The organism is Aromatoleum petrolei, from assembly GCF_017894385.1.
GTDB lineage: Bacteria > Pseudomonadota > Gammaproteobacteria > Burkholderiales > Rhodocyclaceae > Aromatoleum > Aromatoleum petrolei.
Genome location: NZ_CP059560.1, coordinates 3357501 through 3584317, shown reverse-complemented (window position 1 = coordinate 3584317; position 226817 = coordinate 3357501). Strand labels below are relative to the sequence as shown.

Sequence of the window (226817 nt, the reverse complement as noted above, 5' to 3'; positions counted from 1 at the left end):
CCACGCGGCGAAACGCTCGAACAGGTCCGGCACCGCGGTCGCCGTCGGGAACTCCACGCCCGGGCTGCGGCGCAGCAGACGATGCAGGTACAGCGGCCCGCCCGCCTTCGGTCCGGTGCCCGAGCGCCCTTCGCCGCCGAAGGGCTGCACGCCGACAACGGCACCGATCATGTTGCGATTGACGTAGATGTTGCCGACATGGGCGCGCGCGACGACGTCGTTGATGGTTTCGTCGATGCGCGAATGGATACCCAGCGTCAGGCCGTAGCCGGTGGCGTTCACCTCGTCGACGACGCGCATCAGCTCGCGCGCGGGGAAGCGCAGCACATGCAGCACCGGGCCGAAGACCTCGCGCTGCAACTGCGACAGGGAACGGATCTCGATCATCGTCGGCGGCACGAAGGTCCCCTTCGCGCAGTCGGCAGGCACGGGCAGCTGGAACACCTTCGCGCCGGCCTTGCGCATCGCCTCGATGTGCGCAAGCAGTCCGGCCTGCGCCTCGGCGTCGATCACCGGACCGATGTCCGCACGCACGTCGGCGGTGTTGCCAACCGTCAGCTCGCGCACCGCCCCTTCGATCATCTCGATCACGCGGTCCGCGATGTCCTCCTGCAGGCACAGCACGCGCAGGGCTGAACAGCGCTGGCCGGCGGAATCGAAACTCGACGCGAGCACGTCGCCGACGACCTGCTCGGGCAGCGCCGTGGAATCGACGATCATCGCGTTCTGGCCGCCCGTCTCGGCGATCAGCGGCACGTCACCCCCACGCTCGGCGAGCGTGCGGTTGATGATCATCGCGACCTCGGTCGAGCCGGTGAACATCACGCCGCGCACGCGCGCATCGCGCACCAGCGCCGCGCCCACGACCTCGCCGCGGCCGGGCAGCAGCTGCACGACCGCGTCCGGCACGCCCGCCTCACGGAACAGGCGCACCGCCCAGGCGGCGATCAGCGGCGTCTGCTCCGCCGGCTTCGCCAGCACCGGATTGCCGGCCACGAGTGCCGCGGCGACTTGCCCGGCGAAGATCGCCAGCGGGAAGTTCCACGGGCTGATGCACAGCACCGGCCCGAGCGGCAGGTGCTGTGCGTTGTCCAGCTCACGCGCCTGCTGCGCGTAGTAGCGACAGAAATCCACCGCCTCGCGCAGCTCGGCGATGGCGTTCGACCACGACTTGCCTGCCTCGCGCACCGCGAGCGCGATCAGCGCCGGCCCGTCGCGTTCGAGCAGATCGGCGGTGCGCTCGAGGCACTCTGCGCGCTGCACCGGCAGGCGCGCCGCCCAATCGTGGGCAGCCGCTTCGGCCGCGCGCAGTGCCGCCTCGACCTCGGCCAGGTCCGCCTCGATGACCTCCCCGACCACGTCCTCGAGGTCGGCCGGATTGCGCACCGGCTGTGGCGCCCCCTGGATCACCAGACCGGCCACCAGCGGCCCCGCCGAGTGACGCTGCCTGCGGCTGTGCGCCAGCGCGGCAGCGATGGAGGAACGCACCGGTTCGCTCGACAGGTCGAAGCCCTGTGAATTGCGCCGCCCTTGTCCGTACAGATCCTTCGGCAGCGGAATGCGCGGATGCGGCGAACCGGCGAGCGGCTCGGCCAGCGCCACCGGGTCGCGGACGAGCTCCTCGACCGGCACGTTCTCGTCCACAATCAGGTTCACGAAACTGGTGTTGGCGCCGTTCTCGAGCAGGCGACGGACCAGATAGGCGAGCAGCGTCTCGTGGCTGCCCACCGGCGCATAAATCCGCACCATGCGGCGCAGCGCGGGATCGCCGACGATCTGGTCGTACAGCGGCTCGCCCATGCCGTGCAGGCACTGGAACTCGTATTCGCCGTCGCGGTAGTCACCCTCCGCCATGTGCATGACGGAGGCCATCGAGTGCGCATTGTGGGTGGCGAACTGCGGGTAGATCACGTCGCGCGCGGCGAGCAGTTGCTTCGCGCAGGCAAGATAGGACACGTCTGAGTACACCTTGCGCGTATAGACGGGATAGCCCTCCAGGCCGTCGATCTGCGCGCGCTTGATCTCGGCGTCCCAGTAGGCGCCCTTGACGAGGCGTACCATCAGGCGCCGCTCGTTGCGGCGGGCGAGATCGACGATCCAGTCGATCGCGAAGGGGGCGCGCTTCTGGTAGGCCTGCACGACGAAGCCGATGCCGTCCCAGCCGCCGAGATCGGGGTCCTCGACCAGTGCTTCGAGCAGGTCGAGGGAAATGTCGAGGCGGTCGGCCTCTTCGGCGTCAATGTTGAGGCCGATGTCGTAGCCGCGTGCCAGCACGCACAGCTGCTTGAGTTTCGGCAGCAGCTCGTCGAGCACACGCTCGCGTTGCGCCCAGTTGTAGCGCGGATGCAGCGCCGAGAGCTTCACCGAGATGCCGTTGCCCTGGACCACGCCGCGCTTCGCGGAGGAGTTGCCGATCGCGTGGATCGCGTGCTCGTAGTCGTCGTAGTAGCGCTGCGCGTCGGCCGCCGTCATGGCGGCCTCGCCGAGCATGTCGAAGGAATAGCGATAGCCGCGCGTCTCGCGCTCGGCGCCGCGCTCGAGGGCCTCCTCGATCGTGCGTCCGGTCACGAACTGCTCGCCCAGCAGGCGCATCGCGAGATCCATGCCCTTGCGGATCAGCGGCTCGCCGCCACGCGTCAGCAGTTTCGAAAGCGCGCTCGCGAGCCCTTCCTCGCTGCGCGTTGCGACCAGCCGACCGGTGATCAGTAGGCCCCAGGTCGCCGCATTCACGAACAGCGACGGGCTCTGACCGAGGTGGGCACGCCAGTCGCCGCGCGACAGCTTGTCGCGGATCAGGCGGTCGGCGGTGACCTTGTCGGGCACCCGCAGCAGCGCCTCGGCGAGGCACATCAGCGCGACGCCTTCCTGACTCGACAGCGAGAACTCCTTCATCAGCGCATCGACGCCGCTGGAACGGGCGCGTTTCGAGCGCAGGCCGACGACGAGCTGACGCGCGAGATCGTGGATGCGCCGCTGCAGGGCCGCGTCGACGCGGGCGGCGTCGACGAGCGGGGGCACGCATTGCGGCTCGGGGCTACGATAGGCGTCGAAGATGCGCCGGCGCAGTTCGGAACGCGGCTGGTCCGGGATGGCGGCGAGGAGGTCAGGCTTGTTGTAGGTGCTCATGGGCGAAAACTCCGCAAAGGATTCCCGGCGGGGTCTCCAGCCGCCGGCCCGGACGGGCGAAGCCGCCCGTCGAAAACCCGATTCTTCACCCGGAATCGTAGTTTATGGCTCCGAAATTCGCTTCCAATAAGTCATAATTCCTGCGGAAATAGATTTCCTCAGACGATCGACCTGCAAGCGAATGGAATGGACCGCATAGATTTCAAGATTCTCGCCGAATTGCAGAAGGATGCCCGCCTGTCATTCGTCGAGCTCGCGCGCCGCGTCGGCCTGAGCAAGACGCCGTGCGCCGAGCGGGTGCGCAAGCTGGAGGAAAGCGGCGTCATCCGCGGCTACCATGCGGACCTGGACCCGGTCGCGATGGACCGCTCGCACGTCGTGATCGTGCAGGTGCTGCTGAGCGGCACGACCGCGCATGAACTGAAGCTCTTCAACGAAGCAGTCCAGCGCATCCCCGAGATCCAGACCTGCCAGATGATCGCGGGCGACTTCGACTACCTGCTGACGGTGCGCACACGCGATATCCAGACCTACCGTAGCGTGCTGGGCGAGAAAATCTCCGAGCTGCCGTGCGTCAAGCAGACGCACACCTACGTCGTCATGGAGGTCGTCAAGGACGAGAAGACGATAGAGATCCGGACCGGCGAGGGACGACGGTCGGGGTAAGGGGCGGCGTTCCCGATCAAGAAGCGTCGGGTCGGTGCCTACGTGATCGAGCCCGCGGTCCGGCGCCCTCTGCCGGGCAGGCGCTCGCGGCCTTCGGCTTCCCGGTCCGCACTCGGGCGGGCGCCCCGACGGGGCGCCCGCCTTGCTCAACCCTCGAGGTGATACTTCGTCACACGCTCGACTTCCGCCGCCGAGCCCAACACCACCGGCACGCGCTGGTGCAGCTTGGTCGGCTGCAAGTCCATGATGCGCTCGCGGCCCGTCGTCGCCGCGCCCCCCGCCTGCTCGATGATCATTGCCATCGGATTCGCCTCGTACATCAGGCGCAGCTTGCCACCCTTGTCGCGGCACTTCTCGTCCAGCGGATACATGAAAATGCCGCCACGCGTCAGGATACGGTGCACGTCCGCGACCATCGACGCCACCCAGCGCATGTTGAAGTCCTTGCCACGCGGGCCCGTCTTGCCCGCCTGTAGCTCGCCGATGTAGCGTTGCACCGGCGGCTCCCAGAAGCGCGCATTCGACGCATTGATCGCGAACTCCTGCGTCTCGGCCGGCACCGTCATGAAGGGATGGGTGTAGATGAAACTGCCCATCTCGCGGTCCAACGTGAAACCATGCACGCCGTTACCCACGGTCAGGATCAGCTGCGTCGACGGCCCGTACAGCGCATAGCCCGCGGCAACCTGCTCACGGCCCGGTTGCAGGAAGTTCTGCTCCGTCGGCTCGCCGTCGCCCTCCGGATTGCGCAGCACCGAGAAGATCGTACCGACCGAGATGTTCACGTCGATGTTCGACGAACCGTCGAGCGGATCGAACAGCAGCAGGAAACCGCCCTTCGGATAATCGAAGGGGATCTGGTGCACCTCCTCCACCTCCTCCGAGGCCATCGCAGCCAGATGACCGCCCCACTCGTTCGCCTGCAGCAGGATCTCGTTGGCGATCACATCCAGCTTCTTCTGAGCCTCGCCCTGCACGTTGTCGGTGCCCGCCTCGCCGAGGACGCCGGCGAGCGCACCCTTCGACACGTTGACGCTGATCGCCTTCACGGCGCGGGCGACGACCTCGATCAGCAGGCGCAGCTCGGGCGTGGTCCGGCCCGCGCGCTGCTGCTCGATCAGGAACTGGGTTAGCGTGACGCGTCGCATGAAATGACTCCTTGTGGCTCCGGCCGGGCCGGATGCGGATAGTTGCGCAAGCTGGAAAAAGCGGATTATCCCGCGTACCGCGGCCGAGCGCATCAAGATCCGCGCACCCGCAGCCCGCGAAGAGGTTATGATCGACTTCCCGCGGGCTTCCCCGCGCAGCGGCGGCCACGGCCCTTCCGGCGACCGCAAGACCCGATCACTCACTATGCACGTTCTGGTTCTCGGCGCCGGCGTCACCGGCGTCACGACGGCTTGGTATCTCGCCAGGGCCGGATTCGAAGTCAGCGTTGTTGACCGCGAGCCCGCGGCGGCACTCGAAACCAGCCGCGCCAACGGCGGCCAGATCTCCATCAGCCACCCGGAACCCTGGGCCAACCCCGGCGCGCCGCTCACCGCACTGCGCTGGCTCGGGCGCGAGGACGCTCCGCTGCTGTTCCGCCCCCATGCCGACAGCGCGCAGTGGCGCTGGGCCATGTCCTTCCTGCGCGAATGCCTGCCCGGACGCACCCGCCGCAACACCGCGGCGATCGCCAGCCTCGCCGTGCATAGCGGGCAGAAACTGCGGGAGCTGCGCGCTGAGACGGGCCTCTCCTACGACCACCTCGAGCGTGGCATCCTGCACCTGTTCTTCACTCCGGCGGAATTCGCGCACGCGCGCGCGCGGGTCGCCGAGCTCGCCGCCTACGGCATCGCCGCACGCGCCTGTGCGGCCGATGAGTGCGTGACGCTCGAACCGGCGCTCGGCGCCGTGCGCGCCCAGCTCGCCGGCGGCCTGTATGCACCCGGCGACGAATCGGGCGACGCCTGCCGCTTCACTCAGGGACTGGCGCGGCTCGCCGCCGAAAGCGGTGTGCGTTTTCACTACGAGACGACGATTACCAGCCTCTCGCGCACGAGCGGAGCCATCGACGCAGTCGTGGTGCGCGATGCGCAGGGCCGCGCGGGTGCGCTGACCGCCGATGCCTATGTGGTTTGCCTGGGGAGCTACGGCCGCGCGCTCGTCGCCCCTCTCGGCGAAACGCTGCCGATTTACCCGGTGAAAGGCTATTCGATCACCGCGCCCATCGTCGATCCCGCGCGCGCGCCCAGCGTCAGCCTCACCGACGAATCGCGCCGCATCGTGTGCTCGCGCCTCGGAGAGCGCCTGCGCGTGGCCGGCACTGCGGAGCTCAACGGCTTCGACACGACCATCAACACCGCACGCTGCCAGGCAATTCTGGATTGGATCGAGGCGCGCTTTCCAGGCGCTGTCGACCTCGCTCGGGCGGAACGCTGGACCGGCCTGCGGCCGGCGACCCCCGGCAATATTCCGCTGATCGGGCGCAGCCGCGTGTCACGCCTGTGGTACAACACCGGACACGGCACACTGGGATGGACGCTTGCCTGCGGTTCGGCGAGCGCGCTCACCGAACTCATCCGCGGCGGTCGTCCGCCGGTGGAGCATTTTCCCTTCCTCGACGGGCGCCGCTGAGCACCCTTCGCCGCGCACGGCGAAGGGTCGCCCGCCCCAAGGTCTGCTACTTGACGACCTTGAGGTGATTGCGACTGGCGCTGCGCCCTGCCGCCGACGGCGTGTCCGGCCCATCGCCGTCACCCGCGTCGGAACCGACCTCGTCCGTCGCATCCTCGTCGGCCAGCGGCTCGCTACCCGCGACTTCCTGCTCGAAGGCCATGCCATGCCCGTTCTCGCGTGCGTAGATGGCCAGCACATTGGCCACCGGCAGGGACAACGCATGTGCCACGCCGCCGAAACGGGCCTGGAAGGTGATCAGGTCGTTGCCCATCACCAGATGGTTGGTCGCGTCCGGGGCGAGGTTGAGCACGATCTGCCCGTCGCGCGCATAGCCGGGCGGAACGACGGTGCGTTCGTCCACGGCAACCGCGATGTAGGGCGTGAAGCCCTGGTCGAGACACCAGTCGTAGATGGCGCGCACCAGGTAGGGTTTGGTCGATACCTTGCTCATGGATGGGATCCGTGGGGCCCCGACTGGCGGGGCCGCCTGCGCGTCAACGACGCATTACCTTTTCGGACGGTGTCAGGGCGTCGATGAAGCCCTGGCGGCTGAAGATGCGTTCGGCGTACTTCATGAGGTTCGCGGCCGCCTTTGGCAGCTCGATACCGTAGTGCTCGAGACGCCACAGCAACGGGGCGATCGCGACGTCGAGCATCGAGAACTCGTCGCCGAGCATGAACTTCTGCTTCGTGAAGATGGGTGCGAGCTGGACGAGCTGGTCCCGCACATGCGCGCGGCTCTTCTCGACCGTGCCCTTCTGGTTCTTCTCCAGCGCCTCGATGTGCGAGAACAGCTCGTGCTCGAAGGTGTGCAGCAGCTGGCGTGCGCGGGCACGCATGATCGGGTCGGGCGGCATCAGCTGCGGATGCGGAAAGCGCTCATCGATGTACTCGTTGATGATGTTCGACTCATACAGGATGAGGTCGCGATCCACCAGAACCGGCACGCGGTTGTACGGATTGATGACGGCAATATCTTCCGGTTTGTTGTAGAGATCGACGTCGATGACTTCGAAGTCCATCCCCTTCTCGAACAGCACGATCCGGCAGCGATGGCTGAACGGATCGGTGGTGCCGGAATAGAGGTTCATCATGGTGTTACTGCTCCCGATACAAAAACAAAGCGCACCACGCGAGGTACGCGTGGTGCGTCAGACTTCAAGGCGCCGAATCAGTTCGCGCCGACGTTCAATGAATGTCCTTCCAGTAGTTCTTCTTCAGCGCGAAGCTGAGCGCGAACAGGCCGGCCAGGAAGATCAGCACGACGACGCCGATGGTCTTGCGCTTCTCGGCGACCGGCTCGCCCATCCACACGAGGAAGGAGACGAGATCCGCGACGGTCTTGTCGTATTCCTGCGCCGACAGCTTGCCGGGCTTCGCCAGTTCGAGCTCGATCGACTTCACGCCATCATGCTCGGTCACCTTGCCGATCTGCTCGCCCTGCAGTTCCCATAGCGCATGCGGCATGCCGACGTTCTCGAACACCTTGTTGTTCCAGCCCGTCGGACGATTCGGGTCGCGATAGAACTGGCGCAGGTAGGTGTAGAGCCAGTCGGCGCCGCTGCCAAACTCCGATGCGCGCTGACGCGCGACCAGGGTCAGGTCGGGCGGGGTCGCACCGAACCAGGCCTTCTGCTCCTTCGGACTCGCCGAGACCTTCATCAGGTCCCCGATGCGCTCACCCGTGAACATCAGGTTGTCGCGGATTTCCTGCTCGGTCAGGCCGATCTGCGTCAGCGTGTTGTAGCGTACGAAGCTCGCGCTGTGGCAGTTCATGCAGTAGTTGACGAAGGTCTTCGCACCCGCCTGCAGGGCGGCCGGATCCTTGCTCACCGGCGCCTTGTCGAGATGCAGCACCGCACCGGCAGCCAGCGCCAGCGTCGGCGCGAACAGCGCCGCAGCGGCCAGGCGCTTCAGGGTCTTGATCACGTTGATAGTCATTTGAAAGTCACCCTATCCGGTTCGGGTTTGCACTTGTCGAGTTTGCTGTACCAGGGCATCGCCAGGAAGAAGGCGAAATAGATCACCGAGCAGATCTGCGCCACCAAAGTACGACCCGGGGTCGGCGGCAGAACGCCGAGGTAGCCGAGGATGAAGAAGGCGACAATGAAGACCGCGAGGATGCCCTTGAACAGACCGCCCTTGTAGCGAATCGACTTCACCGGGCTACGATCGAGCCACGGCAGGAAGGCGATGATGACGACCGCAGCGCCCATCGCGACAACACCCCAGAACTTCGCGTCGATGCCGAACAGCGGATAGGTCACCGCGCGCAGGATCGAGTAGAAGGGCGTGAAGTACCACACCGGAGCGATGTGCAGCGGGGTCCTCAACGGGTCGGCGGGGACGAAGTTGTTGTACTCGAGGAAGTAGCCGCCGCCTTCCGGGGCGAAGAACACGATCGCCGTGAAGAAGATCAGGAAGCCGACTACGCCGACGATGTCCTTCACCGTGTAGTACGGATGGAAGGGGATGCCGTCGAGCGGGATACCGTTGGCGTCCTTCTTCTTCTTGATCTCGACACCGTCGGGGTTGTTCGAGCCGACTTCGTGCAGCGCGACGATGTGCGCGAGCACCAGGCCGATCAGCACCAGCGGCACGGCGATGACGTGGAAGGAGAAGAAGCGGTTCAGCGTGGCGTCGGACACGACGAAGTCGCCGCGGATGACGACGGACAGGTCCGGGCCGATGACCGGAATCGCCGAGAACAGGTTCACGATGACCTGCGCGCCCCAGAACGACATCTGGCCCCACGGCAGCAGGTAGCCCATGAAGGCTTCAGCCATCAGCGCCAGGAAGATCAGCGTGCCGAAAATCCAGATCAGTTCGCGCGGCTTGCGGTAGGAACCGTAGAGCAGGCCGCGGAACATGTGCAGGTAGACGACGATGAAGAAGGCGGAGGCGCCGGTCGAGTGCAGGTAGCGGATCAGCCAGCCGCCCGGGACTTCGCGCATGATGTACTCGACGCTGGCGAATGCAACGGGAATGCCCGAGGCGTTGAGCGAGGCATCCGGCTTGTAGTGCATGACCAGGAAGATGCCGGTCAGGATCTGGATCACCAGCACCAGCAGCGCGAGCGAACCGAAGAAGTACCAGAAGTTGAAGTTCTTGGGCGCGTAGTACTCGGACAGGTGCGCCTTCCAGGTGGACGTCAGCGGGAAACGCTCGTCGACCCAGTTGAGCAGTTGTTGTGATTTTGTGGTCATCGCTTAGGCCTTGGAGTCGTCACCGATGAGGATCGTGGTATCGGAAAGGTACTTGTGCGGCGGCACCTCGAGGTTGTCGGGCGCCGGCATGCTCTTGTACACGCGACCGGAAAGGTCGAACTTGGAACCGTGACAGGGGCACAGGAAGCCACCGTGCCAATCGTCGCCCATGCCGCTCTCGGCGCCGACCTTGAACTTGTCGCTGGGCGAGCAGCCGAGGTGGGTGCAGATTCCTACGGCGATGAGGTATTCGGGTTTGATCGAGCGGCTCTTGTTCTTCGCGTACTCCGGCTGCATCTCCTTGGCGGATTCCGGATCGCTCACGGCGGCGTCGGTCTTGTCGAGCGAAGCCAGCATTTCCGGGGTCCGGCGCAGGATCCACACCGGCTTGCCACGCCATTCAACCGTCATCATCTCGCCCGGCGCGAGCTTGCTGATATCCGCCTCGACCGGCGCACCTGCAGCCTTCGCACGCTCCGACGGCGTCAGACTGGCAACGAACGGCACAGCCGTCGCCACCGCAGCCACGCCACCGGCGGCCGACGTCGCGACAAGCAGTTGCCGGCGGCCACTGTCCATCTTCTGATCCACGCTCATGACCTCATCCCTGAAAAGAAACCCGTTTCCGGATACAAAAAAACTGCGGGATTTTAGCAAAAAGCCTGATACATAAAAAGAGGTCATGCCGAGCTCATGTCATTGACATGGACCCCGGATGCACTCCCGCATGACAGCGCGGATTCGCCGGAAACCGTTTGCTGCAGCGCAACTTCCGCAACGCAGCAAACCTCTTTGTCAGAGCGCGCGACGCTCGACCAGAGCCTGCGCAATCGTTCCCGTATCGGTGTGTTCGAGCTCGCCGCCGACGGGCACGCCGCGCGACAGGCGACTCACCTTCACGCCGCGCGCGGCGAGGAGCTCGGCAATCACGTGGGCGGTCGCTTCGCCTTCGTTGGTGAAGTTGGTTGCGAGGATCACTTCCTTCACATCGTCGTCCGCGGCGCGCGCGAGGAGCTTGTCGAGCCGCAGCTCGCGCGGCCCGATACCATCCAGTGGCGACAGGCGTCCCATCAGGACGTAGTACAGGCCGTTGTAGAGCTGCGTCTGCTCCATCATCGCGAGGTCGGCCGGCATCTCGACCACGCATAGCAGCGAGTGGTCGCGCTGCGGGTTGGCGCAGCGCTGGCAGATGTCGGCCTCGGAGAAGGTGTTGCATCGCTCGCAGTGGCGCAGCACTTCGAGCGCGTGCGAGAGCGCCCGCGCGAGCCGTCCGGCGCCGCGCTGATCCCGCTGCAGCAGGTGGTAGGCCATGCGTTGCGCCGACTTCGGGCCGACGCCAGGCAGCGCGCGCAGGGCCTCGATCAGTTCGTCGAGACTCGAGGGGGAGCTCATCAGAACGGGAGCTTCATCCCGGGCGGCAGGTTGAGGCCGGCGGTGAAGCCCGCCATCTTCTCCTGCGTGGTCGCCTCGGCACGACGCACCGCGTCGTTCATCGCCGCGGCGACGAGATCTTCGAGCATTTCCTTGTCGTCCATGACCGACGGGTCGATGGTGACGCGACGAACGTCGTGCTTGCAGGTCATGAGGATCTTGACCATGCCGGCGCCCGCCTGGCCCTCGACTTCGACGAGCGCGAGCTGGTCCTGCATCTTCTTCATGTTTTCCTGCATCTGCTGGGCCTGTTTCATCAGGCCGGCGATTCCGCCCTTCATCATGGTGCGTTTCTCCGCAATTGGGGATTCAAAGTGGTTTCACCGACGCTTCCACGAGGGTTGCGTCGAATCGTTCGATCAGTTCGCGCACGAAAGGATCGCTTTCGAGCGCTGCAACGGCCTCGGCGCGGCGCGCACGACGATCGGCCTCGTCGCGCTGCGCGGGAGTTTCGCCGGCGATCGCGCCGACCGTGGCGCGCAGCTTGAGGGGCGCCCCATACAGGGAAGCGAGTTGATCCTGGATGCGCTCCACCACGCCCGGGTTCATGTCGAGGAGGTGGCGATGGGCATTCGACAGGCGCAGGTCGATCACGCCGTCGGCAAAGCCCAGCCACTCGCAGTGCTGGGCGAACTCGCGCACGAGCCCGCCGAGACCGAGCCGGCGAATGAGGCCGTGCCAATTGCCGGCGGCGAAATCCCCCGCCGCCTCGCCGTCGGCGGTCGGCGGCGCCGGCGACACGGAGGGCGCTTGGGGCTGAGGAGCGGACGGGGCCACCTGTTCGGGCCGCTCCACCGGCGCGGAACGCGCAACGGGCGGAGCCGGCACGACCTCGCGCGGCGACTCGCCCCCCGGCGCAGCCGGTTCGGCGCTCTGGCCGAAGAAGGCTTCGGGCGGCAAATCCTCCCAGGGTGGCACCGAGTTGGAAGGCTCGGGGCGGGCTTCCACAGGGATCGGCGCTTCGGCCCGGGTTGCAGGAGGCGCGGATGCGGCGCCAGGGGAAGGCGCCACAGGGGCGCGGGCGGGCACGGCCGACGCAGCCGGCGCTTCCGCGACGGCAAGCGCGGCGGGAGCGATGGCGGCCGGCTGAGCGGGTCTGGGAGCGGCGCTCGCGGAGGCTGGGTGCGATGCAGCCGGCGGTCGCGCAGCGGCAGGCGGCAAGGCGCGTGCGACACCCCCTCCTCCGCCTTCGGTCGCAGGGCTGCCCAAGGCTGCCGGCATGTCGGGACGGAAGGCGTGCAGGCGCAGCAGCGTCATCGTGAAGCCGGCGTAGTCGTCGGGCGCGAGCGGCAGTTCGTCGCGGCCGTGGATTGCGATCTGGTACGCGAGCTGCAGGAATTCGGCGTCGAAGGCCTCGGTGTAGGGTTGCAGGCGCGCGCGCTCGGCCTCGTCGGAGATCGCGGCGGGGGCGAATTGCGCGAGAGCGGCGCGATGCAGCAGGGATGCGAGGGCCTGCAGCGCCGCATCGAACGAGAGGCTGCGCGCTTCCATGCGGTCGGCGACCGCCAGCAGCGCCGTGACGTCGCCGGCGGCGAGCGCATCGAGCACGGCATACAGGTGGTCGTCACCGACCGTGCCGAGCATGTGGGTGACCTGCTCTTCCTCGACCTTGCCGGTGCCGTGCGCGATCGCCTGGTCGAGCAGCGACAACGCGTCACGCATCGAGCCGTTGGCGGCCTTGGCGAGGTGGCGCAGCGCCGGCGCCTCGAAGGGGATGGCCTCGGCCTCGAGGATGCGCGACAGGTGCTCGACGATGTGGCCCGGCGGCATCTGCTTGAGGTTGAACTGCAGGCAGCGCGACAGCACCGTGACGGGAATCTTCTGCGGATCGGTGGTCGCGAGGATGAACTTGACGTGTTCCGGCGGCTCCTCGAGCGTCTTCAGCATCGCGTTGAACGCATGCCCGGTGAGCATGTGCACTTCGTCGATCATGTAGACCTTGTAGCGCCCCTGCACCGGCGCGTACACGGCCTTGTCGAGCAGCGCGGCCATGTCCTCGACGCCGCGGTTCGACGCGGCGTCCATCTCGACATAGTCGGGGAAGCGGTCGGCGTCGATCGCCTGGCAGGCGGAGCACTGGTTGCAGGGCTCGGCCGTGACGCCGGTCTCGCAATTCAGCGCCTTCGCGAGGATGCGGGAGATCGTGGTCTTGCCGACGCCGCGAGTGCCGGTGAACAGCCAGGCGTGGTGCAGCCGGCCGGTCGCGAGCGCGTGGCTGAGCGCGCGCACGACATGCTCCTGGCCAACCAGCGTCGCAAAGGATTTCGGCCGCCACTTGCGGGCGAGAACTTGATAGCTCATGGCGCGGGATTCTAACAGAGCGCCGAGCACGCTCCCGGTGCGATTGCGGGCGGTGCCCGGGTGCAATAGGACGCGCCGGTTTGCCGCGGGCGAATAAATACTGAAAATCTATCGAATACTTATTAATGTTCAATTAGAACTATTTTCAGCGCACGGCAATACTGGATTCGACGCAATCGCCCAACTGAAAGGAGTCGCATCATGGTTGCCAAAGTCGCCCGCCTGCACTATCAGCATGCCAACGCGGCCGGGGCGCTGCGCGCGCTCGGCGGGTGGCTGATCGTCCTGACCGGCTTCGTGGTGCTGGGTACGCAACTCGTGCGCAGCGTCGATGCCGGCGCGTTCGCAATCCCCGACGCCCTCGCTGGGGGCGCGATGGCTGCGCTGGCTACCGCCCTCGGTGCGCTGCCCGTGCTCGTGATGCGCCGCATCGCCGCCGGCGTGAAGGGGGTTCTGCTCGGCTTCGGTGCGGGCGTGATGCTTGCAGCGAGCGTGTTCTCGCTGCTCCTTCCTGGCCTCGACGCGGCAGTCGCCCTCGGACTCGGCCGCGTGGACGCGGTGTTCCTCGTCGCGGTGGCGATGGGCGCGGGCGCCGCGGTCCTGCTCGCGCTCGACCGCACCCTGCCCCACTCGCATGAACCACAGTCGGAGCGCAGCGCAGGGGCGGTCTGGCTGTTCGTGTTCGCGATCGCGGTGCACAACGTTCCCGAGGGGCTCGCGATCGGAGTCGCAAGCGTCTCTGCGAGCACCGGCAATGCGGTCGCGACCGGCATCTCGCTGCAGAATGTGCCCGAAGGGCTGATCGTTGCGATCGCCCTCGCGACCGCCGGCTACGGCCGGGCAGTATCGTTCGCGGTGGCGGCCCTGTCCGGTCTGGTCGAGCCTATCGCGGCGCTCGCCGGCGCCGCGGTGGTTGCGGAGGCGCAGGCACTTCTGCCCTGGGGCCTCGCCGGCGCAGCGGGTGCGATGCTCTTCGTCGTGAGCCACGAGATCATTCCGGAATCGCACCGTCGCGGCCACGAGACGCTCGCGACGACCGGCCTCGTCGTCGGCTTCGCGGCGATGATGGTGCTCGACGCCGCACTTGCCTGATATCGGAATGGCCTCCGGCCCCGCGCGCTGAAACGGAATTGTGCGAAGCGTGGTCTATCCTTTGAAAGTCGAACATATCCGGAATGGGTGTTCGCGGACGAGCGTCGCCCGTGCACAGGCGGCACACGGAGAAGGAGGAGCGTGCATGGCCCCGGAGTTTCACGAGCTGCCAGAGTCGCACCTTTGCAGCGGCACGACGGTGACGCGACGAGCGCCATACGGGGGCAGTGTCGAGCTGCTGGCCGGGCTGCTGCGGGAAGCCGACATCTGCATCGGCGGCACCCGGCCGTGGGACATGCGGCTGCATCGCGCGGAGGCCGCGGACCGGATCCTCCTGCATGGCAGCATGGGGTTGGGCGAGAGCTACATGGATGGCGACTGGGATGCACCACAGGTCGACGAATTGATCCATCGCATCGTGCGAGCCCACCTCGACCGCGCGGCGCGTTCGCCGAAGTTCGTCTGGCACGTGCTGCGCGCACATCTCACGAACCTGCAGAGCCCGCGCCGGGCGAAGCTCGTCGGCGAAGTGCATTACGACCTCGGCAACGATTTTTTCGAGGCGATGCTCGATCCGTACATGGCATACACCTGCGGATACTGGGCGGACGCTGACGATCTGGCGACGGCACAGGAGGCGAAACTCGACCTGGTGTGCCGCAAGCTCGGGTTGCGGCCCGGCATGTGCCTGCTCGATATCGGCTGCGGCTGGGGCAGCCTCATGAAGTTCGCAGCCGAACGCTACGGCGTTCGCTGCGTCGGCCTCACAATTTCGAGGGCGCAGGCAGAGTACGGGCGCGAGCGCTGCGCCGGCCTGCCCGTGGAGTTCCGCCTGATGGACTTCCGCGAAATCGACGAGCCGTTTGACCGCATCGCCAGCCTTGGCATGTTCGAGCATGTCGGCCGGCATAACCTGCGCACCTACTTCGCGGTCGCGCGCCGTTGCCTTCGAGACGACGGGCTCTTCCTGCTGCACACGATCGGCAACAACTTCCGCACCGCGCACACCGACCCGTGGATCGACCGCTACATTTTCCCGAACGGCGATCTGCCAGCCCTGAGGCAGGTTGCGAAGGCCGTCGAGCATCTCTTCGTGATCGAGGACCTGCACAACTTCGGCGCCGACTACGACCGCACGCTGATGGCCTGGCATGCACGCTTCGAAGCGGCTTGGCCGCGCTTCGCCGGACGCTACGGCGAACGCTTCCGCCGCATGTGGTCCTACTACCTGCTCAGCTGCGCGGGCGCCTTCCGCGCACGCGACCTGCAGCTGTGGCAGATCATGCTGTCACCCGACGGCGTGCCGGATGGCTATCGGCGACCGGCCTGACGGACCCGCCCCGGGCGATCGGCCGCACGTGCCTCAGGGCTGTCCGAGCTGCAGGTAGTAGCGCACGTCGCCCACTTCGGGCGAATAGCTCGCGCCGACGTAGATCGGACCGAGGGCGGTGTCGGCGCCGAGGAAGAGGGAATACGCGCGGTGCCGGCCGGGGTCCGGGGTGAGCGCGGTGCCATAGTTGCGCAGCTCCGCCCATTCGGCTGTCGCGCCGGCGTACACGCCGCGGCCGAGCGTGTCGGGCAGGCGCGTGATCTGGCGGTAGTAGGCGCCGCTGACGAGCGCCACCTGATCGGCGGCGAGTTCGCCGTAGCGGTAGCCAGAAAGGCGGAAGGGGCCGCCCAGCAGGGTGCGGCCGACCTCGGGCAAGTCGCGGTCGGGGCTGCCGGCGAGCAGCGCGCGTACGCGCCACACGTTGGGGCCGAAGGAGGTCGCGGCGTCGCCGTCGAGCTCGGTGAAGAAGTAGCGCTGGTCGGCGCCGAAGGCCGGCGAGTGAAGTTCCGCACGTAGCCGGGCAGCGTAGCCGCGGCGCGGGAAGAAGGGGCTGTCGAGGCGGTCGATGGTGGCGGTGCCATGTACCCAGCCGTCTTCGATGAGGCGCTCGGGATAGAGCTCGGGGCCGGCGATGACTTCCGAGCTGCGCCGCCCGCGCCGCCAGCCGGCCCGTAGTTCGCCCCACATGCCCACCTCGTATCCCGCATCGAGGCCTACGAGGCCGCCCTTCTCCTTGTTCTCCGACAGCTTGCGGCCATCGACAAAAACAGGCAGCACGCGGTTGAACAGCTCCACTGACGGCGCGACGAACCAGCCGCTGTCGAGGTCGAGCGGCTGGAACAGCTCGCTGCGGATGCGGTTCGTGGTGCCAAGCTGCAGGTCGGTGTCCCAGCGACCGCCGCGGGTGTTGAGCCAGCGGCGTGAGAAGCCGGCGTAGAGGCCGACCTGCGAGCCGCCTTCGAAATCAGCGGCGAGGCCGCCGCCGAAGCGCAGCAGGTTGGGGCCGGAGGCCTTCTCGTCGGCATCGAGCTGCACCGTCGCGCGCGGCCCGTCGTGCAGCACGCTGTAGCGCAGGCGATCGAAGTCGCCGCGCTCGTAGATGCGCGCGATGTCACGCTCGAGCGCCTGCGTGTCGAGCGGCTCGTCCTCCTTCTGCGTGAGCGTCGCGTCGAAGAGACGCTTGGGCACGAACCTGAGGCCTTCGACCTTGATGTCGGCGACGACCGGCGCGCGTTTGTGCCAGCGGAATTGCCGCAGGGCCTGCCACCTCGCGTAGCTATCCTCATCGACGCTGAAGCGTGCGAGCGATGCGGACTGGCGCAGCGCGGCCTCGGTACCGTAGGGGATGGTTTCGAGCACACGATCGAAGTCGCGCGAGGTGATGCCGGGCAGCTCGACCTGGATCAGCGCATCCTCGGGACCCAGGCGCGCGAGCTGCTGGCGCACGTTCTGTTCGAGCGCGAGGTTGATCGCCTGCAGCGCGATGTCGGTGGCCGAACGCAGGCGCTCGCGCGCGTGCGGCGGCGTGCCGAGATTCACGGCGATGACGCGCCCGCCACACAGCTCGCGGCCGATATCGACCGGGAGGTTCATCACCAGGCCACCATCGACAAGCAGTCGATTTTCAGTCTCGATCGGCAGGAACACCCCGGGCACGGCCATGCTCGCGCGCATCGCGCGCCACAGCGGCCCCTTGTCGAGCAGGACCAGCTCGCCGGTCTCGAGGTCCGTGGCGACCGCGCGGTAGGGCAGCGCAAGGCTGTCGAAGGTGTCGAGCGCCTCGGCGTCGCCGGCGAGCCGCGTGAGGAAGCGGTCCATCGCCTGGCCGGAGATCGCACTCTGCGGCAAGAGCAGCGCACCGCCGCCGTAGCCCAAGGTGATTGCGGAGCGGTTGCGCGCGGCATCCTGCTTGTCGCGGAAGGGCTGGTCCTCGCGCGGCACACTGCTCGCGAACATATTGACCCAATCGACGGCGTGGATCTCGCGCACCATGTCGCCCAGCTCCATCCCCGCCGCGTAGGCGCCGCCGACGATCGCGCCCATCGAGGTGCCGACAATGCAGTCGACCGGGATACGCATGTCCTCGAGGACTTTGAGCACGCCGACGTGGGCGATGCCGCGGGCGCCGCCGCCCGATAGCACCAGCGCGACGCCCTGCGGTGATGGGGGCGGTTCGGCGTGCAGGGGCGCGGCGGCGATGCCGGCCAGGCATAGCAGGGAAAGAAGGAATGAGCTCAGGTTCAAACGGGTGCTCGGCGAAGGGACGCGCCGAAGATAGCGCAAGAGCGCGGGGCGTGCGTAACGGAAGTCCGGCAAGGAGGTACAAAATGAAACGGGCGCCCCGTTTCCGGAGGCGCCCGTTCGTGAATCAGGGTGGCGAGCCCGACCCCCGGCACTTGCAGGGAACGGCTGTGGCTGCTGCCTTCCGGCCCTGACCAGGTTCACCGCGCTGCAATGCGGGGAGACCCGCCACGGGGCGCATTGTAGCAGCTTATGCCGCCGCTGCACGCGCCCCTTGATGCAATGCGCAATGCGCGGCGGTTCAGCCCTTGAGCTCGGGGAAGTCTTCCTCGAAGAACTCCAGCGCGCCGCGCACGGACGCGTCCTTGCCCTCTTCGCTCTTCCTCAACTCGACGCGGCGGATCTTGCCGGAGATGGTCTTCGGCAGGTCCGAGAATTCGAGGCGGCGGATGCGCTTGTACGGGGCGAGCTTCTCGCGCGTGAAGGCGAAGATGTCCTTCGCGAGTTCCTTCGACGGCTCGTGGCCGGCGGCGAGGATCACGTAGGCCTTCGGCACGGCCAGGCGCACCGGGTCCGGGCTCGGGACGACGGCGGCTTCGGCGACGGCCGGGTGCTCGATCAGCACCGATTCGAGCTCGAAGGGGCTGATGCGGTAGTCGGAGGCCTTGAACACGTCGTCGGCGCGGCCGACATAGGTGATGTAGCCTTCCTCGTCGATGCTCGCGACGTCGCCGGTGCGGTAGTGGCCGTCACGCATGACTTCGGCGGTCTTGGCTTCGTCGCCGGCATAGCCGAGCATCAGGCCGGCCGGGCGCTTGGCGAGCACGAGGCTGATCTCGCCTTCCTCGACCGGATTGCTGTCGGCGTCGAGCAGCGCGATGGTGTAGCCGGGCAGCGGGCGGCCCATCGAGCCGGGCTTGAGCTTCTGGCCCGGCGTGTTGCCGATCTGGCAGGTGGTTTCGGTCTGGCCGAAGCCGTCGCGGATGGTGATGCCCCAGGCCTTCTTCACCTGCTCGATGACTTCGGGGTTGAGCGGCTCGCCGGCGCCGATGAGTTCGCGCAGGTTGGTCTTCACGGACGCGAGGTCCTGCTGGATCAGCATGCGCCACACCGTCGGGGGCGCGCACATGGTCGTGATCTCGTATTTCACGAGCACGTCGAGCAGCGCCTTGGCGTTGAAGCGGTTGTAGTTGTAGAGGAACACGCAGGCGCCGGCGTTCCACGGGGCGAAAAAGCAGCTCCAGGCGTGCTTGGCCCAGCCCGGCGAGCTGATGTTCATGTGGCGGTCGTTAGGCTGCAGGCCGATCCAGTACATCGTCGACAGGTGGCCGACGGGGTAGGACTGGTGGCTGTGCTGCACGAGCTTCGGCTTCGACGTGGTGCCGGAGGTGAAGTACAGCAGCAGCGGGTCCGTGACGCGGGTGACGCCTTCGGCCTTGAACTCGGGCGAGGCGGCGTAGGCGTCCTCGAAGGACAGCCAGCCGGCGGTCGCACCGCCGACGCTGACGCGGGTGTAGGCGCCGGCGAGGTCGGCGAACTTGTCGGTGTGGGCCTTGCCAATGACAACGTGCTTGACCTGGCCACGCTCGAGGCGGTCGGCAAGGTCGTCCGGGGTCAGCAGCGTGGTCGCGGGGATCACGACGGCGCCGAGCTTGATCGCGGCGAGCATGGTTTCCCACAGCGGGACTTCGTTGCCGAGCATGATCAGGATGCGGTCGCCACGCGCCACGCCCTGGTCGCGCAGCCAGTTGGCGACGCGGTTCGAACGCGCCGACATCTCGGCGAAGGAGAGCTTCGACTCGCGGCCATCTTCCTCGACGATCCACAGCGCGGGCTTGTCGTTGCCGCGTGCCATGGCGTCGAAGTAGTCGAGCGCCCAGTTGAACTCGGTGAGCTGCGGCCACTGGAAGCCGGCGTACGCGGTCGCGTAGTCGGTGCGGTGCGCCAGCAGGAAGTCGCGCGCTTTCAGAAACTCGGCTACAGCAGTCATTTCCTCTCCTTTCCCAGAAGCGGCGCGGCGGATGCATCTCCGTCACGCCCGATGTACGCCCGCTTGCCGCGGATCCCGGCGATGCTGCCGGGTCGCGCGCCGCAGGCGACTTTGATTGGATTGCGACGCCCCTCTCGAACGCCGGGCTGTATTTTGACGTTGACGTCAACGTCATGCAACCATCGTGACTGCCATCCTGCCCATTTTGATCATTCTCGCACGGAACATCGGGACCGGCGGCCGGTGGCGCACGAGGCACCGCGCATCCACGCCGAAAGCGGTCGGTGGTTCTCAGGCATTGTGTGTAACAACAATTGTCCGGCGCCGGCGCGGGGGGTAGACTCCGCCGCTTTTTCGCTTGGGGAACAAGATGTTGGAACGTTTCTTCCAGCTCTCCGCGCACGGCACCGACGTCAGGACGGAGCTGTTGGCCGGTCTGACGACCTTCCTCACGATGGCCTATATCATCTTCGTCAACCCGGACATCCTGTCCGCAGCGGGAATGCCGAGGGAGTCGGTCTTCGTCGCGACCTGCATCGCCGCCGCACTGGGCTCGGCGATCATGGGCCTGTATGCGAACTACCCGATCGCGCTCGCGCCGGGCATGGGACTCAACGCCTACTTCGCGTTCGCGGTGGTCAAGGGCATGGGCTTTACGTGGCAAGCGGCGCTCGGAGCGGTGTTCATCTCCGGCTGCCTGTTCGTCGTCGTGAGCCTGTTCCGGCTGCGCGAGGCGATCGTGAATTCGATCCCGCGCTCGATGAAGTTCGCGATCTCGGCGGGCGTCGGGCTGTTCCTCGCGATCATCGGCCTGAAAAACGCCGGAATCATCACCGGCCATCCGGCAACGCTGCTGACGCTGGGCGACCTGCACCAGCCGGGGGCGCTGCTGGCCGTGCTGGGCTTCGTGCTGATCGTCGCACTGGAGCAACGGCGCATTCACGGCGGGATCATCATCGGCATCCTTGCGATCACGGTGATCGCCATCGCGCTGGGGCTGACGCCATTCAACGGTATCGTCGCGACGCCGCCGTCGATCGCGCCGACTTTCATGCAGATGGACATTGCCGGGGCGCTCAACGCAGGTCTGCTGACGGTGATCCTGACCTTCTTCCTCGTCGAACTGTTCGACGCGTCGGGGACGCTGATCGGCGTCGCGCACCGCGCGGGACTGCTCGACAAGGATGGCAAGCTGCCACGCCTGCGCAACGCGCTGCTCGCGGACTCGACGGCAATCGTCGCCGGTGCGGGACTGGGCACCTCATCGACGACCGCCTACATCGAGTCGGCGGCCGGAACCTCGGTCGGCGGGCGCACCGGGCTCACGGCCGTCACCGTCGCGGTGCTGTTCCTCGCCGCGCTGGTGCTGGCGCCGCTCGCCAGCACCGTGCCGGCCTTCGCGACCGCCCCGGCGCTGTGCTACGTCGCGGTGCTGATGATCCGCGGGCTCGCGGAGATCGACTGGGACGACCTGACCGAAGCGACGCCCGCGGTGGTCACCGCGATCACGATGCCGTTCACCTTCTCGATCGCGCACGGCATCGCCTTCGGATTCGTGTCGTATGCTGCGCTCAAGGTCCTCGCCGGCCGCAGCCGTGACCTCTCGCCGATGGTGGTCGGCATCGCCATCGTCTTCGTCCTCAAGTTCGCCTTCCTGTCATGACCATACAGCTCGACACCGCCTTCCTGAAGAGCGCGATCCGCACCGTGCCCGATTGGCCGCAGCCGGGCGTGATGTTCCGCGACATTACGCCGCTGCTGCAGGACCCGAAGGCCTTCCGCCTGCTGGTCGACGTGTTCGTGCTGCGCTACATGGACCGCGCGATCGACGTGGTCGCGGGCATCGACGCGCGCGGCTTCATCCTCGGCAGCGTGGTCGCGCACCAGCTCAACGTCGGCTTCGTGCCGGTGCGCAAGAAGGGCAAGCTGCCCTTCACGACGATCGCGGAGGACTACGAACTCGAATACGGCAACGCGACCGTCGAGATGCACACCGACGCCGCGCGCAAGGGTGACCGCGTGCTGCTGATCGACGACCTGATCGCGACCGGCGGCACGATGATAGCCGCTTCGCGCCTGCTCGCCCGTCTCGGCGCCGAGGTCGTCGAAGCCGCGGCCATCGTCGACCTGCCCGAGCTCGGCGGCTCGAAGCTGCTGCGCGCGGCCGGGCTCGAAGTCTTCACCGTTTGCGATTTTTCAGGACACTGACATCCATGAGCATCGATCTCAACGAAATCAAGCTGGCGATGGCGGAAGCAGACTGCCTCGCCTCACCTGCCGAGGTGACGGCCGCACTGGACCGCATGGCGGCCGCGATCACCACTCGGCTCGCCGACAGCAACCCGGTGTGCTACTGCGTGATGAACGGCGGACTGGTGATCGCCGGACGCCTGCTGTCGCGGCTGGCTTTCCCGCTGGAAGTCGCCTACCTGCACGCGACGCGCTACGGCCACGCGCTGAACGGCCAGACCATGCTCGACTGGCGTGTGCGCCCGACACAGGACCTGAAGGGGCGCACGGTGCTGGTCATCGACGACATCCTCGACGAGGGCCACACACTGGATGCGATCGTCGCGCACTGCCGCGAGGAAGGCGCAGCCGAGGTGCTCACCGCAGTGCTGGTCGACAAGCAGCACGGACGCAAGGCCCGCCCGGACATGAAGCCGGACTTCCACGGCCTGGACATCCCCGACCGCTTCCTCTTCGGCTGCGGCATGGATTACAAGGGCTACTGGCGCAACGCCGCGGGCATCTATGCGCTGAAGGGCGCCTGAGGGCGTCAGCGCAGCACATCCACGCCTGCCCGCCAGGTGATATCGGCTGGGGCGAGGCCCAGCGAAGCGACGATCGCCGACTTTCTGGACCGATCACAGGCCGTGCGCGCACCGCGCACGCGCCGACTATCGGTGTCCCTAGGGCTTCTTGCGGAGCACGTAGAAGAGGTTGGGCTCACTGACGACGTAGAGGTTGCCGTCCGCATCCATCGTCACCCCCTCGGGCGAAGGCGCGTCGTTCGCGAGGCCCGAACCCCGGCCCGCCAACGGGCGCGAGCTCACGAAACGGCCTTCGGCATCGAGCTCGACGAGCTCCTTCGACTCCTCGCTCAGCAGCACGAGGTGCCCCGTCTTCGGATCGAAGGACACGTCGGCGAGGTCGCCCGTGGACACATCGCGGTCAATCCAGTCGGTGTGATCCTGCAGGGTCAGTTGCAGCCGGCCGCCGAGCGAGGCAGCGACGCCGTCGACCTCGAAGAGCTGACGCGGATCGCGCTCCTTGGTGATGAAGACGCGGTCGCCGGCCACATCGTAGGCGAGGCCCTCGAAGCCCTTGTTGCCACGATGCATGTTGAGGCCGAGGGTAAGGAAAGGGGATCCCTTCGCGTCGAGCGTGCCAGACTGCGGCGGGAGCTCGACGAAATTGAGGCGCTGCAGGGTCTCGTTGGTGATCGCGACCCGACCGTTGCCCATGTAGGCGATGCCCTCGGTGTCGTCGAAGCCTTCCAGACGGTAGCGCTCGAGCACGTCGCCAGTGCGGCTCAGCGCGACGACCTCAGCCGGCCCGTCGTTGCTCACCGCGAGCAGGCGGTCGCGATCGAAATCGTAGGTGATTCCGGAGAGCTCGGCAGCGCCGGGAACGGGTTTGGCGTCGATCACGACTTCGTAGTCCTGCAGTGCAATCGCCTGCGACGGCAAGCCCTGCGTCCCGCGATGCACCACGGCGCGGGACAGCAGTCGCTGGTGCCAGTGCAGTTCGTGGTCGGCGACGCCGAGCGCTGCAACGGCGGCGACGAGGATCAGGGCGTAGAGGCCCGCGCGCGGCGCGAACCGCCGCAGTCCGGTAGAGGCAAAAGCCATGTCGAATGCGTCCTGTCAGTCGATGCGCGACTCAAATCGGGGTTTGCCACGCGAAGCGGAATTCCCGCGCGGGCAGCTCGGCATGACACTGTCCGTTGTCGGCATCGGGCCCGACGACGAACCATTCCGCACGCGAGGTCTCACCGACCGCGCGAGCCTTGTCAGGAGCGAAGCAGCGTGACAACTCACGGCCCGGTACGAGCGCGAACGCCTGCGGATGCACGCGCAGCCACCGGGCTGCCTCTTCGACGCCCGCGCCGGACTGGAAGCCGAAATGCACGATGGGCTGGCGGGCGAAGAGCCAGTGCCCCTCGCGCCACTCGATGAGGAGGAGATCGGCGCCGCCGGTCAGCTCGGCAGCTGCATGCATCACCTGTCGGTGGGGATTCGGACCTTCCCTGAGCGGCTCGACGAAGCCGGCGACGAACCACGCGACGAACCATGCCGCCACAATTCCGCTGAAGACGCGCTGCGCCCGCGGACGACCGCCGAACCATTTCCGCAGAAGCCAGGGAACGAGCGGCGCGACCGCGAGTACCGCACCCAGCAGCGCCGGGAAGATGTAGAGCTTGCGCTTGCCCGTGCTCAGCGAAAAGAACAGCACGATCAGCAGCGCCCAGCCGAGCAGTACGAGCAGGCGCCCGTCGCGCTGCGCGAACTGCCGCCGCCACGCCGGCACCAGCCACGGCAAGCCGAGGACGAGCGGCAGCCAGACTTCCGGGATCACGTTCACGACGAAATACCACGCCGGCTCGCGGTGCATCCATGCATTCGTATAGCGCTCGGCCGTCTGCCGCAGCGTCACATCCCGCACGTAGGCGAGGCTTTCCGCATCGCCCTGCAGTAGCACCGTGGCCGCGAGAGGCAGCGCCCACACGGCAACTGCGGCCAGCATCAGGCCCAGGCCCAGCGCCCAGCGCCATGCTTCGCGCGGAACGGGACCCACGCCACGCCAGTCGTGGCGCACCGCCCACGCGTAGGGCAGCAGCATGAAGAGCGGCAGGAAGCCGATGACTTTGGTGATGACGCCGAAACCCATCGCGACGCAGGCCACGTAGAACCAACCCCAGGCCGGTCCGGCCATCAGGTGCCGCACGAGGCCGTACATGCCGAGCGAGATCCACAAACACAAGAGGCCGTCGAGCTGACCCGCGCGCAGGACGTTGTAGGTCTGGACACAGGCAAGGAACAGCAGGGCCGCGGCGACGCCGGTGCGGCGGTTCCACAGGCGGCGCCCGAGGTCGTACAAGCAGCCGGTGGTCACTGCCCCGGCAAGCAGTGCCGGCAGGAACAGGGCGACCTTCGGCGAACCGGTGACGCGGACGAGAAGCGCGACGATCCACATGAAGAGCGGCGGCTTGTCCGGATAGATTTGATCGGCCCGGTGCGGAATGATCCACGAGCCGTTTTGCAGCATCTCCAGCGCGATGCCGAGGAAGCGCTCCTCGTCGACGTTGGACGGATCGCGCAGGCCGATGCCGGCGCCGATCAGCAGCAACGCGAGCAGCATCAAAGCGATCCGTTCGACGAAGGGACGGTCGAGCACGCCTCCGTGCGGGCGCCGGAGCGGAATCGGACCGAGGACTGAAACATTGGTGTCGTGGCGCATGCGTTTCTCGATCTCGGCCGCCTTCCGGCATGCGAAGCGTCAGGAGCGATCCTGTCGGGCATGCACTGCGACGGTCCGTGTATATCGGGATCGCCGCGGGATGGCATTAATGCCGCCCGCAGGCAAGGCGCGACTCTACCGTGGCATATGTCAAGAACCCGTGAAACACATGTGAGGAGCCGCCTCACGAAGCGGCCCTTGCGCAGGGAGATGTCGCCGGGATCGCCGCAGTGCGTGCATCGACGGCAGCGCCTGGCGTCCTCGGTCGCTCAGGCGGCGCTGCGCCCCGCGGCGACCAGGCGCTTGATCTCCGGCACGCAGGAACCGCAGCTCGTGCCGCACTTGAGCTTGTCCTGCAGCGCGTCGAAACCGGCGCCACCGGCGATGGCCGCGGCGATGTCGCTCTCCGACACGTTGAGGCAGTTGCACACAATACGCCCACGGCTCTTCGCGGCAGCCGGCGGGCTCGCGAGCGGCGCGAGGATCCAGCGGCGCAGTTCGGCGGTCGGCTGGCGTTCGACCAGCACGTCGCGCAGCCAGCCGGCGGCGGCGGTCTCGCCGGTGAGGCGCAGACCCACGAGGAGCCCGTCCTCGATGCGCGCGCGCTTGGTGATGCCGCGGCGCGCGTCGCTGTAGGCGAGGCAGTGCTCGTCGTCGAGGCCCAGCAGCGTGTCGAGTTCGGCCAGCCACGCCGGCGGGATCGGCTGGTCGTGTGCGATGCGCAGCACCACCGCCGGGTGATCGCGGCCGGCGAGCGCGAGCGACGCGTAGGCGAAGCGCTCCAGCCACGGTGCGAGGCGCGCGGCGCGCTCGAGCGTGACGCCGGCGGGATCCCTCTCCTCCTCCTCTCCCGTCGTTGTCCCCTCAGGCTCGCCGCGCATGATCAGTGCTTGATGCGGCAAATTCGCTTTCTCGACCTGCACGGTCGCGTGTTTCAGTTCCGGCTGCTTCGAGTAGGGATCGAACTCGCGCAACGTCAGCACGTTGATGCCCGCTGAATTCAGCGCGTTCGAGCCCCAGTGCATCGCGACGAAGGCCTGACCGGAACGGATCTCGTTCGACGCGGCCGCCCGCAGCACGATCTCGCCGCGGCGGCTCTTCACGCGCACGAGATCGCCGTCCCGGATGCCGCGCAGGTGCATGTCGTCGGCGTTGAGTTCGATGCGCGCCTCGTCGACATGGTTGTAGAGGCGCGCGACCTTGCCGGTGCGGCTCATGCCGTGCCACTGGTCGCGCAGGCGGCCGGTCGTCAGATGCAGCGGGTAGCGCGCGTCGGCGCGCTCGGCGGTGAGTTTCGCGGTCGGCACGACGAAGCGCGCGCGGCCGTCGGCCGTCGGGAAGCGGCCGTCGGCGTAAAGCCGCGCACGGCCTTCGCCCGCCCCTTCGGGGAAGGGCCACTGCTGCGGGCCCTTGCCGTCCAGCACGGCGTAGGACAGGCCGGAGATGTCGAGGTCGCGCCCGCGCGTGGTCTCGGCATGTTCGGCGAAGATCGGCTCCGGGCCGGCGTAGCCGAACATGCGTGCGGCCTCGGGCTTGCCGATCAGCGGGCCCAGCTTGCGCGCGAAGTCGCACACGATCGCCCAGTCGGCGCGCGCCTCCCCCGGCGCGGGGATCGCGCGATTGACGTGGGTGATGCGGCGCTCGGAGTTCGTCACCGTGCCTTCCTTCTCGCCCCAGGTCGCTGCCGGCAGCAGGAGATCCGCAAAGGGCGCGCTCTCGGTATTGCCGTAGGCTTCCTGCAGCACGACGAAGTCGCAGCGCGCAAGCGCCTCGCGCACGCGCTCCTGTTCGGGCAAGGACTGCGCGGGGTTGGTGCAGGCGATCCACAGCGCCTTGATGCGGCCTTCGTGCATCGCATCGAAGAGTTCGACCGCGGTGAGGCCGGGCGTGGCCGGCACATCCGCGACGCCCCACAGGCGCGCGATTTCGGCACGGTGTTCGGGGTTCGCGAGGTCGCGGTGCGCGGAGAGCAGGTTCGCGAGCCCGCCGACTTCGCGTCCGCCCATCGCGTTGGGCTGGCCGGTCATCGAGAACGGGCCGCAGCCGGGTTTGCCGATCTTGCCGGTGGCGAGCGACAGCGCGATCAGCGCGGCGCCGTTGTGCGTGCCGTGCGTGGACTGATTAAGGCCCTGGCACCACAGCGACATCGCGCGCGGCGCCTCGCCCCACCACAAGGCCGCCGTGCGGATGTCGTCCGCCCCTTTCGGACCGAGCCCGCAGACCTCGGCCGCGACCGCCGGCGTGATCTCGCGCACGTGCTCGCGCAGCGCGTCGAAACCTTCCGTATGCGCGCGCACGAAGGCGTTGTCGACGAGCCCCTCCCACAGCAGCACGTTGAGCATCGCGTTGAAGAGCCAGATGTCGGTGCCCGGGAGGATCGGCAGGTGCAGGTCGGCGGTCGCCGCGGTGTCGGTGCGGCGCGGGTCGACGACGATGATCTTCATGTCGGGCCGCGCGGCCTTCGCGTCCTCAATGCGGCGGAAGGCAATCGGGTGCGCGTAGGAGGGGTTGCCGCCGGCGATCATCAGGCAGTCGGTCTCGGCGAAATCCTCGTAGGAACAGGGCGGCGCGTCGGCCCCCAGCGTCTGCTTGTAGGCCGCGACCGCGCTCGACATGCACAGGCGCGAATTGGTATCGACGTTGTTCGAGCCGATCAGGCCCTTCATCAGCTTGTTGAAGACGTAGTAGTCCTCGGTCAGGAGCTGGCCGGAGATATAGAAGGCGACGGCATCCGGGCCGTGTTCCGTGATCACGTCGGCGAAGCGCTGCGCGGCGCTGTCGAGCGCCTCGTCCCAGCCGACGCGGCGGCGCGCCTCGCCGCGGGTGTCGCGCAGCTCCGGGTACAGCAGGCGCGTTTCGGGTCGCGCGGTGAAGTGCAGCGTGGCGCCCTTGGTGCACAGGCGGCCGAAGTTCGCGGGATGCTCGGGGTCGCCGCGCACGCCGGTGATGCGCGCGCCGTCGTGTTCGATGAGGACGCCGCAGCCGACGCCGCAATACGGGCAGGTGGCTTTCGTTTCCATGAGGCTCTCCAGGGGTGTCGTCATGTTCTTCTAGCGGCGGCTCAGCAGGTACAGCAGGACCAGGTTCAGCAGCAGCGACCCACCCGCCACCAGCTTCAGCGCCAGCGTCGGGTTGCGCGCCGCGAGCGGCGCACGCCGTTGGGTCGCGAGCGGGCGGTGCGCACCACGTTCGAGCGCGACGAGGAACTCCTCCGCCGTCTCGAAGCGGTCTTTCGGGTCGCGCACACAGGCTTTCAGCAAGACCCGTTCCAGCCATTCGGGCGTGTCGGGCCGGTAGCGCGTCGGCAGCACCGGTTCGCCGAAGCGTGGTGTCTGGAAGGGTTCGACTTCGCCATAGGGGTACTTGCGCGTCAGCAACTCATACAGGGTCACGCCGCAGGCGTAGAGGTCCGAAGACTCGTTCGCCTGCTGCCCGGCGAAGAGCTCGGGGGCCATGTAGGACGGCGTGCCCGGGTTGTTGATCTCGCGCAGATCCTCGCCGTCGGATGCGGCGACGCCGAGGTCGAGCACGCGCAGCTCGCCGTGGCGGTCGATGTGGATGTTGTCGGGCTTGATGTCGCGATGCACGATACCGAGCCGGTGCAAGGAGGCGACCGCGCGCAGCAGCGCCGTGCCGATGGGCACCAGCTCGTGCGGCGCATAGCGGTGGCCGCGGGCGAGGCTCGCCTTCAGCGTCTCGCCCTCGTGCCAGCTCATCAGGTAATACAGGTGGTCACGCCCGGGATGATCGCACACGCGGGGGAAAGCATGCCCCGGCACACGGCGTGCGAGCCATTCCTCGCGCACCAGCGCGGCCATCGCCTCCTCGTCGCCTTCGTCCTGACGCAAGGTCTTCAGCACCAGCGCGGCACCGTCTTCAAGACGTGTCACGCGGTACAGCAGGGTCACGCGCGATTCGTGCAGCAGCTCCTCGACACGCAGTCCGTCCAGCGTCTCGCCGACCTTCAGGCGCGGCGGCAAGGGCAGGCGCCGGCCGCTCGCGAGGCGGTCGCGAAGGTTGTCGGCCGGTACCGTGTCGACGTGGGCGACCAGCGCCGTACAGTTGTCGGTGGCGCCGCGGTGCAAGGCCTCCAGCACCAGCGCGTCGGCGGCAACCTGCGGGTCGTCGTGGCGCGCGAGCAGTTCGCCCATGCCCTCGTCGCCCAGTGTGTTCCACACACCGTCGCTCACCAGCAGGAAGCGGTCGCCGACCGCGAGCTCGCCGTCATTAAAATCGATCAGCAGCTGCGCATCCAGCCCCACCGCGCGGCGCAGCACGTTGTTGAGCTCCGGATGTTCCCAGGTGTGGTCCTCGGTCAGGCGCCGCAGCGCCCCGTCGTGCCACAGGTAGGCGCGCGAGTCGCCGACGTGGGCGACATAGTAGCGCCGCCCGCGCAGCACGACGGCCGTGAGCGTCGTCGCCATGCCCGCGTAGTCGCGCGACTTGGCGGACTGCGCGAGCAGCCAGCGGTTGATTGCGCCGACCACGGTATTCACCGACTTCTCGACGCTCCAGGTGTCGGGCGTCGCGTAGTAGTCCGCGAGCAGCCCACGCACCGTGTATTCGGCGGCTTCGCGGCCATTCGCGTGGCCGCCGACGCCGTCGGCGACCGCCAGCAACAGGCCCTTGGCCTCCAACTCGGCGCCCTCCGGCGTCGCGGCACCGACGAAGTCCTCGTTGCGCGGGCGCAGGCCCTGTTCGGTCGCATGGCCGAGGCGCACGGAGAGCGGCTGGGCCTTGCCCGGACGACGCGCCGCAGCCGGCGCCGCCTCGGGCGCCGCACTCGGAACATCGAAGCTCGCAGCCTTGTTCATTCCGGGGCTCTCCGTCTATGCCTCGCGCCCGAACCTCAGATGCGCGCCGAGGTCAGGTGCGCCGCGCCCCAGGTCGTGCGCCAGCGGGTCTTCACTGAGGTGAGCCCGATCAGCGCCGCCAGTGCGAGGCCGGCGAAGATCACGAAGCCCATCTGGTAGCTGCCGGTAGCCTGCTTCGCGTAGCCCAGCGAGGACGCGAGGTAGAAGCCGCCGACCCCGCCCGCCATGCCCACGAGCCCCGTCATCACGCCGATCTCCTTGCGGAAGCGCTGCGGCACGAGCTGGAACACCGCACCGTTGCCCATGCCGAGCGCCAGCATCGCAGCCACGAACACGGCGAGCGCCATCCACGCCTCCGGCAGCCCGACGCTGACGATCGCGAGGAAGATCGCCGCGAACACGTACATCACCGACAGGCTCTTGATGCCGCCGACACGGTCGGCGACGCGGCCGCCGATCGGGCGTACCAAGGACCCCGCGAACACGCAGGCGGCGGTGAAGTAGCCGGCCATCTTCGCATCGAGCCCATATTGGGTATTGAAGTAGATCGTCAGCGAGGACGCCAGGCCGACGAAGCCGCCGAAAGTCACCGAGTAGAAGAACATGAACCACCACGCATCCTTGTCCTTCAGCACCTTGAAGTACTCGGTTAAGGGCTTCGCGGGCGGGCACTCCGGCGCATCCTTCGCAACCACGAGATAGAAGGCGAATACCAGCACCAGCGGGATCAGCGCAAGGCCGAAGACGTTGGTCCAGCCGTAGGCCATCGCCAGCCCCGGCGCGAACAGCGCCGCCAGTGCAGTGCCCGAGTTGCCGGCCCCGGCGATACCCAGCGCCGTGCCCTGATGCTCGGGCGGATACCAGCGCGACGCGAGCGGCAGCGCCACCGCGAAGGCGGCGCCGGCGAAGCCCAGGAACACGCCCAGCAGCAGCGTCTGCTCGTAGTTGTGGATGCCGAACTTCCACGCGACGAAGAGCGCACAGATCACGATCACCTGCCCGATCGCGCCGGCCATCTTCGGCTTCAGGTGATCGACCAGCACGCCCATCAGGATGCGCAGGATCGCCCCGGCGAGCACCGGCACGGCGACCATCAGGCCCTTCTGCGCGTGATCCAGGCCTAAGTCCTTGGCGATCTGCACGCCGAGCGGCCCGAGGATGACCCACACCATGAAGGCGAGGTCGAAGTACAGGAAGGAAGCCAGCAGCGTCGGGGGATGGCCGGCCTTGAGGAAGGATTGCTTGTCCATTTACAGCTCCAGAATGCGAATGCGGCGACCGATCAAACCTTCAGCAACACCCGGCCGCCCTCGACCTTCACCTCGAAGGACCTGGTGCAGCCGACATCGGGCGCGACCGCGTTGCCCGAGTCGAGCTCGATCTTCCAGCTGTGCAGCGGGCAGGTGACCTGGCGCCCATGCACGATCCCTTGCGACAGCGGGCCCTGCTTGTGCGGGCACTTGTCGTGCAGCGCGAAGACCTCGTTGTCCGCGTTGCGGAAGATCGCGATGTCGCCGCCGCGCGCCGCCTTCACGACACGCGAACCGAGCACGGGGATATCTTCGACGGCGCAGATTTCCTTCCAGCCGGCGTCGACGCTGATTTCAAAGGTGGTCATGGAGTGGCTCCGGGAGTTCAGACTTCGAGGATTTCGAATTCGCGGCGCACGGCCGGCGCGGCATCGGCGGCGTAGCGCTCGGCCCACGGATCCTTCGCATCCTGTAGCGCGTAGAGCAGGCGCTCGTACAGCGCCTTGCGGTTCTCCGCGTTCTCCAGCACGTGCTTCTTCACGTGCTCCAGGCCCACGCGCTCGACGTAATGCACCGTGCGCTCGAGGTAGTAGGCCTCTTCGCGGTAGAGCTGCAGGAAGGCGCCCGAGTACTCCATCACCTCCTCGCGCGTCTGCACCTTGCACAGGAACTGCGCCACCTCCGTCTTGATGCCGCCGTTACCCGCGACGTAGAGCTCCCAGCCCGAATCGACCCCGATCACGCCGACGTCCTTGATGCCGGCCTCGGCGCAGTTGCGCGGGCAGCCCGAGACGGCGAGCTTCACCTTGTGCGGGCTCCACATGCCGAACAGCATTTTCTCCAGATCGATGCCCATCGCCATCGAACGCTGCGTGCCGAAGCGGCAGTGCTCGGCGCCGACGCAGGTCTTCACGGTGCGGATGCTCTTGCCGTAGGCGTGGCCCGAGGGCATGCCCAGATCCTTCCACACGTGCGGCAGGTCTTCCTTCTTGATGCCCAGGAGGTCGATGCGCTGCCCACCGGTGACCTTCACGGTCAGCACGTTGTACTTCTCGGCGACCTCGGCGATGCGCTTCAGCTCGGCCGGCGTCGTCACCCCGCCCAGCATCTGCGGCACAACCGAATAGGTCCCGTCCTTCTGGATGTTGGCGTGTGCGCGCTCGTTGATGAAGCGGCTCTGCGGATCGTCCTTCGCCTCGTGCGGCCAGGTCGAGATCAGGTAGTAGTTGAGCGCCGGGCGGCAGGTCGAGCAGCCGTTCGGCGTCTTCCACGACAGCGTTTCCATCGCCTCGGGGATGGTCAGCAGCTTGTGGTCGCGGATCGCCTTGCGCACATCGCCGTGCGACAGCTCCGTGCAGCCGCACACCGGCTTGTCATGCGCGGAGACGGCCTGATAGGCGCCGCCGACGGTCGAGGCGAGAATCTGCTCCACGAGGCCCGTGCAGGACCCGCAGGAGGAAGCAGCCTTGGTGTGCTTCTTCACCTCGTCCAGCGTGAAGAGGCCCTTCTCCTTGATCGTCTTGACGATCGTGCCCTTGCACACGCCGTTGCAGCCGCACACCTCGGCCGTGTCGGCCATCGTGGCGGCCCGGTTCTCGCCCTTGTGGCCGGCGTCGCCCAGGTGGTTCTGACCGAACATCAGGTGGTCGCGGATCTCGTGGATGTCCTGACCATCCTTCATCAGCTGGAAGTACCAGCTGCCGTCCGCCGTGTCGCCATACAGCACCGAGCCAACGATGCGGTTGTTCCTGATCACGATGCGCTTGTAGACGCCGCCCTGCTTGTCGTGCAACACGATGTCGTCGGTGTCCGGCCCGCCGGTGAAGTCGCCCGCGGAGAACACGTCGATGCCGGTCACCTTCAGCTTGGTCGAAGTCACCGAACCCTCGTAGCGGCCGATGCCGAAGTTCGCGAGGTGGTTCGCCGCAACCTTGCCCTGCTCGAAGAGCGGCGCGACCAGGCCGTAGGCGACGCCGCGGTGCGCGACGCACTCGCCGACCGCATACACGCGCGGGTCGGTCACCGTCTGCAGCGTGTCCGACACCGCGATGCCGCGCGCGCGTCCCGTGCCGCAGTAGATGCCAGCCGATTCGGCCAGCGCGAAGTTCGGGCGGATGCCTGCGGCGACGACGACGAGGTCCGCCGGGATCTCCATGCCGTCCTTGAAGCGCACCGCCGACACGCGGCCGCCCTCGCCGCGCACCAGCGCCTCGGTCTGCTTCGCAAGCAGGAATTCCATGCCCTTCGCCTCGAGCGAAGCCTGCAGCATGTCGGCGGCGGGCTTGTCGAGCTGGCGCTCCATGATCCAGTCGGCCAGATGCACCACGGTGACGCTCATACCGCGCAGCATCAGGCCGTTGGCCGCCTCCAGCCCCAACAGACCGGCGCCGATCACGACCGCGTGCTTGTACTTCGTCGAGGCTTCGATCATCGCCTCGGTATCGCCGATGTCGCGGTAGGCGAGCACCCCCGGCAGATCCGCCCCGGGGATCGGCGGGATGAACGGAGTCGAGCCGGTCGCGATCAGCAGGCGGTCGTACTCGGCCTCGGTGCCGTCGGAGGCGATGACCTTGCGCTTCACGCGATCGATCTTCGTCACCATCTTGCCGGCATGCAGCGTGATGGCGTTGTCGCGGTACCAGTCGAGATCGTTGAGCATGATCTCCGGCAGCGTCATCTCGCCGGCGAGCACCGGCGAGAGCAGGATGCGGTTGTAATTGCCGTGCGGCTCCGCGCCGAACACGGTGATGTCGTACAGATCCGGTGCGAGCTTCAGCAGTTCTTCGAGCGTACGGCAGCCGGCCATGCCGTTGCCGATCATCACGAGTTTCATTTTTTTCATGGCGGGCTCCTTCAGGCAGCGCGGAAGATGAATTCAGGGGAAGCGTCGGCTAGGCGGGTAGCGGCATAGGCAGCGACGTCGCCGATGACGATCAGCGCGGGGGTGGGCAAGGCGGCTGCGCGGGCGCGTTCGGCGATGTCGGCAAGGGTGCCGACCACCTGCTGCTGCGTCGGCAGCGTGCCGTGGGCGATCACCGCGGCGGGCGTCGTGCGCGGCAGGCCGCCCGCCACGAGGTGCTCGGCGATGCGCGGCAGCGCGGCGAGGCCCATGTAGATCACCAGCGTCGTTCCGCTCTTCGCCAGCGCGGACCAGTCGGGCTCCGTGCGAGACGTGTCAGATGAGTCGGTGTGGCCGGTCACCATCGTCACGCCGAAGCAATGCGCGCGATGCGTCACCGGAATCCCTGCCGCCCCGGCCACCGCGACGCCGGCAGTCAGCCCGTGGATCATCTCGACCTCGATGCCCAGCGCACGGAGGTAATCCATCTCCTCGCCGCCGCGCCCGAACACAAAGGGATCGCCGCCCTTCACCCGTGCCACGGTCAGGCCGCGTCGGGCGTAGCGCGCCATCGCTCGGTGGATGAACTCCTGTGCCGCCGACTTCATCCCCGCACGCTTGCCCACGCGCAACACGCGCGCCGTCGGCTTCGCCAGCGCGAGGACTTCGTCGGTCACCAGCGCATCGGCCAGCAGCACGTCGGCCAGCCCGATGGCGCGTGCGGCACGCAGCGTCAGCAGGTCTGCCGCTCCGGGGCCGGCACCGACGAGAAACACCTTGGCCATGATCGATCTCCAATTCCGTGAGGCGAAAAAAAACGGCGCCACGTCGCCCCCGGGACCGAAATCCCGAAGTCACGACGGACGCCGTTGTCCGCATGCTCTGCACCAAGCACTTCGCCGGAGCCCCATTGCCCCAGCTTGCGGTTCACCTATCGCAAAATGGGTGCCAGCCCCCACGCATCTTCATAACAAACTGATTTCATTTATTTTTATATCCGAACCGCCGAAGCTTCGGGTTCAACAGGCAGGCACCATGCCGGTGCATTCGGATGGATGCTGCACCACAACATTGCAGCGATCGATACGCCGCCCGGAACGAACTGCACCCGGACGGGCATGTCTGAGAGCTGCCGCCGCCCTGCACAGGCGCGGAGGCGAATCAAGCACGGAAGGGAAATTGAACCGCCTGTCTGCAACGAAGGTGGGGAAGAAGTAGCCCCTGCGGCAGAATCGGTGTTCGCCCAGCCATCCGTTGCGGAGGCTCGGCACGATCGCGGCCAGCGCTACATGCTGCCGCGCGGGCAATTTCGGTCGCGGCACCCCGATCGCAGGGCGCCGCGAACCTGCCTCACTCGAAGATCACGATATCGGATGCATCCAGGTCGGCCATGCGGCCGGTCACGATGCCCAGCAGTACGGCAGACGATTCCTGCCCGTTGCCATCCGCGTCGTAATAGAGTTTGCCCGACGCCGTGTCGTAGATCAGGAAATCGTCCACGCCGGTCTCGTTCGCGCTGGCTCCGGTCAGCCCGCTGCCCTTGACAAAGTTGGTCGCGGTGAAGCCGGCAAGAGACTCGAACTCCTCGGCATCGAAGCCTAGCTTATCCACGGTGGCATCGAAGTCGTTGATGCGATGCACGGACGTCTTGACGACCTGTGTGCCGTCCTGCTTGAACACGGTCTCGCTGGGTGGCGTGAACAGCTTGTCGAACACGAAGGTGTCGCTATCCGCTCCCCCCCATACCTTGTCCGCGCCCTCACCGAGGAAGATGACGTCATCGCCGGCGCCGGTCTTGATCGTGTCGTTGCCAGAGGATTCAACGCCATCCTCGACGTAGTAGCCGTCCGGATCGATGATGTCGTCACCAGCGCCGGTGGTGATGACGTCATTTCCCTCACCGCCGATCACGACGTTGTCGCCGTCGCCGGCCTTCACGATGTCGTTGCCCGTTCCCGAAGCGATGAAATCGTCGCCGCCGCCAGCGGTGACACGGTCGTTGCCGTCGTCATCGTCGACAAGGCCGACCTCGGCGAACACTATGTTGTCGCCGTTGCCCGCATTGACGTTGTCATTGCCGGTGCCCATGTAGATGACATCGTGCCCCTCGCCCGCCTTGACCGTGTCGTTACCGGCATTACCGTCGATCACGTCGTCGCCCGTGGTGCCGACCAGCTTGTCGTTGCCTGTGGTGCCGATCAGGCCATCCCACTCGACGACCGACCACAGCAGGTTCGCGCCGTCCAGGTCATTCCACTGCCCGGGCACACCGATGCCGCCGGCGGGCGCCGGCCACTTGCCCGTGGCAATGGCGAGGAAGTCCTGCATGCTGCCGAAGTCATCCGGCTCGGCTCCGAGGCTGCCGGAGCCCCAGTTCTGGTATCCCGAGCTGACCAATGTGCCGTCCAGCCATTGCCAGCTGCCTTCGCTTTGCACGTCCGAAGCCCCGAGCCAGAGATAGCTCGCGCCTCCACCGTCCGCTGCCGTGCTTGCGCCCTTGGCGACGGAAGCCTTCAGGTTCTTCAGGATCGCGGCGTTTTCCCCAGCGGATCCGATGGTCGACAGATACGACGACACGACAAAGGGAGTGTCCTCCGCCCCCGTCAGGCGTCCGCCGTCGTTCCAGGCGAGCCCCAGCGCGTTCGCCGAGGCATCGTCCCAGCTCAGCGGGGCCGTCTCGATCTCGTAGGTATGTCCGTTGTAGTAGAAATGCATTGCCATCGCAGTTGTTCTCCGGTTCCGGGCTCCGGAGATGATAACCGCGCATCATGGCGGCGTCACCCGTACGTCGTGACACGCGCCGCACAAGCGCAGCGATGAACACGCACGTCGGCGGGAGGTCGCATCCTCCTCCCGCCGACACACCGTTCAGGCCGCGTGCTTCAGCTGCTTCTTGTAGAGGAAATCCAGCACCGCCGCGCGGCAGTGCGCGAACTCCGGCTGCTCCGCGAGCGCCAGGCGGTCGCGCGGACGATCGAGCTTCACCGCCAGGATCTCGCCGATCGCCGCTGCGGGCCCATTCGTGAGCATCACGACGCGGTCCGACAGCAGCACCGCCTCATCGACGTCGTGCGTCACCATCACCATCGTCGCCTTCGTCGCCGCGAGAATCTTCACCAGCTCGTCCTGCAGCATCGCCCGCGTCAGCGCGTCGAGCGCGCCGAAGGGCTCGTCCATCAGCAGGATGCGCGGCTCCATCGACAGCGCTCGGGCGATGCCGACCCGCTGCTTCATGCCCCCCGAGATCTCGTGCGGGAACTTCGTCTCGGCGTGCGACAGCCCGACCAGCGCCAGCGCATCCTGCGTACGCTGCTTCAGCTTCGCCTTGCCCTCCTTCGCACCGAACACGCGATCGACCGCGAGATACACATTGTCATAGCACGTGAGCCAGGGCAGCAGCGAGTGGTTCTGGAACACCACCGCACGCTCGGGGCCGGGGCCGGCGATCTCGCGCCCGTCGCACAGCATGACCCCGCTCGTCGGCCGCGTAAGCCCCGCGATCAGGTTCAGCAGCGTCGACTTGCCGCAGCCCGAGTGGCCGATCAGGCTGATGCTCTCGCCCTCGTGAATGTCCAGGCTGATCCCGCGCAGTGCCGTGAAGGGCCCGTTCTTCGTGTTGAAGGTCTGCCCGACATTCTCGATCTTTACGATCTTTTTCATGATGGTCTCCTCCACCGCTCAGCGGCTTTCGTAGTTGAAACGACGGGCAAGCAGCATCAGCGCCTGTTCGAGGATCAGGCCGACGATACCGATCACGAAGATCGCGATGATGATGTGCTCGACCTTGAGGTTGTTCCATTCGTCCCACACCCAGAAGCCGATGCCCACGCCACCGGTCAGCATCTCCGCCGCGACGATCACCAGCCAGGCCGTGCCGATCGACAGGCGGATGCCGGTCAGCATGTAGGGCAGCACCGCCGGGAACAGGATCTTCGTGAACACCTTCCACTCGGAGAGGTTCAGCACCCGCGCGACGTTGAGGTAGTCCTGCGGCACGCGCGTCACGCCCTGCGCGGTGTTGAGGATCATCGGCCAGATCGAGCAGATGAAGATCGTCCAGGTCGCCGCCGGGTCGGCGCGCTGGAACACCAGCAGGCCGATCGGCAGCCACGCGAGCGGGCTCACCGGGCGCAGCAGGCTGATGATCGGGTTCATCATCTGCGACAGCACCGCGAAACGCCCCAGCATGAAACCCGCCGGGATACCCACCAGCGCCGCGATGCCGAAGCCGATCGCCACGCGCTGCAAGGACGACAACACGTTCCAGCCGATGCCCTGGTCGTTCGGCCCGACGCGGTAGAACGGGTCGGCGAAGATCGCCACCGCCGCCTCCCAGGTCGTGCCCGGCGTCGGGATGCCGCCGCCGTTCATCGTCGCCAGATCCCACAGGCCGATCAACAGCGCGAGCCCCACCAAGGGCGGCAGCACGGCCGCGGCCAGCGCGCGCATCCAGCCGCTCAGGCGCGCGCCGTAGCCCCTACCCGGTGCCGCAGCAGGCGCATCGGCCGCCACGACCTTCACCGCCCGGCCCTTGCCGCGCGCTGCAAGCACCGCGCGCCCCCCCCTCACTTCCGCGGTCCCGGCATCATTCCGGTCCGCCACGACTGCTAGCGTCATCGCCGCGCCCTCCCGCTCATGCCCTGACCTTGAACGAACCCGCGTACTTCGCCGGTTCCTTGCCGTCCCACACCACCCCGTCAATCAACTTGTGGCTGCGCATTTCGCTCTTCGGCAGCGGCACCTTCGCCGCCGTCGCCGCCTGTCTGTAGATGTCGATACGGTTGATCTGCTTCGCCACGGCGAGGTAATCGACATTGCGGTCGAGCAGCCCCCAGCGACGGTGCTGTGTCAGAAACCACATCCCGTCGGAGAGGTAGGGGAAGTTCACCGCCCCGTCGTTGTAGAACTTCATGTAGTTCGCGTCGTCCCAGCTCCTGCCCAGGCCATTGGAATAGCGGCCGAGCATCCGCTCGAGGATCACGTCCATGTCCGTGTTGATGTAGGACTTCTGCGCCACCGTCTCAGCGGTCGTGCGGCGGTTCGGCAGCGAGGCGTCGATCCAGCGCCCGGCCTCGAGGATCGCCGCCGTCAGCGCGCGCGCCGCGTTGGGATGCTTCGCGACCCAGTCCGCGGTCGTGCCCAGCACTTTCTCCGGGTGGTCGGTCCAGATGTCCTGCGTCGTCACCGCGGTGAAGCCGATCTTGTCCATGATCGCGCGGTTGTTCCACGGCTCGCCGACGCAGAAACCGTCCATGTTACCCACCCGCATGTTCGCAACCATCTGCGGCGGCGGCACGGTGATGACCTTCACATCCTTCATCGGATTGATGTCGTGCGCCGCCAGCCAGTAGTACAGCCACATCGCGTGCGTGCCGGTCGGGAAGGTCTGCGCGAAGGTGTATTCGCCCGGCTTTGCGGTGATCAGCTTGCGCAGTCCTGCGCCGTCGGTCACCCCCTGCTCCCTGAGCTTGTTCGCGAGCGTGATCGCCTGGCCATTGTTGTTAAGGCTCATCAGCACCGCCATGTCCTTCTTCGGCCCGCCGATGCCCAGATGCACACCATACACAAGGCCGTAAAGCACGTGCGCCGCATCGAGTTCGCCGGACACCAGCTTGTCGCGCACGGCGGCCCAGCTCGCCTCCTTGCTCGGGATGATCTTGATGCCGTACTTCTCGTCGAACTTCTGCACCGCGGCCATCACCACCGACGAGCAGTCCGTCAACGGGATGAAGCCGACACGGATATCCTTCTTCTCGGGAGCATCCGAGCCCGCCGCCCACACGCCGCTGCTGACACCCAGCCCTGCCGACCCCATCATCGCCGCTCCCGAAAACGCCATCGTCCGCCGCACGAACTCCCGCCGCGACATGCCCTTGTCCTCGAATGCACTCATCTTCATCTCCCTGCAGGCCGAAAAGCGAAAACGGCGCACATCACCCGCGGCGAATCGCGAGGATTCCGCCGCAGGGATGGACGCCGTTGTCCGTAGCTTGCACGACCCCGACATTGGGGCCGGTCAATTCGTCATCGAACCGCCATTGATCCGACTCGAGACTCTCTTAGCAGGGAATGCGCCAGAGGCGCGGAAAAGCCCCGAAAGCCCTTACGCACAAAGCCTTGCACGGGCCTTGCGCCGAGGACGAACAGGTATAGGGAGAGCGCGGCGGCGCACTATTGCAGTGCACCAAGAAGGGTTTTCGCACCAAGGGTGCGCGAGGCAGGATTCAGGAAAGTGAGCCGTACGACGCAGGGCGGGATGGAAATCCGCGCTGCGCCAGGACGGGCGTCACAGCAAGTATTTCGCCATGTCGATGAGATCCTGCGCCACCACCGCCATCGGCTTCGCGCGCTCCATCGCGAGCTTGCGCAGCGCCGCGTAGGCCTCGGCCTCGTCCATACCGCGCGACTTCATCAGCAGGCCCTTTGCGCGCTCGATCAGCTTGCGCTCGGACAGCTTCTTCGTCGCCGCGGCAAGCTCGCTGCGCAAGGCCTGATGCTCCTCGAAGCTCGCCACCGCCACGTCTATCACCGGTTTCAGGCGCTGCGGGTCGAGACCGTCGACCACGTAGGTCGACACGCCCGCCTTGACCGCCGCGCGTATCGTCTCCTGGTCGCCTTCCTGCGCGAAAATGATCACCGGCCGCGGCATCTCCGCGTTCATCACCGCCAGGTTCTCGAGCGTGTCGCGCGACGGCGAATCCGTCTCGATCAGGATGACGTCCGGCCGGATCGACTCGATCTGTGCCGACAGGTCCGCAGAGGACGCCAACACCGCAGCCACCTGATGACCGGCGAGCGCGAGCCCGGCGCAGATTTCCGCCGCCCGGGCCCGGGATTCATCGATGACGAGTACGCGAAGCATGGTGGACTCCATGCAAGATTCACGCCTCGGCCAGGCGAAGCGGCGTCACCCGCCGCGCTGGCGCCGTGCCTCGAACAGGCAGATCCCGCTCGCAACCGAAACGTTGAGACTCTCGACGGTGCCGAGCATCGGGATCTTCGCCAGTTCGTCGCAGGTCTCGCGCGTCAGCCGGCGCAACCCCTCGCCTTCGGCGCCCATCACCCACGCAACCGGTCCCTTCTGGTCGATCTCGTACAGGGATTTCTCCGCCTCGCCCGCAGCCCCCACGACCCATACGCCGGCCTCCTGCATCTCGCGCAGCGCCCGCGCCAGGTTCGTCACCGTGATGTAGGGCACCGAATCGGCCGCACCGCTCGCCACCTTCACCGCGGTCGCATTGAGCCCCACCGCGCGATCCTTCGGCGCCACCACCGCGTGTGCCCCGGCCGCATCCGCGACGCGTAGGCAGGCACCCAGGTTGTGCGGGTCCTGCACACCATCGAGAACGAGGATCAACGCATTTTCTTCCAGCACGTCGAGCACGTCGGCGAGCTTGATGTCGCGGCTGCGCGCATCGACGCGCGCGATCACCCCCTGATGCCGGCGCGTGCCGACCATGCCGTCGAGCCGGTCGGACTCGGCCTGGATGATGCGCACCTTCTGCGCCTCGGCCAGCCGCAGCACGTCCTTCGAACGCGCATCAGTACGGGAGGACGACAGATACAGCTCGAACACCGCCTCCGGGTCGCGACGCAGCTTGCCCAGCACGGAATGGAAGCCGTAGATCAGGCGCGACTCCGCGCGCCCTGCGGCGGGCGACTCCGCATGGTCGCCCTGCGGCGGGCGGGAACGGTTTGTGGGTTTGTTAGCCACGGCGTTTCACTTTCCTCATAGATGCTGCAGTTTCAGCTTTCGGCTCGACCGCCTTCGCCGCCTTCGGAGCCTTCTCCGCCTTCGGAGCCTTTTCCGCCTTCGGAATCGTCTCCGCCGTCGGAGCCCTGCTCGTCTTCGGCACCTTGGCGGCCTTGGCAAGCTTGGGGGTCGTCGTTTCCTTGCTTGCCTTCTTCACGCCTGCAACCTTGATCGGGGCCGCCGGCTCGGCGGGCTGCGCGCCCTTCTTCGTCGCACCCACGACCTTCGTCGGCTTCTTCTCGACCGACTCCGACTTCGCCGTGGTCCTCCCGGTACCCTTGCCTGACGCTGTGGGCACTTCTTCGGGGGCCGCGACGACAACGGCCTTGTGCGTCGTACGTGATTTCTTCTCCGGCGCGACGGACACTTCGGGCGCCACACCGAGCTTAACCGCCGCCTTCCGGCCGCCTTTCGCCTTCGGCGCTACCGCTTCCGGAGCGGAGGTCGCCACCGCCGCCTCCGGTGCAGCCTTCGCCGAAGCGGCCTTGTCCTTCGCCGTTTTCCCCGCCCGTTCGGTCGCGCGCGGCGCGCCTTCGACCAAACGGAAATCGATCTTGGTCGTTTCCAGATCGACCCGCACGACCTGCACCCGTACGCGGTCTGACAAGCGGAAACGCGCACCCGTGCGCTCGCCGGCAAGTTCGTGGCGCGTCTCATCGAAGTGGAAATAGTCGCTGCCGAGTTCCGAAATATGGATCAGCCCCTCGATAAAAATGTCGTCGAGGGCGACGAAGAGGCCGAAGGGTACCACCGCCGACACGCTGCCGGTGAATTCGGCGCCGACCTTGTCCTGCATGTAATAGCACTTCAGCCACGCCACGACATCGCGCGTCGCATCGTCCGCGCGCCGCTCGGTCGCCGAACAGTGCAGGCCGATTTCGTCCCAGTCGCCGGCCTCGTAGGTCCGGTTCTCCAGCGCCGCCTTGATCGAGCGGTGCACCAGCAGGTCCGGATAACGGCGGATCGGCGACGTGAAGTGCGTGTAAGCCTCATACGCCAGCCCGAAGTGGCCAACATTGTCCGGGCTGTACACCGCCTGGCGGAGCGAGCGCAGCATCACCGTCTGCAACAGCTGGGCATCAGGACGGTCCTTCACCTTCTCCAGCAACTTCGCGTAGTCGCCGGCCTTCGGCTCGTCACCGCCGCCCACGCCCAGGCCGAACTCGGTGAGGAATCCGCGCAGCTTCTCGAGCTTCTCCGGCGTCGGGCCTTCATGCACGCGATACAGCGCCGGATGCTCGCGCTCCTGCAGGAATTCCGACGCGCACACGTTGGCCGCGAGCATGCATTCCTCGATCAGGCGGTGCGCGTCGTTGCGCACCTCCGCGACGATGCGCTCGATCTTGCCCTCGGCGTCGAAGATCATGCGCGTCTCAGTCGTCTCGAAATCGATCGCGCCGCGCTTCGCGCGTGCCTTCAGCAGCACGCGGAAGAGCTTGTCGAGATTCTCGAGGTAAGGCAGCAGGTCACCCACCTTGTCGCGCGCCGCCACATCCTTGTCGTACAGCGCAGCAGCCACCTGCGTGTATGTCAGGCGCGCATGCGAGAACATCACCGCCGGGTAGAAGCGGTAGGCCTTGATCTCCCCCGTCGGCCCGATGCTCATGTCGCACACCATGCACAGGCGCTCGACCTGCGGATTGAGGGAGCACAAACCGTTGCTGAGCTTCTCGGGCAGCATCGGGATCACGCGGCGCGGGAAATACACCGAGTTGCCGCGCTCCTGCGCCTCGTCGTCGAGTGCGCTGCCCGGCTGCACGTAGTGCGAGACGTCCGCGATCGCGACGATCAGGCGGTAGCCACGCCCCTGACGCTCGCAATACACCGCGTCGTCGAAGTCCTTCGCCGTTTCGCCGTCTATCGTCACGAGCGGCAGCTTGGTGATGTCCTCGCGCCCCGCCCAGTCCTTCTTGCGCACGGTCGCAGGCAATTTGCGCGTATCGGCTTTCGCCTCGGAAGAAAACTCGAACGGCAGCTCGTGCTTGCGCAGGGCGATCTCGATCTCCATGCCCGGATCCGCGTAGTTTCCGAGCACCTCGATCACGCGTCCGATCGGCTGCGCGAACTTGGTCGGCTGTTCGATCAACTCGACGGTGACAACCTGCCCAGGCTGCGCCTTCTTGCCCCCCGGCGCCACCAAAATGTCCTGCGCGATGCGCCGGTTCTCCGGCACGACCACCTGCACCCCATGCTCGTTGAGCACGCGGCCGACGATGCGCGCGTTCGCGCGCTCGAGCACCTCCACGACCTTCCCCTCGGGGCGTCCGCGCCGGTCGAGGCCCGTGACGCGGATGATCACGCGATCGCCGTGCAGCACCTCGCGCATCTCCTTCGGCCCGAGGAACACATCGGGCTGACCGTCGTCGCGGATCAGGAAGCCGAATCCGTCGGCATGCCCCGACACGCGGCCGCGGATCAGGTCCGCCTTGTTCGGCAGCAGATAGGCGTCGCGGCGGTTGCGCAACAGTTCGCCGTCGCGCTGCATCGCGCGCAGGCGCCGCTCGAACAGCCCGGCTTCGTCGCCACTCACGTCGAGTGCGACACACAGTTCCTGGAAACTCATCGGCACGCCCTGCTCGGCGAGCGTCTGTTCGACATACTCACGACTCGGCAGGGGGTGTTCGTAGCTGGCCGACTCGCGCTCGTAGAACGGGTCGGCACGGCGGATGGGACTGGGTTTGCGGGGGCTGGCAGAGGTTACCGCCGTGGTCGTTTTCCCTTTTTCTTTTTTCATTGCTTTACTCGTTGACATTCAAATTTTGGCGCTTATAATGCGCGGCTCTTGCCCAGATGGCGGAATTGGTAGACGCACTAGTTTCAGGTACTAGCGCTGCGAGGCGTGGAGGTTCGAGTCCTCTTCTGGGCACCAGTTCTACATGAAAGCCGACCTTGTGTCGGCTTTTTTGTTGCCGATCGCATGGCGACGGATGAACGAATTCGCAGGGCGGGAGCAGCGCATCCGGTCAATCCCAGGTCTTGCCCCTGCACAACCGCCGCTCGGGGGCGATTTCCCTGCCGGAACGGCTTCAGCCGCGGATGATCCGCGATAAAGTGCGACACCGCCGATTCGCGGCTGAAGCCGCGCCTATGCGACGCGACGCCCGGTCGTTCGTGCAATTGCCCGCCCCCCTTGGCCATGCGCAAACTTGCCGCTATAATGCGCGCTCTTGCCCAGATGGCGGAATTGGTAGACGCACTAGTTTCAGGTACTAGCGCCGCGAGGCGTGGAGGTTCGAGTCCTCTTCTGGGCACCAAATCCAGGCAAAAGCCGGTCGGAAGACCGGCTTTTGCTTTTTGCGCTCCCCGTCCGGAGCCGCCGCAGGCGCTGCGTTCCAGCCCACGAAAGACCGCGCTGCCCGACAACGCACCCGCCACACTCGGCAGGTGCGCCGGGCCGGTCGCTACCGGCCCCGTTTCGTTCAGCGCTTCCGTTCCGGTCAAGCCCGCTCAGGCCCCGAACGGATGGCGGCGCAGGATGGTCTCGTCGCGCTCCGGACCGGTCGAGATCACGTCGATCGGGATCTCGATGATCTCTTCGATGCGGTGCAGGTAGGCGCGCGCCTCCTGCGGCAGCGCATCCCAGCTCTGCGCACCGAAGGTCGTGCCGCTCCAGCCCGCCATCGTCTCGTAGACCGGCTCGCAACGCGTCACTTCCTCGGAGCCCATGGGCAGGAGGTCGATGCGCTGGCCGTCGAGCATGTAACCGGTACACAGCTTCAGCTCCGGCAGACCGTCGAGCACGTCGAGCTTGGTGATGCACAGCCCGGTCACGCCGTTGATGATGATCGAGCGCTTGAGCGCGGCGAGGTCGAGCCAGCCGCAGCGGCGCTTGCGCCCCGTCACGGTGCCGAACTCGCGCCCCTTGGTCGACATCTGGTGGCCCGGCAGTCCGGCCGTCTCGATATCGAGCTCGGTCGGGAAAGGACCGCCGCCGACGCGGGTGCAGTAGGCCTTGGTGATGCCCAGCACGTAGTGCAGGCGACCGGGGCCGACGCCCGACCCCGCCGCCGCCTGGCCCGCAACACAGTTGCTGGAGGTGACGAAGGGATAGGTGCCGTGGTCGATGTCGAGCAACGTGCCCTGCGCGCCTTCGAACAGCAGGTTCCCGCCGGCCTTGTTCACCGCGTACAGCTCGGCCGACACGTCGGCGACCATCGGGCGGATTTCCTCGGCGTCGGCCATCGCCTGGTCGAACACGGTCTGGAATTCCACCGCATCGGCGCCCAGGTACTGCGTCAGCACGAAATTGTGGTACTCGAGGTTGGCGCGCAGCTTCTCGGCGAAACGCTCACGGTCGAACAGGTCGTACACGCGCAGCGCACGGCGAGCGACCTTGTCCTCGTAGGTGGGGCCGATGCCCTTGCCGGTCGTGCCGATCTTGTCGGCGGCGCTCTTCGCGGCCTCGCGCGCACGATCCAACGCCGAGTGATAACCGAGGATCAGCGGGCAGCCCGGGCTGATACGCAGGCGCTCGCGCACCTTGATGCCACCGGCTTCGAGCACGCGGATCTCGGACAGCAGGTGATGTGCATCGAGCACCACGCCGTTGCCGATGTAGCAGGCCACGCCTTCGCGCACGATGCCCGAGGGCACGAGGTTGAGCTTGTATTCGTTGGCGCCGATCACCAGCGTATGGCCGGCATTGTGGCCACCCTGAAAGCGCACCACGCCCTTGGCATGATCGGTGAGCCAGTCGACGATCTTGCCCTTGCCCTCGTCGCCCCACTGGGTGCCGACAACCACTACGTTCTTTGACATTTACTTCATTCTCCCTGAAGCGCCTCGACCGTCCAGCGGCCGTCACGCCCGATCAGTTGCCGGTCGCAACCGGCCTCCTTCCAGCTTCCATCATGTCCCGGCAGGGCCGTCATCACGACCTCGCCCTGCGCGCGCAAGTGCGCGACCATTGCCTGCAATGCCTCGTCCGCGACCGCCGGCGCAAGGATGGCGCCCGGCTCCGCGGCGTCGGGCAGATGCAGCGCCAGCTCCCGCAGGTCGAGGCTGAAACCCGTCGCCGGCCTGGCGCGGCCGAATGCCTGGCCGATACGGTCGTAGCGCCCGCCCAGCGCAAGCGCCGCCGGCGACCCGCTGCCGTAAGCGGCGAAGACCACGCCGTTGTGATAGTGATAGCCGCGCAGATCGGCAAGGTCGAAACTGATCGGCAGGTCGGCGAGCGCGGCCGCGAGCGTGCTCAGATCGTCGAGCGCGGAGCGGATTGCCGGTTCGTCGGGCAGGCAGCGGCGCGCCTCGTCGAGCACCTCGGCGCCGCCATACAGGGCCGGCAAGGCCAGCAGCGCCGAGCGTGCGGGCTCGGCGACGTCCGCCAGCAGTTCACACAGGCCCGGAACGTCCTTCGCCTGCAGCAGATCGAAGAGCTCTTCCTCGCGCTCCGGCACCATCCCGGCCTGCGCCGCGAGCACGCGGAACAGGCCGACGTGTCCCAGGTCGATGCGGCTTGCAGGCACCTCGGCGAGGCGCATCACCTCGGACAGCAGCCGCACGATCTCGATGTCGGCGTCGATGCCGGCATGGCCGTACAGCTCGGCGCCAAGCTGCAGGGGCTCGCGCGTGGCGGTAAGGGTGGACGGCAGCGCGTGCAGCACGCTGCCGCAGTAGCACAGGCGCGACACGCCCTTGCGGTTCAGCAGGTGGGCGTCGATGCGCGCGACCTGCGGCGTCATGTCGGCGCGTACGCCCATCGTCTTGCCCGAGAGCTGGTCGACGAGCTTGAAGGTGCGGAGCTTGAGATCCTGGCCAGCGCCGGTCGTCAGCGAATCGAGGTATTCGAGCAGCGGCGGCACCACGAGCTGATAGCCGTGGCTGCGGAAGGCGTCCAGCAGGCGCCGACGCAGGCGCTCGAGTTTTTCGGCTTCGGACGGCAACGCGTCCTGGATGTGATCGGGAAGTACCCAGCGCATGATATTCACGAGAACACGACGAGCAGCGCGACACCGATCAGCATCGAGGTAAGTCCGATGAAACGGATCTGACCGTCTGCCATCTGCGCGAGCCGCAAAAAAGTTTCGCGCCAGGCGGCTGGCGCGATAAAGGGCAGGATGCCTTCGATCACCAGCATCAGTGCGAAGGCCATCAGCAGCTTGTTGCTCATGAGCTCAGTTCTTCTTGCCCCCGCCGGAATCCTTCATGAACCTGAAGAACTCGGAGCTCGGATCAACGACCATCACGTCGTTCTTGGTAGCGAAGCTTTCGCGGTACGCCTCCAAGCTGCGGTAGAAGGAATAGAACTCGGCGTTCTGACCATAGGCCTGCGCATACGTCGCGGTAGCCTTGGCGTCGCCCGCACCCTTGAGCTGCTGCGCCTCGCGGTAGGCTTCCGCGATGATCACCTCGCGCTGGCGGTCGGCGTCGGCGCGGATCTTCTCGGCGATCGCACCACCCTCGGAACGCAGCTCGTTGGCGACGCGCTTGCGCTCGGCCTCCATGCGGCGATACACGGACTCGGACACTTCGAGCGGCAGATCGACGCGCTTCAGGCGCACGTCGAGGATCTGCACGCCGATCTTGCGCGCGTCCTGGTCGGCGCGGGTACGCATGTCTTCCATGATCTTGTCGCGGGCGCCGGACACCACGTCATGTACGGTGCGGCGACCGAATTCCTCGCGCAGCCCCGCATTCACGGTCTGCAGCAGGCGGGTGCGCGCGCGTGCCTCGTCGCCCGCCACGGAGACGTAGTAGAGCTGAGGATCGACGATGCGCCACTTGACGAAGTGGTCGACCAGCACGTTCTTCTTCTCCGCCGTTATGAAACGCTCGGGTTCCGGCGTGTCCATCGTCAGGATGCGGCGATCGAAGTAGCGAACGTTCTGGATCATGGGCCACTTGAAGTTCAGGCCCGGCTTGTCGATCACTTCCTTGACCTCGCCGAGCTGGAACACCACGGCGAACTGCCGCTGGTCGACGGTGAACAGCGTCATCGACGCGAGAGCCGCGAGCAGCAGCAGCGCGCCGGCGAAAATCGGCATCTTGTCACGCATCAGCGCTCTCCCCGTTCACGGTCGCGCGCCATCAGGTCGCGGCTGCGTGATTCCATCGAACTGTCGGCCCGCGCTGAGGGTGCCGGAGCCGCAGCACTCGGCGCCGATGCCGGATTCGCCTCGTGCGCGCCCTGGTTTCCGGCTGCCTGCATCAGCTTGTCGAGCGGCATGAACAGCAAGTTGCCGTTGCCCTTGGCGTCGACCATGACCTTGCTGGTCTTCGACATGACCTGCTGCATCGTTTCGAGATACAGACGCTCGCGCGTCACTTCGGGAGCACGACGGTACTCGGTCAGAATCTGGGTGAAACGGCTCGCGTCGCCTTCGGCGTTCGCGATCACGCGGGACTGGTAGGCGTTGGCCTCCTCGATGAGTCGCGAGGCCGTGCCGCGCGCACGCGGGATCACGTCGTTGGCGTAGGCTTCACCCTCGTTGCGCAGGCGTTCTCGGTCCTGCCCCGCCTTCACCGCATCGTCGAAGGCGGCCTGCACCTGCTCGGGCGGCTGGGCGTTCTGCATCGTCACGCGGCTGATCTGGATGCCCGTGTCGTAGCGGTCGAGGATTTTCTGGATCGTCTCGTGTGCGCTCGCTGCCATCTGCTCGCGGCCCTCGTAGAGCACGAAGTCCATCTTGCTCTTGCCGACGATCTCGCGCATCGCGGACTCTGCCGCGTGCATCACGGACTCATCCGGGTAGCGGTTGTTGAAGAGGTACTTCTCCGGGCTCATCAGTACGTACTGCACCGCGAACTGGATGTTGATGATGTTCTCGTCGTCGGTGAGCATCAGCGCTTCGCGCAGCACCTTATTGCGCTCGGAACCGCGATAACCGACCTCGACGGTGCGCACGCCGGTCAGGTCGACCACGTCGCTCGTTTCGATCGGATAGGGCAGGCGCCAGCGCAGGCCCGGCTCGGTTGTCTCGACATAGCTGCCGAAGCGCAGGACGACGCCGCGCTGGTTGGCATCGACGATGTAGAAGCCGCTCGCGAGCCAGATGACGGCGACGAGGCCCAGCAGCGCGCCGATGCCGCCGCCGAACTGCCGGAACGACAGCTGCGGGAATTGCGGCCCGCCACCGTCCCCGCCACCACCGCCGCGCGGCCCGCGCTTGCCGCCGAGCATCCCCGACAGCCGCTGGTTGAAGTCGCGCCACAGGTCCTCGAGGTCGGGCGGCCCCTGGTTGCCACCGCGCCTGTCGTCGCCGCGCTTGTCGTCGCCATTCCCCTGGTTGTTACCCCAGCGTGGATCGTTGAGAGACATTAGAACGCCTGTAATCACGTTTGAATTGGGTCTTTATCGGTGAAATGCGGCCCGATCCCGACGGGATCGGCCGACGCGTCCGTCGCTGCATCGCGCGCTGCCTCGGCAAGGGCCTCGCGCAACAGCCCGAGCCCTTCGCCAGTCCTGGCGCTCAGAAAAACGCGCACGATCTTACCATACTCGTCCCGCTGAACCCCGTGCTCGGCGCGGGTCAGGTCGATCTTGTTCATGACCATGATCTGCGGCACGGCACCTGCACCGATCTCGGCGAGCACCCCGTTGACGGCCTCGATCTGCGCCTCACGGTCCTCGCTCGCGGAGTCTACGACATGCAGCAGCAGATCCGCGTTCGCCGTTTCCTCGAGCGTTGCATGGAAGGCAGCGACCAGCGCGTGCGGCAGGTCACGGATGAAGCCCACGGTGTCGGAGAGCACGACATTGCTCCCCTCGCCCACATAGAGCCGGCGCGAGGTCGTGTCCAGGGTCGCGAAGAGCTGGTCGGCCGCATACGCCCCGGCCTTCGTCAGCGAATTGAACAGCGTCGACTTGCCGGCATTGGTGTAACCGACGAGCGACACCGACAGCACATTGTGCGCTTCGCGCCCGCGGCGGCGCACGCGGCGCTGCTTCTCGATCTGCGCGAGACGCTCCTTGAGCACCTTGACGCGCTTTCCTAGCAGCCGGCGGTCAGTCTCGAGCTGGGTTTCGCCCGGACCGCGCAGGCCGATACCGCCCTTCTGCCGCTCGAGGTGGGTCCAGCCGCGCACGAGGCGGGTCGAAAGGTGGTCGAGCTGTGCGAGCTCGACCTGCAGCTTGCCCTCGTGGCTGCGCGCACGCTGCGCGAAGATGTCGAGGATCAGCGCCGTGCGATCGACGACGCGGCACTGCAAGCTGCGCTCGAGATTGCGCTGCTGCGCGGGCGACAGCGCGTGGTTGAAGATGACGAAATCGGCATCATGGACACGCAGTGTCTCGGCGATCTCGTCGACCTTGCCGCGTCCGGCGAAAAGCGCCGGATCGGGCCGCGCGCGGCGGCCGCCGATGACCGCCTCGACGCTCGCGCCGGCACTGAGCGCAAGCAGCTTGAGTTCGGAAAGGCGCTCGTCCAGCGCGCCCTGGTTCAGGTCGAGCTGGACAAGTACCGCGCGCTCACCGGCATCGGGGCGCTCAAACATGGAGGAACTTGGCGTCCATGGGGCGCCCGCGGGAATCAGCTATTGCCGTCACCCGAGTCCTGTTGCTGGATGTTGACCGGACGTGCGGGCACGACGGTCGAGATCGCGTGCTTGTACACCATCTGGGTGACGGTGTTCTTCAGCAGCACGACGTACTGATCGAAGGATTCAATCTGGCCTTGCAGCTTGATGCCGTTGACCAGATAGATGGCCACGGGGACATGCTCCCTGCGCAGGGTGTTCAGGAACGGGTCTTGTAGAAGTTGCCCTTTGTTGCTCATTTTCAAACCTCGAGGCTGCGTTTTATTGTGAATGTAAAGGATTTCATGTTGCACTGCCACATTCGTACAAACAATCGATCCCGGTGCGGAGTTGGAAACTAATCTTTCCCGATATACGGATTGTGCGAGGTGCGGAATTGTATCCGCAAGGGCGTGCCCTGCAATTTGAACGCTTCCATGAAGGTGCGTTCCAGAAACCGTACGTAGGACGCGGGCACCTGATCCAGGGCCGCGCCGTGGATCACCACGACCGGCGGGTTGTTGCCGCCCTGGTGGGCGTAGCGCATCTTCGGGCGGAACATGCCGCTGCGCGGCGGCGCCTGCTTCGCCAGCGCGGCCTGGAGCGTGCGGGTCAGGCGCGGGGTGGACAGATTCACCATTGCCGCTGCATAGGCGGAATCGACCGACTTCATGACCGCCACGACACCTGCGCCCTTGAGGGCGGAGATGTAATGGAAACGCGCGAAGGACAGGAAGCCCAGTTTGTGCTCGATGGCCCGCTTGATCAGTTCGCGGCGGTAGTCGTCAACGCTGTCCCACTTGTTCACCGCGACGACCAGGGCGCGGCCCGAATCGAGGATGAAGCCTGCGATGTGGGCATCCTGGTCGGAGATGTCCTGCGACGCGTCGAGCACCAGCACGACGACGTTGCACTGCTCGATGGCCTGCAGTGTCTTGATGACGGAGAACTTCTCGATGGCCTCGAAGATCTTGCCGCGGCGGCGCAGGCCAGCGGTATCGATCAGCGTGTAGTTGCGGCCGTCGCGCTCGAACGGGATCGCGATGGCGTCGCGCGTGGTGCCCGGCATGTCGAAGGCGATGACACGCTCCTCGCCGAGCAGGCTATTCACGAGCGTCGACTTGCCGACGTTCGGACGACCGACGATGGCAATGCGCGGGCCGCGGTCCTCGGCCTCTTCCGGCTCCTCGTCGAGCGGGAAGTCGCCGAGCACGAAATCGATGAGCAGCTTGACGCCGTCACCGTGGGCGGCCGACACCGGCAGCGGCGCGCCCAGGCCCAGTGCGTGGAAGTCGGCGGCAACGATGCTGCGCTCCATGCCTTCGGCCTTGTTCACGACCAGGTGCACGGGACGCCCGGCGCGGCGCAGGCGCGCAGCGATCTGTTCGTCGTGCGGGGTGAGACCGGCGCGGCCGTCGACGAGGAACAGCAGCACGTCGGCTTCGGCGATCGCCTGTTCGGCCTGGCGGGCCATCTCGTGCATGATGCCGGCCTTGGCGACGGGATCGAAACCGGCCGTATCGACGACGAGGTAATCGCGATCGCCGACGCGGCCGATCCCGTAGTGACGGTCGCGGGTGAGGCCGGGCTGGTCGGCGACGAGGGCGTCGCGCGTGCGCGTGAGCCGGTTGAACAGCGTCGATTTACCGACGTTGGGGCGACCGACGAGGACGATGGTGGGTTTCAAGCGCTCATTCCCGCTCAGCGGGCCTCATACACGTGGATGCCGCCATCGCTCGTCTGGACGACAAAGCCGCCACTGCCGAAACGGCGCATGTCGGCGGTTACGGAGCTGCTGTCGGCGCGCGCGCGTGCCGCGAAGGTGCCGTCGGCGCGCTTGAGCAGGTGGATGTAGCCTTCGAAATCGCCGACCGCGACGTAGTCGCCGACGATCAGCGGACGCGAGAGGCCGCGGCGCGGAAGGGCACTCTGCTTCCACACGTTGGCTCCGCTCGAGCCGTCGAGCGCCTGGACCGCGTCGCTGTCGTCGGTGATCACGACGAGGCGGCTGTCGCGATCCATGCCGACGCTGCTGGAGACCTCGCGCGACCACAGGGCATTGCCATTGCTGGCGTCGAAGCACGCGGCACGCCCCTGGTAGGTGACCGCACACAACTCCTTGCGCCCGATCACCGGGGTGCCGGCGACGTCGGCGACACGTTCCAGCTCGGTTGCGCCCTTGGGCGTGGCGACGGTGAGCTCCCACAGCTGGCCGCCGTTGGCGAGGCTCACCGCGACGAGCTTGCCGCCGGGGTAGCCGGCCACCGCCGCCGGCCCTTCCAGCGTGACGCCGGCGAAACTGCGCAGCGACAGCGGCGGCGTCGCACGCTGGAACACCCAGCGGCGGGCGCCGGTATTGGCATCGAGGCCGATCAGTCGGCTGTCGGAGGCACGCACGACGACGATGGCGTCACCGACCGCGGGGGCGGCGAGCACCTCGGCGCCGATCGCGGCCCGCCAGCGCTCGGCACCGTTCGCGGCATCGAGCGCAACGATCTCGCCGCCGGTGGTGGCGACGACAGCGAGTTTGCCGTTGCTGCCGACACCTGCGGACAGGCGCTTGGCGGCGTTAACGGACCACACCGCCTTTCCGTCCTTGAAGCGCGCCACGGCGCCGTCGTGGGCGGCGGCATAGACATCTTCACCGACCACTGCCGGCTGGAACACATAGGGCCCAGCCTTGCCGATGCGCGCCTGCCACAGGGGGCGCAATTCGGCGGTGGCCTTGAAGTCGGGCAGCTTGGCCGGCTTCGGTCCCGATTCGGCGAAGGGGTTGAGGGATGAGCAGCCGGCGAGCAGCGCCAGCGAGGCCGCAAGGGCGAACGCGGTGAACGGTCGCTTCATCGCTCAGCTCTCCAAGGCCTGCTGCTTGACGCGAATGACTTCGCGCAGGGTTTCGCCGCCGTCGCCAGCGTCCGCGGCCAGCGCATCGAGCGCGGCCTGGTAGGCGCTGCGTGCCTCGGCAGGTTTGCCGCTGGCCGCCAGCACGTCGCCGCGCAAATCTTCGAAACGCGCCTTCAGGGCCGGCGCCGGCGCGTTCGCGAGCTGAGCAAGCGCCTGGTCGAACGCGCCCTCGTCGAGCAGCAGTGCAGCCAGTCGCAGGCGGGCGATGTCCTTCAGCGCGGAATCGCTGCCCTTGGCGAGCAGCCATTCAAGCTGGGCGCGCGCGCTCTTCGCATCACCCTTCTCGACCTGCATGCCAGCGGAGGCGAGCGCCCCCATTTCCGCATAGGCGGTCGAGGGGAATTTCTCGATGAGCTGGCCGGCGGCATCGCGCGTCTTCTGCGCGTCGCCTTTGATCATCGCCTGCTCGAGCGCAAAGTACAGCGCTCCGGCTTCACCGGCCTGGCGGTTCTTGTAGTACTGCAGGCCCTGCCAGCCGACCGAGGCCAGCGCGGCAGCCACTGCGATCGCAGTCACGAAATTACCGTAGCGGGCCCACCAGGCCTTCAGCTCGGAAATCTGTTCCTGCTCTTCGAGGTCATACACTGCCATCGTTTTCCTCTTCTTCTTGAGTAAATAGGCACCCGGCGACCGCGTCGCCAAGGACTTCGAGTGCGACCCGCTGCTGGCCGCCGGGGCCGCGCAAGGGCTTGAGGCCGACCTCGCCCGCCGCGGCTTCGTCGTCGCCGATGACGACGGCGAGCTGGGCGCCGCTGGCATCGGCCTTCTTCATCTGCGACTTGAAGCTGCCGCCGCCGCAGTGCGTGAGCACCGCGAATCCGTAACCGCGCAGCGCCTCGGCAGCGCGGAAGGCGAGGCGCTGGGCCTGGTCGCCGAAATGCACGACATAGACGTCGGGCAGCGCACGCTCGATCTCGCCGCCCCCTTCGCGCCACAGCGCCAGCAGACGCTCGACGCCCATCGCAAAACCGGCCGCCGGGGCGGGCTTGCCGCCGAGCTGCTCGATCAGGCCGTCGTAGCGGCCGCCCGCGCAGACCGTGCCCTGCGCCCCGAGCCGCGTCGTGACCCATTCGAACACGGTGCGGTTGTAGTAGTCGAGGCCGCGCACGAGGCGCGGGTTGATGCGATAGGGTATGCCGGCATCCTTGAGGAGGGCCTGCACACCGTCGAAGTGCTTGAGCGATTCCTCACCGAGGAAGTCGATCAGCCGCGGGGCCGCCTCGACGAGCTCCTGCAGGTCGGGGTTCTTGGTGTCGAGGATGCGCAGCGGGTTGGTGTGCAGGCGGCGCTTGCCGTCCTCGTCGAGACGCTCCTGGTGCGCGGACAGGTAGGCGATCAGCTCGGCGCGGTGGCGCGCGCGCTCCTCGCTCGAACCGAGCGAGTTGAGCTCGAGCCGGACGTCCTCGAGCCCGAGGTCGTCCCACAGGCGCGCGCACATCAGGATGTGCTCGGCATCGACGTCGGGTCCCTCGAAGCCCAACGCCTCGACACCGATCTGGTGGAACTGGCGGTAGCGGCCCTTCTGCGGACGCTCGTGGCGGAACATCGGCCCGTGGTAATAAAGGCGCTGGGCGCCGGTGGCGAGCATCTTGTGCTGGATCGCGGCACGCACGCAGGAGGCCGTGCCCTCGGGGCGCAGCGTGAGGTGCTCGCCGTTGAGCGCGTCCTCGAAGGAGTACATCTCCTTCTCGACGATGTCGGTCACTTCACCGATCGCGCGCTTGAACAGCGGCGTCGGTTCGACGATGGGCATGCGGATGGGGCGGTATCCGTAGCTGCGCAGCCAGTCGCGCACGATGTCTTCGAAATGTTCCCAGGCTTCGGCGTCGTCGGGCAGGATGTCGTTCATCCCGCGCACGGCCTGAAGGGTCTGCATCACAGGTTTCTTTTCAGTCATATGTGGACGGCTCAGGCCGCCTTTTTTGTGTATTTGGTCGCGACGTAGTCGTCGATGATCGCAATGAATTCGGCCGCGATGTTGTCCCCGCGCAGGGTAACCGTTTTTTCGCCGTCGACGAACACGGGCGCGGCCGGGGTTTCGCCGGTCCCGGGCAGCGAAATGCCGATGTTGGCGTGCTTGCTCTCGCCGGGCCCGTTGACGACGCAGCCCATGACGGCGAGCGTCATGTTCTCGACGCCGTCGTACTGCTCGCGCCAGACGGGCATCTGCTCGCGCACGTAGGTCTGGATCGTCGACGCGAGTTCCTGGAAGAAGGTGCTCGTCGTGCGGCCGCAGCCCGGGCAGGCGGTGACCATGGGCGTGAAGGCGCGCAGCCCCATGGTCTGCAGGATCTCCTGCGCGACGACGACTTCCTGCGTGCGGCTGCCGTTGGGCTCGGGCGTGAGCGAGATGCGGATGGTGTCGCCGATGCCTTCCTGCAGCAGCACGGCGAGCGCGGCCGTGGAGGCGACGATGCCCTTCGAGCCCATGCCAGCCTCAGTCAGGCCTAGATGCAGCGGGTAGTCGCAGCGGCGCGCCATCTCGCGATACACGGCGATGAGGTCCTGCACACTGGACACCTTCGCCGACAGGATGATGCGGTCGCCGCCGAGGCCGTATTCCTCGGCCTTGGCCGCGGATTCGAGGGCGGAAACGACGAGCGCTTCACGCATCACCGCGCCGGCGTCGCGCGGCTCGGCGAGCTTCGCGTTCTGGTCCATGACGCGTGCGAGCACGGACTGGTCGAGACTGCCCCAGTTCACGCCGATGCGCACGGGTTTGTCGTACTTGCAGGCGAGTTCGACGATGGCCGCGAACTGCGGATCGCGCTTGGCGCCCGCACCGACATTGCCCGGGTTGATGCGCAGCTTGGCAAGCGCTTCGGCACACGCGGGGAAGTCGGTGAGGAGTTTGTGGCCGTTGTAGTGAAAGTCGCCGACCAGCGGGACGTCAATGTTGAGCGCCAGCAGGCGGTCGCGGATGTGCGGCACGGCCTTCGCTGCAGCCTCGTTGTTGACCGTGATGCGCACCAGCTCGGAGCCCGCGCGCGCGAGCTCGGCAACCTGCATCGCGGTGCCGAGGACGTCGGCGGTGTCGGTGTTGGTCATCGACTGCACGACGACGGGGGCGTCGGAGCCGATCAGGACGCGTCCGACGCGGACCTGGCGCGTGCGGTGGCGCGGCAGGGAACCGGCGTGGTTGTCGGGACGGGAGTCGGTTGTTGGGATCGTAGCCAAGTCAGCTCACTCCAGGGTGAATCTCGCGACACTGACGCGCACGTGGGGCGTCAGGTCGTACGGCTTGCCGCGATAGTCGAGGGACACCTGCTTGGCGTTACCGACGACCAGCGCAAAGGGGGGTTTGCCTTGCACGGTGCGCGAACTGCCGGCGCCGTTGATCCCCGAATAGACGATGGCGCCGCCTGCATCGCGTACCTCAACCCACGAATCGCCCTCGAATCGGAACACGAGGTGCACGACACCCTCGGCAGCGGGCGCCGGGGCGGCGGGGGCCGCTGTCTGCGCGACGGGGGCCGCAGGCGGCACCACCGCGGGCGCTGCGGGGACCGGCGCAACGGTCGCTGACGGGGGGGCAAGCGGAACGGCTGCCGGCGCGGCTTCGGGCGCGGCCGGCTGCGCCGAAGGGGCGACCGGCTGCGAGGGCACGACGCCGCTCTCGGCGAGTGCGGATTCCGACACCTGCCCTTGCGGGGCAGCGGCAACGCTGGTCAGCGGAGGCGTCAGCTGCGCCGCGCGTTCGGTGACGCTCTCGGCGACATCGGCATTCTCCGCCGGCATGCGGAACCAGTCGAAGTACCAGCCCACGAGCACGAGGAGCAGGAGCGCGCCGGCGATCAGGCCGACGGGAAGCTGCACCGAGCGCCCGCCGCTGCCGTTCGGCATCACGCCTACGGCGTTCGACACCGGCGCGAGCTCGACGGCCCGGGGAGCGACTGCGGACTCGAAGGCTGCCAGCACGACAGCCGGATCGACCCCGAGGTAGCGGGCGTAGTTGCGCAGGAAGCCGCGCGCGAATGCGGTGCCGGGCAGGAGGTCGAGCCGCCCCGCCTCCATCGCCTCGATCTGCCGGCTGGTCAGCTTGAGGGAATGCGCGACATCGCTCGCCGTTTCGCCGCGGGCTTCACGCAACTGCCGAAGTTGCGCGCCCATCTCGGCAGCCTGGTCGGACGATGCCGCCTCCTGCCGGTCCAGATGCACTTCTGTCACTCGTAATTTCCCTGGATCATCGTCTGGTATTCGGGGCTGTCGGCGAAGCGGCCGCGCAACTGGGCGGCGTAGCTCGCCTCGGCGTCGCGGTTGCCCAGGCGGCGCGCGGTACGCAGCCCCAGCCACACCGATTGCGGTGTCGGCTCGCCCTGCTGGTGCAGATCGACGAGCAGCGCGCTCGCGACGTTATAGGCGCCGCGCCGGTAGGCGATGCCGGCGAGCTGGTAGATCGCCTGACGGTTCGCCGGGTCGGTCTGCACGGCGCGACGGAATTCCGCCTCCGCCGCCGTGTCATTGTTTTGGCGCAGATAGCACAGTCCGGCGTTGGTGTAGGGCCGCGTCGGCGTGCGGTAGTACGGGTTGCGCGCCGACGACGCGAGCCGCGCGAGACCGTCCTGCACGTTTCCATTGACGCACTGGAACCAGCCGAAGCTGTTGTTGAACTCAGGATCGTTCGGTGCAATCTCGAGGGCGCGCAGGAAGTTCTCGCGGGCCGCGTTCCCGTCGTCGATCGCCATGTACACCAGCCCCATCAGGTGGTAGGCCGGCGCGTAGTTGGACTGATTCTGCAGCGCCACGCGCGCCTCGTCGAGCGCGACGGCGTAGTTGCCGAGCTGGAGGTAGGCGCCACCCAGTTCGACGTGAACCTTGGCCGTCGCCTCGCCCTTGCCCGACACGGGCATGTCCGCCACGGGACGATCCGCAAGCGGCGAGCCGGCGGTGTTCATGGTGGCATTGCAGCCGGCGAATGCCAGCGCGAACAACGGGAGCGACAGCTTCACGAAGAGCCGGGTCATGCACGATCCTCCATCGATTTCACAAGGCGAACGGTGCGGCGCGTGCGGTCCTGGACCTGCCCCGCAAGCTGGCCGCAGGCGGCATTGACGTCGTCGCCGCGCGTCTTGCGCGTGGTCGTGACAATACCCGCATCGATCAGGATACCTGCAAAGCGGCGTATGCGTTCGGGTTGGGAACGGTCGAAACCGGAATTCGGGAAGGGGTTGAACGGGATCAGATTGAACTTGCACGGCACGTCGCGCACGAGGGCGACGAGCGCGCGCGCATGTGCATCGGAGTCATTGACGCCGTCGAGCATGACGTATTCGAAGGTGACGAAGTCGCGCGGGGCGCGTTCGAGGTAGCGCCGGCACGCGGCCATCAGCTCGCGCAGCGGATATTTCTGATTGATCGGCACGAGACGGTCGCGCAGCGCGTCGTCGGGCGCATGCAGCGACACGGCGAGCGCGACCGGGCATTCCTCGCGCAGGCGGTCCATCGCCGGCACGATACCGGAAGTGGACACGGTGACACGGCGGCGCGAAAGGCCGTAGGCGTGGTCGTCGAGCATCAGGCGCAGCGCGGTGACGACGTTGTCGAAGTTCGCGAGCGGCTCGCCCATGCCCATCATGACGACGTTGCTGATGACGCGGCCATTGTCCGCATCACCGTCGGCATCCTTCACCCCCGCGGGCGTCGAGGTACCACCCAGCAGCTTGTTGGCGAGCCACAGTTGGCCAATGATCTCGGCCGCGGTGAGGTTGCGGTTGAAGCCCTGCTTGCCCGTCGAGCAGAAGGCGCAGTCGAGCGCGCAGCCGGCCTGCGAGGAGATGCACAGCGTGCCGCGGTTGGTTTCGGGGATGAAAACGGCCTCGACGGCGTTGGCATTGCCGACATCCAGCAGCCACTTGCGCGTTCCGTCCTCCGAGATGCTGTCGCGGATGGCCTGAGGCGGACGGATGCACGCCTCCTGGGCGAGCTTCGCACGCAGGCTCTTCGCGACGTCGGTCATGTTGTCGAATTCGGTTTCGCCGAAACGGTGCATCCAGCGCATCACCTGGCGCGCGCGGAAGGGCTTCTCACCGCGCTCGGCAAACCAGGCGACGAGGCCGTCGACGTCGAAATCGAGCAGATTGACCGGTGTTTCCATGTGTTTCCTGTACTGCCCTCAAAATGCAATCGGCCCGCGACGCACGAAGTGCGCGGGCCGATGCGCGGGCGTAGCCCTGAGAGACTTAGCGGGCGTAAACGTTCATTCCGGGGAAGAAGAACGCGACTTCGACCGCGGCAGTTTCGGGCGCATCCGAACCGTGCACGGCGTTGGCGTCGATCGAGTCGGCAAAGTCGGCGCGGATGGTGCCCGGCGCCGCCTTCTTCGGGTCGGTGGCGCCCATCAGGTCACGGTTCTTGGCGATCGCGTTCTCGCCTTCGAGGACCTGGATCATCACCGGACCGGAGATCATGAAGGACACCAGATCCTTGAAGAAGGGGCGCTCCTTGTGCACGGCGTAGAACTGGCCGGCTTCGCGCTCGGACAGGTGCACCATCTTGGAAGCGACGATCTTCAGGCCCGCATCTTCGAAGCGCTGGTAGATCTTGCCGATCACGTTCTTGGCGACGGCGTCGGGCTTGATGATGGACAGGGTGCGTTCGATAGCCATTTGAAAAAACTCCGGTTTGAATCGGTCAGCGAAAAATGGGGCGCAAAAAGCGTAGCTCGCGATTCTAGCAGTTTTTCGTGACGCGCTCCCAGCACGGCAAAAACGCGTCCCGTACCGAAGGGCTCGCCGAACGCACTTCTTTCGCTGCAACAACCGTGACGTGCTTCTCGTGGAAAGCCATGAACCCAAACGGGGGATATTGACTCCGCGATGGCGCCGCCGAACGCACGGCACCCGCGGGTCGATCATGAGCAGGCGGACGAGCACGGATCGGATGACCGCGGCCTTCACCTACCCGATTTCGGCCAGCGCCTGGGCGTGCTCGGCGTGCGGGAAGCCGGGGACTTGTCACGACAATGTGCGGTATCTGACGGACAGTGCGCTAATGGAGTCCGGATGGGTAATACCGCCGCTGACGGCAGGGATGTGCATGGGAAAATAAATAGTTGTTTGACGAGCCTGTTGCAATGCCGACTCCTGCCCGCCTGGACGCCCCTCCCCCCTCGGACGTACCGCGTCAACGAGTCCCTTTCATCGCGGCGACGGCGATCCTGGTGCTCGCGGGATTGTTCACGTGGTACGCCATAGCGGACCGACGCACGACCATTGCCGAGGGCATAGAGACAACTGAGCAGATGGCAAGCCAGACCGCGCTGATCGCCGCGGGAACGCTGGAATCGGGCGAACAGTTGCTGCGCGCGATGGCGCTACTCGTCAGGCCGCCCGTGACAGTTCCCCGCCTCGACCCCGAGGCGGTACGCACGGCGCTGCTGGATTTACGCTCCGCCGCGCCGCACCTGATGGATCTGCTGATCCTCTCCAAGGACGGACGAATCGAGCACTGGACGGGCTCCGGCACACCGCCATCGGTCATGGAGCGCGAATATTACACAGCTCACTTGCGGCCCGACAGCGCGCTCTACGTCGGGCCGCCGCAGCTATCGAAGGTTCATGCCGGACGATGGTTCTTCGCCTTGAGCACTGCCCTGCGCGACACATCGGGCCGACTGACCAATGTTCTCGTCGTCATTATCGACGTCGACCTGCTACGCGAGCGCCTGACGCCGCGCAATCCGCACAACGGTCTCAGCCAAGCCCTGTTGAGCGAGGATGCGCGCATATATTCGCGCACGCCCGATCACGAACTCCACGTCGGCAAGCATCTGCCCCTCACACCGGAACGCAGCGGCGTGCTGGCCAGCAGCCCGTATGCGACCACTGTGACCATATCACCGCTCGACGGACAGGAACGCATCGTCGCCTATCAACATCTGCGCCTCTACCCGATGGTGGCTTCGGCAGCACTGCCGGTCGCTGAAGTTCTGGAGCGCTGGCACAAGCGGGTAATCACCGTATTTGTCCTGTGGCTGGCGCTGAGCGCGACCATCGTCGCGGTCGCCCGGCGCGCGGCGGCGGTCAGCCGCATCCAGCTGGAACACGCCAGCATCGACGGACTCACCGGGGTGTATAACCGGCGCTCGATCATGGCGTGTGCGGACGCATTCGAGAACAAGCCGGATCGCCGCGGGGAGTTGTCGATGCTGATGATAGACATCGACCACTTCAAGGAAATCAACGACACCTACGGCCACTTGGCGGGCGACGAGGCAATCCGCAGCATTTCACACCTGCTACGCGACGAGGTGCGAGCGAGCGACGTCGTCGGGCGCTATGGCGGCGAGGAGTTCCTCGTCCTGATGCCCGACACCGGCACCGAGGGCGCTGTCCACGTGGCGGAGAAGCTCCGGTCGGCGGTCGCAGCACGCATCGAATCGCCGAGGCCGATCACGATCAGCGTCGGCGTCGCCACGACCATCCGCGGCCAACGCTCGCTCGCGCAAACACTCGCTTGTGCCGACACCGCGCTTTACGAGGCGAAGCAGGCGGGTCGCAACTGCGTGCGCATCGCCCACCCTCACGCAGAACCCGCCGGCCCCACGAACTGAACGGTCTGCGCCCGGGAGTGCCGCGCTCGGGCCGGCCAGCGCGGCGAGGCTGTCGCAGTGCGTGCCACTCAGTCGCCGTCGAGGGACAAGACCCGGCCGGTTGCGAGCAGTGCGGCGTACTCGGCGGCGGGCACCGGTCGACTGAACAGGAATCCCTGCATCTCGTCACACGCGTTGGCGCGCAAGAACTCGAGCTGCGGGCGAGTTTCGACACCCTCTGCGACCACCGTCAGGTCCAGACTGTGGGCGAGCCCGATGACCGCGCGGCAGATCGCAGCATCTTCGGGATCGCTCGCGATGTCGCGCACGAACGCGCGATCGATCTTCAGCTGGTCGATGGGGAAACGTTTTAGATAGGCAAGGCTCGAGTAACCGGTGCCGAAATCGTCGAGCGCGACGCCGATACCGATTGCGTTAAGCTCGCGCAGCATCGCCACCGCACGGTCCACGTCGTGCATGACCGTGCTTTCGGTGATCTCCAGCTGCAGGCAGTGCGGATCGAGGCCGGCTGCCACCAAGGCCGCGCGCACCGTCTGCGGCAGATTCTCCTGGCGGAACTGGCGGGCCGAGAGATTGACCGCGACGGGCGGCACGGCGAATCCCTCGGCAATCCAGGCGGCTTGCTGGCGACAGGTCTCGCGCAGCACCCATTCGCCGAGCGGCACGATCAGCCCGGTGTCTTCGGCGACCGGGATGAAATCGGCCGGAGAAACCATGCCGCGCTCGGGATGCTGCCAGCGGACCAGGGCCTCGGCACTGGTTACCCGCCCGTCGCACAGGCTGGCCTTCGGCTGGTAGAACACCCGCAGCTCACCGTTGTCGATCGCGCTCCGTAGCGCGCTGGCCAGCGCGAGCTGCGCGGTGGCCCGCAGGTTCATTTCCGGCGCGTAGAAACGGAAGGCATTCCCGCCCGCCGACTTGGCGTTGTGCATGGCGATGTCGGCGGCCCCGAGAAGGGCTTCCGCGTCCTGTCCGTCGCGTGGAAAAAGGCTGATGCCGAGACTTGCGGTCGAGTACACCCCGTGGCCGGCGATGTCGAGCGGTGCAGCGACATCCTCGAGCAGCCGCCCCACCAGCGGCGCGACGTCCTCGGCGGCGGCCAGGTCGTCGAGCAGGATCGCGAATTCGTCGCTGGCCAGGCGTGCGACGGTATCGCCGTTGCGCAGCGGCCCCTGCAAACGGCGTGCGGCCTCCTTGAGCAAGATATCGCCGCGGGCCTGGCCAAGCGTGTCGTTGATGGCCTTGAAGCGGTCGAGGTCGAGCAGCGCGACCGCAACCGTCCGCCCATTGCGCCGGGCATGCACCAGCCCCTGCTCGAGACGATCACGGAACAGATGGCGATTGGCGAGTCCCGTCAGCGTGTCGTAGTGAGCCTGGTGGGCGAGCTCGCGCTCGGCGCGCTGACGCGCATCGCGCTCGCGCAGGCTGCGCAGCCCGTACGCCAGGTCGTTGGCGAGTTCCTCGAGCAGGGCGACCTCCTGGAGGTCGAAGGCGTCGCCCTCGCTGGCGTAGATATTGAGCGCGCCGACCGTTCGTCCCGCCGCAGTCAGCGGCAGCGCGATGCTAGAGGTGAAGCCGCGACGCTGGGCCTCGGTGCGCCATGGCGCGTAGGCCGGATCGCCGGGGATGTCAATGCAGGTTTGGGTGGTGCCCAACCGGATCGCACGGCCTGTCGGCCCTTGACCCGAAGGGACGTCCGCCCAGCTCACATCGAGTGTGCGCAGGTAATCCGCCCCCACGCCCGCCATCGCCGCAGGGTGCACCGAGCGCGCAGGATCGTCGAGCGCGAGACCGACCCAGGCCAGGCGATAGCCGCCAAGTTCGACGAGGTGCCCACAGACGGTTCCGAGTAGCTCGCCCTCATTCTGCGCGCGGACCAGCGCTTCATTGCACAAGGTGAGCATGCGCAGGGTGCGATTCAGGCGGCGCAGCTCGTTCTCGGCTCGCACCTGCGTCGAAATGTCACGCACGACGGCGATGACCTGCGCCTCGCCGTCATGCGCCATGACTGCCCGACTGATGTCGGCCGGAAACTCGCTGCCGTCGCGCCGCCGCGCAAAGATGCCCGGCCGGCGCATGCCATTCACATCAGAATGCGGCGTTCCGTGATAGTCCGAACGCTGCTCCGAATGCTGTGCCCTGAAACGCTCGGGCACGAGAAGCTCGACCGTCTGGCCGAGCAGTTCGCTCCGCGAGTAGCCGAACAGCATCTCGGTACGGGCGTTGACCATCGTGATGCGGCCGGCGGCGTCGGTAATGACCACGCCGTCGGCCGCCGACTCGAGGATGCTGCGGACGCGCGCCTCGCTGGCACGCAGGGTGCGTTCCGCTTGGCTGCGTTCATCGACTTCACGCAGCAGCGCCGCATTGCTGGCGGCCAGTTCGGTACTGCGCTGCGCCTCTCGCCGCTGCGCCGACTGCAAGGCGCCGGCCATGTCGTTGAGCGCGACGTTAAGCGTGGCGAACTCGTCGCCGCCGTCGCTGCGCAGGCGTACGTCGAGATCGCCCGCCGCCAGGCGTTGCGCGAAGTTCATCGTCTGGGCGATCGAGCGCCGGATGCTGCGTGAAAACAGATATCCAATGGCCAGGCCAAGCGCGGCGGCAAGCACACCAGTCAGCAGCAGAGCCGAGCCAGCGAAGTGCTCGAAGCTCCGTAGCTCGTCGCGGGTGCTTGACGCCCGGGTGCGAGCATCGGCGTGCAGCCGCTGCAACTGGGACTCGATTTGATGCACCGCTTCGAGATACTGCTCGCGGGTCGTCTCGAGTTCGTCGCTGACAGCCTCGTAGGCAAGAAAGGCCTCGCGATAGTCATGCAGCGCACCGGCAACCTCGCCACGCAGCGCGACCGGCAGTGGCTCGCGCACGACGGTGGCGGCGAAACGCTCGCCCGCATCGGCGAAACGGCGGGCATGAGGCGCGCTGTCGGTGATCATGTAATCCTTCTCGAACCGCCGCATCGCGAGCAGATCCGCGCGCAACCGATGCGCTTCGGCAGGAATCAGCGCCTCGATGCGGTGCGCGGCCGTGCGCAGCATCCCCACCAGGCCGTCGCCACGGCTACCGAGTTGCCCCTGCAATCCAGCCGCCACAAGGAAATCGTTCTCGAAGCCCCTTGCAGCCGACTCGATCGCCTTTACTTCGTTCCGCATGTCGGCTTCGCGGGCGAGCGCGCCGATCGCCGCCAGATGCTCGCGCAGGGTCGCAAGGTTGGTGCGCACAAGCGTCACATAGCGCGTGCGGCTCTCCTCATAGCCCAGCACCGGCACCGCGAGCAGGAAGTCCTTCTCGTAACGGCGCGCCCTGAGCAGCGCATGATTGGCAAGCAGGCTCAGTTCGGCGATCTGCAGCTCGACAGCGAAGTGCTCCTCGAACAGCGTACCGATTCGGCGATGACTGGCCAACGAGGCGACCCCTACGGCCAATGTGAGAGCGACCAGGAGGGTGAAGCCGATCCTCAGGCGCGCACCGAGGCTCAGCCGGGCGAACGACTCGGGCAGGGAGCCTCCGCGTCCGAGAGGTCGGCTGGCCACGGCGCTAATCCACGTAAGGGACGAAATCGAGCTGCCGGATCAGCCCGGTCACGTTCGACGACATCGCAAACTCGATGAATTCGCGCGCCAGCCCTTGCGGCAAACCCCGCGTGACGAGGGTTAACGGTCGCGCGACCGGAAACCATCCCTTGCGCACGCTGCGGCTACTGGCTTCGATGCCATCGACGGAAAGCAAACGGATCGGCTGACCGGCCTCGACAGCCCGTTCCGCCTCGCCGACCGACATAAACACGATCGCGCTGCGGTCGCCGGCCACCGCCTGCAGGCGCTGCAGGTTGTCGGTGAGGATATTGGCTGCAGGAACCGCCGCGTAATCGATGTCGAAATGCCTGGCGAAGAGCTCAGACGAACTGCGCCCCTGCTCCGCAGCCAGAACACGTATAGGCCGGTCCTCGCCGCCCACGGCACGCCAGTTATGTATCCGCCCTCCGTAGATGGAGGCGATCTCGGCCGAACGCAGGTTTCTGACCGAATTGTCGCGATGGACCACCAGCGACACCCCGTCGCGGGCGATCGGCACCCCGACCAGATCCGTCTCGCCTTCCGGAAGGGAGCGCGAAAGCATCGCAATATCGGCCTGTGCGTCACGCAGGGCCTGCAACCCTCGATCCGAGCCCAGGGGGCGGACCTTGATGACGACGTCCGGACGGCGCTCGCGAAACCGATCGGCGATCGCCTTGACCAGTGGACTCATCGTGCCTGATCCGGCGATGACGAGCGCGTTGCGCGAGCCTTGCTCAGCTTTGGAGTCGGGCTTCGACGGCGTGGCCGACAGCGCTGGCCCGATCGCAAACAGGGCAAGCAGCACACCGAGGCGCAGCCCTGCGCCGCCGTCGGCGAACGGCCGCCCCCCCGTCACGACGCTGCCACGGCCAACGGCCCGTGCGGCCACGCGTCGAAACCACTCGACACCGGTCCCAAGGGCGTGTGCGCATCCGCGCCGGGGCACCCGCCCCCATGTCGCGGAGCTGATCGATTCCATCGGGAATGTGTTTGGTTGATCCAGTGTCGGGCGAGTCTAGTGCAATTGGCATGGTCGGGCAATTCCCGACCAATGCACCCGCCCCCCCGTATCCGGCCACCGGGCGATCGCGCGGATGTTCGCGACGACCACTGCCCGCGAGCGTTCGCAACAGGGGGCGCGACTGCTTGCGCGGGTGACCCACAACGGACGTCGGCGCGCCGCTCCCGCCCTACGGGGAGGAAAGCGGCGGACGCCGGGGACCGCTTAGAGGATCATCCGGCCGACGTACCACGCGCCGCCGGCGATCAGCGCACTGCACGGGATGGTCAGGATCCACGCCCAAACGATGCTCCCGGCCACACCCCAACGCACCGCCGAGACCTTGCGCGAGGAGCCGACGCCGACGATGGCGCCCGTGATGGTGTGGGTGGTCGACACCGGGATGCCCAGCGCGGTAGCGAGGAACAGCGTGATCGCGCCGCCGGTTTCGGCACAGAAACCGCCGATCGGCTTGAGCTTGGTGATGCGCTGCCCCATGGTCTTGACGATGCGCCAGCCGCCGAACATCGTGCCGAGGCCGATGGCGAGGTAGCACATGATGATGACCCAGGTCGGCACGGGGTCGGAGCTCTGGCTGATGCCGGCGGCGATCAGGAGCATCCAGATGATACCGATGGTCTTCTGCGCGTCGTTGCCGCCGTGGCCGAGGCTGTAGAGCGAGGCCGAGACGAGCTGCAGGCGGCGGAACCACTTGTCGACCTTGCGTTGCGGGGTCCGGAAGCATATCCACGACACCGCGACCATCAGGATCGATCCGAGCAGGAAGCCCAGCAGCGGCGACACGAGGATAAAGGCGACCGTCTTGATGAGCCCGCTGGCGAGCAGCGAGCCGAAGCCGCCCTTGGCGACCGCGGCACCGACCAGGCCGCCGATCAACGCGTGCGAGGAGCTGGACGGAATGCCGTAGTACCAGGTGATGACGTTCCAGGCGATGGCCCCGACCAGCGCGCCGAACACGACGATGTGGTCGACGACCATCGGATCGATGGTGCCCTTGCCGATCGTCGTGGCCACCTTCAGCTGGAAGATGAAGATGGCCACGACGTTGAAGAAGGCCGCGAACGCGACCGCGTGGTGGGGCTTGAGCACGCCGGTCGAAACGACCGTCGCGATCGAGTTTGCCGCGTCGTGGAAGCCGTTCATGAAGTCGAACAGCAGGGCCAGCGCCACGAGGAACATCACCGTAGCCAGCCCGATCTCCATAGTTGCCATGTCGTTTTCCTGGAGATCGCGGATCAGGAGTTTTCGAGCACAACGGCCTCGAGGATCTTGGCGACGTCCTTGCAGCGATCGGTAACCGATTCGAGCAGCTCGTACACGCCCTTCATCTTCAGGACCACGCGGACGTCCGGCTCATCGCGGAAGAGGCCCGAGAGCGCCTTGCGCAGCACCCGATCGGCGTCGGATTCGAAGCCGTCGATCTCGTGGCAGATGCGCAGGATCTCGCGGCCGTTGTCCATGTTGGACAGCAGCACGACCGCCGCACGCACGCTCTCGGCGCAGGACAGCGACAGCTCGGCGATGCGCTGCGCCTCCTCGGTTGCCTCGCCGATGTCGTACAGCGAAACGGTCTCGGCGACGTCCTGGATGGTGTCGAGCACGTCGTCCATGCGCGAGATCAGCTGGTGGATCTCGTCGCGATCGAGCGGCGTGATGAACGTGGAATGCATCAGCGCCATGACGTCGTGGTTCAGCTTGTCCGCGCGGGTCTCGATCTCGTCGATGTCGGCGGTAGCCTTGGCGGCTGCCGATGCGTCCTTTCCGACGGCCTGCATCAGGACGACCAGGGCCTTCGCACCGGCCACGATCTCGTCTGCATGGGCGTTGAAAAGCGTGAAGAACTGACCCTCACGGGGCATGAAGCGGGAGAACATGGTGTTGTTTTGCCGGACGGCCGTATGGAGTTAGGGCGCGATTTTACCAGCGGAAACAATCCTGTAATGTTCCGTGCAGAAATATTGCGCAGGAATATACGCACGCGGGGGCATCACCCCACGCCATCGGTGTCCTGCGCGCGGCTTACATGCGCAGGCCGAAGGCCTTGCCGATCGCCTCGACGGTCTCGGGGCTGTCCCACCCCTTGGCGCCGTACACCTTGCGCAGGATCTTCCCGTCGGCGTCGACCAGCACCGTGAGCGGGATGCGGTCGGCGCCGAGCATGTTTTCGAGCGCGAGTCTGCGGTCGATGAAGTGCGGGAAGCTCGTCTTCGCTTGGACGAGGAAGGCCTGCGCACGATCGGGGTAATCGTCGATGGAGACACCGATCACGTTGAACTGCTTGCCGTAGCGTTTCGACAGGCGCTCCAGAGAGCTCATCTCGGCCAGGCAGGGCGGGCAGTAGCTGGCCCAGACATTTATGATGAGCGGCTTGCCGCGATAGTCGCCAAGCAGCTTCGAGCCGCCGGTGAGGCCCTGCATCGGGATCTGTTGCAGGGTGCCGCCTTCGGATACTTCTCCGGGCGTGGCAACGGCGGAACCGGGCACTGCGGCAAAGCACAGGGCGAGGGAAACGAGGGCATTCTTCATCTTGGCTGCGGGCAGGATACGCGGCGCGGTGCGCCGGAAGAGCGTGAGCATAGCAGGGAGGAGCAAGCTCGGGCACAGCGGTGCACCAGGGCCGTTACGTGGGAGCTCCTGTGTCGTTTCTTCGACAACAGCAGTGACACAAGCTCGAAAGCGTTCGCGCGATGCTTGCAGGCCGTTGTTCTTACGTGCGCTGTCATCGCACATCGATCATGCATTGATCTCCCGACAAGCTCCACGCTCGCGCACGTGTTCGACGAACTGCATCCGCAGGAAATGTCCCGAATGCCCAAGGAGTCCCTGACCGAACAACACTATCCGTCGGCCGCTCGCCGTTCGTCGCGCTGAAAGCGAAGACGCCGCGGGACCAACCGGAGAGCAGGGGAGAGCGCATCGCCACGGGGTGACCGCGGGGAACTACACGGCCGTTTCGGGCGCCGGCAGCGCCTGCGCCAACGCTTCGATCAGGTCAACCAGCACACGCGCAGTGCGGTCGCGCGCCTCGTCGATCTCGGCAGTGGGCGCGCCCTCGTGGATACGCCGCTCGAGCTCGGCCGCAACCTCCTGCAGCAGCCCCGCACCGATCTGCCCCGCCAATCCTTTCAGCGAGTGGGCGAGTCGCTCCGCCACAGCGAAATCGCCGCCGTCGAACGCTGCATTCAAGCGTACGTTAAAATCCCCGTAGCCACTTACGAACTTGCGCAGCAGGGATTGGTAAAACTCCTCCTTCCCCATCAGTCGGCGCACGCCCAAGTCGGGATCGAGTCCGGAGATCAGCCTGAGACTTGCCAGCGAGACGTGCGGCGCGGTCGGGGCTGCGGACGGCGCGGCCGGATCGTCCGCGCCAGCTGCATCGCTACGCGGCGGGATCCAGCGCAGCAGCGTTGCCCACAGTCGGTCGGGCTGGATGGGCTTGGCGATATGATCGTTCATCCCCGCCTGGACGCATTGCTCGCGGTCGCCTGCCATTGCGTTGGCGGTCATCGCGACGACAGGCAGATCCGCACAGGCAGGCAGGCGGCGGATTGCACGCGTCGCGGTCACGCCGTCCATCACCGGCATCTGCATATCCATCAGCACGAGATCATAGGACGCCTGCTGCACGCGCTGCACGGCTTCCTCGCCGTTGGCGGCGATATCCACGCGGAAGCCCGCTGCGCCAAGCAGCTCGCTCGCGACCTCTTGGTTGAGCTCGTTGTCCTCGACGAGGAGCAGGCGCGCACCGCGGACCGCCGCGAGGTCGGCCGGAGCGTCGCCTGTGGCGGCGTGCGGCCTGACCGGGCGCAGGGCGCCGTCGAGCAGCCGGATGGCGGTGTCGAACAAGGCGGAAGCGGTGACGGGTTTGAGCAGAATGTCGTCGACGCCGGCGCCCACGGCCGCGCACGCAACATCCTCGCGCCCGTAGGCGGTGACGACGATGCGCACCGGCAGCCGCGGCAGGCCGAGCCGGCCCATCTCGCGCGCGGCGGCCACACCGTCGAGCCCAGGCATCTGCCAGTCGATCAGGACGATGTCGTAGGGCTCGCCAGCGCATGCGGCGCGCTCGACTTCGGCGACTGCGGCGCGCCCGCAGTCCACGGCATGCACACGAAAGGTCATGCAAGTCATCATCTCCGCGAGGACTTCGCGCGAGCTAAGATTGTCGTCGGCGACCAGCGCGCGCAAGCCACGCAGGTCAGGCGCAGGCATAAGCAGGTGCCCCTCGGAGCGACCGATGCCCAGGCGACAAGTGAACCAGAAGCTCGAACCGACGCCCCGTTGGCTTTCGACGCCGACGCTGCCACCCATCATCGCCGCGAGCCGCTTGCTGATCGCGAGCCCCAGCCCGGTGCCGCCATACTTGCGTGTGATGGAGGTGTCGGCCTGCTCGAAGCTGCGGAACAGGCGCTCGCGCTGCTCGTCATCGATGCCTATACCGGTGTCACGCACCTCGAAACGCAGCACAACCTCACCGTCCTCAATGCTTTCGCGCCGGACCCGCATGACGATCTCGCCCCGGTCGGTGAACTTGACCGCATTGTTGGCGTAGTTGAGCAGGATCTGACTGATGCGCAGCGGATCACCGACGAGGGTGGCGGGAACGTCCGCCGCGACGTCGATGACCAGTTCAAGGCCCTTTGCGTTTGTTTTCTCGACGATCTGGGCGCCAACGTCGGCGACGATCTTCTCGAGGTCGAAGTCGATACGCTCGATGACGAGCTTGCCGGCCTCGATCTTGGAGAAATCGAGCACGTCGTTGATGATGCCAAGCAGGTGCTGGCTGGAGGCGAGGATCTTCTCCAGGTAGTCGCGCTGGCGCGCGTCGAGTTGGGTGCGCAGGGCGAGGTAGGTCATGCCGATGATGGCGTTCATCGGCGTGCGGATCTCGTGGCTCATGTTGGCGAGGAAATCCGACTTGATGCGCGCGGCGTCCTCGGCGAGGGCACGGGCCTTCTGCATCCGCTCGACCGCTTCGAACTCCGCGGAGATATCGTCGATGACCCACACCGAGCCTTTGCTGCGGTCCGACGTGTCCACCGCGGTGCCCGTCAGACGCGCCCAGAACAAGGACCCGTCGCGTCGCATCAACTGCTGCTCGCGTCGGTGCGATTCGCCGCGCCAGATCGCTGCATACACCGCCTCACCGCCCGCCATGTGCGCCGCGTCGTCGGGATACCACACCGCGGTGCGCTGGCCGACGAGCCCGCCCGGCGGCCAGCCGAACATTTCGTGCAGGCGCCGGTTGCAGCGGACCACCACGCGGTTCTTGATCAGTGCGATGCCCGAGGTCGCCGTGTCGAGAATCGCCTGCTGTTCGGCATTGACCTCGCGCAACGAGGCGCTGACCGTCGCCAATTCGACGGTGCGCTCGGCAACGAGGGCCGCGATTCGCTTGGAACGATCCACAGGGATCCGATAGTCGGGCATCGGCGCTCCTCGTGTCCTCAATTCAATGTTCATGGATTTGTGCCCGGCCGGCGTCACAGCCCGCCGCGAGCGCGGCCGGGGCGCCCCCGGAATCAGCGCACTGGCTCCAGCCGATCGTCATCATACCGCGCAAGGGCATTGTTGCCGCGCGGGATTGTCGCCTGAACCGACCGGGGCCCGCGCGGCGGGCCCTATGTGGCGCTTGCGAACAGGTGGCGTCGACGCTCGTGCGAAGAAAGGCCACCCTATCCGGTGATCGACCTCATCGAACAAGCGGGCTTGCCGTCGCCGCAGGCGGTGTATTCACCGCCGATGATCGTCATGGCCTCTGGCGGACTCCTTCATGAAGGTCGCATTGGGCGCGTGCGAAGCGCGACGCTGCGCGGAACCCACGGAAACTCAAGCCATCGAATACTCGCCCGCACGGAGAAGACAAGACCATGCACAATCTCACACGCAATCCCGTCCCCGACACATCCCGCCACACGATGCGTCGCCGCACCCTGCGCTGCCTGGGCGGCCTTCCCTTCCTGCCGCTCGGCTTGGCCGCCGCCTTCCCGACCGACGCTGCCACCCTGCCCCCGACTCCCGAGGACGACATCGGCCCCTTCTATCCGCTCGACTGGGGCGGCGACATCGATGCCGACTTGACTAAGCTGGCGGAAGCAACGGGGACGACTGCCGAAGGCGTGTCGCTGCGCGTCGGCGGCACGGTGCTTGATACCGCCGGGAAACCTGTCGCCGATGCGTCCATCGAGATTTGGCAGGCGGACGCGCGCGGCCGCTACCGCCACCCCGGCGTAGATCCACGCACACGCGACCCCGGCTTCCAGGGCTTCGGCCGCACGATGACCGACGCCCGAGGCCGTTACAGCTTCCTCACGATCGTGCCCGGCAACTACGGCTCGAGGCCGCCGCACATCCACTTCCGCATCGCGAAGCCGGGGCGATTGGAATTCATCACGCAGATGTACTTCCGAGGCAACAACCGCGAGGGGAATGGCTACGCTCCGCCGGAGCGCGAGGCGTTGAGCGTCGACGTCACACCGGCGAAGGGCGCCACCCCCGCCACAGCCACTTTCGACATCATTCTCGCCGCCCGCTGACCCGCCGGGCGCCCCGTGCCGGCTGTCGCAACGACTGCAGCTGCGTGGCGCCTACCCCAGTGGAACAGCTTCCATTGGGTCAGCTGCGTGGCAACACCCGACGAACCAAAAGAAAAGCGCCGGACCAGCCGGCGCTTTTCGCTGCAGCGGAAAAAAACGACGCTTACAGCATCGCCTTCAGCAGCTTGCCCATCTCGGACGGGTTGCGCGTCACGTTGAAGCCGCACTCTTCCATGATGGCGAGCTTGGCGTCGGCGGTGTCGGCACCACCCGAGATCAGCGCACCGGCGTGGCCCATGCGCTTGCCGGCCGGCGCGGTCACGCCGGCGATGAAGCCGACGATCGGCTTCTTCATGTTGGCCTTGCACCACTGCGCGGCTTCGGCCTCGTCGGGACCGCCGATCTCGCCGATCATGATCACCGCGTCGGTGTCCGGATCGTCGTTGAACATGCGCATCACATCGATGTGCTTCAGGCCGTTGATCGGATCGCCGCCGATACCGACCGCCGACGACTGGCCCAAACCGATTTCGGTCAGCTGTGCCACGGCTTCATAGGTCAGCGTGCCCGAACGCGACACGACGCCGATGCGGCCCTTGCGGTGGATGTGACCCGGCATGATGCCGATCTTGACTTCGTCGGGCGTGATCAGACCCGGGCAGTTCGGCCCCAACAGCAGGGTTTCCTTGCCGCCGTTGGCAACCTTCTGCTTCATCTTATTGCGCACGATCAGCATGTCGCGGACGGGGATCCCTTCCGTGATGCAGATCGCCAGATCCAGGTCGGCCTCGCAGGCTTCCCAGATCGCGTCGGCGGCCCCTGCCGGCGGAACGTAAATCACGGAGACGGTCGCGCCGGTGTCGGCAGCTGCTTCCTTGACCGAAGCGTAGATGGGCACGTCGAAAATCTTCTCGCCGGCCTTCTTCGGGTTCACGCCCGCCACGAAGCAGTTCTTGCCGTTCGCGTACTCGATGCACTTCTCGGTATGGAACTGGCCGGTCTTGCCCGTGATGCCCTGGGTGATGATCTTGGTGTCTTTGTTGATCAGGATGGACATTCAAACTCTCCTTACTTGACCGCCGCGACGATCTTGGTCGCAGCTTCCGCCATCGTGTCGGCGGAGATGATCGGCAGGCCCGACTCGGCGAGGATCTTCTTGCCGAGGTCTTCGTTGGTGCCCTTCATGCGCACCACGAGCGGGACGGAGAGATTGACTTCCTTGGCAGCCGCGACCACGCCGGTGGCGATGGTGTCGCACTTCATGATGCCGCCGAAGATGTTCACGAGGATGCCCTTCACCTTGGGGTTCTTGAGCATGATCTTGAACGCTTCGGTGACCTTCTCGGTCGTCGCGCCGCCGCCGACGTCGAGGAAGTTGGCCGGCTCGGCGCCGAACAGCTTGATCGTGTCCATCGTGGCCATCGCCAGGCCGGCGCCGTTCACCAGGCAGCCGATGTTGCCGTCGAGCGAGATGTAGGCGAGGTCGAACTTGGAGGCCTCGATCTCGTCCGCGTCCTCTTCGTCGAAGTCACGGAAATCGACGATTTCCGGATGACGGTAGAGGGCGTTCGAGTCGAAGTTGAACTTGGCGTCGAGTGCCTTGATGTTGCCGTTGCCTTCGAGGATCAGCGGGTTGATTTCCGCCAGCGAGGCATCGGTTTCCATGTAGCAGGTGTAGAGGCGCTTCAGCGTATCCACGGCCTTCGCGACCGAAGCTTCCGGCACGCCGATACCGCGCGCGAGGTTCTCGGCCTGCGCGTCGGTCAGGCCGACCAGCGGGTCCACGAATTCCTTGAGGATCTTCTCAGGCGTGCTGTGCGCGACTTCCTCGATGTCCATGCCGCCTTCGGAGGAGGCCATCATCGCGACCTTCTGCGTGGCGCGATCGGTCAGCGCGGCAACGTAGTATTCTTTCTTGATGTCGGCGCCTTCCTCGATCAGCAGGTTGCGCACCTTCTGGCCTTCGGGCCCGGTCTGGTGCGTGATCAGCTGCATGCCGAGGATGTCGTTCGCGTACTGGCGCACTTCGTCCAGCGAGCGGGCGAGCTTCACGCCGCCGCCCTTGCCGCGGCCACCGGCGTGGATCTGCGCCTTCACGACCCAGACCTTGCCCCCCAGCTCCTCGGCGGCCTTCACCGCGCCATCCACCGACACGGTGTGGAAACCGCGCGGCGTCACGACGCCATACTTTCTTAGTAGTTCTTTTGCCTGATACTCATGAATCTTCATGGTTGCCCTTCGATCGAAGCCGCGACGCCCTGGACGCCGCGCACAGGTTGATGGGACGCTTCGGAGCATCGCTCCACGACATACGCCGTCTCCCTCGACCGACGCATACCGCTGCCGACCGGTCGAATGTCGCCCGGCCCGATCTCTTGACCCGCCCCGAACGGGAACGCAGGTCGCAAGATCGCAGGATTATAACCGCAATTGCGCAGTGCAGAATCGCGAGTCCGGGGCGAACGTTCCACCCGCGTGCCGGGCCGCGTCTACGCGTCGCCCGCGGGCTTGCGGTACCACTTCGGGTAATAGAGGCGCACCGTCTCGCGCGAACTCTCGAGCGCGTGGCACTTGTCGAGCTGGAACGGCTTCTCGACCGTGTCCTCGTTGTCGCGCCGGAAGGTCGCGTAGGTCTGGATGGCCGCCGTCGGCAGGCTCATCAACATCTCGGTGATATGCGAGCAGCCGCGCACGTCGGCGAACATCTCCCCGACGTTGCGGCGAAAGCCGCGGATCAGATTCAGCCCGACGAGCCGTCCATAGGCGGGCCCGATCGTGTCGCATTCGCCCGCATAGGGAACACGATCGGAACACGCCTCGGCATCGACGATGGTGAACCCCTCGTCTATCGTGATGCGCACGCGCATCTCGTGCACGGCGTCGCCCGCACGGCGCACGCCGGACGCGAGTGGGTAATCGACCGACTTCGTGTCGCGCAGGCAGGCCTCGAGCTCCAGCAGACCATCGTCGCGGCGGAAGCCCTCGATCGAGATCTGGCGCAGATGCACCGGACTGCGTGCGCACTTGGGAGGAGAGAGAGGCATCGGACGTACGGCTACGTATGGAAAACCGCATGTTACCGCGAATCACGACGTTGTCCGTGCACGCAGACAGCCCGTCGCGGACAACCCGCTCAGATCGGCACCACCGACTCGCCGTCCCGCGAAGCGCCAGAATTTCCGGACGTCATATGGCAGAGTTACAATCTGCTGTTTTTGCAGGCAGCGGGGATGCAATTTCGTTACAATGCCGCGCAAAGATTTGATACAAGATATTGGTTTACGCCCGGGCCCTCGCCAACGTACGAACGGACGATGACAAAACAGCAGCGCCTGCCTTCTAGGAATTCCACGCCCCTGCTCCTGGTGGCGTTGCTCGCGCTCGCACCGACACCCTCCGGCGCCTTCGTTCTCGGCGAACCCGTGCCGCTATCCAGGATCGGCGAACCTCTTCGGATCGAGATCCCCGTCGTCCAGGGCGATCCCGCGCAGGTTGCAGAATGCCTGCGCCCTGCCGCACCGTCCGCACCGTCCGACGGCCTGCCGCGGGTGCGCAACGCCCGCATCGATATCATCGGACGCCCCCCCAACGTACGGCTCGTGCTCTCACACCGACTGCCCAGCTTCGATCCCGCGTTGCGGTTCGCGGTCGAGGACCTCTGCGACAGCCGCCTGCGCCGCGAGTACACGGTGCTCTTGACCTTCCCCGAGGAGTCCGCAGCAGCAACCGAATCTGCCGGCGCACTGGCTCCGGCACGATCGGGCGGAACACTAGCGGAGGCGCCCGCTCAGGAAGCGCCGCGGCGCGCACGCACGAGCCGTCGCGCCACTCCCGCCAGCGACGTCGCAGCCACCGCCCCCACTGCATCCTCCGCGCCCTCGCGCGCAGCGGCGCCGTCCGCCAAAGGCTCCGATCGACTCGAACTCGGTGGCGGAGAATCCGAGGTCGCCGGTGCCGGCCTGCGCTTGAGCACCCAGCTCGGCAGCCTCGCGCGCATCGACGCCACAAGCGAAGCCCAGCGGGAACAGCTGCGCCGCGAACAATCCGTCATCATGGCGATCGACCGGACCATCGTTACCCAGCTCGAACTGAACGAACGCATCCGGCAACTCGAGGCCGTTCAGGCGCGCCTGATGGCCGAACACATCCGCACCCCGGCCTCCGACCCCCCCCCTGCGCCGCCCCTCGCCCAAGCGGAGGAGCCGCCGGCGCCGAAGGTCGACGCAATCGCAGCCGATCACAGCGTCGCCGAAGCCTGGAAAAAGGGCACGCTGACGGTCGGATTCATGTCGCTGGCGCTCGCAGCCGCCCTTGCGTGGATCCGCAAGCGCCGCGAAAAGGCGCCACACGTCGAAAGCGATGACACGGCCCCCCAATCCGCGCCGGCGGAAAAGAAGCCCCTCGCCCCCCCGCCGGTCGCGCGGACGGAGCCGATCGCACGCCCCGCTCCCGCCAGCCCGGCCGCAGCATTTCCGTCCGACCTGCCGCGCCTGGCACCCGACCTCGCTTCCGATCTCGAGCCGGCCCGGCGCGCGCCCGAACGCTCCCCCCTGGGTTGGGACACGGAAGAGGACGCCTTCGCCCATCCCATCTCGCTGGCCCCGATTGCGCCGATCGACCCCATTGCCCCGATTGCCCCCGTCGCGGCAGAGGAAACCGCCGAAGAGCACGAATCGGCGATCGAACTCGCCGAGATCATGATGGGCTTCGGACGCATCCGCGGCGCGGCGGACACACTGGCCGAGTTCATCGCCTCCAATCCGAAGAAGGCCGTCACGCCCTGGCTCAAGCTCATGGAAGTGTATCGGGCCGCCGACCTGCGCGCGGAATTCGACGCCCTTGCAAAACAGCTCAACAAGACCTTCAACGTCAAGGCCGTCACTTGGGAGAGCTTCGACGAGGCACGCGCGGCCACCAACTCGATGGAGCAGATGGCGCACGTGACGAAGAACGTCCAGCAGATGTGGGGCACGCGCGAATGCCAGGCTTACCTCGAGCACCTGCTGCGCGACAATCGTGACGGCACGCGCGAAGGCTTCCCCCTCAGCGTCATCGACGAGATCCTGCTGCTCGAAGCAATCCTCGACGATCAGTTGGGTCCCTACCGGCCTGAGGCCGCCCCGCTGCTGCCAGTGGACGGCGGCCCGTCCCGCGAAACACCGTCGCAGCTGGCCTGAACGGTCGGAGTAAGCCGTCGCCCACGATGCGGCGTCGCGTCAGGCTCTCATACAGGGTTGTCGAGGTCGACGAAGCATGCCTCGATGTCGAAGGTCTGCTCCAGATATTGCGCCAACGCGTGGATCCCGTATCGCTCGGTCGCGTGATGTCCCGCTGCGATGTAGGGCACGCCCGATTCGCGCGCGAGATGCACCGTCTGTTCGGAGATCTCCCCCGACACATAGAGATCCGCGCCGGCAGCGATCGCCTGCTCGAAATAGCCCTGAGCACCGCCCGTGCACCAGGCGACGCGGCTCACCGACCGATTGCCGTCGCCGACCAGCAGCGGCTCGCGCCCGAGCCGCGCGGCCAGCGAGCGCGCAAGCTGCGCGGCCGTCTCCGGCTGCTCTGGGCGGCCGATCCACGCGATGTCCTGTTCGCCGAAGCGCCCCTCTCCGACCCAGCCCGCGAGCGCCGCGAGCTGCGCGTTGTTGCCCAACTGCGGATGGGCGTCGAGCGGCAGATGGTACGCGAGCAGGCTGATGTCATTACGCAGCAGGCTTGCGATGCGGCGCTTGCGGATGCCCGTGATGCGACCGTCCTCGCCACGCCAGAACCAGCCGTGATGCACGATGACGGCATCGACCCGCTCCTCCACGGCACGGTCGAGCAGCGCCTGGCTCGCGGTGACGCCGCACAGCACGCGATGCACCTCGGCACGTCCTTCCACTTGCAGTCCGTTTGGGGAATAATCCCGGAACCGAGGGACTTCCAGCAGTTCATCCAGATGGGCTTGCAGTTCGGCGAGTTGCATTCGGTCTCCACTCCTGTATTCCGGGCCTCATGGCGAACGCGGCACCGAGCGCTCGCCCAATTCGAGCAACATTATGCGCCGCCTGTGGCTGATCTTCGCGCAGGCCGTGACGGTTAGCGTCGCGGTCCTGTTTGTACTGAATACCCTGAAGCCGGAATGGTTCAAGAATGCCGCCCCGGCCGCGGTCGTCTCCATCCTTGAAGCCCCCGGCAACGATGCGCCGCCCCCCGCCCCGGCGCCCAACTCCTACGCCGATGCGGCACGGCGCTCGATGCCGGCCGTTGTCCATATCTACACGGCCAAGGACGTCGCCCGCCCGCGCCACCCCCTGCTCGACGACCCCATCTTCCGCCATTTCTTCGGTGATCGGCAGGACAACGCACCGGCGCAGCGCGCATCCGGACTCGGCTCGGGGGTCATCGCGAGTGCCGACGGACTGGTCCTGACCAACAACCACGTCGTCGAGGGCGCTGACGAGATCGAGATCGCGCTCAACGATGGCCGCAAATTCCCCGCGCGCCTGGTCGGCCGCGACCCCGAAACCGACCTTGCGGTACTTCGCCTCCAGGGCAACGGCAAGCTCCCGGCAATCACCTTCGCGCAGCAGGATGCACTGCAGATCGGCGACGTCGTGCTCGCCATCGGCAACCCCTTCGGTGTCGGCCAGACTGTCACGATGGGCATCGTGTCGGCGCTCGGGCGCAGCCAGCTCGGCATCAACACCTTCGAAAACTACATCCAGACCGACGCGGCGATCAACCCGGGCAATTCGGGCGGAGCGCTGGTCGACAGCCAGGGCAACCTGGTCGGCATCAACACCGCGATCTACTCGCGCTCGGGGGGCTCGCTCGGCATCGGTTTCGCGATTCCCGTGTCGACCGCGCGCGGCGTGCTGGAGCAGATCATCGCCACAGGCCAGGTCACGCGCGGCTGGATCGGGGTCGAGATCCAGGAAATCACGCCCGAACTCGCCGAATCCTTCGGCTTTGCCGGTACCGAGGGCGCCCTCATCGCAGGCGTGCTGCGGGACAGCCCGGCCGAGCAGGCCGGCATCCGTCCGGGCGACATCCTGATCGGCGTCGACGGCAAGCCCGTGCATGACCCGAAGGGCATGCTCGAAATGGTTGCCGGCCTGATGCCGGGCCACAGCGCGCACTTCCGCGTGCGCCGCGCCGATACCGAGGTCGAATTGAAGGTGGAAATCGGGCGCCGTCCGGCGCCCTCGCTGCAGCGCTGAAGGAAACGAAACGCGCGCTGCTCAGTTCCCCTCGATGCGCTCGAGTGCCTGCTCGCCGCCGTCGCGCCGATCCTTGACGATGATCCGCGCGATGATCACGCCCGCTTCGTAGAGCAGGCACATCGGGACCGCCAGCAGCAGCTGCGACACCACGTCGGGAGGCGTGATGATCGCGGCGATGACGAAGGCGCCGACGATCACGTAGGGACGCGCGGCAACCAGCTTGTCGACGCTCACCACGCCCGTTTTCGCGAGCAGGATCACAGCCACCGGCACCTCGAAGGTCAGCCCGAAGGCGATGAACATCGTCATCACGAACGACAGGTACTGCTCGATATCCGGCGCCGGCGTGATGCTCTTGGGCGCGAACTCGGCAATGAACTTGAAGACGGTACCGAACACGAAGAAGTAACAGAACCCCATCCCCAGCAAGAACAGGACCGTGCTGCCCATCACCAGCGGCAGTCCCATCCGCCTTTCGTGCGCATACAGCCCCGGTGCGACAAATGCCCAAGCCTGATAGAGAACGACCGGAAGCGCAATCACGAAGGCCGCCATCATGGTCACCTTCACTGGCACGAAGAACGGCGTGACCACGCCCGTCGCGATCATGTGCGTGCCCTCGGGGAGGGTCTTCATCATCGGCAAGGCCAGCAGATCGTAGACGTCGCCCGCCCAAGGCATCAGGCACAGGAACACGACGAGCACGGCCAGCATCGCACGCAACAAACGGTCGCGCAGCTCGACGAGATGCGAAATGAAAGTTTCCTGCACAGCGCTCATGCTTTGTCCGTGGTCGTGGTCGTGTTCGCGAGCGGCACGGCAGCCGGAGCGAGGCCGAGTTCCATCTGGCGACTATCGACGGCCGGCTCGCCGGGTTGTGCTTCCGGAAGGGCTGTACCCTCCGCCGGGACTGCCACAGGCACGGCTTCGGTGACGGGAGCCGCGCTCGACGCTGCCGCCCCAGATTGCCCGTCCAGTGAGCTCTTCGCCTCGGCCGCGGTCTGTGCGAGATCGGCCTCCACGCTCTGGACCTGGCCGCGCATCGAGGTTTCGAGTTCGCGCGCCTGCTGCTCGACCTGCTGCTGCAACTTCTTGAGCTCCTCGAGCTGCATCTCGCGCTGGATGTCCGACTTGACGTCGCTGACGTAACGCTGCAGCCGGCCGAGGAGATGGCCGGCGGTGCGCGCCACCTTCGGCAGGCGCTCGGGTCCGACGACGATGAGCGTCACCACCGCGATGAGGATGAGTTCCGAAAAACCTAGATCGAACATGATTTAAGAGCCTTTGCCGGCGGGGTCATGCGTACTGCCACGGCATCAAAACGAAGGGGCGCACTGTGACGCCGCGCCCCTTGCCGCAGACATCGCCCGGACAGGCTCAGGAATGCAGCTTGTCGGACTTTTCGCGCGCCTGGGCGTCGATGGTTTCGCCGCCAATCTTCTGCTGCACGTCGTCGGACTTCTCGGACTCCTTCATGCCGTCCTTGAAGCCCTTCACCGCACCGCCGAGATCCTGACCGATGTTGCGCAGCTTCTTGGTGCCGAACACCAGGACCACGATCACCAGGACGATCAGCCAGTGCCAGATGCTGAATGAACCCATACTGCTCTCCTTAACGCTTCAACATGGCCGGAAGCACCTCCGGGCCACCCAGGACGTGAACATGCAGATGATACACTTCCTGCCGCCCCACCCTTCCGGTATTGATGATCGTGCGGAAACCCTCGCCGCACCCGTTCTCGCGCGCCAGCCGTGCCGCCGTGGTCATCACCCGCCCCATCACCTCGATGTGCTCCGGCCCGAGTTCCGCCATCGACGGAACATGCAGCTTCGGGATCACGAGGAAATGTACCGGCGCAACCGGGTTGATGTCGTGGAAGGCGAGGACGTACTCGTCTTCGTACAGTTGCTTCGCGGAAATCTCGCCGGCCGCGATCCGGCAGAAAATGCAGTCACTCATGCTCGCCTCAGGCCGTCGTGCGGGACTTCTTCTCGTCAATCCCTGAGACACCCTCGCGACGGCGGAATTCGGCCAGGACGTCGTCAACCGACAGGCCGAAATGCGACAGCAACACCATCGAGTGGAACCACAGGTCGGTGACCTCCCAGACGATGTGCAGCATATCCTTGTCCTTGGCCGCCATGATGGTCTCGGCGGCTTCCTCGGCGACCTTCTTGCAGATCGCGTCGGTGCCCTTGACGTACAGGCTGGACACGTAGGAGGAGTCGGGGTCGGCCTTCTTGCGCTCCGCGAGGGTCGCGGCGATGCGGTGCAGCACTTCGATGTCGATCATTTGTAGATATCCTTGGGGTCCTTCAGCACGGGATCCACGGCCTCCCACGAACCCGCGCTCAGATAACGCTGAAAAAAGCAGCTGTGTCGGCCGGTGTGGCAGGCGATGCCGCCGACCTGTTCGATCTTGAGCAACACGACGTCATTGTCGCAGTCGATGCGGATTTCATGCACCTTCTGCACATGGCCGGACTCCTCGCCCTTGTGCCACAGCTTGCGGCGCGAACGCGACCAGTAAACCGCCTCGCCCGTCTCCGCGGTGCGCTGCAGGGCCTCGCGGTTCATCCAGGCGAACATCAGCACGTCGCCGGTCGAGGCCTCCTGCGCGATCACCGGCACGAGGCCCTGGTCGTCCCAGCTGATCTCGTTGAGCCAGCGGGCGGAATTGGCGTTGCTCACAATCGTACCTCGATGCCGCGGCTGCGCATCAGCTCCTTCGCCTCGCGCACCGTATGCTGGCCGAAATGGAAGATGCTCGCCGCGAGCACGGCATCCGCACGACCTTCCGACACGCCCTCGGCCAGATGCTCGAGCGTGCCGACGCCGCCGCTGGCGATCACCGGAATCGGGACGGCGTCCGACACCGCGCGAGTGAGCGCGAGATCGAAGCCGATCTTGGTGCCGTCGCGGTCCATGCTCGTGAGCAGGATCTCGCCGGCGCCGAGCGCGGCGACCTTCCTTGCCCACTCGATCGCATCGAGCCCGGTGTTGTTGCGCCCGCCGTGCGTGAACACTTCCCACTTGCCGGGAGCCGTCTGCTTGGCGTCGATCGCGACGACGATGCACTGGCTGCCGACCTTGCCCGCGGCATCGGCGACGACTTGCGGATTATTCACCGCCGCGGTGTTGATACTGACCTTGTCGGCGCCGGCATTGAGGAGGCGCCGCACATCCTCGACCGTGCGCACGCCGCCACCCACCGTCAGCGGGATGAAGACCTGCTCGGCAACCTGCTCGACCACGTGGATGATGGTGTTGCGCGCATCCGAGCTCGCGGTGATGTCGAGGAAGGTGATCTCGTCGGCACCCTGCTCGTCGTAACGACGCGCGATCTCGACCGGATCCCCGGCGTCGCGCAGCTCGACGAAATTGACGCCCTTGACCACGCGCCCGGCATTGACGTCCAGGCAGGGGATGATGCGCTTGGCAAGCATCAGGCCGTTTCGCCGCTGAGTTCGTCGGCGCGCGCCTGCGCGGCGGCGAAGTCCAGCGTACCTTCATAGATCGCGCGCCCGGTGATCGCACCGGTGATGCCTTCGCCCTCTACCGCGCACAGCGCGTCGATATCGGCCAGCGTGGCGATGCCGCCGCTGGCGATGACCGGGATGCGCAGCGCCTGCGCCAGGCGCACGGTGGCCTCGATGTTCACGCCCGAGAGCATGCCGTCGCGGCCGATGTCGGTGTAGATCACGGCTTCGACGCCGTAGTCCTCGTACTTCTTCGCGAGGTCCACGACGTCGTGCCCTGTCATCTTCGACCAGCCGTCGACGGCGACCTTGCCGTCCTTGGCATCGAGGCCGACGATGATGTGACCCGGGAAGGCGCCGCACGCGTCGTGCAGGAAGCCCGGATTCTTCACCGCGGCGGTGCCGATGATGACGTAGGAGATGCCGTTGTCGAGGTAGTGCTCGATGGTGTCGAGATCGCGGATGCCGCCCCCGAGCTGGACCGGGATGTCGTCACCGACTTCATCGGCAATCGCGCGGATCGCCGCGCCGTTCTTGGGCTTGCCGGCAAAGGCGCCGTTCAGGTCGACCAGGTGCAGGCGGCGCGCGCCGAGATCTATCCAGTGGCGGGCCATCGCGGCCGGATCTTCGGAGAACACGGTGGCGTCGTCCATCTCGCCCTGCTTGAGGCGCACGCAGTGGCCGTCCTTCAGATCGATAGCGGGAATCAGCAGCATACGGGGAAGAGTTGCATCTGAGGAGTGGAAGGAAAGCTACAGGCGGGTCCGGACGACGCGCGTCAGGGGGCCCAGGAAACGAAATTTGCAAGCATCCGCAGGCCAGCCTGCGCACTCTTTTCGGGGTGGAACTGAACCGCGAAGATGTTATCCCGCGCTACCGCACTGGTAAACATCAAACCGTAATCGGTTTCGGCCGCAACCAGCGAGCGCTCGTCGGGTCGAACAAAATAGCTATGCACGAAATAGAAGCGCTCGCCGTCGGGAATGCCTTCCCACAACGGGTGCGCGATGCGCTGGCGCACCTCGTTCCAGCCCATGTGCGGCACCTTCAGGCGCGAACCGTCGGCCGCCACCATCTTCGCATCGGGAAAGCGAACGACATTGCCGGGGAGGATGCCCAGGCCGGGCACGTCGCCCTCCTCGCTGTGAGCGAACAGCATCTGCTCGCCGATACAGATGCCGAGGAAGGGCTTGGAGGCAGCGGCCTCGAGCACCGACGCGCGCAGTCCGCGCAGGTCCAGTTCGCGCATGCAGTCGGGCATCGCGCCCTGCCCCGGAAACACCACCCGGCCGGCCTCCGCGACCACCGCGGGATCGGAAGTCACGACCACGGTCTTGCCGGGCGCTACGTGTTCGACCGCCTTGGCAACCGAACGTAGGTTGCCCATGCCGTAGTCGATGATGGCTACGTCGCTCATCGGGGAATCGCTCGCAGGAAAATCAGAAGGTTGGGCGGGGAGTCTGACGGGAACTCAGAGGGCGCCCTTGGTCGAGGGAATCACGCCGGCGGCGCGCTCATCGCGCTGGGCGGCCATGCGCAACGCACGACCGAAGGCCTTGAAGATCGTTTCGCACTGGTGATGGGCGTTGTCGCCGCGCAGGTTGTCGATATGCACAGTCACCCCGGCATGATTGACGAAGCCCTGGAAAAACTCGCGCGCGAGGTCGACATCGAAATTGCCGATGCGCGCACGCGTGTAATTCACGAAGTAGTGCAGCCCGGGCCGGCCGGAGAAGTCCACGACGACGCGCGACAGCGCCTCGTCCAGCGGCACGTAGGCATGGCCGTAGCGGAAGATCCCCTTCTTGTCCCCGAGCGCTTTCGCGAAGGCCTGCCCGAGGGTGATGCCGACATCCTCGACCGTGTGATGGTCGTCGATGTGGGTATCGCCTTCGGCCTTGATGTCGAGGTCGATCGCACCGTGACGGGCGATCTGGTCGAGCATGTGATCGAAGAAGGGCACCCCCGTGGCGAGACTGGCCTTGCCGCTGCCGTCCAGGTCGATGCGGACGGTGATCCGGGTTTCCAGGGTGTCGCGAGTTACTTCGGCTTGCCGCATGAGATTCTGCTTCGAATTGACGAGTTCGGGGGGGGTCGGACGCGCTCGGGCGCCACTCTCGGGCATGATACCATCGCCAGACTGTCCCGCCGCAATGCCGGCTGCAGCCCCGCCGGGCCTGCGCGGGGCCCCTCCGACAATCCTGCCCCGATCCGCCGATGAGCCAATACTGGAGTGCCGTCGTCCACGGCCTGACCCCTTATATCCCGGGCGAACAGCCCAAGATCGCCGATCTGGTCAAGCTCAACACCAACGAGCATCCGTACGGCCCCTCGCCGAAGGCGATCGAGGCGATCCGTGCCGAGGCATCCGACGCGCTGCGCCTCTATCCGGACCCGACTTCGGAACGGCTGCGTGCCGCCATCGCCGCGCGCCACGGCATCTCGACGCAGGAGGTGTTCGTCGGCAACGGCTCCGACGAGGTGCTTGCGCATGCTTTCCTGGCGCTGCTCAAGCACGACCGCCCGCTGCGCTTCCCGGACATCTCCTACAGCTTCTACCCGGTGTATTGCGGGCTCTACGGGATCGACTTCGGCACCGTGGCGCTCGACGAGAACCTCGCGATCCGCCCCGACGACTACCTGCCCGCCGACGGGCTGGCCGCAGGCGGGATCATCTTCCCCAACCCGAACGCGCCGACCGGGCGTCTGCTGCCGCTCGCCGAGATCGAGCGCATCGTCGCCGGCAACCCGCAGTGCGTGGTCGTGGTCGACGAAGCCTACGTGGATTTCGGCGGGGAGTCGGCGATCCCCCTGACGGCGCGCTATCCGAACCTGCTGGTGGTGCAGACCTTCTCCAAGTCGCGCTCGCTCGCGGGGCTGCGCGTGGGCTTCGCGATCGGCCATCCCGCGCTGATCGAGGCGCTGGTGCGCGTAAAGGACAGCTTCAACTCCTACCCGCTGGACCGGCTGGCGATCGTCGGCGCGGTCGCGGCGATCGAGGACGAGGAGTATTTCGAGCGCACGCGCCAGGCAGTGATCCGCACGCGCAGCCAGCTCATTTCCGACTTGTCCTCCCTGGGCTTCGAGGTGCTGCCGTCGGCGGCAAACTTCGTGTTCGCGACGCACCCGACGCGCGACGCGGGCGAACTCGCTGCCGAGCTGCGCAAGCGCGCGATCATCGTGCGCCACTTCCGCCAGCCGCGGATCGAGCAGTTCCTGCGCATCACCGTGGGCACCGACGCGCAGTGCGCCGCACTGATCGCCGCGCTGCGCGAGATCCTCGCGTAAACGCAGGAAGGGCGCCCCACCGGGACGCCCTTCCTTGATCCCCGGCGCGCGCCAGCGGCGCGGTGATTCACTTGTGCAACCGCATCTCCGCCGAGCGCGCATGCGCCTGCAGGCCCTCGCCGTGCGCGAGCGTAGAGGCGACGCGGCCCAATGTCTGCGCCCCCACTTCCGAGATCTGGATGATGCTGGTGCGCTTCTGGAAGTCATACACGCCCAGCGGCGACGAGAAGCGCGCGCTGCGCATGGTCGGTAGAACGTGATTGGGGCCGGCGCAGTAGTCGCCCAGCGCCTCGACCGACCAGTGCCCGACGAAGATCGCACCGGCGTGGCGAATGCGGGCTATCCACGGCTCGGGCTCGTCGAGCGACAGCTCCAGGTGCTCCGGCGCGATGCAGTTCGCGATCGCGCACGCCTGCTCCAGACTCTCGACATGGATCAGTGCGCCGCGATTGGCGAGGGAGGCGGCGATGGTCTCGCGGCGCGGCATCGTCGGCAGCAGGCGCTCGATCGCGGCCTCGACCGCGTCGATGAATGCGGCATCGGTGCACAACAGGATCGATTGCGCGAGTTCGTCATGCTCGGCCTGCGCGAAGAGGTCCATCGCAACCCAGTCGGAGTGGCCGCTACCGTCAGAGATGACGAGCACCTCCGAAGGGCCCGCGACCATGTCGATGCCGACCGTGCCGAAGACGCGACGCTTGGCCTCGGCGACATAGGCGTTGCCTGGGCCGACGATCTTGTCGACCTGCGGCAGGGTCTGCGTGCCGTAGGCGAGCGCGGCGACGGCCTGCGCGCCACCGATCGTGAACACGCGATCGACGCCGGTGATCGCAGCCGCGGCGAGTACGAGCGGGTTCTTCTCGCCATTGGGGGTCGGCACGACCATGATCAGCTCGCCGACGCCGGCGACCTTGGCCGGCACGGCGTTCATCAGCACCGAGCTGGGGTAGGACGCGCGCCCGCCCGGCACGTAGAGGCCGACGCGGTCGAGCGGCGTGACCTTCTGGCCGAGGCGCGTGCCGTCGGCTTCGACGTAGTCCCAAGATTCGGCGCGCTGACGCTCGTGGTAGATGCGCACGCGGTCGGCTGCGATGCGCAGCGCCTCGCGCTGCTCGACGCTCAAGCTGTCGAGCGCGGCCTTGAGCTCGGACCTCGGCAGCTCCAGCGCGGCCATCGACTTGACGTCGAGGCGGTCGAAGCGGCGCGTGTATTCGATCACCGCGGCGTCACCCGTGGTGCGCACAGCACGCAGGATCTCGGTGACGGCCTCGTCGATGCGCGCATCCGCGCCGCTTTCGAAGGCAAGCAGCGCATCCAGCGTGGGCAGGAAGTCGGGATCGCGCGCGTCGAGGCGGCGGATCCTGCGGGTCGCATCGCTCATCTCACGGCTCCGGCAAAGGCATCCAGCACGGGCTGGATGAGTTCGCGCTTAAGCTTCAGCGAGGCCTGATTCACCACCAGGCGGGAGCTGATCGCCATGATCTCCTCGACCTCCTCGAGGTTGTTCGCGCGCAACGTATTGCCGCTGGAAACGAGGTCCACAATGGCGTCGGCAAGCCCGACCAGCGGCGCAAGCTCCATCGATCCGTACAGCTTGATCAGGTCCACATGCACGCCTTTGGCGGCGAAGTGCGCCTTCGCGCTGTTGATGTACTTCGTCGCAACGCGGATGCGCCCGCCAGGGCGCGTCGCAGTGGCGTAGTCGAAGCCCCTCTGCGTCGCGACGCACAGGCGGCACTTCGCGATGTTGAGGTCCAGCGGCTGGTACAGCCCGGCCCCGCCGTGTTCGAGGAGCACGTCCTTGCCGGCGATGCCGAGGTCGGCCGCGCCGTACTGGACGTACGTCGGCGTGTCGGTCGCACGCACGATCACGAGGCGCACCTCGGGACGATTCGTGCCGATGATGAGCTTGCGCGAGGTCTCGGGGTTGTCGGTCGGGGTGATACCAGCGGCCGCGAGCAGCGGCAGCGTTTCCTCGAAGATACGGCCCTTGGACAGGGCAAGGGTGATGCTGGACACGAAGGGTGCCTCGTGAAGAATCGGAGTGACATTGTAACCTGCCCGCCGTTCTGTTAGCCTCCCGTGACTGGCTGAACCGCGCTGCGGTTCGGCCTTTTTTACTTTTTGCCCGACGCAGGGAGTCGTAACCCTATGAAACCCGACATCGTGATTTCCTCGCAGGACCTCGATCGCCTCGAGGGCCTTCTGGCCGCACCGGCCGCCCGCAACCGCAGCGACCTCAACGGGCTGAGGGACGAACTCGCACGCGCCGACGTGCGCGACCCCCAGGACATGCCGGCCGACGTCATCACGATGAACAGTCGCGCACGCTTCCGCGAACTGCCCGGCGGACGCGAGCATGAGCTCACGCTGGTCTATCCCGGCGACGTGGCGGCGGAAGCCGGAAAGGTCTCGGTCTTCACCCCGGCCGGCAGCGCCCTGCTGGGCCTGGCGGTCGGCCAGACGATCGACTGGGAGAGCTCGGACCGGCAGCCGATCCGGATCGAAGTACTGGGCGTGACTTGGCAACCCGAGGCCGCGGGTCGCTTTGACCTGTAAGACATGCGGGCGCCGGCACCGCGGCCGACACCCGCGCGATCAGGCGAGCCGGCGCACCCGCGCACCGAGGTCGGCGAGCTTCTGCTCGAGGCGCTCGTAGCCACGGTCGAGATGGTAGATGCGCTCGATCACCGTTTCGCCTTCGGCAACCAGTCCGGCGATCACGAGGCTCGCCGACGCACGCAGGTCGGTGGCCATCACGGTCGCCCCCTGCAGACGCTCGACGCCCTGCACCATCGCCGTGTTGCCGTCGATGCGGATGTCGGCGCCGAGACGCTGGAGCTCGACCGCGTGCATGAAGCGGTTCTCGAAGATCGTCTCGCGGATCACCGCCGCACCATTGGCGACCGCGTTGATCGCCATGAACTGCGCCTGCATGTCGGTCGGGAAGGCCGGATACGGCGAGGTCCGGATGCTCACCGACGTGAGGCGCCGGGGCGCCTTCAGCCGGATTGCGTCGCGTTCGGAGACGACTTCGCAGCCGGCATCCATGAGCTTGTCGACAACGGCGTCGAGATAAGCCGACGAGGTGTGTGTGAGGCGGATTTCGCCGCCCGTCGCAGCCGCGGCACACAGGTAGGTGCCGGTCTCGATGCGATCCGGCATGATGCGATGGGTCGCGCCCGACAGGCGCTCCACACCGCGGATGCGGATCACGTCGGTACCGGCGCCCGAGATGCGCGCGCCCATCGCGACGAGGCAGTTCGCCAGATCGACGACCTCGGGTTCACGTGCGGCGTTCTCGATGACCGTCTCGCCGTCGGCGAGACAGGCTGCCATCATCAGGTTCTCGGTGCCGGTGACGGTCACCATGTCGGTGAAGAGGCGAGCCCCCTTGAGGCGCGGCACCTTCGCATGCACGTAACCGTGCTCGACCGCGACCTGCGCACCCATCGCCTGCAGGCCCTTGATGTGCTGATCCACCGGCCGCGCGCCGATTGCGCAGCCGCCGGGCAGGCTGACCTTCGCCTCGCCACAGCGGGCAACCAGCGGGCCGAGCACCAGAATCGACGCCCGCATGGTCTTGACCATCTCGTAGGTCGCGACCGGGTTCTCGAGCGCCGAGGCCTCGAGGGTCACGGTATCGGCCTCGTCACCGCTGCCGCGGCTGACCTTCACGCCCATCTGCGCGAGGAGCTTCAGCAGCGTGCCGATGTCGTTGAGCCGCGGCACGTTCGTGAAGGTGACCGGCTCGCGCGTCAGCAGCGCCGCACACAGGATGGGCAACGCTGCGTTCTTCGCGCCGGAAATGGCGGTTTCGCCCGTGAGACGGGCACCGCCTTCGATCAGAAGCTTGTCCATCACGTCCCGCTCAGAAGCCCAGGTCGGTGCGCACTTCGGCCCACTTGGCGGGGGTGTAGGTCTGCAATTGCAGCGCGTGGATCTCATTACCCATGAACTTGCCGAGCGTGGCATACACGGCCTGGTGCTGGCGCACCTTGGGTTTGCCCTCGAATTCGGCGCTGACGACGATGCCGGTGAAATGGACCCCGTCATCACCCTGGATCTCCACGAATTCGCAGGCCATGCCCTGCTCGATGAGACGCTTGATTTCTGCTGCTTCGAACATTTTGACTACCCTCAAGCCCGCAGCTTGTAGCCCCGGGCGAGCATCGCCAGGGTCAAAACCGCGAGGAACACGAAACAAAAACTCACAACCGCGAGGCTCAACCACGGCGAAACGTCGGACTGGCCGAAGAAGCCGTAGCGGAAGCCGTCGATCATGAAGAAGAACGGATTGATATGCGAGACCCCCTGCCAGAATTCCGGCAGCGAGTGGATGGAGTAGAACACACCGGAAAGCATCGTCAGCGGCATGATGAGGAAGTTCTGGAACCCCGCAAGCTGGTCGAACTTGTCAGCCCAAATACCCGCGATCACTCCGAGGGAACCGAGGATCGCGCCACCCATCAGGCCGAAGGCCAGGATCCAGCCGGGCGCCGCCAGCGGCAGATCGACGAAGGGCAGCGACACGAGAAGCACGCCAATGCCGACGAAGAGACCGCGCAGCAGCGAGGCGATCACGTAGGCGGCGTAGAACTCGCGATAGGACAGCGGCGGCAGCAGCACGAAGATGATGTTGCCGGTGATCTTGCTCTGGATCAGCGACGAGGAGCTGTTGGCGAAGGCGTTCTGCAGCAGCGACATCATCACCAGCCCGGGCACGAGGAAGGCCGTGTAGGCGACCTCGCCATAGACCGTGACGTGCCGGTCGAGCACATGCGAAAAGATCAGCAGGTACAGCAGCGCATTGAGCACCGGCGCGCCGACGGTCTGGAAGCTGACCTTCCAGAAGCGCAACACTTCCTTGTACAGCAGGGTGCGGAACCCAACGAGGCCGTCATGCACGATTCATGACCTCCACGAACACGCGCTCGAGGTCCGCTTCGCCCAGGCGCAGCTCGAGGAGCTTCGCCCCCGTCTCGCGCAGCCGCGCGAGCAGCGGCTCGAGATTCTCGTAGCGCTCGAGTGGGAAGTCGGCCCAGCCGCCCGCCGCAAGCGTTCCGCCGAGCGCAGCGGCCGCCTCGGGGTTCTCCAGTCGGACGCTTAGCGAGTGGCTGGCGAAACGCCGCAGCAGGTTCTCCGTGGTGTCCAGCGCGACGACCCTGCCGGACTTCAGCATCGCGATGCGGCCGCACAGCGCCTCGGCCTCCTCGAGGTAATGCGTCGTCAGCACGATGGTGTGGCCGTCGCGGTTGAGCTTGCGGATGAACTGCCACAAGCCCTGACGCAGTTCGACGTCGACGCCGGCGGTGGGCTCGTCGAGCACGATCACCGGGGGGCGATGCACGAGCGCCTGTGCAACGAGCACGCGACGCTTCATGCCGCCGGAGAGCATGCGCATGTTGGCGCCGGCCTTGGCGGTCAGGTCAAGGCTCGCGAGGATCTCGTCGATCCAGTCGTCGTTGTTGCGGATGCCGAAGTAGCCCGACTGGATGCGCAGCAGCTCGCGCACCGAGAAGAAGGGGTCGAACACCAGTTCCTGCGGCACGACGCCGAGGTTGCGCCGCGCATTGCGGTAGTCCGAGACGACGTTGCATCCCATGACCTCGAAGATCCCGCCGTCCGGGCGCACAAGTCCGGAAAGAGCGGAGATCAGCGTCGTCTTGCCCGCGCCGTTCGGTCCCAGCAGCCCAAAGAATTCGCCCTGCGCGACTTCTAGGTCCACACCGGCGAGCGCCTGGAGGGAACCGTAGTGCTTGGTCGCCGAAACGATCCGTATTGCAGAAGAAGTCATCGAAGCGGCAGTCAGGCGTCTGCGGGCAGCAGCTCTTCGACGCCGTAGAGCGTCGCGAGGCTGCGCATCCCGACCGGCATGCCGGTCTGGCCAACCTTGTGACCGCTCGCGCGCGCAACGCGCATCCAGTCGAACAGCAGCGCAAGCGCCGAGGAGTCCGCAGCGGTCACACCCGACAGATCGACGACGAGATCCTCGTCGCGCGCCACGGCACGGCCGCGCTCGATCCATTGCGCGGCCGTCGCCATCGTCAACTCGCCCTGGATGGCGAGAACCTTGCCCGCCACCGCGCTCATGTGCGCGCCGGCGCCGCGAGGTCGCGGTTCTTCTGCTCCAGCGACTTGATCAGGCCATCCACGCCGCCCGCGCGAATTTCCTGGGCGAAGGTGCCGCGGTAGTTGGTCACGAGGCTCACGCCGGCGACGACTACGTCGAAGACCTTCCAGCCCTCGGGCGTCTTTTCCAGCGTGTAGTCGATGTTGATCGGCTGCGCGCCGGCCTGGCGGACTTCGGTCTGCACGCGCACCGCGGTGTCCGCTTCCGCGAACTTGGCGGGCTTGTAGCCGATGGTCTGCTCGCGGTATTGCGTCAGTGCGTTGGAGTAGGTGCGCACCAGCAGGGTGCGAAACGCCTCGACGAGCTTGCCCTGCTGCTCGGGGCTGGCCTGGCGCCAGTCCTTGCCCACCGCCAGCATCGTCATGCGACGGAAATTGAAGTGAGGGAGGACCTTCTCCTCGACCAGGTCGATCACGCGGCGCGTGTCGCCGGACTGGATCGCCTTGTCCTGACGCACGATGGTGAGGACATCATCGCTCACCTCGCGCACGAGCGCATCGGGCCCCTTGGGTGCGTCGCCCGCGAACGCCGGCAGCATCGTGAACATCAGGCACAGGGAAAGCAGGAACTTCTTCATCGTCACTCCTCGGGGACTCCGGCGACCATGCGCGAGCCCCTGTTGTCCTTATAAAGTTTATTGCGCACCGGTTTCCGCAAGCAGATCGGCATCATCCTGCTGCCGCCGGGCGCCGTTGAAATCGATCTCCTCGAGGGGCGGATTGCCGTCGAACACGCGGTAGCGGCGCTGCTGCAGATAGAAATCGCGCGCATACGCATACTTGTCCAGCGTGCCTTCCTCAAGCGTCTTGTCGATGCCGAGCAGGTTGGCGCGGGCATGCACGAGGCGCAGCGCGGTGAGGCTGTTGCGCGTCGGGACGTCCTTGATGCCCCAGACGTCGTCGCCGTACAGGTCGATCGGCAACACCGCGGCATCACGGACGGTGCGCGGACCGAAGAAGGGCACGACGAAATACGCCCCTTCGCCGACCCCCCACCTGCCGAGGGTCTGACCGAAATCCTCGTCGTGCTTGGGCAGGGCGAGCTCGCTGGCGACATCGAAGAAGCCGAGGATGCCGACCGTCGAGTTGATCGCGAAGCGTAGCAGGTCGCTCAGGCCATCCACGAATTTGCCCTGCAACAGGTTGTTGCTGCCGATCCACACATCGCCGACGTTGCCGAAAAAGTTACCGACACCGGTACGCACGGGCAGCGGCGTGACCTTGTCGTAAGCCTTGGCAACCGGCTGGATCGCGGCTTCATCCACCTTCTCGTTGAAGGTGAACATCGCGCGGTTGTAGCTTTCGAGCGGGTCGTCTGGATTGGCGACGCGCGTCGCACAGCTCGCTAAGGCGGCACAGGCAAGCGCAAGCGTCAGCGCCCTGGCGATTGTCGGGGAAGGATTGTTTTTCATTATGTATTTCAGATCTTGATCCGGCGGATCAGTTCGCCGGCGTCGAGCCTTCGGCCGCCTTGTCGAACATGAACTGGCCGATGAGCTTCTCCAGGACCACCGCCGACTGGGTGATCTGCAGTGCGTCGCCGGCCTGCAGCATCGCCTCGTCGCCACCGGGCTCGAGGCCGACGTACTGCTCGCCGAGTAGACCGGAGGTCAGGATGGTCGCGATCGTGTCGCGCGGAAACTGGTAGCTCGCATCGAGCGACAGGGAGACGACGGCGCGATAGGTCTTGGAGTCGAAGCGGATCTCCTTGACGCGACCGACGACGACCCCTGCGCTCTTGACCGGCGCCCTCACCTTGAGGCCGCCGATGTTGTCGAACTGTCCGGACACGAGGTAGGTTTCACCGCCGTTGGCAGCCCCCAGGTTGCCGACCTTGAACGCGAGGAACATCAGCGCGGCCATGCCGATGATCACGAAGAAACCGACCCACAGGTCGAGCGTTGTACGCCTCATGACTGCCCTCGGAACATAAGAGATGTAAGCACGAAATCGAGCGCCAGGATCGCCAGCGCGGAGGTCACGACGGTGCGGGTGATGGCACGCGACAACCCCTCGGCAGTCGGTGTGCAGTCGTAGCCCTCGAACACTGCGATCAGCGCGACCGTGGCGCCGAATACGAAGCTCTTGATCACGCCGTTCATGATATCGAAGCGGAAGTCCACGGCCGCCTGCATCTGCGACCAGAACGCGCCGTCATCGACACCGATGAACACCACGCCAATCAGCCAGCCGCCGAAAACGCCCATCGCGGAGAACAGCGCCGCCAGCAGCGGCATCGAGATCACGCCGCCCCAAAAGCGGGGTGCGACAACGCGGGCGATGGGATTGACCGCCATCATATCCATCGCGTCGAGTTGCTCCGTCGTCTTCATGAGGCCGATCTCCGCGGTCACCGCGAGGCCGGCACGGCTGGCGAAGAGCAGCCCCGCGACAACCGGACCGAGTTCGCGCGTCAGCGACAGCGACACCAGCACGCCGAGCGCATCGCCCGAGCCGTAGCGCTGCAGCGTCTCGTAGCCTTGCAGGCCGAGCACCATGCCGACGAAGAGACCCGAGACGACGATGATCAAAAGCGACAGCACGCCGCTGAAATAGATCTCGCGCACCGTCAGGTGGATGCGCGTCAGCGACTGACCCGAATGACGCAGCAGCAGCATGAAGAAGCGCGCGGCGAAGCCGATGCGCCACACACCCTCAACCGCCGCTGCGCCCAGGCGGCGGATGAAGTTCAGCAGGCCGTTCATGCGATCCTCCCGCCGATGAGGCTCTGATCCAGCGCTTCGGCCGGATAGTGGAAAGGCACGGGGCCGTCGGGCTCTGCATGGATGAACTGGTACACCCAGGGATCCTTCGACGCGCGCAGCTCGTCGGGCGTGCCCTCCGCGACGATGCCGCCCTCGGACACGAAATAGATGTAATCGACGATCTGCAGCGACTCCATGATGTCGTGCGTCACCATGATCGTCGTCGCACCGAGTGCGTCGTTGAGCTTGCGGATCAGTTGGCCGATCACGCCGAGCGAGATCGGGTCGAGGCCCGCAAAGGGCTCGTCGTACATGATCAGCATCGGATCGAGCGCGATCGCCCGCGCCAACGCGACGCGGCGCGCCATGCCGCCAGATAGCTCCGCCGGCATGAGATCCGCCGCGCCGCGCAGCCCGACCGCATTGAGCTTCATCAGCACCATGTCGCGGATCAGCCCGAACGGCAGATCGGTGTGCTCGCGCAAGGGGAAGGCGACGTTGTCGAACACCGACATGTCGGTGAAGAGCGCGCCGAACTGGAACAGCATGCCCATGCGCCGTCGCATCTCGTACAGCTCAGCGGTATTCAGGGACGAGACGTTGCGGCCCGCGACCTCGACGATGCCGGCCGTTGCGCGTAGCTGCCCGCCGATCAGGCGCAACAGCGTGGTCTTGCCGCACCCGCTGCCGCCCATGATCGCGACGACCTTGCCCCGCGGCACCTTCAGGTCGACGCCGCGCAAGATCTCGCGCTCGCCATAGGCGAAGCGGACATCCTTCAGGCTCACCAGCAGATTGTCGGTTTCGGAAACCAAGTCGACGCCCCTCGGGGATCTTCAAAACTCATGAGTTTAGCAGACCGCGCAAGCGCGACAGCCACCAACACCACTTCGATGCGGATCGAATGCACGAACACAGTGTTGCGCATCACGGCAATGCACCGGGGAAGAACGCCGACGCGACGGGGGGCGGCCGCTCACCTCCCCCGCAAGAGTCTCCCTTCGGCCTGCTCCAGGTCGGCGGGCACGCCCATCAGCACGACGACATCCCCGGCCTGCATGAGCGTCTCGGCACTCGGCGCGAGCCCGCGGATATTACGCCTGCGCACGGCCGACACGGTCACGCCGAACTCGTCCAGCGCCATGCCCCCCAGAGTGCGACCGACCGCATGCGCGCCGGCCGGCAGCGTCACGGGGTGCAGGCGCACCTGGCGCGACTCCGGACCGTCGGCCGCATCCGAAGTGCCGTGGAAGAAGCCGCGCATGAGGGCGTAGCGCTGATTGCGCACGTCACGGATACGCCGCACGACCCGATTGAGCGGCACACCGATGAGCGCAAGGGCATGCGACGCGAGCATGATGCTGCCCTCGAAAGCCTCGGGCACGACTTCAGCGGCGCCGGCCTGCGACAGGCGGTCCATGTCCTTCTCGTCGGCTGCGCGGGTGACCACCGGCAGGTCCGGCCGCAACGCAAGCGCGCGGTGCAGCACACGCAGCGCTGCCTCGACTTCGCCAAAGGAGATCACCAGCGCGCTCGCACGCATGATCCCCGCCGCCATCAGCGTCTCGTGGCGCGAGGCGTCGCCGTAGACCACCGTGTCACCGGCGGCGGCGGCCTCGCGCACGCGCTCGGGGTCTAGATCCAGCGCGACGTAGCTGACATCCTCCTGTTCGAGGAAGCGCGCCATGTACTGCCCGCTGCGCCCATAGCCGCAGATGATGATGTGCTTGCTGGTGTTCATCGACTGCGCCGCGACGCGCGTCAGCTCCATCGAGCGCAACAGCCATTCGGATGCGACGAAGCGCATCACGATGCGGTCGCTCCCCTGCACCACCAGCGGCGCGAGCAGCATCGACACGACCAGCGCCGCCACCGTGATCTGCAGCAGCGCGGGTGGAATCAGGCCGAGGCCGTCGATCTGCGACACCAGCACGAAGCCGAACTCGCCGCCCGCGCAGAGCCACAAGCCGGTGCGCAGCGCGGTGCCGGCAGAGGAACCGAAGGCGCGCGAGGCCGCGAACACCATTGCGCACTTCACGACCAGCAGTGCGGCGACCATACCCAGCACTGCGAACAGGTGGCCCGCGATGACATGGACGTCGAGGAACATCCCGACGGTAACGAAAAAGAGTCCCAGCAGCACGTCGCGGAAGGGCTTGATGTCCTCCTCGACCTGATACCGGAACTCCGTTTCGGAAATCAGCATGCCGGCGAGAAAGGCTCCGAGCGCCAGGGACAGCCCGACCAGCTCCGACAGCCACGCCAGCCCGAGCGTGATGAGGAGCACGTTGAGCATGAAGAGCTCGCCGGAGCGGCGCCGCGCGACGATGGTGAACCATGCGCGCATCACGCGCTGGCCGAAACCGAGCACCAGTGCAAGCAGCACGACGGCTTTCAACGCCGCGAGCCCCAGCGTTTCCGCCAGCGCCTCGGCCGGCTGCGACAGCGCCGGAATCAGGATCAGCAGCGGCACGACCGCGATGTCCTGGAACAACAGCACGCCCATGGTCTCGCGCCCGTGCTTACTGTCGAGTTCCATGCGATCTGAGAGCAACTTGGACAGGATCGCGGTCGAGGACATCGCCAACGTGCTGCCCAGCGCCAGCCCGGCACCCCAACCAAGACCGAGGAAGTGGACCGCGGGCATCACCAGCGCAATGCAGCCCAGCACCTGGGCGGCGCCGAGTCCGAACACCGTCCGCTTCATCGCCAGCAAGCGCGGCAGGGAGAACTCGAGTCCGATCGAGAACATCAGGAACACGACGCCGAACTCGGCGAGATGGCTCGCGCCGTCGGAGGCGGGCACGAGTTTCAGCGCGTGCGGCCCCACCCCCGCGCCGACGAGCAGGTAACCCAGCACGGGCGGCAGATTGAGGCTGCGAAAAATCGCTACCGTGACGACCGCCGCGGCCAGCAGGAGGAGAACCAACTCCAGGGTATTGGGCATGGGGCTCCGCGTTGTACATCGGGTTCGACGGGCGGTTCGGGTATACTCGCCTGCCTTGGTGCGCCGCAGCGCCGTCCGATTATCGACGAGTCGTCACGCGCAGCGCCACCTATAAAAGAAAAGTGTAACCGCTCCGAACGCCATGAACCCACCCCAGCCAAAATCCGCGCGGGAAGCAGGCGCCATCGCCCTTGCGCAGCGCGTGCTGCGCATCGAGGCCGATGCCGTGATCGCCCTCGCGGAACGTCTCGGCGCCGAATTCGAGCAGGCGGTGGACCTGATCCTGCAGCGCCGCGGGCGCGTCATCGTCACCGGCATCGGCAAGTCGGGCCACATCGGGCGCAAGATCGCGGCCACGCTCGCCAGCACCGGCACCCCGGCGTATTTCGTGCATGCAGCCGAGGCCGCGCACGGCGACCTCGGCATGATCACGCCCGAAGACATCGTGATCGCCCTGTCGAACTCCGGCGCGAGCGAGGAAGTGCTCACCATCGTGCCGTTGGTCAAGCGCCAGGGCGCCAAGCTCATTTCGATCACCGGCAAGCCGGATTCCCCGCTCGCACGCGAGGCCGACGTGCATCTGGATGCGGCCGTGGCCGAGGAAGCCTGTCCGCTGAACCTCGCCCCGACGGCGAGCACGACCGCCGCGCTCGCGCTCGGCGACGCCCTTGCCGTGGCGCTGCTGGATGCGCGCGGCTTCGGCGCCGACGATTTCGCGCGCTCGCACCCCGGGGGCAGCCTCGGTCGCCGCCTGCTGACCCATGTGAGCGACGTGATGCGCCTGAGCGAACGCGTGCCACAGGTGCGCGAGGACGCCTCGATGATGGCTGCGCTGATCGAGATGTCGCGCGGCGGCATGGGCATGACCGCGGTGGTAGCCGCCGACGGCCGCCCGATCGGCATCTTCACCGACGGCGACCTGCGCCGGGCGCTGGAACGCGGCTGTGACGCACGCAGCGCGACGATCTCCGCGGTGATGACGCGCAACCCGCGCAACATCGGGCCGGACGCGCTCGCCGTCGCCGCCGCCGAGATGATGGAACGGCAGCGCATCAACCAGTTGCTGGTGGTGGATGATCGAGGCGCCTTGGCGGGCGCCTTGACGACCCACGACCTCATGCTTGCGAAGGTGATCTGATGCACGCTGCCGCCCAGCCCGCTGGCCTGCACTCGATCCGTGGCAGCTGAAGTCCCGGCCGTGAAACCGTCCATCCAGCAACTCTATCCCCTCGCCGGCCTGATCATCGTGGCCGGCGCCTCGCTGTGGCTGGAGCGCGTCACCACCGGCGACGAAGGCCGCCCGTCCGCGCAGACGCGCGCGGAGCCCGACTTCATCGCCGAGCGCACGCGCCTGATCGCGTTCGACCGCGAAGGCCGCCAGCACTACGAGCTGCTGGCCGACAAGATCACGCACCACCCGCAGGCGGACGTCACGATGCTCGAACGCCCCCGCCTGCGTTACGAGGCCGATGGGCGCCAACTACATCTCAGCTCGGAACAGGGCGAAGTGCTGCGCGAGGGCGAAGAAGTGCGCTTGGCCGGCGACGTACGCGCGCGGCGCGATGCCGCCCTTGGAAGCCCGGAGATGACCCTCGCGTCCTCCTCGCTTACGATCTGGCCCGACGAGGAGCGCGCCGCAACCGCCGACCCGGTGGCGCTCACCCAGGGCGGGAGCACGGCCTACGCGAACGGCATGAAATCCGACAACATTTTCGGCACACTGGAACTCATCGGCAATGCGCGCGTGCATATCCCGCGCTCCCACCGGAACACACCATGAAGCGCACCTCCCTCCCCGCCTTGCTCGCGCTCGGCCTGCTGACGCAACCTGCACTCGCCGAACGGGCCGACCGCGACCAGCCCGTCAACATCGAGGCCAACCGCGTAACCGTCGACGACCGTAACAAGGTGCATGTCTTCGAAGGCGATGTCGTCCTGACCCAGGGCACCTTGGTGATCAAGGGCACGAAACTGGTCGTCACCCAGGGACCCGACGGCTTCCAGTCCGGAGTCGCCACCGGCAGCGAGAAGAAGCTCGCGACCTTCCGCCAGAAGCGAGAAGGCAGCAACGAGTACGTCGAAGGCGAGGCCGAGCGCATTGAGTACGACAGCCGCGCCGAACGGGCGCGCCTGTTCAACCAGGCCCACGTCAAATCGGGGGCCGACGAGGTACGCGGGCACTACATCGAGTACGACTCGCTGAGCGAGAACTATCTGGTCACCAACCAGCCGGGCAAGACCGAAACGCGTGCTGCCGGCGACGGGCGCGTGCGTGCGGTGATCCAGCCCAAGAATTCCGGCACCGAGAAGACCAACTGACCGCTTCACCCTGCTACGGAGGAGACTGCATGGAGTACAGCAACATCATCGTTGAAACACGCGGACGGGTCGGACTGATCACGCTCAATCGCCCGAAGGCGATGAACGCCCTCAACGACCAGCTGATCGATGAAGTCGGCTACGCGCTCGACGGCTTCGAGAAGGACGAGAACATCGGCGCCATCGTCATCACCGGCTCGGAAAAGGCTTTTGCGGCCGGCGCCGACATCGGCGCGATGGCGAACTACTCGCACATGGACGCCTACAAGGGCGACTACATCACGCGCAATTGGGAACGCCTGAGGACCTGTCGCAAGCCCATCATCGCGGCGGTCGCCGGCTTCGCTCTGGGCGGCGGCTGCGAGCTGGCGATGATGTGCGACATGATCTTCGCCGCCGACACCGCGAAATTCGGCCAGCCGGAAATCAAGCTCGGCGTCCTGCCCGGCGCCGGCGGCACGCAGCGCCTGCCGCGCGCGATCGGCAAGGCGAAGGCGATGGACATGTGCCTCACCGCCCGCATGATGGACGCCACCGAGGCCGAGCGCGCCGGGCTTGTCGCCCGCATCATTCCCGCCGACCGCCTGGTCGACGAGGCGATCGAAGCCGCCACCGTGATTGCCGGCTTCTCGCTGCCGGTCATCATGATGATCAAGGAATCGGTCAATCGTGCATACGAAAGCAGCCTCAGTGAAGGCCTGCTGTTCGAACGTCGCACCTTCCATTCGGCCTTTGGCCTGGAAGACCAGAAGGAAGGCATGGCCGCCTTCGTCGAGAAGCGCAAGCCGGTCTTCAAGCATCGCTGATGCTTCTTGCGCCGCCGCAATTCTGCGGCGGCGCCCCCCTCCGTAATTTTCGTGTAATCTTCGCGACGCATGCTGCGCGGCGACATTGATGCCATTGGCACGAAGGACGATTCTGCCGCCCGGCATTTGTTTCACAATGAAACAAAGAAAAAACAGCAACATAGAACGATGCAGGACTTCAGCGCGGGTTTCTAAATTTTTATTGTGCGCCGCACAAAATTACTTGACACGCAGTTGCACCGACCTATAATCGAATCCATGTTGCGACGCACCACGCATCCAGGCGGTTGCGAAGCAAGCCCAATCCAGACGTAACCTTCATCAGGAGATGAAAATGTTTGCAACCCCCGAGCAATTTGCCGCCACCAACAAAGCCAATGTCGAAACCCTGCTGACCCTGGCCAACAACGCTTTCGCCAGCGCCGAGCGTTTCGCCGCCCTGAACCTGAACACCGCCCGTTCGATCCTCGAAGACGGTCTGGCCAATTCCAAGGCTCTGCTCGGCGCGAAGGACGCCCAGGAGTTCCTGGGTCTGCAGGCCGCTCTGGTTCAGCCGCTGGTCGAGAAGGCCGTGGCCTACAACCGCAGCGTGTATGAAATCGCCTCGCAGGGTCAGGAAGAAGTCTCGAAGCTGGTCGAAGCCCAGATCGCCGAGCTGAACAAGAGCCTGGCCGCCGCCCTCGACAAGGCTGCCAAGTCGGCTCCGGCCGGTTCGGACGTCGCCGTCGCCGCCGTCAAGTCGGCCATCGCTGCCGCCAACAGCGCCTACGACAGCGTCAGCAAGGCTGCCAAGCAGGTCGCCGAGATCGCCGAGGCGAACGTCGCCGCCGCGACCAACGCCACCGTCAAGGCCGTGAGCGCCACCGCCAAGACCGCATCGAAGAAGGCTGCCTGATCGCCTTCTGATTCATCGACGCGCGTTCCCTTTCGGGACCGCGCGTCAACGAAAAGCCCCGCCGAGCGATCTGCGGGGCTTTTTGCTTTACGGGATCGCCGCGACGGGTTCGGTGCGGCCGCGATTCAACCCGCGACCTTGGCGCCCGGAACAGGTGCACCCTCTGCCTCGTCGCCCTCTTCTTTCTCCTCTTCGATCGACAGGCTCAACTCCGCGGCCGCCGAGGTCTTGGGCTGGCCGCGCTCGGCCTTCAGCTTGATCTGCAGGCGCAGCTCGTTGGTCGAGTCGGCATTACGGATGGCCTCCTCGTAGCTGATGAAGCCGGCGTCGTAGAGGTCGAACAGGGCCTGGTCGAAGGTGCACATGCCCAGCTCGCGCGACTTCGCCATGATCTCCTTGATGGACTGAAACTGCCCCTTGAAGATCATCTCCGCGATCGTCGGGGTGTTGAGCAGGATCTCGATCGCGGCCTTGCGCCCCTTGCCGTCCTCGGTACGGATCAGGCGCTGCGACACAATCGCCCGCAGGTTCGACGACAGATCCATCAACAGCTGGTTACGGCGCTCCTCGGGGAAGAAGTTCACGATCCGGTCGATCGTCTGGTTGGCGTTGTTCGCGTGCAGCGTGCCCAGGCACAGGTGGCCCGTCTCGGCGAAGGCGATCGCATGTTCCATGGTCTCGCGGTCGCGGATCTCGCCGATCAGGATCACGTCGGGCGCCTGGCGCAACGTGTTCTTCAGCGCGTGCTCCCACGAGTGCGTGTCCACGCCGACCTCGCGGTGGGTGACGAGGCACTGCTTGTTGCGATGGACGTACTCGACGGGATCCTCGACGGTGATGATGTGTCCCGGCCCCGAGCTGTTGCGGTGATCGATCATCGCAGCGAGTGTCGTCGACTTGCCCGAACCGGTGCCGCCCACGACCAGCACGAGGCCGCGCTTGGTCAGGATTATCTCCTTGAGCACCTCGGGCAGCCCGAGCTTGGCGAGCGAGGGAATCTCCGACGCAATGGTGCGGATGACCATCCCGACGTGCTGCTGCTGGACGAAGACGTTCACGCGAAAGCGACACACACCGGGGATGGAAATGGCGAAATTGCACTCCATCTCGGCCTCGAACTCTCCCCGCTGCCGGTCGTTCATGAGGCTCATCGCCAGCGAACGCGTGATGTCGGGCGTGAGCCGCTGCTGGCTGAGCGCCTTCATCGTGCCGTGCGCCTTTACGGTCGGCGGGAAATCCACCGAGATGAACAGGTCCGACCCGTCCATCTGGTGCATCGCATTGAGCAGCCTGTGCATGTAGGAGCGGGCTTCTTCTATGCCCAGGGCGGACGACATAAGAACTCCTTCAGGAGGCAGGCGTGGCGCATTCATCGACCCGCTTGCGTGGTCTGCAAACAAAGGGGAATTCTAGGGCATCGCCCGCAACACCGGATACGGTTCCGCCATCCGGGACTCCGCGTGCGGTCGACTCAGGACGCAGGCGTGACGGGCGCTTCGGCCGGGAGTGCGATCTCGTAGTACGTACGCTCGCGGGTAACACGGCCGCCGAGGCTGCTCACGCGCCGTCTCACGACATCGAAGCGGCTGTCCTCGAAGCGCGCATGCTCCCTGCAGACGCCGGGATAGGCCTTGCATTCGCTGCTGATGCGGATCAGCAGCTCCGTACCGCTGCTCTTGGTCTCCACGACGATGGCCCCGCCCTTTCCGCCCGGACCTGCAGGACATTCCGTGCAGGCTTGCAGCAGGTTCATCAGCACTTCGTTGATGTAGTCGGGAATCACGGAGACAGCCGGGAGATCGGCGCCCCCCTTGAACTCGAGGCGGATGGAGCGGAAGCGCCGGTCGAATCCGAGGAAATCGAGGACCGACTTGACCATCGCGTTGATGTCGACGAGTTCGCGCGATTCCCGCCGCGCCGCGGCAAACTCCGAGATCTGCCGCGTCATTCCGGCGATACGACGGGTCTGCTCGAGGATCTGGGCGGGTTGACAGGTCTCGCACCCGTTGCGCTGCTTGTTGAGCTGGATCTCCTGCGCGAGCATCGAGATCGTCGCAAGCGGATTGCCGACCTCGTGCGAGACGTTTGCCGCCATCGTCGCCAGGGCAGCCATCTTCTCGTGATGCCAGCGTTCTTCGCGCTCCGCTGCACGCTCCTGCGCCGCTGCCTGTGCGTCGATGATGCGCTGTCCGATGCGCACGATGGCCCACAGGGCGCCGTAGAGGACGACCAGCGTCCCGCCCACGATCAGCAGGAAAATGTCCGAGCTAGTCCGGACCTTGCCCTCGTTTTCTGCCAGCGTCCGCTCCAGCTCGGTCTGGTTCGCACGCGCGAGCCCCCCGAGTTCGCCCGAAACCGCCTGGATGTGCCCCAGGAAGGAGGTGACGTCGGAATAGATCTCGAACACCCCCACGACCCGGTCGCTACCGCGCTCGCGCGCCGGGATGTAGCTCGAGATCAGGTCGCGGTTCTCGACCACGCCCTCAAAGGCGCTGAAGCGCTCGCGATGGGTCATCTCGCTCGCGGGGACGCCGGCGGCAGCGCTCCTCCACCCCTGGTTGTCCGACTTGTCCTCGCCGATCTGCGCGTGCTCCGACGAGTAGATCGTGATGCCGCGCAGATCGAACACCTTGATCTTGAACACGTTGCTCGCCCGCATTGTCTCGTAGGCCTTGGCGTCGAGTTCGGCGAAACCCGGCAGCGCCATGATCGTCCGGCCCAACTCCGCAAAACATTCGCGCCGCGGATCGCTTCCGCCCGCGACCGAAGGAGGCACGCTGCGGCAGGGTGCCGCCGAAATCGCCTGTGCACGCGCAGCGAACGGTGCGATATGCGTATCCCACAGCACATTGCCGACCACGCGCGTAAGCGTGACGTGGCTGGCTTCGTGCAGGGCGACCAGGCTCGCGCGCGCGGCCTGGTCCTGTTTGGCGGCAAGGTCCGTCTGTGCACGCGAGAAGAACTCTCCCTGCTCGCGCTGAACCTCGGCGAAGAATGTGATCTCGCTGCGTTGCAGGAAGTACAGGACCACCCCGACGACTACAAACGCGACGAGGCTCGCGAGCGTGAAATAGCGCATCAGGCGAAAATGGCGGACGGGCTCACCCGCCAGAGACCGCGCCGGCCGGGGCGGAAGCCTGCCACGGCGATCCATCATCTGCACTTCTCCCGCCCCATCCATTCCACGCTCCGTGCCCCGGGGGGGCCGCTTGCGGGACGACCGAAGCCGCCCGGTTCACTCTGCTTCTTCGACCTCGCCCGACACTGCGCCGGTGCTGTTGCGTCCGCTCCGGTAATGGTGCGGGAACAGGCGATGCATCTCGCCTTCGATCCACGCCGCGGAGCGGCGATTGACCTCGGCGGCATCCAGGCCCGTCGGATCGATCGCGGGACCGATGCTGACGGTGATCTCGCCGGGATACTTGAGGAAGGCCTCGCGCCCCCAGAACTCCCCGGCATTATGCGCCACGGGAACGACGGGCACGCCCGCCTGCTGCGCCAGCGCGGCCCCACCGGCCTTGTAGCGGCGCTTGGCGCCGGGGGCGGTGCGCGTCCCCTCCGGGAAGACCGCAACCCAATAACCTTCCGCGAGCCGGGCACGGCCCTGATCGACAACCTGGGCGAGCGCATCCTTCCCGGCGGCGCGGTCGATCGCGATGCCGGGGATCGCCGCGAGCCCCCAGCCAAAGAACGGCACCCTGAGGAGCTCGCGCTTGAGCACGAAGCACAGCGGCGGAAAGATCACCTGCAGGGCCATCGTCTCCCACGCCGACTGGTGCTTGGAGAGGATCACGGAAGGCACGGAGGGGATATTCTCGCTCCCGATGACCTTGTAGCGGATGCCCAGGATGCGCGGGATGAACCACATCATCAGCGGCGCCCAGGCCGTGACGATGCGGTGGCGCGTGCGAGGAGACAACGGATAGGCGAGGATGCCGAACAGTGCGAACGGCGGAGTGAAGATCGCCAGGACGATGGCAAACAGCAGGGAGCGCAGGACGACCACGGTACTCTTCAGGCAGTGAGATCGGCGACGAGGGCCGCCAGATCGGGGTAGATGAGCGTGCCTTCCGGCAGCGCGGGATCGTCGCGCGTCTTCATGCCCTTGCCGGTGAGGACCAGGTAGGGCTTGCAACCAACCGCAACTCCGGCCTGCAGGTCTCGCAGGCTGTCGCCAACCACCGGGACGCGGTCGAGGTTGACGTTGAAGCGCTCGGCGATCTGCAGGAACAGGCCGGGCTTGGGCTTGCGACAGTCGCAGGTGGAATCGGCCGAGTGCGGGCAGAAGAAGATTGCATCGAGCCGCCCGCCGGCCTGGGCGAGGCTCTTCACCATCTTCTCGTTGATCGCGTTGAGGGTGTCCATGCCGAAGAGGCCGCGCCCGACGCCCGACTGGTTCGACGCGACGACGACGCGCCAGCCCCACTGGTTGAGGCGCGCGATCGCTTCGAGGGAGCCCGGAATCGGCTTCCACTCGTCGGGCGACTTGATGAACTGGTCGGAGTCGAAGTTGATGACGCCGTCGCGGTCCAGGATGATCAGCTTCTGCGGCATGGAATGCTCCCGGTCGTCAGGCCGACAGGCGCGACAGGTCGGCGACCTGGTTCATCAGGCCGGCGAGCTGGCGCAGCAGCGCGAGGCGGTTCTGGCGCGTCAGCGGCTCCTCGGCCATCACCATGACCTCGTCGAAGAAGGTGTCGACCGCCGCGCGCAGGCCGGCGAGCACGCAGAGCGCGTCGGTGTAGTCCTCGTTCGCCATATGCGAGCGCACCAGCGGCGCAACCTCGACGACGCGGTGGAACAGCGCCTTCTCGGCCTCTTCCTGCAGCAGTGCGACGTCCGGCTCGGGCAGTTCGCCTTCGACCTTCTTGAGGATGTTGACGATGCGCTTGTTCGCGGCGGCGAGCGCCTCGGCCTCGGGCAGCGCGCGGAAGGTGCGCACGGCGTCGAGCTTGGCGGGGACGAGGTCCATGCGCGTCGGGCGCAGCGCGAGCATCGCGTCGATGACGTCGCCGGCATGGCCGGCATCGCGCAGCAGGTTCTTGAGGCGCTCGAACATGAAGTCGAGGAGCTGCGCCTCGAAACCCTGGGCGGTCAGCAGGCCCGGCTTGAAGCCGCCGACGGCGTCGGCCACGAGTTCGGCGAGGTCCAGCGGCAGCGGGCCGTCGATGAGGATGCGCAGCACGCCGAGCGCGGCGCGGCGCAGGCCGAAGGGGTCCTTGTCGCCGGTCGGCAGCTGGCCGATGCCGAAGAAGCCCACGAGCGCGTCGAGCTTGTCGGCAAGCGCGACGGCGCAGGCGACGTTGCCGGCGGGCAGCGCGTCACCGGCGAAGCGCGGCTGGTAGTGCGACTGGATCGCGTCGGCGACGACCTCGCCTTCCTTGTCATTGAGCGCGTAGTAGCGCCCCATGATGCCCTGCAGTTCGGGGAACTCGCCGACCATGTCGGTGACGAGGTCGGCCTTCGCGAGGCGCGCGGCGCGGGCAGCGGCCTTCGTGTCGCCGCGCAGCTTGCCGGCGATCGCGCCGGCGAGGCGTTCGAGGCGCTCGACGCGCTCGAGCTGGCTGCCGAGCTTGTTGTGATAGACGACGGGACCGAGGCGCGGCAGGCGGCTTTCGAGGGTGTGCTTGCGATCCTGCTCGAAGAAGAAGCGTGCATCCGACAGGCGCGGGCGCACGACGCGCTGGTTGCCGGCGACGATGTTCGACGCGTCGGCGATGCGCATGTTCGACACGATCAGGAAGCGGTTCAGCAGCTTGCCGGCAGCGTCGAAGAGCGGGAAGTACTTCTGGTTCGCGCGCATCGTCAGGATCAGGCATTCCTGCGGGACGGCGAGGAATTCGGCTTCGAATTCACCGACGTAGACGGTCGGGTGCTCGACGAGGGCGGTGACCTCATCCAGCAGGTCGGCGTATTCGTCGAGGCTCGCACCCTGCTCGGCGGCGGTCGCGACGAGCTGACGTTCGATCTCGGCGCGGCGCTCGGTGAAGTCGGGGATCACCTTGCCTTCGGCGAGCAGTGTCGGCTCGTAGGCGTCGGCGGTCGCGAGCGCGATTTCGCCGCGGCTCATGAAGCGGTGGCCGCGCGTGACGCGGTCGGAGTCGAGGTCGAGCACGCGGCCCGGCACGACGCGATCGCCGTGCAGCAGCGTGAGCTTGTGCACGGGGCGCACGAACTGCGCATCACCCGCGCCCCAGCGCATCAGCTTGGGGATCGGCAGCGCCTTGACGGCGTCCTGGACGATCTCGGCGAGCACCGCGTCCAGCGTCGCGCCGTCCTCGTTGCGGGTGTAGAACAGCGCTTCGGCCTTGCCGTCCATGCGGCGTTCGAAGTTCGCGACGGCGTCGGCGGCGATGCCCTTCGCTTCGAGCTTCTTCAGCAGCGCCGGGGTCGGGCGGCCTTCGGCGTCGAGCGCGACCTGCACCGGCATGATCTTCTCGGTGACTTCACGCGCGGGCGCGGCGGCACGCACCTGCGGCACGGTGATGGCGAGGCGGCGCGGGGCCGCGAACCAGCGGAAGCCGCGATCCTCGGCGATGAGGTCGCGCGCCTTGAGGCCATCGAAGATCTTCGCGGCAAAGGTTTCGCCCAGGCGCGGCAGGGCCTTGGGCGGGAGTTCCTCGGTGAGCAGTTCGACGAGCAGGGAGGCGGTCATCATGCGGCCTCCGTCTTGGTTGCAGCGGTGTTGAGCATCGGGAAGCCCAGGCTCTCGCGGGAGTCGTAATAGGCCTGTGCGACGGCGCGCGACAGGTTGCGGATGCGGCCGATGTAGGCGGCGCGTTCGGTGACGGAAATGGCGCCGCGCGCGTCGAGCATGTTGAAGCTGTGTCCGGCCTTCAGGACCATCTCGTAGGCGGGCAGCGCGAGGCCCAGTTCGATCAGGCGCTTGGCTTCGGATTCGTAGTTGCCGAAGAGCGAGAACAGGAACTCGACGTTGGCGTGTTCGAAGTTGAAGGTCGATTGCTCGACCTCGTTCTGGTGGTAGACGTCGCCGTAGGTGACCTTGCGGCCGTCCGGATAGACTGCCCACACGAGGTCATAGACGTTCTCGACCCCCTGCAGGTACATCGCGAGGCGCTCGAGGCCGTAGGTGATCTCGCCCAGCACCGGCTTGCAGTCGAGGCCGCCGACCTGCTGGAAGTAGGTGAACTGCGTCACTTCCATGCCGTCGAGCCACACTTCCCAGCCCAGACCCCAGGCGCCGAGCGTGGGGTTTTCCCAGTCGTCCTCGACGAAGCGCACGTCGTGCGCGTTGGTGTCGATGCCGAGTGCACGCAGGGAGTCGAGGTAGAGCTCCTGGAACTCGAGCGGCGACGGCTTGAGCACGACCTGGAACTGGTAGTAGTGCTGCAGGCGGTTGGGGTTCTCGCCGTAGCGGCCGTCCTTGGGGCGGCGCGAGGGCTGGACGTAGGCGGCGTTCCACGGCTCGGGGCCGATGGCGCGCAGGAAGGTCGCGGTGTGCGAGGTGCCGGCGCCGACTTCGAGGTCGTAGGGCTGCAGCAGCACGCAGCCTCGTTCGGCCCAGAACTGCTGGAGCGTCAGGATGACTTGCTGGAAGGTGGGTTTGTGCAGGGACATGGTCTCTCGACAGCTGTAGGCGACGGCAAGGGCGCCGCGCGGCGGACGCAAAGGGTGGATTTTAATGGCATTCCGGGGGCAGGGCGAATTTCCCCGGCGGAAAATGCGCGTCTCGCGGGCAAAACGCCGCAACCGCGGGCGTCAGACCCCTCGCCGGGTGTGCGCATCGCGCCGCAGGTGGCCCGCGACGGCGAGCGCCAGCACGCCCAGCAGCAGCACGGCGGAATCGCCCCAGCGCGCATAGGGCGTGAGCCCTTCGTAGCCCTGCACCGACATGCTCAGCGCCCCCTGCGTGAAGGCCGGCAGGACCTCGGCGACACGGCCGTCCGGCTGCACCAGCGCGGTCATGCCGGTATTGGTCGAGCGCAGCATCGGCCGCCCGGTCTCCATCGCCCGCACGCGCGCGATCTGCAAATGCTGCGGCTGGGCGAAGGAGTCGCCGTACCACGCAAGATTCGACAGGTTCAGCATCAGCGTCGCCTCGGGCAGGCTGCGGATCAGCTCGCGGCCGAAGAGGTCCTCGTAGCAGATGTTGATCGCGACGCGCTGTGCGCCCAGGCGCAGCGGTGGCTGGTCGGAGGCGCCACGCGTCTGGTCGGACATCGGGATGTCGACCAGCTCGTAGAACCAGCCGAAGAGCGGCGGGGAGTATTCGCCGAAGGGTACGAGGTGCTGTTTCGCGTAGCTCTGCGAGGGCGAAGCGCCGAGGCTCAGCGCGGCGTTGTAGATCGCTCCGCGCGCATCGCGCAGGAACACGCCGAACACCAGGTCGCCGCCGCGCGCCGCGACTGGCGCGGCGAGCTCTTCAAGGTAGCCGTCGGGCAGGCGGTCGGCCAGCAGCGGCAGCGTCGTCTCGGGCAGCACGACGAGGTCGGCGGGATGCTCGCGCACGAGGCGCGCGTTGCTCTCCAGCCACTCGGACAGCAGTTCGGGACGCCACTTCAGGCCCTGCTCGACGTTGGTCTGGATCAGCGCGACCTCGAGCGGCTTGCCCGTCGGGGAGGTCCAGGGGACTCGCCCGAGGCCGAAGCCTGCCCCGGCCAAGAAGAGGATCGCGGCAAGCGCCGCCGCGGCGGGACGCACACTGCACCAAGGCGTGAGGGCGACGAGCGCCGCGAGGAAGGCGACCAGGCCGCCCACGCCATACACGCCGACCACCGGAAAAAATCCTGCGAGCGGGCTCGGCGGGGTCTGCGAATAGCCGACCGCGAGCCACGGGAAGCCGGTGAACAGCCAGCTGCGCAGCAGCTCGGAGCCGATCCACAGGCCGGCGAAGAGCAACGCGCGCCGCCACGCGCCACCCCGCCCGAGGCGCACGAACAAGGCCCCGACCGCAGCCGGAAAGAGCGCGAGATAAGCGCAGAAGAGCAGGATCGCCAGCGCCGCGAGCGGCATCGGCATGCCCCCGTAGCGGTTGAGCGCGACGTAGAGCCAGGACACCCCGGCCAGGAAGGCGCCCAGCCCCCAGGCGAAACCGAGTGCGAAACCGGCACGCGCACGCGTTTGCCGCGCAGCGAGACCTGCCAGCACGGCGAGGCTCAGCACCGCCAGCGGAATGATCCCGAAGGGCGAAAAGGCAAGGACCGACGCGCCGCCTGCGAGCAGCGCCACCAACAGGCCGCGCGCGCGCGCCCACGCCCGCACTAGGCCCCGGTCCTGCTCGCGGACGGTCACGCTTCGGCCGTTCCGGCGACGGGCTGCACGAGCAAAGTATGCACGCGCCGACCATCGACGCGCAGCGCGGTGACGCGCAGGCCGCCGAGCATCACGACTTCGCCGCGCCGCGGCAGGCGGCCGAGCTGGCAGATGAGCAGCCCGCCGACGGTATCCACCTCGGCGTCACTGAAGTCGACGCCGAACGCGGCATTGAACTCGCCGATCTCGGTGGTCGCGCGCACGCGGTAGCGGCCATCGGCATCGAGCTGGATGTTGTCGCTGGGCTCGAGCCGGTCGAACTCGTCCTCGATGTCACCGACAATCTGCTCGAGCACGTCCTCGATCGTCACGAGCCCGGCGACGCTGCCATACTCGTCGACGACGATGGCCATGTGATTGCGGCTGACGCGGAACTCGCGCAGCAGCACGTTCAGTCGCTTCGACTCGGGCACGAACACGGCCGGACGCAGCAACGCATGCATGTCGAAGTCACGGCCGGCGTAGTAGCGCAGCAGATCCTTCGCGAGGAAGATGCCGACGATGTCATCCTTGCTGTCGCCCACCGGGAAGCGCGAGTGGCCGGTGTCGACGACGTGGGCGGCAATCGCATCGACCGGGTCGTCAAGGCGGATGATGTCCATCTGCGCGCGGGGAATCATCACGTCGCCGACCTGCAGTTCGGACATCTGCAGCGCGCCCTCGATGATCGCCAGCGCATCGGCATCGAGCAGGTTGCGTTCGAAGGCCGAGTGCAGCAGGGCCAGGAGCTCCTCGCGATCCTCGGGCTCGCGCGACAGCAGCGCGGAGAGGCGTTCGAGCAGACTAGGTCGTGGTGATGCGGGATCCATATGTCGAAAGAATCAGTCGGGCAGGTCAGGCGGATCGTTCGGCGTAGGGATCAGGATAGCCCAGTTCGGCGAGAATCCGCGTTTCCAGTGCCTCCATCTCCTCGGCCTCGTCGCTGTCCTCGTGGTCGTAGCCCTGCAGATGCAGCATGCCGTGGACGATCAGGTGGGCGAAATGTGCCTCGAGCGCCTTGCCCTGCTCGGCGGCCTCGCGCACGACGACTGGCACGCACAGCACGAGATCGCCGGCCAGCGGCGCGTCGCCATCCTGGTCCGGCATGCCCTCGCCTTCACCATAGACGAAGGTCAGCACGTTGGTGGCGTAGTCCTTGCCGCGGAAGTCGCGGTTGAGTTCGCGCCCCTCGGTCGCGCCGACGAGACGCACGGTGACTTCGGCGTCGCCCGCCTGCAGCGCGGCCTGCGCCCAGCGGCGCATGTCGCCGGAGGACGGCGCGTTGTCGCGGTTCGCCTTGCCGATCGCCTTCTGGATCGTCAGCGCCAGATGAGGAGGCGAGTCGATCATCACGCCTGCTCCTTCTTCGCGAGCGCGGCCTGCATCGCCGCGCGCGTCGCCTGGTTGTCGTAGGCCTCCACGATGCGCGCGACCAGCGGGTGGCGCACGACGTCTTCCTTCTGGAACTCGGTGAAGGCGATGCCGCGCACGGCGGCGAGCACCTCGCGCGCTTCCAGCAGGCCGCTGCGATGGCCGCGCGGCAGGTCGACCTGCGTGAGGTCGCCGGTGACGACGGCCTTGGCGCCGATGCCGATGCGGGTGAGGAACATCTTCATCTGCTCGGGCGTCGTGTTCTGCGCCTCGTCGAGGATGATGAAGGCGTGGTTGAGCGTGCGCCCGCGCATGAAGGCGAGCGGCGCGATCTCGATGCTGCCGCGCTCGAAGAGCTTGGCGACGCGATCGAAGCCCATCAGGTCGTAGAGCGCGTCGTAGAGAGGACGCAGGTAGGGGTCGACCTTCTGCGCGAGGTCGCCCGGCAGGAAGCCGAGGCGTTCGCCCGCCTCGACCGCCGGGCGCGTCAGGATGATGCGCTCGACGAGCTGGCGCTCGAAGGCATCGACCGCGCTCGCGACCGCGAGATAGGTCTTGCCGGTGCCCGCGGGGCCGATGCCGAAGGTGATGTCGTGCGCCTGGATGTTGCGCAGGTATTCGACCTGGCGCGGCGTGCGGCCGTGCAGCTCGGTCTTGCGCGTCAGCAGCGCCGGTGCGGCCTGATCCGACTTGCGGCGATTGGCGATCTCGATCAGGCCGAGCTGGATGTCATCGACGCTGAGATGCTCGTCCGCCTGCTCGTAGAACTCGCGCAGCGCCTTCGCCGCCAGGGCCGCCTGTGCGGGCCCGCCCTGCAGCGTGAAGCGCTCGCCGCGGCGCGCGATCGTCACGTCGTACGCGGTCTCGATCTGGCGCAGGTTTTCGTCGAGCACGCCGCACAGGTTCGCGAGCCGCGCGTTGTCCAGCGGCTCCAGCACCACTTCGGTGGGTCGGCCCATTCAGATTTCTCTCGTCACGATTTCGCCACGCAGACTGTGCGGCAGGGCGGCGGTGATTGTCACGTCGACGAACTGCCCGATCAGGCGCGGATTGCCGGCGAAGTTCACGACGCGGTTGTTGTCGGTGCGTCCGGCGAGCTCGGTCTCGTCCTTGCGCGACAGCCCTTCGACCAACACACGTTCGACGCGGCCCACCATCGCCCGGCTGATCGCCTGGGCCTGCTCGTCGATGCGCTTCTGCAGGCGCGCGAGCCAGCGCAGCTTGGTCTCCTGCGGCACCGGGTCTTCCAGATCGGCGGCGGGCGTGCCGGGACGCGGGCTATACACGAAACTGAAGGACGCATCGAAGCCGACCTCGTCGATCAGCTTCATCGTCTTCTCGAAGTCTTCCTCGGTCTCGCCGGGAAAACCGACGATGAAGTCCGACGACAGCGACAGATCGGGACGCGCCGCGCGCAGCTTGCGCACGACGGACTTGAACTCCAGCACCGAGTAGCCGCGCTTCATCGCCGCGAGGATGCGGTCGGAACCCGACTGCACCGGCAGGTGCAGGTGGCTCACGAGCTTGGGGATGTTGGCGTACGCGTCGAACACGCGCTGCGTCATCTCGCGCGGATGCGAGGTGGTGTAGCGCAGCCGCTCGATACCGGGGATCTCGGCGACGCATTCGAGCAGGAAGGCGAAGTCGCCCGACTCGCCGCCCTGCTTCGTGATCAGACCGCGCCACGCGTTGACGTTCTGGCCCAGCAGCGTCACTTCCTTGACACCCTGGCCGGCGAGGCCGGCGACCTCGGCAAGGATGTCTTCAAGCGGCCGCGACACCTCCTCGCCGCGCGTGTAGGGCACGACGCAGAAGGTGCAGTACTTGGAACAGCCTTCCATGATCGACACGAAGGCGCTCGCCCCCTCGACGCGCGCGGGCGGCAGGTTGTCGAACTTCTCGATCTCGGGGAAGGAGATGTCGACCTGAGAGCGGCCGCTGTAACGCCGCTCGGCGATCAGTTGCGGCAGGCGATGCAGGGTCTGCGGCCCGAACACGACGTCGACGTAGGGCGCACGCGCCACAATCGCCTCGCCCTCCTGGCTCGCGACGCAGCCACCGACGCCGATGATGAGGTTCGGATTCGCCTGCTTCAGGTGCTTCACCCGCCCGAGGTCGTGGAACACCCGCTCCTGCGCCTTCTCGCGCACCGAACAGGTGTTGAAGAGGATCACGTCGGCCTCTTCCGGGTTGTCGGTCTTCACCAGTTCCTCGGTCGCCCCGAGCACGTCCGCCATCTTGTCCGAGTCGTACTCGTTCATCTGGCAGCCGAAAGTGCGGATATACAGTTTCTTCATTGAAGCGTGTTGACGCGCAGATTCCCAAACCGCTATATTAGCAGGCTCGAGCGGTGATGTAGCTCAGACGGTTAGAGCGATGGATTCATAACCCATAGGTCGGCAGTTCGATTCTGCCCATCACCACCACGATTTCCAAGCGAAAGCCCAGCCCTCATCGGCTGGGCTTTTTGCTTTCTGGTCTGTCCACGCGCGTTGAATTTTGCCCCCCAGAGGGTCAATTTTCAGTGAGTAGCAACAGCGCGAGGCACACGGCCGCCTCGACATCCTCGTGAACAACGCCGGCGGAGGCACCTACAACGACATCGAGAGCGTCACACTCGACGAGTGGCCCCGGATCATGTCGATCAACCTCGACTCGACCTTCATCGGCACCCAGGCGGCGATCCGCTGGATGAAGCGCACCGGCGGCGGCAAGATCATCAACGTGAGCTCGGTGGCCGCCTTCAGCGGCGCCCCGAACCTCGCCGCATACTGCGCCGCCAAGGCCGGCATCAACATGATGTCGAAATCGGCAGCGGTCTATTGCGGCCAGAAGGGCTACAACATCCGCATCAACGTGGTGCCCCCGGGCCTGATCGAGACGAAATCCGGCGTCGAAATGGCCCGCCTCGCGATCGGAGCGCAACGAGGATGCCATCGCGATGTTCACCGCCCTGCACCCGATCGGCCGCATCGGCCAGCCCGACGACATCACCAACGGCATCCTGTATCTCGCGTCGGACGAATCCAGTTTCGTGACTGCCGCGAGCCTGATCATCGATGGCGGTTTCACTGCCGCATAAAGCTGTCGGAAACGATCAGCCGACAGGGCTGGGATCGAGCGCGACCGGGTTGTCGTCGATGCCCGGATGCGCTTGCCCCGAAGATATGAGAATCGCCGTGATTTCCTGAGAAACGTGGGGTGCAGCTCGCCCCCCGTCCGCGCTTCGTGGATCGCGCCATGGATGAAGAAGCTGGCGGGGCTGATGTCGTACGGACTGCCGAGCAGCTTGTTGCCCGCGAGGTCCGCCGTCACGAGACTCGACGCCGCGATCTCGTCGCCCCCTGATCGAGCGGCACTACGGGGGGGGCTGACGCCCTCCGAACCGGCAGGCGCTGCGCGTTGAGCGTGGCGGCCTAGATGCCGGCCTTCTTGCGCGTACGCGGGGCAGCCTTGGCACGCGTGGCACGCGGGCGCCGCGTCGCGACGATGGCCGGCTTCTTGAAATCTTCCAGGCTTTCCTCGGACGGGAAGACGAGTTCGCCAACGCGGATCTTGCGCACCATGTCGGCCGTGAAGGCGAGCAGGATCCATTCCGTCGCGGGGTCCTTCCACAGGTCGCGGCTCATCGTCAGCCCTTCCAGGATCGCACGCGTGAGCCGACGGGTGAGTTCGAGCTTGCGCATGTCGTCGCGCCACTCGGGGAAGACCTTGAGGAGTTCCTCCTTCCACACGAGGTCGTGATGGCGTGCGCGCGGCAGGAAGATCGCGCGCAGCTCGCTGTTGGTGCGAGACGCGACGCGCAGTTCGAGGTAGGCCTGGAACTCGCGGCTCTGGCACAGCTGCCAGTCGATCGCAATTGCACTATTGCGGCCGACACGGTCTTCCTCGCGCAGCCGGGAGACTGTCTGGCTGAACGCGGTCATGTGCTTGTAGAAGGCGTAGTCGATGACCGCCACGAGGAGGTCCTGCCGCGTCGGGTAATGATGCAGCATCGCCCCGCGCGAAATCTTCGCGATGTCGCAGATCAGGTTGTTGGTGGTCTCGGCGTAACCGTGGTTGGCCAGGCACTCGAGCGTCGCCTCGAGGATGGTTTCGCGCGTCTCCGAGCTCTTCCGCTCCTGCTGGCTGTCGGGCCGCGGCGCCAACCCCTCGGGAGCGAGTTCCAGGATGGCGTTGGGAAGGTCATTGTTCATGGTCGGTTGCAGTCCAGGTAGAACAGAAAGGGCTTGCGCCGGCGCGCGCGACGAAGGCGCTCACGACGCAGGATTCAAACACAAGATGGGGCGCTTGACGATGCCCCTGGAGAGGCGGAGGGCGCGACACGGGCTCATGCAGACTTGCACTCCGCCACCGCGGGAGGCGGCACTACGCGCGCGGGTTTGAGCGCACTCAGTACGGTCCCCAGCAGCACCAGGACCATCCCGACCAGATGCCACACGCTCAGCGGCTCGTCGAGCAGCAGGGCGCCGAACGCGACACCGAGGACGGGGACCCAGGCCATGTAGATGGCGGCACGCCCGGCGCCCATCGCCGCGACGCCGCGCGCCCAGGCGAGCGCGCCGAAGGCCGTCGCACCCACACCGGAAAACGCGACCACGAGCCAGTCGCGCCAGCCCAGCGTCTGCAGCGCCGCAAGCGGAGACTCGATTACCACGACGCTGTGCACGCAAAGTGCCAGCGCGCCGACTGCATACAGGAACACGTTGATCGCGAGCGGATTGCTTTCCCGCGACAGGCGTTGCAGGGCCAGCACGCCGCAGGCGAAGCTCAGCATCGAGCCGAGCACGAGCAGGTCGCCGAACGAGGGGCCGGCGAGCGCGGCGTTGGCCTGGTTGAGGACGACCAGGCACACGCCGGTCACCGCGAACAGGGCGCCGGCAACGTAGCGGCCGGTCAGCGGCTTGCGGAATACCAGCGCTTCGAGGACGCCGTTGATCAGGGGATTCAGCGCGAGGATCAGGGCCGCATTCGTGGCCGTCGTCGTCTCCATGGCCTTCGCGAACAGCATCTGGTTGCCATACACGAGCAGCAGCGCACTGGTGCACGCGAGCAGCAGCATCCGTCCGCGCCAGCGCGGGAAGTGCTGGTGACTGAAGAACAGCAGCAGCGCCAGCGCGACCACGGCGCACACCATGCGCAGGCTCGCGACCAGGGTGAAGTCCATCACTCCCGCGAGCCACTTGACGGCGGTGACGTTCAGCGCCCAGACGACCATCGTGGCCATCAGGGCAAGATGCAGGCCGGCGGTCGCCGGGCGCGCGCTCATGCGGACGTTTCCTGCGCGGCCGCCTTGCGGTTCGCCTCCGCCATGCTGCGTGCGTCGTAGCCGCCGGTGCGGTTGCCCGAAATCAGTTCGCTGTGGCTGTGCGCGAAGTGGTGCCATGCGAAGGTGGCGTCCATCGCGTTGCGCTTGCCCTGCAGGTCTTCGACGTGGTTGATGGCCTGCTTGGTGAGCGCGAGCCCCATGCGCGGCTGCTCGGCGATGCGGGCCGCGAGCGCATAGGTACCCTGTTCCAGCTCCGCGCGCGGCAACACGCGATTGACCATGCCCATCTGGTACGCGCGTTCGGCGCTCATGCGGTCGCCGACGAACAGGAATTCCTTGGCGATGCGCGGGTTGAGCTCGTACGGGTGGGCGAAGTACTCCACGCCGGGAATGCCCATGCGCACGACCGGGTCCTGGAAGAAGGCGTCGTCGCTCGCGATGATCAGGTCGCACACCCAGGCGAGCATCAGCCCGCCGGCGATGCATGCGCCCTGCACCATCGCGATGGTCGGCTTGGGCAGTGCGCGCCAGCGCCGGCACATCTCGAGGTACACCTCCTGCTCGCGCGCGTAGAGGAACTCCCCGCCCGGCTTGTTGGTGTGGTCCCACCACAGGTGCGTGCGCTCGAACGGCTTGTTGATGTCGCGACCGGGCGTGCCGATGTCGTGCCCCGCCGAGAAATGCTTGCCCGCGCCGCGCAGCACGATCACCTTCACCGCGTCGTCATCGACGGCGCGCCGGAAGCCGGCGTCGAGCGCATAGGTCATCTGCGAATTCTGCGCGTTGTTGAAGGTCGGGCGGTTCATCGTCACGCTCGCGATGCCGTTCTCCACCGCGTACAGCACGGGCTCGGCGGTTTCGTAGTTCGACTTGTCCTCGCGCGTGACGAAGCCAGCGGGCGTATTCGCGTTCATCATCGGATCCTTGGAAACATTGCGGCCGTCAGAGGCTTAGCGCCGCGCGGCGCGTTGCGCGAAGAAGGTGTCGATCGCGGCGACGAACTCCGGGCGGCCGGCACAGTCGAGGAAGGCCTCGTACTCCGCATCGAGCTGTGCGGAGAGGGTACGCCCTGAGGACGCGCGCATCAGGCGCTTGAGGTGCGCGAGCACGTGCGGTTCGCGGCGGGCCAGGCGCCTTGCCGCCACCAGCGTCTCCTCGGCCAGGGCGTGGGCGGGAAGGACGCGGTTGACCAGCCCCAGCCGCAGCGCCTCGGCGGCATCGAAGGTGTCGCCCAGCAGCGCGATTTCCATCGCCCTGCGCATCCCGACCACCCGCGGCAGGGCCCACGACATGCCGCCGTCGCAGCTCGTGCCGATGTCCGCATAGGCGAACGTGAAGCGCGTCCCCTCCGCGGCGAAGGCGAGGTCCGCCGCCAGCATCAGGCTCATCCCCGCCCCTGCGGCCGCGCCGTGCACGCTGGCGAGCACGGGTTTGGGCATCTCGGCGATGAGGCGCACGGCCTCGTGCACGGGCGGAATCAGTTCATGCACCGCCTCGGTCGGGCGCGCCCGCAGGGTCTGCAGATCGCCGCCGGCCATGAAGGCCTTTCCGTTGCCGGCGAAGACGACGACACGCACCGCGGCATCCTCGGCGAGCGTGCGGCAGGTGGCCGCCAGCGCGCGTGCCAGCTCTCCGTCCAGCGCATTCAGTACGTCGGGGCGATCGAAACGCACCTGGGCGACGTGGTCGGCCACTTCGACGGTCAGGGGTGAACTCATGCTCGTTGTTCCTGCTGTTTCAACGACGTGGTGAGCGGTGTGCTCACTGGGTTTCGGGGACGTGCAGCGTCAGGCGCCCGTCGAGCTCCGGGGTCACGACGATCTGGCAGCTGAGGCGGCTGTTGGGGCGGCGGTCGGCCGCGACGGCGTCGAGCAGCTCGTCCTCGAGCGTGCCGCGCTCGGGCAACAGCCCCTCGCAGCTCGGATCGACGTAGACATGGCAGGTGGCGCACGCGCAGGAGCCGCCGCATTCGGCGACGATTCCGGTGATGCCGCTCTGAACGGCACCGCTCATCGCGCTGGCGCCCTTCAACACATTCACTTCACGGCGTTCGCCATCGGGCAGCACAAAGGTCACGCTAGGCATTTCACATACTCCGGCAAGGCCCGCCTCGGGACGTGGAGCGGGCAGTTCGATTTCGTAGATAAAGGACCGTCATCAGTCCAGCTTTGGCATCGTGCCGAGGAAGCCGCCGGGGCGGCTGTGGAACAGCGCGGACGCCGAGGAGCCCGCAGCCGATACGCCCGAGTCGATGACCAGGGTATGGGCATTGACGTGGCGCGCCTCGTCGCTGGCGAGATACAACAGGGTCTCGGCGATCTCGATCGGAAACGCGGGACTGCCGAGCGGCGAGCCGCGCCGCGCGCCTTCCACGGCACCGTCGCGGTCGCCATACACCTGCTCCACCAGCGGGGTGACGACGAGGCCGGGCGCTACCGCGTTCACGCGGATCCCGTACTGCGCGAGTTCGGATGCCGCTCCGCGCGTCAGGGCAATGACGCCCGCCTTGGCCACGCTGTAGACCTGCGGTCCCACCCCGCCGACCACGCCGGCAAGGCTGGACAGGGACAGGATGACCCCGCCGCGCTGCTCGCGCATCTGCCGCCCCGCCTGCTTGATGCCGTAGAACACGCTGTCCAGCAGCACGGAATGGGTTCGGTGCCAATCGTCGGCCGAGGTTTCGAGAATCGAGCCGACGACGCCGATCATGCCGGCGTTGTTCACCATGCAGTCGAGCCGGCCGTGCAGGCACACTGCATGGGCCACGGCCGCCTCGACCTGGGTTTCGACACTGACGTCGGCAGCGACGAAGCCCGCGCCGAGTTCGGCCGCCAGGCGTTCGCCCGCGGCCGCGTTGATGTCCGACAGTACGACCGCGGCCCCTTCCGCCGCGAACAGGCGCGCCGTCTCGGCACCGATGCCGCTCGCCGCGCCCGTGATGAGTACCACTTTGCCTTTCAGGCGTTCGCTCATGATGAGGTTCTCCGATCCCTTGTCCGTTCAGGCAGTGCCCGACGGGCCGATGAAGGTGCTCGGGCGGTCGCGCAGCACGCTCGCGCCGGACGCGAAACCGCCCGCCGTGACGCCCGAATCGACCACCAGCGTGTGCGCCGTCACATGCGCCGCTGCGTCACTGGCGAGGTACAGCAGGCTCGCCGCGATTTCCTCGGGCAGGAGCGCCGAGCCCAGCGGCGACACCTGCTTCGCCCCTTCCATTGCCGCCTCGCGTCCGCCCCGCACCTGCTCGACCAGGGGCGTGACCGTGGTGCCGGGCGCCACGGCGTTCACGCGGATGCCGTATTGGGACAGTTCGGCCGCCGCCGAGCGCGTGAGGCCGATCACGCCGTGCTTCGCGGCCGTGTAGGCATGCGGCCCGAGGCCGCCCATCACCCCGGCGATGCTCGACACCGACAGGATCACGCCGCTGCGCTGTTCGCGCATCTGCCGCGCCGCATGCTTGATGCCGTAGAACACGCTATCCAGCAGCACGGCCTGCGTCGCACGCCACGCCTGTGCCGTGGTCTCCAGCAGCGAACCCACGGCGCCGACGACGCCGGCGTTGTTGATCATGCAGTCGAGGCGTCCGTGGAGTTCGACGGTGCGCGCGACGGCGCGCTCGATCTGGTCTTCGCGCGTCACGTCGACCACGACGAAGTGCCCGCCCAGCGCGGCGGCGAGCGCCGTCCCCGCCGTCTCGTTGATGTCGGCCAGCACCACGCGAGCCCCTTCGGCCGCGAAGCGGCGCGCCGCCGCGGCACCGATGCCGCTCGCCGCCCCGGTCACCAGCACGACCTTGTCCTGCAGACGTCCACTCATGTCGATCTCCAAACACTCAGCCGAGGAGCGCATAGGGGCGCTCGACCCACTTGCGCAATGCCGCGAGGAAGCTCGCCCCGACGGCGCCGTCGATCGCGCGGTGATCGCAGGACAGCGTCACCGACATGCGCGAGCGGAACGCCACGCCCCCATCCGCGGCTTCGCAGGCCTCGCGGCGCACGGTGCCGACCGCGAGGATGGCGCCCTGGGGCGGGTTGATCACCGCGTCGAACTGGCGCACGCCATACATGCCGAGGTTCGACACGGTGAAAGTGCCACCCGTGAGCTGCGCTTGGCTCAGCGTCCGGCTGCGCGCCCGCTCGGCGAGATCCGCCGTTTCCGCGGCAATCGCGAACACGCCCTTGTCTTCCGCGTTGCGGATCACCGGCGTCACCAGCCCGCCGTCGATCGCCACCGCGACGCACAGGTGCACCCCGCTGAACTGCTTGATCCCGGCATCGGTGAAATGCACGTTTGCCGCCGGCACCTCGCGCAGCGCGAGCGCCACCGCACGCATCACGAAGTCGTTGAGCGACAGCTTGCGCCGCCCTTCGCTCTGCTCATTGACGGCCTGGCGCAGCGCGATCAGCGCGTCGAGTTCGAGATCCACCGTGAGGTAGAAATGCGGGATCGTCTGCTTCGACTGCGTGAGGCTCGCGGCGATGGCCTTGCGCATCGGCGTGAGCCGGATCAGCTCGAAGTCCTCGACCGGCGCCGCGGGGAGGTCCCGCGTCAGGGCGGTGCGAAAAGCCTCCTTCACGTCGCCCATCTGTACCGTGTTGCGTGCCCCCGTTCCACGCAGGACCGTCAGGTCGATGCCGAGCTCCGCCGCCAACTTGCGCGCGGCCGGGCCGGCGCGAACCTCCGACGCCGCAGCCGGAGTCGCCGGTTCATGCGACGCGAATTCCGCAACCGGCGTCTGCGCGGGGGCCCTGCGGACGCGCTCGACGTCCGCAACGGAAATCCGTCCGCCGCGTCCGCTACCCGCAAGGGTCGAGAGATCGACGCGGCTGCGATTCGCGATTCGCCGCGCGATCGGGGACGCATGGGCGCGCGCGTTGCGCTGCTCCAGTTCCGCATCGCTCGGAGCGGGAATCACCACGGCAGCCTCGTACAGCCCCTGACGAGCAGCAGCGACATCCTCGAGCGACACGCGGCCGTGGCGACCGCTCGCAGCCAGCGTGGCGAGGTCGATGCCGGCACGATCGGCCACCCGCCGCGCGACCGGACTCGCCTTCACCGTCGCATTGCGCGCAACGATGCGCTCGCGCTCCTCGTCGCTGAGCGCGACGGCGATCGGCGCCGGCACGGCCTCGGGCTGCCCGGCCACCTCGCTCACGTCCGCAAGGGGCGACACCGGCGCTTCCGCGGCCTGCGCGATCGGTGCAGGAGCCACCGCTGCCGCAGGCGCCCCGCCCTGCCCGTTCTGCGCCAGATACGCGTCGATCTCGGCGTCGCTCACGTCCGCGTCTGCGGCGACCGCAAGCAGCCCGCCGACCGGCAGGGTCTCGCCCTCCTTCGCCACGAGCCGCCGAATGACGCCCGGCACGTCACTCATCGCTTCCATCGTGTTGATGATCTTGGCCGTCTCGATGTCGACGAGCTCGCGGCCCTTCTCGACGCGGTCCCCGATGGCGACGTGCCATGCGGAGATCGTGCCCTCGGTCATCTCGAGGCCCCACTGGGGCACGGTGATCGGATGAATCCTGCTCATGCCGGCCCCCTCAGTGCGCGAGCACGGAGCGGATGGCCCGCTCGACGCGTGCGGCGTCGGGCAGGTACTCGCGCTCCAGTTCCGGCGCGAACGGCACCGGCGTGTGCGGCGGCGTGACCGTCGCGACCGGCGCACGCAGGCTCGCGAACGCCTCCCGCGCGACCAGCGCGGCAACATCAGCGGCAAAGCCGCAGCGCGGCGGGGCCTCATCGACCACGACCAACCGCCCGGTCTCGCGCACGCTTTCGAGGATCAGCTCCTCGTCGAGCGGCGAAGTGGTGCGCGGGTCGATCAGGTCGCAGCGCACCCCTTCGGCCGCGAGCCGGTCGACCACGCCGGTCGCGAGCTTCACCAGTTGCCCCGTCGCCACTACGGTCACGTGCTCGCCCTCGCGCACCAGCACCCCTTCGCCAAAGGGAATCGTGTAATCGCCGTCGGGCACTTCGCACGTGTCGTTGTAGAGCATCTTGTGCTCGAGGAAGATCACGGGGTCGTCGTCGCGGATCGCCTGCAGCAACAGGCCCTTCGCGTCGTAGGCGTTCGAGGGCATCACGACCTTGATGCCGGGAATGGCGCTCAGCAGCGCGTGCATGCTCTGCGAATGCTGCGCGGCGGCGCTGCGTCCCGCGCCGACCGTCATGCGCACGACCAGCGGGGCCTTGGCGCCGTTGAACATGTAGCGGAACTTGGCCGCCTGGTTGAGGATCTGGTCGAAGCACACGCCGATGAAATCGCTGAACATGATTTCCGCGACCGGACGCAGGCCGGCGAGCGCGGCGCCGTTGGCCGCGCCGATGATCGCCGACTCGCTGATCGGGGTGTCGATGACACGGTGCTCGCCGAACTTCGGCAGCAGGCCCTTGGTGAGGCCGAACACGCCGCCCGCGGCGTCGCGCTGTCCGGACGTGCCGCCCGCGCCGCCGGACACGTCCTCGCCCAGCACGATGACGGACGGGTCGCGGGCCATTTCCAGGTGGAGCGCTTCGTTGATGGCTTCTCGCATTGACTTCTTAGGCATGGCAGCGGACCCGTTCAATAGTTGTCATAGACATTGGTGAGGAGGTCTTCGGCGCGGGGGCGCGGCGCATTGCGCGCTTCCTGCACCGCGCGTTCGATCAGGGCGCCGACTTCGCGATCCACCGCGTCGAGCTCGTCCGTGCTTAGCCCGCCATTGGCCTCCATGCGGGCCCGGAATTTCAGCAGGCAGTCCTTCTCGGCGCGATAGCGCTGCACTTCATCCTTTGCGCGGTAGTTCTGCGGGTCGCCCTCGAAATGGCCGAAGTAGCGGATGGTTTCGCAGTAGATCGCGGTCGGGCCGCCACCGTTGCGTGAGACCTCGAGCGCCTTGCCCATCGCCTCGTACACCGAGAAGAAGTCGAAGCCGTCGGCCTGCCACACCGGAATGCCGAAGCCCTCGATGCGCTTCACGATGTCCTCGCAGCCGATGCCGTAGGACGCGCCGGTGTGTTCGCTGTAGCCGTTGTTCTCGAACACGAAGACCTTGGGCAGTTGCAGCACGACGGCCATGTTCATCGCCTCGAACACCGTGCCCTGGTTCGACGCGCCGTCGCCGGTGAAGGACGCCGCGATCCGCCCCTCGCCGCGCAGCTTGCACGCGATGGCCGCGCCCACGGCGATCGGCTGCCCGGCACCGACGACGCCGTTCGCGCCGAGCATGCCCTTGCCGATGTCGGCGATGTGCATCGACCCGCCCTTGCCGCCGTTCAGCCCGTCGCGCCGGCCGTGGATCTCCTTCATCATGCCGACGACGTCGCAGCCCTTGGCGATGCAATGTCCGTGGCCGCGATGCGTGCTGATGATGTAGTCGGCATCGGTGAGGTGCTCGCACGCGCCGACCGCGACCGCCTCCTGGCCGCAATATAGGTGCGTGAAGCCGGGAATCGCACCGGAGGCGTTCTCGACATGCACGCGCTCCTCGAATTCGCGGATGGTCTTCATCTGACGGTAAGCGCTCAACAGCTGCTCGTGCGTCAGCCCGTCGTGGTGACGCGCGGCCGAAGCGGGCTTCGGCGCAGTGATCACATCTTGTTCGGCAGTCATCTCTCTGTTTTCCACTGTTGCGGGGTGATTGGAATCCTGCGCGTCCGCTGCTTTCATAAAACCGTCTAGCCGGCTTGTTTTTACATCAAATCGACGCGCGAGGCAAAGAATTTTTTATGTATGGATAACGGGAAGCGGTGGCGTCGTGCTTCCGGCGCCCGGCTGCGGCCGGGAAAAAGGAGTGCCCGCACCGCGTCGCGAGCGCGGGCACCCGGCGGGCAGCGCTTACTTGCGCGCGGCGTCGAGCATCGCTTCGATGTTGCGATGGATGTTCTGCAGCGCGATCTCGTTGGCGCCCAGCACGGGCTTGAAGTCGGCCGGCGCATAGCTCATGTTGCGCTGCCCGTCGCGCGACACGGAGTAGTCCTCGGTGCTCACGACCTTGTGGATGAAGTCGTGCATCTCCGTCCAGGGCTCCGTTTCCGGGATGTGCTGCATGTGACCGGGCTTGTAGGTGGTGATCAACGTCGTCGCCTGATCCACCGTCTCGCCAGGGAACAGGCGCGACATGCCGTAGAACTGCTTGCCGCCGGGGATGTTGTTGCAGTTGATGACGACGTTGGGGAAGATGTAATAGAGGCCGCCGTAGTTCGTGTCCGGCCATTCGGACTCGGGCTTGTCGGCATAGTCCATGAATTCCGCACGCGGCATCGCCATGCGGTGGCTGGGGCCGTAGTTGTCGTAGGTCATGATGTTCGACAGGGCCAGCGCGCCGATCGTGCTCGGGTGCAGCGTCGCGAAGTGGTAGCCCTCGCCGTAGGTGTCGAGCGCGTACTTCCAGTTGCTGTTCACGTCGATGCGCGTGGTCTTCATCGGCCGCGCCTTTTCCAGCTCGAGGTGCGCCAGTTCGCGCGCAAAGGCTTGGCCGAGGTGTGCCTCGACATCGATCGGCTCGCCGTTCGGCACCGCGCGCACGAAGATCAGGCCGTGCCATTCGGCCACCGGCACCGGGATCAGGTTGCGTTGCGCCATGTCGATGCCCTTGAAGCCTTCCGCCCCCGGCACGCCGACCGCCTTGCCGTCGAGGTCGAAGGTCCAGCCGTGGAACTTGCACGACATGCGGTTGCGGCGCTTGCACTCGGTCACGAGTTTGGCGGCGCGGTGCGTACACATGTTGAGGAAGGCGTTCACCTTCCCTGCCTTGTTGCGCACCAGCAGGATCGGCGGCCCCACTTCGTCGAACAGGAAGGTGTCGCCGGGCTCGGGCAGGTCGCCGGTGAGGGCGGCGAGGACGGGGCGCTCGCGGAACAGCACGCGCTTTTCCTCCTCGAAACGGACCGGATCGGTATACACGGCAGTGGACACCGTCATCGGCGCCTCGGCGAGATCCGTGGTCCGCCCCTTGATGTGCGCGATCGTCCTGCGACGAAGGTTGTTGTGCGACTCGCGGCGCAGCACCGTCCATTCACTGCCCTCGCCGGCGTGCTGGCCACACCCTGCGGTAATCACGGCTTCTTCACTCATGTCGTGTCTCCTCTCTGTTGTCAGTCGTACTGTTGTCGTTGCCTGCAGGTACCGGGAATCCCGTCAAACCCCGGCCGCCGTCGGCAAGCCTGAATCCTTGTCCGATGCATTGCCCTCGCGCAGTGCGCGAAGCAGCTCGCGGAAGGTCGAAACGCTGTGCGCGAACTGGGCGCGCGTGGGCGCGCGCAGCGAGCGGTAGCCCAGCGCACCGACGAACAGCGAGATCAGCAGCGAGCCGAGTTCGGCCGCGTCCACCGTCGCCGGCAGCTCGCCCTTCGCCTTGGCGCGTTCCACCAGGCGGATCGCGACCTCGTCGCGGCGTTGGGCCGCGCGGGCGATGCCGCCGAAAAGCTGCGGATCGCGCACCGCCTCGAGCTGCGCCGTGAGCCCGAGCAGCTGCAGCACGCCGTCGCCGCGATACATCTTCGGAACGCGATCGAGCAGCCGTTCCAGTGCCTCATGCACCGAATCGAGCGGGTCGAGCACTTCCGCGAACACCGCCACCTCTTCGTCGTACATGAGGCTCACGACCTCGGCGAACAGCGCATCCTTGGAACGGAAATGGTTGTAGATGGCGGGGCCGGACATGTCGGCCGCGCCGGCGATCTCCGCCAGCGTCACGCCGTGAAGCCCCTTGCGCGCGAACAGTTCGGCGGCGACTTCGAGAAGCTGCTCGCGGCTCGCCTGCCCCGACCTGCGGGTCCGCTTCCTGACGGGAGCGATGATCATGTCCAGTGTCTCTTCCATCCCGATTCCATGCGGCGCAGCGCATAGGTCCGGTTTATAGTTAATTAATGCTAATTAATCTAAAACCGTCCAACCTGCTTGTCAACGATCAATTGGTGTCTTTTCTTGCAACGGTCGCATGAACGGACGACCGTTTCATCGGAGGGCGGGGCAACCGGAGTCGCCCTTCCCCTCTTGCCTGTCTGCAGGCTTATCGCAGCTCAGGCAGCCTTCCTGCACTCCCGGAACAGGGCGTTCAGCTCGGCATCATCCGTATCCACGATGCGGTCGACCCAGCGATGAAAATGCTGCAGACCGCCTTCGTTCTTGCCATAGCAGATGGTCGGCAACAGACCGGACTCGAGGACGCGCTGCTGCCCGTTCGAAGTGGGGAGGTCTTCGTCGTTCACGACATGTGCCAGGAACTCCGCCCGCTTCACCGCTTCGGCGCGCGAAACCTCGTCCGGCTCACGCTCCATCAGGTAGGTCTGGATCGTGAAGGATTCATCGACGGTCTTGCCCGGAAAGACCTGCGACACGATGACGCCACGCCCGCCGTCGTAGAAGCTGTTGATGGATACGTGCGGGAACAGGATCCATTCGCCCAGCATCATCGCTTCCGTCGGCCAATCCGCTTCGTGGGTGTCGATGCAGTTGAACAGGTTGGCCTCGTCCGGGAGGACGCGGCCTGCGACCGGGCCGCTGCGGATCAGTCGCTGGTGGGGCCCCGAAAAATAGTAAAGCGCCTTGTTGTCGACCGCAGGACCAAAGGTGTTCTTGTGCAGAACGGGGATGTGGTAGAACTCGAGGTGCGCGTCGAATGCGAGCTTCCAGTTCGCCCCTTTCAGGCAGCGGCTATCGACGAGATGCCAGTTTGCGAGGCCGAATCCTTCGAGCATTGCGTCATAGCCGGACAGGAACGCGTCGATGTCCAGGGTCGACCGGGTATCGAGCACGGCCCAGATCAACCCGGCTTTTTCGACGGTGGGAAACTCGCGCAGACCCATCGTTTCCTTGTTGACGGTGCCGAAGTCGCACTGCGACGCGACGCCCAGCAGCGCCCCTTGGTTGGTGAAAGTCCAACCATGGTACGGGCAGGTAAAGCGTGACGCGTTGCCGGTACCTTCGGCCAGTATGGCCGCCCGGTGCGTACAGGCGTTGAGGAAGGCCCGCGCGACGCCATCCTTTCCGCGCATCAGGAGGACCGGCACCCCGGCCACCTCGATCGTCTTGTAGTCGCCCGCCGCAGGCATTTCGCACGACGCCGCCAGCATGAGCGGCAGACGGCGGAACAGCCTGCGCTTTTCCCGTTCGAAGCGCGCCGGGTCGGTGTAGACGCTGGCGTCGATCGTCATGACCTCGGGGGCAAAACGAAAGGACGTGTTCCTTGCGTGGTCGAGCACGTCCCGGGCCGTCGCCTTCAGTTCGTCGATTGCCTCTTTATCCATCCTTGTCTCCTCCTGGCAGTGTGGCGACGCCAGCCTTCAGCCGCGCCGGCGTATGGGGTCGCGCCCGTCCCAGTTGCGGGCGGCTTCGCGCAAGCCGGCGAAGAACGTGCGGCCGGCGTCATCCCCCTTCCACAGCTCGACGATCGAACCCGGTCCACCGTGGGTGTCGACGTACACCACCTCCGCGCTGCCACCGCGGAACTGCGCCTCCTGCAGCACCGTCGCCCCCACCGCCGCACACACGCGGCGCGCCTCGGCCATGTCGTCCACGGCGATGCACACGTGATGCAGGCCTTGCAGGCCCTGATCGCGCCAGGTGGTGAAGATCGACGGCGTCGCGTTGTGCTGCTGGATCAGCTCGATCTGCATATCGCCCCAATAACCCATGGCCGCCGAGAAATCGATGTCCGCCGGCTGGCCGAGATAGCGCATGTTCTCGGCCTTGATGTGCTCCATCAGGTAGAAGGGGCCTGCGCCCATCGTTTCGGTCCAGAAACGCAGTGCCGCGTCGAAATCGGCGGGCACGAAGGCGAGCTGCATGACGGGTCCGAGGGCGGCAAGGCGCCGGTCGACGGTCGGGACGGGATGCGGAGCGGGTGCGTTCATCGTGCCCCCCTTACTTGTAGAAGACCGGCAGCGTGCCGCCCTTCTTTTCCATGAACGTCACCGTCTCTTCGAGCACGGCCGCCTTCAGGATGCCCATGGCCTCCTGGTAGCGCGGCTCCTGGCGGTAGAAGTCGCCATTCATCACCCGCTCGACGTGGGCCATGCTCTCCATCTCCCAGATATCGACGACCACCGCCGGCTTGATCGAACCGTAGCGCTCGACGAAGCAGCCGTGCAGCCGCCAGCCATGCTCCTCGAGCATCGGCACGAGCTTGTTGAGCAACACGTCGAGAAACTCCTGCAGCTTGTAGGCATCGACTTTGAGCGTTGCCTTCATGAAGATCGACATCGTGATTCCCCTCGTTGGTTATGACTGTCTAGCGCTGGCCCAGCGGATTCGCAGCCGGCCGGATCAGCGGATTTACGTTCTTGCGCTCGCCGCCGCTGGCGTGTTTACGCGCTTTCTCGTCGGTGAGGCCGGGCTGTTCGGCGGCACTCGCATGCAGCTCCGCGGCCTCGTCGCGCACCGCCGGTGCCTGGGGCACCCGGTCGGCCTGCGTGCGCAGCAGGAAGTGCGACAGCGCCGGGATCAGGACCAGCGCGCCGACCATGTTCCACACGAACATGAAGGTCAGCAGGATGCCCATGTCGGCCTGGAACTTGATCGGTGACCAGGCCCAGGTCACGACCCCCGCGGCCAGCGTCACGCCGACCAGCGCCACGACCTTGCCGGTGAATTCCATCGCCTGCGCATAGGCCTCGCCCAGCGTCATCCCCGCACGCTGATTCTGCAACTGCACCGACAGCAGGTACAGCGCGTAATCCACGCCGATACCCACGCCGAGCGCAATCACCGGCAGCGTGGCGACCTTGATGCCGATCCCGAGCACGGCCATCAGCGCCTCGCACAGGATGGAGGTCAGCACCAGCGGGATCACCGCGACGATCACGGCGCGCCAGCTGCGGAAGGTGATGAAGCACAGGACCACGACCGCCGCATAGACATACAGCAGCATCAGGCGGTTCGCCTTCTCGACGACGATGTTGGTCACCGCCTCGATGCCCGCCGGCCCGGCAGCCAGCAGGAAGCGCAGATCCTCGCCGTCGTGCTCGGCGGCGAACTTCTCGACCAGCGCCACGACGCCCTTCAGCGTCTCGGCCTTGTGGTCGGTCAGGTAGGCGAACACCGGGATCGTCGAGCAGGCGGTGTCGACCACGTCCGGATTGTCCGTCAGCGTCCATTGCGCGGCCGTCCCCAGCAGCGCCGGATTGCGCGACACGGTGAGCCACTTGGGATTGCCTTCCTGCAGGCCGGACACGAGGTTGATGATGTTGTCCGACATCGCCGTCGCGCTCTGCACGCCCGGCACCTGGCGCAAGGCCCAGGTCAGGCTCTCGGTCTCCTTCAGCACGCGGAAGTCAGAACACATTTCGTCGGGCGTCTTCACGATCACGACGAACTGGTCGTTGGAGAGCCGGTAGTGCCCGCCGATGTAGGCCGAGTCGACGTTGTAGCGCGATTCGGGGCGCAGTTCGGGCGCGCCGGCGTCGAGGTCGCCGATCTTCACGTCGAGGCTGACGATGAAGCCGGCGATGCCGAGCGCGAGCGACGCGAGCACCGCACCCAGCGCCCAGGGACGCGTCGTGAAGCGCGCGAGGAAGAGCCAAACGCCCTGCTGGCCCTTGGCGGCGGCAGCGGCGTCCTTGGCGAGGCTGCGTGCGCTCGCCGCCTTGCTCACGCCGACGAAGGACAAGGCCACCGGCAGCAGCAGCAGGTTGGTAAAGATCAGCATCGCAACGCCGATGCTCGCCGTGAGCGCCAGGTCCTTGATCACCGGGATGTCGATCACCATCAGCACGCCGAACCCGACGGCGTCGGCGAGCAGCGCGGTGAAGCCGGCGAGGAAGAGGCGACGGAAGGTGTAGCGCGCGGCGATGTACTTGTGCGTGCCGCGGCCGATGTCCTGCATGATGCCGTTCATCTTCTGCGCCGCGTGGCTGACGCCGATCGCGAACACGAGGAAGGGCACCAGCACCGAGTACGGATCGAGGTAGTAGCCCATCAGCCGGATGCAGCCGAGCAGCCAGATCACCGCGACGCATGAGCACAGCAGGACCAGCACGGTGCTGCGGACGCAACGCGTGTAAAGGTAGATGACACCCGCGGCGACCGCGGCCGCGATGCCGAAGTAGGTGATGACCTGCAGCATGCCGTCGATCAGATCGCCGACGAGCTTCGCGAAGCCGACGATATGCACCGACACCTTGCCCGCCTCGCCGAACTTGTCGCGCACATTTTCTTCGAGGCTACGGGAGAAGGCGCTGTAGTCGATCCGCTTGCCGGTCGCCGGATCGAACTCCAGCAGCGGCACGATGTACATCAGCGACTTGTAGTCGTTGCCGACCAGGCTGCCGACCAGGCCGGCCGAACGGATGTTGCGCTTGAACTCTTCGGTCGCGAGCGCCGAACCGTCGAACACTTCCGGCATCACCGACCCGCCGCGGAAGCCCTCCTCGGTGACCTCGGTCCAGCGCACGCTGGACATCCACACCGATTTCATCCACGCACGATCGACGCCCGGCGTGAGGAACAGCTCGTCATTGACCTGTTTCGTGATCTCGAGGAAGCGGGGATCGAAGATGTCCCCCTGCTCGTTGCGCACCACCACGCGCACGACGTTACCGAGACCGCCCAGCCGCGCGCGGTTCTCGAAATAGTTCTGAATGTACGGGTGGCTCTGCGGGATCATCTTGTCGAAGCTCGCGTTGACCTCGAGCTTCGCGATCTGCAGGCCGAGCACCGTCGTGATCAGCGCGCACGCCAGGATGAACAGCACGCGGTGGTTGAACACCGCCCGCTCCAGCCAGTTTCCCGAGCGCCTGTCGAATTGCGCCAGGTCCTGGATCGCGGGCATCTCGCCCGTCTGTTTGCTACCGACTGCCATAGCCTTGCCCACCTATTTCTGAATGCTGATTGACTCGACCTGGACACCGCCCGAGCCGACCACGACAAGCGACCGCGGCCCCGCGTTGGCGAGGCTGAAATACGCCATGGGGCGCGTGACGGGCAGTTCCTGCAGCTCGCCCTGGCCCCGGTCGACGAGCAGCTTGCCGCCCTGGGTCGCCAGCACCACTGCTTCGCCTCCAAGTCCGGCGGCACCGGTGATCGCATCCGTCACGCCGGTCTTGAGCTCGCTCCAGCTCGCACCGCCGTCGCGGCTCGCGAAGGCATTGCCGCGCAGGCCGTAGGCGACGAGGCCCGCGTCGGTTCCGAGCAACCCGAAGAAGCTCCCCCGGTAGGGCGACGCCATCGCATCGAAGCGCTCGCGCTCGCCATCCCATTTCAGCAGCATCCCCTGCTCGCCCGCCGCATAGACCCTGCCGCCCGACTGCGCAAGGGCGTAGATGTGCAGCGAGCGCGGGTTGTCGATGCGTCCGAGCAGCGGCTTCCAGCTCTTCCCGCCGTCGCCGGTGTGGAAGGCCTGGCCGAACGCGCCGACGATGAAGCCCTCCTGCTCGTTCAGGAACAGCACGTCGAGGAAGGGCTTGGTCGGCCCCTCTTCCTCGTAGCGCGCGACCTCGCTCAGCAGATTGCGCGCATCCTCGTGGCCCATGTCGGCGCGCTGGACGAAGTAGTCCTTCATGATCCGGATGGCCTGCTGGCCGTCGAGGCGCTTGGTCCACGTCGACCCGCCGTCGGTACTGTGCAGCACCACGCCGTCATGGCCGACGACCCAGCCCTGCCGGGGCGTGACGAAGCGCACCGCAACGAGATCGACGCTGACGGGCACCTCGGCCTGCTTCCAGTTCGCGCCCTGGTCGTCCGAGACGAGGATGTGGCCGCGCGGACCGACGGCGACGAGCCGGTCGCCGGCCCGGGTGACGGCCGTGAGCCGGCTCGACCTCGCCAGCTCCAGGTTCATTTGCGCGGGCGTCTCCAGCGGATCCCTGAACGTGGCCGCCGCAGGCAGCGCTGCGATCAGGGCGAGGCTCAGGAGCGCGTACTTCAGGTGCCGGCTAGTCATGACGAATTCAACTCCGGTAAGGCGAATGAAGAGCTGCGCGATCCCGACCGCAGCCGGGGCCGCGCTTTTCCTGGATTACTTGAAGATCACCTTGTCGAGGTAGTCGGCAGACAGCTGGGCGGCCGGCAGGCGCGGCACGACCAGGAAGCCGTCCTGCGCGATGTTGGTCATGTACACGCCGGAGACGACATCGACGACGTAGTTCTCGGTAATCGAGGGCGAGGGCACTTCATACGCCGGCGCACCGAGCTGCAGGTTCGCCCGGTACAGGTTGCCGGCCTTGTCGTAGCTCTCCGCGATGCCGTCGCTGTACGAGTCCTCGTCGACGTAGATATCGCGCTTGCTATAGACGTGGCGCTTGCCGTCCTTCAGCGTCCCCTCGACGTGCCAGACGCGGTGCAGTTCCCAGCGCACGCACTCCGGGTTCAGGAAGCGCGTGGTCGCGTGGCGCTTCTCGTGGTTGCAGCCGCCTTCTTCCGGGTAGAACAGCTTGAAGTTGTTGTACGGAATGTAGATTTCCTTGCGCCCCAGCAGCTTCCATTCGAAGCGGTCCTTCTTGCCCGAGAAAAGCTGGTCCTCGTCATACACCATGGCACCGCCGGCCTGGCTGATCGGGGTGTCCGCGGCCGAATCCGGGGACAGGCGCACACGCCGCGTCGCGGGCTGATAGGTCCAGCTGCGGCGCTCGCTGTCCTCGAGCATGTCGTGCCACATGGTGTGCATGCCCGCCAGGCGCGTCGGCCCGAAGTACTCCATGCGGAAGGTCAGCGAGGTATCCGGCTTCTCCTTGCTCTTGTCGTAGAAGCCGTAATCCTTGTAGGTGTGGCCCTTGGCCGTGATCACGACCTCGCCACTCGGCTTCACGTAGCTGACCCAGGCGTTGCGGCCCATGAAGGTCGGGCGGAAACGCGCATCGTGGTCCCACATCACCTCGAGGCCGCTCTTGGGGATCGGGAAGGGGATGCCGAAGCCGCAGCCCTTGGACGTGTCGAGCCCCAGGTCGCCGTTCGTGGTCGCACAGCGCGTGGCGTTCTTGACCGAGTTGTCCAGCACGTCCTGCGGATAGCCGGCCGAGCGGCGGGTCTGGAAGACGTTGATGTAGTAGTCCGGATACTTCTTCATCATCTCCATCGTGCCCGGAGTCAGGCGGTCCTTGTACTTGTCCATGTTCTTCGCGTCGATGCGGACCAGCACCTTGTCGCTTGCGAAGGGATCCGGACGCCAGCCGGGACGCTTCGGGTCGTAGTTCGCCGGCGGCTTGCTGAGGCCGCCGGTGTATTCGGGGATCGTGCCGTCGGCATTGCCCGCCTTGATCGCGCCCCACGGGGTCAGCGTGGTGCCCAGTTGCTTGAGCTCGTCCGGGTTCGGGGCCGCCTGGGCGAGGCTGCCAGCCGTTGCGAGCAGCAGCGCCGGAATAAGGGAGTTACGAACGCTCATTGGGGGTCTCCTCATGTCTCTCTGTGGGGGCGGGCCTCAGAACGAGCCCTTGTAGGTCAGGGACAACCAGCCGCGGTCCTGCAGCTGGCTGCCGTTGCTGAACTGGATCAGCCCGTTGGCCGGGTTCTTCTCGTACGTCGCCAGGTAGTCGTTGTAGGCGATCGTGAAGTCGTGTTGCTGGTTGTAGGTGAAGGTCATGCCGACGGTCCAGCTGCCGCTCTTCTCGTTTCCGCCGCCCAGCACCGGGCTGTTGCCATCCAGGCCGTAGGTCAGGCTCGCGGTGCTCGAGATGTCCCAGCCGGGCCACACGGCGGTCCAGGACGGCGAGAAGCGCACGGTGCCCTGCCACGCTTCGCGCGAGGCACAGCCGGTTTCCTCGTCGCGGTTCGCGGCGCCGTCGCGGTGGCAGCCGTTGAAGTAGCGCTCGCCCGAGCTCAGGCGGTCGAGCTTGCTGTAGGCGATTTCGCCCGTCAGCGCGGCGGAGCTCCACAGCGAGGTCGGGCCGAAGGTCGCGACGGCGTTCAGGAGGCCATGCCAGGTGTCGCCGCGCGCGCCCTCGTCGGCGCCGTCGGTGATCGAGCTCGCGAGGGCCGTGTCGCGGCGGTGCACGATCTCCGCGCCCACCGACACGCCGGCGATGTTCTTGGAGAGGCTCAGGCCGTAGAGCTTGGTGTCTTCGGGGTAGATCGCACGGTAGCTGCGACGCGCCAGGTCCAGGCTGACGGTCGGCGAACGTTCGTCGAACACACGGTAGTAGGCGCCGACGGTCGCGCCCAGCAACTCGGAGTTGTAGCGCGCCGCGAGACCCCAGTCGGCCTGCCCCTTCGGCTTATCCACTCCGCGGTTCGCCAGGTTGACGCCCGGCGCGAGCGAGAAGCGGTCCGGCCCTTCGAGCAGGAAATCGGTGCTGGACAGGTAGGTGCCGCCCTGAGCGAGACGGGTTGGATCCCACTCGTAGTAATACTGCGCCGCGAGCGACAGGCGGTCGGTGAGCTGCAGCGAGCCGTAAACCTGGCCCACCGGCAGCGACACTTCCTTGGCGTCAACACCGGGCGTAGCCGTGGCCTTGAAGGCGTCGATCGGGGCCTGCGCGTACGAGACGCTGTGCGACGACAGCACCAGCGCTTCGCCCCACAGGTTGGTCTGACGGCCGACCTTCAGGCTCGCCGGCACGGGGCCGAGATCGAAGTTGCCGAACACGTAGGCATCGAGGATCTCCCCCGACAACCCGCCGTGGTAGCGCTTGGTATGGCCCGAGAACTCGTTGCCGATGTAGCTGCCGCGATTGGCAAGGCCCGCTCCGGTCTTGACGTCCTCGTCGAAGGCCGCGTCGTACCAGGCCGCCGCGCTGACGCGGAAGCCGACCTGGCGGCGGTAGGAGACGTCGAGCTCGGTCAGGAGGTCGACCCGGTTCGTGACCATCTCGCCGCGATCGAAGGAGTTGTCGCCTTCGTCGGTGTTCGGACTGTTGGCGATCGCCCTGTCCTGGCCGTTCATGCGCCAGCCGGCGTTGTAGCGGACGGTGTTGCCCCACTGCATGCTGATGTCGGGGTTGCCGGTGTCGATTTCGATTGCCTGCGCGGCGCCCATCGCACCGAACAATGCGAGCAGCGATACGGCCGCGCGCATCGTCACCCGGCGTCCCTTCTTGTCGATTTGCATCTCTCTTGTCTCCCCTGTGGGTCTGTGCTGCTTGAATCGCGAACCTGGCGTTCGCTCGATTTCCTTTGTTCGACGCGGCTTCCCGGCCGAGTCGGGATCAGCCCCTCCAGTCCAGGACGAGCTTGCCGATGTGGCGGCTGCTCTCCATCAGGCGGTGCGCTTCGGCAGCGTCGGACGGACGGAAGGTGGCGTGGATCTCCGGGCGGATCCGCCCGCTCGCGAGCAGCGGCCAAACGTGCTCGCGCAGGCGCCGGGCGATCGCGCCCTTGAAAGCGATGGAGCGGGCACGCAGCGTCGAGCCGCTGATCGTCAGGCGCCGCATCAGCACCTTCAAAAGATCCAGCTGCGTTTCGGTGCCGCCCAGCACCGCAACGAGGGCGAGACGCCCGTCGAGGGCCAGGCAGTCGATGTCGCGCGGGATGTAGTCACCGCCGACGATGTCGAGCACCACATCGACCCCGCGCCCCGCCGTCAGCTCGCGCACGACCGCGACGAAGTCCTCTGTGCGGTAGTTGATGCCGCGCTCGGCGCCGAGGCGCTCGGTTGCGCGGCATTTCTCGTTGCTGCCGGCCGTGGCGAACACGCGATGGCCGAGGGCGTGCGCGATCTGGATCGCCGCGACGCCGATGCCGCTGGTGCCCCCATGCACGAGCAGGGACTCCGGCGTGCCGTCCTCCCGGCGTCCCAGCCGGGCACGGTCGAAGACATTGCTCCACACCGTGAAATAGGTTTCCGGCAACGCCGCCGCTTCGACCAGCGACAGGCCGGCGGGAACCGGCAGGCACTGGGCGACGGGCGCCACGCAGTACTCGGCATAGCCGCCGCCGGCGACGAGCGCGCATACCGCATCGCCAGCCTTCAAGCCGAAGGCGTTGTCCGCATGCTGGAGGTCACCCCCCACGATCTCGCCTGCCACTTCGAGGCCCGGCAGCGGCGAGATACCGGCCGGCGGCGGGTAGTTGCCTTCGCGCTGCGACACATCGGGGCGATTGACGCCCGATGCCGCAACCCGGATCAGCACCTCGCCTGCACCGGGCACGGGCATCGGCTGATCGCCCAGTTGCAGGACCTCGGGCGCGCCGAAACGCGTGATCGCGACGCCTTTCATGTCGGGTTTCACTCCTTGTCGTCCGCGAGATACTTGTCGAGCGTCTGGTGGAAATGGCGGATGCGGATTTCCTGGTAGTTGCCCAGGTGCAGCTCCTTGTTCTTCGATGCCTTCATGCCCGTCTGCACGTGCGGCAGGTTGCCCATGTCCTGGTCGAGGATGCCGCCGAGCACGCCCAGCGCGGTCGCCCACGACTCATCGGCCTCGAGCTGGCGCATCGGCACCGCGGGCGGAATCTGCTGCCCGGCAGGGACGGGCGTCAGGACGCGCACTTCCATCAGCGTGTGATCCTGGTCCGGCCACGGGCGCCAGCGATACACCACCGACGGCGAGAAACCGCCCCACGGCGAGAAGTTCGGGAAGACGTTGTAGGTCAGCGCGTCCTGCACCTCGGCGTCGCTGGCGTGATCGAGGTCCTCGCCGGCCATCTCGCCGAAGCGGAAGCGGTTGAAGTCGCCCATCACGCGGCGCGCCGACTGGCCCTCCGGCACCGTGATCGACGCGTTCGGCGGAACGACGCGGCCGTTGTACTTGAGGAAGGCATTCATCACCTCCTGCTCGCTCAACCCGGCTCCTTCCAGATGCGGCGAGGTCGTGCCGAAGGGCGTGATCGCCAGATTCACGTTGTCGCCGTACAGGTTGTACTTGCTGTTGGCATCGCCCGTGAAAGGCATGATCTGCGGGTGTGTCGCGATCACGTGGAAGGCTTCCATGAAGGCTTCGGCAACCGCCTTCCAGTTCGCCGGCACGACCTTGGCGGCCCACGCCGAGGTGTAGCGGCGCTCCGGCTGCCAGCGGCGGAAGTGCTCGGGCAGGGGTCCCAGGAACTCCTCGAGCGAGGGTCCGCCCTCCTCGTCCTTCACGAAGATGAAGCCGCCCCAGCGTGCGACCTGGGCCTCCGGCAGCTGCATCTTCTGGTCGTCGATATGCGGGAAGTCCCAGCGGCACGGGATATGGCGCAGGCTGCCGTCCGTGTTCCACGAGAAGGCGTGGTAGGGGCAACGGAACTCGCCGACCCGGCCGTTCGCGGTGCGCAGCTTGCGGCCACGATGCAGGCAGACGTTGTGGAACGCCCGCACGGAACCGTCGGCCTGGCGCGTGACGAGATAGGAACGACCCGCGTTCTCGTACAACACCACGCTACCGGGCTCGATCAGCTCCTCCTCGCGGGCGGCAAACTGCCACACGCGCGGCCACATCCGCTCCAGCTCCTTGCGGAAAAACGTCGGGCAGGTATAGCGATCGGTCGAGAGCGGCTCTGAACCCAGATTCCGATACGTGTCTTCGCGCAGGAAGCGGGGCACCGGGCGGCTGTCGCTTGCCGCCAGCTCATCCCACGACGGCGCCGCGCAGCGATCGCCCACCTCCTCGCCGAACAGACGGTCCTTTTCGGCCATGACCCCCTCCTATCAATAAGTTCTATCAAGGCATCGAATCGCCTTTCGGAACGAACTCTAACCGTGCCCCAAAAAAATAACAAGCCTGTCAGCCTGTTTTTTTATTTCGCTTACCCGCCACGACAATGCACGCGACGATCTTATATAACCATATGTTTTTGCTTACTCAATCCTCCAAAGCAACGTCGTTCAGTCAAAAATCACAAACATACTGGACTGTTTTATTTTTTGGAAATAGACTCTGCTCCAGATGCATCAACCCACAGAGAGGACACAAGAATGGATCTCGGACTGAAGGGCAGGAAGGCCATCCTGGCGGGCGCCACCAAGGGCATCGGGCGCGCAGTCGCCGAAGTGCTGGCGGCGGAAGGCTGCGCGATCGAGCTGTGCGCGCGTGATCGGCAGGGCGTGGAAGAAGCGGTCGGGCAGTTGCGCAGCCGCGGCGCGACGGCGCGGGGCGAAAGCGTCGACATGGGCGACGCACAGGCGTATCGCGACTGGGTCGGGCGCGCATGCGAACGGCTGGGCGGCTGCGACATCTTCGTCTGCTTCGCTTCGGCCGGCGGCGGCGCCCCTTCGGAGGAACGCTGGCAAGCCGCGTTCGAACTCGATCTGCTGGCGACCTATCGGGGCATCGACACCGCCCTGCCCGCCCTCGAACGCTCCGGAAGCGGCGCAATCGTCGTGATCTCCACCACCGTCGCGATCGAACCGGCCTTCGGACCGCAGCCCTACGCGGCGCTCAAGGCTGCGGTGACGAACTACGCCGGAGCACTCGCGCAAGCCCTCGCGCCCAAGGGCATCCGTGTGAATACCGTGTCGCCGGGACCGGTGTTCATCGAGGGCGGCGCCTGGGACAAGATCAAGAGCAGCCGGCCGGATTTCTACGAGCGCACCGTCGCGCAGGTTCCCCTTGGCCGGCTCGGCAGCGCCGAGGAGATCGCGCAGGCGATCGCCTTCCTCGCCTCGCCCGTCAGCGCCTTCACAACGGGGACCAACCTCGTGATCGACGGCGGCATGACCAAGCGCGTCCAGCACTAACGGAGCGACCACCGTGCGCGTGAACTGCGTCCTGATCGCCGGCGGCAAATGGCACGACATCGATTTCGCCCGCCTCGAACTGCTCAAGCTCCTCGGCGAGGACGAGTGTGTGCGGGTGCGCGTCTTCGAGGATTACTCCAACCTCGATGCCATCCGCGCGGCCGATTTCCTGGTCACCTACACCTGCGATGTGACCCCGCCGCTGGAGGCGCAGGAAGCGCTGCGCGAATGGGTGCGCCGCGGCGGGCGCTGGTTCGCGTTGCACGGTACCAACTCGATCCTGCGCTTTCTCGAGGACGGCAGGATCGACGCGCCGCGCTGGGCGCCGCTGTTCATGGAGACGCTAGGCTCGATGTTCCTCGCCCACCCGCCGATCGGCTCCTTCCGCGTCGAGCCGACCGGGCGCCGGCATGCGCTGGTCGAGGGCATCGAGGCGTTCGACGTCGTCGACGAGATGTATCTGTCGGAAACCTACGCGCCCCTGGAGGTGCTGCTCGACGCCGAATTCGAAGGCGAAGCCGGGCGCTTCGTGCACAAGCAGTGGCCGCGCCAGCGCCATCCGGTCTTTTACCTGCGCAAGCTCGGCGATGGTGAAATCCTCTACCTGACCCTCGGCCACTGCCGTGGCCACTATGACCTCCAGCCGATGGTCGATTACTACCCGCAGGTCGAGCGCTGCGCGTGGGAGCTTCCGGTGTATTACGAACTTTTGCGCCGCGGCCTCAACTGGGCACGACGCCGGCAGTGACGTGAATCCGGCAGTTCCTGGCGCGAAATCCAATATAGGAACGATATGGCGGTCGGCCAGATTCGCTGACCAGCGCCGTTCCAACACAACTTCCAGGAAGAACCATGTCCATCGATTCCAGAATCGTCATCATCGGTGCGGGACACGCCGGCGGCACCCTTGCCGCAGTGTTGCGCGACCAGGGCCATGCGGGCCCCATCACGCTGATCGGCGAGGAAACCCACCCGCCGTACCAGCGCCCGCCGCTGTCGAAAGCCTTTCTCAAGGGTTCGGCGGAGATCCCGTCCCTTCTGCTCAAGAACGCCGACTTCTACCGGGCTAACGACATCGCACTGCGACTCGGGCAACGCGTTGAGGCCATCGATCGCGGCGCGCGCAGCGTCACGCTCGACGACGGCAGCGTGCTGCCCTACGACTTCCTCGTGATCGCGACGGGTGCCCGGCCGCGCCGTCTCCCGATTCCGGGCGCGGAGCTGGCGAACATCCTGACCCTGCGCAGCATCGCCGACGGCGAACGGCTGCGCGACGTCCTGCAGCCGGGACGGCGTCTGGCGGTCGTCGGCGGCGGTTACGTCGGCCTGGAAGTGGCCGCCTCGGCCCGCGCGCTCGGCCTCGACGTCACCGTGATCGAACGCGAGGCCCGCCTGCTCGCGCGCGTCGCCAGCGAACCCCTCGCGCGCTTCTACGAACGGCACCACACGCAGCAGGGCGTGCACATCGTCTGCGACGCCCAGGCGGCCCGCTTCGAAGGAACGGACGCGGTCGAGGCCCTGTGTCTCGCCGACGGCCGCCGCATTCCGTGCGACGTCGCGATCGTCGGGGTCGGCGCCCAGCCGAACGACGAGCTCGCGCGTGCCGCCGGGCTGCAGTGTGAAAACGGCATCGTGGTCGACCAGGACGCGCGCAGCAGTGATCCCGCCATCTTCGCGATTGGCGACCTGAGCTGGCGCCCGATGCCGCTGTACGGCAACCGCATGTTCCGGCTGGAGAGCGTGCCCAACGCGCTCGAACAGGCACGTCTGGCGACCTGCGCGATCCTCGGCAAGGCGCGGCCGGCCCCGGAAGTGCCGTGGTTCTGGTCCGACCAGTACGAGCTCAAGCTGCAGATCGCCGGCGTGCCCTTTGACGCGGACCGGCAGGTTCTGCGCGGCAATCCGGATCAGGGCAAGTTCGCCGTGTATCACCTGTGGGGCGAGCGGGTCGTCGCGGTCGAGGCGCTCAACTCTCCGCTCGACTTCATCGCCGGCAAGCAGTTCATCGCAGCTGCATCGGCAGTGTCCGCGGAACGGCTCGCCGACCCCTCGGTGAAAGCCCGGGACGCCGTGCTCGTCCCTGCCTGAAGCGGTAAACGACAGCGCGCCCGATCAACCGGCGCGCGGTCGCGCTTCCGAGCGAATCGAGGTGCCTACTTCACCAGCAGCACCGGCACCGACACCTCATGCACCACGCGCGACGCAACCGAACCGAGCACGAGGTTCGAGAAGTTGCTCATGCCACGCGTACCCATCACCACCGTGTCGCAGCCGAACGCCTTGACGGCCTTGCCCACTTCGGAGATCACCTCGCCGATCACCTCGTGACCGGTGCACTTGATCTGCGCCGCCGACAGGATTTCGAGCGCCTTGGCGTTGATCTCCGCCGCGTGCTGCAGCGTGGCTGCCTCCATCTTGTCCAGCATCTCCGACGAGAAATACTCGCCATACAGGGCCGCCTTCGGCTGGACGTTGAGCACATGCACGCGCATGTCGGCGAAGGACTGAGCGGCGGTCACGAGATATTGCAACGCGCGCTCGGCACACGCGGATCCGTCGAACGGAACCAGGACTGTCTGCATTGGAAACTCCTGTTCTCTTGAAAGGAAGGGCGCGCGAGCCCGCCGTTGCTCGGGCAGACGCGCGCGCGTGAGGGAAAACGTTCAACGACGGGGGCGCCAGTCGAGAAAGCAATGACTCTCGATCTCGGCCAGGGGCGCTGCGCCTGCAGACGGTTCGGCCAGCGCTTCGCCGGTCGCGCTCATTCGGCACTCTCCCGATAGTGTTTCAAGGCCCCGTGCAGCAGCCACGCGGCCCCGAGCGCGCTCGCGCTGCACACCGCCGCGAGCGAGATGCCCACCTGCGCGGGATCCTTGAGCACATGGTCGGTGACGAAGGCGATGATGCTGGGCGCGATGCCCAGGCCGAAGACCGAGATCAGGAAGTAGAAGATCGACACGGCGATGCCGCGCATGCGGTTCGGCGTCGTGATCTGCAGGGCGGAGGCCGCCACCGCCCACGGCAGCGCGTAGAACAGATTGATCAGTGCCGACACGCCGAGCGTCAACTCGTAGCTATCGACGAAAGGGAAGATCGCCAGACAACCCAGCACGGCGATCGCACACAGCATCGCGCAGCGTACCGGCGCATCCTTGTAGCCGCGCGACGTCAGCCAGCGCTCCAGCCACGGGCCGGAGTAGATGCCGATCGCGCCGATGACGAGGACCTGCGCGCCGTAGCGGAAGCCCACGGAGGCCGGGTCCGCGCCGAAGTGGCGCATCAGGTAGGCCGGCATCCAGGTCGGAAAACCGTAGATGACGATTGCGAGCAGCGACAGGCCGATGAAATAGCGCAGGTAGAACGCGCGGTTCGTCCAGAAGAAGGCGAGGACCTCGCGCAGCGTGAAGTGCTCGTCCTTCTGCGTCGTCCCGCTCATCGAACTGCGTTCCGGCTCGCGTACCGTGAGCAGCACCAAGGCGAGGACGAAGCCTGGCACGCCGACCATCACGAAAGTGAGTTGCCACACGCTCAGCCCGGACAGGGCCGGAAACCACTCGGCGAGCGTTGCCACCGAGTTGATCACGAGCCCGCCCGCGATCAGCGCGAGCCCCGCCCCCAGCGATGGCCCGAGCATGAAGATGCTCATCGCCCGCGGCAGGCGCTGGCGGCTGAAATAGTCCGCGATCAGCGACCAGCCGGCGGGCGCGAGGCACGCTTCCGCGGCACCGACGCCGGCACGCGCGACGAACAACTGCCAGTATTCCTCCGACAGGCCGCAGAACACCGTGAACGCGCTCCACAGCGTCACCCCCAGCACCAGCACGTTGCGCCGGTGGCCGGTATCCACCCAGCGCCCGAAGATCGGCCCGAACACCACGTAGGCCGCCATGAACGCGAAGCCCTGCAGCAGACTGATCTGCACGTCGCTCAGCAGAATGTCCTTCTTGATCGGATCGACGAGCAGGTTCAGCACTTGCCGATCGATGAAGGCCACCGTATATGCGAAGGTCAGCAGGAAGACGACATACCACGCATAGCTGCCGTCCTGCCTGATCGCGCCGCTCCGGATCGGAGCGTTCAAGGTCATTTCAGTCATTGCCTCACCCTGCATCAGTTGTTCTGCGCGCCCGCCGCGATCCAGTCGCGCACGAGTGCGATGTCACGATCCGCCAGCGGCTCCTGCCCCATCGGCATCCGCTCGCCGGAACCGCCCTGATCGAGATGGGTACCCTGCAGCTTGTGCACGAGGTAGCTGCGTTCCGGCTCGCCCGGTGCCACGCGCGGCAAGCCGCTGCCGCGCGAGGCCACGCCGACGAGTCCCGCATAGGCCAGGCCGGGCGCCAGGCCCAGTTGCCCCTGCTCCTCGCCGGTCATGTGACAGGCGACGCATTGGCGCTTGAACACGCCGACCACGTCTTTTGTGAAGCTCACGGTCCCGCCCGCGTTCGCGCCCGGGCTCAGGAGCAGCATGAGCGAAAACCCGAGTGCCATCCTGGATCTGCGCAGCTGCATCACGCCGCCCCGCTGCGATGCGCCGACTGCGCGGCGATGTAGCCGAAGGTGAGCGCCGGCCCGATCGTCCCGCCGGCACCGAAGTAGCCGCTGCGCGTCGGGCTGCCGATGCAGTTGCCGGCGCCGTACAGACCCGGGATCGGCCGCCCCTCGGCGTCGAGCACGCGCGCCTCGGCGTCGATCTGCGGCCCGCCGTTGGTGTCGAGCGCTCCCGGCGCGACGATCAGCGCGTAGTAGGGACCGCTGTCCGCGAACGGATGCATGGTCGGGTTCGCCATGCCCTGCAGCTTGTCCTCCTGCCCGGCACGCGGCCGCGAGAAATACGCGAGCCAATCGACCTCGGCCGCGTCGCCACGCTTGAAGTCGTCGTCCCGCCCCTGGCGCGCGAAGCCATTGAAACGCTGCACCGACTGTTCGATCTGGCGCGTGAAATCGGGCGCGAGCTGCACCGCCCCGATGCGCGGCGCAAGCTTGTCCAGCCGCGCCTGCACGTTCTGCGCAAGCTCGGCGAAACTCCCGCCCTGGATCAGCAGCGCGGATTCGCGGGCGTTCTTGGGGAAGGGATAGGAGCCGCCATAGACGTCGATGGCGCGCTGGTCGAACACCATGAACAGGAACTGGTTCGGGTAATCGACACGCACCGGATCCCACACGAAATGCACGCGCGTGCGGTCGTTGTAATTGCGCTTCTCGTTGACGACGCGATGGCCGTGCTTGTTCACGAGGATCATCGCGTCGCCCGGCGGAATGTTCAGCGCGCGGCCGATCACCCGGTTCTCCAGCGCCTCTTCGAGCAGGACCTGCGTGCGCCACGCGCTGCGCATGTTGTCCATGCGAGCACCGACGGCGGTCGCCATCGGGATGAAGTCGCCCGTCGAACCGGGCGATGCGCAGGCCCCGTAGATGGGATCCAGATGGCGCTGCGCGATCTGCGGATTATGGGCGAAACCTCCCGAACCGAAGATCACGGCCTTTTTCGCCCGCACGTTCAGGCGCTTGCCACCGGCCTCGACCTCGACCCCCGCGACGCGCCCCTGCTTCTGGATCAGCCGCACCACGCGGTGATCGGTGAGCGCCGTTCCGCCGTGCTTCTCCAGCCACGCGATCATGTGATCCACGATCGCGGACCCGCGCCCCCCGTCCACCTTGGGATCGGGCCACACCGCGCGCCCCTTGGGCACCTTGTTCTCGGGCAGGGACGCGGCATAGTCGGGCGAGGGGCCGACGCCGCCCGGAAGCTCGAAGCGCACGAAATGGGATGCGCCGATCTCGTTGAAACGCGCCACCGCCGGTGCCGCGTTGCGGTAGAAGGCCTGCAGCCGCGCGAACTCGAACGGCTCGAGGCCGAAGTTCTCGCCCTCGGCGCGGTAACGCTCGGGGAAACCGTAGCGGCACATGTAGCGCATGCAGTCGGCCTCGGTGTCCTCGACACCCTGGGCACGCAGGCTGAAGTTGTTCGGGATCCAGGCCACGCCGCCGGAACGACGCGTGGTGCCGCCGAACACCGGCGCCTTTTCCAGCAGGATCACCTTGTCGCCGAGATCGGCCGCCGTGACCGCGGCCGAGCAGGCGGCAGCGCCGCTGCCGACGCACACGATGTCAGCCTGCATGTCCCAACGCACAGACTGCGGCTTGGCCTGAGCCGCGCTCACGCCTGTCGTGCCCGCGAGCGCCGCACCGGCGACACCGAAGTTGATCAGCCTGCGCCGATGCAGGTCCACCTTGTCTTGCTTGTCCATCAATCGTCCCCTCTGATGAGGAATTATCGAATTTGAGGCTCTTTTTCCGAACGATAAGTACAGTCCGGCCGGCTTTTTTCTTGGGTTGGTACAACTAATGCCCGGAAACGACATCATCTGCAAAAGTCCGGCTGCCGGCTCACGCGGTTTTCAGCCAGGACCGCGGACGCGGCTTGCCCGTCGCACTGATCGAGGCGGCGTCGAACTCCGCATTGGTCGGATTCCGCCGCAGCGTGAGGCCACCGTTGACCTGCAGGTTCTGCCCGGTCATGAAGCATTCGTCGCTCGCCAGCCACACGGCCGCGGCAGCGATGTCCTCCGGCGTGCCGAAGCGCCCCAGCGGGTAGCAGCTGCGATAGGTCTCGAAGATGCCCGGAACCGCCTTGGCGCGCGCGGCCATCGGCGTATCCGTAAGGCCCGGCGAGATCGAATTCGCGCGGATACCGCGCACCCCATACTCGTTCGCGAGGGAGCGCATCACGTGGTCGAAGCCGGCCTTCGTGCCCATGTACGCCGCGTGATCCTCGAGCATGATCGTCGCCGTCGCAGACGAGATCTGGATCAGGCTGCCGCCGTCGGCCATCGCCCCGATCATCGCCTGAAAGAACAGGAACGGGCCGATGAACTGCAGATCCGTCATGCGGCGCAGCTCATCCTCGGTGGTGAGTTCGAAAGGCTTCAGCAGCCCCCAGCCGGTCGCATTCAGGGCAATGTCGATGCCGCCGAGTTTCTCTGTCGCAGCCTGCACCAGCGCGACGCAATCTTCGCGCCGCGTGATGTCGCAGAGCTGTGCATGGCCGCCGATCTCCGCCGCGAAGCGTTCGAGTTCGTCAGCGTGACGCCCCGCGACGAGCAACGTGGCGCCCTCCGCGGCGAATCGCGTCGCGATGCGCTGCGCCATGTTGTCGCGACCCGCCGCACCGAGGATGACTGCCCGCTTCCCTGCCAGTCTCTTCATGTCGATCTCCCGTCCCGGTGGCGCATTCAGACACCGACCACCGATTTTGCGATGATGCCGAGCTGCACTTCGGCGGCACCGCCGAAGATCGTGTAGGCACGGCTGTTGAGGTAATCGGGCACGAGCACCGGCAGCACGCTGCCCCCCGCGCTCTCGCGCCGCCAGCGCAATGCCTCGCCGCCCAGCACTTCGACCCCCAGTTCGGCGATCGCCTGCTTCAGGCGGCTCGCGCGCAGCTTCAGGATCGACGACACCGGCCCCGGACTCTGCCCCGGCTGCAGCGCGCCCATGATCCGCAGCTCCATCATCTCGAAGCAGTCCAGATCGGCGCAGACCTCGCCGAAGCGCGCGACGAGGCGCCCGTCGCCGCGCACATCGACACCCGAGGCCTCGAGCTCGCCGATCGCGTCTCTAACGCGCTTCAGCTGCGAGCGCAGACGGCCGCTGAAGATGCCCGCGCCGCGCTCGAACTCGAGCAGGTACTTGGCGCAGTCCCAGCCCGCGTTTTCCGCCCCGATGCGATTCGCCTGCGGCACGCGCACGTCGGTGAAGAACACCTCGTTCACGTCATGGTCGCCGCCAATGGTTGCGATCGGCCGCACCTCGATGCCCGGCGTGTTCATGTCGATCAGCAGGAAGCTGATCCCCTCCTGGCGCTTGCCCTCGGTGCTGGTGCGCACCAGCGCGAACATCATGTTCGCGTGGTGGGCGTGGGTGGTCCAGATCTTCGAACCGTTCAGGACGTAGTCCTCACCGTCCGCCACCGCGCGCATCTTCAGCGAGGCGAGATCGGACCCCGCGCCGGGCTCGGAAAATCCCTGGCACCAGTAGTCCTCGCCCGACAGGATGCGCGGCAGGTAGCGGCGCTTCTGCTCCTCGGTCCCGAAACGCAGGATCACCGGTCCGACCAGACGCACGCCCATCGGATGCACGAGCGGCGCCCCGGCCAGTGCGCATTCGGTTTCGAAGATGAAACGCTGGACCGCGGTCCAGCCGGTGCCGGCCCACTCCTGCGGCCACAGCGGCACCAGCCAGCCCTGGCGCTGCAGCGCCTGCTGCCACGGCCCCGAGGTTTCGGGTTCGGGATACATCGAGCTCGTCTCACGTTGGCCGCGTCGCAACTCATCGGTGAGGTTGTCGCGCAGGAAGGCGCGCACTTGTTCGCGGAATGCCTGCTCCGCGGGGCTCAGTTCAAGGTTCATGGAAGGATCCTTCAGGCTCTGGCAAGGGAAGGGAGGGTGCGGCTGTCCCGCCACGCGTCGCTCAAAAGCATCAGCTCACCGTAGCGTTGCCCCGCCCACGCGGTGCCGCCGGAGCGTTGTGCGAACGCAAGGAGTTTGCGGAAGTAGCTGGCGATCGGCAGCTCCTCGGACACACCCATCGCGCCGTGCAGTTGGACCGCCTCCTGGGCAACGAAGCGCGCACCGCGCCCGACCTTCGATTTCGCCATCGCCGCCGCGGCAACCGCCGACGCCGCGTCGCGCTCGATGCTCAGCGCGGCGAGCTGGCATGCCGCCAGCGCCTCCTCGCAGCACACGGCCATCTCCGCGAGCCGGTGCTGGACCACCTGGAAACTGCTGATGGATTTGCCGAACTGCACCCGCTGTTGCGTGTATTCCGCGGTTTGCTCGAGCGCCGCCTTCATCGCGCCGCAGGCCTCCCAGCACTCGCTGACGATCGCCTCGGCGATGATTCGCCCCAGCACACCGCTCGCATCCGCCGGTTCGCCCAACAACGCCGAGCGATCGACCTGCACGTCGTCGAAGCGCAGGTCCGCTGCGCGGGCGCCGTCCAGCATGCGACACGCTTCAACCGTCACGCCCGGGGCGTCGAGCGGAACCAGGAAGAGCGCGACTCCTCCGGTTTCGGTACGCGCGGACACCAGCACCGCATTCGCGCCGGACGCGCCGACGACGATCGACTTCGCCCCGGCGATGCGGAAACCATTCCCCCCTTCGAGCGCACGCGCGTTGCGTGGCGCCCACGGATCCGCGACACCGCGCTCGTCGTGCGCAAGCACGACCCGGCGACGCCCTTCGACCAGTTCGGGCAGCCACTCCGCGCGCTGCTCCGCCCGCCCCGCTTCGGCGATCAGGCGCGTGCCGCACAGCACCGCGTTGAGGTAGGGCTCGACGACGAGGTGGCGGCCGAAGGCGCGCATCAGCAGGCCGCACTCCATCGCGCGCCCGCCGATGCCGCCGTCGGCTTCGGGCAGCGGCAATCCCAGCCAGCCCATTTCGGCGAATGCCCGCCACACCTGCGGCGCAACGCCGTGGTCGGCGTCGAGGCTGCGCGCGCGCTTGATGAAATCGTATTCGTTAGCCAGAAATTCGAGCACGCTCGACTCAATCATTTCCTGCAGTTCGGTCAGGGACAACAACATGAAGGGACTCTCCGCGAATCGGATGGACTGGAGCGCGTGGTTCAGGGTGCGAGCAGCAGGGCGTCGATCGCCACGGCGCCGGACGTCCCGACCTGCAGCGGGTTGATCTCGATTTCCTGTGCGGCAGCACCCAGCGCCGCCGAGGCGCGCGAGATCGCGGCGATCGCCCCGCAAGCCGCTGCGACGTCCGCCTTCGGGCGACCACGGAAGCCGTCGAGCAGCGGGTAGGCCTTCAGTTCGCCCAGCATCTCGCCGACCATCGCCTCATCCACCGGCAGCAGGCGATGGCTGACGTCGCAGTACAGTTCCGTCAGCACCCCGCCCAGCCCGACCGTGAGGGCCGGCCCGAACACCGGATCGTGCGTGACCCCGGCGATGAGCTCTGCGACGCCCTTCGACATGGCTTGCACGAGCACGCCGTCGATGCGGGCCTGCGGCGCATAGCTGCGCGCCGACGCGAGGATCTCGGCAAAAGCCTGGCGAACTTGGCTTTCGTCGGCGAGGTTCAGCCGCACGCCCCCCGCCTCCGTCTTGTGCGCGATGTCCGCGCTCAGCACCTTGAGCACGACCGGGTAGCCGATGCGCGCTGCCGCCTTGGCCGCAGCATCGGCATCGCCCGCCGGCATTTCCGCGACCGCCGGCACCCCGAATTCGCCCAGCAGGCGCTTCGTTTCGTATTCGTTGAGCCCCGCCACCGCATAGTCCTTCTGCGCGGAAGTTGTCTCGCGCCGCAGCTTCGCCCAGCGGCGCACGCCGTCGCGCCCGGCGAGCCAATGGCAGAAAGGCGCGAGCGCCTGCACTGCGCGCCCGATGTCCGTGAAGACCGGCACCCCGCCCGCAGCCAGCCGCTCGCGGCACGTCGCCTTGCCGGTATCGATCGCGACGAAGAGGCGCGGATGACGCGCGCACACCTCGAGGAGCGGCTCCGCCATGCGGTCGAGGAGCGACCCCGACGCATAGATCACGACCGTATCGACCGCGTCGCTGCTCGCGAGCGCGCCGAACACGGAGCGGACAAAGGCCGGGTCATTGACGATGTTCCCGGTCACGTCGATCGGGTTGGACACCATGCCGTAGTCGGGGATGCCATCGCGCAAGGCCTGCTGCACCTCGGCGGGCAGCGTCGGCACATCGAGCCCGGCGGCGATGAACTTGTCCGCGAGGATCGCCCCGAGCGCACCGGAGAGCGTCACGATCGCGACCCGCTTGCCACCCGCGCGGTGGCGGAAGCCGCTCAGCCAGGCAAGGTCCGCCATCTGCGCGAAGTCCCGCCCCTGGATGACGTTCAGCTGACGGAACCCCGCCTTGTACAGCGCCAGATTGCCCGCCAGCGCCGACGTGTGCGAACGCACCGCCTCCGAGCCTTTCTCCGTCTCGCCCGCCTTGTACAGGATCAACGGCTTGTCGGCTTCGGCAAAGGCCAGCGCGGCATCGACGAAGCGGCGCCCGTCGCGCAGCTGCTCGATGTAGCCCACCACGCAGTCGGTTTCGTCGTCCTGCGCGAGGAACTCCAGGTACTCGGAATATTCCAGGCACGCCTCGTTGCCGGTGTTGATGAAGTGGCTCACCTCGACACCCAGCTGGCGCATCAGCGCGAACACGGCCGAGCACACGTTGCCGCTCTGCGTCACGAGACTCGCGCGACCGCCCCCCGTCTGCGCCGGCACGTTCTTGAACACCGTCGCAAAAGCCGTGTAGGCCTTGAGATTGAGGTTGGCGAAACCCATGCAGTTGGGGCCCGCAACGACCATGCCGGACTCCGCCGCGAAGCGCTCGAGCTCCTCCTGCAAGGCGATGCCCTCGCCCCCCATTTCCGCAAACCCGGCAGCGTAGATGATCGCGGCGCGCGCCCCCCGCGCATGGCAACGGCGCAGCATGGCCGTGACATCGGCCGCGCCGATCGCCAGCACGACGAGCTCTGGCGCTTCGGGCACCGACTCGATGTCCGGATAACAGGGGTAGCCGAAGATCTCCTCGTACTTGGGATTCACCGGAAAGACCCGGCCCTCGTAGCCGAAGTGCTTGAGCAGGTCGAGCGGCATGCCGCCGATGCGGGCCGCGTTGTTGCTGGCCCCGATCATCGCGATCGAACGGGGCTGCAGCAGTGGGGACAAGCGATGGGACATGGAAAACCCTCTTCTCTTTCGGTCGCAACTCACATTCACGGAGGACCCGCCGACACCGTTCGCGAGCGGAAGGGGCGATGGGAACAAGCCTCTGCACAACCTTCGCCACACTCTCCACAACCCGCCCGAAAACGGGGTTCGGCCATCCATCAACAAAACCGGCCAACCGGCTTTTATTTAGTATCGGTCAAATGCCCGGCGCGCACAATCACAAATGCACTCATTAACGAATTTTCTTGATCGCGGCGTGCCAACTCTTCCTCCCGGAACGTCTCGATCCGGCTCTAAACCCATACAGGCACAGCAGTTCGAGCCCATTATCGAACTCTTGTCGAACATCCCGATACTTCCCGCGAGCGCGCCCGCGCAACCATGAACCGCGCGACACGCCAGATCTTCCGCACCTCGTCAGTCTCCTTTACCCCCGAGATTCAGAAAACGTTTTACAAGCCGTCCAGCCTGCTTTTACAATCAACGGCAAATGAGGCGGCAGGCAGATGTCTGCTGAACCGAGTCAATGTATGGAGGAGATGGAATGACCCAACGCGAGATCTTCGTTGTCGCTGCGGCACGCACCGCAATCGGCACCTACGGCGGCGCCCTGAAGGACGTACCCATGACGCAGCTGGCAACGACCGTCGTCCGCGCCGCGCTGGAACGCAGCGGTGTCGCACCCGACGCCATCGGTCATGTCGTCATGGGCAACGTCATCCCCACCGAACCGCGCGACGCCTATTTGAGCCGGATCGCCGCGATGGACGCGGGCCTACCGAAGGAAGTGCCTGCATTCAACGTCAATCGCCTGTGCGGCTCGGCGTTGCAGGCCGTCATCTCGGCCGCGCAGGCGATCCTGCTCGGCGACGCCGAGATCGCGATCGGCGGCGGCGCGGAGACCATGAGCCGCGGCCCCTACCTCGTCCCCGCGGCGCGCTGGGGTGCGCGCATGGGCGACACCGCACTCGTCGACTACATGAACGGCATCCTCCACGATCCCTGGCAGCGCATCCACATGGGCGTGACCGCGGAGAACGTCGCCGCGCGCTACGGCATCTCGCGCTCGGCGCAGGACGAACTCGCTCTCGAAAGCCAGCGCCGCGCTGCACGGGCAATCGCGGAAGGCCGCTTCGCCGCGCAGATCGTTCCCGTCGAGTTGCAGACCCGCAAGGGGCCGGTACAGTTCGCCGTCGACGAACACGTCCGGAACGAGGTCACCGCCGAACAACTCGCGAAAATGAAGGCGATCTTCCAGAAGGACGGCACCGTCACCGCCGGCAACGCGTCGGGCCTGAACGACGGCGCGGCAGCGCTGGTACTCGCCAGCGACGAGGCGGTGCGCACACACGGCCTGCAGCCGCTCGCCCGCCTCGTAGGCTACGCGCATGCGGGCGTCGAGCCCGAATACATGGGCGTCGGACCGATCCCGGCGACGAGGAACGTGCTCGCGCGCACCGGACTGCGCGTCGAGGATCTCGACGTGATCGAGTCCAACGAGGCCTTCGCCGCCCAGGCCTGCGCCGTGTCCCGCGAGCTCGGCTTCGACCCCGCGAAAGTCAACCCGAACGGCTCGGGGATCTCGCTCGGCCATCCGGTCGGCGCGACCGGCGCGATCATCGCGACCAAGGCGATCTACGAACTGCAGCGCATCGGCGGCCGCTACGCACTCGCGACGATGTGCATCGGCGGCGGACAGGGCATCGCCGCGATCTTCGAGCGCGCCTGACACTGAACGGGAGAAACACATGACACTCAGCACGGTCGGCGTCATTGGCGCCGGAACCATGGGCAACGGCATCGCGCAGGTCTGCGCCAGCAGCGGCATGGCCGTCGTGATGCTGGACGTCTCGGACGAGGCGCTGCGTCGCGGCGTTACTGCAATCGAAGGCAGCCTCGCCCGCGTGGTGAAGAATGGGGCTCTATCCGACGCCGCCCGCAGCGAAACGCTCGCGCGCATCCGCGTGACGACCGACTATGCGGCGCTTGCCGACTGCGACTTCGTCATTGAGGCCGCGACCGAGAACCTGGAACTCAAGAAGAAGATCCTGCGCCAGGCCGGCGAAGCGACGCGCCCGACCGCGATCGTCGCGACGAACACGTCCTCCCTGTCGGTTACCGAACTCGCCGCGGCCCTGCCCCATCCCGAGCGTTTCATCGGCACCCATTTCTTCAACCCGGTGCCCGTCATGGGCCTCGTCGAGGTCATCGCGGCCATGCAGACCAGCGCCGCGACGCTGGAAACAACCCGCGCCTTCGTTGCGGCCATCGGCAAGCAAGTGGTCGCCGCAAGGAACAGCCCTGGCTTCGCCGTGAACCGCATCCTGGTGCCCATGCTCAACGAGGCCATCTTCGCGCTGCAGGAAGGTCTCGCGACGCGCGAGGACATCGACGCCGGCATGCGTCTCGGATGCAACCATCCGATCGGCCCGCTGGCCCTGGCCGACCTGATCGGTCTCGACACCCTGCTGGCCGTGATCGAATCCTTCTACCGCGGCTTCGACGACCCGAAGTATCGACCCGCCCCGCTGCTCAAGGAAATGGTCGCCGCCGGCTATCTGGGGCGCAAAACCGGCCGCGGATTCTTCGAGTACTGATCTCCATCCGGCACCCCATGGGGGTGTCGCCCTTCTCTCTTTCCTCCGGCTCCATACTCTCCTCCGGAGCATTTCAATCCCGCCTCACGGCGGGATCTTTTTGGCTCATCGCACATGCCCGGCGAACGTCCGCCCTCTGCCTTCGGGGGGAGGCCAGGACTTACAGCCCCCCCTGCTACGCAACGGGAAATTGCTGGTTTCCTGCATTCCCGCACGCTTTCGCCCAGATCGCGTGTACCGACAAGTCAGTTGCAAGAAGCGAACACGCGCTATCTGGACGCAAGGCGATTCACCCTGGCCATCGCATCGATCTCGACCAGCGCACCGCGTGGCAGGCGCGACACCTCCACGCATGAACGCGCCGGGAAATCCGTCGCAAAGTAGTTGGCATACACGGCATTCACCGCGGGAAAGTCGTCCATGTTCGTCAGGAAGACGGTCACGCGAACGACCTGATTCAGGCCGGATCCGGCCGCGCGCAGGATCGCCTCGATGTTGTGCAGCGCCTGGTTGGCTTGCGTCGCCACGTCGGGGCCAACCAGTTCCCCCGTCGCCGGATTCAAGCCGACTTGCCCGGATGTCCAGACCCACCCATCCATGACGACGCCTTGCGAACAGGGTCCGACGGGCGTCGGGGCGCCGTTGATGAGGACGATCCTCTTGCTCATGCGCACCTCCGCGGTCAGACACCACGCCCTTATCGGTCCAGAATAGTCGACCTTCGGCGATTCGCCCCCCCCCCCGCATCGGCCTCGGGCGGGACGGCGCGGCCTGCGCTCAGCGCCCCAGCCGCTTCGCCCAGAACGCGGCGACATCGAGCAGGCGGCGCGAGAAGGCCCATTCGTTGTCGAACCACAGCAGCAGGTTCACCAGCCGTTCGCCGCTCGCGCGGGTCTGGCTGCCGTCGACGATGGCGGAGAAGCCGTTGTGGTTGAAGTCCACGGATGCATGCGGGCCGTCGGAGTACCCGAGCACGCCGTGGCGGTCTTCCTCGGCGACGCGGCGCATCAGGCGGTTGATCGTATCGACCGTGGCGTTGCGCCTGAGCGTGACGGCGAGGTCGATGGCCGACACGTTCGGCACCGGCACCCGGATCGCCTTCGCTGCGATGCGCCCTTCCAGCGCGGGCAGCATTCGCGTGATGCCTCTCGCGAGCCCGGTATCGACCGGGATCATCGACTGCATCGCGGAACGCGTCATGCGCAGGTCGGTGGCGTGATAGCCGTCGATCACGGGCTGGTCGTTCATCACCGAATGCAGCGTCGTGGTCAGCGCGTACTCGATGCCGAATGCCTGCTCGAGGACCGCGAGGATGGGCACGACGGCGTTGGTGGTGCAGGAGGCCGCGGAGACGATGCGCTCATGGCCTTCGAGCGACTCGTGGTTCATGCCGAACACGATGGTGCGATCGACATCGGCGGCGCTGTGACCGGGATGCGAGAGCAGCAGGCGCGAACAGCCGGCGCCGAGGAAGGCTTCGAGTTCGCGCCGGTAGCGGTAGCGCCCGGAAGCCTCGACGAGGAGGTCGGCATCGAAGGCCCGCCAGTCGACGCCGTCGGGCGTCGTCGCGTGGGTCACGGCGATGTCCTGGTCGTCGATGTGCAGGCGGCCGTCGCGGATGCCGACGGTGCCGGGGAAACAGCCGTGGGTCGAGTCGAAGCGCGTCAGATAGGCCATGCTCTCGATGTCTGCCGGCTCGTTGATGGCGACGACGGACAGCGACTGGCGCAGCGGCGATTCGTGGAGGGCGCGCAGAAAGCAGCGGCCGATGCGGCCGTAGCCGTTGATTGCGATGCGGAAGCTCATTCGGGAGACGGGACGGACGGGCCATGCGGTTGAATGTTCAAACCGAAGCATAGCCGGAGAAAGGGGGTGTCGTCGCGTTCGCCCGATGCGCCTCGCCGCTGGACGAACACTGCCCGCTCACCGGACGCGCCCGCACTGGGTCGAGACACCTCCCGCAGGGGGGCGGAAAATCGGTGCACGGGGGCGGCGTCGCTCGCGGCGGTCGCGAACCCGAGGATGAGGATGGCCGCGGCAAGCTTGCGGGGAAAGGTGTTCAGTTTGTCGCTCCTGTCGAGGCTCGGGCACGGGCCGGAACATCCACGATGATCCGAACCCGTCTCTCCCCGCCCATCAGCCCCCTGCCTCCCTCAGCCACCCGAGCCCGTCCTCGGTCTTCCCGCGCGGCCGGTACTCGCAGCCGACCCAGCCGGCGTAGCCGAGTTCGTCGAGCAGGCGGAAGAGGTAACGGTAGTCGAGTTCGCCATCGTCCGGTTCATTGCGCGCCGGCACGCCCGCAATCTGTATGTGGCCGATGTGAGGCAGGTAGCGGCGCAGCTTGGTGGCGATGTCGCCTTCCGTGATCTGGGCATGGTAGAGGTCCATCTGCACCATCAGGTTGGGCTCGCCGACTTCCTCGCGGATCGCGTGCGCCTCGGCCTGGGTGCTCAGGAAGTAGCCCGGCATGTCGCGCGTGTTGATCGGCTCGATCAGCACTTTGACACCGTGCTGCGCAGCAGCCCGCGCCGCATGGCGCAGGTTGTCGACATACAGGGCGCGCTGCACGCCGGGCGCAATGCCGGGCACGACCAGCCCCGCCATGACATGCAGGCAGGGCGTCCCGAGCGCCTGCGCATATTCCAGCGCGCGCGCCACGCCCGCGCGAAATTCCGCCTCACGTCCCGGCAACGAGGCGAGGCCACGCTCGCCCGCAGCCCAGTCGCCCGGCGGCATGTTGAAGAGGACGTTGGCGAGTCCATTGTCCCTCAGCCACGCCGCCACCTCGGCCGGTGCGTGCTCGTAGGGGAAGAGGAATTCGACGGCCGTGAAACCGGCACGCGCCGCAGCGGCGAAACGCTGCGGAAACGCCCCTTCGGTGAACATCATCGTCAGGTTGGCGGCAAACCTGGGCATCGCGGCGTCCTCGGCAATCGGCAGGAAAGATGACAAGGGGCGAACGCCCCGCGGACCGGCGATTGTCGCGGACTTTTCCGCACCACGCCAGCATTGCGGCGCCATTCCGGGCGCCCGCTGCGGCATGACAGTCACCTTCCCCCGGCGCATAATCGAGTCATGCCAATCCGGTAGCGACGCTGCCCCGTCGCCACCGGACCCGCACAATAATTCCAACGTCGTACGGAGAGCACCAATGAGTCAAGTCCTGTTCGAGTGGTCCGACAGCTTCAACGTCGGCATCCAGGAAATCGACGAACAGCATCGCACGCTGGTCGAGCTGCTCAACCAGCTGCACGCCGCGATCCGCGATCACAAGGGCAGCCAGGCCTGTCGCACGATCCTCGACCAGCTGGCGGAATACACGCGCACCCATTTCCTGCTGGAAGAGAGCCTGATGCGCGTGTCGCACTATCCTGGTCTCGAACTGCACAAGCAGCAGCACGAAGACCTCATCGCCCAGGTAAACGCGCTGCAGGACAAGCTCGACAACGGCCAGGCGTCGATCAGCTTCGAGTTGCTGCACTTCCTGCAGGTGTGGCTGACGAAACACATCAACGAGAGCGACAAGCGCTTCGGCAACCACTTCGTCCGCAACACCGACCTGAAGGGCTATTCGGAGTGGTCCGAAGAGGTGAAGACGACGATGAAGAAAAAGAAGTGGTGGTGGAAGTTCTGGTAATCCTCGCGACGCGGGGCGCCGGGGACGCACGCGGGTTTGCGTCGCCCGGCGCGAGCGCTCAGAATCACCGCTGGCGCCAACGCGCCGACAGACCCTGAGCACAGGGCGCTCCCCCGAATCTCCCCCCCGACGAGAACACAGATGGATCTCCCCGCACACCAACTCACGATGACGGTGCTGATGACGCCGGACATGGCGAACTTTTCCGGCAAGGTGCACGGCGGCGCCGTGCTCAAGCTGCTCGACCAGGTCGCCTACGCCTGCGCGAGCCGTTACGCCGCGCGCTATGTCGTCACCCTGTCGGTGGACCAGGTGATGTTCCGCCAGCCGATCATGGTGGGCGAGCTCGTGACCTTCCTCGCAAGCGTCAATTACACCGGCAAGTCGTCGATGGAGGTGGGCATCAAGGTGGTCGCGGAGAACATCCGCACTCAGGAAGTGCGCCACGCCAACAGCTGCTTCTTCACCATGGTGGCGGTGGACGACGAGGGCAAGCCGGTGCCGGTGCCGGCGCTGCGCCCGTTCAGCCCGAAGGAGAAGCAGCGCTTCGAGGCGGCGGAGGCGCGCAAGGCGCTGCGCCTGGAGCTCGAGAAACGCTTCGCCGAGACCCACGGGTCGGCCGACAAGGCCTGATCCCGCCCCTGCGCCCCGCGGGTGGCGCACTTATCAAGGACAAGCGATGCAGGATCACCCGCAAATCGTCTGGCAGGATGAGTCCGGCGCGACACATACGGCCCGCTGGCGCTCGGAAAGCGGCAGCCCGCCGCCACGTCGTGTCGTGCTCGCCGACGACCAGACGCCCGCCGACCAGGCCTACCGGCTCGCGTGCGAGGGCACGGCGCTGTTGTACCGCGGCGACTTCCACAACGCGAAGCAGCTGCTGCAGGCGATGGCGCGGCGCATCGAGCGCAAGCCGCGCCGCCCCGGCAAGCCCGCCGCGGCAAAGAGCGCGACGGAGACCTTCCACCTGCACCGTCAGGCGCAGGCGCAGCGTGCGCGGGTGCTGGGCATGCTCCTGCTGCCCTTCGAGGCCGGCCACGGCCTGCCGCTGCGCCGCGCGCCGGACGTGCGACAGGCCTGTCTCGAAGCCTACGGCGCCGCCGACGAAGCCTATGTCGCGTCGCTGCGCGAGCTGCTGGGTCTGATCGGCGCGCACGAGTGGCGCAAGAAAGGGGTGTCGATCCCGGCGCTGGGCGCGGCGATCCATCCGCATTACGGCGTGTTTTCGCCGGTGCGCGGCGAATACGTCGATCTCGTCGCCCAAGCCCCCCTGCCCGGGGCCCTCACGGGTGACGCGGCGGCCTTCGACGTGGGGACCGGCACGGGCGTGATCGCAGCCGTGCTCGCACGCCGCGGCGTGGCACACATCGTCGCGACCGACCAGGATCCGCGCGCACTGGCCTGCGCGGGCGAGAACATCGCACGCCTCGGCTATGCGGGGCAGGTCGACGTCGTGCAGGCAGACATGTTCCCCGAGGGGCGCGCGGCGCTGGTCGTGTGCAACCCGCCGTGGGTGCCGGCGCGCCCGAGTTCACCCGTCGAATATGCCGTGTACGATCCCGACAGCCGCATGCTGCGCGCCTTTCTCAGCGGCCTCGCGGCGCATCTCGCGCCCGGCGGGGAAGGCTGGCTGATCCTGTCGGATCTTGCGGAACATCTGGGCCTGCGCTCGCGCGAGGCGCTGCTGGCGATGATCGACGCGGGCGGCCTGCAGGTGCTCGGAAGGCTCGACGCCCGTCCCCGGCATGGCAAGGCGAGCGACGCTGACGATGCGCTGCATGCGGCGCGGGCCGCGGAAGTCACGTCGCTGTGGCGCCTCGCGGCACGCTGAGCCGCCGCGAGCGCGGTCGCCTCATTCCTCCTGCAGCATCTTCTTGAGGTACTCGGGCAGGCCCGACAGCACCAGCGTGTCGCTCGCGCGGTCGTAGTGCACGGCGCCCGAATGCAGGCTCGCGCGGTCGAATTCCAGCTTCCACTGCTCGCCGGCGGCGCGGAAGCGCACCAGCGGACGGATCGCACGGCGGTCGGGGACGAAGCCGCTGGCGAGCGGCGCCTCGCCGGACGAGAGGACCGCGTCGAGGCGCTCCGGCTGATCGGGCCACACCTTGCGCGCGATCTCGTCGAGCGCGAGCGGCGAGCCGGCCTCGCCCAGCTCGTCGAGGTAGCCGTGCGCGCGTTCCAGCATTGCGTCGCGCGCGGGTGCCTCCAGGCGCTGCGTCTCGGCGAAATCCGACAGGCGCTGCACAAGCTTCTTGGTTTCCTTCAGCGCGATCACTACGTCGCCGCAGCCGAGGAAGCGCTTGAACCAGGGCGCGACGTCGCCACGCCCCTTGAGGAAGCTCACGTAGCGCTCGTCGCCGCGCTGCCAGCCGCTGAGGTCGATGCGCCCGGCCGCGGGCAGCGCGGCAAAGTCGAGATGCAGGCAGTCGACGATGTCGAGCGCGCCGGTAACGGCGCTGCCGACCGCCTCGCCGACCACCGCAATCCACAGGCAGTCGGTCGCGCCTTCGAGGATGCGTGCGATGACGACGTAGCCACTGACCTCCGCGCCCTCCTCGTCCGCGCACAGGCGCAGCGCGTCCATCATGCGCTGCGACAGCGCGGCGAAGTCGAGGCTCTTGTCGACGACGTGCTCGCGCACGAGGCGCGGCAGCGGCGAGTCCGCCTCGCCCTCATCCTCGGCGAAGCGGCCGTAACCCTTGCTGCTGCGGTCCGCGTAGTGGCCGCACAGGCGCTCGACCAGGCGCACCGCGGCATCGTCGACGCGGCAGGCGCCTTCGCGCAGCTCCGCGCTCGCGGGGCTCTCGCCGGAACGGTGGAGCTTGTGGACGACGAGGTGGGTGATGGTGTGCTGGATCGGGCTCATGGCGGCATCTCGTGCAGACGGGGGCGCGATTCTCGCACGCTCCGGTCCGCCGGGCACCGCCTTCGCGTCACGGATGCCAGGCGTTGAAGCGCGCCTCGGCCTGCTCGAACAGCGCCTTCACCTTCTCCACCTCCCACGGGCCTTCGGCGAGCGTTTCGTGGTCCCACAGGCTGCGCGGCAGCGGCGGGGCGAAGAAGTCGCCGCCGTAGACGTGGATCGCACAGGTCATCTTGCCGATCGGGTTGAGCACGGAATGGATCGCGTCGCGTTCGAGTGCGGTGACGTCGCCCACACCCAGCGAAGTCGCGCCAATCGCCTCGATGCTCTCCGCCGTCCGTCGCCAGAAGACGTTGTCCTCGCGCCCGGCGTAGATCCCGACCACCGAGTACATCTGGTGATTGTGCGGCAGCAGGCTCATGCACGGAGCCCACACGAAGTTGATGATCGTGAGCTCCGGCGAGCGGTACAAGGCGTTGATGCCCGCGTGGGTCGGCTCGCCGAGCTGCGCGATGATCGCCGCGCCGTCCGAGACCGCCTCGGCCACCAGCTCGCGCACGGCTGCCGGACCTTCCGGCACCGCGTGCGTACAGTCCTGGATGAATTGCTCCTTGTCGAACATGATCGCCACTCCCGCCCCGATCCACGCTCCCGCAACGACGCGCGGCCCGCGCGCACGCAGGCCGCTCCGCCCCGTAAATCCGTTCCGTCCCTTGCCCCGGGGAACATCCCCCGCTTCATTAATAGGACACGCCGGCGGGTCGAACCAGCCTCGCGTGCAATTCACACGCCTGTCTTGTCGAGTTCGCCGAAGAGCCAGTCCTGAAAATTGCGGATCTTGGGCAGCTCGGCGCGCGATTTCAGCAGGTTGAATGTGTAGCTCTGCACCTTGGGCCCCTCCAGGCCGAACGGTGCGACCAGGCGCCCGGTCTCCAGCTCGCGCTGCACGAGAAGCAGGCTTTCGAGGCACACGCCGAGGCCGTCCACCGCGGCACTGATCGCCATGAAGGAGCGGTCGAAGCGCAGGCCGCGGGAGATGTCCAGCTTGACCTTGCGGTGCTGGCGCATCCAGTCACGCCAGCTCACGAGGCAGACCTCGCTGTGGATCAGGGTGTGGTCCCTCAGGTTCTCGGGCGTGCGTAGGGGGTTCGGGCCGTTCGCGAGCGCGGGCGTACATAGCGGCACGATGGTCTCGGGCGGGAAGAGCAGCACCATGGTGCCGGCCGGCTGTAGCCGCCTCATGCCCCAGCGGATGTCGATATCGACGCCTTGCGTCAGCAGATCGGGCGGCGGGGGGTAGGACGAGTTCAGGCGTACATCGATGTCGGGATGGGCTGCACTGAAACGCGCCAGGCGCGGCATCAGCCACTGCGTCGCGAAGCTGGGCGTCGAATGCACGGTGAGGATGTCGCTTTTCTCGGTGCGCCCGAGCTCGCGGGTGGCCAGGTCGATGCGCGAAAACGCTGCGGAGACCTCCTCCGCGTAGCGGCGCCCGGCGTCCGTCAGCACCACCGCCCGGTGCACGCGATGGAAGAGACGGACCCCGAATTGCTCCTCCAACAGCTTGATCTGGTGACTCACCGCGGAGGGGGTCACGAACAGTTCTTCTGCTGCGAGCGCAAAAGAAGACAGCCGTGCAGCGGCTTCAAAGGCTTGCACGGCCTTAAGGGGGACGCGATTGTGCATTGCAACACTCACATGAATCCAATTCACCTATCGCTCATGATTATTCGTTTGAGCGCGATTTGGCAAGGGAATACGATTTCTCCACTCGCCGGACGGACCGCGGACGGCCCGAGCGAAGGCGGAGAGCCCCCTCTCCCGACGGAGAAAGAACCTTCCCGTCGTCCCACGGACGGCGGGACCAACAAAGGAGATTTGCGTGGATATCAGCGTGACAGCCAATCGCGCCCGGGTCGCCGAGCACGCCTACCGCATCCGCCGCAACGCGCTGCGGATGGGCGAGGTGCAAGGCCAGGGCTACATCGCCCAGGCGCTCGACATTGCCGACGTGCTGGCGGTGGCCTACTTCAATGCGATGCGCTTCCGGCCGGAGGATCCGGACTGGGAAGGGCGCGACCGCTTCCTACTGTCGAACGGCCACTACGCGATCGCGCTGTACGCGGCGCTGATCGAGGCCGGCATCGTGCCCGAGGAGGAACTCGAGACCTACGGCAGCGACGACAGCCGCCTGCCGATGTCGGGCATGGCGAGCTACACGCCGGGCATGGAGATGTCGGGCGGTTCCCTCGGCCAGGGCCTGACGATCGCGGTCGGTCGCGCACTGGGCCTGAAGCGCAAGGGCTCGGATGCCTTCGTGTATACGCTGTTCTCGGACGGCGAACTCGACGAGGGCGCGATCTGGGAAGGCCTGATGTCGGCCGCGCACCACAAGCTCGACAACATGATCGCGATCGTCGACGTCAATAACCAGCAGGCCGACGGCCCGTCCTCTCAGGTGATGGCCTTCGAGCCGCTTACCGAGAAGATGCAGGCGTTCGGCTGGTTCACGCAGCGCATCGACGGCAACGACCTCGACGCCGTGATCGCCGCCTTCGACGCCGCGCGCAACCACCCCCTGGCCCAGCCGCGCATGATCATCGCCGACACCCTGATGGGCTGCGGCGTGCCCTTCCTGGAAGCGCGGGAAAAGAACCACTTCATCCGCGTCGATGCGCACGAATGGCAACTGGCCCTGGAAGCGCTGGAAGCCGGGAGGAACCAAGCATGAGCACTGCAACCGCACAGAAGCCGAAGCTGAAGACCTCGGCGATGATCGCGTCGATCGCCGGCGAGGGCCAGCGCACCGTCGCCGCGCCCTTCGGCCACGCGCTGGTGAAGCTCGCCGCCGAGCGTCCCGAAGTGGTCGGCATGACGGCCGACCTCGCGAAATACACCGACCTGCACATCTTCGCGCAGGCCTACCCGGAGCGCTTCTACCAGATGGGCATGGCCGAACAGCTGCTGATGGGCGCCGCCGCCGGTTTCGCGCATGAAGGCGCGATGCCCTTCGTGACCACCTACGCGGTGTTCGCGACGCGCCGTGCGTACGACTTCATGCACCAGACGATCGCCGAGGACGACCTCGACGTGAAGATCGCCTGCGCGCTGCCGGGCCTCACGACCGGCTACGGCCCGAGCCATCAGGCGGCCGAGGACCTCGCGCTAATGCGGGCGATGCCGGGCATGACGATCATCGACCCGTGCGACGCGCTCGACATCGAGCAGATGGTGCCGGCGGTCGCCGAGCACAAGGGCCCGGTGTACATGCGTCTCTTGCGCGGCCAGGTGCCGCTCGTGCTGGATGAGTACGACTACAAGTTCGAACTCGGCAAGGCCAAACTCGTGCGCGACGGGCGCGACGTGCTCGTGATCTCGTCCGGGATTATGACGATGCGGGCGCTGGAAGTCGCGAAGGCGCTGGAAGCGGACCGCGTCGACGTGGCCGTGCTGCACGTGCCGACGATCAAGCCCCTCGACACCTCGACGATCCTGCGCGAAGCGGGCCGTTCGGGCCGCCTCGTCGTCGTCGCCGAGAACCACACGACGATCGGCGGCCTGGGCGAAGCGATCGCGACCGCCTTGCTGACCGCAGGCGTCACGCCGCCGTTCCGCCAGATCGCGCTGCCCGATGCCTTCCTCGACGCCGGCGCGCTGCCGACGCTGCACGACCGCTACGGCATCTCGACGAACGTGATGGCTTCGACCATCAAGAACTGGCTCGGCTGAGCCGGCCCCGACCCCAAGGAACAATGATGAGCAATTCGCTTCTCCTCGAAGGCAAGGTCGCGATGATCTCCGGCGCGGCCTCCCCGCGCGGCATCGGCCTCGCCACCGCACGGATGTTTGCCAGGCACGGCGCCAAGGTCGTCGTCCTCGATCTGGACGAGAAAGCCGCCGCCGAAGCCGCCGCATCGATCGGACCCGGGCACCGCGGCTACGCCTGCAACGTCGCCGACCGCGACGCCTGCCAGAAGGCCGCCGATCGCGCGGTTGCCGACTTCGGCCGCATCGACATCCTGATCAACAACGCGGGCATCACGCAGCCGGTGAAGACGCTCGAGATCGACCCGGCAAGCTGGGATCGCATCCTCGACGTCAACCTGCGCGGCGTGCTGTACTTGTCGCAGGCGGTGATCCCGCAGATGAAGAAGCAAGGCGGCGGCTCGGTGGCGTGCATGTCGTCGGTTTCCGCACAGCGCGGCGGCGGCATCCTCGGCGGACCGCACTATTCCGCGGCCAAGGCGGGCGTGCTCGGTCTCGCGAAGGCAATGGCGCGCGAATTCGGTCCGGACAACATCCGCTTCAACTGCGTGACCCCCGGCCTGATCGACACCGACATCACCAGCGGCAAGCTCGACGACGCGAAGAAGGCCGAGATCGCGGCGACGATTCCCCTCAACCGCCTGGGCAAGGCCGACGAGATCGCCGGTGCCTACCTGTTCCTCGCGTCCGAGCTGTCCGGCTACATCACCGGCGCGGTGATCGACGTCAATGGCGGCATGCTGATCCACGGCTGACGCTACCCGCACACCTTATCGAACTACCCCTGTCGAACGGGGCCGCATCGGCCCCGTCAAGGGACACCCGAAGGAAGGAGACATCCATGAAAAAGACCTTGATCGCGATCGCAGCCGGCCTCGCACTAGCCACGACTCCCGTCTGGGCGCAACAAGTGCTTCGCCTGTCGCACAACGCCGCCCCCGGCAACCCGAAGGCCGAGGCGTCCAAGAAATTCGCCGAGCTCGTCGCGCAGAAGACCGGCGGACGCGTCAAGGTCGAAGTCGGCGGCAGCGCCCAGTTCGGCGACGACACGGAGTCGCTGACCAACATGCGCCTGGGCACCCTCGCCTTCAGCGCGAATTCGCAGGGCGCGACCTCGGGCGTCGTCCCGGAGTTCTCGGTCATCGGCCTGCCCTTCCTGTTCCGCGACCTCAATCACGCCTACCGCGTCGTCGACGGCCCGGTCGGCGCGAAGCTTGACGAGTTTGCCCGAAAGAAGGGACTCGTCGTGCTCGCCCTGTGGGACAACGGCATCCGCCACACCAGCAACAACAAGCGGCCGATCGTGAAACCGGAGGACCTTGCCGGCATCAAGCTGCGCACGCCGCCGGACCCGATCACCCTCGACATCTTCAAGTCGCTGGGCGCGAACCCCGGCCCGCTCGCCTTCTCCGAGCTCTACATCGCGCTCCAGCAAGGCGTGTTCGACGGCCAGGAGAACCCGCTGATGAACATCTACTCGTCCAAGCTGCACGAGGTTCAGAAGTACATCTCGCTCACCGGCCACAAGTACGAGACCACGCCGTTGCTGGCGAGCAAGATGGTGTGGGACGGCCTCTCGAAGGCGGACCAGCAAGCCGTCAAGGAGGCCGCGGTCGAAGCCGGCGCGCTGAACCGCCAGATGTCGCTCGCGGCCGACGCCGATCTGCGCAAGAAGCTCGCCGACGCCGGCGTGAAGATCAACGAGGTCGATCAGGCGGCCTTTGCCGCGAAGACCAAGCCGGTCTATGACAAGTGGTCGCAACAGTACCCCGACCTCGTCAAGCTGATCGTTGCCGAGGCGGGCAAGCAATGACTGCCGCTCACTCCTCTCCCCACGTTGTGGAGCCCGCCGGCTTCGCAGCTCCGGTGGTGAAGTGGGTGGACAGCGCGATCGTGGCGGCCAGCGTCGCCATCGCCGTCGGCTCGCTCGTCGCGATGTTCGTCTCGCTGATGGCCGAGGTGATCGTCCGCTACTTGACCAACCAGGGCATGGGCTGGCCGACCGAGATGCCCAACATCCTGTTCCCGTGGCTGGTCATGAGCGGCATCGTGCTCGCGGCGCAGCGCGGCCAGCACATCGCGGTCACCGCGCTCAACACCCTGCTGGGCCGCAAGGGTAACCGCGTGCTGCTGCTCGGGCAGCAGGTCCTGGTCGCCGCCACTTTCTTCTATCTCGCCTGGGTCGGTCTCGACGTCATCGAGATCACTGGCACCGAAGAGTTTCCGGTCACCGGCATCTCGGCGCGCTGGGCCTATCTGGCGCTGATCGCGGGCTTCGTCGGCCTGGGGATCACCGCCATGACGACCTTCGTGCATCTGCTGATGGCGAGCGACCCGCTCTCCGTGCGCGCCCACAACATCGAGGAGGACGTATGACCCTCATGATGATCCTGGTGTTCGGGGCCCTGCTTGCCCTGGCCCTCCCCGTCGGCTACGCGCTGGTGATCAGCTCCGGCCTCGCGGCAATCACCGTCGGCGAAATGCCGAGCGTCGCCACGGTCGTGAAGATCTTCCAGCCCACTCAGAGTTTCCCGCTGCTGGCGATCCCGTTCTTCATGCTGTCCGGCAACCTGATGATGGGCGGTACGCTCGGCAAGCGGCTGATCCACTTCGCCACCTCGCTCGTCGGCCGCTTCCACGGCGGTCTCGGGCAGGTCACGGTGGTCGGCTCGACGGTGTTCGGCGGCGTGTCCGGCTCCGCGGTCGCCGAAGCCTCCGCGCTCGGCTCGATGCTGATCCCGTGGCAGAAGCGCGAAGGCTATCCCGGCGCGTTCGCCGCCGCGGCCACGGCCTCGTCGTCGGTGATCGCCGGCCTGATCCCGCCGTCGATCCCGCTGATCCTGTTCGCCGCGGTGTCCAACGAGTCGATCGCCTCGCTGTTCCTCGCCGGCATCCTGCCGGGCCTGCTGCTGTGCAGCGGCTTCATGCTGACCTGCTATCTCTCGGGACGGCTGCGCGGCTTCAAGCGCCTGACCGAGAAGATCACGCTGCGCGACATCCTGCGCACCACGGTCGCGGCGGCCCCGGCGCTCGCGATGCCGGCCTTCATCGTCGTGCTGCTGCGCGCGGGTATCGCGACCCCGACCGAGGTCAGTGTGATCGCGGTCTCGTATGGCCTGCTCGTCAGCGCACTCGTGTATCGCGACCTGACCCTGCGCAGGCTCTACGACGCACTCGTGCATACCGCGCTGACGACCGGCGTCGTGATGCTGGTGATCGCGGCGTCGAACCTCGTCGGCTACGTGCTCACCGTCGAGGCCGTGCCGACCGCGGTGGCCGAATGGACCGTGAGTGTGCTCCAGTCGCCGGTCATGATCATCCTGATGCTGAACCTGATCATGCTGGTGGTCGGCATGTTCCTCGACCTGCCCGCTGCGATCCTGCTGCTCGGCCCGACCTTCGTCGCGATCGGCAACGCGATCGGCCTCGATCTCGTCCAGCTCGGCATCATGATGGCGGTCAATCTGAGCATCGGCCTCTTCACGCCGCCCGTGGGCACGACGCTATTCATCTCGGCCGCGATCTCGCGCGAGCCCGTCGGCAAGATCGTCCGCGAGCTGTGGCCCTTCTACCTGGTGGCGGTGACGGTGCTGGTGCTCGTCTCCTACTTCCCCGCCTTCACCCTCTACTGACCCCCTCGGGACCCCGCCACGCGCGGGGTCCCTTGCCTGAAGGACAACCATGACGACGATCGCATTCGCCGGCCTCGGCGCGATGGGCCTGCCCATGGCGCGCAATCTCCTCGCCCGCGGCCACCGCGTCCGCGGCATCGACATCAATCCCGGGGCGCTCGACGCGCTGGCCGCAGCCGGCGGCGAGCGCACCCCCGGCGCCGCCGCTGCGGCCGAAGGCGCCGACGTGCTGATCCTGATGGTCATCAACGCCGCCCAGGCCGAGCAGGTGCTCTTTGCCGACGGTGCGCTGCAGGCCCTGCCTGAGGGCGGCATCGTGTGCCTGATGGCGACCTGCCCGCCGGGGGCCGTCGCGCGCATCGCCGAGCGGGTGGACGCCGCAGGGCGGCGCTTCGTCGACGCCCCCGTGTCGGGCGGCACCGCCGGGGCCATCGCGGCTTCGCTCACCATCATGGCCGCCTGCGAGCGCGAGAGCTTCAAGACGATGCAGCCCGTCTTCCAGGCGATCGGCCAGCGCATCTTCCACGTGGGCGAGCGCCCCGGCCAGGGCGCGACGGTCAAGACGGTGAACCAGCTGCTGTGCGGCGTGCATATCGCGGTCGTCGCCGAAGCCTTCTCGCTCGCGGCGAAGGCCGGCGTGGACCTGGACGTGCTGCTGGAGATCATGGGCGGCTCCGCCGCCTCGAGCTGGATGCTCAAGGACCGCGGGCCGCGCATGCTGCAGGCCGAGCCGGAAGTCAGCAGCGCCGTCGACATCTTCGTCAAGGATCTGGGCATCGTCCTGGAGGCCGGACGCGAGGCCAAGGCCGCGTTGCCCATCGCGGCGGTCGCACACCAGATGTTCCTCGCCACATCCGGACGCGGCGAAGGCCGGGCCGACGACAGCCAGGTCATCCGCAGCTACCACCGCCTGAACGGCCTGACCTGACACCCATCGCTTCCGCCTTCGGCGCGCACCAGGCGAAGCGGGAAACGCCCATGCTCATCCAGATCGTCAGCATCGTCTTCCCGATCTTCGCGGTCATCGTGATCGGCTACCTCTACGGCCGCCATCACCGGCCCGACATGATCGCGACCAACCAGGTCAACATGGACGTGTTCGTGCCCGCGCTGGTGTTCCTGGCACTGGCCGGACGGTCCTTCGAGTTCGCCGAGGTGAAGATGATCGCCCTCGGCGGCGCCGTGATCGTGCTCGGCTCGGGCCTGCTCGGCTGGCCGATCGCGCGCCTGCTGGGCTATTCGCCCAAGACGCTGCTGCCGCCGATGATGTTCACGAACGCCGGCAACATGGGGCTGCCGCTGCTGTTGCTGGCCTTCGGCGAGCGCGCGCTGCCGGCGGCCGTGATCCTCTTCCTGATCGAGAATATCCTGCACTTCACGATCGCGACCTCGTGGCTGGGTCACAACGTGAAGCTGTGGAAGCTCTTCCGCGAGCCCGTCTTCGTCGCGGGCATGGCGGGCATCCTGGTGAGCATGTCGGGCTTCACGCTGTGGCCGCCCCTGCTCTCGGGCGTCAAGGTGATCGCCGACGTCTCGACGGGCCTCATGCTCTTTTCGCTCGGCGTACGCCTGAACACCGCGCCCTTCGCCGAGTGGCGCATCGGTCTCGTCGGAGCGGTGGCCACGCCCCTCGCCGGCATGCTGCTCGCATGGCTGTTCTGCCTGGGCCTGGGTTTGTCCTCGGCGGAAACGGACGTACTCCTGCTGTTCGGCGCCCTGCCTCCGGCCGTCCTCAATTTCATGTTCGCCGAGCGCTACGGCCAGGAACCGCAGAAGGTCGCGTCGATCGTGATCATGGGCAACCTCGCCGCCCTCGCATTCATCCCGGCCGCGCTGGCGATCCGGCTTTCTGCCTGATCGCGGGCGCAAGCCGAGAACGCGCACAATATCGCACGACAGCTCACATTTGCGTCCCGTCCGCCGAGCACCTGGACTACGATGTTCGGAGTAGGCGCCCCCAGGCCGCCGCGGGAACCGATCACCGCCGCGGCCGATCAACAACAGGCGCGCCATAAGAACAGGGCGGCGGCTCCGGCTCTCGGGCACGGATCGCCCGCACGTCCCGCCACACGGCCCGGAGGGGAGACGATGGAAGGACCCGGCACGTCGCCTGCAGAGGAGATCGCACGCCTGGAAGCCGAGCTCGCGCGCAGCCGCGCGACGGCGGAGCGTGCCCGCCAGCTCATCGAAACCGCCCCCGATGCGATCGTCGTCGTGGATGCCACCGGCCGCATCGTCGTTGTCAATTCCCAGACCGAGCGGCTCTTCGGCTACGCGCGCGACGAACTCGTCGGCCAGTCGATCGAGATGCTGGTTCCGCAGCAATTGCGCGGCAACCACGTCGGCAAGCGCAATGCCTATATCGACACCCCCTCCGTGCGTCCGATGGGCACCGGGCTGGACCTCGCCGGCCAGCGCAAGGACGGCTCGCAGGTTCCGATCGAGATCAGCCTCAGCCCCCTCGGCAACGGCGACAACCAGCTCGTCTCCGCGGCGATCCGCGACATCAGCGAGCGCCGTGCCGCCCAGGAGGCGCTGCGCCGGGCGCGCGACGAACTCGAACTGCGCGTGCTCGAACGCACCGCCGAACTGGAACAGGCCAATCGCGCCCTGCAATCGGAAATGGAGGAGCGTGCCACGGCCGAGCACGCGCTGCATCAGGCACAGAAGATGGAAGCCGTCGGCCAGCTCACCGGCGGCATCGCACACGACTTCAACAACCTGCTGACGGTCGTGATGGGCAACCTGCAGCTTCTCGCCCGCCGCGTGCAGGACGACCCGGCGGCGGCCGACCTCATCAAGGGCGCGATGGAGGCCGCGTGGCGCGGCGCCGAGCTCAACCGGCGCCTGCTCGCATTCTCGCGCAAGCAGCGCCTGGCGCCGGTGCCGCTGGACCTCAACGATCTCGTCGCCGGCATGACCAGCCTGCTGCAACGCAGTCTCGGCGAGCACATCAACATCAGGTTCCACGCCGCCACGGACCTGCCGGCCGCACTCGCGGACGTCACCCAGCTCGAATCGTCGCTGCTGAACCTCGCGGTCAATTCACGCGACGCGATGCCCGAGGGCGGCTCGCTGACGATCGAGACGGGCGCCATGAGTCTCGACGAACACTACGCGGCGCTCGAAGGCGACGTCAAACCCGGCGCCTACGTGATGCTGGCCGTCTCGGACACCGGTTGCGGCATGCCGCCGGAAGTCGTCCAGCGCGCCTTCGACCCCTTCTTCACGACCAAGGAGACCGGCAAGGGCAGCGGCCTCGGCCTCGCGATGGTGTACGGCTTCGTGAAACAGTCCGGCGGCCACGTGAAGATCTACAGCGAACCGGGCACCGGCACCACCGTGAAGCTCTTCCTCCCGGTCATCGCTCGCCCGGCGGGCGCGCTGCCCGCCGACGCGCCCGCGCCGCGTCCCGACGCATCGGGCAGCGAGACCATCCTCGTCGTGGAGGACGAGGACAAGGTGCGCGAACTCGTGTGCCGCGTGCTGGGGAGCCTCGGCTACCGCATCCTGCAGGCGTCCGAGGGGCGGACGGCCCTCGCCCTCCTCGCCGCGGAACCCGGCATCGACCTGCTGTTCACCGACGTCGTCCTGCCCGGCGGCATGAACGGCCCGGAGATCGCCCGCCGCGCGCGGCAACTGCGTCCGGAGCTGAGGCTGCTGTACACCTCGGGCTACACCGGCAACGCCCTGCTGGAGCTGGAGGCCATCCCCGGCGAGTTCCGCATGATCAGCAAGCCCTACGTCATCGAGGACCTCGCGCAGATGGTGCGCGAAGTCCTCGACACCAGGCCCGCCTAGCCCTCAGGGCATCACTTCGACATACTCGTAGATCTCGCAGTCGGAGATCTCGCGCCGCACCGGGATCGACGCCTCTGCGTACCACGCGTGCGGATCGCGCCGATCGATCTCGGCGCCCATGAACTTCACCAGCTCGCAGATCGGCTCGACGACCCGCTCGCGGTAGGGCGCATCATCGAGCACGTAGCCGACGTACAGGTTCTTCATGCAGTTGCGGCGGCAGAAGGGCAGCGCCTCGCAGCCCTCGCACGGCATCTCGGGCGCGGGCTGCAGCGGGCTGGGCTTCAGCCAGTTCGCGTTCAGGTCGCCGCTTTGCAGCTCGGGCAGGTGCGTGAGGTCCGGGCACGGGAAGATGCGCCCGTCGGGCAGGATGTTCAGGATGTGCGTCGAGGAGCGGCACTGCGTGTGCCCGCTGCAGGTTTCGCGCGCGCGCGACGGCAGCACCTTGTTCCTCACCGTACCCATCAGCGGGATGAACGGATACAGACCGTCGACGGCGAAGAACTTGTCGATCAGCTGCACGAGCGCCTCCTTCTTGCGGCGCATGTGCTCGGGTCGATAGAAGCCGTGCGCCTGCGCGAACTGCCAATACACGTAGTCGAAGGTCGGCAGCAGGCTGTCGAGCTCCTCGAAGCTGATCTCCTCATGCCCCCAGGTCACGCGCGCGGTGAGCTTGCCACCGAGCTTGGTCCGGATCTTCTCGATGTTGGACGTGACCTTGCGATACACCCCGCGGCCCCGGTAATGGTCGGTCGCGTGCTCCGCACCATCCACCGACACCAGCACGTTGGAGAGCTTCGCCAGCACCGCGTCGGGCAGGCGGTGCAGCAGCGTGCCGTTGGTCTGCAACTGGTAGCGCCAGGTCGGGTGCCGCTCCATCAGCCCGACGATGAAGGGGATGTTCAAGGTCGGCTCGCCGCCGTAGAAAGTGACGTAGATCTCCTTGTCCGCCAGGTGCGTGGCGACGAAGGCGTCCAGCGTGTCGAGCGAATACTCGGCCTTGCCCTGCGAGCCGACGACGTCGCCGACCGCGATGGAGCAGTACGAGCACTTGAGGTTGCACGTCAGCGTCGTGAAGATGTTCAGTTCGACACGATTGCCGACGATGGGCGAACGCAGTTCCGGCGCATTCATGGGCGAGTCCGATGAAAGATTTACCCCCAACAGTGGGGCCGGGGATTATAGCGGGGACCGCAGCCCTGAGGGGCGCTGGGATGGCGCGAAGCGTGCCGGGATCTGGCTCCCGGCGGGCTGTCCGTGAGCGCCGTGCCGTGGCGGGGTACGGGGGATGAAGGCGACGCATGTCTGAGCCCGCAACGCGGGCGAGTTTGCGTCGCCGCCCCCGCAGCCCGTCGCGGCGCGGGAAGCCGAAGGCCGCGAGCGCCTGCCCGCCGGGAGCCAGACCCCGGCACGCGGCCTCCGCACACCGGCCAGTAGTTCAGCGCAAACGTTCAGCCAGGTGCCGGCGCACCGAGATCGCGCTGCCGAACCAGCCGAGGAAGGCCGCAAAGCCGAGGATCGCCGCGCTCTCGCGCCACCCCGGTCCGGTCAGCGCAAACATCGCGCCGTAGGTTTCCGCCAGGCTCGCGACCGGCCCGCCGAGCGCCTGCACGGTCGCCCACACCGTCGCCAGCGCCACGCAACCGCCGAGCAGCCCCTGCAGGCTGCCGAACCAGTAGAACGGACGGCGGATGAAGGGATCGGTGGCCCCCAGCAGCCGGCTCACGTCGATCTCGTGGCGCTGCGTGAGGATCTGCAGGCGGATCGTGTTGAAGGTCACGATCACCAGCGCAAAGCCCAGCAGGCCCGCGAGCAGCAACACGGCCGAACGGCCCAGCCCCAGCAGCGCATGCAGGCGCTTGACCCATGCCGAATCGAGCTGCACGTGGGCAACGCCCGGCCAGGCAGCGAAGCGCGCGTGCAGGCTGTCGTAGAGCGCGGGATCCTCGCCGCGCGGCGTCACGATGAACGCATCCGGCAGCGGATTGGCCGTGAGACCGCCGAGCACGTCGCCCAGCCCGCTCTTCTCGAGCTGACGCAACGCCTCGTCCTTCGTGACGTGCCGATACCCCGCGAGCTGCATTTCCCCGCGCAACCGCTTCTCGGCCGCCGCGATGTCCTCGGCCGACGCATCCTGCTTCATGAACACGCTGATCTCCGGCGTGCCGGACACCCCGCGCGCCAGCGAGGCGACGTTGTCGATCAGCAGATAGCCCGCCGCCGGCAGCGACAGCGCGATGCCCACCACCAGGGCCGACAGCAGCGTGCCCAGCGGCTGCGACGCCAGGCGCCTGAGCGCCTGCATGAAGGCGCGGCCGTGCAGATAGAACCAGTTGCTCACTGCACGCCCTCCTGCAGCAAACCTTTGTGCAGCACCAGCCGGCGCGGCCCGTGCTGCGCGAACAGGCGCTCGTCGTGCGTCGACACCAGCACGGTGACCCCCGCGGCATTGAAGGACTTGAACAGGCTCGCGATCTCGTTCGCGTAGGCCGTGTCGAGATGCGCGGTCGGCTCGTCGGCGATCAGGATGGAGGGACGATTCACAATCGCGCGTGCGATCGCCACGCGCTGCTGCTCGCCGCCCGACAGCCCGGCCGGCAGCTCGCGCCCGCGCCCGGACAGCCCGACGCGCTCCAGCGCCGCCGCCACGCGCTTGGCCGCATCGCGCGGCGGATGCCCGGTGATCACCAGCGGAAGCATCACGTTGTCATACACGCTACGGTCGTACAGCAGGCGGTGCTCCTGCAGCACCAGGCCGAGATTGCGGCGCAGATAGGGAACCGCGCGCGGGCGCAGCGCCGAGACGTCCTGCCCGTTGATGCTCACGCTGCCCGCGGTCGGCCGCTCGATCGCGGCGATCAGCTTCAGCAGCGTGCTCTTGCCCGCCCCCGAGTGGCCCGACAGCACCGCCAGCTCGCCGTGGCGGATCTCGAAACTGACCCCGGCGAGCGCCGTATAGCCGCCGGGGTACTGCTTCACCACTTCGTTGAAGACGATCATGCCGTGCCGCCGGCTCCTGCGACGGGCTCGAACAGCGCATCGACGAACTCGCGCACCCGGAACGGCTGCAGGTCATCGATGCCCTCGCCGACGCCGATGAAGCGCAGCGGGCGCGGATACTGGCGCGCGATCGCCGCAAGCACGCCGCCCTTCGCGGTGCCGTCGAGCTTGGTGACGACCAGCCCGGTGACGCCGATCGCGGCATCGAAAGCCTTTACCTGCGCCAGCGCGTTCTGGCCGATGTTCGCGTCGAGCACCAGCAGCACCTCGTGCGGCCCGGACGGCTCGGCCTTCGCGATCACGCGGCGCACCTTGGCGATCTCCTCCATCAGGTGGAGCTGCGTCGGCAGCCGCCCCGCGGTATCCGCCAGAACGATGTCGATGCCGCGCGCCTTCGCCGCGTTGATCGCATCGAAGATCACGGCCGCCGCATCGCCGCCCTCCTGCGCGATCACCGTCACGTTGTTGCGCTCGCCCCAGGTCATGAGCTGCTCGCGCGCGGCCGCGCGGAAGGTGTCGCCCGCCGCGAGCAGCACACTCTTGCCCTGCGACTGGAAGTACTTCGCCAGCTTGCCGATCGAGGTCGTCTTGCCGGAGCCATTCACGCCCGCGATCATGATGATGTAGGGCGAATGCCCCGCCACCTGCAGCGGCTGCTCGAGCGGCTGCAGCAGCGCCAGCAGCTCCTCGGCGAGCGCCTTCTGCAACTGGTCGGCAGTCTCGAGCTTGTCGCGCTTCCAGCGCTTGCGCAACTCGTCCAGCAGATGCTGCGTCGCCTCGACGCCGCAATCGGCCATCAGCAGCGTCGTCTCGAGCTCTTCGAGCAGATCCTCGTCGATCTTGCGCAGCCCGAACAGGCTCGCAAGACCGCCGCCGATCTGCTGGCGCGTGCGGGACAGGCCCGCCTTCAGCCGCTCCGTCCAGGAACGCTTGACCACCGGCTCGGGCGCGGACTCGAGCACCGGCGCCGGGATCGACGCAGGCGCAGCCGGCGTGGCGGACGGCGCGACCTCAGCCTGCGGCTGCGCGGCCGGTTCGGGCTTGGGGGACTTCTTCAGGAAACCAAACATGCTCACTCGGGTCTGTTGTGAGGTTTTAACGACGGCGGACGCCAAGCCGCCAATAACGCTAAGATGCGGCTTCGCGTCGAATCGGATGCCCGAACCACGGGCGACGTGAACCACAAATTCTACCAGATGCAGGACATGTCCATGTTTCGCCAGACCTTTCCACGCGCCGCATTCGTGGCCGCCGCATTCGCCGTGGCGGCCGGCCCCCTGCAAGCCAATCCGTATGAGACCACGCTTGCGAACGGCATGAAAATCATCGTCAAGGAAGACCGCCGCGCCCCGTCCGTCGTCCATATGGTGTGGTACGGCGTCGGCGCGATGGACGAACCCGCCGGCGTCTCCGGCATCGCCCACCTGCTCGAACACATGATGTTCAAGGGCACCGACAAGGTCGGCCCGGGCGAATTCAACAAGCGCGTCGCCGCGATCGGCGGCCGCGACAACGCCTTCACCTCGCACGACTACACGGCCTACTTCCAGCAGATCCCGTCCTCGCGGCTGGCCGACGTGATGCAGCTCGAAGCCGACCGCATGAGCAACCTGAAGATCACCGACGCCAACTTCAAGCCCGAGCTCGAGGTCGTCAAGGAAGAGCGCCGCCTGCGCACCGACGACCAGCCGCGCTCGCTCGTCAACGAGCAGCTGATGGCGACCGCCTTCCAGGCCAACCCCTACGGTCGCCCGATCATCGGCTGGATGACGGACCTCGACACGATGACCTCGGAAGACGCGCGCAGGTGGCACGGGACCTGGTACACGCCGAACAATGCGCGCCTGGTGGTGGTCGGCGACGTCGATCACAAGTCCGTGTTCGACATGGCGCGCAAGCACTACGGCGCGATCAAGGCTCGCCCCCTGCCGCCGCGGCGCATCACCGCCGAACCCGAACAGCTCGGACCGCGCGAGACCGTCGTCAAGGCGCCGGCCGAACTCCCCTATCTCGCGCTCGCATGGCGCGCGCCGACGCTGCGCGACCCCGAAAGCGACCGCGACGTGCACGCGCTGAAGGTACTCGCCGCCATCCTCGACGGCTATGACGGCGCCCGCCTGCCGCGTCGCCTGGTGCGCGAGAGCCAGGTCGCCGTGTCCGCCGGCGCCGGCTACGACGGCACCGGGCGCGGCCCGCAGCTCTTCGTCGTCGACGGCTCGCCCGCCGCCGGCAAGACCGTCGCCGACGTCGAGGCCGCGCTGCGCGCCGAAATCGAACGCATCCAGAAAGAGGGCGTCGCCGAGGACGAGCTGCGCCGCGTCAAGACGCAGACCGTCGCCGGCCAGGTCTACAAGCGCGATTCGCTGATGGGCCAGGCGATGGAAATCGGCTTCCTCGAAGCCACCGGCCTGTCGTGGCGCGACGACGACAAGCTCCTCGAGGGCATCCGCAAGGTCACCGCCGAGGACGTCCAGGCCGTCGCCCGCAAGTACTTCACCGACAACACCCTCACCCGCGCCCGCCTCGACCCGCTGCCGCTGCCCGCCGACGCGAAGCCGCACGCAGCCGTCCCGGGAGCGAGGCACTGACATGCAGACGAAGCCCATGACCGCGCTCTTCCGTCCGAATTTCCGTCCGTTCCGCACCCTGCTCGCCCTCGCCGCCCTGCTCGGCCCACTCGCGAGCCCGAACGCCGCCGCCGGCCCCGACATCAAGCACTGGAACGCCGCAACCGGCGCGCGCGTGTATTTCGTCGAGAGCCACGCGCTGCCCCTCATCGACATCCAGATCTCCTTCCCCGCCGGCAGCGCCTATGAACCCGAAGGCACCACCGGCATCGCCGGCCTCACCCGCGGCCTGCTCGACGCCGGCACCGAGGGGCTGAACGAGCAGGAGATCGCCGAGCGCATCGCCGACACCGGCGCGCGCATCGGCGGCGGCGCCGACACCGACATGGCGACGTTGTCGGTGCGCACGCTGTCGAGCGCAGCCGAACGCGACGCCGCGATCGCGCTGGCCGCCCGCCTGCTCGCGAAGCCGAGCTTCCCCGCCGACATCCTCGAGCGCGAACGCGCGCGCGCAATCGCCGGCCTCAAGGAATCGCTCACCCAGCCCGACACCCTCGCGTCGCGCCGCTTCATGGCGATGATCTACGGCAGCCACCCCTACGGCCGCTCCGTCACCGTGGAATCGCTGCAGGCCATCACGCGCGACCAGCTGCAGGCATTCCACCGCACCCACTACACCGCCGGCAGCGCTGCCGTGACCATCGTCGGCGACGTCAACCGCGACGAAGCCGATGCGATCGCGCGCCAGCTCACCGAAGGGCTGCCCGCCGGAACAGCCCCCGCCCCAATCCCCGCACCGCAGCTGCCGGCGCGCGGCCTCGAGCACATCGCCCACCCCTCGGCGCAGGCCCACATCCTGATGGGCCTGCCCGGCATGAGCCGCGACGATCCCGACTACTTCCCGCTGCTCGTCGGCAACTACGTGCTCGGCGGCGGCGGCTTCGTGTCGCGCCTCACCAAGGAAGTGCGCGAGAAGCGCGGCTTCGCCTACAGCGTGTCGAGCTACTTCATGCCGCTGCGCGTCGCCGGCCCCTTCGAGATCGGCCTGCAGACGCGCGGCAGCCAGGCGGAGGAGGCACTGAAGGTCACCACCGGCGTCCTCGACGACTTCATCGCCAAGGGGCCGACGCAGGCCGAGCTCAAGGCCGCGCGCGACAACATGGTCAATGGCTTCGGCCTGCGCCTCGATTCCAACCGCAAGATCCTCGACTACGTCGGCATGATCGCCTTTTACCAGCTGCCGCTCGACTGGCTCGAGACCTATCCGAAGAAGGTCGCGGCGGTCACCGTGGAATCGGTGCGCGACGCCTTCGCCCGCCGCGTCAAGGCTGAGCACCTCGTCACGGTGGTGGCGGGCGGCGACGGCGACAACGGCGCGGGTGGCGCAGCGCCGGCAGGCAAGAAGGCAGGCCACGGCAAGTGAGCCGGGTTCGCATCGTCGGCGGCGAATGGCGCTCGCGCCTGCTCGAAGTCGCGAACGTCCCCGGCCTGCGCCCGACACCCGACCGCGTGCGCGAGACGCTGTTCAACTGGCTCGGTCAGGATCTCGAGGGCATGAGCTGCCTCGACCTCTTCGGCGGCTCGGGCATCCTCGGCTTCGAGGCGGCCTCGCGCGGGGCCGAGCGCGTGGTGATCGTGGAGTCGGACGCGCGCGCCTTCGGGGCGCTGCGTCAGGCCGCAACGGCCCTGCAAGCGTCGCAAGTGGAGCTCATTCGCGGCGATGCGCTAAAATTCGCGCAGACCACCTCCGAAAGGTTCGACGTGGTGTTCCTCGACCCGCCCTACAACCAGGGCTGGCTCGAGCGGCTGGAGCCCTGGCTCGGCCGGGTGCTGAAGCCGGACGGCTGGATTTACGCCGAATCTGAAACAGCAGTTACTGAACTGGCAGGATTGAGCACGGTCAAGGCAGGCCGTGCCGGCCAGGTGCATTTTCATCTTCTGCATGGGAGGCAGGAATGAAGGAAGGGGTGGCGATCTATCCGGGGACCTTCGACCCCTTCACGCGCGGGCACGAGGATCTCGTGCGGCGCGCGTCGCTGCTGTTCAACAGAGTGGTCGTCGCCGTCGCCGAAAGCCGCGGCAAGGGGCCGATCTTCACGCTGGAAGAACGCGTGCAGATCGCCCGCGACGTTGTGGCCCCGTTCGGCAACGTGGACGTCATCGGCTTCGACGGCCTGCTCATGGATTTCCTGCGTGCCCAGAACGCGCGCCTGATCCTGCGCGGCCTGCGGGCCGTGTCCGACTTCGAGTACGAATTCCAGATGGCCGGAATGAACCGGAAGCTCTTTCCCGACGTCGAAACGGTATTCTTGACGCCGGCGGAGGAATACATGTTCATCTCGGCCACGATGGTGCGCGAAATCGCCCGTCTGGGTGGCGATGTCAGCAAGTTCGTGCAGCCTGCCGTGTATCAGCGGTTGCTGCAGAAAGTTTCAGTGAAGTGAATACGAGGAATTGAAAGATGGCTCTGATGATTACGGACGAATGCATCAACTGCGATGTGTGCGAGCCGGAATGTCCCAATGGCGCGATCTCGCAGGGTGACGAGATCTACGAGATCGATCCGAACAAGTGCACCGAGTGCGTCGGCCACTTCGACGAGCCGCAGTGCCAGCAGGTCTGCCCCGTCGACTGTATCCCGCTCAATCCGGATGTGGTCGAGACCAAGGAGCAGCTGATGGAGAAGTTCGTCCGTCTGACCGCTGCGAAGGCCTGAACACCCCCGGCCGGCGCCGGAGGATTCACGAAGAAGCGGACCCGCGGGTCCGCTTTTTCGTTCACGCGCCACCCGGCGACATGCGCGCCGGGCTCCCCGGAGCACTCAGGCGGCGCGCCCCTGTACGGAGCCGGCATCAGCCCCGGCCGACGCCGACACCCCCAGCGCCGCGCGGATGCTGCCGGCGATCTCATTCAGCTCCGTCAGCTGTCCGAGCATCGCCGCTTCGGCCTGCTCCAGTTCCGCCACGCGCTCCTCCAGCGTATCGGTCGCCTGATGGATGCGCTTGACGCTCTCGAGGCGGCGCTTCAACTGCAGCTGATACTCGCGCACCTGCGTCTCCAGTGGCGACATCACCGCGCGCAGCCACTGCTCGACGTCGCGGTTCGCGACCTCGAACGTCCGCCGTGCCTCGACCGCGACGGTCTCGAAGAACTTCTGCGTCAACGTGTGCTTCTCGGTCGTCACCAGCGCCAGTGCGGAGTTGATCTGGCGATTGAAGGCGGACTCCAGCCGGTCGAGTTCGCGCTCGTAGCGCAGGGTCGAGAAGGCCTCGGGCGCGGCGAGCTTGAGCCCGTGCTCGACACTGAAACGCTTGTACATGCTGTCGAGCATGCGCGTGATCTCGGCGATCTCGTCCGCCGAGCGCGCCAGGTTGCCGCGCAGCGAAAAGAAGAAATTTTCCATCGCCTGGCGCAAGCCCTTCGTGAAGGTCGATTCCAGCATCGCCTCGCGCGTGCGCCGCGTCTCGTCGCGCAGGGCGTCCATGCCCAGATGTCCCAGCAGGTTGTTCGTCAGCGTCGAGAACACGCTGCGCACCGCGTAATACTTCTGCAGCCCCTGCTCGAACTCGGTCTTCTCGCTGCGGATCTTGCGCATCATGTATTCGATCACGCTCTGGTTCTTGCCGCGCAGGTCGGTCAGCTCCTGCAGCTGCTCGCGCAGGCCGGAAAGCCGCGCGCCGAGCAGCGTATCGGTCTGCTTCACCAGGTCGTCGACCTCCGCGAGCGTGCTGTCCCGCACGATCACCTGCTTGGTCGGCAGCAGGTCCTCGGCCAGCGCCCGCTCCAGCTCGCCCAGGCGGCTGCGCTCGACGAGCGCGGCATCGCCGGAAATCCGCCCCACCAGCCCCTTCTGCGCCGACACCGGGAACACCGTCGCCTCGGGGACCTCCAGCGTCTGCGCAACCGAGCTCACCTGGCGCGCGATCTCCGCGCCGATCTGCGCTTCATCGCGCAGCCCGTCCCACAGGCCGTCGATCTTGTTCAGCACCACGAGGCGGCCCTTGCGCCGGTTCTGACCGCCCTGCACGTATTCGCGCCACACCGCCATGTCGCTCTGCGTGACGCCGGTGTCGGCCGCCAGCACGAAAAGCACCGCGTGGGCATTGGGCAGCAGCGACAGCGTCAGCTCCGGCTCCGCGCCGATCGCATTGAGGCCCGGCGTGTCGAGCACGACCAGCCCCTGCTCGAGCAGGGGATGCGGGAACTGGATCACCGCATGGCGCCAGCTCGGGATCTCGACCATGCCGTCGGCACCCGGCTTGAGCCCGGTTTCGCCCTTCTCGTCGATATCGAAACCCAGGCGCGACGCGAGCTCGGTCGCCACCCGCTCGGTTTCGCCAACGCGCGCGAAGGCCTGCTGCAGATCGGCGAGCGACCCCGCATCGAGCCGCAGCACCATCCACTCTTCCGGGAACTGCTTGAGCTCACTCACGCTCGCGTGCGTCGCGCGCGTGCGGATCGGCAGCATGCGGATCTCGGCCCGCGCACCCGGCGTCCACTGCAGCTCGGTCGGGCACATCGTCGTGCGTCCGGCGCTCGACGGCAGGACGCGATCGCCGTGAGCGGAAAAGAAGATCGCGTTGATGAGCTCGGACTTTCCGCGCGAGAACTCGGCCACGAAGGCCACCGTCAGCTTGTCGTCGCGCAGGCGCTCGAGCACGTACTGCAGCCGCAGGTCGCCCTGCACGTCGCCGAGCTCATTGCGCGACAACCACTGGCGCAGGCGCCCCACGGCGCCGGCGGCATCGGCACGCCACTGGCTGTAGGCGGAAAACTGATCGACGAGGGTCATTGAGGTCTCGCTAGCGCAGTCCCGCGGAGCGGGCGCGCGCAGGTTTCAGATCCTGTGAGCATAGCGCCGAATCGGGCGCCATCCAATGCGTGGAAACGCGGGCTCGACCGGCGGCATGCAGGCACCGACGAACGACACCCGCGGCCCGCGGCGCATCGCCGCCGTCATTCCTCTCACATGCGCTGGCAGCGCGGGCAATAGAAGGTCGAGCGCTGACCGACGACCACCCGCTGCACGCTCGTCCCGCACACGCGACACGGCAAGCCCTCGCGGCCGTACACGAAATACTCCTGCTGGAAGTAGCCCTTCTTCCCGTCGCCACCGACGAAGTCCCGCAGCGTGCTGCCGCCCGCGGCGATCGCCGCCAGGAGCGTCTCGCGCACGGCGTCGACGAGGCGCCCGACACGGCGCGGCCCGACGCTGCCGGCCGGCGCCAGCGGATGGATGCCCGCGCGAAACAGGCTCTCCGACGCATAGATGTTGCCGACGCCGACGAGCCGGTGGCCGTCCATCAACGCCTGCTTGATCGGCGCCCGCACCCCCTTGAATGCACGGTGCAGCCAGGGGCCGGAGAACTCGTCCCCGAGCGGCTCGACGCCGAGGCGCGCGAGCAGCGGATGCGCGAGCGCATCGCCCGGCTGCCACACGACCAGGCCGAAGCGCCGCGGATCGCGCAGGCGCAGCGCCCGGTCGCCGAAAACCAGATCGACGTGATCATGCGCGCCCGGCGGCTGGTCGGCCTCGACCACCCGCAGGCTGCCCGACATGCCCAGATGCACGATCACGCTGCCCGCGGGGAAATCGAGCAGCAGGTACTTCGCCCGCCGCCGCACGCCCTGCAGCGGCGCGCCGGCGACGCGCTCGCCCAGGTCAGGCGGCACGGGCACGCGCAGGCGGCCGTTGCGCACGCGCACGCCGGTCATGATCCGGCCATCGATCGCCGGGCGTATGCCGCGGCAGGTCGTTTCGACTTCAGGCAATTCAGGCATTCACGAAACTCGAAATCACTGGAGACAAACTGCCGAAAACGGCCCGTGCCGCCGCCGCGCTTGCCCGCCAACGAAGAAACTGCATAACATCGGGCGAACGCATCTGCATTCGGGCCTTCTAACGGACGACTGCCGACGCACCGCGGCAACAGCATACGTCAGACACGACCGCAGGGCCGGTTTGAAGTTCGTGCAACCCCCTCTGGGCCAAGTACATGAATCGCATCATCTCCTCGTTCGCTACCGGCCTGGGACTGGCCATCGCGCTCACCTTCCCGGCCTCCGCACAGGCCGCGCCGGCCCCCGACGAGGCGCCCCCCGCAGCCTCGCTGCCCGCCCAGGAACTCAGCGCACGCACCCTGTACACCTTCCTGCTGGCCGAAATCGCCGGCGCACGCGGCGAGATCGGCGTCGCGGTCCAGGCCTATGCCGACCTCGCGCAGCGCACGCGCGACCCGCGCATTGCGCGCCGGGCGATGGAGGTGGCGCTGTACGCGCGCAACATGCCCGCGGCGATCGACGCCGCCCGCATCTGGTCCGAAGCCGACCCGGACTCCGAAGAAGCGCGCCGCATCCTCGCCGGCCTGCTGGCAGGCGGCGACGGCCAGCTCGAACAGGTCCAGGCACAACTTGCGCGCCTGCTCGCACAGTCGCCCGAGAACCTCGACAACCACCTGATGGGCCTCAACCGCGCCTTCTCGCGCGTCCAGGACAAGGAAGCCGTCAAGGGCATCGTGATGCGCCTGACCGAGCCCTACACCAGCCACCCCGAAGCCCATTTCGCCCGCGCCCAGGCCGCCGTCGGCGCCGGCGACATCATGGAATCGATCGCCTCGATCGAGAACGCGCTGCGCCTGCGTGCGGACTGGGAACCCGCCGTGCTGTTCAAGGCACAGCTCCTGTCGCAATCCGGCGCGATGCAGGAGGCCACGAAACTCGTCCGCGAATACCTCGAACGCCACCCCGAAAGCCGCAACGCCCGCCTCGCCCATGCGCGCGCGCTGGTGTCGACGCGCCAGTTCGAGGCGGCGCGCAAGGAATTCCGCCAGCTGCTCGACGGCGCGCCCGACGACCGCGAGCTGATGTATGCCGTCGGCCTGCTGTCGGCCCAGCTGGAAGACTACGACGTCGCGACGACCCAGCTTGAGCGCGCGCTCAACGCCGGCCACCCGGACAGCGACAGCATCCGCCTCAACCTGGGCCAGGTCGCCGAACGGCGGAAGGATAGCGAAACCGCCCTGCGCTGGTACCGCGCCGTCGAACCCGGGCCGCAGCACTTCGACGCGCAGCTGCGCATCGCTTCGGTGCTCGCGCGCGACGGCAAGCTCAAGGAAGCCCGCGAGCACCTGCGCGGCGTCAAGGTCGAAGAATCCGAACGCAAGCGCCTGCTGCTCGCCGAAGCGCAACTCCTGCGCGGCGCGGGCAAGGACGCCGAAGCCTTCGAGCTGATCGACGGAGCCCTGCGCGACAACGCCGACGACACCGACCTGTTGTACGAATCGTCGATGCTCGCCGAGAGCATCGGCAAGCACGAGATCATGGAAGGGAGGCTGCGCAAGCTGATCGCGCTGCGCCCCGATTTCTCGCACGCCTATAACGCATTGGGCTACTCCCTCGCCGACCGCGGAGTGCGCCTGGACGAGGCCGAAGCGCTGATCGTGCGTGCGCTCGAACTCACCCCGGACGACCCCTTCATCCTCGACAGCATGGGATGGGTGCGCTTCCGCCGCAACGATGCGACCGGTGCCCTCGCCCACCTCGAAAAGGCCTACGGCATGCGCCCGGATCCGGAGATCGCTGCCCATCTCGGCGAAGTCCTGTGGACCCTCAAGCGCGAGTCCGACGCGTCGCGCGTGTGGGACGAGGCGCTCAAGACGAACCCCGACAACGAAGCGCTGATGTCCACCGTCAAGCGCCTGCGCGGCCAATGAAGCGCCCTGCCCCCCGGACCGCCGTGCGGGCGTTCGCCGCGGCGCTCGCCGCCGCGCTACTGGCCGGCTGCGCGAGCCAGGCGACACGCAACCTCACCGCCGTCCCGCGTCCCGTGGCCACGGCGTTCGAACTCGAAGGGCGTCTCGCCGCCAGCGACGGCGAACGCGCCGCGAACGGATCCATCACCTGGTCCCACACGCCGGTCGCCGACGAGTGGACCGTGTATAGCCCGCTCGGGCAGATTGTCGGCCAGCTCGTGCGCACCCCGCGCGGCGCGATGCTGCTCACCGCCGACGGCAGTTCCGAGCAGGCCGCAGACGCCGACACCATCCTGCCGCGCCTCCTCGGCGTTCCCGCCCCGATCGACGGGCTCCAGCACTGGGTGCAGGCCTCGACCCGACCCGGCGCGCGCGTGCTGAGCCTCGACGAAGCCGGCCGCCCGACACGCATCTCCGACGCCGGCTGGATCATCGACTACGTCGAGTACGCCGGCACTGCGGCCGACGCCCCGCCGCGCCGCATCGACGCCGCCTGGGGCGAAGCCCGCATCCGGCTCCTCATCGACCAATGGACGCCCCGCCGGTGAACCACCTCGAACACTGCCCCGCACCGGCCAAACTCAACCTTTTCCTGCACGTCGTCGGCCGCCGCGCCGACGGCTATCACCTGCTGCAGACCGCCTTCCGCATGCTCGACTGGGGCGACAGCCTCGATTTTGCCCTGCGCACCGACGACACCGTGCGCCGCACGACCGAAGTGGCAGGGGTACCGGCGGAACAGGATCTCGTCGTGCGCGCGGGCCGCTTGCTGCAGCAGGCGACGGGCTGCCGCCTCGGCGCGGACATCTCCATCGACAAGCGCCTGCCCATGGGCGGGGGCCTGGGGGGCGGCAGCTCGGACGCCGCGACCACCCTGATCGCATTGAACCGCCTGTGGGGGACCGGATTGAGCCGCGCCGTGCTTGCGCAACTGGGTCTGCAACTCGGCGCCGACGTCCCCTTCTTCATCTTCGGGCGCGATGCCTTCGCCGAGGGCGTGGGCGAGGAATTGCAGCCGCTGACGCTGCCGCCGGCGTGGTACGTGGTCGTCGCACCGCCGGTCCTGGTGCCCACCGCAGAAATTTTCGGCGCAGAGGAGTTGACGCGCGATACGGAACCAATCAGAATTATGGACTTCGCAGCAAGCACCACCCGTAACGATCTGCAGGCAGTAGCCTGCAATCGATACCCAGCGGTCGGTGCGGCAATCGAGTGGCTGGCGCAGTTTGCGCCCGCGCGGATGACCGGATCGGGCGCCTGCGTGTTTGCCGAGGTTGGCGGCGAGATGGAAGCGAACGACATCGTGAATAAATGCCCGGCGCCGATGCGGGCATGGAAGACGAAGAGTCTGGCGAGACATCCGCTGAGCGACTGGCTCGATTGAGCAGGCGAAAAGGTTTCGTTGGGGAGTCGCCAAGTTGGTCAAGGCACCGGATTTTGATTCCGGCATTCGAAGGTTCGAATCCTTCTTCCCCAGCCAATTTATCCGGGCAGGCCTCGCGCCTGCCCGAGTCGTTTTTACCCTGCCATTCTAGCGGCATCGGAGATTCGGAAATGGCCTACGGCAGCCTGATGGTCGTCACCGGCAACGCCAACCCCAAGCTCGCGGCGGATGTCGTGCGCAGACTGGGCATTTCCATCGGCTCGGCCACGGTGGGCCGCTTCTCCGACGGCGAGGTCAACGTCGAACTGCTCGAAAACGTGCGCGGCAAGGATGTCTTCATCCTCCAGCCGACCTGCACGCCGACGAACGAAAACCTGATGGAACTGGTGGTTCTGGTTGACGCCCTCAAGCGCGCGTCGGCCGGTCGCATCACCGCCGCGATCCCCTACTTCGGCTATGCCCGCCAGGATCGCCGTCCGCGTTCGGCGCGCGTGCCGATCACCGCGAAGGTCGTCGCCAACATGCTGCAGGCCGTGGGCGTCCAGCGCCTGCTGACGATGGACCTGCACGCAGACCAGATCCAGGGCTTCTTCGACATCCCGGTCGACAACGTATACGCCGCCCCGGTGCTGCTCGCCGACCTCGACAAGCAGAACTACGACGATCTGCTGGTCGTCTCGCCCGACGTCGGCGGCGTGGTGCGTGCCCGCGCCTTCGCGAAGCGCATGGAATGCGACCTCGCGATCATCGACAAGCGCCGGCCGAAGGCCAACGTCTCCGAAGTCATGAACATCATCGGCGAGGTCAAGGACCGCACCTGCGTGATCATGGACGACATCGTCGACACCGCCGGCACGCTGTGCAAGGCCGCCACCGCGCTGAAGGCGCACGGCGCCCGCCGCGTGCTCGCCTACTGCACGCACGCCGTGTTGTCGGGCGCCGCGGTCTCGCGCATCTCCGAATCCGACCTCGACGAACTGGTCGTCACCGACACCATCCCTCTGCGCGACGACGCCAAGGCCTGTTCGCGCATCCGCACGGTCTCGGTCGCCTCGCTGCTTGCCGACACGATGCTGCGCATCAGCAACGAAGAGTCGGTCAGCTCGCTGTTCATGGAATGAATATCGCTCCCGGCTTCCCGGGGGCCCAACCCATCCGTCTGGTCGCGGACGGATCGTTTCAACCAGGAGTATCACAATGCAAATCGAATTCAAGGCCACCAAGCGCGTGGAACAGGGCACGGGTGCGAGCCGCCGCCTGCGTCGCGCCGGCCAGATCCCGGGCATCATCTACGGTTCGGGCGAAGCCCAGGCCATCGCGCTGGACCACAACGAGCTGTACCACCTGCTGCGCAAGGAAGCCTTCCATGCATCGATCCTGTCGGTGAATGTCGAGGGCGCGAAGCAGACCGTCCTGCTGCGTGACACCCAGTGGCACCCGTTCCGCCAGCAAGTCCTGCACCTGGACTTCCAGCGCGTCGATGCGAGCCAGAAGATCCACCTGAAGGTGCCGCTGCACTTCGCGAACGGCGACGTCAGCCCGGCCGTCAAGCTCGGCGGCTGCATGATCTCGCACACCATCACCGAAGTCGATGTCTCGTGCCTGCCGGGCAACCTGCCGGAATTCGTCGTAGTCGACCTCGCAAACCTGCAGGCCGGCGAGTCGATCCACGTGTCGCAGCTCCCGCTGCCGGCCGGCGTCGAGCTGGTTGCACACGGCGAAGGCGACCCGGTCGTCGCGACCGCCGTCACCGTCAAGGGCGCTGTCGCTGAAGAAGGCGCCGAAGGCGAAGCTGCCTGAGGCTGACGCCTCGGGACGCCCCGCCGGGATGACGCAGGAACCGACACGATGAGCGCCGCAGCACCGCGTCTCATCGTCGGCCTCGGCAATCCCGGCGCCGAATACACCGAGACCCGGCACAATGCCGGGTTTTGGTTTTGTGAGCGCCTCGCCGACGCGCTCGGCGTGCGTTTCAGCCACGAATCGCGCTTCCACGGCCTGGTCGCCAATGCCCGCGAAGCCGGCGTCTGGCTGCTGATGCCGCAGACCTTCATGAACCGCTCGGGCCAAGCCATCGGCGCGCTCGCGCGCTTCTACCGCATCACCCCGGCCGAGATTCTCGTCGTTCATGATGAACTCGACATCCCCCCCGGCCAGCTGCGCCTGAAATTCGGCGGCGGCCTGGGCGGACACAACGGCCTGAAGGACACCTCTGCCCACCTCGGCACGAACGACTACTGGCGCCTGCGTATCGGTATCGGCCACCCGGGCGACCGCAACGAGGTCGTGAACTTCGTGCTGAAGCCCGCACGACGCGAGGAGCAGACGCTCATCGACGAGGCCATGGAACGCGCGCTCGCGACCTGGCCGACGATCGCACGCGGCGACTGGAACGCCGCCGGTACCCGGCTGAATGCCCGGCCGGCCGCACCGAAGCCTGCAAAACCCAAGGAAGGACCCAGTTCATGAGCCTCAAATGCGGCATCGTCGGCCTGCCCAACGTCGGCAAGTCGACCCTGTTCAACGCCCTCACGAAAGCCGGCATCGAAGCGGCCAATTATCCGTTCTGCACCATCGAGCCGAACGTCGGCATCGTCGAGGTGCCGGACCCCCGCCTTGCCGCGCTGTCGGAGATCGTCAAGCCGCAGAAGATCCAGCCCGCGATCGTCGAGTTCGTCGATATCGCCGGCCTGGTCGCCGGCGCCTCCAAGGGCGAAGGCCTGGGCAACCAGTTCCTCGCCAACATCCGCGAGACCGATGCGATCGTGCACGTCGTGCGCTGTTTCGCCGACGACAACGTCGTGCATGTCTCCGGCACCGTCGACCCGATCCGCGACATCGAGGTCATCGACACCGAACTGGCGCTCGCCGACATGGCGACGGTCGAGAAGGCCGTCAACCGCTACAAGCGGCCCGCCGCGGCGGGCGACAAGGACGCGAAGGTCCTCGTCGCGGTGCTGGAGAAGTGCCTCGCCCAACTGAACGAGGCGAAGCCGGTGCGCGCGCTCGACCTCAGCAAGGAAGAGTGGGCCAGCCTCAAGCCCTTCTGCCTGATCACCGCGAAGCCCGTGCTGTACGCCGCGAACGTCGCCGAGGACGGCTTCGAGAACAATCCGCACCTCGACGCCGTGCGTGCCCACGCGAAGGCCGAGGGCGCCGAGGTCGTCGCGCTGTGCGCCGCGATCGAGGCCGAGATCGCCGACCTCGACGACGCCGACAAGAAGGACTTCCTCGAGTCGATGGGCCTCGAGGAACCCGGCCTGGACCGCCTGATCCGCGCCGGCTACAAGCTGCTGGGCCTGCAGACCTATTTCACCGCGGGCGTGAAGGAAGTGCGCGCCTGGACGATCCACGTCGGCGACACCGCGCCGCAGGCCGCAGGCGTGATCCACACCGACTTCGAGCGCGGCTTCATCCGCGCGCAGACCATCGCCTACGACGACTTCATCGCCTACAAGGGCGAAGCGGGCGCCAAGGAAGCGGGCAAGATGCGCGCGGAAGGCAAGGAATACGTAGTCAGGGACGGCGACGTGCTGAACTTCCTGTTCAACGTCTGAGCCGCCTCGCCGCCTTCCCGAAAAGCCCGGTCCGCCGGGCTTTTTCGTTTCGGCCGTTCAGAACGGCACGGGGCTCACGAACTGCATGCGCTGCTTGGTCTGCGGGTGGTCGAAGGCGAGCATCGCTGCGTGCAGGTGCAGCCGCAGGTGGCGTTCGGCGCTTTCGGGCGGGGCGTAGAGCGAATCGCCGAGGATCGCGTGACCGATCGTCATCATGTGCACGCGCAGCTGGTGCGAGCGCCCGGTGACGGGTTCGAGCTCGACGCGCGAGACGGCTTCCGCCCCCATGCCGCTGCGCTCGACGACGCGGTAGTTGGTCAGCGCGCGCCGGCCGTTCACGGGATCCACCATCTGGCGCGGCCGGTTCGGCCAGTCGACGATCAGCGGCAGATCGACCTCGCCGTCCTGCGACAGCACGTGGCCGTGCACGAGCGCAAAGTAGCGCTTGTCCACCTCGCGCTTCTCGAAGGCCATGCTGAGGCGGCGGTGCATCTCCGCACCGCGCGCGAGGACGATCAGGCCCGAGGTGTCGTAGTCGAGGCGATGGACGATGCGGGCGTCCGGGTAGGTCTTCTGGACGCGCGCAATGAGGCAGTCCTGCTTGTGCTCGCCGCGCCCCGGCACGGACAGCAGGCCTGCGGGCTTTTCGGCGACGATGATGTAGTCGTCGGCGTAGACGATCCGGGGTTCGAGATGCGGCACGGTAGCTGAGGCGTGAAGAACGACGGCGGAACGCGGGGAGCCGGCGGCGGTTGGAGGGAAGTTTCTATTTTACTGCTCGCTGCGCGTACCGGCAGGGCGCTTGCGGAAGGTCCACAGCGCGTTGCCGACGTAGTGCCAGCCCAGCAGGATGCCGGTCGTGACGATCTGAGCGAGCAGGTAGTGCACGCCGAAGAGGTCGACGAACAGGTACATCAGCAGCGCATTCCAGCACAGACCCATCCCGGCGATCGCGAGGAATCGCGGCAGGGCCTCGACGTGGGCGCGGTCGGAGCGGAACACGAGGGTGCGGTTCATCGTGTAGTTCACGAGCGCCCCGAGGAGGAATCCGGCGACAGACCCGGCGATCGGATCGACGCCCGCGCCTTCGACCAGCGCGAGCAGCAGCGCGTAATGGGCTGCAGTGCCGACCGCGCCGACGGCGGCAAAGCGCAGGATGCGGCCGGCGTGACCGCGCAGACGACCGCGCACGTTCATCGCGGCGGGCGCGGTTCGCGATCCGCGCCGACGAGCTTGCGCCGGTCGCGCACGACGGCCAGGGCAACGCCTTCGCGCACCACTTCACCGATGACCTCCCCCTTCACCGCCGTGTCGCAGTCCATGTGCGTCGGAGAGAGGAAGAAGTCGGCCGCGCGCCAGTCGCGCGTGACCTCCAACCCCGGCGCGAGCCACGCCGAGCCTTGCACCGATTCGGCGCACACGGCGACGGTCCAGGTGCGCGGCGCCCTTCCCTCGGCCGCGACGCGGGCGTTCAGGAGGCCCGCTGCCTCGCGCAGCGCGTCGCCCCAGTAGTCCTGCTCCCAGCGCCCTTCGGTGCCGCGCAGGCCGCCGGTGAGGCCATTGTAGGCGACGTACTCGTACGGATGCAGGCGCACGAGCGTCACGAGATGCGTGACCGCAAGCAGCGCACAGACGCCCGCAGCCATCAGGCGCATGGCCGACACGCGCGCAAGGCGCGCCGCGGTCGCGACGAGTCCCGCGGCGGCGAGCACCGCCAGCGGCGGCAGGAGGAAGGTGAAGTGCCGGATGCCGTTGTAGAGCGGCGGGGCCGCGAGCAGCGTGTAGGCGAGCGGGAAGGCGGCCGCGAGCGTCACCGGCAGCCAGCGCAGTGCCTCGCGGCGCCCCTCTTCCGACGCGAACAGGCGCGGGAGCGTGCGCAGCGCACTCAGCACGGCGAGCGCGACGCCGAGCAGGAACAACTCGGGCAGGCGCACGAGCAGGTAGCTCGCGAGATAACGGCCGGGGACCTCGCCGTTCTTCATCACCGCGCCGTCGAGAATCGTGTAGAGCTCGAAGGAGAAGCGCGAGAAAGTCGTCATCGCCTTCACGAGGTTGCCGCCCGACTGCACGGCCCACGGCCAGAAGAGGCCCAGCAGCGCGAACGCGAGCACCGCCGCGGGCAGCAGCGCCAGGATCGCGCGCCGCAGCACGGCAAGCCGCGCGCGCAGATCTGCGCCGTTCAGCCAGGCCACCGCGAGCACGGCGACGCCGAGGTAGAAGACCGCGAACACGGCGCCCACGCGCAGGCCGAAGGCGCAGCCGACCGCGACGCCGAGGCCGACGACATCGCCCGCCTTCACCGCCGGCAGGCGGCTTGCGAAGCGCGTCGTGAAGTACAACGCCCACACCATCGTGGTCGCGAAGGGCACGTCCTTGGTATGCGTGAACATCGCGCCCGACCACGCGCCGGTGAGGGCGAGCAGCACCAGCGCGACCAGCCCTGCGGCCTCGCCCAGCAGCAGGCGCGCGAGCAGCCAGGTGCCGGCCAAACCCAGCAGGCCGAAGGCCGCGGACAGCAGGTGGCGCAGGTCCCACACGTTCATCGGCACGACGCGCTCCAGCGTCGCGGCAATCAGGTCGAAGAGGCCCCCGTAGAGATAAAGGTTCTTGTAGGCGAAGGCGCTGCGGTCGGCGAAGCCCGAAGCGTAGAAATCGAGCAGCAGGCGCCCGTAGACGTGCTGCACCTCCTCGTCGTTGCTGATGCCGTGCTGGTCGAACGCGAACAGCACATAGGCGCCGAGGACGGCGAACACGAGCAGCGCGAGGCGGAAGGCGAGCCGTGGCGGCAGCAGGCCCGCGGACGCGGCGGACGCGCCCGGAACGACGGCGCGAGCGCTCACTTCGCGGCCTCGTCGAAGCCGATGCGCTCGGACACCAGGTACAGGGGGCGCTGCTTGACCTCGGTGAAGATGCGCCCGACGTATTCGCCCAGCACGCCCAGGCTGATGAGCTGGATGCCGGACAGGAACAGCACCGAGACGATGATCGACGCGTAGCCGGGGACGTCGATGCCGAAGATCGCCGTGCGCACGACCAGCCAGCCGCCGTAAAGCACGGACAGCCCGGAGATGCAGACCCCGATCATCGACCACACGCGCAACGGCAGCGTGCTGAAGGCCGACAGGCCGTCGATGGCGTAACGCAGCAGGCGCAACAGCGACCAGGCGGACGCCCCCGCGGCGCGCTCCGCAGGCTCGAAATCGATCGTCTCCTGGCGGAAGCCCACCCAGCTCGTGATGCCCTTCATGAAACGGGTGCGCTCGGGCAGGCTGTTGATGGCATCGACGACTGCGCGATCGAAGAGGCGGAAGTCGCCGCCCCCCTCTTCCAGCGCGACCTCCGAGACGCGCTTGAACAGCCCGTAGAAACCGCGCGAGAGCTGACGCCGCAGCCAGGGATCGGTGTCGCGCGAGCGGCGCACGGCGGTCACCATCTTCGCGCCGTTCTGCCAGCGCGCGAGCATTTCGGGGATGAGCTCGGGCGGATGCTGCAGGTCGCCGTCCATCAGCACGACGATGTCGCCGCGCGCCACACGCAGGCCGGCGGCCATCGCAGCCTCCTTGCCGAAGTTGCGCGCGAAGCGGATCGCCCGGATCGCCGGGTCGATGGCCGCCAGCGCCGCGACCTCGTCGAAGGTCGTGTCGCGGCTGCCGTCGTCGACGAACACGAACTCGTGACCGGCGAGCGACAGGCCCGCGATCGCCGCCTTCAGGCGCTCGTGCAGGGCCCCGAGCGAACCGCTTTCGTTGTACAGGGGGATCACGACCGACAGCAGCGGCAATGGAACGGGGGACGGAGCGACGCGCATTGCGGCGCGGGTGGTGGAAGCAGGCACGTTAATCCGGCGGATGATGAATGGGCGAGGCGCCAAACCTCGCAGGATAAACGCAAACGGGCGCTGGCGCGTTGACGCCGGAGCCGCTATAAGGAGGGCCATGAATGAACAGCCCGCCACCGACCGCCGACCGCCCCGCCCGATCATCGTTTGCGCCGACGACTACGGCATCGCGCCGGGCGTCAGCGAAGCGATCGCCGGGCTGATCACGGCCGGGCGCCTGTCCGCCACGAGCTGCATGACCCCGCTGCCGGACTGGAAGCGACGCGCAGGGCTGCTACGCGAAACCGTCGCGGCGCACCCGGCCGACGTGGGCTTGCACCTCACGCTGACCGATCACGTGCCGCTCACCGCGGCGACCGGATTCGCGCAGGCCGGCCGGCTGCCGTCGATGGGGCGGCTCCTGCCGCTTGCGCTCGCACGGGCGCTGCCGCGGCTGGCGATACGGACCGAGTTGCGCGCGCAGCTCGATGCTTTCGAGGACGCCTGGAACGCCGCGCCGGACTACATCGACGGCCACCAGCACGCGCATGTGTTGCCCGGCATACGCGAGGTGCTCGTCGAGGAACTGTTGCGGCGCTACCCCGCGGGATCGGTATGGGTACGCGATTGCTGCGAGCCTCTGACACGCTGTGTGCACCGTCGCACGGCCCTGCCGAAGGCCTTGCTGATCTCCACCCTCGGCGTCGGCCTGCACCGGCTGCTGCGGCGCCACGGCCTGCCCGCGAACGACGGCTTCTCGGGGCTGCACGATTTTTCCGGGCGGATTCCGTTCCGGACGTTGATGCAGTCCTTCCTCGCAGGCAGCGGGCCGCGGCCGCTCGTGCATGTGCACCCGGGCCGTGTCGATGACGAGCTGCGCGCCTGCGACGTGCTCACGACGCCGCGCGAGACCGAACTCGCCTACCTGACCTCGCCCGCGTTCGCCGAGGACCTGGCCGCGGTGGGGCTGTACCCGGCACGCTTCGCCGATTTTCCGCGTCCCGCACCGGCGGCGATCAGCCAGATCAGCCCACCCGACGCAAGCAGCGGATCGATCAGGTAGTCCCACAGGTTGGTCGATTCGAGCAGCTGCAGTCGCCACATGGCGAGCGCGGCCGCGAGCGCGGCGGCAAGGATCCAGCGACCGCCCGCGGCAGCGGCGAGTGCGACTGCGCCAACCGCCAGCGACATCGCCGCACCACCGTATCCCCACGCATAGGGGTCCACGACTCCAAGCCCCAGCACTGGCGGATAGAACAGCAGGCCGCCGATACCGGCGAGCGCCGCTACGAGCGCGCGCTCGCCGCGCGGAAAGACGCTTGCGCATGCGCAGCGCGCGCACAACAGGGCCGCCAGCGTTGCGGCGGTCACCACGGATGCGGCCCCGACGGCACCGCGCAGCACCGCCAGCAGGCTCGTTCCGCCGAGCGGCACCCACAACAGCGTCGCGATCGCGAGCACCACCGCTGCAGCGGCTCCGGGCCGCGCGCGAAGTCCTGGCACGCACAGCGCGAACGCACAGGCCCACGCGAGGGAGTCGAACAGTGCGGGGATCACAGTCTTTCCTCCAGCCAGGCCCGGTTGAAGCGCAGATGGCGGATGAAGGAGCGGTTCCACGTATACACGAGGTGGAAGTCGCCGTCGGCGCCGCGCACGAGGTAGGGATAATCGTACTGCCAGGAGCAGGTCTCGCCACGGCAGAGATTCGCCTCCGCATTGCGCAACACGGACTCCGCCGCCGGCCCCGGCCCGAGCGCCTCGAGATCGCGCGTCAGCAAGGGGCGCAGCACGTCGGGGCCAAAGCTGCGGCCGAGGAACGCCTCGCGATCCTCGAAGCGGTGGATCGCGCGCCAGTGGCGGCCGTCGTCCTCGCTCACGAGGAGCGACAGGCGCAGCCGCTCGTCCTCGGTGTCGTTGGCGACTGCGATCAGGCGGCCGTCTTCCAGCGCGAGCGCCGCCAGCGCCGAATTCGGGTTCGCGAGATCGCTCGCCTCGACGGGCGACCACGTGCGCCCGCCGTCGCGGGTCGCGCTGCGCCAGGCGCGCGGCGGCCTGCTCTCGCCCGCGAAGCGCTGCAGCACGACCGCAGCCTGCGCATCCTTGACCAGGATCACCGGCTGCAGCGAGCGGTTGCCGTGGTCCAGGCGCTGCTTGCGGCGCACCCGGCCGTCCGGCGTCAGCACCAGCAGCTCGCCGAACTTGCCGGCCATCTCGTGATACACCGGCAGGCCGATGTCGCCGTCGGCGAAGAACACCGGGGCGCCCTTCGCGAGCGTACTGAGATTCAGGAAAGGCGAGGCGACCAGTCGCGTCGCCGGCGTCCAGGTCCGGCCCAGGTCGGATGAACGGATCAGGTTGAGGTGGCTGGTCGCCCAGCCGCCCAGGGTCACGCTCACATACGCGACCCACAGCTCGCCCGATGGCACCATGAAGGCGACGGGGTTGCCCATCTTGCGCACGAGGCGGCCGAGATCGCGCGTGGTCTGTTCCGGTGTCGCGATCGTGAGCTGCTCGCCCCAGCGCCCTGCCGCCGGATCGAAGAAGGCGCCATGGATCTTCACGTCGGTCGCGCCCTCGCGCGAACCGCCGAACCAGGTCGAAAACAGCCGCCCGTCGGGTAGCGCGGCGATCGAGGCGGCGTGCACGCGTGCCGGCTCGGCCGCATTCACGACGAAGCTCGCGAGCTGCGGCACGTCCCCCTCGCCGCTCCGCGACGGTGTCGCCGGCACGACGAAGGCCGCCGCCGGTGCGGTCTGAAAACCCGGCCACGCCGCCCACAGGCTCACGCCGGCGATCGCTGCGCAGGCCAGCGCGCGCAGCCCGCGCGATGCATTCCGATTCATTGCTGCCCTTCCCCCGTAACACGCAGCACGTAATGGCGCGACAAGGTCTGCTCGCGCCGGTCCGGGTCGAGAAAGCGGATATTGAGCCGCGTGACGCGGAACTCAGGGTTCTCAGCCAGCACCTCGACCCGCAGGCCGGCCTCCTCGATCGCCTTGCGTCCGCCCTCGGCCGCATAGACCAGCACCGGCTCGCGGGCCGCCTTCAACTCATCCAGCGTCACCGGCCGGGTGAGCTGGCCGGTGTAGAAATCGAAACTGTTCGCCCGCGCGTCGAGATGCCTCACCCCCCGGGTGTCGATGCCGCGCACCTGCAAGGCCTGCGCCAGATTGTTCCCTGCCTGGTAGCGCAGCAGCTGCGGATAGACGTTGAAGTTCTGCAGGAAATTGAACATCGCCGCCACCACGACCGAAACGAGCACCACCCGCGCCATGCCCTGCGCCCGGCGCGCGAGAACCGTCCCGGCGAATGCCAGCACCACGGCGCCCGCCGCGACGGCGGGTCGGTCGAGCGGAAAGGCCCAGCCATTGAGCGCGAGCGCCAGCGCCCCCATCAGGCCCCACACCAGCCATTGCGCCAGCTTTGCGCCGCGCGGGGCCCGCGCCCGCATGCGCGGCACCAACCAGGAGGCGAGCAGGACGGAGAACAGCGGCAGCAAGATGTTGAGGTAGTGCGGCAGCTTGAAGCCCGAGCTGGAGATGATGCCGAACATCACCGCGATCGTGCCCAGCGTCAGCATCTCCTGCCCGGGCACCGGCCGCAGCCGCGCCGCGACCAGTTCGCGCCCCCGCGCCCACACCGCCGCCGCGCCGAGCAGGCACCATGGCAGGAAGGCCCACAGGAAGGTGTGGAAGAAGAACAGCGGATCGCTCCCTCCGGCCGTGCCGAAGCGGCCACCGGACAGGCGCTCGAAGTTCTGCGACCACAGGATGAACTTCACCCCGTCGATGCCGAACTGTCGATGGTAGGACCACAGCACCGGCGCCGCGAGCGCCAGCGTGAGCAGCGCGAGCGCGAGCCAGCGCGGATCGAAGAGCCCGCGCCAGTCGCGGCGGTACAGCAGATGCACGAAGATCGCAATCGCCGGCATCGCCACGCCGATCATCCCCTTGGTCGCGAAACCCAGCGCGAGGCCCAATGCGGCGAGCACGAGATTGCGCCAACGACGGTAGTGCGCGAACTCCGCGAGCTGCCAGATCGAGAACGCGATCGCCCCCGTGAGCACCGCGTCCATGCGCACGTCGTTATTCGCGAGGATGAAGGCGAGCGAACTGGCGAGGACCAGCGCCGCGACCCGTCCCACCTCGCGCGAATACAGCACCCGCCCGAGGCCGTAGGTCGCATAGACGGCCAGTGCACTGAACAGCAGCGAGGGCAGCTTGAACGCGAACGTGGTCACGCCCAACAGCTTGTAGGCGCCGGCCGCGAGCCAGAACAGCAGGTGCGGCTTGTCCAGGTAGGGTTCGCCCTGGGTCACGAGCGACGCATAGTCGCCCGTGAGGTGCATGTGCAGCGCGATCGTCGCATGGTGCGCCGAATCGTTGTTCATCAGCGGCACGCACAGGCCGCCCAGATACACCACGCCCAGCAGCAGGTAGAAGCCGTACAGGTTTCGGGAATCGGGCGTCACGATGGTTCGGGGCGGAAGCCTTTTCAGGGAAGCATGTATGGGAACCGCGAGCGCCGGCAGGGCGCAGGTCGCCGGGGCGCGCAATGTTATCATGCGCGGCTTGCGCCCCTGCGACCGCACCGCGACCGCGCCGTCCACCGCCCCATGCCTCCCGCTCCACCACCGTACATCGGCCGCTTCGCGCCCTCCCCGACCGGACCGCTGCATTTCGGCTCGCTCGTCGCCGCGATCGGCAGCTTCCTGGAGGCGCGCAGCCGCGCAGGCCGCTGGCTGCTGCGAATCGAGGACGTCGATGCTCCGCGCACGGTGCCCGGCGCCGCCGACGCCATCATCGCAACGCTGGCACGCTTCGGCTTCGAATGGGACGGAGAGATCGTGTGGCAGAGCCGGCGGCTGGACGCCTACCGCACGGCGTTCGAACAGCTCAGGGTCGCGGGCCACGTCTTCCCCTGCGCCTGCACGCGCCGCGAGATGGCCGACTCTGCGCTTGCGCGCGACGGCTCGCGCATTTATCCCGGCACCTGCCGCACCGGCCTGCCGCCCGGGCGCAGCGCCCATGCGTGGCGCGTGCGCGCGCAAGGCACGGTGGCGTTCGACGACCGCGTGCAGGGCCGCCAGGAGGAGGATCTCGCCCGGGACGTGGGCGACTTCGTCGTGCTGCGCGGCGACGGGCAGTTCGCCTACCAGCTCGCGGTGGTGGTCGATGATGCGGCCGCCGGTGTCACCGACGTCGTGCGCGGCGCCGACCTTCTCGGCTCAACCGGCCGCCAGATCCACCTCCAGCATCTGCTGGGCGTGCCGACGCCGGGTTACGCGCACCTGCCCGTGGTCGTAAACGCGGCGGGCGAAAAGCTCTCCAAGCAGACGCTCGCGGCGCCGATCGACGCCCTGCCGCCCGGTACGGCGCTTGCGGCGGCGCTCGCCTTCCTCGGCCACATGCCGCCCGCCGAGCTCGCGCACGGCCCCTTGGCCACGCAGTGGGCCTGGGCGATCGCGAACTGGAAGCTCGACCGCGTACCGCGACAGACTCAGGCGCAGGCCCCGGCCGGTCTGGCCGCCACGCTGTCCTGAAGCCGGCCTACCACGGAATCGGCAGGCAATCGCGGAAGAAGCCGCCGCTCGGCCCGTCCTCCGGCAGCGTCGCCGCCCACACCACGACTTCCGCGCCTTCCTCGGGCAGGCGCGGCGCCTCCGGCCCGCCGAGGTCCGTGCGGCACCAACCCGGGCACACCGAGTTGACCTTGATGGATGTGCCTGCGAGTTCCGCCGCGAGGATGCGCGTCAGCGCGTTGAGGGCCGTCTTCGACATACGGTAGGCGGGCGTGCCAGCATCCATCTCCGCCAGCTGCCCCATGCTCGATGCAACATTGACAATCCGCCCCGCGCGGCTCGCGCGCATCAGCGGCAGCAGCGCCTGCGTGAGACGCAACGTCCCGATCAGGTTCGTCTCCAGCGTGTCGCGCAGCTGTTCGAGCGGCAGCTCGAGGATGCTGGTCGAATGGCGGTCGATCAGGATTCCGGCGTTGTTGATGAGCACATCGAGACGTCCGAAGCGCGTGGCGATCCAGTCGCGCAGCGCGTCCACCGAGGCGCCGTCGGTGATGTCGAGTTGACGTGGTTCGACGACGTGGCCGCTGAGGGCAAGCTTGGAGCGCAGGATTTCGAGGTCATCCGGGTTGCGCGCCGTGGCGACCACCTGATAACCATCCATCGTCGCGAGGCGGTGCGCCGCGGCCCGCCCGAGCCCGCGACTGGCCCCGCTGACGACGGCGATGAGGCGCTCATCCATGACGTCACTCCCCACGGCGCGCCGGTCCGCAACGCGCGGCTGCGGTTTTCATGAACGCAGGCGGACGTTGAGCTGGTCGACGATCTCGGCCCAGTCCGCATCCTCCTTCAGTTCCTCGCTGAGGAAGGCCGCCTGCTGCGGCGACCAGAACGGAGCGCGGGCAAGCTCCACGCCGCACGGCAGGGGCGCGTGCGCGGCAATGAAACGCTCGATTGCGACTTCGTCGGAAGCCAGCCCGAGTTGGGCAAACAGATGGCTCATCGTGTGGAGCGGCTGTTCCATGGCACACCTCCAGGTAATGGGCGGCGCCTGCGCGCGGTGCGCGTCGCCGAACACGCCTTTGGACTTTCACGCCGCGGGCGAGTTCAGCCCGGCGCGGAATCAGTCGTGCCGGCTGCCGTAGCCGGCCACGCCGATCGCCAGGCGCACGAGTTGGTACGCCGCCCAACTCGCGCCCCGACGCAGCCGCGACAGGCGCCCCCAGTCGCCGCTGCGCAGTTCATGCGCGCCATTCGCGCGCGCGCGCTCGAGGCTCGCACACAGACTCGCCGCAAACCCGGCATCGTCGATCACCACGTTCGCTTCGCGTGCGAGCAGCAAGCTGAACGGATCGATGTTGCTCGACCCCACGGTCGCCCATCGGCCGTCGATCGCGGCCACCTTTGCATGCAGGACGCTCTGCCGGTACTCGAACAGGCGGATGCCGCGGGCAAGGAAGAACGGGTACAGCGCGCGCGTCGCGTATAGGAGCATCGGGTGATCCGACACCCCCTGCAGCAGCAGGACCACCTCCACACCGCGTTCCGCGGCATCGACAAGTGCTTGGCGGAAGCGCCGCCCGGGGAAGAAATACGCACACGCGATGACCACCTCGCGGCGCGCCGCGCCGATCGCGTCGAGATAGGCATCCTCGATGTCGCGACGGTGGCGCAGGTTGTCCCGAATCAGGAAGCCGGCGCGCACGCTCCCGGCCGGCTCGGTGCGCGGCTGCGCGACCAGCGGCTGCGGACGGCGCCGCCGCAGTCCGGCCCATGCCACCAGCCGCCACACGTGATGCACCGAGTGCAGGATAGGCGCGATCAGCGGCCCCTCGACGCGCACACCGTAGTCATAGCGCGGGTGCGGCGGACCGTCGGGTGTCAGGTCATCGACGATATTAATGCCCCCGACAAAGGCCACGCGCCCATCGATGACGGCGAGCTTGCGATGCAGGCGGCGCAGGCGGTGACGACGCATTGCGAAGACGCGCAGCTCACGCCGGTAGATCTGCACGCTGACGCCGCTCGCGACCAAGCCCGGCATCAGCGAGCGCACGAAGCTGCGGCCGCCGAAGCCATCGACCAGCACGTGCACCGCGACACCGCGCGCGGCCGCACGCGCCAGCGCGGCCGCGACGCAGGCACCGGCCCCATCGTTCTCGAAGATGTACGTCTCGAGGAAGATTTCCCCCTCGGCAGCGTCGATCTCCTGCAGCAAGGCCGGAAAATAATCGGCACCATTCTCCAGCAAGGTGATCGCATTGCCGCCGACGAAGGCGCTCACCCGGCGAGCTCCAATTCCGCGGTCAGTGCGGCGTGATCGGAAATCCTCGACCAGAGCGGACCGGCGTGCACCGCCGCCTGCTTCACCTCGAAGCCCCGCACGTAGATCCGATCGAGCCGGAACACGGGCAACTTGCTCGGGAAGCTGCGCGGCGGACGGCCTCGCCCAGTCTCGAACGCATCGCGCACATTCAGGCGCTCGACCAGGAGGTGCTGGGCCCGGTTGCGCCAGTCATTGAAGTCGCCCGCGATGATCAATGGCGCGTCGTCCGCGGCAAGGCGCTCCATGCGATCGGCCAGCGCCTCCATCTGCCTGCGCCGGCTACCCGCGAAAAGCCCCAGGTGCGCACATATGCAATGCACGGGCGATTCGACCCCCGGCACCTGCACTTCGCAGTGCAGCAGCCCGCGGCGCTCGAAGCGGTGGTCCGAGACGTCCTGGTTGCTGGTCGAGACGATGGGAAAACGGCTCAGGATCGCGTTGCCGTGATGCCCGTGGTCATACACCGCATTGCCGCCATACGCAGTCTGGTGCCACACGTCCTCGGCGAGGAACTCGTGCTGTGGGTGCTCGGGCCAGTTCGGATGGCGGCTCGCGTGGCCCAAATGCAGACCCTGCACTTCCTGCAAGAAGACGAGATCGACGTCGAGGCTGCGCAGGCGTTCCCGCAGCTCGTGGATCACCATGCGGCGATTGAACTGCGAGAACCCCTTGTGGATGTTGTAGGTGCAGATGCGCAGGTGCATGATCCGGCTCCGCACCGGCACTCAGGACACTGCCAGCATCCGGTCCAGCGCCACCCTTGCGAGTTCGGCCTCGTGCGGCGGTACCTGGATGTGATTGACGATCTTGCCGTCGGCCAGATTTTCCAGCGTCCACGCAAGGTGCTGCGGATCGATGCGCTGCATCGTCGAGCACATGCACACGGTCGGCGCCATGAACTGCACGATCTTGCCTTCCGGCTTCACTTCCTCGGCCAGGCGATTGACCAGGTTCAGCTCCGTGCCGACCAGCCAGCGCGTGTTCGGCGCGGCATTCTTGATCACGTTGATGATGTACTCGGTCGAACCGACGTAATCCGAATTCACGCACACCTCGAGGCTGCTTTCCGGGTGCGAGATCACCAGCCCCTCCGGATGCTGCATGCGCCAGCGGCGGATGTGGCTCTCCTGGAACATCTGGTGCACCGAACAGTGCCCCTTCCACAGCAGGATCTTGGCGTTGCGGATCTGCTCCGGCGTGAGGCCGCCATATTCGAGGTCCGGGTCCCACACCACCATCTGCTCGAGCGGAATGCCCTTCTTGTAACCCGTCCAGCGCCCCAGGTGCTGGTCGGGGAAGAACAGCACCTTCTCGCGCTGCGCGAAGGCCCAGTCAAGGATCACCGGCGCGTTCGTCGAGGTGCACACGATGCCGCCGTGCTCGCCGCAGAAGGCCTTCAGATCCGCGGCCGAGTTGATGTAGGTCACCGGCGTGATGAGTGCATCGGGCGTGCCGAGCACATCGCGCAACTCGCGCCAGCAACGCTCCACCTTCGCGAGGTTCGCCATATCGGCCATCGAGCAGCCGGCCGCGAGATCCGGCAGGATGGCCCTCTGGTGCGGCTGCGACATGATGTCGGCGACCTCGGCCATGAAATGCACGCCGCAGAAGACGATGAACTCCGCGTCCGTCTGCGACGCGAGCCGCGACAGCTTCAGCGAGTCGCCGGTGAGATCGGCATGCTGATACACGTCGGCACGCTGGTAGTGATGGCACAGTAGCACGGCCCGCTCGCCCAGACGCGCGCGCGCGGCACGGATGCGCTCTTGGGCCTCGTCGTCGCGCAAGGCATTGAAACGGTCGAAACTGATGGTCGCGGTCTGCATCGTCTTCGGTATTTCGGTCGCAAGAATCGTCAATCAAACCGGCAGCGCGCCGGCGTGTCAAATTGCAGTGTAAGCCTGCTCAGCCCTGATTCCAGGGCAACCCGGCGTGACGCCATCCGCCGATGCGGTTGCGCTGCCCGTTCGCATCGCGGTCGCCCTCGAAGCCTTCGAGCACGTTGTAGCAGCTCTGGTAACCGGCCTCGGTTGCGGCGCGCGCCGCCTTGTCGGAGCGCGCCCCCGAACGGCACATGAACATCACCAGCGCCTCGGGATCGACCTCGCGCTTGAACTGCGCGAGGAAGTGCGAATTGGGCACGTTGCCCGGATAGCTCATCCACTCGATCTCGACCGCACCGGGCACGCGCCCGACCCAGTCCCATTCGGCTCGAGTGCGCACGTCGACCAGCTTCGCGCCGGGCGCAAGCCGCCACACCTCGCAGGCCTCGGCCGGGGTGAGCGCGCCCGCGTACGGGAGCTTCATCTCCTGCGCACGCTGCTGGGCGAGGCGGAGCAGGTCGGTCAACTTTCCCATTGCATCCATCCGGATAGAATTGCTCGATCAGAACCCGAGTATACCCATACCGCTGGCGCCATGGACCACCCGACATCAGGCAAGTCGCGCCTAAGCGCGCCCGACGAGGCGCGCAGCCGAGGCATCCAGCGCGTGGCACTCGTCGCGATCGCCACGAATACTGCGCTGTCCATCGGCCAGATCGCGGTCGGACTGTTTGCCAACGCCTTCAGTCTCGTCGCCGACTCCGCGCACACGCTGTCCGACCTGTTCACCGACCTCCTCGTGCTGATGGCCGGACGACGCGGCGCCGAACCGGCCGACCGCGACCACCCCTACGGCCACGGGCGCATCGAGACGGCCGTCTCGCTGCTCCTCGGGCTCGTGCTCGCCGGCGTGGGCATGGGCTTCCTGTGGAGTTCCGGCCTGCGCCTGCAGCACATGGACGCGGCCCTGCCGCTGCACCCGGCGGCACTCGGCATGGCGCTCGCGACCCTCGTCGCGAAGGAGCTCCTGTTCCGCTACACCCTCACCGCGAGCCGGCAACTCAAGGCTCCCGTGCTGGAGGCCAACGCCTGGCACGCGCGCTCGGACGCTGCATCCTCGCTGGTCGTCGCCGCAGGTATCGGCGGCGGCCTGGCCGGCTATCCCTTCCTGGAACCGCTTGCGGCCGCGGTCGTCGGCTTCCTGATCCTGCACATGGGATTGAGACTCGGATGGAAGGCCGTGCGCGAACTCATCGACACCGGCCTGTCCGAACAGGACGTGGCACGCATCCGCGACACCATCCGTACAACCCCGGGGGTCATCGGCCTGCACGACCTGCGCACCCGCCGCATGGCCGACCGCGTGCTGTGCGACGCCCACATTCAGGTCGACCCACGCATCACCGTGTCCGAAGGGCACCAGATCTCCGACACGGTGTACTTCCGCGTACGCACCGCACATCCCGAAGTGCGGGAGGTCCTGGTGCACGTGGATGCCGAGAACGATGCGACGATGCAAGGCGCCGGCCTCGCGCCGCTGCCCGAACGCACCGAAATCGTGCATACGCTCGAAGCGCTTTTCGACCGCCCGCTCGCGACCCCTCCGCGCGTGCTGATCCACTATCTTGGCGATCGCATCGAGGCCGAAGTGGTCCTCGGCGTAACCGACCTCGACGGGATCCCCCGCGACGAGCTGCGCCTGCGCATCGACAAGCTGCTCGAGGAGCGTCCGCACTACCGGGCCATCACCATTCTGGGCAGAATTGCACCATAGCAGTGCATGCCTCGCATCGCGCGCACCATTTCGGTGCATTACGTCAACATTCCCCCAGCCGGGCGGGACTTCGCGCACGCTTCAGCATCTCCGGCTCCGGCGCGTTCACCGCCGCGCCGACTTCGCACACGCGCGTCTGCGGTACGCGCGCCTGCCCTTATGGCACAATGCGCGACAAGGCCGAACTTACGCATGGCACGGATACTGCTTACATTCACCCCATCGGAAGTTTTCCGCCACCAACAACCGCTTTCGCCTCTTTTCACCAGGAGTGAATATGAACGCTCAAGACGTCATGAAGATGATCCAGGAAAACGAAGTCCGCTTCGTTGACCTGCGCTTTACCGATACCCGTGGCAAGGAACACCACGTCGGCCTGCCCGTTTCGGCGTTCGAGGAAGATCACTTCGAGCACGGTCACCCCTTCGACGGCTCCTCGCTCGCCGGCTGGAAGGGCATCCAGGCCTCCGACATGATCCTCCTGCCGGAAGCCCGCACTGCCTACATCGACCCGTTCTTCGACGAAACCACCCTCGTCCTGACCTGCGACGTCATCGAGCCGTCCGACGGCAAGGGCTATGACCGCGACCCGCGCTCGATCGCCAAGCGCGCCGAGGCCTACCTCAAGAGCACCGGCCTGGGCGACACCGCCTTCTTCGGTCCGGAACCCGAATTCTTCATCTTCGACGCCGTCGAGTGGTCCGTCGACATGTCGGGCGTGTACAGCAAGATCATCTCGGAAGAAGCCGCGTGGTCGACCGCCGACAAGTTCGAGGGCGGCAACACCGGCCACCGTCCGCGCGTCAAGGGCGGCTACTTCCCCGTTCCCCCGGTCGACAGCCTGAACGACGTGCGCGCCGCCATGGTGCTCGCGCTCGAAGCCGCCGGCGTGCCCGTCGAAGTGCATCACCACGAAGTCGCGAATGCCGGCCAGTGCGAGATCGGCACCAAGTTCAGCACGCTGACCCAGCGCGCCGACTGGACCCAGATCCTCAAGTACATCGTGCATAACGTCGCGCACCAGTACGGCAAGACCGCGACCTTCATGCCGAAGCCCATCGTCGGCGACAACGGCTCGGGCATGCACGTGCACCAGTCGATCTGGAAGGACGGCCAGAACCTGTTCGCGGGCAACGGCTACGCCGGCCTGTCGGAAACCGCCCTGTACTACATCGGCGGCATCATCAAGCACGCTCGCGCGCTGAACGCGATCACCAACCCGGGCACGAACTCGTACAAGCGCCTCGTGCCGCACTACGAAGCCCCGACCAAGCTGGCCTACTCGGCGCGCAACCGTTCGGCCTCGATCCGCATCCCCTACACCGCAAACCCGAAGGGTCGCCGCATCGAAGCGCGCTTCCCGGATCCCCTGGCCAACCCGTACCTGTGCTTCGCCGCCCTGATGATGGCGGGCCTGGACGGCATCCAGAACAAGATCCACCCGGGCGACCCGGCCGACAAGAACCTGTACGACCTGCCGCCGGAAGAGGACGCACTGATCCCGACCGTCTGCACCAGCCTCGAACAGGCGCTCGAGTACCTCGACAAGGATCGCGAGTTCCTGACCCGCGGCGGCGTGTTCTCGAACGACTTCCTTGACGCCTACATCGCACTGAAGATGGAAGAGGTCGACCGCATGCGCATCACCACCCACCCGGTGGAGTTCGACATGTACTACAGCCTGTAATCCCCGGATTACGCTGAATCGAAGAGGGACGGGCATTGCCCGTCCCTTTTTTCTGGGGTCTAATGCCCCACGAATGCATCACGGGAGGCCTCGCCGCCACACCGGATGCATCCCCGATTCACCGACCGACGGACATGCGAACACTTCCGGTACTGCTCCTTCTGCTCGCATCACCCCTGGCCCAGGCTCAGGTCTTCAAGTGCGTCGACGCCAACGGCGCCGTCACCTACACTAACGACCGCAACCAGGGTCGCGGCTGCAAGCAGCTCAGCGACGACCAGGCCGTCTCTTCGGTTCCCGCCCCACCCAAGCGCTCGTCCGCGCAGCCGACGCCGTCGAACTTCCCCCGCGTCGCCCCCGATGCCCAGCGTGCCCGCGACGACACCCGGCGCCAGGTGCTGGAAAAGGAGCTCGCCACCGAGGAAGCCGCCCTTGCCGAAGCCCAAAAAGCCGTCACCGAGCAGGAAGGGCGTTACCAGGGCGCCGAGCGCAGGTTGCCCGTCGTCCAGGCCCGCCTGCAACCGCTGCGCGACACGGTCGAACTGCACCAGCGCAACATCGAGGCGCTCAGGAAGGAACTCGGCAACCTGAAGTAAGGGGCAGCGGCTGCCTGGCGTGTTTTTTGCGAGACCCGAGGGGATTCCGAGAACACATCAATGCCGAACACACCCAAACCCCCTGGTCTCGCAGGCCCCTTCGCCGGACTCGACCTGCTCTCGTCGGCCGTAGTCGTCGTCGACGACCACCTGCTGATCCGCTACCTCAACGCCGGCGCGGAAAACCTCTTCGCCGTCAGCCACCGCCGCCTCATCGGCGCGCCGCTGTCGCAGCTCCTCGGCGAACCCACCGGCCTGGCCGCCGCGCTAGACAACGCGCTGCACAAGAACTGGAGCTATACCGGGCAAGACCTGAAGATCACCCGCCCCGACGCCGAACCGCTGCACGTCGACTGCACAGTGAGCCCGGCCGAGGCGGCCGGCCTGCGCCTGCTCCTGGAGTTCCGCCCCATCGATGCGCAACTGCGCGTCGCGCGCGAGGAACAGCTGCTGCAGCAGCAGCAGGCCAACCGCGAGCTGATCCGCAACCTCGCGCACGAAATCAAGAACCCGCTCGGCGGGATCCGCGGCTCAGCGCAGTTGCTGGAGCGCGAGCTTGCCGACCCGCAGCTGCGCGAATACACCGAGGTCATCATCGCCGAGGCCGACCGCCTGCAGGACCTGATGAGCCGGCTGCTGACCTCGCACTGCATGATGCGGCCCGACCAGCTCAACATCCACGACGTGCTCGAGCGCGTGCGGCGTCTAATCCTCGCCGAATTCCCCGAGATCGCGATCCGCCGCGACTACGACACCAGCCTGCCCGAACTCACCGCGGACCGCGAACAGCTCATCCAGGCCATCCTCAACATCGCCCGCAATGCCGCCCAGGCGATGGAAGGCCGCGGCGAGATCCGCCTGCGCACGCGCGTCGCACGCCAGGTGACCCTCGCGAAGCGCCGCTACAAGCTGGCACTGGAATTGCAAGTGATCGACAACGGCCCCGGCATCCCGGAGGAGATCCGCGACAAGATCTTCTATCCGCTGGTCTCGGGGCGCGAAGGGGGGAGCGGTCTCGGTCTGTCGCTGGCACAGAGCTTCGTCGAGCAACATCAGGGCATGATCGAAGTCGAAAGCCGCAAGGGCCGCACCTGCTTCACCATCCTGTTGCCGATCATCGACCGTGCCTGACGCCCCAGGATGCGGCACGATCGCACAAAAAAGGTGCATTAAATAATGAACACCGTCTGGATCGTTGATGATGACCGCTCCATCCGCTGGGTGCTGGAAAAGGCACTCGGCCGCGAGGACATCCCGCACCGCAGTTTCTCGTCTGCAAACGAGGCGCTGTCCGCGCTGGAAATCGCGCCGGTCCCGCCCAAGGTACTGATTTCGGACATCCGCATGCCGGGCGAGTCCGGCCTCGGCCTGCTCAAGCGCGTGAAGACGCTGCACCCGCAGTTGCCGGTCATCATCATGACCGCATACTCGGACCTGGAGAGTGCCGTGTCGGCCTTCCAGGGGGGCGCCTTCGAATACCTGCCCAAGCCCTTCGACGTCGATCAGGCCGTTGCACTGGTTCAGCGCGCGATCGCGCAAAGTGCGCACCAGAAAGGTGCATCGGAGAGCACTGCGCTCGCCCCCGAGATCCTCGGCCAGGCGCCGGCGATGCAGGAAGTGTTCCGCGCCATCGGTCGCCTCGCCCAATCCCATGCGACCGTGCTGATCAACGGCGAATCGGGCTCCGGCAAGGAACTCGTGGCGCGCGCGCTGCACCGCCACAGCCCGCGCGCGGACGCCCCCTTCATCGCGATCAACACCGCGGCGATTCCGCGCGACCTGCTGGAATCCGAGCTCTTCGGCCACGAGCGCGGCGCCTTCACCGGCGCGGCCGCCCAGCGGCGCGGACGCTTCGAGCAGGCCGACGGCGGCACCCTCTTCCTCGACGAAATCGGCGACATGCCCGCCGAGCTGCAGACGCGCCTGCTGCGCGTGCTCTCCGACAACCACTTCTACCGCGTGGGCGGCCAGCAACCCATCCGCGCCAACGTCCGCGTCATCGCCGCGACCCACCAGAACCTCGAAGACCGCGTCCGGCAGGGGCTGTTCCGCGAAGACCTGTTCCACCGCCTCAACGTCATCCGCCTGCGCCTGCCGCCGATGCGCGAGCGCCGCGAGGACATCCCGCTGCTCGTCCGGCACTTCCTGCAGAAGAGCGCGCAGGATCTCGGCGTCGCGCCCAAGCGCGTGTCCGACGCGGCCATCAAGTACCTGCAGGCCCTGCCCTTCCCCGGCAACGTGAGACAGCTGGAGAACCTGTGCCACTGGCTCACCGTGATGGCGCCCGGCCAGGTCGTCGAGATTGCCGACCTGCCGCCCGACATGAAGGCGCAACCCGACCGCGAGGCGCCGATCAGCTGGGCGGACGGGCTCGCGCTGGAAGCCGACCGCCTGATCGCGACCTCGCCGGGCGAAGTGTTCGACCGCCTCACGCGCGACTTCGAACGCACGCTGATCCGCCGCGCACTCGGTGCCACCGGCGGCCGCCGCATCGAAGCCGCGCAACTCCTCGGCATCGGCCGCAACACCATCACGCGCAAGATCCAGGAACTCGGCATGGACGACGAACGCCCGGCGGCGGCGCCGCCCGCCTAGAGCCACGTGACCGGACGCGCGGCGGGAGCGGCTTCAACCACGAACGGGCACTGATTCGCGGCTGAAGCCGCTCCCGCAGACCATCCGTCCGCCTGCGGCGAACTGCCTCGGGAGTTCGGCCGCGATTGCCACGGAATGCAGCGCACCGCACTCGTGCATGCGCATGCAATGACGGATAATGCAGGTTTTCACGTATTGCACGGGAAGACCCGCTTGAGTGCCTCCGCCTCCGACGCGCGGCTGAACGCCGCAGCCATCCTCCAGCAACTCGGCCCGCTCGCCGGCACCTTCGACATCCAGGTGCTCGACGAGTGCGCCTCGACCAACAGCGTGCTCATGGACGCGACCCCGGCCGACGATGGACGCATCCACGTCGTCGTCGCCGAACGCCAGACCGCAGGCCGCGGCCGGCGCGGGCGCCAATGGCAATCGTGGCCCGGCGGCAGCCTGACCTTCTCGACGCTGTGGCGCTTCGCCCCCGGCGCCCCGGTGCCGGCCGGACTCTCGCTCGTCGCGGGCCTCGCCGTCGTCCGCGCCCTCGAGACGCTCGGCGTGCAGGGCCTGCAACTCAAGTGGCCCAACGACGTGCTCGTGAACGGCCACAAGCTCGCAGGCATCCTCGTCGAACTGCTGCCCGGCCGCGGACGCACCCCGGCGGCGGTCGTCGGCATCGGCATCAACCTCCACCTGCCGGCCGGAGCGCAGATCCCCGACCAGCCCGCCGTCACTGACCTGGGCGAACACCTCGCGACGCTGCCGGAGCGCAACCGGCTGCTCGCGGCCATCCTCGCCGAACTGTACGCACTCTTCGACACCTACGGCGCCGCCGGCTTCCCCGCGCTACGCGGCGCATGGCAGCAGCGCAACGCCTTCGCCGACCTGCCCGTGCGCGTCACCGGCGACGGCAAGGAGATCACCGGCATCTGCGTTGGCGTCGACGACGACGGCGCGCTGCTGCTGCGCACCGCCGAGGGCCAGGTCCGCATCCTCACCGGCGAAGTCTCGCTGAGGGCCGCGCAGTGATCCTGCTCATCGACGCGGGCAACACCCGCGTCAAATGGGGTCTGTTCGGTGACGGGGCATGGCACGACGAGGGCGCGCTCGAACACGCGCATGTCGGCGATCTCGCCTCCGTCGCGGCGGCCCGGCCGGACATTGCGCGCGTCTTCGGCTCCAACGTCGCCGGCGGCGGCGTCGCCGATGCCATCGCGCGGGCGCTGCACGGCCGCGCGCCGGCGCCCGAATGGCTGCGCTCGTCCGCCGCTTGCTGCGGCGTGCGCAACGCCTACGACAATCCCGCCCAACTCGGCACCGACCGCTGGGCCGCGCTGATCGGCGCGCGTGCGCTGCATCCCGGCGCCTGCCTGGTCATCAACGCCGGCACCGCGACGACGGTCGATCTGCTCGATGCCGACGGCCTGTTCCGCGGCGGATTGATCCTGCCCGGCGAACACCTGATGCGCCGCTCGCTCGCCCGCGACACCGCCCAGCTCCCCTTCGCCGAAGGACGCTTCGCCGCCGCACCGCGCAACACCGCCGATGCCATCGTCTCCGGCTGCCTGAATGCGCAGGCGGGCGCCATCGAACGCATGTTCCGCCACATCGCCGGGGAGCCGCAGGCCCTGTGCCTGCTGAGCGGCGGGGGCGCCGACGCGCTTGCCGAACTGCTCGACATACCCTGCCGCCGCGTCGACAACCTGGTCCTCAAGGGCCTCGCGGTCGCCGCCACGCAGCCCGACGCGCCATAGCGCCGCACGTCGCGCCACCACCGAACGACAACGAGGGAGAAGACCACATGACCGAACCGACCCGCATCCTGCTCGACGAGAACGAGATCCCGACGCACTGGTACAACGTCGTCGCCGACATGCCCAATCCGCCCAGCCCCTCGCTCGGGCCCGACGGCAAGCCGGTGAGTCCCGAGCAGATGATGGCGATCTTCCCCGGCCAGATCCTTGAGCAGGAGATGAGCGCCGAGCGCTGGATCGCGATCCCCGACGAGGTGCGCGAGATCTACAAGATCTGGCGCCCCAGCCCGCTGATGCGCGCCGTGCGCCTCGAGCGCGCGCTCGGCACCCCGGCGAAGATCTTCTTCAAGAACGAGGGCGTCTCCCCGGCCGGCTCCCACAAGCCCAACTCTGCCGTCCCGCAGGCCTTCTACAACAAGCAGGCCGGTATCAAGCGCCTCGCCACCGAGACTGGCGCGGGCCAGTGGGGCTCGTCGATCTCCTTCGCCGGCCAGATGTTCGGGCTCGACGTGCGCGTCTACATGGTCAAGGTCAGCTACCACCAGAAGCCCTACCGCCGCCTCATGATGCAGACCTGGGGCGCCGAGGTTTTCGCGAGCCCGTCCGACATGACGCAGACCGGCCGCGACGCGCTCGCCAAGGATGCAGACAACCCCGGCTCGCTCGGCCTCGCCATCTCCGAAGCCGTCGAGGAAGCCGCCGGCCGCGCCGACACCAACTACACCCTCGGCTCGGTGCTCAACCACGTGCTGCTGCACCAGACCATCATCGGCCTCGAGGCGAAGAAGCAGTTCGACAAGATCGGCCTCTACCCTGACGTCGTCCTCGGTCCCTGCGGCGGCGGCTCGAGCTTCGGCGGCATCGCCTTCCCCTTCCTCGCCGACAAGGCCTCCGGCGACAAGCGCGCCGAGAAGCTGCGCTGCGTGGCCGTCGAGCCGACCTCGTGCCCGACGCTCACCAAGGGCCAGTATGCCTACGACTTCGGCGACGCCTCGGGCTTCACGCCGCTGATGAAGATGTACACGCTGGGCCACGACTTCATGCCCCCCGGCATCCACGCCGGCGGCCTGCGCTACCACGGCGACTCGCCGCTCGTATCGCAGCTCTATCACGAAGGCCTGCTCGAAGCCGTCGCCGTGCCGCAGCTCGCCACTTTCGAAGCCGGCGTCCTGTTCGCACGCAGCGAAGGGATCATCCCGGCGCCCGAATCCTGCCACGCGATCCGCGCCGCCATCGACGAGGCGCTCGCATGCAAGGCCACCGGCGAACCGAAGGTGATCCTTTTCAACCTGACCGGCCACGGACACTTCGACATGAGCTCCTACGACCGCTTCTTCTCCGGGCAGCTCGAGAACTACGACTATCCGGCCGAGGCAGTCGCTGCGTCGCTCGCCCATCTGCCGAAGTTCGGCTGACGTCCGCACGTGAATCGACCGCGTATCCGGTAAAGTTCGCCCATGCGCATCGTGTTCGTCATCCTCGTGCTGCTCAACCTGCTCGCCCTGGCGTCGATCCGGGGGTGGTTGGGCACGCCGGCCCCCGAGGGGGAACCCGAGCGCCTGAGCAACCAGCTCAACCCCGAACGCATCGTGCTGCGCCCCGGCGGCAACGCCTCGCAGCACGATGCGGCGGCGCCCACCCCGGCCACGGCCGAATCCGGTGACGACCGGGACGCTGAAACGCCGCCGGCACCGACCACGCCGGCCATAGCTGCAGCCGCGGCCCCGGCGGCGCCGCAGGCCTGCACCGTCATCGGCGCGCTGGCCGAGAGCGAAGCCGACGCGCTCATGCAGACTGCCATCGCGGACAAGCCGGGTCTGCGCGGCGAACGCAAGAGCAGCAGCACCCCTACCGCCTGGTGGGTGCGCATCCCGCCCAACGGCGGACGCGATGCCGCCGAACGGCGCGTAGCGGAACTGCGCGGACAAGGGGTATCGGACCTTTTCATCGTCAACGACCCCGGCCCCAACCAGTACGCGATCTCGCTCGGGCTTTTCAAGACCGAGGCCAAGGCCCAGCAGCACCTTGCCAACCTGCAGGCGAAGCGGGTGCGCGGCGCGAGCATCGCCTCGCGCACCACCGCCGTTCACCGCATCGAGGTGCGCGGCCCGGCAAGCGCCGTAAAGGCCCTCACAAGTTCGCCGGCCGTGCGCCGGTCGGGCGCAACCATCAGCGAATGCACACCATGAGCAAGACCCCCTACGTCATCGGTCTCACCGGCGGCATCGGCAGCGGCAAGAGCGCGGCGGCCGACCGTTTTGCCGAACTCGGCGCCGCGATCGTCGATACCGATGCCATTGCCCACGCCCTCACCGGCGCCGGCGGGCAGGCGATCCCCGCCATCCGTGCGGCCTTCGGCGACGCCGTAATCACGCCCGAGGGCGCCCTCGACCGCAAGGCCATGCGCGACCGCGCCTTCGCCGATCCCGACGAACGCCGGCGGCTCGAAGCGATCCTTCACCCCGCGATCGGCGCTGAGAGCGCGCATCAGGTAGGCGCGGCCCGCAGCCCGTATGTCGTGCTGGTCGTGCCGCTGCTGGTCGAATCCGGCAAGTATCGCGAACGCTGCGACCGCCTGTGCGTCGTCGACTGCCCCGTCGAGGTCCAGATCGCACGCGTCATGACGCGCAGCCGACTGCCCGAAGAGCAGGTGCGCGCCATCATGGCGACCCAGGCCAGTCGTGAACAACGCCTCGCCGTTGCCGACGACGTCATCGACAATGGAGGCGACCTCGCCACCCTCATCGCCCAGGTCGACCGCCTGCATGAAAATTACCTTGCCGCCGCCCGCGCAGTCGCCTGAAAACGCCCGCGGACAAAGGCTTTTCAGGTGATTCCGCCGCACAGACGGACGGGCCGCGGCATATCCCCTGTGCTATCATCCCGGCACTAACGGGAAATCCGGTTTTCTCAGGCGCAAATGCGGTGATCAACTACGAATATCCTCTTAACGAGCGTATCCGCACCCTCCTGCGCCTGGAAGACCTGTACAACAAGCTCGCCCATTTTTCGCGCGGCGATGCCCCCCAGGATCACCACGTCACGCTGCTCACCCTGTTCGAAATTCTCGAAGTCGCCGGCCGTGCCGACCTCAAGGTCGACCTCGTGCAGGAACTCGAACGCCAGCGCCAGATCCTGATCTCCTTCCGCAACAATCCGGAGATCTCCGAGGAAGCCCTGTCCGGCGCCCTCTACGAGATCGAGCAGGCCTCCTCGTCACTGCTCGCGATGGCTGGCAAGATCGGCCAGTACCTGCGCGAAAACGAGTGGCTGATGGCGATCCGCAGCCGCGCGTCGATTCCCGGCGGCGTCTGCCAGTTCGATCTCCCCTCCTACCACTACTGGCTGCAGCGCGACGCCGACCAGCGCCGACACGACCTGTCCAACTGGGTGCATCCGATGCTGCCTATCCGCGATGGTCTCGCGATCGTACTGCGCCTGCTGCGCGCCAGTGGGCGTCCCGAGGTGCAGCTCGCCCGCGGCGGCACCTACCAGCTCATGATGGCCGGCCGCAGCGCCCAAATGCTGCGCCTGCGCCTGGCACCGACCGACGCGGTCGTGCCCGAGATCAGTGCCAACAAGTACGCACTCAACGTCCGCTTCATGCTCTCGGAGACGGTGATCCGCCCGCGGCTCGCCGAGCGCGACGTGAACTTCGAACTCACCTTCTGCAGCCTCTGAGGCCGCCCGCAACATGGCACAGGTCCGTATCGTCAAATGCCCGCAATGCGGCGCCCCAGTGCGCTGGGTGCCCGAGAACCGTTTCCGGCCTTTCTGCTCGGAACGCTGCAAGCAGATCGACCTCGGCGCCTGGGCATCCGAGGACTACCGCGTCCCCGCCGCCGCCGAGGGCGACCCGGGCGAGCAAAACGCCTCCGACCGTCCCGCTCAGGACTGATCCCAGCTCGCGCGGATCGCCGCGATGCCGTGCGCGCCGGCGGTCCGCGCACACTCCACGTCGTTCTGCCGCAGCCCGCCGAGCGCCAGCACCGGCATCGGCAGCCCGCGGACCAGCTCCGCGAAGCGCTCCCAACCCAGCACCGGCTGCCCCGGATGCGTCGCCGTCGGCTGCACCGCACCCAGCACCGCATAGTCCAGGCCAAGCTCGGCCGCACGCTCGAGTTCCGCGCGGGTATGGCACGACGCCCCCACCCATTCCAGCTCCGGCCGCCGCGCTAGGGCACCGAGCTGCGCCGCCGGCAGATGCACGCCATCCGCCCCCACCTCGGCTGCCAGCTCCACACTGCCGTTCACGACCACCGACGCGCCGCAGGCGTGCGCACGCTTCACCACCTCGCCGGCGAAGGCACGCAATTCCGGCATCGGCATTCCCGGCTCACGCACCTGCACGAGCCGCAGCCCCCCCGCCAGCGCTGCGTCCAGTTGCGCCAACTGGCGCTGGACGCCGATCTCGGCCGCGTGCGTGATCCCCATCCAGCGCGGCAGACGCAAGGCCTTCAATATCGGGCCGTTCGCCGGCAGCATCGGCCCGACCTCCGGCGCCTCTACCCGCTCCCACGAAAGAGCGCTATGCACGTGATCGTGCAGCTCGCCCTCCCATTCGGCGACCTCGAAGAAATGCAGCCGCACATGCGCATGCTCGTAACGATGCTCCCGCGTGATCCACGGCCGCACGCCCTGCACGCGAATCCCCAGCTCCTCGTCGAGCTCGCGGATCAATGCGTCGGCCGGCGACTCGCCCGGCTCGACCTTGCCGCCGGGAAACTCCCAGTAGCCCGCGTAGAAAGTATCCGGTGCCCGTTGCCCGAGCAGGAAACGCCCGTCCCGGCGGAAGATCACGCCCGCCGCCACTTCCACGCGCTTCATCATCGCGAACCGCCCGTCTCGCAGCGCCCCGCCCAGTCGCGCGCGAACTGCCACGCGACACGCCCGGATCGCGAGCCGCGCATCAGCGCCCACTGCAAGGCCTCCTGCCGCGCCGCGTCGATCGCCTTGCGCTCCAGCCCGAAACTCTTCAGCCAGTAGGCGACGATTGCCAGATACTCGTCCTGACTGAAGGGGTAGAACGAGATCCACAGGCCGAAGCGCTCCGACAGCGAGATTTTCTCCTCGACCGCTTCGCCCGGATGGATCTCGCCATCCACATGCCGCGTCTGCAGGTTCTCGTCGTGGTACTCCGGCATCAGGTGGCGCCGGTTCGACGTCGCGTAGATCAGCACGTTGTCGGGCACCGCCGCCACCGAGCCGTCGAGCACGCTCTTCAGCGCCTTGTAGGCGGGCTCCGCGTCCTCGAAGGACAGATCATCGCAGAACAGGATGAAGCGCTCCGGGCGCCCCTGGACCAGCTCGATGATCTCGGGCAAATCCATCAGGTCGTCACGATCCACCTCGATCAGACGCAAGCCCTTGCCCGCATAGGCATTCAGCAGCGCCTTCACGAGCGAGGACTTCCCCGTGCCGCGCGCACCGGTCAGCAGCACGTTGTTCGCGCGCCTGCCAGCGAGGAACTGGCGCGTATTGAGATCTATGCGCTCCTTCTGGTCGTCGATGTCGCGCAGATCCTTGAGGCGGATCCCGTGCGGCCGCGTCACCGGCACCAGGCTTGCATGGCCATTGCGTCTGCGCCACAGAAAGGCCGGCGCAGCGGCCCAATCGGGGGCCTCGACCGGCCGCGGCAACAACTGCTCCAGGCGTCCGATCAGCTGCTCGGCACGCACCACCAACTGCGCTAGTTCATTCATCTCGATTCGTTCGTCCTTCGTTCGTCTCGCCCTCGCGCCGCTTCGGCCACGTGGCCCACACGATCACCAGCAGCAGCGCGAGCGCAACGCCCGCCTCCAGAAAGATCACCCACATATGCACGCTCCTGCGGGAATGGCGATTCGGGCCTGTCCGGGCAAGCCGGTATACTGACCACCCTTTTCTTCACGAGTCTACCCGATCCACCCCATGAACCGGCGCGCCCCGACATCTCCCGCACAGCGCCTGCTGTGTCTGCTGCCCTTCGCCTTTCTCGCCGCCTGCGCCAGCCAGCCGCCTGCCCCCGCGACCGCCACCGCCCCGTGCGCCGCGGCCAAACCCTGTCCGTCGTGCCCGAGTTGCGCCCCCTCCTTGCCCCCCGCCCCCGCCGCCCCGACCGCGGGGCAGGCCCCAGCTCCCACGCCTGCGGTCGAAGCCCTGCAGCGCACAAGCTGGACCGAACTCCCCGACTGGCGCAGCGACGACGTCGCACAGGCCTGGCCGGCCCTGCGCCAGTCATGCAAGGCGCTCGTGAAGCAAGCACGCTGGCAGAGCTTGTGCGGCGACGCGCAACGCCTCGGCGACGCGCCGAGCGCGGCCACCGTCCGCCAGTTCCTCGAAACGCGCCTCACCCCGTGGGCCGTCCGCAACCCCGACGGCACCAACGAAGGCCTGATCACCGGCTACTACGAACCCATCATCAAGGGTAGCCGCGCACGTTCCGAGCGCTACCGCTGGCCGGTCCATGGAGTGCCGGCAGACATGCTCACGGTCGACTTCGGAGACCTCTATCCCGACCTGCGCAGCCTGCGCCTGCGCGGACGACTGGTCGGCAACAAGGTCGTCCCCTACTGGTCGCGCGCCGAGCTCGACGGCATGCAGGAGCGGGCCCCCGCCCCCACCCTGCTGTGGGCCGCCGACCCGATCGACCTCTTCTTCTTGCAGGTTCAGGGCTCCGGCCGCGTCGAACTGCCCGATGGCAGCCAGGTCCGCATCGGCTATGCCGACCAGAATGGCCACCCCTACCAGTCGATCGGCCGCTGGCTCGTGAACCAGGGCGAGCTGCCGCTCGAGAAGGCCTCAATGGACGGCATCAAGAACTGGGCGCGCAGCAACCCCCATCGCCTCTCCGAGATGCTGCACAGCAATCCAAGCTACGTATTCTTCAGGGAGATGCCGCCCTCGCCCGGCGGCCCGACCGGCGCGCTGGGCGTCCCCCTCACCGCCGGCCGCAGCCTGGCCGTCGATCCGCGCACCATCCCGCTCGGCGCTCCCGTGTTCCTCGCAACCACTGCGCCGAACAGCGACCGCCCCTTGCGCCGGTTGATGCTTGCCCAGGATACCGGCGGCGCCATCAAGGGCGCGGTCAGGGCGGACTTCTTCTGGGGGCTCGGCGCTGACGCCGGGGTGCAGGCCGGCCGCATGCGCCAGCAGGGCCAGCTCTGGGTCCTGCTGCCGAACGATACGGGCCCGCTCGGAGCGGGCCCCGCCGGGATGTAAAAACGGCGCCTGCAGGCGCCGTCGGTTCGTCGTTTACTTCGCGACGCTCGCCAGCTGCTGTTCGAGCTCCGCCGCCGGCACATAGCCGCCCAGGCGGCGCCCGTCGGCGAGGAAGATGGTCGGCGTGCCGTTGATGCGCAGCTTCTGGCCCAAGGCCACGTTGCGATCGACCACGGCGCTGTCGCATTTCGCGGCGACCGGCGCCTTCGCATCGAGGATCCAGTCGTTCCAAGCCTTCGCGCGGTCCTTCGCGCACCAGATGTTACGCGACTTCTCGGTCGAGTCGGGGCTCAGGATCGGAAACAGGAAGGTGTAGAGCGTCACGTCCTTCATTTGCGCGAGCTCCTTGCCGAGCCGCTTGCAATAGGTGCAGTTCGGATCCTCGAAGGTCACGAGCACGCGCGACCCGTTGCCACGCACCTGCTTGATCGCCTGATCGAGCGGCAGCGCGGCAAAGTCGATCGACGACAGCTGTGCCATCCGTGCCGCGGTGACATCCTTGCGCGTCTTGGTGTCGATCAGGCGACCGTCGAGGAAGAAGCTCGCCTTATCGTCCGTATAGACGAGCTCGCCGCTCTTCATGACGACCTCGTAGAGCCCGCCATACGGGACCTTCGCGACCGACTCGACCGCAGGCGCGCCAACGAAGGCCTCCACTGCCTTCTTCACCTCCGCCTCCTCGGCGCGCGCCGCCCCCTGAGTCGCCAGAACCAGCCCGAGGGCCGCGATCAGAGGACGAATTACCTTCTTCAGCATCTGCATCTCCATGGAATCAGAATCGGCCGCTCACCGCATAACGCACGAGCGCGTTCCGTACGACCGGCAAACGGCCTGTGAGGTTCAAACCGGCATTGCGTACCGCCGCGAGCAGCGGATTGCGCGAGCCGAACAGGCGGTTGAGTCCGTGCGTCGCATATTGCACGAGAAACGGCTCCTCCGCGCGCGTGCGGGCATAGCCGCGTAGCACGGCGAGTTCGCCGGGGTCGCGCCAGGACGGTAATTTCTTGAGCAGCTCGGCAAGCGCCCGCGCGTCCTGGAAACCCAGATTAATCCCGTGGCCGGATAGCGGGTGGATCGCATGCGCGGCGTCGCCCACGAGCGCGACGCGCTCCTTCACCACCGATGCGACGCGCATGAAGCGCAGCGGGAACGCCTGCGCGGAGGTCACCAACTCCAGCGCCCCAAGCGCACCGCCGGTGGCGTCCGCGACCCGCCGGCACAGCGCCGCGCCGTCGAGCGCCAGCAAGGAATCCGCAAGCTCATCGGCACACGACCAGACCATCGACACCATCCGTCCCGGCAGGGGCAACAGCGCGAGGATCCCATCCTCCCGGAACCACTGGAAGGCCCGGTGGCGGTGATCCTCCGCACAAGTGAAATTGGCGACCACGCCGCGCTCGCCGTAGGGCGTGATCTCCGCATCGATCCCCGCCTGCGCGCGCACCCACGAATTCACCCCATCCGCCCCCACCATCAGACGGCCGTAAACCGTCTTCCGGCCGGGCAGCGCGAGCGACACGCTTTCCCGCTCCACCGCCATTGCTTCGGGCAGCCCGCCCACCAGCATGGTCACGTTGTGCTGCCGCTTGACCGTCTCCCACAACTCGCGCTGCATGCGCCCGGACTCGACGATCCAGGCGAGTTCCGACAGGCCGCTGTCGTAAGACGCAAACTCGAGCTCCCCGCCCGCGTCCCCTCGAATGGTCATCGCATGTACGGGGGCAATCCGCGCCGAATCGAGATGCTGCCAGATCCCGATCTCGCGCAGGAAATCCGCACATGAGGGACTGATCGCATAGACACGCGGATCCCAGCCTTCGACGACCGCCGGTGCGCGCGCCTCGACAAGGGCGATGCGGTAGCGGGTTCCCTGCAGGGCGGCTGCAAGGCTTGCACCGGCGAGCCCCCCACCCACGATGATCAGATCGAAATCCATGAAGAGCCAATCCGGTGAAGAGTGGCGATTCTGCACGATGCGCCCGCTCAAGTCACGGTCGCACGCCAGCGCTTGGCAACGAAGTAGACGTAAAAAAGCCGCTCGACCGGATGAGGTTGAGCGGCTTTTTTGGAATAGTTAGTCTGACGATGACCTACTTTCGCACTCAAGGAGAGCACTATCATCGGCGCGGTCCTGTTTCACTGTCCTGTTCGGGATGGGAAGGAGTGGTTCCGGGACGCTATGGTCGTCAGACTGTAAGGGGTCACAAAGGGGAGAAGTAGGGAGTGTGTGGGGTGTGTGATTGTATGGCGTGTTGAGTTCGCTGTGATCCAGGGTTATAGGATCAAGCCTCACGGGCAATTAGTATCGGTTAGCTTAACGCATTACTGCGCTTCCACACCCGACCTATCAACGTTGTGGTCTTCAACGACCCTTCAGGGGGCTCGAGGCCCCGGGGAAGTCTCATCTTGAGGCGAGTTTCCCGCTTAGATGCTTTCAGCGGTTATCTCTTCCGTACTTAGCTACCCGGCGATGCGACTGGCGTCACAACCGGTACACCAGGGGTACGTCCACTCCGGTCCTCTCGTACTAGGAGCAGGTCCTCTCAAACTTCCAGCGCCCACGGCAGATAGGGACCAAACTGTCTCACGACGTTTTAAACCCAGCTCACGTACCACTTTAAATGGCGAACAGCCATACCCTTGGGACCGGCTACAGCCCCAGGATGTGATGAGCCGACATCGAGGTGCCAAACTCCGCCGTCGATGTGAACTCTTGGGCGGAATCAGCCTGTTATCCCCAGAGTACCTTTTATCCGTTGAGCGATGGCCCTTCCATACAGAACCACCGGATCACTATGACCTGCTTTCGCACCTGCTCGACTTGTCGGTCTCGCAGTCAAGCCGCCTTTTGCCATTGCACTATCAGTACGATGTCCGACCGTACCTAGGCGACCTTCGTACTCCTCCGTTACCTTTTGGGAGGAGACCGCCCCAGTCAAACTGCCTGCCATGCACGGTCCCCGACCCGGATTCACGGGCCCAGGTTAGAACCTCAACGACACCAGGGTGGTATTTCAAGGTTGGCTCCACGGCAACTGGCGTCACCGCTTCAAAGCCTCCCACCTATCCTACACAAGTCCCGTCAAAGTCCAATGCAAAGCTACAGTAAAGGTTCATGGGGTCTTTCCGTCTAGCCGCGGGGAGATTGCATCTTCACAAACATTTCAACTTCGCTGAGTCTCAGGAGGAGACAGTGTGGCCATCGTTACGCCATTCGTGCAGGTCGGAACTTACCCGACAAGGAATTTCGCTACCTTAGGACCGTTATAGTTACGGCCGCCGTTTACCGGGGCTTCGATCAAGAGCTTGCACCCCATCACTTAACCTTCCGGCACCGGGCAGGCGTCACACCCTATACGTCCACTTTCGTGTTTGCAGAGTGCTGTGTTTTTAATAAACAGTCGCAGCCACCGATTCTCTGCGGCCCCTTCGCCCTTCGGATGTACTCCTACAAGCTAATGGGGCATACCTTCTCCCGAAGTTACGGTATCAATTTGCCGAGTTCCTTCTCCTGAGTTCTCTCAAGCGCCTTAGAATTTTCTTCCTGCCCACCTGTGTCGGTTTGCGGTACGGTCGATTTTAGACTGAAGCTTAGAGGCTTTTCCTGGAAGCATGGTATCAATCACTTCGGTCTCGAAGAGACCTCGTCATCACGCCTTGGCTCAGCCCCGCGGATTTGCCTACGGGGCACGCCTACACGCTTAAACCGGGACGTCCAACACCCGGCTGACCTAACCTTCTCCGTCCCCCCATCGCATCTAAAACCGGTACGGGAATATTGACCCGTTTCCCATCGACTACGCATTTCTGCCTCGCCTTAGGGGCCGACTCACCCTGCGTCGATGAACGTTGCGCAGGAAACCTTGGGCTTTCGGCGAGGGTGCTTTTCACACCCTTTATCGCTACTCATGTCAGCATTCGCACTTCCGATACCTCCAGCATCCCTCTCGAGACACCTTCGCAGGCTTACGGAACGCTCCCCTACCATCTCTTTCGAGATCCGCAGCTTCGGTTCATGGCTTGAGCCCCGTTACATCTTCCGCGCAGGACGACTCGACTAGTGAGCTATTACGCTTTCTTTAAAGGGTGGCTGCTTCTAAGCCAACCTCCTAGCTGTCTATGCCTTCCCACTTCGTTTCCCACTTAGCCATGTATTTGGGACCTTAGCTGGCGGTCTGGGTTGTTTCCCTCTTGTCCCAGGACGTTAGCACCCCAGGACTGTCTGCCGTATATCACTTTGCGGTATTCGGAGTTTGCTATCGCGGGGTAGATCGCAGTGACCCCCCCAACGATTACAGTGCTCTACCCCCGCAAGTGTCCGTACGACGCACTACCTAAATAGTTTTCGGGGAGAACCAGCTATTTCCGGATTTGTTTAGCCTTTCACCCCTATCCACAGCTCATCCCCTAATTTTTCAACATTAGTGGGTTCGGACCTCCAGTACCTGTTACGGCACCTTCATCCTGGCCATGGATAGATCATCCGGTTTCGGGTCTACGCCCAGCAACTATGTCGCCCTTATCAGACTCGGTTTCCCTACGCCTCCCCTATTCGGTTAAGCTCGCTACTGAACGTAAGTCGCTGACCCATTATACAAAAGGTACGCAGTCACCCCACAAGGAGGCTCCCACTGTTTGTATGCATGCGGTTTCAGGATCTATTTCACTCCCCTCCCGGGGTTCTTTTCGCCTTTCCCTCACGGTACTGGTTCACTATCGGTCGATCACGAGTATTTAGCCTTGGAGGATGGTCCCCCCATCTTCAGACAGGATTTCTCGTGTCCCGCCCTACTTGTCGCACGCTCAGACCCGCCACCTACTTTTCGCATACGGGACTATCACCCTGTGTTGTCGGACTTTCCAGACCGTTCTGCTAAGTAAATGGTTTAGTCGTGCAGGCTGCTCCCCGTTCGCTCGCCACTACTTGGGGAATCTCGGTTGATTTCTGTTCCTGCGGCTACTTAGATGTTTCAGTTCGCCGCGTTCGCCTCCTCTGGCCTATGTATTCAGCCAGGGATACTCCAAAAGGAGTGGGTTTCCCCATTCGGACATCGGGGGATCAAAGCTCCATTGCCAGCTCCCCCCCGCTTTTCGCAGGCTTGCACGTC

Annotated in this window: 208 protein-coding genes, 4 tRNA genes, 2 rRNA genes and 1 other RNA gene (2 of these 215 cut by a window edge); 67 read left to right on the top strand and 148 right to left on the bottom strand. The window is 66.8% G+C overall.

Features of this window, described 5'->3' with window-relative positions; genetic code table 11:
- Positions 1–3126, bottom strand: the 5' portion of a protein-coding gene (gene putA / locus ToN1_RS16380) for a trifunctional transcriptional regulator/proline dehydrogenase/L-glutamate gamma-semialdehyde dehydrogenase (protein ID WP_169204388.1). Its footprint begins 534 nt before the window's first position; 3126 of the gene's 3660 nt are visible here — the first part of the coding sequence; its start codon is at positions 3124–3126; its stop codon lies beyond the left edge, outside the window.
- Between the two features lie 186 nt (positions 3127–3312).
- On the opposite strand from putA, the gene ToN1_RS16375 reads away from it, so the two are divergent.
- Positions 3313–3792 carry a winged helix-turn-helix transcriptional regulator gene (locus ToN1_RS16375; RefSeq protein ID WP_169204387.1) on the top strand — a complete coding sequence of 160 codons (480 nt, stop codon included), beginning with the start codon at positions 3313–3315 and terminating at the stop codon, positions 3790–3792.
- 146 nt (positions 3793–3938) lie between these two features.
- On the opposite strand, the gene ToN1_RS16370 is transcribed toward ToN1_RS16375, so the two are convergent.
- Complete coding sequence (locus tag ToN1_RS16370) at positions 3939–4940, bottom strand: class 1 fructose-bisphosphatase (protein ID WP_169204386.1); 1002 nt, start codon at positions 4938–4940, stop codon at positions 3939–3941.
- 205 nt (positions 4941–5145) lie between these two features.
- On the opposite strand from ToN1_RS16370, the gene ToN1_RS16365 reads away from it, so the two are divergent.
- The gene (locus tag ToN1_RS16365) at positions 5146–6411 is read left to right on the top strand and encodes a D-amino acid dehydrogenase (protein ID WP_169204385.1); all 1266 of its coding nucleotides are present in this window, start codon (positions 5146–5148) and stop codon (positions 6409–6411) included.
- A 46-nt stretch (positions 6412–6457) separates the two neighbouring features.
- Here ToN1_RS16365 and ToN1_RS16360 read toward each other — a convergent pair whose 3' ends face one another.
- The 8 genes from ToN1_RS16360 to dnaX all read right to left on the bottom strand — a co-directional run bounded on the left by ToN1_RS16360 (position 6458) and on the right by dnaX (position 13391).
- The gene (locus ToN1_RS16360; protein ID WP_169204384.1) at positions 6458–6904 is read right to left on the bottom strand and encodes a ClpXP protease specificity-enhancing factor; all 447 of its coding nucleotides are present in this window, start codon (positions 6902–6904) and stop codon (positions 6458–6460) included.
- A 43-nt stretch (positions 6905–6947) separates the two neighbouring features.
- Complete coding sequence (locus ToN1_RS16355; RefSeq protein WP_169204383.1) at positions 6948–7547, bottom strand: glutathione S-transferase N-terminal domain-containing protein; 600 nt, start codon at positions 7545–7547, stop codon at positions 6948–6950.
- Positions 7548–7641: 94 nt separating this feature from the next.
- Positions 7642–8394 (bottom strand): cytochrome c1, encoded by a 753-nt coding sequence (locus tag ToN1_RS16350; protein WP_169204382.1) that lies wholly within the window; start codon positions 8392–8394, stop codon positions 7642–7644.
- Complete coding sequence (locus ToN1_RS16345) at positions 8391–9659, bottom strand: cytochrome b (RefSeq protein ID WP_169204381.1); 1269 nt, start codon at positions 9657–9659, stop codon at positions 8391–8393. The genes ToN1_RS16350 and ToN1_RS16345 overlap by 4 nt, the downstream gene beginning before the upstream one ends.
- Before the next feature lie 3 nt (positions 9660–9662).
- On the bottom strand, positions 9663–10256 hold the full coding sequence (gene petA / locus ToN1_RS16340; protein ID WP_169204380.1) for a ubiquinol-cytochrome c reductase iron-sulfur subunit: 594 nt from the start codon (positions 10254–10256) through the stop codon (positions 9663–9665).
- A gap of 198 nt (positions 10257–10454) precedes the next feature.
- Positions 10455–11051: a recombination mediator RecR gene (gene recR / locus ToN1_RS16335; RefSeq protein ID WP_169204379.1), complete on the bottom strand. Its 597-nt coding sequence runs from the start codon at positions 11049–11051 to the stop codon at positions 10455–10457.
- Positions 11051–11374: a YbaB/EbfC family nucleoid-associated protein gene (locus ToN1_RS16330; RefSeq protein ID WP_121427542.1), complete on the bottom strand. Its 324-nt coding sequence runs from the start codon at positions 11372–11374 to the stop codon at positions 11051–11053. Before ToN1_RS16330 ends, recR begins: the two co-directional genes overlap by 1 nt.
- Before the next feature lie 25 nt (positions 11375–11399).
- Positions 11400–13391, bottom strand: a complete 1992-nt coding sequence (gene dnaX / locus ToN1_RS16325; protein WP_169204378.1) for a DNA polymerase III subunit gamma/tau — start codon at positions 13389–13391, stop codon at positions 11400–11402.
- 201 nt (positions 13392–13592) lie between these two features.
- Between dnaX and ToN1_RS16320 the strand changes: the two genes are divergently transcribed.
- On the top strand, positions 13593–14483 hold the full coding sequence (locus ToN1_RS16320; protein ID WP_169204377.1) for a ZIP family metal transporter: 891 nt from the start codon (positions 13593–13595) through the stop codon (positions 14481–14483).
- 145 nt (positions 14484–14628) lie between these two features.
- On the top strand, positions 14629–15813 hold the full coding sequence (gene cfa, locus ToN1_RS16315; RefSeq protein ID WP_169204376.1) for a cyclopropane fatty acyl phospholipid synthase: 1185 nt from the start codon (positions 14629–14631) through the stop codon (positions 15811–15813).
- 33 nt (positions 15814–15846) lie between these two features.
- Here the strand turns inward: cfa and ToN1_RS16310 are convergent, their stop codons facing one another.
- The 3 genes from ToN1_RS16310 to ToN1_RS16300 all read right to left on the bottom strand — a co-directional run bounded on the left by ToN1_RS16310 (position 15847) and on the right by ToN1_RS16300 (position 20044).
- Positions 15847–18057, bottom strand: a complete 2211-nt coding sequence (locus ToN1_RS16310) for a patatin-like phospholipase family protein (protein ID WP_169204375.1) — start codon at positions 18055–18057, stop codon at positions 15847–15849.
- Positions 18058–18185: 128 nt separating this feature from the next.
- Positions 18186–18284: signal recognition particle sRNA small type (ffs, locus tag ToN1_RS16305), an RNA gene on the bottom strand.
- A 71-nt stretch (positions 18285–18355) separates the two neighbouring features.
- Entirely contained in the window at positions 18356–20044 is a 1689-nt protein-coding gene (locus ToN1_RS16300) for an AMP-binding protein (RefSeq protein WP_169204374.1), read from the bottom strand.
- Positions 20045–20414: 370 nt separating this feature from the next.
- Here ToN1_RS16300 and ToN1_RS16295 point away from each other — a divergent pair, with 370 nt between their 5' ends.
- The 3 genes from ToN1_RS16295 to ToN1_RS16285 are packed head-to-tail and all read left to right on the top strand — an operon-like array spanning position 20415 to position 22818.
- The gene (locus tag ToN1_RS16295; RefSeq protein ID WP_169204373.1) at positions 20415–21707 is read left to right on the top strand and encodes an NCS2 family permease; all 1293 of its coding nucleotides are present in this window, start codon (positions 20415–20417) and stop codon (positions 21705–21707) included.
- Positions 21704–22252, top strand: a complete 549-nt coding sequence (locus tag ToN1_RS16290; protein WP_169204372.1) for an adenine phosphoribosyltransferase — start codon at positions 21704–21706, stop codon at positions 22250–22252. The genes ToN1_RS16295 and ToN1_RS16290 overlap by 4 nt, the downstream gene beginning before the upstream one ends.
- 5 nt (positions 22253–22257) lie before the next feature.
- Positions 22258–22818: a hypoxanthine-guanine phosphoribosyltransferase gene (locus tag ToN1_RS16285; protein ID WP_169204371.1), complete on the top strand. Its 561-nt coding sequence runs from the start codon at positions 22258–22260 to the stop codon at positions 22816–22818.
- Between the two features lie 138 nt (positions 22819–22956).
- On the opposite strand, the gene ToN1_RS16280 is transcribed toward ToN1_RS16285, so the two are convergent.
- The 15 genes from ToN1_RS16280 to rnr form a co-directional block, all read right to left on the bottom strand.
- Positions 22957–23898, bottom strand: a complete 942-nt coding sequence (locus tag ToN1_RS16280; RefSeq protein ID WP_169204370.1) for an SdiA-regulated domain-containing protein — start codon at positions 23896–23898, stop codon at positions 22957–22959.
- Positions 23899–23929: 31 nt separating this feature from the next.
- A complete protein-coding gene (locus ToN1_RS16275; RefSeq protein ID WP_244860802.1) occupies positions 23930–25507 on the bottom strand; it encodes an ArnT family glycosyltransferase in 1578 nt (525 codons plus the stop codon).
- Positions 25508–25776: 269 nt separating this feature from the next.
- A complete protein-coding gene (locus ToN1_RS16270) occupies positions 25777–28527 on the bottom strand; it encodes a nitrate reductase (RefSeq protein WP_169204369.1) in 2751 nt (916 codons plus the stop codon).
- Positions 28528–28557: 30 nt separating this feature from the next.
- Entirely contained in the window at positions 28558–30321 is a 1764-nt protein-coding gene (locus tag ToN1_RS16265) for a bifunctional protein-serine/threonine kinase/phosphatase (RefSeq protein WP_211162004.1), read from the bottom strand.
- A gap of 35 nt (positions 30322–30356) precedes the next feature.
- Complete coding sequence (locus tag ToN1_RS16260) at positions 30357–31571, bottom strand: nitrate/nitrite transporter (RefSeq protein WP_169204368.1); 1215 nt, start codon at positions 31569–31571, stop codon at positions 30357–30359.
- 32 nt (positions 31572–31603) lie between these two features.
- Positions 31604–31939: a nitrite reductase small subunit NirD gene (gene nirD / locus ToN1_RS16255; protein ID WP_169204367.1), complete on the bottom strand. Its 336-nt coding sequence runs from the start codon at positions 31937–31939 to the stop codon at positions 31604–31606.
- 17 nt (positions 31940–31956) lie between these two features.
- Entirely contained in the window at positions 31957–34413 is a 2457-nt protein-coding gene (gene nirB / locus ToN1_RS16250) for a nitrite reductase large subunit NirB (protein ID WP_169204366.1), read from the bottom strand.
- An 11-nt stretch (positions 34414–34424) separates the two neighbouring features.
- Positions 34425–35195 (bottom strand): uroporphyrinogen-III C-methyltransferase, encoded by a 771-nt coding sequence (gene cobA, locus ToN1_RS16245; RefSeq protein WP_169204365.1) that lies wholly within the window; start codon positions 35193–35195, stop codon positions 34425–34427.
- Between the two features lie 565 nt (positions 35196–35760).
- Positions 35761–37131 (bottom strand): hypothetical protein, encoded by a 1371-nt coding sequence (locus tag ToN1_RS16240; RefSeq protein ID WP_169204364.1) that lies wholly within the window; start codon positions 37129–37131, stop codon positions 35761–35763.
- Positions 37132–37278: 147 nt separating this feature from the next.
- Positions 37279–38070: an ABC transporter ATP-binding protein gene (locus tag ToN1_RS16235; RefSeq protein WP_169204363.1), complete on the bottom strand. Its 792-nt coding sequence runs from the start codon at positions 38068–38070 to the stop codon at positions 37279–37281.
- An 18-nt stretch (positions 38071–38088) separates the two neighbouring features.
- Entirely contained in the window at positions 38089–39027 is a 939-nt protein-coding gene (gene ntrB / locus ToN1_RS16230) for a nitrate ABC transporter permease (protein WP_244860801.1), read from the bottom strand.
- 16 nt (positions 39028–39043) lie between these two features.
- On the bottom strand, positions 39044–40303 hold the full coding sequence (locus ToN1_RS16225; RefSeq protein WP_169204362.1) for a CmpA/NrtA family ABC transporter substrate-binding protein: 1260 nt from the start codon (positions 40301–40303) through the stop codon (positions 39044–39046).
- A gap of 393 nt (positions 40304–40696) precedes the next feature.
- On the bottom strand, positions 40697–41272 hold the full coding sequence (locus ToN1_RS16220; RefSeq protein ID WP_169204361.1) for an ANTAR domain-containing response regulator: 576 nt from the start codon (positions 41270–41272) through the stop codon (positions 40697–40699).
- 45 nt (positions 41273–41317) lie between these two features.
- Positions 41318–42040 carry a 23S rRNA (guanosine(2251)-2'-O)-methyltransferase RlmB gene (gene rlmB, locus ToN1_RS16215; protein WP_169204494.1) on the bottom strand — a complete coding sequence of 241 codons (723 nt, stop codon included), beginning with the start codon at positions 42038–42040 and terminating at the stop codon, positions 41318–41320.
- A gap of 76 nt (positions 42041–42116) precedes the next feature.
- Entirely contained in the window at positions 42117–44897 is a 2781-nt protein-coding gene (rnr, locus tag ToN1_RS16210; RefSeq protein WP_169204360.1) for a ribonuclease R, read from the bottom strand.
- A gap of 50 nt (positions 44898–44947) precedes the next feature.
- Here rnr and ToN1_RS16205 point away from each other — a divergent pair.
- Positions 44948–45032, top strand: a tRNA-Leu gene (locus tag ToN1_RS16205).
- Between the two features lie 300 nt (positions 45033–45332).
- Positions 45333–45417: transfer RNA gene (locus ToN1_RS16200), tRNA-Leu, on the top strand.
- Between the two features lie 193 nt (positions 45418–45610).
- On the opposite strand, the gene ToN1_RS16195 is transcribed toward ToN1_RS16200, so the two are convergent.
- From ToN1_RS16195 to ndk, 16 genes are all read right to left on the bottom strand, one after another.
- Positions 45611–46921 carry an adenylosuccinate synthase gene (locus ToN1_RS16195; protein ID WP_169204359.1) on the bottom strand — a complete coding sequence of 437 codons (1311 nt, stop codon included), beginning with the start codon at positions 46919–46921 and terminating at the stop codon, positions 45611–45613.
- A gap of 5 nt (positions 46922–46926) precedes the next feature.
- Positions 46927–48081, bottom strand: a complete 1155-nt coding sequence (locus ToN1_RS16190) for an ATP phosphoribosyltransferase regulatory subunit (RefSeq protein WP_169204358.1) — start codon at positions 48079–48081, stop codon at positions 46927–46929.
- 5 nt (positions 48082–48086) lie between these two features.
- Positions 48087–48272, bottom strand: coding sequence for a DUF2065 domain-containing protein (locus ToN1_RS16185; protein WP_169204357.1), 186 nt, complete (start codon positions 48270–48272; stop codon positions 48087–48089).
- Between the two features lie 4 nt (positions 48273–48276).
- Positions 48277–49158, bottom strand: a complete 882-nt coding sequence (gene hflC, locus ToN1_RS16180; RefSeq protein ID WP_169204356.1) for a protease modulator HflC — start codon at positions 49156–49158, stop codon at positions 48277–48279.
- Complete coding sequence (gene hflK / locus ToN1_RS16175; protein ID WP_210147839.1) at positions 49158–50420, bottom strand: FtsH protease activity modulator HflK; 1263 nt, start codon at positions 50418–50420, stop codon at positions 49158–49160. The genes hflC and hflK overlap by 1 nt, the downstream gene beginning before the upstream one ends.
- Before the next feature lie 14 nt (positions 50421–50434).
- Positions 50435–51595: a ribosome rescue GTPase HflX gene (gene hflX / locus ToN1_RS16170; RefSeq protein WP_169208888.1), complete on the bottom strand. Its 1161-nt coding sequence runs from the start codon at positions 51593–51595 to the stop codon at positions 50435–50437.
- A gap of 35 nt (positions 51596–51630) precedes the next feature.
- Positions 51631–51876, bottom strand: coding sequence for an RNA chaperone Hfq (gene hfq / locus ToN1_RS16165; RefSeq protein WP_026295813.1), 246 nt, complete (start codon positions 51874–51876; stop codon positions 51631–51633).
- Between the two features lie 98 nt (positions 51877–51974).
- On the bottom strand, positions 51975–53303 hold the full coding sequence (der, locus tag ToN1_RS16160) for a ribosome biogenesis GTPase Der (protein WP_169208887.1): 1329 nt from the start codon (positions 53301–53303) through the stop codon (positions 51975–51977).
- A 14-nt stretch (positions 53304–53317) separates the two neighbouring features.
- Entirely contained in the window at positions 53318–54460 is a 1143-nt protein-coding gene (gene bamB, locus ToN1_RS16155) for an outer membrane protein assembly factor BamB (RefSeq protein WP_169208886.1), read from the bottom strand.
- 3 nt (positions 54461–54463) lie between these two features.
- Positions 54464–55111: a tetratricopeptide repeat protein gene (locus ToN1_RS16150; RefSeq protein WP_169208885.1), complete on the bottom strand. Its 648-nt coding sequence runs from the start codon at positions 55109–55111 to the stop codon at positions 54464–54466.
- Entirely contained in the window at positions 55098–56399 is a 1302-nt protein-coding gene (gene hisS / locus ToN1_RS16145) for a histidine--tRNA ligase (protein WP_169208890.1), read from the bottom strand. Before hisS ends, ToN1_RS16150 begins: the two co-directional genes overlap by 14 nt.
- Positions 56400–56428: 29 nt before the next feature.
- Positions 56429–57688, bottom strand: coding sequence for a flavodoxin-dependent (E)-4-hydroxy-3-methylbut-2-enyl-diphosphate synthase (gene ispG, locus ToN1_RS16140; RefSeq protein WP_169208889.1), 1260 nt, complete (start codon positions 57686–57688; stop codon positions 56429–56431).
- Positions 57689–57703: 15 nt separating this feature from the next.
- A complete protein-coding gene (locus tag ToN1_RS16135; RefSeq protein ID WP_210147838.1) occupies positions 57704–58687 on the bottom strand; it encodes a helix-turn-helix domain-containing protein in 984 nt (327 codons plus the stop codon).
- Positions 58684–59484: a type IV pilus biogenesis/stability protein PilW gene (gene pilW / locus ToN1_RS16130; protein WP_169208549.1), complete on the bottom strand. Its 801-nt coding sequence runs from the start codon at positions 59482–59484 to the stop codon at positions 58684–58686. The genes ToN1_RS16135 and pilW overlap by 4 nt, the downstream gene beginning before the upstream one ends.
- Entirely contained in the window at positions 59481–60614 is a 1134-nt protein-coding gene (rlmN, locus tag ToN1_RS16125; protein WP_169208548.1) for a dual-specificity RNA methyltransferase RlmN, read from the bottom strand. The genes pilW and rlmN overlap by 4 nt, the downstream gene beginning before the upstream one ends.
- A gap of 85 nt (positions 60615–60699) precedes the next feature.
- Entirely contained in the window at positions 60700–61125 is a 426-nt protein-coding gene (gene ndk, locus ToN1_RS16120) for a nucleoside-diphosphate kinase (RefSeq protein WP_169208547.1), read from the bottom strand.
- A 635-nt stretch (positions 61126–61760) separates the two neighbouring features.
- On the opposite strand from ndk, the gene ToN1_RS16115 reads away from it, so the two are divergent.
- Positions 61761–63071, top strand: a complete 1311-nt coding sequence (locus ToN1_RS16115) for a GGDEF domain-containing protein (protein ID WP_169208546.1) — start codon at positions 61761–61763, stop codon at positions 63069–63071.
- A gap of 68 nt (positions 63072–63139) precedes the next feature.
- Here the strand turns inward: ToN1_RS16115 and ToN1_RS16110 are convergent, their stop codons facing one another.
- The 6 genes from ToN1_RS16110 to ToN1_RS16085 form a co-directional block, all read right to left on the bottom strand.
- Positions 63140–66601 carry an EAL domain-containing protein gene (locus ToN1_RS16110; protein ID WP_169208545.1) on the bottom strand — a complete coding sequence of 1154 codons (3462 nt, stop codon included), beginning with the start codon at positions 66599–66601 and terminating at the stop codon, positions 63140–63142.
- A gap of 4 nt (positions 66602–66605) precedes the next feature.
- Positions 66606–67514, bottom strand: a complete 909-nt coding sequence (locus ToN1_RS16105; protein WP_169208544.1) for a phosphate ABC transporter substrate-binding protein — start codon at positions 67512–67514, stop codon at positions 66606–66608.
- A gap of 336 nt (positions 67515–67850) precedes the next feature.
- A complete protein-coding gene (locus tag ToN1_RS16100) occupies positions 67851–68858 on the bottom strand; it encodes an inorganic phosphate transporter (RefSeq protein ID WP_169208543.1) in 1008 nt (335 codons plus the stop codon).
- Between the two features lie 23 nt (positions 68859–68881).
- Positions 68882–69520: a DUF47 domain-containing protein gene (locus tag ToN1_RS16095; protein ID WP_169208542.1), complete on the bottom strand. Its 639-nt coding sequence runs from the start codon at positions 69518–69520 to the stop codon at positions 68882–68884.
- A gap of 145 nt (positions 69521–69665) precedes the next feature.
- On the bottom strand, positions 69666–70172 hold the full coding sequence (locus ToN1_RS16090) for a TlpA family protein disulfide reductase (protein ID WP_169208541.1): 507 nt from the start codon (positions 70170–70172) through the stop codon (positions 69666–69668).
- A 414-nt stretch (positions 70173–70586) separates the two neighbouring features.
- Positions 70587–73076, bottom strand: coding sequence for a response regulator (locus tag ToN1_RS16085; RefSeq protein WP_169208540.1), 2490 nt, complete (start codon positions 73074–73076; stop codon positions 70587–70589).
- Positions 73077–73516: 440 nt separating this feature from the next.
- On the opposite strand from ToN1_RS16085, the gene ToN1_RS16080 reads away from it, so the two are divergent.
- Positions 73517–74182, top strand: coding sequence for a dioxygenase family protein (locus tag ToN1_RS16080; protein WP_169208539.1), 666 nt, complete (start codon positions 73517–73519; stop codon positions 74180–74182).
- A gap of 163 nt (positions 74183–74345) precedes the next feature.
- Here the strand turns inward: ToN1_RS16080 and sucD are convergent, their stop codons facing one another.
- The 3 genes from sucD to ToN1_RS16065 all read right to left on the bottom strand — a co-directional run bounded on the left by sucD (position 74346) and on the right by ToN1_RS16065 (position 77226).
- Positions 74346–75239 carry a succinate--CoA ligase subunit alpha gene (gene sucD / locus ToN1_RS16075; protein ID WP_169208538.1) on the bottom strand — a complete coding sequence of 298 codons (894 nt, stop codon included), beginning with the start codon at positions 75237–75239 and terminating at the stop codon, positions 74346–74348.
- 11 nt (positions 75240–75250) lie between these two features.
- The gene (gene sucC / locus ToN1_RS16070; RefSeq protein WP_169132886.1) at positions 75251–76411 is read right to left on the bottom strand and encodes an ADP-forming succinate--CoA ligase subunit beta; all 1161 of its coding nucleotides are present in this window, start codon (positions 76409–76411) and stop codon (positions 75251–75253) included.
- A 260-nt stretch (positions 76412–76671) separates the two neighbouring features.
- Positions 76672–77226 carry a DUF2889 domain-containing protein gene (locus ToN1_RS16065; protein ID WP_169208537.1) on the bottom strand — a complete coding sequence of 185 codons (555 nt, stop codon included), beginning with the start codon at positions 77224–77226 and terminating at the stop codon, positions 76672–76674.
- A gap of 270 nt (positions 77227–77496) precedes the next feature.
- Here ToN1_RS16065 and ToN1_RS16060 point away from each other — a divergent pair, with 270 nt between their 5' ends.
- Positions 77497–79359: a type IV pilus assembly protein FimV gene (locus ToN1_RS16060; protein ID WP_210147837.1), complete on the top strand. Its 1863-nt coding sequence runs from the start codon at positions 77497–77499 to the stop codon at positions 79357–79359.
- Between the two features lie 47 nt (positions 79360–79406).
- Here ToN1_RS16060 and ToN1_RS16055 read toward each other — a convergent pair whose 3' ends face one another.
- Complete coding sequence (locus ToN1_RS16055) at positions 79407–80153, bottom strand: Nif3-like dinuclear metal center hexameric protein (RefSeq protein WP_169208942.1); 747 nt, start codon at positions 80151–80153, stop codon at positions 79407–79409.
- Between the two features lie 73 nt (positions 80154–80226).
- On the opposite strand from ToN1_RS16055, the gene ToN1_RS16050 reads away from it, so the two are divergent.
- Entirely contained in the window at positions 80227–81390 is a 1164-nt protein-coding gene (locus tag ToN1_RS16050; protein ID WP_210147836.1) for a Do family serine endopeptidase, read from the top strand.
- 21 nt (positions 81391–81411) lie between these two features.
- On the opposite strand, the gene tatC is transcribed toward ToN1_RS16050, so the two are convergent.
- The 10 genes from tatC to hisB form a co-directional block, all read right to left on the bottom strand.
- On the bottom strand, positions 81412–82173 hold the full coding sequence (tatC, locus tag ToN1_RS16045) for a twin-arginine translocase subunit TatC (RefSeq protein WP_169207134.1): 762 nt from the start codon (positions 82171–82173) through the stop codon (positions 81412–81414).
- Positions 82170–82664 carry a Sec-independent protein translocase protein TatB gene (gene tatB, locus ToN1_RS16040; RefSeq protein ID WP_169207133.1) on the bottom strand — a complete coding sequence of 165 codons (495 nt, stop codon included), beginning with the start codon at positions 82662–82664 and terminating at the stop codon, positions 82170–82172. Before tatB ends, tatC begins: the two co-directional genes overlap by 4 nt.
- Before the next feature lie 106 nt (positions 82665–82770).
- The gene (gene tatA / locus ToN1_RS16035) at positions 82771–82995 is read right to left on the bottom strand and encodes a Sec-independent protein translocase subunit TatA (RefSeq protein ID WP_169130101.1); all 225 of its coding nucleotides are present in this window, start codon (positions 82993–82995) and stop codon (positions 82771–82773) included.
- A gap of 10 nt (positions 82996–83005) precedes the next feature.
- Entirely contained in the window at positions 83006–83353 is a 348-nt protein-coding gene (locus ToN1_RS16030) for a histidine triad nucleotide-binding protein (RefSeq protein WP_169207132.1), read from the bottom strand.
- Between the two features lie 7 nt (positions 83354–83360).
- Positions 83361–83687 (bottom strand): phosphoribosyl-ATP diphosphatase, encoded by a 327-nt coding sequence (locus tag ToN1_RS16025; RefSeq protein ID WP_169207131.1) that lies wholly within the window; start codon positions 83685–83687, stop codon positions 83361–83363.
- Positions 83684–84085 (bottom strand): phosphoribosyl-AMP cyclohydrolase, encoded by a 402-nt coding sequence (gene hisI / locus ToN1_RS16020; protein ID WP_169207130.1) that lies wholly within the window; start codon positions 84083–84085, stop codon positions 83684–83686. Before hisI ends, ToN1_RS16025 begins: the two co-directional genes overlap by 4 nt.
- Positions 84082–84840 (bottom strand): imidazole glycerol phosphate synthase subunit HisF, encoded by a 759-nt coding sequence (gene hisF / locus ToN1_RS16015; protein ID WP_169207129.1) that lies wholly within the window; start codon positions 84838–84840, stop codon positions 84082–84084. The genes hisI and hisF overlap by 4 nt, the downstream gene beginning before the upstream one ends.
- A complete protein-coding gene (gene hisA / locus ToN1_RS16010) occupies positions 84840–85589 on the bottom strand; it encodes a 1-(5-phosphoribosyl)-5-[(5-phosphoribosylamino)methylideneamino]imidazole-4-carboxamide isomerase (RefSeq protein ID WP_169207128.1) in 750 nt (249 codons plus the stop codon). Before hisA ends, hisF begins: the two co-directional genes overlap by 1 nt.
- Positions 85590–85651: 62 nt before the next feature.
- Positions 85652–86290, bottom strand: coding sequence for an imidazole glycerol phosphate synthase subunit HisH (hisH, locus tag ToN1_RS16005; protein ID WP_169207127.1), 639 nt, complete (start codon positions 86288–86290; stop codon positions 85652–85654).
- 54 nt (positions 86291–86344) lie between these two features.
- The gene (hisB, locus tag ToN1_RS16000) at positions 86345–86932 is read right to left on the bottom strand and encodes an imidazoleglycerol-phosphate dehydratase HisB (protein WP_076601640.1); all 588 of its coding nucleotides are present in this window, start codon (positions 86930–86932) and stop codon (positions 86345–86347) included.
- Positions 86933–87090: 158 nt separating this feature from the next.
- On the opposite strand from hisB, the gene hisC reads away from it, so the two are divergent.
- A complete protein-coding gene (gene hisC, locus ToN1_RS15995; RefSeq protein WP_169207126.1) occupies positions 87091–88161 on the top strand; it encodes a histidinol-phosphate transaminase in 1071 nt (356 codons plus the stop codon).
- A 67-nt stretch (positions 88162–88228) separates the two neighbouring features.
- On the opposite strand, the gene hisD is transcribed toward hisC, so the two are convergent.
- Together hisD and hisG are read right to left on the bottom strand one after the other, a co-directional pair.
- Entirely contained in the window at positions 88229–89542 is a 1314-nt protein-coding gene (gene hisD / locus ToN1_RS15990) for a histidinol dehydrogenase (protein ID WP_169207125.1), read from the bottom strand.
- Entirely contained in the window at positions 89539–90180 is a 642-nt protein-coding gene (gene hisG, locus ToN1_RS15985; RefSeq protein ID WP_169207124.1) for an ATP phosphoribosyltransferase, read from the bottom strand. The genes hisD and hisG overlap by 4 nt, the downstream gene beginning before the upstream one ends.
- Before the next feature lie 132 nt (positions 90181–90312).
- Here hisG and rnk point away from each other — a divergent pair, with 132 nt between their 5' ends.
- Complete coding sequence (rnk, locus tag ToN1_RS15980; RefSeq protein WP_169207123.1) at positions 90313–90720, top strand: nucleoside diphosphate kinase regulator; 408 nt, start codon at positions 90313–90315, stop codon at positions 90718–90720.
- A gap of 39 nt (positions 90721–90759) precedes the next feature.
- Here rnk and murA read toward each other — a convergent pair whose 3' ends face one another.
- The 11 genes from murA to ToN1_RS15925 all read right to left on the bottom strand — a co-directional run bounded on the left by murA (position 90760) and on the right by ToN1_RS15925 (position 99945).
- Complete coding sequence (gene murA, locus ToN1_RS15975; RefSeq protein WP_169207122.1) at positions 90760–92022, bottom strand: UDP-N-acetylglucosamine 1-carboxyvinyltransferase; 1263 nt, start codon at positions 92020–92022, stop codon at positions 90760–90762.
- A 10-nt stretch (positions 92023–92032) separates the two neighbouring features.
- The gene (locus ToN1_RS15970) at positions 92033–92290 is read right to left on the bottom strand and encodes a BolA family protein (protein ID WP_169207121.1); all 258 of its coding nucleotides are present in this window, start codon (positions 92288–92290) and stop codon (positions 92033–92035) included.
- Between the two features lie 11 nt (positions 92291–92301).
- Complete coding sequence (locus tag ToN1_RS15965) at positions 92302–93069, bottom strand: ABC transporter permease (RefSeq protein WP_169207120.1); 768 nt, start codon at positions 93067–93069, stop codon at positions 92302–92304.
- Entirely contained in the window at positions 93062–93958 is an 897-nt protein-coding gene (locus ToN1_RS15960; protein WP_169207119.1) for an ABC transporter ATP-binding protein, read from the bottom strand. Before ToN1_RS15960 ends, ToN1_RS15965 begins: the two co-directional genes overlap by 8 nt.
- 11 nt (positions 93959–93969) lie before the next feature.
- The gene (locus ToN1_RS15955) at positions 93970–94254 is read right to left on the bottom strand and encodes an STAS domain-containing protein (protein ID WP_169207118.1); all 285 of its coding nucleotides are present in this window, start codon (positions 94252–94254) and stop codon (positions 93970–93972) included.
- Positions 94251–94871: an MlaC/ttg2D family ABC transporter substrate-binding protein gene (locus tag ToN1_RS15950; protein ID WP_169207117.1), complete on the bottom strand. Its 621-nt coding sequence runs from the start codon at positions 94869–94871 to the stop codon at positions 94251–94253. The genes ToN1_RS15955 and ToN1_RS15950 overlap by 4 nt, the downstream gene beginning before the upstream one ends.
- 57 nt (positions 94872–94928) lie before the next feature.
- On the bottom strand, positions 94929–95705 hold the full coding sequence (locus ToN1_RS15945) for an MlaA family lipoprotein (protein WP_169207116.1): 777 nt from the start codon (positions 95703–95705) through the stop codon (positions 94929–94931).
- A gap of 28 nt (positions 95706–95733) precedes the next feature.
- Positions 95734–96207, bottom strand: coding sequence for an outer membrane lipid asymmetry maintenance protein MlaD (gene mlaD / locus ToN1_RS15940; protein ID WP_169207115.1), 474 nt, complete (start codon positions 96205–96207; stop codon positions 95734–95736).
- Positions 96204–96998, bottom strand: coding sequence for a lipid asymmetry maintenance ABC transporter permease subunit MlaE (gene mlaE, locus ToN1_RS15935; protein WP_018989113.1), 795 nt, complete (start codon positions 96996–96998; stop codon positions 96204–96206). The genes mlaD and mlaE overlap by 4 nt, the downstream gene beginning before the upstream one ends.
- Positions 96995–97813, bottom strand: a complete 819-nt coding sequence (locus ToN1_RS15930) for an ABC transporter ATP-binding protein (RefSeq protein ID WP_169207114.1) — start codon at positions 97811–97813, stop codon at positions 96995–96997. The genes mlaE and ToN1_RS15930 overlap by 4 nt, the downstream gene beginning before the upstream one ends.
- A gap of 161 nt (positions 97814–97974) precedes the next feature.
- On the bottom strand, positions 97975–99945 hold the full coding sequence (locus ToN1_RS15925; RefSeq protein WP_169207113.1) for a monovalent cation:proton antiporter family protein: 1971 nt from the start codon (positions 99943–99945) through the stop codon (positions 97975–97977).
- A gap of 142 nt (positions 99946–100087) precedes the next feature.
- On the opposite strand from ToN1_RS15925, the gene ToN1_RS15920 reads away from it, so the two are divergent.
- The 5 genes from ToN1_RS15920 (at position 100088) to ToN1_RS15900 (ending at position 103965) form a co-directional block, all read left to right on the top strand.
- The gene (locus ToN1_RS15920) at positions 100088–101083 is read left to right on the top strand and encodes a KpsF/GutQ family sugar-phosphate isomerase (protein WP_169207112.1); all 996 of its coding nucleotides are present in this window, start codon (positions 100088–100090) and stop codon (positions 101081–101083) included.
- A gap of 60 nt (positions 101084–101143) precedes the next feature.
- Positions 101144–101725, top strand: a complete 582-nt coding sequence (lptC, locus tag ToN1_RS15915; protein WP_169207111.1) for an LPS export ABC transporter periplasmic protein LptC — start codon at positions 101144–101146, stop codon at positions 101723–101725.
- A complete protein-coding gene (lptA, locus tag ToN1_RS15910; protein WP_169207110.1) occupies positions 101722–102264 on the top strand; it encodes a lipopolysaccharide transport periplasmic protein LptA in 543 nt (180 codons plus the stop codon). The genes lptC and lptA overlap by 4 nt, the downstream gene beginning before the upstream one ends.
- A 29-nt stretch (positions 102265–102293) precedes the next feature.
- Positions 102294–103070 (top strand): enoyl-CoA hydratase, encoded by a 777-nt coding sequence (locus tag ToN1_RS15905; protein ID WP_169207109.1) that lies wholly within the window; start codon positions 102294–102296, stop codon positions 103068–103070.
- Between the two features lie 328 nt (positions 103071–103398).
- Positions 103399–103965 (top strand): phasin family protein, encoded by a 567-nt coding sequence (locus ToN1_RS15900; RefSeq protein ID WP_169207108.1) that lies wholly within the window; start codon positions 103399–103401, stop codon positions 103963–103965.
- Positions 103966–104090: 125 nt separating this feature from the next.
- On the opposite strand, the gene ToN1_RS15895 is transcribed toward ToN1_RS15900, so the two are convergent.
- From ToN1_RS15895 to miaB, 11 genes are all read right to left on the bottom strand, one after another.
- Positions 104091–105302 (bottom strand): PilT/PilU family type 4a pilus ATPase, encoded by a 1212-nt coding sequence (locus ToN1_RS15895; RefSeq protein WP_169207107.1) that lies wholly within the window; start codon positions 105300–105302, stop codon positions 104091–104093.
- Between the two features lie 134 nt (positions 105303–105436).
- A complete protein-coding gene (locus ToN1_RS15890; RefSeq protein WP_169207106.1) occupies positions 105437–107146 on the bottom strand; it encodes a sensor histidine kinase in 1710 nt (569 codons plus the stop codon).
- A gap of 54 nt (positions 107147–107200) precedes the next feature.
- Positions 107201–107971 (bottom strand): lysophospholipid acyltransferase family protein, encoded by a 771-nt coding sequence (locus tag ToN1_RS15885; RefSeq protein ID WP_169207105.1) that lies wholly within the window; start codon positions 107969–107971, stop codon positions 107201–107203.
- Between the two features lie 8 nt (positions 107972–107979).
- Positions 107980–108519 carry a D-glycero-beta-D-manno-heptose 1,7-bisphosphate 7-phosphatase gene (gene gmhB, locus ToN1_RS15880; protein ID WP_169207104.1) on the bottom strand — a complete coding sequence of 180 codons (540 nt, stop codon included), beginning with the start codon at positions 108517–108519 and terminating at the stop codon, positions 107980–107982.
- 16 nt (positions 108520–108535) lie between these two features.
- Positions 108536–110623, bottom strand: coding sequence for a glycine--tRNA ligase subunit beta (gene glyS / locus ToN1_RS15875; RefSeq protein WP_169207103.1), 2088 nt, complete (start codon positions 110621–110623; stop codon positions 108536–108538).
- Positions 110620–111543 (bottom strand): glycine--tRNA ligase subunit alpha, encoded by a 924-nt coding sequence (glyQ, locus tag ToN1_RS15870; RefSeq protein ID WP_169207102.1) that lies wholly within the window; start codon positions 111541–111543, stop codon positions 110620–110622. Before glyQ ends, glyS begins: the two co-directional genes overlap by 4 nt.
- Before the next feature lie 141 nt (positions 111544–111684).
- Positions 111685–113217 (bottom strand): apolipoprotein N-acyltransferase, encoded by a 1533-nt coding sequence (gene lnt / locus ToN1_RS15865; protein ID WP_210147834.1) that lies wholly within the window; start codon positions 113215–113217, stop codon positions 111685–111687.
- The gene (locus ToN1_RS15860) at positions 113214–114047 is read right to left on the bottom strand and encodes a CorC family transporter (RefSeq protein WP_169207101.1); all 834 of its coding nucleotides are present in this window, start codon (positions 114045–114047) and stop codon (positions 113214–113216) included. Before ToN1_RS15860 ends, lnt begins: the two co-directional genes overlap by 4 nt.
- A gap of 25 nt (positions 114048–114072) precedes the next feature.
- Complete coding sequence (gene ybeY, locus ToN1_RS15855; RefSeq protein ID WP_169207100.1) at positions 114073–114567, bottom strand: rRNA maturation RNase YbeY; 495 nt, start codon at positions 114565–114567, stop codon at positions 114073–114075.
- Positions 114567–115547, bottom strand: a complete 981-nt coding sequence (locus tag ToN1_RS15850) for a PhoH family protein (protein WP_169207099.1) — start codon at positions 115545–115547, stop codon at positions 114567–114569. The genes ybeY and ToN1_RS15850 overlap by 1 nt, the downstream gene beginning before the upstream one ends.
- Complete coding sequence (gene miaB, locus ToN1_RS15845) at positions 115548–116885, bottom strand: tRNA (N6-isopentenyl adenosine(37)-C2)-methylthiotransferase MiaB (RefSeq protein ID WP_169207098.1); 1338 nt, start codon at positions 116883–116885, stop codon at positions 115548–115550.
- A gap of 52 nt (positions 116886–116937) precedes the next feature.
- Between miaB and ToN1_RS15840 the strand changes: the two genes are divergently transcribed.
- Together ToN1_RS15840 and ToN1_RS15835 are read left to right on the top strand one after the other, a co-directional pair.
- Positions 116938–117014 (top strand) — tRNA-Met (locus ToN1_RS15840).
- A 142-nt stretch (positions 117015–117156) separates the two neighbouring features.
- On the top strand, positions 117157–117759 hold the full coding sequence (locus tag ToN1_RS15835; RefSeq protein ID WP_169207097.1) for an SDR family NAD(P)-dependent oxidoreductase: 603 nt from the start codon (positions 117157–117159) through the stop codon (positions 117757–117759).
- Between the two features lie 245 nt (positions 117760–118004).
- Here ToN1_RS15835 and ToN1_RS15830 read toward each other — a convergent pair whose 3' ends face one another.
- From ToN1_RS15830 to ToN1_RS15730, 21 genes are all read right to left on the bottom strand, one after another.
- A complete protein-coding gene (locus ToN1_RS15830; protein ID WP_169207096.1) occupies positions 118005–118784 on the bottom strand; it encodes a TetR/AcrR family transcriptional regulator in 780 nt (259 codons plus the stop codon).
- Between the two features lie 134 nt (positions 118785–118918).
- Positions 118919–119857, bottom strand: coding sequence for a DMT family transporter (locus ToN1_RS15825; RefSeq protein ID WP_169207095.1), 939 nt, complete (start codon positions 119855–119857; stop codon positions 118919–118921).
- A complete protein-coding gene (locus ToN1_RS15820; RefSeq protein ID WP_169207094.1) occupies positions 119854–120771 on the bottom strand; it encodes an enoyl-CoA hydratase in 918 nt (305 codons plus the stop codon). The genes ToN1_RS15825 and ToN1_RS15820 overlap by 4 nt, the downstream gene beginning before the upstream one ends.
- A gap of 36 nt (positions 120772–120807) precedes the next feature.
- Positions 120808–121575, bottom strand: coding sequence for an enoyl-CoA hydratase/isomerase family protein (locus tag ToN1_RS15815; RefSeq protein WP_169207093.1), 768 nt, complete (start codon positions 121573–121575; stop codon positions 120808–120810).
- A gap of 43 nt (positions 121576–121618) precedes the next feature.
- On the bottom strand, positions 121619–121942 hold the full coding sequence (locus tag ToN1_RS15810) for a 2Fe-2S iron-sulfur cluster-binding protein (protein WP_169207092.1): 324 nt from the start codon (positions 121940–121942) through the stop codon (positions 121619–121621).
- A gap of 72 nt (positions 121943–122014) precedes the next feature.
- Positions 122015–122830: an SDR family oxidoreductase gene (locus ToN1_RS15805; RefSeq protein ID WP_169207091.1), complete on the bottom strand. Its 816-nt coding sequence runs from the start codon at positions 122828–122830 to the stop codon at positions 122015–122017.
- A gap of 27 nt (positions 122831–122857) precedes the next feature.
- The gene (locus tag ToN1_RS15800) at positions 122858–123673 is read right to left on the bottom strand and encodes an SDR family oxidoreductase (RefSeq protein ID WP_169207090.1); all 816 of its coding nucleotides are present in this window, start codon (positions 123671–123673) and stop codon (positions 122858–122860) included.
- A gap of 16 nt (positions 123674–123689) precedes the next feature.
- Positions 123690–125387 carry a 2-oxo acid dehydrogenase subunit E2 gene (locus ToN1_RS15795; RefSeq protein ID WP_169207089.1) on the bottom strand — a complete coding sequence of 566 codons (1698 nt, stop codon included), beginning with the start codon at positions 125385–125387 and terminating at the stop codon, positions 123690–123692.
- A gap of 10 nt (positions 125388–125397) precedes the next feature.
- Complete coding sequence (locus tag ToN1_RS15790; protein ID WP_169207088.1) at positions 125398–126405, bottom strand: alpha-ketoacid dehydrogenase subunit beta; 1008 nt, start codon at positions 126403–126405, stop codon at positions 125398–125400.
- A 14-nt stretch (positions 126406–126419) separates the two neighbouring features.
- Entirely contained in the window at positions 126420–127448 is a 1029-nt protein-coding gene (locus ToN1_RS15785; protein ID WP_169207087.1) for a thiamine pyrophosphate-dependent dehydrogenase E1 component subunit alpha, read from the bottom strand.
- Positions 127449–127673: 225 nt separating this feature from the next.
- Positions 127674–128912, bottom strand: a complete 1239-nt coding sequence (locus ToN1_RS15780) for an aromatic ring-hydroxylating oxygenase subunit alpha (RefSeq protein ID WP_169207086.1) — start codon at positions 128910–128912, stop codon at positions 127674–127676.
- 63 nt (positions 128913–128975) lie between these two features.
- Positions 128976–129659, bottom strand: coding sequence for a TetR/AcrR family transcriptional regulator (locus tag ToN1_RS15775; protein ID WP_169207085.1), 684 nt, complete (start codon positions 129657–129659; stop codon positions 128976–128978).
- A 200-nt stretch (positions 129660–129859) separates the two neighbouring features.
- Positions 129860–131086, bottom strand: a complete 1227-nt coding sequence (locus ToN1_RS15770) for an aromatic ring-hydroxylating oxygenase subunit alpha (protein ID WP_169207084.1) — start codon at positions 131084–131086, stop codon at positions 129860–129862.
- 36 nt (positions 131087–131122) lie between these two features.
- Positions 131123–131692, bottom strand: a complete 570-nt coding sequence (locus ToN1_RS15765) for a VOC family protein (RefSeq protein WP_169207083.1) — start codon at positions 131690–131692, stop codon at positions 131123–131125.
- 10 nt (positions 131693–131702) lie between these two features.
- Positions 131703–132041, bottom strand: coding sequence for an NIPSNAP family protein (locus tag ToN1_RS15760; protein WP_169207082.1), 339 nt, complete (start codon positions 132039–132041; stop codon positions 131703–131705).
- 28 nt (positions 132042–132069) lie between these two features.
- Positions 132070–134637 carry an efflux RND transporter permease subunit gene (locus ToN1_RS15755; protein ID WP_169207081.1) on the bottom strand — a complete coding sequence of 856 codons (2568 nt, stop codon included), beginning with the start codon at positions 134635–134637 and terminating at the stop codon, positions 132070–132072.
- 12 nt (positions 134638–134649) lie between these two features.
- On the bottom strand, positions 134650–135717 hold the full coding sequence (locus ToN1_RS15750; protein ID WP_169207080.1) for a WD40/YVTN/BNR-like repeat-containing protein: 1068 nt from the start codon (positions 135715–135717) through the stop codon (positions 134650–134652).
- A gap of 75 nt (positions 135718–135792) precedes the next feature.
- Positions 135793–137154, bottom strand: a complete 1362-nt coding sequence (locus ToN1_RS15745; RefSeq protein WP_169207079.1) for a DUF1329 domain-containing protein — start codon at positions 137152–137154, stop codon at positions 135793–135795.
- A 36-nt stretch (positions 137155–137190) separates the two neighbouring features.
- Positions 137191–138816, bottom strand: coding sequence for a DUF1302 domain-containing protein (locus ToN1_RS15740; RefSeq protein WP_169207078.1), 1626 nt, complete (start codon positions 138814–138816; stop codon positions 137191–137193).
- A 97-nt stretch (positions 138817–138913) separates the two neighbouring features.
- Positions 138914–139924 carry an NAD(P)H-quinone oxidoreductase gene (locus tag ToN1_RS15735; protein ID WP_169207077.1) on the bottom strand — a complete coding sequence of 337 codons (1011 nt, stop codon included), beginning with the start codon at positions 139922–139924 and terminating at the stop codon, positions 138914–138916.
- A gap of 8 nt (positions 139925–139932) precedes the next feature.
- Complete coding sequence (locus tag ToN1_RS15730) at positions 139933–141321, bottom strand: aromatic ring-hydroxylating oxygenase subunit alpha (RefSeq protein ID WP_169207076.1); 1389 nt, start codon at positions 141319–141321, stop codon at positions 139933–139935.
- Between the two features lie 279 nt (positions 141322–141600).
- Here ToN1_RS15730 and ToN1_RS15725 point away from each other — a divergent pair, with 279 nt between their 5' ends.
- The 3 genes from ToN1_RS15725 (at position 141601) to ToN1_RS15715 (ending at position 144450) form a co-directional block, all read left to right on the top strand.
- The gene (locus tag ToN1_RS15725) at positions 141601–142362 is read left to right on the top strand and encodes an SDR family NAD(P)-dependent oxidoreductase (protein ID WP_169207075.1); all 762 of its coding nucleotides are present in this window, start codon (positions 141601–141603) and stop codon (positions 142360–142362) included.
- Positions 142363–142375: 13 nt separating this feature from the next.
- The gene (locus ToN1_RS15720) at positions 142376–143110 is read left to right on the top strand and encodes a ThuA domain-containing protein (RefSeq protein ID WP_169207074.1); all 735 of its coding nucleotides are present in this window, start codon (positions 142376–142378) and stop codon (positions 143108–143110) included.
- Between the two features lie 104 nt (positions 143111–143214).
- On the top strand, positions 143215–144450 hold the full coding sequence (locus ToN1_RS15715) for an NAD(P)/FAD-dependent oxidoreductase (RefSeq protein ID WP_169207073.1): 1236 nt from the start codon (positions 143215–143217) through the stop codon (positions 144448–144450).
- A gap of 65 nt (positions 144451–144515) precedes the next feature.
- On the opposite strand, the gene ToN1_RS15710 is transcribed toward ToN1_RS15715, so the two are convergent.
- From ToN1_RS15710 to ToN1_RS15675, 8 genes are all read right to left on the bottom strand, one after another.
- Complete coding sequence (locus ToN1_RS15710; protein WP_169207072.1) at positions 144516–144944, bottom strand: universal stress protein; 429 nt, start codon at positions 144942–144944, stop codon at positions 144516–144518.
- A 179-nt stretch (positions 144945–145123) separates the two neighbouring features.
- Positions 145124–146449, bottom strand: coding sequence for a spinster family MFS transporter (locus tag ToN1_RS15705; RefSeq protein WP_210147833.1), 1326 nt, complete (start codon positions 146447–146449; stop codon positions 145124–145126).
- A 23-nt stretch (positions 146450–146472) separates the two neighbouring features.
- Positions 146473–146853: a c-type cytochrome gene (locus ToN1_RS15700; RefSeq protein ID WP_169206938.1), complete on the bottom strand. Its 381-nt coding sequence runs from the start codon at positions 146851–146853 to the stop codon at positions 146473–146475.
- 20 nt (positions 146854–146873) lie between these two features.
- Complete coding sequence (locus tag ToN1_RS15695) at positions 146874–148613, bottom strand: FAD-dependent oxidoreductase (protein WP_169206937.1); 1740 nt, start codon at positions 148611–148613, stop codon at positions 146874–146876.
- A 139-nt stretch (positions 148614–148752) separates the two neighbouring features.
- A complete protein-coding gene (locus tag ToN1_RS15690; protein WP_169206936.1) occupies positions 148753–149571 on the bottom strand; it encodes an SDR family oxidoreductase in 819 nt (272 codons plus the stop codon).
- 26 nt (positions 149572–149597) lie between these two features.
- Entirely contained in the window at positions 149598–150773 is a 1176-nt protein-coding gene (locus tag ToN1_RS15685) for an acyl-CoA dehydrogenase family protein (protein ID WP_169206935.1), read from the bottom strand.
- 11 nt (positions 150774–150784) lie between these two features.
- Positions 150785–151954 (bottom strand): acyl-CoA dehydrogenase family protein, encoded by a 1170-nt coding sequence (locus ToN1_RS15680; protein WP_169206934.1) that lies wholly within the window; start codon positions 151952–151954, stop codon positions 150785–150787.
- 41 nt (positions 151955–151995) lie between these two features.
- Positions 151996–154080 (bottom strand): acetate--CoA ligase family protein, encoded by a 2085-nt coding sequence (locus ToN1_RS15675; protein ID WP_169206933.1) that lies wholly within the window; start codon positions 154078–154080, stop codon positions 151996–151998.
- Positions 154081–154615: 535 nt separating this feature from the next.
- On the opposite strand from ToN1_RS15675, the gene ToN1_RS15670 reads away from it, so the two are divergent.
- Together ToN1_RS15670 and ToN1_RS15665 are read left to right on the top strand one after the other, a co-directional pair.
- The gene (locus ToN1_RS15670) at positions 154616–155800 is read left to right on the top strand and encodes an acetyl-CoA C-acyltransferase family protein (RefSeq protein ID WP_169206932.1); all 1185 of its coding nucleotides are present in this window, start codon (positions 154616–154618) and stop codon (positions 155798–155800) included.
- Positions 155801–155819: 19 nt separating this feature from the next.
- Positions 155820–156668: a 3-hydroxybutyryl-CoA dehydrogenase gene (locus ToN1_RS15665; RefSeq protein WP_169206931.1), complete on the top strand. Its 849-nt coding sequence runs from the start codon at positions 155820–155822 to the stop codon at positions 156666–156668.
- A 269-nt stretch (positions 156669–156937) separates the two neighbouring features.
- On the opposite strand, the gene ToN1_RS15660 is transcribed toward ToN1_RS15665, so the two are convergent.
- The 3 genes from ToN1_RS15660 to otnI all read right to left on the bottom strand — a co-directional run bounded on the left by ToN1_RS15660 (position 156938) and on the right by otnI (position 159584).
- The gene (locus tag ToN1_RS15660; protein ID WP_169206930.1) at positions 156938–157336 is read right to left on the bottom strand and encodes a RidA family protein; all 399 of its coding nucleotides are present in this window, start codon (positions 157334–157336) and stop codon (positions 156938–156940) included.
- 109 nt (positions 157337–157445) lie between these two features.
- A complete protein-coding gene (locus ToN1_RS15655; protein WP_169206929.1) occupies positions 157446–158474 on the bottom strand; it encodes a type I glyceraldehyde-3-phosphate dehydrogenase in 1029 nt (342 codons plus the stop codon).
- Positions 158475–158804: 330 nt separating this feature from the next.
- A complete protein-coding gene (gene otnI / locus ToN1_RS15650; RefSeq protein WP_169206928.1) occupies positions 158805–159584 on the bottom strand; it encodes a 2-oxo-tetronate isomerase in 780 nt (259 codons plus the stop codon).
- A 235-nt stretch (positions 159585–159819) separates the two neighbouring features.
- Between otnI and ToN1_RS15645 the strand changes: the two genes are divergently transcribed.
- From ToN1_RS15645 to ToN1_RS15635, 3 genes are all read left to right on the top strand, one after another.
- Positions 159820–160305, top strand: coding sequence for a bacteriohemerythrin (locus tag ToN1_RS15645; protein WP_169206927.1), 486 nt, complete (start codon positions 159820–159822; stop codon positions 160303–160305).
- 141 nt (positions 160306–160446) lie between these two features.
- On the top strand, positions 160447–160938 hold the full coding sequence (locus tag ToN1_RS15640) for an acyl-CoA thioesterase (protein WP_169206926.1): 492 nt from the start codon (positions 160447–160449) through the stop codon (positions 160936–160938).
- 46 nt (positions 160939–160984) lie between these two features.
- Entirely contained in the window at positions 160985–162136 is a 1152-nt protein-coding gene (locus ToN1_RS15635) for a methyltransferase (RefSeq protein WP_169206925.1), read from the top strand.
- A gap of 21 nt (positions 162137–162157) precedes the next feature.
- On the opposite strand, the gene ToN1_RS15630 is transcribed toward ToN1_RS15635, so the two are convergent.
- From ToN1_RS15630 to gcvA, 3 genes are all read right to left on the bottom strand, one after another.
- Positions 162158–163171: a nucleoid-associated protein gene (locus ToN1_RS15630; protein ID WP_169206924.1), complete on the bottom strand. Its 1014-nt coding sequence runs from the start codon at positions 163169–163171 to the stop codon at positions 162158–162160.
- Positions 163172–163238: 67 nt separating this feature from the next.
- Positions 163239–163790 (bottom strand): hypothetical protein, encoded by a 552-nt coding sequence (locus ToN1_RS15625; RefSeq protein ID WP_169206923.1) that lies wholly within the window; start codon positions 163788–163790, stop codon positions 163239–163241.
- 161 nt (positions 163791–163951) lie between these two features.
- The gene (gene gcvA, locus ToN1_RS15620) at positions 163952–164854 is read right to left on the bottom strand and encodes a transcriptional regulator GcvA (protein WP_211162151.1); all 903 of its coding nucleotides are present in this window, start codon (positions 164852–164854) and stop codon (positions 163952–163954) included.
- A gap of 208 nt (positions 164855–165062) precedes the next feature.
- On the opposite strand from gcvA, the gene ToN1_RS15615 reads away from it, so the two are divergent.
- The 9 genes from ToN1_RS15615 to ToN1_RS15575 all read left to right on the top strand — a co-directional run bounded on the left by ToN1_RS15615 (position 165063) and on the right by ToN1_RS15575 (position 174366).
- Entirely contained in the window at positions 165063–165899 is an 837-nt protein-coding gene (locus ToN1_RS15615) for a transketolase (protein ID WP_244860800.1), read from the top strand.
- A complete protein-coding gene (locus ToN1_RS15610; protein ID WP_169206921.1) occupies positions 165896–166897 on the top strand; it encodes a transketolase family protein in 1002 nt (333 codons plus the stop codon). The genes ToN1_RS15615 and ToN1_RS15610 overlap by 4 nt, the downstream gene beginning before the upstream one ends.
- A gap of 26 nt (positions 166898–166923) precedes the next feature.
- Entirely contained in the window at positions 166924–167688 is a 765-nt protein-coding gene (locus tag ToN1_RS15605) for an SDR family NAD(P)-dependent oxidoreductase (protein ID WP_169206920.1), read from the top strand.
- An 86-nt stretch (positions 167689–167774) separates the two neighbouring features.
- Positions 167775–168746, top strand: a complete 972-nt coding sequence (locus ToN1_RS15600; protein ID WP_169206919.1) for a TRAP transporter substrate-binding protein — start codon at positions 167775–167777, stop codon at positions 168744–168746.
- The gene (locus tag ToN1_RS15595; protein ID WP_211162150.1) at positions 168743–169309 is read left to right on the top strand and encodes a TRAP transporter small permease; all 567 of its coding nucleotides are present in this window, start codon (positions 168743–168745) and stop codon (positions 169307–169309) included. The genes ToN1_RS15600 and ToN1_RS15595 overlap by 4 nt, the downstream gene beginning before the upstream one ends.
- The gene (locus ToN1_RS15590) at positions 169306–170565 is read left to right on the top strand and encodes a TRAP transporter large permease (RefSeq protein WP_169206918.1); all 1260 of its coding nucleotides are present in this window, start codon (positions 169306–169308) and stop codon (positions 170563–170565) included. The genes ToN1_RS15595 and ToN1_RS15590 overlap by 4 nt, the downstream gene beginning before the upstream one ends.
- Positions 170566–170614: 49 nt before the next feature.
- Complete coding sequence (locus ToN1_RS15585; RefSeq protein ID WP_169206917.1) at positions 170615–171493, top strand: NAD(P)-dependent oxidoreductase; 879 nt, start codon at positions 170615–170617, stop codon at positions 171491–171493.
- A 50-nt stretch (positions 171494–171543) separates the two neighbouring features.
- The gene (locus ToN1_RS15580; protein ID WP_169206916.1) at positions 171544–172422 is read left to right on the top strand and encodes an AEC family transporter; all 879 of its coding nucleotides are present in this window, start codon (positions 171544–171546) and stop codon (positions 172420–172422) included.
- A 231-nt stretch (positions 172423–172653) separates the two neighbouring features.
- Entirely contained in the window at positions 172654–174366 is a 1713-nt protein-coding gene (locus ToN1_RS15575) for a PAS domain-containing hybrid sensor histidine kinase/response regulator (RefSeq protein WP_169206915.1), read from the top strand.
- Positions 174367–174369: 3 nt separating this feature from the next.
- Here the strand turns inward: ToN1_RS15575 and ToN1_RS15570 are convergent, their stop codons facing one another.
- From ToN1_RS15570 to ftsY, 4 genes are all read right to left on the bottom strand, one after another.
- Complete coding sequence (locus ToN1_RS15570) at positions 174370–175500, bottom strand: radical SAM/SPASM domain-containing protein (RefSeq protein ID WP_169206914.1); 1131 nt, start codon at positions 175498–175500, stop codon at positions 174370–174372.
- A 304-nt stretch (positions 175501–175804) separates the two neighbouring features.
- Positions 175805–176707, bottom strand: coding sequence for a permease-like cell division protein FtsX (ftsX, locus tag ToN1_RS15565; RefSeq protein ID WP_169206913.1), 903 nt, complete (start codon positions 176705–176707; stop codon positions 175805–175807).
- Positions 176704–177366: a cell division ATP-binding protein FtsE gene (locus ToN1_RS15560; protein WP_169206912.1), complete on the bottom strand. Its 663-nt coding sequence runs from the start codon at positions 177364–177366 to the stop codon at positions 176704–176706. The genes ftsX and ToN1_RS15560 overlap by 4 nt, the downstream gene beginning before the upstream one ends.
- The gene (gene ftsY, locus ToN1_RS15555; RefSeq protein ID WP_169206911.1) at positions 177363–178436 is read right to left on the bottom strand and encodes a signal recognition particle-docking protein FtsY; all 1074 of its coding nucleotides are present in this window, start codon (positions 178434–178436) and stop codon (positions 177363–177365) included. Before ftsY ends, ToN1_RS15560 begins: the two co-directional genes overlap by 4 nt.
- A 141-nt stretch (positions 178437–178577) precedes the next feature.
- Here ftsY and ToN1_RS15550 point away from each other — a divergent pair, with 141 nt between their 5' ends.
- From ToN1_RS15550 to ToN1_RS15530, 5 genes are read left to right on the top strand one after another with little or no spacing between them, the layout of a single operon-like run.
- Positions 178578–179954 carry a M16 family metallopeptidase gene (locus tag ToN1_RS15550; RefSeq protein WP_169206941.1) on the top strand — a complete coding sequence of 459 codons (1377 nt, stop codon included), beginning with the start codon at positions 178578–178580 and terminating at the stop codon, positions 179952–179954.
- A 1-nt stretch (position 179955) separates the two neighbouring features.
- Positions 179956–181356: a M16 family metallopeptidase gene (locus ToN1_RS15545; protein WP_169206910.1), complete on the top strand. Its 1401-nt coding sequence runs from the start codon at positions 179956–179958 to the stop codon at positions 181354–181356.
- Complete coding sequence (gene rsmD / locus ToN1_RS15540) at positions 181353–181892, top strand: 16S rRNA (guanine(966)-N(2))-methyltransferase RsmD (RefSeq protein WP_169206909.1); 540 nt, start codon at positions 181353–181355, stop codon at positions 181890–181892. The genes ToN1_RS15545 and rsmD overlap by 4 nt, the downstream gene beginning before the upstream one ends.
- Positions 181889–182377: a pantetheine-phosphate adenylyltransferase gene (gene coaD / locus ToN1_RS15535; protein WP_169206908.1), complete on the top strand. Its 489-nt coding sequence runs from the start codon at positions 181889–181891 to the stop codon at positions 182375–182377. Before rsmD ends, coaD begins: the two co-directional genes overlap by 4 nt.
- A gap of 17 nt (positions 182378–182394) precedes the next feature.
- A complete protein-coding gene (locus ToN1_RS15530; RefSeq protein WP_018989172.1) occupies positions 182395–182649 on the top strand; it encodes a YfhL family 4Fe-4S dicluster ferredoxin in 255 nt (84 codons plus the stop codon).
- 105 nt (positions 182650–182754) lie between these two features.
- On the opposite strand, the gene ToN1_RS15525 is transcribed toward ToN1_RS15530, so the two are convergent.
- Both ToN1_RS15525 and mutM read right to left on the bottom strand, forming a co-directional pair.
- On the bottom strand, positions 182755–184725 hold the full coding sequence (locus ToN1_RS15525; protein WP_169206907.1) for a dynamin family protein: 1971 nt from the start codon (positions 184723–184725) through the stop codon (positions 182755–182757).
- A 173-nt stretch (positions 184726–184898) separates the two neighbouring features.
- Positions 184899–185714, bottom strand: a complete 816-nt coding sequence (gene mutM / locus ToN1_RS15520) for a bifunctional DNA-formamidopyrimidine glycosylase/DNA-(apurinic or apyrimidinic site) lyase (RefSeq protein ID WP_169206906.1) — start codon at positions 185712–185714, stop codon at positions 184899–184901.
- Positions 185715–185929: 215 nt separating this feature from the next.
- On the opposite strand from mutM, the gene ToN1_RS15515 reads away from it, so the two are divergent.
- From ToN1_RS15515 to ychF, 8 genes are all read left to right on the top strand, one after another.
- Positions 185930–187645 (top strand): tetratricopeptide repeat protein, encoded by a 1716-nt coding sequence (locus ToN1_RS15515; protein ID WP_169206905.1) that lies wholly within the window; start codon positions 185930–185932, stop codon positions 187643–187645.
- Entirely contained in the window at positions 187642–188232 is a 591-nt protein-coding gene (locus ToN1_RS15510; RefSeq protein WP_169206904.1) for an outer membrane lipoprotein LolB, read from the top strand. The genes ToN1_RS15515 and ToN1_RS15510 overlap by 4 nt, the downstream gene beginning before the upstream one ends.
- Complete coding sequence (gene ispE, locus ToN1_RS15505) at positions 188214–189068, top strand: 4-(cytidine 5'-diphospho)-2-C-methyl-D-erythritol kinase (RefSeq protein WP_169206903.1); 855 nt, start codon at positions 188214–188216, stop codon at positions 189066–189068. Before ToN1_RS15510 ends, ispE begins: the two co-directional genes overlap by 19 nt.
- A gap of 19 nt (positions 189069–189087) precedes the next feature.
- Positions 189088–189164: transfer RNA gene (locus tag ToN1_RS15500), tRNA-Gln, on the top strand.
- Between the two features lie 74 nt (positions 189165–189238).
- Positions 189239–190189: a ribose-phosphate pyrophosphokinase gene (locus ToN1_RS15495; RefSeq protein WP_169206902.1), complete on the top strand. Its 951-nt coding sequence runs from the start codon at positions 189239–189241 to the stop codon at positions 190187–190189.
- 76 nt (positions 190190–190265) lie between these two features.
- Complete coding sequence (locus tag ToN1_RS15490) at positions 190266–190868, top strand: 50S ribosomal protein L25/general stress protein Ctc (protein WP_169206901.1); 603 nt, start codon at positions 190266–190268, stop codon at positions 190866–190868.
- 48 nt (positions 190869–190916) lie between these two features.
- Complete coding sequence (pth, locus tag ToN1_RS15485; protein ID WP_169206900.1) at positions 190917–191537, top strand: aminoacyl-tRNA hydrolase; 621 nt, start codon at positions 190917–190919, stop codon at positions 191535–191537.
- On the top strand, positions 191534–192625 hold the full coding sequence (gene ychF / locus ToN1_RS15480) for a redox-regulated ATPase YchF (protein ID WP_169206899.1): 1092 nt from the start codon (positions 191534–191536) through the stop codon (positions 192623–192625). The genes pth and ychF overlap by 4 nt, the downstream gene beginning before the upstream one ends.
- 57 nt (positions 192626–192682) lie before the next feature.
- On the opposite strand, the gene ToN1_RS15475 is transcribed toward ychF, so the two are convergent.
- The 4 genes from ToN1_RS15475 to ToN1_RS15460 all read right to left on the bottom strand — a co-directional run bounded on the left by ToN1_RS15475 (position 192683) and on the right by ToN1_RS15460 (position 196433).
- Positions 192683–193327 (bottom strand): RluA family pseudouridine synthase, encoded by a 645-nt coding sequence (locus ToN1_RS15475; RefSeq protein WP_169206898.1) that lies wholly within the window; start codon positions 193325–193327, stop codon positions 192683–192685.
- Positions 193328–193396: 69 nt separating this feature from the next.
- Positions 193397–193822 (bottom strand): GtrA family protein, encoded by a 426-nt coding sequence (locus tag ToN1_RS15470; protein ID WP_169206897.1) that lies wholly within the window; start codon positions 193820–193822, stop codon positions 193397–193399.
- Entirely contained in the window at positions 193819–195465 is a 1647-nt protein-coding gene (locus ToN1_RS15465; RefSeq protein ID WP_169206896.1) for a glycosyltransferase family 39 protein, read from the bottom strand. The genes ToN1_RS15470 and ToN1_RS15465 overlap by 4 nt, the downstream gene beginning before the upstream one ends.
- Entirely contained in the window at positions 195462–196433 is a 972-nt protein-coding gene (locus tag ToN1_RS15460; protein ID WP_210148142.1) for a glycosyltransferase family 2 protein, read from the bottom strand. The genes ToN1_RS15465 and ToN1_RS15460 overlap by 4 nt, the downstream gene beginning before the upstream one ends.
- 127 nt (positions 196434–196560) lie before the next feature.
- On the opposite strand from ToN1_RS15460, the gene ToN1_RS15455 reads away from it, so the two are divergent.
- On the top strand, positions 196561–197505 hold the full coding sequence (locus ToN1_RS15455) for a ChbG/HpnK family deacetylase (RefSeq protein ID WP_169206895.1): 945 nt from the start codon (positions 196561–196563) through the stop codon (positions 197503–197505).
- A 490-nt stretch (positions 197506–197995) separates the two neighbouring features.
- On the opposite strand, the gene ToN1_RS15450 is transcribed toward ToN1_RS15455, so the two are convergent.
- Entirely contained in the window at positions 197996–199285 is a 1290-nt protein-coding gene (locus ToN1_RS15450) for a sialidase family protein (RefSeq protein ID WP_169206894.1), read from the bottom strand.
- The gene (locus ToN1_RS15445) at positions 199282–200913 is read right to left on the bottom strand and encodes an ArnT family glycosyltransferase (protein WP_169206893.1); all 1632 of its coding nucleotides are present in this window, start codon (positions 200911–200913) and stop codon (positions 199282–199284) included. Before ToN1_RS15445 ends, ToN1_RS15450 begins: the two co-directional genes overlap by 4 nt.
- 144 nt (positions 200914–201057) lie before the next feature.
- Between ToN1_RS15445 and gluQRS the strand changes: the two genes are divergently transcribed.
- Positions 201058–201984 (top strand): tRNA glutamyl-Q(34) synthetase GluQRS, encoded by a 927-nt coding sequence (gene gluQRS, locus ToN1_RS15440; RefSeq protein WP_169206892.1) that lies wholly within the window; start codon positions 201058–201060, stop codon positions 201982–201984.
- Positions 201985–201991: 7 nt separating this feature from the next.
- Here gluQRS and ToN1_RS15435 read toward each other — a convergent pair whose 3' ends face one another.
- The 6 genes from ToN1_RS15435 to ToN1_RS15410 all read right to left on the bottom strand — a co-directional run bounded on the left by ToN1_RS15435 (position 201992) and on the right by ToN1_RS15410 (position 206644).
- Positions 201992–202702: an SDR family oxidoreductase gene (locus ToN1_RS15435; protein ID WP_169206891.1), complete on the bottom strand. Its 711-nt coding sequence runs from the start codon at positions 202700–202702 to the stop codon at positions 201992–201994.
- Between the two features lie 48 nt (positions 202703–202750).
- On the bottom strand, positions 202751–202984 hold the full coding sequence (locus tag ToN1_RS15430) for a DUF2789 domain-containing protein (protein ID WP_169206890.1): 234 nt from the start codon (positions 202982–202984) through the stop codon (positions 202751–202753).
- Positions 202985–203083: 99 nt separating this feature from the next.
- Positions 203084–204244: a cardiolipin synthase ClsB gene (gene clsB, locus ToN1_RS15425; protein WP_169206889.1), complete on the bottom strand. Its 1161-nt coding sequence runs from the start codon at positions 204242–204244 to the stop codon at positions 203084–203086.
- A complete protein-coding gene (locus ToN1_RS15420) occupies positions 204241–204990 on the bottom strand; it encodes an endonuclease/exonuclease/phosphatase family protein (RefSeq protein WP_169206888.1) in 750 nt (249 codons plus the stop codon). The genes clsB and ToN1_RS15420 overlap by 4 nt, the downstream gene beginning before the upstream one ends.
- 21 nt (positions 204991–205011) lie before the next feature.
- The gene (gene nadA / locus ToN1_RS15415) at positions 205012–206112 is read right to left on the bottom strand and encodes a quinolinate synthase NadA (protein WP_169206887.1); all 1101 of its coding nucleotides are present in this window, start codon (positions 206110–206112) and stop codon (positions 205012–205014) included.
- 79 nt (positions 206113–206191) lie between these two features.
- On the bottom strand, positions 206192–206644 hold the full coding sequence (locus tag ToN1_RS15410; protein ID WP_169206886.1) for a rhodanese-like domain-containing protein: 453 nt from the start codon (positions 206642–206644) through the stop codon (positions 206192–206194).
- Positions 206645–206704: 60 nt separating this feature from the next.
- Here ToN1_RS15410 and ToN1_RS15405 point away from each other — a divergent pair, with 60 nt between their 5' ends.
- From ToN1_RS15405 to ToN1_RS15350, 12 genes are all read left to right on the top strand, one after another.
- Positions 206705–207883 (top strand): cation diffusion facilitator family transporter, encoded by a 1179-nt coding sequence (locus ToN1_RS15405; RefSeq protein ID WP_169206885.1) that lies wholly within the window; start codon positions 206705–206707, stop codon positions 207881–207883.
- 277 nt (positions 207884–208160) lie between these two features.
- The gene (gene glnA / locus ToN1_RS15400; RefSeq protein WP_169206884.1) at positions 208161–209570 is read left to right on the top strand and encodes a type I glutamate--ammonia ligase; all 1410 of its coding nucleotides are present in this window, start codon (positions 208161–208163) and stop codon (positions 209568–209570) included.
- A gap of 134 nt (positions 209571–209704) precedes the next feature.
- Positions 209705–210166, top strand: a complete 462-nt coding sequence (locus ToN1_RS15395; RefSeq protein WP_169206883.1) for a DUF4124 domain-containing protein — start codon at positions 209705–209707, stop codon at positions 210164–210166.
- A gap of 60 nt (positions 210167–210226) precedes the next feature.
- Positions 210227–211297 (top strand): nitrogen regulation protein NR(II), encoded by a 1071-nt coding sequence (glnL, locus tag ToN1_RS15390; protein ID WP_169206882.1) that lies wholly within the window; start codon positions 210227–210229, stop codon positions 211295–211297.
- Positions 211298–211342: 45 nt separating this feature from the next.
- On the top strand, positions 211343–212761 hold the full coding sequence (gene ntrC, locus ToN1_RS15385; RefSeq protein WP_169206881.1) for a nitrogen regulation protein NR(I): 1419 nt from the start codon (positions 211343–211345) through the stop codon (positions 212759–212761).
- A 213-nt stretch (positions 212762–212974) separates the two neighbouring features.
- On the top strand, positions 212975–213784 hold the full coding sequence (locus ToN1_RS15380) for a biotin--[acetyl-CoA-carboxylase] ligase (RefSeq protein WP_244860798.1): 810 nt from the start codon (positions 212975–212977) through the stop codon (positions 213782–213784).
- Positions 213781–214509, top strand: coding sequence for a type III pantothenate kinase (locus ToN1_RS15375; RefSeq protein WP_169206878.1), 729 nt, complete (start codon positions 213781–213783; stop codon positions 214507–214509). The genes ToN1_RS15380 and ToN1_RS15375 overlap by 4 nt, the downstream gene beginning before the upstream one ends.
- Positions 214510–214556: 47 nt before the next feature.
- Positions 214557–215924, top strand: a complete 1368-nt coding sequence (locus tag ToN1_RS15370; protein ID WP_169206876.1) for a TrpB-like pyridoxal phosphate-dependent enzyme — start codon at positions 214557–214559, stop codon at positions 215922–215924.
- 42 nt (positions 215925–215966) lie between these two features.
- Positions 215967–216698, top strand: a complete 732-nt coding sequence (locus tag ToN1_RS15365) for an SPOR domain-containing protein (RefSeq protein WP_169206875.1) — start codon at positions 215967–215969, stop codon at positions 216696–216698.
- Positions 216695–217312, top strand: coding sequence for a dephospho-CoA kinase (gene coaE / locus ToN1_RS15360; protein ID WP_210147831.1), 618 nt, complete (start codon positions 216695–216697; stop codon positions 217310–217312). Before ToN1_RS15365 ends, coaE begins: the two co-directional genes overlap by 4 nt.
- Positions 217313–217434: 122 nt before the next feature.
- On the top strand, positions 217435–218190 hold the full coding sequence (gene zapD / locus ToN1_RS15355) for a cell division protein ZapD (RefSeq protein ID WP_169206873.1): 756 nt from the start codon (positions 217435–217437) through the stop codon (positions 218188–218190).
- A 13-nt stretch (positions 218191–218203) separates the two neighbouring features.
- Positions 218204–218407 (top strand): DNA gyrase inhibitor YacG, encoded by a 204-nt coding sequence (locus ToN1_RS15350; protein ID WP_169206872.1) that lies wholly within the window; start codon positions 218204–218206, stop codon positions 218405–218407.
- Here ToN1_RS15350 and ToN1_RS15345 read toward each other — a convergent pair.
- From ToN1_RS15345 to ToN1_RS24930, 3 genes are read right to left on the bottom strand one after another with little or no spacing between them, the layout of a single operon-like run.
- Positions 218398–219339, bottom strand: a complete 942-nt coding sequence (locus ToN1_RS15345) for a Nudix family hydrolase (RefSeq protein ID WP_169206871.1) — start codon at positions 219337–219339, stop codon at positions 218398–218400. The two genes, ToN1_RS15350 and ToN1_RS15345, sit on opposite strands and share 10 nt — an antisense overlap.
- Positions 219336–220211, bottom strand: a complete 876-nt coding sequence (locus tag ToN1_RS15340) for an ATP-binding protein (RefSeq protein WP_169206870.1) — start codon at positions 220209–220211, stop codon at positions 219336–219338. The genes ToN1_RS15345 and ToN1_RS15340 overlap by 4 nt, the downstream gene beginning before the upstream one ends.
- Entirely contained in the window at positions 220204–220326 is a 123-nt protein-coding gene (locus ToN1_RS24930; RefSeq protein ID WP_280516645.1) for a hypothetical protein, read from the bottom strand. Before ToN1_RS24930 ends, ToN1_RS15340 begins: the two co-directional genes overlap by 8 nt.
- 93 nt (positions 220327–220419) lie before the next feature.
- Here ToN1_RS24930 and mltA point away from each other — a divergent pair, with 93 nt between their 5' ends.
- On the top strand, positions 220420–221709 hold the full coding sequence (gene mltA, locus ToN1_RS15335; protein ID WP_244860797.1) for a murein transglycosylase A: 1290 nt from the start codon (positions 220420–220422) through the stop codon (positions 221707–221709).
- A gap of 33 nt (positions 221710–221742) precedes the next feature.
- Here the strand turns inward: mltA and ToN1_RS15330 are convergent, their stop codons facing one another.
- The 4 genes from ToN1_RS15330 to ToN1_RS15315 form a co-directional block, all read right to left on the bottom strand.
- Complete coding sequence (locus ToN1_RS15330) at positions 221743–222465, bottom strand: DsbC family protein (RefSeq protein ID WP_210147830.1); 723 nt, start codon at positions 222463–222465, stop codon at positions 221743–221745.
- 16 nt (positions 222466–222481) lie between these two features.
- Complete coding sequence (locus tag ToN1_RS15325; protein ID WP_169208922.1) at positions 222482–223645, bottom strand: UbiH/UbiF family hydroxylase; 1164 nt, start codon at positions 223643–223645, stop codon at positions 222482–222484.
- Between the two features lie 141 nt (positions 223646–223786).
- Positions 223787–223900, bottom strand: a 5S ribosomal RNA gene (gene rrf / locus ToN1_RS15320).
- An 87-nt stretch (positions 223901–223987) separates the two neighbouring features.
- Positions 223988–226817, bottom strand: a 23S ribosomal RNA gene (locus ToN1_RS15315); it runs 54 nt beyond the window's last position.

Excerpts from the sequence above, each read along its gene's own strand:
- hisB (WP_076601640.1), bottom strand. The coding sequence starts at position 86,932 with ATGCGGCAAGCCGAAGTAACTCGCGACACCCTGGAAACCCGGATCACC.
- ToN1_RS16190 (WP_169204358.1), bottom strand. The coding sequence starts at position 48,081 with ATGCGCTGGGTACTTCCCGATCACATCCAGGACGCGTTGCCGTCCGAA.
- ToN1_RS16225 (WP_169204362.1), bottom strand. The coding sequence starts at position 40,303 with ATGAGTGCATTCGAGGACAAGGGCATGTCGCGGCGGGAGTTCGTGCGG.
- ToN1_RS16085 (WP_169208540.1), bottom strand. The coding sequence starts at position 73,076 with ATGCCCGACTATCGGATCCCTGTGGATCGTTCCAAGCGAATCGCGGCC.
- glnA (WP_169206884.1), top strand. The coding sequence starts at position 208,161 with ATGAACGCTCAAGACGTCATGAAGATGATCCAGGAAAACGAAGTCCGC.
- ToN1_RS16300 (WP_169204374.1), bottom strand. The coding sequence starts at position 20,044 with ATGACTGCTGTAGCCGAGTTTCTGAAAGCGCGCGACTTCCTGCTGGCG.
- miaB (WP_169207098.1), bottom strand. The coding sequence starts at position 116,885 with ATGAAGAAACTGTATATCCGCACTTTCGGCTGCCAGATGAACGAGTAC.
- ToN1_RS15460 (WP_210148142.1), bottom strand. The coding sequence starts at position 196,433 with ATGCGCGTCGCTCCGTCCCCCGTTCCATTGCCGCTGCTGTCGGTCGTG.
- ToN1_RS15695 (WP_169206937.1), bottom strand. The coding sequence starts at position 148,613 with ATGGACAAGCAAGACAAGGTGGACCTGCATCGGCGCAGGCTGATCAAC.
- tatB (WP_169207133.1), bottom strand. The coding sequence starts at position 82,664 with ATGTTCGATCTAGGTTTTTCGGAACTCATCCTCATCGCGGTGGTGACG.
- ToN1_RS15330 (WP_210147830.1), bottom strand. The coding sequence starts at position 222,465 with ATGCTGAAGAAGGTAATTCGTCCTCTGATCGCGGCCCTCGGGCTGGTT.
- ToN1_RS15685 (WP_169206935.1), bottom strand. The coding sequence starts at position 150,773 with ATGAACCTTGAACTGAGCCCCGCGGAGCAGGCATTCCGCGAACAAGTG.
- ToN1_RS15435 (WP_169206891.1), bottom strand. The coding sequence starts at position 202,702 with ATGGATGAGCGCCTCATCGCCGTCGTCAGCGGGGCCAGTCGCGGGCTC.
- hfq (WP_026295813.1), bottom strand. The coding sequence starts at position 51,876 with ATGAGCAACAAAGGGCAACTTCTACAAGACCCGTTCCTGAACACCCTG.
- ToN1_RS15630 (WP_169206924.1), bottom strand. The coding sequence starts at position 163,171 with ATGAGCCCGATCCAGCACACCATCACCCACCTCGTCGTCCACAAGCTC.
- ToN1_RS15560 (WP_169206912.1), bottom strand. The coding sequence starts at position 177,366 with ATGATCGTCTTCAACGAAGTGGTGAAGCAGTACCCCGGCGGCTATACG.
- ToN1_RS15890 (WP_169207106.1), bottom strand. The coding sequence starts at position 107,146 with ATGGATGGGGCGGGAGAAGTGCAGATGATGGATCGCCGTGGCAGGCTT.
- ychF (WP_169206899.1), top strand. The coding sequence starts at position 191,534 with ATGAGCCTCAAATGCGGCATCGTCGGCCTGCCCAACGTCGGCAAGTCG.
- ToN1_RS15750 (WP_169207080.1), bottom strand. The coding sequence starts at position 135,717 with ATGACTAGCCGGCACCTGAAGTACGCGCTCCTGAGCCTCGCCCTGATC.
- ToN1_RS15765 (WP_169207083.1), bottom strand. The coding sequence starts at position 131,692 with ATGAACGCACCCGCTCCGCATCCCGTCCCGACCGTCGACCGGCGCCTT.
- tatA (WP_169130101.1), bottom strand. The coding sequence starts at position 82,995 with ATGGGTTCATTCAGCATCTGGCACTGGCTGATCGTCCTGGTGATCGTG.
- ftsY (WP_169206911.1), bottom strand. The coding sequence starts at position 178,436 with ATGTTTGGTTTCCTGAAGAAGTCCCCCAAGCCCGAACCGGCCGCGCAG.
- ToN1_RS15395 (WP_169206883.1), top strand. The coding sequence starts at position 209,705 with ATGCGAACACTTCCGGTACTGCTCCTTCTGCTCGCATCACCCCTGGCC.
- nadA (WP_169206887.1), bottom strand. The coding sequence starts at position 206,112 with ATGCAGACCGCGACCATCAGTTTCGACCGTTTCAATGCCTTGCGCGAC.
- ndk (WP_169208547.1), bottom strand. The coding sequence starts at position 61,125 with ATGGCTATCGAACGCACCCTGTCCATCATCAAGCCCGACGCCGTCGCC.
- ispE (WP_169206903.1), top strand. The coding sequence starts at position 188,214 with ATGGACGCCCCGCCGGTGAACCACCTCGAACACTGCCCCGCACCGGCC.
- ToN1_RS16265 (WP_211162004.1), bottom strand. The coding sequence starts at position 30,321 with ATGAACAAGGCTGCGAGCTTCGATGTTCCGAGTGCGGCGCCCGAGGCG.
- glnL (WP_169206882.1), top strand. The coding sequence starts at position 210,227 with ATGCCGAACACACCCAAACCCCCTGGTCTCGCAGGCCCCTTCGCCGGA.
- pilW (WP_169208549.1), bottom strand. The coding sequence starts at position 59,484 with ATGACCCGGCTCTTCGTGAAGCTGTCGCTCCCGTTGTTCGCGCTGGCA.
- cobA (WP_169204365.1), bottom strand. The coding sequence starts at position 35,195 with ATGGCCAAGGTGTTTCTCGTCGGTGCCGGCCCCGGAGCGGCAGACCTG.
- coaD (WP_169206908.1), top strand. The coding sequence starts at position 181,889 with ATGAAGGAAGGGGTGGCGATCTATCCGGGGACCTTCGACCCCTTCACG.
- gluQRS (WP_169206892.1), top strand. The coding sequence starts at position 201,058 with ATGCCTCCCGCTCCACCACCGTACATCGGCCGCTTCGCGCCCTCCCCG.
- ToN1_RS15955 (WP_169207118.1), bottom strand. The coding sequence starts at position 94,254 with ATGAGCGCGGTGGCGGGCAAGGTTCTCGCCATCCAGGGCGAGTTGACG.
- ToN1_RS15340 (WP_169206870.1), bottom strand. The coding sequence starts at position 220,211 with ATGAATGAACTAGCGCAGTTGGTGGTGCGTGCCGAGCAGCTGATCGGA.
- ToN1_RS15370 (WP_169206876.1), top strand. The coding sequence starts at position 214,557 with ATGACCGAACCGACCCGCATCCTGCTCGACGAGAACGAGATCCCGACG.
- ToN1_RS16260 (WP_169204368.1), bottom strand. The coding sequence starts at position 31,571 with ATGGACAAGCAATCCTTCCTCAAGGCCGGCCATCCCCCGACGCTGCTG.
- gmhB (WP_169207104.1), bottom strand. The coding sequence starts at position 108,519 with ATGCCGCAGAAGCTGATCATCCTGGACCGCGACGGCGTCATCAACTTC.
- ToN1_RS16030 (WP_169207132.1), bottom strand. The coding sequence starts at position 83,353 with ATGAGTGACTGCATTTTCTGCCGGATCGCGGCCGGCGAGATTTCCGCG.
- ToN1_RS16025 (WP_169207131.1), bottom strand. The coding sequence starts at position 83,687 with ATGATCGACATCGAAGTGCTGCACCGCATCGCCGCGACCCTCGCGGAG.
- ToN1_RS15580 (WP_169206916.1), top strand. The coding sequence starts at position 171,544 with ATGCTCATCCAGATCGTCAGCATCGTCTTCCCGATCTTCGCGGTCATC.
- ToN1_RS15960 (WP_169207119.1), bottom strand. The coding sequence starts at position 93,958 with ATGACTTCTTCTGCAATACGGATCGTTTCGGCGACCAAGCACTACGGT.
- ToN1_RS16115 (WP_169208546.1), top strand. The coding sequence starts at position 61,761 with ATGGCAAGCCAGACCGCGCTGATCGCCGCGGGAACGCTGGAATCGGGC.
- ntrC (WP_169206881.1), top strand. The coding sequence starts at position 211,343 with ATGAACACCGTCTGGATCGTTGATGATGACCGCTCCATCCGCTGGGTG.
- ToN1_RS15455 (WP_169206895.1), top strand. The coding sequence starts at position 196,561 with ATGAATGAACAGCCCGCCACCGACCGCCGACCGCCCCGCCCGATCATC.
- mutM (WP_169206906.1), bottom strand. The coding sequence starts at position 185,714 with ATGCCTGAATTGCCTGAAGTCGAAACGACCTGCCGCGGCATACGCCCG.
- ToN1_RS15905 (WP_169207109.1), top strand. The coding sequence starts at position 102,294 with ATGGAGTACAGCAACATCATCGTTGAAACACGCGGACGGGTCGGACTG.
- ToN1_RS15725 (WP_169207075.1), top strand. The coding sequence starts at position 141,601 with ATGGATCTCGGACTGAAGGGCAGGAAGGCCATCCTGGCGGGCGCCACC.
- ToN1_RS15600 (WP_169206919.1), top strand. The coding sequence starts at position 167,775 with ATGAAAAAGACCTTGATCGCGATCGCAGCCGGCCTCGCACTAGCCACG.
- ToN1_RS15625 (WP_169206923.1), bottom strand. The coding sequence starts at position 163,790 with ATGTTCGACAAGGAGCAATTCATCCAGGACTGTACGCACGCGGTGCCG.
- hisD (WP_169207125.1), bottom strand. The coding sequence starts at position 89,542 with ATGAGCGATGCGACCCGCAGGATCCGCCGCCTCGACGCGCGCGATCCC.
- ToN1_RS15755 (WP_169207081.1), bottom strand. The coding sequence starts at position 134,637 with ATGGCAGTCGGTAGCAAACAGACGGGCGAGATGCCCGCGATCCAGGAC.
- dnaX (WP_169204378.1), bottom strand. The coding sequence starts at position 13,391 with ATGAGCTATCAAGTTCTCGCCCGCAAGTGGCGGCCGAAATCCTTTGCG.
- ToN1_RS16055 (WP_169208942.1), bottom strand. The coding sequence starts at position 80,153 with ATGCAACTCGCCGAACTGCAAGCCCATCTGGATGAACTGCTGGAAGTC.
- mltA (WP_244860797.1), top strand. The coding sequence starts at position 220,420 with ATGAACCGGCGCGCCCCGACATCTCCCGCACAGCGCCTGCTGTGTCTG.
- ToN1_RS15925 (WP_169207113.1), bottom strand. The coding sequence starts at position 99,945 with ATGCCCAATACCCTGGAGTTGGTTCTCCTCCTGCTGGCCGCGGCGGTC.
- gcvA (WP_211162151.1), bottom strand. The coding sequence starts at position 164,854 with ATGCACAATCGCGTCCCCCTTAAGGCCGTGCAAGCCTTTGAAGCCGCT.
- ToN1_RS15530 (WP_018989172.1), top strand. The coding sequence starts at position 182,395 with ATGGCTCTGATGATTACGGACGAATGCATCAACTGCGATGTGTGCGAG.
- ToN1_RS16270 (WP_169204369.1), bottom strand. The coding sequence starts at position 28,527 with ATGGAAACGAAAGCCACCTGCCCGTATTGCGGCGTCGGCTGCGGCGTC.
- ToN1_RS16150 (WP_169208885.1), bottom strand. The coding sequence starts at position 55,111 with ATGGCAGTGTATGACCTCGAAGAGCAGGAACAGATTTCCGAGCTGAAG.
- ToN1_RS15785 (WP_169207087.1), bottom strand. The coding sequence starts at position 127,448 with ATGACTGCCGAACAAGATGTGATCACTGCGCCGAAGCCCGCTTCGGCC.
- glyQ (WP_169207102.1), bottom strand. The coding sequence starts at position 111,543 with ATGTCCCTGCACAAACCCACCTTCCAGCAAGTCATCCTGACGCTCCAG.
- ToN1_RS15770 (WP_169207084.1), bottom strand. The coding sequence starts at position 131,086 with ATGGATAAAGAGGCAATCGACGAACTGAAGGCGACGGCCCGGGACGTG.
- hisA (WP_169207128.1), bottom strand. The coding sequence starts at position 85,589 with ATGCTGCTGATTCCCGCTATCGATCTGAAGGACGGCCACTGCGTGCGC.
- ToN1_RS15760 (WP_169207082.1), bottom strand. The coding sequence starts at position 132,041 with ATGTCGATCTTCATGAAGGCAACGCTCAAAGTCGATGCCTACAAGCTG.
- ToN1_RS16375 (WP_169204387.1), top strand. The coding sequence starts at position 3,313 with ATGGACCGCATAGATTTCAAGATTCTCGCCGAATTGCAGAAGGATGCC.
- ToN1_RS15670 (WP_169206932.1), top strand. The coding sequence starts at position 154,616 with ATGACCCAACGCGAGATCTTCGTTGTCGCTGCGGCACGCACCGCAATC.
- sucC (WP_169132886.1), bottom strand. The coding sequence starts at position 76,411 with ATGAAGATTCATGAGTATCAGGCAAAAGAACTACTAAGAAAGTATGGC.
- lptA (WP_169207110.1), top strand. The coding sequence starts at position 101,722 with ATGAAGCGCACCTCCCTCCCCGCCTTGCTCGCGCTCGGCCTGCTGACG.
- ToN1_RS16280 (WP_169204370.1), bottom strand. The coding sequence starts at position 23,898 with ATGGCTTTTGCCTCTACCGGACTGCGGCGGTTCGCGCCGCGCGCGGGC.
- ToN1_RS15585 (WP_169206917.1), top strand. The coding sequence starts at position 170,615 with ATGACGACGATCGCATTCGCCGGCCTCGGCGCGATGGGCCTGCCCATG.
- ToN1_RS15590 (WP_169206918.1), top strand. The coding sequence starts at position 169,306 with ATGACCCTCATGATGATCCTGGTGTTCGGGGCCCTGCTTGCCCTGGCC.
- ToN1_RS16285 (WP_169204371.1), top strand. The coding sequence starts at position 22,258 with ATGAGCATCGATCTCAACGAAATCAAGCTGGCGATGGCGGAAGCAGAC.
- ToN1_RS15830 (WP_169207096.1), bottom strand. The coding sequence starts at position 118,784 with ATGAACAATGACCTTCCCAACGCCATCCTGGAACTCGCTCCCGAGGGG.
- nirB (WP_169204366.1), bottom strand. The coding sequence starts at position 34,413 with ATGAAAAAAATGAAACTCGTGATGATCGGCAACGGCATGGCCGGCTGC.
- ToN1_RS16090 (WP_169208541.1), bottom strand. The coding sequence starts at position 70,172 with ATGAAGAATGCCCTCGTTTCCCTCGCCCTGTGCTTTGCCGCAGTGCCC.
- ToN1_RS15495 (WP_169206902.1), top strand. The coding sequence starts at position 189,239 with ATGGCCTACGGCAGCCTGATGGTCGTCACCGGCAACGCCAACCCCAAG.
- ToN1_RS16065 (WP_169208537.1), bottom strand. The coding sequence starts at position 77,226 with ATGCCTCTCTCTCCTCCCAAGTGCGCACGCAGTCCGGTGCATCTGCGC.
- ToN1_RS15775 (WP_169207085.1), bottom strand. The coding sequence starts at position 129,659 with ATGGAAGAGACACTGGACATGATCATCGCTCCCGTCAGGAAGCGGACC.
- ToN1_RS15575 (WP_169206915.1), top strand. The coding sequence starts at position 172,654 with ATGGAAGGACCCGGCACGTCGCCTGCAGAGGAGATCGCACGCCTGGAA.
- ToN1_RS16320 (WP_169204377.1), top strand. The coding sequence starts at position 13,593 with ATGGTTGCCAAAGTCGCCCGCCTGCACTATCAGCATGCCAACGCGGCC.
- ToN1_RS15525 (WP_169206907.1), bottom strand. The coding sequence starts at position 184,725 with ATGACCCTCGTCGATCAGTTTTCCGCCTACAGCCAGTGGCGTGCCGAT.
- ToN1_RS15450 (WP_169206894.1), bottom strand. The coding sequence starts at position 199,285 with ATGAATCGGAATGCATCGCGCGGGCTGCGCGCGCTGGCCTGCGCAGCG.
- ToN1_RS16350 (WP_169204382.1), bottom strand. The coding sequence starts at position 8,394 with ATGACTATCAACGTGATCAAGACCCTGAAGCGCCTGGCCGCTGCGGCG.
- ToN1_RS16330 (WP_121427542.1), bottom strand. The coding sequence starts at position 11,374 with ATGATGAAGGGCGGAATCGCCGGCCTGATGAAACAGGCCCAGCAGATG.
- ToN1_RS15790 (WP_169207088.1), bottom strand. The coding sequence starts at position 126,405 with ATGCCTAAGAAGTCAATGCGAGAAGCCATCAACGAAGCGCTCCACCTG.
- coaE (WP_210147831.1), top strand. The coding sequence starts at position 216,695 with ATGAGCAAGACCCCCTACGTCATCGGTCTCACCGGCGGCATCGGCAGC.
- ToN1_RS16050 (WP_210147836.1), top strand. The coding sequence starts at position 80,227 with ATGCGCCGCCTGTGGCTGATCTTCGCGCAGGCCGTGACGGTTAGCGTC.
- ToN1_RS24930 (WP_280516645.1), bottom strand. The coding sequence starts at position 220,326 with ATGTGGGTGATCTTTCTGGAGGCGGGCGTTGCGCTCGCGCTGCTGCTG.
- murA (WP_169207122.1), bottom strand. The coding sequence starts at position 92,022 with ATGGACAAGCTTCTGATCGAAGGCGGTGCCCGTCTCACGGGCGAAACC.
- rlmN (WP_169208548.1), bottom strand. The coding sequence starts at position 60,614 with ATGGAAACACCGGTCAATCTGCTCGATTTCGACGTCGACGGCCTCGTC.
- ToN1_RS15365 (WP_169206875.1), top strand. The coding sequence starts at position 215,967 with ATGCGCATCGTGTTCGTCATCCTCGTGCTGCTCAACCTGCTCGCCCTG.
- ToN1_RS15640 (WP_169206926.1), top strand. The coding sequence starts at position 160,447 with ATGGATCTCCCCGCACACCAACTCACGATGACGGTGCTGATGACGCCG.
- ToN1_RS16220 (WP_169204361.1), bottom strand. The coding sequence starts at position 41,272 with ATGCTTCGCGTACTCGTCATCGATGAATCCCGGGCCCGGGCGGCGGAA.
- ToN1_RS15545 (WP_169206910.1), top strand. The coding sequence starts at position 179,956 with ATGCAGACGAAGCCCATGACCGCGCTCTTCCGTCCGAATTTCCGTCCG.
- ToN1_RS16365 (WP_169204385.1), top strand. The coding sequence starts at position 5,146 with ATGCACGTTCTGGTTCTCGGCGCCGGCGTCACCGGCGTCACGACGGCT.
- ToN1_RS16240 (WP_169204364.1), bottom strand. The coding sequence starts at position 37,131 with ATGGCAATGCATTTCTACTACAACGGACATACCTACGAGATCGAGACG.
- ToN1_RS15510 (WP_169206904.1), top strand. The coding sequence starts at position 187,642 with ATGAAGCGCCCTGCCCCCCGGACCGCCGTGCGGGCGTTCGCCGCGGCG.
- ToN1_RS15515 (WP_169206905.1), top strand. The coding sequence starts at position 185,930 with ATGAATCGCATCATCTCCTCGTTCGCTACCGGCCTGGGACTGGCCATC.
- ToN1_RS15740 (WP_169207078.1), bottom strand. The coding sequence starts at position 138,816 with ATGCAAATCGACAAGAAGGGACGCCGGGTGACGATGCGCGCGGCCGTA.
- ToN1_RS16290 (WP_169204372.1), top strand. The coding sequence starts at position 21,704 with ATGACCATACAGCTCGACACCGCCTTCCTGAAGAGCGCGATCCGCACC.
- ToN1_RS15570 (WP_169206914.1), bottom strand. The coding sequence starts at position 175,500 with ATGAATGCGCCGGAACTGCGTTCGCCCATCGTCGGCAATCGTGTCGAA.
- ToN1_RS15850 (WP_169207099.1), bottom strand. The coding sequence starts at position 115,547 with ATGGGCCGACCCACCGAAGTGGTGCTGGAGCCGCTGGACAACGCGCGG.
- ToN1_RS15665 (WP_169206931.1), top strand. The coding sequence starts at position 155,820 with ATGACACTCAGCACGGTCGGCGTCATTGGCGCCGGAACCATGGGCAAC.
- ToN1_RS16275 (WP_244860802.1), bottom strand. The coding sequence starts at position 25,507 with ATGCGCCACGACACCAATGTTTCAGTCCTCGGTCCGATTCCGCTCCGG.
- pth (WP_169206900.1), top strand. The coding sequence starts at position 190,917 with ATGAGCGCCGCAGCACCGCGTCTCATCGTCGGCCTCGGCAATCCCGGC.
- ToN1_RS15700 (WP_169206938.1), bottom strand. The coding sequence starts at position 146,853 with ATGGCACTCGGGTTTTCGCTCATGCTGCTCCTGAGCCCGGGCGCGAAC.
- ToN1_RS15470 (WP_169206897.1), bottom strand. The coding sequence starts at position 193,822 with ATGAACGTGCGCGGTCGTCTGCGCGGTCACGCCGGCCGCATCCTGCGC.
- ToN1_RS15860 (WP_169207101.1), bottom strand. The coding sequence starts at position 114,047 with ATGGATCCCGCATCACCACGACCTAGTCTGCTCGAACGCCTCTCCGCG.
- ToN1_RS15610 (WP_169206921.1), top strand. The coding sequence starts at position 165,896 with ATGAGCACTGCAACCGCACAGAAGCCGAAGCTGAAGACCTCGGCGATG.
- rnk (WP_169207123.1), top strand. The coding sequence starts at position 90,313 with ATGAAACCCGACATCGTGATTTCCTCGCAGGACCTCGATCGCCTCGAG.
- ToN1_RS16100 (WP_169208543.1), bottom strand. The coding sequence starts at position 68,858 with ATGGCAACTATGGAGATCGGGCTGGCTACGGTGATGTTCCTCGTGGCG.
- ToN1_RS15825 (WP_169207095.1), bottom strand. The coding sequence starts at position 119,857 with ATGAGCGCGCGCCCGGCGACCGCCGGCCTGCATCTTGCCCTGATGGCC.
- ybeY (WP_169207100.1), bottom strand. The coding sequence starts at position 114,567 with ATGATCGACTCGCCTCCTCATCTGGCGCTGACGATCCAGAAGGCGATC.
- ToN1_RS15605 (WP_169206920.1), top strand. The coding sequence starts at position 166,924 with ATGAGCAATTCGCTTCTCCTCGAAGGCAAGGTCGCGATGATCTCCGGC.
- ToN1_RS15595 (WP_211162150.1), top strand. The coding sequence starts at position 168,743 with ATGACTGCCGCTCACTCCTCTCCCCACGTTGTGGAGCCCGCCGGCTTC.
- ToN1_RS15780 (WP_169207086.1), bottom strand. The coding sequence starts at position 128,912 with ATGAGTGAAGAAGCCGTGATTACCGCAGGGTGTGGCCAGCACGCCGGC.
- sucD (WP_169208538.1), bottom strand. The coding sequence starts at position 75,239 with ATGTCCATCCTGATCAACAAAGACACCAAGATCATCACCCAGGGCATC.
- ToN1_RS15405 (WP_169206885.1), top strand. The coding sequence starts at position 206,705 with ATGGACCACCCGACATCAGGCAAGTCGCGCCTAAGCGCGCCCGACGAG.
- recR (WP_169204379.1), bottom strand. The coding sequence starts at position 11,051 with ATGAGCTCCCCCTCGAGTCTCGACGAACTGATCGAGGCCCTGCGCGCG.
- ToN1_RS15805 (WP_169207091.1), bottom strand. The coding sequence starts at position 122,830 with ATGAGCGAACGCCTGAAAGGCAAAGTGGTACTCATCACGGGCGCGGCG.
- ToN1_RS16345 (WP_169204381.1), bottom strand. The coding sequence starts at position 9,659 with ATGACCACAAAATCACAACAACTGCTCAACTGGGTCGACGAGCGTTTC.
- petA (WP_169204380.1), bottom strand. The coding sequence starts at position 10,256 with ATGAGCGTGGATCAGAAGATGGACAGTGGCCGCCGGCAACTGCTTGTC.
- hisH (WP_169207127.1), bottom strand. The coding sequence starts at position 86,290 with ATGAGCGACGTAGCCATCATCGACTACGGCATGGGCAACCTACGTTCG.
- ToN1_RS15950 (WP_169207117.1), bottom strand. The coding sequence starts at position 94,871 with ATGAAGAAGTTCCTGCTTTCCCTGTGCCTGATGTTCACGATGCTGCCG.
- ToN1_RS15680 (WP_169206934.1), bottom strand. The coding sequence starts at position 151,954 with ATGTTGTTGTCCCTGACCGAACTGCAGGAAATGATTGAGTCGAGCGTG.
- ToN1_RS15410 (WP_169206886.1), bottom strand. The coding sequence starts at position 206,644 with ATGGGAAAGTTGACCGACCTGCTCCGCCTCGCCCAGCAGCGTGCGCAG.
- ToN1_RS15810 (WP_169207092.1), bottom strand. The coding sequence starts at position 121,942 with ATGCCTAGCGTGACCTTTGTGCTGCCCGATGGCGAACGCCGTGAAGTG.
- ToN1_RS15420 (WP_169206888.1), bottom strand. The coding sequence starts at position 204,990 with ATGCACCTGCGCATCTGCACCTACAACATCCACAAGGGGTTCTCGCAG.
- ToN1_RS15945 (WP_169207116.1), bottom strand. The coding sequence starts at position 95,705 with ATGAAAAACAATCCTTCCCCGACAATCGCCAGGGCGCTGACGCTTGCG.
- ToN1_RS15350 (WP_169206872.1), top strand. The coding sequence starts at position 218,204 with ATGGCACAGGTCCGTATCGTCAAATGCCCGCAATGCGGCGCCCCAGTG.
- glyS (WP_169207103.1), bottom strand. The coding sequence starts at position 110,623 with ATGATGACCGCCTCCCTGCTCGTCGAACTGCTCACCGAGGAACTCCCG.
- ToN1_RS15970 (WP_169207121.1), bottom strand. The coding sequence starts at position 92,290 with ATGTTCGAAGCAGCAGAAATCAAGCGTCTCATCGAGCAGGGCATGGCC.
- ToN1_RS15900 (WP_169207108.1), top strand. The coding sequence starts at position 103,399 with ATGAAAATGTTTGCAACCCCCGAGCAATTTGCCGCCACCAACAAAGCC.
- ToN1_RS16295 (WP_169204373.1), top strand. The coding sequence starts at position 20,415 with ATGTTGGAACGTTTCTTCCAGCTCTCCGCGCACGGCACCGACGTCAGG.
- ToN1_RS15815 (WP_169207093.1), bottom strand. The coding sequence starts at position 121,575 with ATGAGTTCACCCCTGACCGTCGAAGTGGCCGACCACGTCGCCCAGGTG.
- ToN1_RS15705 (WP_210147833.1), bottom strand. The coding sequence starts at position 146,449 with ATGACCTTGAACGCTCCGATCCGGAGCGGCGCGATCAGGCAGGACGGC.
- ToN1_RS15325 (WP_169208922.1), bottom strand. The coding sequence starts at position 223,645 with ATGGATTTCGATCTGATCATCGTGGGTGGGGGGCTCGCCGGTGCAAGC.
- hisC (WP_169207126.1), top strand. The coding sequence starts at position 87,091 with ATGAGCCAATACTGGAGTGCCGTCGTCCACGGCCTGACCCCTTATATC.
- ToN1_RS16360 (WP_169204384.1), bottom strand. The coding sequence starts at position 6,904 with ATGAGCAAGGTATCGACCAAACCCTACCTGGTGCGCGCCATCTACGAC.
- mlaE (WP_018989113.1), bottom strand. The coding sequence starts at position 96,998 with ATGAACGGCCTGCTGAACTTCATCCGCCGCCTGGGCGCAGCGGCGGTT.
- hflX (WP_169208888.1), bottom strand. The coding sequence starts at position 51,595 with ATGTTTGAGCGCCCCGATGCCGGTGAGCGCGCGGTACTTGTCCAGCTC.
- ToN1_RS15645 (WP_169206927.1), top strand. The coding sequence starts at position 159,820 with ATGAGTCAAGTCCTGTTCGAGTGGTCCGACAGCTTCAACGTCGGCATC.
- ToN1_RS15490 (WP_169206901.1), top strand. The coding sequence starts at position 190,266 with ATGCAAATCGAATTCAAGGCCACCAAGCGCGTGGAACAGGGCACGGGT.
- ToN1_RS15735 (WP_169207077.1), bottom strand. The coding sequence starts at position 139,924 with ATGAAAGGCGTCGCGATCACGCGTTTCGGCGCGCCCGAGGTCCTGCAA.
- ToN1_RS15345 (WP_169206871.1), bottom strand. The coding sequence starts at position 219,339 with ATGATGAAGCGCGTGGAAGTGGCGGCGGGCGTGATCTTCCGCCGGGAC.
- ToN1_RS16095 (WP_169208542.1), bottom strand. The coding sequence starts at position 69,520 with ATGTTCTCCCGCTTCATGCCCCGTGAGGGTCAGTTCTTCACGCTTTTC.
- ToN1_RS16185 (WP_169204357.1), bottom strand. The coding sequence starts at position 48,272 with ATGAGCAACAAGCTGCTGATGGCCTTCGCACTGATGCTGGTGATCGAA.
- ToN1_RS15655 (WP_169206929.1), bottom strand. The coding sequence starts at position 158,474 with ATGAGCTTCCGCATCGCAATCAACGGCTACGGCCGCATCGGCCGCTGC.
- ToN1_RS15660 (WP_169206930.1), bottom strand. The coding sequence starts at position 157,336 with ATGAGCAAGAGGATCGTCCTCATCAACGGCGCCCCGACGCCCGTCGGA.
- ToN1_RS16235 (WP_169204363.1), bottom strand. The coding sequence starts at position 38,070 with ATGAAAAAGATCGTAAAGATCGAGAATGTCGGGCAGACCTTCAACACG.
- ToN1_RS16060 (WP_210147837.1), top strand. The coding sequence starts at position 77,497 with ATGACAAAACAGCAGCGCCTGCCTTCTAGGAATTCCACGCCCCTGCTC.
- ToN1_RS15730 (WP_169207076.1), bottom strand. The coding sequence starts at position 141,321 with ATGGCCGAAAAGGACCGTCTGTTCGGCGAGGAGGTGGGCGATCGCTGC.
- ToN1_RS15795 (WP_169207089.1), bottom strand. The coding sequence starts at position 125,387 with ATGAGCAGGATTCATCCGATCACCGTGCCCCAGTGGGGCCTCGAGATG.
- ToN1_RS15710 (WP_169207072.1), bottom strand. The coding sequence starts at position 144,944 with ATGCAGACAGTCCTGGTTCCGTTCGACGGATCCGCGTGTGCCGAGCGC.
- ToN1_RS16370 (WP_169204386.1), bottom strand. The coding sequence starts at position 4,940 with ATGCGACGCGTCACGCTAACCCAGTTCCTGATCGAGCAGCAGCGCGCG.
- ToN1_RS15715 (WP_169207073.1), top strand. The coding sequence starts at position 143,215 with ATGTCCATCGATTCCAGAATCGTCATCATCGGTGCGGGACACGCCGGC.
- hflK (WP_210147839.1), bottom strand. The coding sequence starts at position 50,420 with ATGTCTCTCAACGATCCACGCTGGGGTAACAACCAGGGGAATGGCGAC.
- nirD (WP_169204367.1), bottom strand. The coding sequence starts at position 31,939 with ATGACCACCTTTGAAATCAGCGTCGACGCCGGCTGGAAGGAAATCTGC.
- rnr (WP_169204360.1), bottom strand. The coding sequence starts at position 44,897 with ATGAAAAAAGAAAAAGGGAAAACGACCACGGCGGTAACCTCTGCCAGC.
- hflC (WP_169204356.1), bottom strand. The coding sequence starts at position 49,158 with ATGCGTGACAAGATGCCGATTTTCGCCGGCGCGCTGCTGCTGCTCGCG.
- hisF (WP_169207129.1), bottom strand. The coding sequence starts at position 84,840 with ATGCTTGCCAAGCGCATCATCCCCTGCCTGGACGTCAATGCCGGGCGC.
- ToN1_RS15745 (WP_169207079.1), bottom strand. The coding sequence starts at position 137,154 with ATGAGCGTTCGTAACTCCCTTATTCCGGCGCTGCTGCTCGCAACGGCT.
- ToN1_RS15690 (WP_169206936.1), bottom strand. The coding sequence starts at position 149,571 with ATGAAGAGACTGGCAGGGAAGCGGGCAGTCATCCTCGGTGCGGCGGGT.
- tatC (WP_169207134.1), bottom strand. The coding sequence starts at position 82,173 with ATGAGCGCTGTGCAGGAAACTTTCATTTCGCATCTCGTCGAGCTGCGC.
- otnI (WP_169206928.1), bottom strand. The coding sequence starts at position 159,584 with ATGCCCAGGTTTGCCGCCAACCTGACGATGATGTTCACCGAAGGGGCG.
- bamB (WP_169208886.1), bottom strand. The coding sequence starts at position 54,460 with ATGAAGCGACCGTTCACCGCGTTCGCCCTTGCGGCCTCGCTGGCGCTG.
- ToN1_RS16195 (WP_169204359.1), bottom strand. The coding sequence starts at position 46,921 with ATGTCAAAGAACGTAGTGGTTGTCGGCACCCAGTGGGGCGACGAGGGC.
- ntrB (WP_244860801.1), bottom strand. The coding sequence starts at position 39,027 with ATGACGCTAGCAGTCGTGGCGGACCGGAATGATGCCGGGACCGCGGAA.
- ToN1_RS15920 (WP_169207112.1), top strand. The coding sequence starts at position 100,088 with ATGAACCCACCCCAGCCAAAATCCGCGCGGGAAGCAGGCGCCATCGCC.
- mlaD (WP_169207115.1), bottom strand. The coding sequence starts at position 96,207 with ATGAGGCGTACAACGCTCGACCTGTGGGTCGGTTTCTTCGTGATCATC.
- ToN1_RS15550 (WP_169206941.1), top strand. The coding sequence starts at position 178,578 with ATGTTTCGCCAGACCTTTCCACGCGCCGCATTCGTGGCCGCCGCATTC.
- ToN1_RS15635 (WP_169206925.1), top strand. The coding sequence starts at position 160,985 with ATGCAGGATCACCCGCAAATCGTCTGGCAGGATGAGTCCGGCGCGACA.
- ToN1_RS15895 (WP_169207107.1), bottom strand. The coding sequence starts at position 105,302 with ATGTCGTCCGCCCTGGGCATAGAAGAAGCCCGCTCCTACATGCACAGG.
- ToN1_RS16355 (WP_169204383.1), bottom strand. The coding sequence starts at position 7,547 with ATGATGAACCTCTATTCCGGCACCACCGATCCGTTCAGCCATCGCTGC.
- ToN1_RS15820 (WP_169207094.1), bottom strand. The coding sequence starts at position 120,771 with ATGAACGCGAATACGCCCGCTGGCTTCGTCACGCGCGAGGACAAGTCG.
- ToN1_RS15675 (WP_169206933.1), bottom strand. The coding sequence starts at position 154,080 with ATGTCCCATCGCTTGTCCCCACTGCTGCAGCCCCGTTCGATCGCGATG.
- cfa (WP_169204376.1), top strand. The coding sequence starts at position 14,629 with ATGGCCCCGGAGTTTCACGAGCTGCCAGAGTCGCACCTTTGCAGCGGC.
- ToN1_RS15430 (WP_169206890.1), bottom strand. The coding sequence starts at position 202,984 with ATGGAACAGCCGCTCCACACGATGAGCCATCTGTTTGCCCAACTCGGG.
- ToN1_RS16080 (WP_169208539.1), top strand. The coding sequence starts at position 73,517 with ATGCACAATCTCACACGCAATCCCGTCCCCGACACATCCCGCCACACG.
- ToN1_RS15800 (WP_169207090.1), bottom strand. The coding sequence starts at position 123,673 with ATGAGTGGACGTCTGCAGGACAAGGTCGTGCTGGTGACCGGGGCGGCG.